Below are 227635 nucleotides of genomic sequence, written 5' to 3'. Positions count from 1 at the left end.
GCACGAGCAGGTGCGCGTGGTGGACGACATCTGGGCGCGGATGCCCAATCAGGAGGAGGCTGAGCGGCTCCAACTGGAGCTCGGCACGCCGGTCATGGTCTATGTGCGCGTGGGCTACGACCGTTACGAACTGCCGGTGCGCGTCGCGGTGTCGGTGCTGCCTGCCGACAAACATCTGATCAGATACGAGCTCGACCGCCGCTGACAGAGCTCGGTTGGGGGTGATCCCGCCGGCCGCGGTACCAGCGAGCCTGCCGTCTCGCTGGACGCGGGGAGCCGTAATGCTCCCCTTGTAGCGATTTATCCGTATATATCGGGCTATCGGATATATCGGGCCATAGGCCACCATTTGGGATTCGTATCCCATCCATCGATCACTTTGCGTATTCGTACGCGCGCGTATCGCAATGAAAGGTGAATCATGCGCACGAACACCCTCCTGCACCCGCTCACCCTCCGGCGGGCGGAGCCCGTCGACCTCCGGGGGGTTCTCGACCTCCTCGCCGACACGGCCGGCTGGCTGCACTCGCGGGGCGTCCGCCAGTGGCCCCGCGAAGGATTCGGCCCGGACCGTATCCTGCCGCTGATCGAGGAGCGCGTGCTGTTCCTGCTCGACGACGAGCTGCGCGCGCTCGACCCCGACGGGCCGGCGCCGCTCGTCGCCACCATCGCCCTCGACGGGCACGCCGATCCGGAGTTCTGGACCGAGGCCGACGACCCCGGCGCCGCCCTGTACGTGCACAAGCTCGCCGTGGCGCGGCCCTGGTCGGGGAGCGGCCTGGGAGACGCCCTGCTGGACTGGGCGGGCGCCACCGCGTACGGGTCGGGACTGCCGTGGCTGCGGCTGGACTGCGCCAAGCGCAACGAAGGGCTCCAGAGCTACTACCGGCGCCGCGGCTTCCGTCACGTGCGCACGGTGGACCTGCCGCATCGCGCGTCGGGCGCGCTGTTCCAGCGCAGGGCCGCCGACCCGGCGATCACGGCCTTCCGCGACCTCACGGCACCGGAACTGATCGTCGCCTGACTCCGGATCCGTTCCGCGTGGCCGGCGATGTTCACGTTCACAGCATGGCCGGTCCGGCCGGTGGCTGACAGGGAGTGCGGGCCGTCGCCCGCGCTCCCCGGGTGTCCGGCGTATGCCGGCCCGCCAGGAGGATTTCCCCACCTCGGCGGGCAAATCAGGGCAGAGCTGCCTATACCCTCTCCAGCATGACGGGATCCCTGCTGGAGGTCATCGCGCTCGGCGTGCGTGACGCCGTGGCGGCTGAACAAGGTGGCGCCGACCGCCTGGAGGTCGTCACCGGGATGGCGGAGGGCGGGCTCACTCCGGCGCCCGAGACGGTCGCGGCCATCGCAGCCGAGTGCCCGCTGCCGCAGATGGTGATGCTCCGCTGCGACGGCGGGTTCGCCGCGGACGGCGACGTGCTGGAAAGGCTGCGCGCCGACGCCCGCGAGCTGGCGCAGGCGGGCGCGGCCGGGTTCGTCTTCGGGTTCCTGGACGAGGCGGGAGCCGTGGACCTGGCGGCCACCGAGGCGCTCATCCACGCGGTGTCCCCGCTGCCCTGGACGTTCCACCGGGCGGTCGACCACGCGGCCGACACACAGGCCTCCTGGCGGGCCGTCCGCCTGCTGCCCAACCTCGCCACGGTGCTGACGGCGGGCTCGCCGCACGGCGTGGGGGACGGGCTGCCCGTGCTCAAGGGCCGCGCCGACGCCGGCGACGGCTCCATCATCATGGCCGGCGGCGGTCTCAGGCCCCGGCACGTGGCGGACCTGCTGGACTACGGCGTACGCGCCTTCCACGTCGGCTCGGCGGTCCGGCGGAGCTGGACGGACCCGGTGGACGCGCAGCTGGTCCGCCGCTGGCGCTCGCTCGTCGAACGCGACTAGCCGGTCAGGGCAGGGCCGCGTCGGCCCGGCGCAGGGCCGCCACCAGCGTCTTGACGGTCGCCGGCTCGTCCATCACGCCGCCCCCGGCCGCGCGCCGCTCCTCCCAGGCGCGCACCCGCTCCCGGTAGGCGTCGTAACGCGCCAGATGGAAGGCGTAGACGGTGGCGAACCGGCTCACCAGATGCGACGGATGCATGTCCCACCCCTGGTGGAACCCGTGCGCCAGGGAGTGACGCACCAGCGCCGCATGCCGCCGCCACAGCGCCCGCACGTCGGCGGACGAGCCGGAGGCGGGGGAGGCGGCCAGCGAACCGTCCGACAGCTCCACCCCGGTGCCCGCGAACGCCGTCTGCGTCACGTGCCGCGCGTGGTCGCAGGCCGGATGGTCGAGCCGCTGCTCGTGCGGCGGCAGCCCGAGCGCCGCGGTGTAGTCGAACACCCCGAAGTGCGCCGCCGACAGCCGCCCGCCCAGCTCGCCGGCCAGCTCGGCGCGCAGGAACCGCACGGTCTGCGGCGCCTCCACCTGGATCTCGAACCGCAGCGGGGAGAGCCCCAGCGCCCGCTCCAGCCGCTCCAGGAACGCGACGAACTGCCCGAGGTACGCCTCCATCAGCACCTTGGGGAAGGTCACCACGAAACCGTCCGGCAGCTCGCCGAGCCGCTCGACGATCCCGGTGACGAACCCGTCGAGCGTCCGCACGGACCGCTCCGGGTCCCCGTCGGCGAACGACTTCACCCGAGGCCCCCACCGGCGCGGCAGCGTGCCCGCCGCGCGCATCGCGGCCAGCGCCTCGACCGCCTGCTCGACGTGGCCGTCCTCCTCGTCCGGGCGCACGCCGTACCCGTCCTCGAAGTCCACCCGCAGGTCCTCGACCGGCTCGCCGGCGAGCTTGCGCAGCACCCGCTCGTGCACGGCGGCCGACAGCTCCGCCGGCACGTCGAACACCTCGGCCAGCTCGGCGGGCGTGGCCAGGTGCGCCTTAGCCAGTGCCAGCGCCTCGTCGCCCCACGCGGCCACGGTGCCGGCGCCGAACCGGTCGGCGGGCACGTACACGGTGTGCACGGGCTGCCAGCCGGGCTCGGCCGCGGGGTAGCGCTCCTGCTGCAGCCGGTAGACCTCGGGGAAGCCGGGCACGCCTGACGGGACGGTGGTACGCATGCGTTCCTCTCAGGGACGGCAGGCCCGCAGCATCGCCTCCAGGCCGGTCAGCTTGACCCGCTCGCCGCGGCCCAGCGACTTGGCCAGCTCGGCCTCGGCCGACTCGATCGCCAGCCATTCCTCGTACGTCACCGGGTGCACCCCGCGCTCGGACAGCAGCGCGTCGAGCGGCCTGAGGTCGCGCGGCGCCTGCCCGGACAGGTCGGACAGCAGCGTGCGGACGGTCTCGGCGGCGTCGGACTTGTTCGTGCCGATCACGCCGGTCGGGCCGCGCTTGAGCCAGCCGGCGACGTACTCGCGCTCGCGAACCCGCCCCGCCGCGTTCGGCACGGTCATCGTCTTCTCCGAGAACGGCACCCCGGGCAGCGGGACGCTCTGGTAGCCGACCGAGCGGAGCACCATGCCGACCGGCAGCGTCTCGTACTCGCCGGTGCCGACCACGCGGCCCTCCGGCGAGAGGATCGTGCGCTCCAGCTTGAGCCCCTCGACCCGCTCGGTGCCCAGGATCTCCACCGGACGCAGCCAGAACCGCACGTCCAGGCGGCGCGGCCGGCCGGCCGGGCTGCGCTCCGACCACGAGCGCAGCACCTCGATGTTGCCCCGGATCTGGCGGGGGAAGTCGGCGCCGAGCACGACGGCCTCATCGGGGCGCACGCACACGTCGGCGTTGGCGAGCTCGCCCAGCTCGCGCAGCTCCTTCAGGGTGAACTTGGCGTGCTCGGGCCCACGGCGGCCGATCATGTGGATGGCCTTGACCTGGCTGCTCTCCAGCCGCTCCAGCACCTCGTGGGGCACGTCGGTGGCGCTCAGCTCCTCGGAGGTCTTGGCCAGGATCCGCACCACGTCGACGGCCACGTTGCCGACGCCGATCACCGCCACCTCGGGGCTGTCGAGCGTGAACCGCGACGGGTCCACGTCGGGGTGGCCGCAGTACCAGTTCACGAAGTCGGTGGCGGCGACACTGCCCGGCAGGTCCTCGCCGGGGATGCCCAGCCGCCGGTCCACCATCGCGCCGGTGCAGTAGACGACCGCGTCGTAGCAGGCCAGCAGGTCCTCGACGGTCACGTGCTCGCCCAGCGTGACGCCGCCGAGGAAGCGCACCTCCGGCTGCTCCAGCACCTTGCGCAGGTAGTTGGCGATCGACTTGATCGACGTGTGGTCGGGCGCGACGCCGTACCTGACCAGCCCGTACGGGGTTGGCAGCCGTTCGAGGACGTCCACCTCCACGGCTCCGCCGGACTGCTTGATCAAGGCCTCCGCCGTGTAGATCCCAGCAGGACCGGATCCGATGACCGCCACGCGCAACGTCACGCTGCCTCCCTCGTTCCGGAGATTGTGTACCAGTGGGCACACGCCCCACCAGGTGCAACCTGCCGGTGTGATCGATTTATCCCCGATCGTCCGTACGGATGAACCCCCGCCCTTCGTGCATACCGCCCGAACGTGACGTCTGTCGATATCCGCCTATCTCGGCCTATGTCCGCAGCCGCCGGGCCCCGCACTTCTGACCCACCCGCCCCTTGCGGAAACGCGTCCACGCCGATCACAGTGTTGCCCGTGAGGCGAAAGCACGCGCTGCGACGGACGAAGGACGGCACGCCGCCCGCCGCGGCCGACCTGCCGGCCGGCGGCGCGGTGCATTACGAGGCGTTCGGCCGGGTCATGGCCGCGCTCGCGACCGAGGCCGACTTCATCGAATCCTGCCGCGACCTGACCTGGTGGCGCGGCGCCGACCCGAGCTGGCACGTCGAGTGGCGCGACGGCCCGTTCGCCGCCGAGGTGGCGGCCCTGCTCTCCGACCGTATGCCTGGCCTGGTCACGACGGGCACGAGCGGCGACTCCTGCGCCGTGCTCGACGTCATGGGCGTCCGCTTCGAGCTGCGCGCCATCGACCCGATGGGCCGGGCACGAGTGCGCGCCCGCCCCGGCCTCTGGCGCCTGGCCGAGGCGCTCGACACCACCCGCCGCACCAACACCCGCCATCCGTGGGAAGAACTCCTGGGCGGCTGACGTTACTTCCGGTTAACCGAAATTTGCCTTTCTTGTACGGTCACATAATGTGGAACTGGTCGTCCGCGGCGTCTGCCTGAGGAGGGATGACCTGAGTATTGAGATGAAGACAAGCACGATCGACCACGACTACTTTCTCGAATTCGACCGTCGTCAGCGACGCATCGAGATCCACTTGGTGGTGGCCTTCTTCGCCGGACTGGCCGTCGGCCTCGTCGGCATGCTCGGCGCCGGCCGGATCCCCGGCTGGGCTGGCCAGGTCTACGACCCGTACGCCTATCTGGCCCTGACGGTCGCCGTCGGCGCCACCGCCACCGGCTTCGGTTGGGCGCTGCTGACCACGTTCCTGGCAGCGGTGTCGACCGTGGTGGCCACCATGGGCGGCGGCGCCCTGCGCGGCGATCTCGACGTCACCCTTCTCGGTGGCACGCCGGCCGGGCTCCACTGGACGTTCGCCCTGCTCGTCGGGCTCGGGCTGCTCGCCTACGCGACCCGCAGGGACGACCGGTGGGGCGATCTCGCGGCCGGGGTGATCGGCGCCGCCGTGGTGACCGACGTCGTGGACCGGGCGACGCCCGGGTTCATCGCCGCCGAGCCGTACTTCTGGCCGCTGCCAGCCCTGCCCGTGGGGGCCCTTGCGGCCGCCGCCGTGCTCCTGCTGCGCCGCACGGGGCCGGCCAGGGCGCGCGCTCTCGCGCTGGCCGCCGTCATCGCCGGGCTGTTCGCCATGGGGCTGGCCGTCCTGCCCGGGGGATAAGCGCGCGCGTACGCCTCCTCGGAATCGATAGCCTGTAATCCTTCAAGCCGGTTTCGAGCAAGGAGTAGCCGTGTTGCTGCGCATGTCGTCGTTGTTTCTTCGCACCCTGCGGGACGACCCGGCAGACGCGGAAGTGCCGAGCCACAAGCTCCTCGTTCGCGCCGGATACGTCCGCCGGGTAGCGCCCGGAATCTACTCGTGGCTGCCCCTCGGCAAGATGGTGCTGGAGAACATCGCCCGCGTCGTCCGCGAGGAGATGAACCGGATGGGCGCCCAGGAGGTGCTCTTCCCCGCGCTGCTGCCCCGCGAATACTACGAGGCCACCGGCCGCTGGACCGAGTACGGCGACACGCTCTTCCGGCTGCACGACCGCAAGGGCGCCGACTACCTGCTCGGGCCCACCCACGAGGAGCTCTTCACCGACATGGTCAAGGGCGAATACTCCTCCTACAAGGACTACCCGGTCACGCTCTACCAGATCCAGACCAAATACCGCGACGAGGCCAGGCCCCGGGCGGGCATCCTGCGCGGCCGCGAGTTCCTCATGAAGGACTCCTACTCCTTCGACCTCGACGACGACGGCCTCAAGCACTCCTACGAGCAGCACCGCGAGACCTACATCCGCACCTTCGACCGGCTCGGCATCCGCTACAAGATCGTGTTCGCCACGTCGGGCGCGATGGGCGGGTCGGCCTCGGAGGAGTTCCTGGCGCCCACGCCCACCGGCGAGGACACGTTCGTGGCCTGCCACTCGTGCGGCTACGCGGCCAACGCCGAGGCCGTCACCACTCCCGCGCCGCCCGCCCGCGCCCTCGACGGGCTGCCCGCCCTGCGCGTCATGGACACCCCCGACACCCCGACCATCGAGTCGCTGGTCTCGCACGTCAACGAGCACCACGGTCTGTCGATCACCGCCGCCGAGACGCTCAAGAACGTCGTCGTCAAGGTGTCCACGCCCGGCTCCGACAAGGTCGAGACCCTGGTCATCGGCGTGCCCGGCGACCGCGAGGTCGACTTCAAGCGGCTGGAGGCCGCGCTCGCCCCCGGCGAGCCCGCCATCTTCGAGGCCGACGACTTCGCCAGGCATCCCGGCCTGGTCCGCGGCTACATCGGCCCGCAGGTGCTGCGCGAGCTCGGCATCCGCTACCTCGTCGACCCCCGGGTCGTCACCGGCACCGCCTGGGTGACCGGCGCCAACGAGCCGGGCAAGCACGCCGCCGACGTCGTCGCGGGCCGCGACTTCGAGCCCGACGGCACCGTCGAGGCGGCCGAGGTGCGCGCCGGCGACCCCTGCCCCCGCTGCGGCTCGGCGCTCTCCATCGACCGGGGCATCGAGATCGGCCACATCTTCCAGCTCGGCCGCAAGTACGCCGACGCCGCCGGGCTCGACGCGCTCGGCCCCGACGGCAAGCCGGTCCGCGTCACCATGGGCTCCTACGGCATCGGCGTCTCCCGCGCGGTGGCGGTCATCGCCGAGCAGGCCCACGACGAGCTCGGCCTGGTCTGGCCGCGCGAGGTCGCCCCCGCCGACGTGCACATCGTCGGCACCGGCAAGGACCGCCAGGTCGAGGCCGCCCTGGAGCTGGCCGCCGAGCTGGAGTCGCGCGGCCTGCGGGTGCTCGTCGACGACCGGCCCCAGGTGTCGCCCGGCGTCAAGTTCAAGGACGCCGAGCTGCTGGGCGTCCCGACGATCGTGGTGATCGGCCGCGGCCTGGCCCAGGGGGTGGCCGAGCTGCGCGACCGGGTGACCGGCGAGAAGCAGGAGATCCCGCTCGCGGAGGCCGCCGACCGGGTCGTCGCCGCCTGCTCATCCTGACAATTCCGGCGAAACACCGCCCCGGTTTGACGGGGCGGTGGGGGGCTGTAAGTCTCGACCCGGTGAAGCCACACGTCGAACTGAAAGACTTCTGGGAGCGACGCCTGCAGTCCGACTGGACCGAGAGCGGCGTCGGCTACAAGGCCCTCGGCAGGGCGTTCAACATCTGGATGTACCGAGTCCGCGCCGAGGGCTTCCGCCGCGAGGTCACCGCCCTGGGTCTCGACCTGCCCAAGTCCCGGGTCCTCGACATCGGGTCGGGCACCGGCTTCTACGTCCGCCAGTGGCGGGCGCTGGGCGCCGAGTCCATCACGGGCAGCGACCTCACCGAGGCGGCCGTCGACCGCCTGCGCGGCCGCTTCCCCCGCGACGCGTTCCTGCGGCTCGACATCGCCGACCCCGGCGACGCACTCGAAGACGCCTCCTACGACGTCGTGTCGGCGATGGACATGCTCTTCCACATCACCGACGACACGCGCTACCGCGCCGCCCTGACCAACATCGGCAGGGCGGTCAAGCCCGGCGGCGTCTTCGTGCTGTCGGAGAACTTCCTGCACCGGCCCGAGCAGCGCTCCGACTACCAGGTCAACCACACGCTGCCGTGGATCACCGCGGCCCTCGACGAGGCCGGGTTCGAGGTGCTGCGCCGCGTCCCCATGCTCGTCCTGATGAACGCCCAGGTGGACGCCAACCCCGTCTGGCGCAAGCTGTGGGGCGGCTTCCTGCGCGCGGTCACGCTGACCGAGATCACAGGCTGGCTGGCCGGCGCCCTGCTGCATCCGCTCGAACGCCGCCTGGTCCGGGTGCTCCGCGAGAGCCCGACCACCGAGCTCATGATCTGCCGCCGCCGCTGACCTCTTCGGGAGGGTCGCCGCCTCGCCCGGAAGCGAGGCGGCGACGCGTCAGCGCTCGCGGGCGGTCCTCATACCCGCCTCCTGAAGGCAAGCACGCCCATGGCCGCGAACCAGGCGTGCACCTCGACGATCCCCAGCCGCTGCACCAGCCCGGCCACACCCTGCTCGGCCCCGTCGGCCGTGGGCTGGAAGGTCAGGAAGAACAGCACGAGCAGCACCAGCGTCAGCGGGCTGCCCACGAGCAGCCACGTGCCGAACCGGCGCAGGCCGGGCATCCGGCGGAAGTACCTCCCCGCCACCAGGAAGCCGATCACCGGCGTGCCGATCGCCAGCAGGTAGCCGAGCGTGTGCGGCATCATCTCCTCAAGGGTGAAGATCCCGCAGAGGATCTGGCCCACGCCGCTCAGCCCGAGCAGCACCACGCAGGCCAGGCGGCCGGGCCCCGCGAACGTGCGGAAGACGCCGGCCACACCGGCGATCAGCATCAGCCCGGTGACGACGAACGCGGCGTTCATGAAGGGCCCGGTGACGCCCATGCCGAGCCCGCTGACGGGCTGGCTGATGGGCGAGTATCCGGTGAACCGGTGGCCGAAGAGCGTGTAGCCCGGGCTGACCAGGCCGAGCACGACCCAGGACAGCGCGAACAGCGCGGGCCCGGCGACCGCCCCCAGGGCCATCCATGGAGCGGTTAACGGGTAAGCGGGACGGAACATGACAGAACTCCTCCAGTGATCGACGTGCCCCACGGGGAGGAATCCCGGTTACCCTTGCGGTTGCCGACCTCGTGCACCGGGTTCCGTTCCCGCGGGATCTGCATACGAGGCCGACCCCGGTCGCGGTGTTCCCGCACCGCACCGGGGTCCTGCCCCTCGGGCCTGCCGTGGCGGCAGTCCGTTGAGCGGGGTCAGCCCGGCGGACCACCCCCGTCGGCGCTCCAGGCGGCGTGCGCCCGCGCCCACTGGGGGCCCCAGCCGGTCTCCGGGTCCGTGATCCGCCGGACGAACCGTTCGACGAACGCCGTCTCGGCCTCCAGGAGCGCGAGCCGATACTCCTCCTCGACGACGAACAGCTCCGGCATGCCGGAGCCCACCGTGTCCTCGATCAGGGCGGCGATCTCCGCGCGCTGCGCGGCGAGCCGTTCCAGCCGCCTGCGCAGCAGCTCCACGACCTGGTCCGGCGGCAGCGCGCCGATCAGCGACAGCGCGGCCACGAACCCCGGATACTCGTGCTTCGGCTGCTCCACCAGCTCGCTGAGCCAGTCACGCAGCTCCCGCCGCCCTTCGTCGGTGAGCCCGTACACGGTCCGCTCCGGCAACTGTCCCTGCCGGCTCGTGCCGACCTCGACGATGAGCCCGGCGCGGGCCAGCTGACCGACGACCATGTAGAGCGAGCCGTGGTTGTACTTGATGCTGCGGGCGTCCCCGTGCTCGCGCAGGGTCCGGCCGAGCTCGTACGGGTGCATGGGACGCCGGCTCAGATAGGACAGGACGGCCAGCGCCAGCAGGTTTCCCACTTTGCGCTTCCCCGCCATCACGCCTCCTGTAGTCAGGATCAACTATCCGGCGTCGGCTAGTCGATGTCAACTACTTCGCCGAGCCCTCCAAGGGAGCGGACCACGCTGCCGAAGGTCAGCCGCCGGGAGTCGGGGTGACGGACGGGGCGGGAGCGGCGGGCGCCGGCATGCCCGGGAAGGCCGTGGTGACGCCCCGGTGGAAGGAGTGGGCCCGGACCACCGCCTCCTGCACGGCCACCGCCGCGTAGCGCCGCAGCGCGGTGTCCCCGGCCGCCACCAGCTCCAGATAGGACGCGGTGAGCCCGGTCTCGACGTGGGCCGCGAGCCGGGAGGCCGCCGCAGCGCTCGACGGGACGGACGGCAGCGCGTAGGAGGCCTGGGCCTCGCTGGGCTGCCCGCCGCGGGCGGTGATGAGGCGGCGCAACTGGTCGCGGCGGTCGCGGTGCGCGTCGAAGGCGCGGGTGAGGCGGGTGCGCAGGGAGCCGGTGGTGCGGGCGCCCATCAGGCCGTACGCGAAGACCGCGGCGTGCTCGGCCGAGAGCGCCTTGCGGAGCTTCTCGACGTCTCCAGGATCGCCGTGGGCGCCGGCGGCAGGCGGCCGGGGCGGCTTGACGACGGAGGCGGCGTGCAGGGCCTCGCAGGCGCCGATGCTCGCCACCAGCTGGGCCAGGGCGGGCGCCACACCCGCGAGCTGGGCGGGCCGCCGCGCCGCCGCCTCGCGCTCCAGCGCCCGCAGCCGCGACAGCGTCATCTTGGGCGCGGCCGTGGCGGTGGGGGAGACCGACGCCGTGGCCGACGCTGTAGCCGACGGGCTGGCGGCCGGGCTGGGGGACTGCGCGGGAGGCCGGGCGGTCAGCCCGGGGAAGCGTCGCCGCAGCTCGGCCAGGTGGGCGAGGTGGCGGTCGCGATAGGCGGTGAGCTTGCCGCCGTCGGCGATCAGCGCCGCGTAGAGCGCGATCGTCCGCTCCTTGTCGGCGATGAGGACGCGGGCGAGCGCCTGCTCGGGGGTGTCGCGTACCGGCTGGGGGTCGGGCGGCGCGCTGCAGCCCGCGAGCAACGCCACGGCGGCCCCGCCCGCCAGCAGGGCTCGCCTGGAGAGGTGAGGCTGGCGCACGAGCAGGACCTTTCACTGTTGCGGACTGCAGAGAGCATCGTACGGGCTGGCACCCCCGCACGCGGTCAGGCGCGGCGTGTGCGGGGATCACGGCGAGCGGGGTGAGTGACGCTCTGCGCAGGCCGCCGAACAGATAGGGTGTCAACTGTCGTCGCTGGCCGAGCGGGCCGGCGGCGCTGAGCCAGTGGCGAGGTCCGCCCGGCTGTGACTCGACAATAGGGGAGGTCGATATGGGCAGCGCGTCACCCCGCGACCACCTGATGAAGCTCCTGGAGCCCGTGGTCGCCGCTGAGGGCCTCGACCTGGAGGACGTGACGGTCACCAAGGCCGGCAAGCGGCGGCTGCTCCGTGTGGTCGTCGACCGTGACGGCGGCGTGAGCCTCGACGACGTGGCCGACGTGAGCCAGGCCGTCTCGGCGGCCCTCGACGAGGACGACGCGATGGGCGCCGCTCCCTACACGCTCGAGGTGTCCTCGCCCGGGGTCGACCGTCCGCTGACCGAGCCGCGCCACTGGAGGCGCGCCGCCAAGCGGCTGGTCAAGGCGGAGATGCGAGACGGCGGCCTCATCGAGGGCAGGGTGTTGTCAGCCGACGACGCCGGAGTCGACCTCGAGGTCGACGGCGCCGCTCGCAGGCTCGACTATCAAGACCTGGCCCGCGGGCGGGTGCAGGTGGAGTTTCGCCGCATCGACGACGTCGACGGCGACGAGGGCTAGGGGGAGCCTCGTGGACATCGACATGAGCGTCCTGCGCAGCCTGGAGCGGGAGAAGGACATCTCCTTCGACCTGGTCGTCAAGGCCATCGAAGACGCGCTGCTGATCGCCTACTTCCGCACCGAGGGAGCCGGCGCCAAGGCGCGCGCCGAGCTCGACAAGGCGACCGGCCACGTCACGATCTGGGCGGCCGAGCTCGACGAGGACGGCGAGATCGCGCGCGAGTACGACGACACTCCGGGCAACTTCAGCCGGATCGCGGCCACCACCGCCAAGCAGGTCATCCTGCAGCAGCTGCGCGACGCCGAGGACGAGATCAACTTCGGCGAGTTCGCCAGCCGCGAGGGCGAGCTGGTCTCCGGCGTGATCCAGCAGGGCAAGGATCCGCGGGTGGTGCTGGTCGACCTCGGCAAGATCGAGGCCGTCCTGCCCGCCCACGAGCAGGTGCCGGGCGAGGAATACACCCACGGCGAGCGCATCCGCGCGTACGTGGTGCAGGTGAAGAAGGGCCACAAGGGCCCATCCGTCACGCTCTCGCGCACCCACCCGGGCCTGGTGAAGAAGCTGTTCGCGCTGGAGGTGCCGGAGATCGCCGACGGCACCGTCGAGATCGCCGCGGTGGCGCGCGAGGCCGGCCACCGCACCAAGATCGCCGTACGGTCGCGCAAGCCCGGCGTCAACGCCAAGGGCGCCTGCATCGGCCCGATGGGCTCGCGGGTGCGCAACGTGATGACCGAGCTGCACGGCGAGAAGATCGACATCATCGACTGGTCCGAGGACCCTGGTGAGTTCGTCGGGAATGCCCTGTCGCCCGCCCGTGTTTCCCATGTCGAGGTTCTCGATCTCGACGGACGGGTGGCCCGGGTCATCGTGCCCGACTACCAGCTCTCGCTGGCCATCGGCAAGGAAGGGCAGAATGCCCGGCTTGCCGCGCGGCTGACAGGCTGGCGGATCGACATCCGTCCCGACACCCAGGCAGAGGATGCCGCCGGTTCCGTAGATGCGTCGACACGGTAATCTGGAATATGGTTGCCACGCGGCCCCACAGCGCACCTGTGTGGGCTGCAGGGTTCGCACGGACAAGTCCGAGCTGCTCCGACTGGTGCTGGTCGAGGACCAGGTGGTCCCCGACCAGCGAGGACGGCTTCCTGGCAGGGGTGCATCGCTGCACCCGTCCATGAACTGTCTGGAGCTCGCCGAGCGTCGCCGGGCGTTCCCGCGCGCGTTTCGCGTGCCGGGGCCGCTCGACGTCTCGCGCGTGCGGGCACACCTGAAGGAGAACCACGAAATGTCATGTAGGACGCCGAGTTGATGGGGCGGAGTCAGATTGCTATGAGCGCCTGATGAGCACGCGGCGATGAAGACGTCAAGGTAGCGACGGTCCGGACGGCACAGCCAGCCTCCCGGGCCGAGTTAGGGAGTGCAGTGGCGAAGGTCCGGGTATACGAGCTCGCTAAGGAGTTCGGCGTAGAGAGCAAGGTCGTCATGGCCAAGCTCCAGGAGATGGGGGAGTTCGTCCGTTCGGCGTCCTCCACCATCGAAGCGCCGGTGGTCCGCAGGCTCACCGAAGCTCTGGGTGCGTCGAAGGGCGCGCCCTCGAGGGGCGGCGGTTCGCCGTCCCGCAAACCGCAGCCGCCGAAGGCTGCCCCCCGGCCGGCGGACAGCCAGGCCGGAAACGGCGCCCCTCAGGCGTCGGTCCCCTCATCACCTCCGCGTCCCGGGCCCAAGCCCGGTCCGCGTCCCGGCCCGGCAGGCGGCACGCCTCGCCCGCCGGTGCCGATGCCGCAGCAGCAGCAGCAGCCACCGCAGCCGCAGCAGCAGCCGCGACAGGAGCCCGAGGCCGCCCGCGGCGAGGCGCCCAGCGCCCCGCAGGCCCGGTTCGACACCGGCCAGCAGCGGCCGACGCCCGGCCCGCGTCCCGGTCCCGCGGCCCGTCCCGGCCCCAAGCCGGGTCCGGCCCCGCGTCCCGGCGCCGGCCGTGAGGGTGGCGGCGCCGCGCAGGCTCCGCGCCCCGGCGGCGCGCCGTCGGACCGCGGCCCGCGTCCCGGCCCCAAGCCGGGCCCGCGCGGCCCGCGTCCCGGCAACAACCCGTTCTCGTCCAACGCGAGCGGCATGGGCCAGGCGCGCCCGCGTCCCGGTGGCAACCGTGACGGTGCGGGCGCGGGCCCGCGCGACCGTCGCGACGGTCCGCCGCGTGACGGCGCCGCTCCGCGCCCGCCGCAGGGTCGCGGCGGCGACAGGCCCACGCCCGGTCCGCGTCCCGGCCCGCCCGGTGCGGCAGGTCCGCGTCCGGGTCCCGGCGCCGGTGGCCCGCGTCCCGGTCCTGGTGCGGGTGGCCCGCGTCCGGGTGGCCCGCGTCCCAACCCGATGATGATGCCGCAGGGCCGTCCGTCCGGCCCCGGTGGCGGCGGTGGCCGTCCCGGTGGTCCCGGCGGCGGCGGTGGCGGCCGTCCGGGTGGCGGTGGCCGTCCGGGTGGCGGTGGCGGTCGTCCCGGTGGCGGCGGCGGTTTCGCCGGTCGCCCGGGTGGCGGCGGTCAGCGCACGGGCACCGGCGGTCCCGGCGGCGGCGGCGGTTTCGCCGGCCGTCCCGGCGGTGGTGGCCGTGGTCGCGGTGGCGGCACGGCGGGCGCCTTCGGGCGTCCCGGTGGCCGTCCGGCCCGTGGCCGCAAGTCCAAGCGCCAGAGGCGCCAGGAGTTCGACAACATGTCGGCACCGGCGATCGGCGGCGTGCAGGTCGCTCGCGGCAACGGCGCGACGATCCGGCTGCCGCGCGGCGCCTCGCTGTCCGACTTCGCCGACCGCATCGGGGCCAACCCCGCCGCGCTGGTGCAGATCATGCTGCACCTCGGCGAGATGGTGACGGCCACGCAGTCGGTCAACGAGGAGACGCTGCAGCTGCTCGGCGCCGAGCTGGACTACAACATCCAGGTCGTCAGCCCCGAGGAGGAGGACCGCGAGCTTCTCGAGGCCTTCGACATCGAGTTCGGCGAGAACGAGGGCGACGAGGCCGACCTGGCCGCGCGGCCGCCGGTGGTGACCGTCATGGGTCACGTCGACCACGGTAAGACCAAGCTGCTCGACGCCATCCGCAAGACCAACACGGCGGCGCGCGAGGCGGGTGGCATCACCCAGCACATCGGCGCCTACCAGGTCACCACCGAGCACGAAGGCCAGGAGCGCAGGGTCACCTTCATCGACACCCCGGGTCACGAGGCGTTCACCGCCATGCGTGCCCGAGGCGCGAAGTCCACGGACATCGCGGTGCTGGTGGTCGCGGCCGACGACGGTGTCAAGCCGCAGACGATCGAGGCGCTCAACCACGCCCAGGCGGCCGACGTGCCGATCGTGGTCGCGGTCAACAAGGTCGACAAGGAGGGCGCCGACCCGAGCAAGGTCAGGGCCCAGCTCACCGAGTACGGCCTGGTGGCCGAGGAGTACGGCGGCTCGACGCTGTTCGTCGACATCTCCGCGCTCAAGGGCCAGGGCATCGAGAACCTCCTCGAGGCCATCCTGCTGACCGCGGACGCCGAGCTCGACCTGCGCGCCAACCCGACGATGGACGCTCAGGGCATCGCGATCGAGGCCTACCTCGACAAGGGGCGCGGCCCGGTGGCGACGGTCCTGGTCCAGCGCGGCACGCTCCGCGTCGGCGACTCGATCGTCTGTGGCGAGGCCTACGGCCGCGTCCGGGCGATGCTCGACGACACCGGCGAGCCGGTGGAGGAGGCCACCCCGTCGCGTCCCGTCCTGGTGATGGGTCTGACGGCGGTGCCGAGCGCGGGTGACAACTTCATCGTGGTCACCGACGACCGGATGGCCCGGCAGATCGCCCAGCAGCGCGCGGCGCGCAAGCGCAGCGCCGACATGGCGAAGTCGAGCCGCCGCCTCACCCTCGAGGAGCTGTTCAGCGACCTCGAGAAGGGCCGCGTGGACGAGCTCAAGCTCATCATCAAGGGTGACGTGTCCGGTTCGGTGGAGGCGCTGGAAGACGCGCTGCTCAAGATCGACGTCGGCGACGAGGTCAGGCTCCGTGTCCTGCACCGCGCCGTCGGTGCGATCACCGAGTACGACGTCAACCTCGCCGTCGCCGACGACAACGCGGTCATCATCGGCTTCAACGTGCGCCCCGAGCCTCGGGCGCGCGACCTGGCCGAGCGCGAGGGCGTCGACATCCGCTACTACTCGATCATCTACCAGGCGATCGAGGAGATCGAGGCGGCGCTCAAGGGCATGCTCAAGCCCGAGTTCGAAGAGGTCCAGATGGGCACGGCGGAGGTCCGCGAGGTCTTCAAGGTGCCGAAGATCGGCAACGTCGCCGGTTCGCTGGTCCGTTCGGGCGTGATCACCCGCAACAGCAAGGCCAGGCTGATCCGCGACGGCGTCGTCATCGCGGACAACCTGACCGTCTCGTCGCTGCGCCGGTTCAAGGATGACGCGACCGAGGTCCGTGAGGGCTTCGAGTGCGGCATCGGCGTCGGCTACAACGACATCAGGATCGACGACGTCATCGAGACGTTCGAGATGCGGGAGAAGCCGCGGGCCTGATCCGTGGCCGGGCGCCCGGCGGGCCATCCGCCGGGCGCCTTCCGCGCGTCCGGGCCGGTCTCCGCCGCACCGGCCCGGCGTGCGCTCGACACCAGTGCAAGCGGCGGTTGCCAACGATGTATGTGGGTGCCCTGACCCTGGACATCCTGCTCGGCGACGTGCACTCGCTGAAGCAGAAGCGATCCGTCGTGCGTCCCCTGGTCGCCGAGCTGCACCGGCGCTTTCCCGCCGTGGCCGTGGCCGAGGTCGGCCATCTCGACCTGCACAGGCGGGCCGAGGTCGGCGTCGCGGTGATCTCCGCCTCCGCGGGTAACTGCAAAGAGGTGATGGACGCCTGCGAGCGGCTGGTGGCCTTCCGCCCCGAGATCGAGCTCCTGTCCGCCAGGCAGCGGCTCTACAACGACGATGACTGAACGAAAGCACGACCGCTCGTCGTGCGTGAGGGGGAGCGAACATGGTGGATGCAGCACGAGCACGCAAGCTCGCCGACCGCATCCAGCAGATCGTCGCCGAGATGCTGGAGCGCCGGATCAAGGACCCGCGTCTGGGCTTCGTCACCGTGACGGACACGCGGATCACCGCCGACCTGCGCGAGGCGACGGTCTTCTACACGGTGTTCGGCTCCGACGCCGAGCGCGCCGACAGCGCGGCCGCCCTGGAGAGCGCCAAGGGCGTCATCAGGTCCGAGGTGGGCCGTCAGACCGGCGTGCGTTTCACTCCGACGCTGACGTTCAAGCACGACCCGCTGCCCGACAGCGCCCGCCAGCTCGACGATCTGATCTCGGCGGCGCGCGCGCGTGACGCCGAGGTGGCGAAGCGGGCGCAGAGCGCCTCCTACGCCGGCGAGTCCGACCCCTACCGCAAGCCGGAAGAGGACGAGCAGGACGGGCCTTCGGCGCTGTGACCCCCGACGTGCGCGACAGACCGGGCCGTCCGGCCAGGAGCGGTTCCGTCACGGTGTCCGAGGACGCCTGGGAACGGGCGGTCGGTCTCATCTCCGAGGCCGACGAGGTCGCGCTGGCCTGCCACATCTCGCCGGACGGCGACGCGCTCGGCTCGATGCTCGCCGTCGGGTTCGTGCTGCGCTCGATGGGCAAGCGGGTGGCCGCCTCCTTCGGTGACCACGACTTCACCGTGCCGCGCCTGCTCCGCTTCCTGCCGGGGCAGGACATGCTGGTGCCCCCCGACCGCTACCCGGCCGAGCCCGACCTCATGATCACCTTCGACTCGCCGTCGATCGCCCGGCTGGGGCTGCTGGAGGGCAGCGTCCGCCGGGCCCGCACGCTCATCGTGGTCGACCACCACCCGTCCAACGAGGGGTTCGGCACCGTCGACCTCATCGACGCCCGGGCGGCGGCCACCGCGATGCTCGCCGAGCAGCTCATCTACCGGCTCGGCGGCTCGCTCGACCGCGACATCGCCACCTGCCTGTACGCGGGGCTGGTCACCGACACCGGCTCGTTCCGCCACTCCTCGACCAGCCCGGCCGCACACCAGATGGCGGCCCGGCTGGTGGCCACCGGCCTGCACACCGACGAGATCGCCAGGGAGCTGTGGGACCGCGCCCCGTTCGGCTATCTCAAGGTGCTGGCCGCGGCGCTCGGCCGGGTGACGCTCGACGACGGCCTGGTGTGGACCTACGTGACGCGGGTCGACCGGGCCGCGTACGGGCTCCCGTACACCGAGCTCGAAGGCATCATCGACGTGGTGCGGCGCACCGACGAGGCCGACGTGGCGGCGGTGCTCAAGGAGGACGACCAGGGCGCCTGGCAGGTGTCGACCCGTTCCAAGGGCCGCATCGACGTGGCGCACGTGTGCGCCGCGCTGGGCGGCGGCGGCCACCACAACGCGGCCGGTTTCACCTCGTACGACAGCCCCGAGGCCACGATGGCGAAGTTCAGGGCCCTGCTGAGAGAGGCGTGATGGCCGAAAGCGGCTTGATCATCGTCGACAAACCCGCCGGTTGGACGTCCCACGACGTGGTGGCCAGGCTGCGCCGCCTGGCGGGCACCCGCCGGGTCGGGCACGCCGGCACGCTCGACCCGATGGCGACCGGCGTGCTCGTGGTCGGCGTGGAGAAGGCGACCAGGCTGCTCGGTCACCTGGCGCTGACCGAGAAGGTGTACGAGGCCACGATCCGGCTGGGTGTGGGCACGAACACCGACGACGCCGAGGGCGAGGTCACCGCGACCGCTTCGGCCGCGGACGTGGCCGAGGAGGCGATCCGGGCGGGCGTGGCCGCGCTCACCGGTGAGATCATGCAGGTCCCGCCCCAGGTCAGCGCCATCAAGGTCGACGGCAAGCGGGCCTACAAGCTGGCCCGCGCAGGCGAGGGGGTCGAGCTGGCCGCCCGGCCGGTGACCGTGCACGAGTTCGCGGTCACCGAGGTCCGCCGGCAGCCGGACTTGGTCGACGTCGACGCCACCGTGCGCTGCTCGTCCGGCACCTACATCAGGGCGCTGGCCCGCGACCTCGGCGGCGCGCTCGGCGTCGGCGGGCACCTGACGGCGCTGCGCCGCACCCGCGTCGGCCCGTACGGGCTCGACCAGGCCAGGACTCTCGACCAGCTCGCCGAGAAGTGCGAGATCCTGCCGATCGGCGAGGCGGTGGCGGCGGCGTTCCCGCGCAGGGACGTGAGCCTGGAGGAGGCCAGGGTGGTCATGCACGGCGGGCGGCTGCCCGCGGCCGGTCTGGGCAAGGGCCCGATCGGCATGTTCGGCCCCGACGGCGAGCTGCTGGCGTTGGTGGAGGAGCAGGGCCGGATGGCCAAGCCGCTGGCGGTCTTCGTCTCCGCCTAGACGGGCTTGCGCGCCACCATGATGTCGCGCACGATCGCCTGGTCGACCCAGTGTTCGAAGTCGGGGTAGGCGACCACGTCGAGGCCGGCACCGGTGAGGATGGCGGCCAGCTCGTCCCGGCCGCCCCCGTAGGTGTTCCAGGAGACGCCCAGAGCGCCGCCGGGCCTCAGCAGCTCGGCCCAGACCGGCGTGGCCTGCTCCAGCAGCTCCAGCGGGCTGCGCGACAGCCCGCCGCCGCCCTTGCTGCCGTGCTGCACCCCGTAGGGGGCGTCGGTGACGACGGCGTGGAACGAGCCGGGCTTGAAGAACTCCCGGGCGCGCAGGGTGTCGGCGTTGACCACGGTGACCTTCTGGGTGTCGCCCGCCTTGTAGGCCTCCTTGGTGGTGCCGAACACCACGTCCAGCCGCCGCCCGGCCAGCGCCCGCTGCCGGCGCACCGGCACGGTCTCGGCGGTGTGCTTGAGCCGCTTGTTCTTCAGCCAGGTGCGCAGGAAGCCGGAGTAGGCCTCGAAGTCCTTGCCGTCGTGGTCGAGCCCGTAGGCGTCGTAGCCGTACATGAGCGCCTGGTTGAGGGTGGTGCCGCGGCCGCACAGCGGGTCGAACACGGAGAGCGCGCCGCCGAGCGGGAAGTCGGAGGCCAGCACGGTGACGTTGAGCAGCAGCTTGGTGAAGTGCTCGTTGGTCTTGCCAGCGTACTTCTGGATCGTGATCAGGTCGCTGCTCAGCCGGTCGAGCGGGTCGAGCTCCACCGGACGCAGCAGCTCGCCCTCCACCCCGAACAGGGCGTAGACCGACGACAGGTTGGACAGCAGCGCCACGTCCGGGCCGGAGAGCGGCTCCGCCGTCTCGAACGTGACGTAGGGCAGCCCGCCGATGCGGGTCTCCTCGATGGCCCGCACGCCGGCCGCCAGCCCGCGCTCGGCGAAGACGTCCAGCTCGGCGCGGGTGAGGCGGGGCGCGCTGTCGGCGTAGACCCGGTTGAAGGCAGGCAGGATCAGCAGCGCGTATCGAGGCATGCAGCGGATCGTACCGCCCTCGGTTGCGAGGTACGGGCCCGCGCATGGCAGGCTTGGAGGGTTGATCCTGGGATGAGCGAATGGGGCCGGGTGTGCGTGAATCGGAGAGGTCAGTCGTCACCATCGGCGTGTTCGACGGCGTGCATCGCGGCCATCGGCAGGTGGTCCGGCGGGCCGTCGAGGTCGCCCGCGAGCGTGGCCTGCGCACGGTCGCGCTGACCTTCGAGCCGCCGCCCGAGGAGGTCGTGCGGCCCGGCTACCGGCCGCTGCGCCTGGTCAGCGCCAAGCGCAGGTCCGAGCTGCTGCGCGAACTGGGCGTGGACGAGGTGGTCGTGCTGCCTTTCACACTGGAGACGGCCGAGCTGAGCCCGGCAGAGTTCGCGCAGGGCGTGCTCGCCGACCGGCTGCGGGCGGGGGCGGTCGTGGTGGGGGCGGACTTCACGTTCGGCCACCAGGCCGCGGGTGACGTCGAGACGCTGCGCGCGCTGGGCGAGAAGTACGACTTCACGGCCGAGGGGGTGCCGCTGGTCCAGGGCGTCTCCTCGACGCTGATCCGCGAGCGGCTGGTGGCGGGCGACGTCGCCGGCGCCGCCGCCGACCTGGGCAGGCCGCACCGCGTCGAGGGCGTGGTGGTGCGCGGCTACCAGCGGGGGCGGCAACTCGGCTTCCCGACCGCCAACGTCGAGTCGCCGCCGCAGACCGCGATCCCCGCCGACGGGGTCTACGCGGGCTGGCTGGAGTGCGTGCCGGTGGCCAACCTGCCCGCGCTCTACGAGGATGAGCGCTGGCCGGCCGCGATCTCGGTCGGCACCAACCCGACGTTCGAGGGGGTGCCGCGCACGGTCGAGGCGTACGCGCTCGACCGCGACGACCTGGAGCTGTACGGGGTGCACGTGGCGGTCGACTTCGCCGCCAGGCTGCGGGGCAACACCCGGTTCGACTCGATCGAGGAGCTCGTCGACCAGATCCACGCCGACGTCGACCAGGCCCGCCGCCTCACGTCCTGACCCGCAGCCCCTCCAGCAGCCCCGACAGCGCGGCCAGCGTGTCGTCCAGGTCGCCGGGGCCGGCCTCCGACTGGGCCAGCCACAGCACCGCCTCGTTCATCGCCCCCGACAGCAGGCGGGTGAGCGGGGCGACCGGCCGGGCCGTGATCGTGCCCGACGCGGCGAGCGCCGTCAGCGCCTCGGCCAGATGGCGGGCGGAGGCGGCCTCGTCCATCGCCCGCCACTCGTTCCAGCCGAGCACGGCGGGGCCGTCGATGAGCATGATCCGCTGCACGTCCGGGTGGGCGGCGGCCCGCACGAACGCGGAGCACCCCGCCTTGAGCTGATCCCACGGGTCGGGTTCGGCGTCGGCCTCGGCCGCCACCCTGGCCCCCACCTCCTGCTGCACCTCCTCCAGCACGGCGCGGAACAGCGCCGCCTTGCCGTCGAAGTGGTGGTAGAGCGCGCCCTTGGTCACTCCCGCCTCGCGCACGATCTCGGCCAGTCCCACCGCGGCGTAGCCCCTGCCCGCGAAGAGCCGTCTGCCCACCGTCACCAGCGTGCGCCTGGTCTCCTCGCGTTGTTCGGCTCGGGTTCTCGTCATCGCGCGCCTCCAGTTGACATACCGACGGTATGCGAACTAGCGTACCTTGACATACCAGTGGTATGTGAAATGGAGGCATCATGGAGCTCACCAGCTTCTATCCGGTGATCTGCACCGACAAGGTGGCCGAATCGCGTGACTTCTACGTGGGGCTGTTCGGGTTCGAGGTCACCTTCGAGGCCGACTGGTACGTCAGCCTCAGGCGTGGCACGTACGAGCTGGCCCTGCTCGACCACGCGCACCCCACGCTGCCCGAGGCGTACCGCAACAGGGCGGCGGGGCTGCTGCTCAACTTCGAGGTCGGCGACGCGGACGCGGAGTGGGAGCGGCTCGTCACGGGCGCGGGGCTGAGGGCCGAGCTGCCGCTGCGCAGCGAGGACTTCGGCCAGCGGCACTTCATCGTGGCCGACCCCAACGGGGTGCTCATCGACGTCATCCAGCCGATCGAGCCCACTGGAGAGTACGCGGCCCAGTACGTCTAGAGAGCTTGAGCGCGGCATCCGCTCCGTGGTGGTAACCTTACATGTCGGCTCTGTGACGGCGGCGCCGCGCGCTGCCCTAAGGCCTTCCTGCGGCGACTGTAGGCACGCACGGTCGTTCGCACATTCGCATCCGCGCGTGCCCGTAGCTCAAAGGAGAGCCGTGTCTCTCGACACCGCTGCCAAGAAGTCCATCATCGCCGAGTACGCGACGACCGATGGTGACACCGGGTCGCCCGAGGTGCAGATCGCGCTGCTGAGCAAGCGCATCAGCGAGCTGACCGAGCACCTCAAGACCCACAAGCACGACCACCACAGCCGTCGGGGTCTGCTGCTCCTCGTGGGCCGCCGTCGCCGTCTGCTGAAGTACCTGCAGAAGGTCGACATCGCGCGTTACCGTGCGCTGATCGAGCGGCTCGGCCTGCGCCGATAGCATGGAAAGGGAGCGGCGGACTCGCCGCTCCCTTCTCATATGGGTCCGGCGAGTCCTGCGGCCGAGAGCCGCCCGCCTGACGTACAACTGAATATCCGAGACACTGAGAGCCCCCGCGTCCGCTCAGCACCACGCGACCCGCGACGCCTGCGGGCCGGTCCTCGGTAGTGGCTTCCGGTAACCAGACCGGGCGCTTCGATCGAAGACCGGCGCTGCACCTACTGACGGGAAGTCCGCCACAGCCTTTCACCGGACACGACGGTGGGGAGGCGCATTCCCGTCAAGCACGAGGGTGCCGGTGAAAAGGGCGCGGGAGACCGACTGACCAAGGAGGTCCCCCGTGGAGGGTGTCCACACCGCTGAAGCCGTCATCGACAACGGCTCGTTCGGCACACGCACGATCCGGTTCGAGACCGGACGCCTCGCGCGGCAGGCGGCCGGCAGTGCCGTCGCCTATCTCGACAACGACACGATGGTGCTGTCCGCGACCACCGCGTCCAAGCAGCCGAGGGAGAACCTCGACTTCTTCCCGCTCACCGTGGACGTCGAGGAGCGCATGTACGCCGCGGGCCGCATCCCCGGCTCGTTCTTCCGCCGTGAGGGCCGTCCGTCCGAGGACGCCATCCTCACCTGCCGGCTGATCGACCGGCCGCTGCGCCCGTCGTTCGTCAAGGGCCTGCGCAACGAGATCCAGGTGGTCGCCACCATCCTGGCGCTCAACCCCGAGCACCTCTACGACGTGGTGGCGATCAACGCCGCCTCGCTGTCGACCCAGCTCGCCGGCCTGCCGTTCTCCGGCCCGATCGGCGGCGTCCGCGTCGCCCTCATCGAGGGCCAGTGGGTGGCCTTCCCGACCCACCACGAGCTGGAGCGGGCCACGTTCGACATGGTCGTGGCCGGACGGGTGCTCGCCGACGGCGACGTCGCCATCATGATGGTGGAGGCCGAGTCCACCCGCGACACGCTCAAGCTGGTCGCCGAGGGCGCGGTCGCGCCCACCGAGGAGACCGTGGCCGAGGGCCTGGAGGCCGCCAAGCCGTTCATCAAGGTGCTGTGCGAGGCGCAGGGCCGGATCGCGCAGGTCGCCGCCAAGGAGACCGCCGAGTATCCGCTGTTCCTCGACTACCAGGACGACGTCCTGGCCGCCGTGGAGTCCGCGGTGAAGAACGAGCTCGCCGCCGCGCTCACCATCGCCGCCAAGCAGGAGCGCGAGAACGAGCTCGACAGGGTCAAGGCACTGGCCGCGGAGAAGCTGCTGCCCGAGTTCGAGGGTCGCGAGAAGGAGATCTCCGCCGCCTTCCGCTCGTTGATGAAGAAGCTCATGCGCGAGCGCGTCATCAAGGAGGGCACGCGCATCGACGGCCGCGGCACCAAGGACATCCGCGCCCTGTCGGCCGAGGTCCACGTGGTGCCCCGGGTGCACGGCTCGGCCCTGTTCGAGCGCGGCGAGACCCAGATCATGGGCATCACCACGCTTAACATGCTGCGCATGGAGCAGGTCATCGACACGCTCAACCCCGAGCGGACCAAGCGCTACATGCACAACTACAACTTCCCGCCCTACTCCACCGGTGAGACCGGCCGGGTGGGCTCGCCCAAGCGCCGCGAGATCGGCCACGGCGCGCTCGCCGAGCGGGCGCTGATCCCGGTCCTGCCGTCGCGCGAGGAGTTCCCCTACGCGATCCGCCAGGTCTCCGAGGCGCTCGGCTCCAACGGCTCGACCTCGATGGGCTCGGTCTGCGCCTCCACGATGGCGCTGCTCGACGCCGGTGTGCCGCTCAAGGAGATGGTCGCGGGCATCGCGATGGGCCTCATCGGCGAGGGCGACACCTACGTCACCCTGACCGACATCCTCGGCGCCGAGGACGCCATGGGCGACATGGACTTCAAGGTCGCCGGCACCAGGGACGTCATCACCGCCCTGCAGCTCGACACGAAGCTCGACGGCATCCCCGCCTCGGTCCTGGCCGGCGCGCTCAAGCAGGCCAAGGGCGCCAGGCTGGCGATCCTGGAGGTGATGCAGGAGGCCATCGACTCCCCGGCGGAGATGAACCCGACGGCACCGCGCATCATCACCATCAAGGTCCCGGTCGACAAGATCGGCGAGGTCATCGGCCCGAAGGGCAAGATGATCAACCAGATCCAGGACGACACCGGCGCCGAGATCACCATCGAGGACGACGGCACGATCTACATCGGCGCCACCGACGGCCCGTCGGCCGAGGCCGCGCGGTCGGCGATCAACGCGATCGCCAACCCGCACATGCCGGAGGTCGGCGAGCGCTACCTGGGCACGGTCGTGAAGATCGCCGCCTTCGGCGCGTTCGTCTCGCTCATGCCCGGCAAGGACGGCCTGCTGCACGTCTCCCAGATCCGCAAGCTGCACGGCGGCAAGCGCATCGAGAACGTCGAGGACGTCATGAGCGTCGGCGAGAAGGTCCAGGTGGAGATCGCCGAGATCGACCAGCGGGGCAAGCTGTCGCTGGTGCCCGTCGAGGTCATCGAGAAGGAGGCCGCCGAGAAGGAGGCCAGGGGCGACTCCGGCCAGCCCGAGGACTCGGCGTCCGACGGCGGCGACAAGGCCGACCGCCCGCGCCGCACCCGCACCCGGGTCCGCGCCCGCGGCGCCGGCTCCGAGGGCGACGACCGCAACTCGTGACGGTGACAATCAGCACCGGCGCCAAGGTGACGGGGCCGGCCAGGGAGGTCGCGTGACCACCACCACGCTGCACGCCGGCCGCGACGGGGCCGGGGTGGTCAAGCGCACCACCCTCCCCGGCGGGCTGCGCGTGGTGACCGAGACCATGCCGACCGTGCGCAGTGTCGCGGTCGGCATGTGGGTCGGCATCGGCTCGCGCGACGAGGCCCCCGAGCACATGGGGGCCACCCACTTCCTCGAACACCTGCTGTTCAAGGGCACGCCCACGAGGGACGCCATGGAGATCTCGGCGTCCATCGAGGGCATCGGCGGCGAGATCAACGCCTTCACCGCCAAGGAGTACACCTGCTACTACGCGCGGGTGCTCGACGAGGACCTGCCGATCGCGGTGGACGTCCTCGCCGACGTGGTGACCAGCTCGCTCGTGGACCCCGAGGACGTCGAGTCCGAGCGTGGCGTGATCCTGGAGGAGATCGCCATGCACGACGACGACCCGTCCGACGTGGTGCACGAGCAGTTCGCCGCGGCGCTCTACGGCGACTCGCCGATAGGCCGGCCGATCCTCGGCACGGTCGAGTCCATCAACACCCTCGGACGCGACCGGATCGCCGAGTACTACCGCCGCTACTATCAGCCGCCGCGCACCGTCGTCTCCGTGGCGGGGAACATCCGCCACGAGGAGGTCGTGGAGCTGGTGGCGCGGGCGTACGAGCGGGCGGGCGTCCTCGCGGGCCCCGCCGCCTCGGCCCCGCCGCGCACCAGCGGCCCCGGCGCGGAGTCCCGCTCCGGCGTGCGCCTGCTCGACCGGCCGACCGAACAGGCCAACCTGGTGCTCGGCACGACCGGCATCGCCCGCACCGACGACCGGCGGTTCGCGCTCGGCGTGCTCAACGCCGCGCTCGGCGGCGGCATGTCGTCGCGGCTCTTCCAGGAGATCAGGGAGAAGCGCGGCCTGGCCTACTCCGTCTACAGCTACACCTCCGCCTACGCCGACACGGGCCAGTTCGGCATCTACGTCGGCTGCCTGCCCTCCAAGATCGACGACGTGCTCAAGATCTGCCGGGACGAGGTGTCCAGGGTCGTGGCCGACGGCCTGACCGAGGAGGAGATCGTCCGGGGCAAGGGCCAGATGCGCGGCGGTCTCGTGCTCGGCCTGGAAGACACCGGCTCGCGCATGTCCCGCATCGGCAAGAACGAGCTGGTGTACGACGAGCTGCTGTCGGTCGACGAGGTGCTGGCCCGCATCGAGGCGGTGACCGCCAGGGAGCTCTCCGAGATCGCCGCGGACGTGCTCAACCGGCCGCTCACGCTCGCCGTGATCGGCCCGTACGGTGACAAGGACTTCTCTCACGCCATCACCTGACCCTCCGGGTATAGGGTTGACCCTGTGATCAAGGTAGGTGTGCTCGGCGCCCGCGGCCGCGTGGGCGTCGAGGTGTGCAAGGCGGTCGAGGCGGCGTCCGATCTGGAGCTGGTGGCCGCCGTCGACAAGGACGACCCGATCGAGGGCCTCGAAGGCGCCGAGGTGGTCGTCGACTTCACCCATCCCGGCGTGGTGATGGACAACCTGGAGTGGGCGATCGCGCACGGCATCCACCCCGTGGTCGGCACCACCGGGTTCGACGCCGAGCGGCTCGACACCGTGCGGGGCTGGCTGGCGAGCTCACCGGGCACCAACTGCCTGATCGCCCCCAACTTCGGCATCGCGGCCGTGCTCATGATGCACTTCGCCCAGCGGGCCGCCCGTCACTTCGAGTCCGTCGAGATCGTCGAGCTCCACCACCCCAACAAGGCCGACGCCCCTTCGGGCACCGCCCGGCGCACCGCCGAGCTGGTGGCCCAGGCCCGCGCCGAGGCCGGGGTGGGGCCGATGCCCGACGCCACCAGCTCCGAGCTCGACGGGGCGCGCGGCGCCGACGTCGACGGCGTCCGCGTCCACGCCGTCCGGCTGTCGGGGCTCATCGCCCACCAGGAAGTGCTGCTCGGCGGCGGCGGCGAGACCCTCACCATCCGTCACGACACGATGAACCGCGCCGCCTTCACCCCCGGCGTGCTGCTCGGGGTGCGGCGGGTCGGTGAGCTTCCCGGGCTGACCGTGGGCCTGGAGCGCCTGCTCGACCTCTGAGAAACGGGCCGTGCCCACCACCTCGGGCGAGGTCGGCGGGCACGGTCGAGGAGAGGGTCCCGGCGCCGCACAGCCGAGCCTACGATCATCAACCCTAATATCCGGAGGCGCCGGCCCCGGCACACGTGAGACCGTGTCGGCATGGTGCGATGGGCTGACGCCGGCGATCTTCCCGGCCTGGTCGCGGTGGAGGTCGCCGCCGACGGGCTGTTCGAGCAGGTGGGCATCACGTTCCCGCCCGGCACGACGATGATCGAGGAAGTGCGCGACCCGTCCTCGGTGCTGGTCGAGGGCGACCCGCCGGCCGGCTTCGCGCTTCTCGCCCGGGTCGACGGCAACCTCCACCTGGAGCAGCTCGCCGTCCACCCCGGCCGGATGCGGCAGGGCATCGGCGGGCGGCTGGTCGAGGCGATGCTGGATCACGCCCGCGCCTCCGGTGCGCCGGCGGTGACGCTGACGACGTTCAGGGACGTGCCGTGGAACGCGCCGTGGTACGAGCGCCACGGATTCAAGGTCTGGCCCGAGCCGTCGTGGGGGCCGGAGCTGCGCGAGCTGGTGCGGCGGGAGCGCGAGCTGGGCATCGAGGTCGCCCCGCGGGTGGTCATGGGGCTTTTCCTCAGCTGAGGGGCGCTGTCACGCCGCCGCCGGGTCAATCAGCGGGAGACGGGCGGCTGCCGGGGTTCCGGGTGGCGGGCGGGTCGCCGAAGTGGGGTGGAAGCGGAGGCTGGCCGGTGACCGCCTCCACGATGTCCGCGGCCACCTGGTGCACCTTCACGTTGCGCCGCTGGGAGCTGCGGCGCAGGATGTCGAAGGCGGCGGGGGCGGTGCACTGCCGCCGGGCCATGACGATGCCGAGCGCCTGGTCGATGATCGCCCGTGTGGTGAGGGCCTCGCGGAGCTGGGTGATGACCTCGTTCAGCCGGGCCGCCCGCAGCACGGCCTGGAACAGCACCTCGGCCTGCCCTGCCGTCACGGTGACGGCCGTCCGGGTCTCGGCGGGGAAGCCGCCGGCCCGCTCCGAGTAGAGGTTGATCGTGCCCTGGACGTGGCCGTCGAAGGCCAGCGGCTGCGCGTACACGCTTCGCACGCCGTGGGCGGCGAGCTCGGCCGCCGGGCCGGTCCAGCGCGGTTCGGACACCAGGTCGTCGGACCAGACGGCCTCGCCGCTCTTGATCGCGTCCAGGCACGGGCCCGCGCCGATGCTGAACTGCAGGGTGTCCAGGGCCACCGCGCCGGGCTCGGAGAACGCCACGGTGTAGGGGCCGCCGTCCCCGAGCAGGGCGACGCTGGTCAGTGTTTCGCCGGGTATGGCACGGGTCGTGACCGTGAGGATCTCGCGTAGCGGCTGCTCGAACTCTGCGGTCATGGTGAGGGTGCTCAGCGGGTCCAACGCCTTTTCCTCGGGTCTGCGAAGCCTCCGGACCAGTCATGAGGAACCTAGCCCCCGGCAGCCCGGCAGAGTGGTCAATCCCACAAATTGCAGTATTTACTCGTGCTTGTCATGGGCTGCCCCTGATGGAGAAAGCGTAACGTCCGAAGGTCAGAGAGAGACGGCCAGACCGATCGTCAGGAGCGCCCCGTACGCCATCTGCAGCTTGCCGGTCTGCTGCAGGGCTCCGATCAGCGCGGGGCCCACCGCGCCTGCGAGGACCGTACGGACCGGTGAGATCGCCAGCGGCGCCGCGAGCACCGCGAGCGCCGCCGCGGGCGCGAGCGGGACCATCGCCAGCGCGACCGCGAACGGCACGACCAGACAGGCCGCGTAGAGCGTACGGGTGCGCGGCGCGCCCAGCACGACCGCCAGCGTCCGCTTGCCCGACTCGCCGTCGGTGCCGACGTCGCGCAGGTTGTTGACCACCAGCATCGAGCACGACAGGAGCCCGACCGGGACCGACGCCGCCAGCGCCGCCCACGACAGCTGCTCGGTCTGTACGAACGCGGTGCCGACCACCGGCACCACGCCGAAGAACACGAACACGGCCGCCTCGCCCAGCGCGCGGTAGCCGTACGGGCGGCTGCCGCCGGTGTAGAACCAGGCGGCGGCGATCGCGGCGGCGCCCACCAGCAGCACCCACCACGCCCGCGTGACCACGACCAGGACCAGCCCGAGCACCGCCGCGGCGGCGAAGCAGCCCAGCGCCGCCGTCAGCACCTGGCGCGGGGTGGCGGCCCGCGAGCCCACCAGCCGCATCGGCCCGACCCGCTGGTCGTCGGTGCCGCGGATGCCGTCGCTGTAGTCGTTGGCGTAGTTGACGCCGATCTGCAGCAGCAGCGCCACGAGCAGTGCCAGCACCGCGCGCCACCAGCTGAAGCCGCCCTCGCCGATCGCCACGCCGGTGCCGGCCATGACCGGCACGATCGCGTTGGGCAGCGTGCGAGGACGGGCTCCCGCGAGCCATTGAGCAGGAGTTGCCATTCGGGAGAGACCTCTAGCTGATGTCGGTGGTGAGCCTGACCATGCGGATCGGGCGGCCCATGTCGAGCACCCGCTCGGCCATGTCTTCGCCCCAGCCCGCCGACTCCAGGAAACCGAGCACCGGGTAGTTGTCGGCGAACACCCAGGTGGCGATCTGCCGGTAGCCGTCCTCACGAAGATAGTCGACGGTGGCGTTGAGCAGGCGGCTGCCGTGGCCGCGCCGCACGAAGTCGGGGTCGACCAGCAGCGTCAGCATCTCGGCCACCTCGGTGGGGTCGAGGTCCGGGTCCTCGGCGGGGGAGTGGGAGGCCAGGCCCACCACCCGTTCGCCGCCGCGCGGTGTCATCGGCATGTTGGCGCCCCCCACACCCAGCGCGGGGAAGCCCTCCGTGTCGAGGATGGTCTCCACCGCCACCAGCACGCGGTGCCGGGACGTGGGCGGGGCGGCGATCGCCTCGTCCCACTGGCGCAGCCACATCTTCTCGGCCGCCGGGCCTGTCATCTGCTCGAGTGGACCCTCGGGCAGGAACTCCCGGTAGCCGTAGCGCCAGGCGCGCACCTGCACATTCGCCACCTGGAGCACATCCTCGCGCCGGGCCGCCCGGACGCCTACGTCTGCCATCTCGGCCCGCTCCTTCGCCTGCTGTTCATGCCACAAGGCACGAGTTACACCGTATCGGTGTTTGACCCTGGGCGAGGACGCGAACCCTGCTTCCTCGCCCGGTATGCCCGCGTTTTAGTGCGGTTACCGCAGACCCGCATGGAACACCATGATCGGGAACGGTTCCGGGAGGAGTCGATGAACGCCCACTGACACGTCTCCTCGGCGCACACCTTCAGCCGGTCCCAGGAACCGCCGATCACCCCCGCCGCGATCACGGCCAGCCCGGCCGTCACCCCGCCGCCGATCGGCGCCAGCTCCGGCCGCCGCCCCACGGTCACCCGTAACGGCAGCAGCGGCAGCTCCACCGGCTCAGGGCCGCGCCGCAGCGCCTCCCTGAGCCCTTCCCGCAGCGCCACCGCCAGCGCGAGATCGTCGTCGCCGGCCCGGTCGCCCGGACCGGCGAGCGCCCGCTCCCGCAGCCACAGGGCGAGCTCGGAGGGGGTGCCCAGGTCGTCGGCGTCGGCCTCGACGTCGTAGGTGTTCACGAAATCGCGCACCAACTCGGCCGACGCCACCATGGGAACACTCTACTCGCTTCGTGATCTTCTATGTCCAAGGCGGCATCCCGCCGATTCCGCCCGGACGTCAGGCGGGCGGCAGCGCGCCGGCGAGCCGCCGGACGCCCTCGGCCAGCTCCGCCACGTTGGCCGCCGCGATGTGCGTCACCCGGAGGTGCGGGCCGGGCGGCTCCGCGGGGAAGTACATCCGGCCCGCGCTCACCAGCACCCCGTCCCGCTTGGCCGCCTCCACCAGCGCCCGCTCGTCGGTCTGCGCGGGCAGCCGCAGCCACAGGTGCATCCCCCCGATCGGCAGCACGTACGGCTCCGCCCACGGCATCCAGGCGGCCAGCGCCGCGGCGAGCGCGTCGCGGCGGGTGGCGATCTCGGCGTGCACCGAGGCCAGGTGCCGCCGCCAGGCCGGTGACCCGACGAACTCCAGCGCCGCCTCCTGCAACGGCCGCGCGGGGAAGAACGACTCCACGAGCTGGCCGGCCCGCAGCCGGTGGGCCGCCGGGCCGCGCGCGACCATCGCCGCCAGCCGCATGCTCGGCGAGAGGATCTTGGTGAGCGAGTGGATGTGCACCACGGTCCCGTGCGTGTCCACGGAGACCAGGGACGGCGGCGCCTGCCGGGTCAGCCACCGGGCGTAGTCGTCCTCGATGACGAACGCGCCGGCCGCCCTGGCCACCTCCAGCACCTGGCGGCGGCGTTCGAGGGTGAGGGTGGCGCCGGTGGGGTTCTGCAGCGTCGGCTGGCACAGGAACACCCGCGCCCCCGTCACCGCGAACGCCTCCGCCAGCAGGTCGGGCCGCACGCCGTCACGGTCCACCGGCACCGCCGTGGCGCGCAGCCCGGCCGCCTTGGCCGCGGCCAGCGCACCCGGGTAGGTCGGGGTCTCCACCAGCACCTGGGTCCCCGGCGCGGCCAGGGCGCGGAAGGCGTGGCTGAGCGCCGCCTGCCCGCCGCTGACGATCAGAGCGTCCGCGGCCGTCACGTCACCGCCCGCCTGGGACGCGAACCACCGGCGCAGCTCGTCCACCCCGTTCAGCGGCGGCATCCCCCAGACGCCCGGCCTGCGCATCGCCCGGGTGGCCGCCGCCGCGAGCTGCTTGTCGGGCCGCAGCCCCGGGGGCAGATAGCCGCCGGTCAGCGGCACCACCCCCTCGGGGGCGCGGGCGAGCAGCGCCGTCATGGGGTCGTCGTCCACCACCCGGTCGCCGAGCGCCACCGTCTGCCACGAGAGGTCGGCGGCGTCCCGTACCGGCTCCCGCCGCGGTGCCACGAACGCCCCGCTGCCCGGCTTCGTGATCACCTTTCCCTCGGCGGCGAGCTGCCCTAGCGCCCGCGACACCGTCACGGGGCTCACCGCGTGCCGCCGCATGATCTCCCGGCTGGACGGCAGCCGATCGCCCGGCCGGAGCCGGGTGATCTCGTCCCGCAGCATCGCGGCGATCTGCGCGATACTGCTATCGTTCTCCATGAGAGGTAAGAATAGCGCTACTGTCCCTGACGGGATAGCGATCCCGGACCGCGCGGCCCCGGGCGGGGGCACCTGGCTCGCCTTCCTCGGCGTGCTCGCCTTCTCCGGCTCCTTCCCCGCCACCGTCTACGCCATGGAGGGCTTCGACCCCTGGCTCGTCGCGGTCGGCCGGGCCGCCATCGCCGGGGCCGTCGCGCTCGTGTGCCTCAAAGCCGCCCGGCTGCCCCTGCTGCCGCCGCGCCCGCACTGGCGCGCGTACGGGCTCATCTCCCTCGGCGTGGTCTTCGGCTTCCCCGTCTTCAGCGGCCTGGCCTTGGACCTCGGCGCGAGCACCGCGCACGCCGCCGTCGTCATCGGCCTGCTCCCCGCCGCGACCGCCGTCTGCGCCGTCCTGCGGGCCGGCGAACGGCCCCGGCCAGTGTTCTGGGCGGCCTGCGTGGCGGGGGCACTCGCCATCACCGCCTTCACCCTGACCCGGGGCTCGGCTGCGGCGGCCTGGCCGGACCTCCTCCTGGTCGGCGCCCTGCTGTCGGCCGCCGTCGGCTACACCGAAGGCGGGCGGCTCGCCAGACACACGCCCGGCTGGCAGGTCATCTCGTACGCGCTGGTCCTGTCACTCCCGATCACCGTTCCCGTCAGCGCCGTCCTGGCCGCCGTCACGCCGGTCGCGCCCACGCCCGCCGCCCTCGCGGGCTTCGCGTACGTGGGGCTGATCTCCATGTTCCTCGGCTTCTTCCCCTGGTACGCGGGCCTGGCCAGGGGCGGCATCGCCCGCGCCGGTCAGACGCAGCTGACCCAGCCGCTGCTGACGCTCGTGTGGGCGTGGTTCCTGATGGGCGAGAGGTACGGGGCGGCCACCGTGGCGGCGGCACTGGCGGTGCTCGTGTGCGTGGCCATCACCCAGCGCGCCCGTACTTGAAAGCCGTGACACCGCGCCGCAGGATGGGAGAGGAGGTGTCACACATGGCGGACCTCACGATCCCCGAAGGCGGCTTCTGGCCGGCGCCGGAGATCCCGCAACCCAACATCTACCCGATGGAATGGCGGGTCGAGACCGAGAAGCTCGCGGCGATATACGAGAAGTCCAAGCGCCTGGTCTGGAACCCGGCCGACCTTCCATGGGACGACCTCGACCCGGCCGACTTCACCCGTGAGCAGCGGCTCGGCATCATGTACTGGTTCGCCGTGCTCGCCAACTTCGACGCCTCGGGCCCGGCCGTGTTCGCCCGGGCCACCATCCAGGCGTTCGAGAAGCACGAGGAGGACCCGGTCAGGAAGTGCTTCTTCTCGATCACCCGTGACGAGATGAACCACGAGGAGTGCTGCCAGCGCACCATCGCCCGCCTCTGGCCCGGCGGCCCGCTCGACTGGGAACCGGCCGACGACCTGGAGAGAGCCGCCCACAACAACATCGGCTGGCTCTACCACAACGGCGGCCGCTACTGGACCGGCTACAGCTCGGCCGTCGGCCGCTACTCGCTCCCGGTGCTCTTCACCAGCTTCATGATGGGCGAGATGGCCGCCTCCACGCTGTTCCGCGGCATGGCGTCGGGCACGCGGCATCCCGTGTTCGACGAGATGTTCAAGCGCATCGGGCGCGACGAGTCGCGTCACCTCCAGATCTGCATGACGATCCTGGAGAACGAGTGGCCCGGGCTCGACGACCAGACCCGCGGCCTCATCACCCGCCAGCTGCGCGCCGGGTTCGTGTTCCTGTCGATGATCCTCTGGGAGCCGCCGGAGGGCTTCTGGGAGCTGCCGCCCTACTTCCTGGCCAACCACCGCGTGCTCATGGACCACGCCCGCGACGCCGGCCTGGGCCTGCTCACGTACGAGGAGCAGGCGGAGAACTGGCGGGTGGCCATGGCGAGGATCCGCGCCATCGTCGAACGCTGGGGCATCGCCTTCCCCGCGATCCCCGAGCTCGACCTGGAAGGTGTGGCGGTGGACATCATCGACCCGCAGGACATCATCCCGGTATTCTGACCGGTCCGTTGTGGCTTGTTCACGCGGCGGGGTTCATGCGGCTGGGTTCATGTGGGGCGGGGTCATGTGGGGACGGAAGAACGGCCTGCGCGTCGTCGAGCTCGGCCTGCCCGGCGAGATGCGCACCACGCTGACCGACCTGGTGCTGGCCGGCGCCAAACGCGCGACGGCCGGGCTGCTGGAGCTCGACTACGAGCGTGAGGGCGAGGAACTGGAGCACGTGGGGGAGCGGCTCGCGCTCGTCGGCGACTCCGGGGACCAGGTGGCCACCCTGGAGGTGACCGAGGTGCGGCTGATGCCGTTCGCCGAGGTGCCCTGGGAGTTCGCCCAGGCGGAGGGCGAGGGCTTCCGGGACATCGGCCACTGGCGCGAGGCGCATCGTGACTACTGGCGCGAGGAAGGCTACGAGGTGGACGACTCGACCACGGTGGTCTGCCTGTCATTCCGCGTGGTGGGCCAGCGCTCCTCGGGCGAGACGTAGGTCCCGCGGTAGGGCACCGTGAAGACCCACCCCTGCTCGCGGAGGTGAGCGGCAACCGCTCGGGCCGTCACTTTCGCCACGCCGTAATGCCTCATCAGCCACTTCTCGCTGGGGATCGAGCGGTTCGGCCGGAGCTCTCCGTTACAGATGCGTTCGGCGATGTCCGCCGCGATCTGCCGGGAGATGGGAACGGTCCTGCGCTGCCGAGGGACGTCGGGAGGGCCGACGAAGGTGCCTTCGCCCTGCACCGTGTAGGCCAGCCCGCGATCGCGCAGTTCCCTGGCCACCCGGCGTGCGGTGGTCCTGGCAATCGCGAAGCCGGTTTCCATGGCGGCCTCGCTGGGCACCGGATCGCCGTCGCGAAGCTCCCCGCTGCGGATGCGGGCCTCGATGATGTCAGCCACCTGCGCGTATAGGGGGACAGGGCCCTCACGATCGAGCACCCGTCAAGTCTAGGCGGACCCACGACCAGTCGAATCAGTGTTCGGGCCAGGAATCCCGAGGGGACACGTAGCTGCCCCGTTGCGGGACTGTGTAGATCCATCCTTGCTCGCGGAGGAGCGCCATGGCTCTGCGTACGGTTTCGCGGGCGCACTCGTACTGCTGGAGCAGCGTGGTCTCAGCTGGGATCGGGCGCCGGGGAGCGTACCGGCCGGCTTTGATCTGGTCGACGAGATCGCCGGCGATCTGGCGGTACAGCGGTGCCTTGCGCGGCTTGCGTGGTGCTTCGTCCGGGGCGCCGACGAATGTGCCCTCGCCCTGGACCGTGTAGATGAGGCCTTCCTCGCGGAGAATGTGGATGGCCCGCCGGGCGGTGGTACGGGCGACGCCGAACTCGTGCTGGATGTCGGCCTCGCTCGGCACCGGATGGCCGGAGGTCAGACCGGAGACCCGCTGCCGGAGGATCTCCGCGATCTGCAGGTAGAGATGGGTGTCTCCATCATAGTCGAGCACGTACAGAAAGATAGGCGAAGGCGGACGAGGCCTGACATAACGCTCCACCCAGTAAGGCCAAATAAAATGTCCCTCTCCCTGAAGAAGACAACTAGACGTATAGTGCCGACATGGTGGATCCTCAATCTCGCGAGGCGCGTGTCGACTGCGTGGGCAAGCACGTCTACCAGGTGGTGGGTGGCTACGGCTCGATCGACTGGCTTCCCGCGGTGCCGCGCACCGAGCGGGTGAAGGTGCGCGACTACACGTGCGACTGCCGGCCCATCGTCTATGAGCTGTGTCAGGCGGGAGGGCTGCGGTTCATCAGGCGGATCAGCAGGCCGAACGGGCGGCTGGTGGTGGAGGAGTCGCGGTGGTCCACCTCGGCGGTCATCGACACCCTCTGGGGAGAGCTGCTGCGCGGCGAAGCCCGCTGACCTCGAACTCCCGGCAGGTGTCATCCCAGCTCCTTGCACCTGCCGGGTCCAACTCAAGGGCTACGGCGAAGAACAGATCGATCTGCTCGTTGAGCGGTGAGGGGAACCCCGTCGGCGCGAGGCGTGTACGCCGAGCTCTCCTCGTTGAGCGCGCGGGCGCGCTGCTCCTTCATCGGGCGCGCTGCCTCCTGCTTGTGGCGGTTCTCGGCGCCGGGCTGCCACCCGGCGCCGAGAACCAGAGGAGGGGACCGGAGCCCCGCGCGACACCGGACAGAAACCGCGCGGGTTGAGCCCTGCCGGCCGGTCACCTGGTGATCGGCCGACAGATTGGCTCGCTGCCGGGTGACATGCCCGTCCGGCACTCTCGTCCACGATACGGATTGCCTTCGACCGCAGTGAGAATGCCCGGCAGCGGTGAACATGGCCCCGCGCCCTCCGGTGGACACGGAACCACGCACGGGTGAAGGCCGATGACGTCCAAACGGCCGTCCCGCGAGAATGAGGATGCCATGCCTTTCCCTGGCCCGGCTGGGCTTCCGCGCTTTCATAGGGATCATGCGGTTTAGGGTCGCGAGCGACTGGTCTCCGTTGTGCGCGGAATTTCCGTGGTAAATGTGTGGGGACGCAACCGAATGTCGCCTCATACGTGGACGCGCCGCCAAGCGGAGTCCGTGACGATGAGGTGATCGAGGAACCGCAGGCCCACCGTCTCGGCGGCTTCCGCGAGGCGGCGCGTCGCCACCACGTCGGCTTCGCTGGGATCCAGCGACCCGCTCGGGTGGTTGTGCGCCAACCCGAACAGCGCACCGCCGGACCTGAGCACCGCTGCGACGATCTCGCGGACCGGGACCGTCGTATGGTCGGTGCCGCCCTCGGTCATCACCGTCCGGCGCAGCACCGCGCCGCGGACGTCGCACACGACCACCACCAGCCGCTCGTGCGCGTGCCCCCGCAACAGGGGCGCGGCCACTGCCGCCAGATCCGCCGTGCAGGTGACCCTGGCCCGCTCCGGCTCCGCGTCCGCACGCCGGATCAGATGGAACGCCGCCGCCACGCGCGCCGCCTTGGCCGGCCCCACCCCCGGCACGGCGAGCAGCCGATGCGGCTCCGACCGGACCAGAGCGTCCAGGTCTCCGCAGTGCGCGATCACCCGCGCGGCCAGATCCATCGCGCTCGCCCCCCGGAACCCGGACCCGAGCAGCACCGCCAGCAACTCCCGATCGGCCAGCGCCGCCGCCCCGCTCTCCATCAGCCGCTCCCGTGGCCGTTCGCGCCTCGGCAGATCTTTGACCCGCATGCCCCACCTCCGGGAACGGTTGTATCAACGCCTACCGACAACCTTTGACCTGCGCTTACACGGCTCATCCCGATGCCCGAAAGGCCCCCATCGCGCCTGCAGAAGGCGAGATGGACGGGTTGTTCTGCCGCTTGGCAGGCCGGCGTCAGGCGGCCTGCCGACGACGGCCGAGGTCACGTCGTCGGGGAGGGTTCTTGGGCCGGCTCCTTCTCACGCGTCTCCGCGAGGACGCCGGTCACGGTTCGTCAGTCACGTCGTCGGGGACGGTCCTGGGGCCGGCTCCTTCTCACGCGTCTCTTCGAGGACGCCGGCCATGGGTCGTACGGCGAAGTCACCAGGTCCCGAGGGCGAAGGGACGATGACTGAGGAGGCCCCCCGGAGCTTGTGGCGACTCCGGGTCCGGCGTCAGACGGGCATGCTGTAGACCATGCGGAACCGGTCGCCCGGCAGGATGATGTCGCTGGTCTCCACCGGACGGTCGCCGGCCCAGTGGGTGCGTTCGACGTGGAGGACGTGCACGCCGACCGGCAGGTCGAGGGCCTCGCTCTCGCTGGGACGAGGCGCGCGGGTGTGGATGCTCTCCACGACTTCGGTGATCTTCACGCCGTGCGCGTACATCCTCGCGACCAGGCTGCGCCGCTCCTCCTCCGAGTGGGGCGCGAACTCCAGTGGCTCGTACGCCGTCGCCAGTTGCAACGGCCGGCCGTCGCCGCGGAAGACGTAGTGGGTGCGCGTCACGGTCGTCGATTCGTCGACCCGCAGCCGTCTGGCGAGGTCGGGGCCTGCTTCTGCGGGCTCGCTGTGCCAGTCCCAGGTCACCCGCCAGCCCTGCGACTGCAGGTCCGCCGCGAAAGGGGTGGGGCGATCGAGGAACCGCCACCGGTGCAGTGGAGTGAGCTCGGATCGTTCTCTCACATAGTGGCCGGAACCGATGCGGCCGATGATGAGCCCTTCGCTGGCCAGAACACGGAGAGCGTGGCGGGCGGCGGTCTCGCCGACCTGGTACTTGCGGGTCAGCTGGGCCCGTGACGGGATGAGCGCGCCGGGAGGAAGGGTGCCGTCATGGATCTGTCGCCGGATGTCTTCGACGACACGCAAGTAGACCGGATCTGAGGTGGCCACTAGTCCATCCCTGGAGGTTCGTGTGAGGCGTTGCCCCATGTTGCCGTATTCGGCAGGTAACCGACCGTCATCGATGACTGCTGGAGCCCCAACTTTGCGATAGCGGAAAATTATCGGAGAAACCCTGTAACGCCGGTGTAAGGGGTGCCGATTCTCCGGTAGAGGTCGTCGATGTGTGTACCCCCGAGCACATATCGGCGGCCTCTTCCTATGTGGCCCTCCGAGCCACCTCTTGTCCGGGTGAGTTTGCGCAGCCGGTGGGCCGTGCGAAGCCGCCCGCCCGGGCCCGGGGTGAATGGCGCTGGCGCGGACGATCTCTCGCTGGATGTCCTGGCCAACTGCCGATTGGGTCAACCAGCACGGTCCGATCGTTGACCTCGCCTGTGACCGCGACCGATCCCCGGCTCCCGGGTGGCTGGAGACGCCGCGCCGCGGGTAAGTAGGCGTTGACGGTGAGGCCGCAGAGGCTGGGTGTGCACGGGAATGCCGGAGGACGGGGTGACAAAAGGCGGCTCCAGGCAGGCAAAACGGGGTGGCGGCGTCCAATGGATTTCGGAATCCAGGTAGCGTTCGCACTATGGCATCGCCAACAGGAACCTCCGACGCGCCCTTCGGCCGCATGCTGACCGCCATGGTCACGCCGTTCACGTCTGATGGCGCGGTCGACTACCAGGCGGCGCGGCGGCTCGCCACCTATCTGGTGGACGAGCAGCACAACGACGGCCTGATCGTCAGCGGGACGACCGGCGAATCCCCCACCACCTCCGACGAGGAGAAGGCCCGCCTGCTCAGCACGGTCCTCGAGGCCGTCGGCGACCGGGCGACCGTGGTGGCCGGGGCCGGCACCAATGACACCCGCCACAGCGTCGAGCTCGCGCGGCAGGCCGCGCGCGAAGGCGCTCACGGCCTCCTCGTGGTGACCCCGTACTACAGCAAGCCTCCCCAGGAGGGTCTGTACCGGCACTTCACCGCCGTGGCCGATGCCACGGAACTTCCGGTCATGCTCTATGACATCCCGGGGCGCAGTGGGGTGCCGATCAAGACGACGACGCTGATCAGGCTGGCTCAGCACGACCGCATCGTCGCCGTCAAGGACGCCAAGGGCGACCTCTTCGGCGGCAGCCAGGTGATGATCGCCACCGATCTCGTCTTCTACTCCGGCGACGACCTGCTCAACCTGGCCTGGCTCTCGCTCGGCGCGGCGGGCTTCGTCAGCGTGATCGGGCACGTGGTGGGCGCCCAGCTCGCCCGCATGATCCAGCTCCATCGCAACGGCGATGTCGAGCAGGCGCGCGCGATCCACCGCCAGGTGGCGCCCGTGGTCGAAGGGATCATGATGAGCGCGGGCGGCGCGATCATGACGAAGGCCGCACTGGACATGGTCGGCATGCCGGTCGGGCCCGTGCGCCTGCCGCTCGTGCCCGCGACGGAAAAGCAAATCGCCGAGCTGCGTGCTTGCCTGGTGGCCGGCGGGGTGAAGTTGGCAGATATCTAGAAACGGGGAGGAATTGCGAGTTTTGAGAACGCGATTTGACCATGGGGGCCGGGCATGAGCCATCCGCATCCTGATCTCGGCCCTCCTCCGGCGCTGCCTGAAGGCGGCCTGCGCATCGTCGCGCTGGGCGGGCTGGGTGAGATCGGCAGAAACATGGCGGTCTTCGAGTACGACGGCCGGCTGCTGATCGTCGACTGCGGGGTGCTCTTCCCCGAGCCCGAACAGCCGGGTGTCGACCTGATCCTGCCCGACTTCGACTACATCAGGGACCGGCTCGACCAGATCGAGGCCATCGTCCTGACACACGCCCACGAGGATCACATCGGGGCGGTGCCCTACCTGCTGCGCGAGCGGCGGGACATTCCCCTCGTCGGCTCCAAGCTCACCTTGGCGCTGATCGAGGCGAAGCTCACCGAACACCGGATCCAGCCGGTGAAGAACCAGGTGGTGGAGGGTGAGCGGCGCACGCTGGGGCCGTTCGACTGCGAGTTCCTGGCGGTCAACCACTCCATCCCGGATGCTCTGGCGGTGGCGATCAGGACGCCCGCCGGCATCGTGCTCCACACCGGCGACTTCCGGATGGACCAGTTGCCGAGCGACGGCAGGCTCACCGACCTGGGCGGGTTCGCCCGGCTCGGCAGCGAGGGCGTCGACCTGCTGATGTCCGACTCGACGAACGCCGAAGTGCCGGGGTTCGTCACCAGTGAGCGGGAGATCGGCCCGGTCATCGACGAGGTCATCCGTACCTCCGAGCAGCGTGTGATCGTGGCGAGCTTCGCCTCGCACGTCCACCGCATCCAGCAGGTCATCGACGCCGCGGCCAAGCACGGCCGCAAGGTCGCGCTCGTCGGCCGCTCGATGGTGCGCAACATGGGGGTCGCCCGCGACCTGGGCTACCTCAATGTGCCGCCGGACCTCGTCGTCGACTCCCGCGACATCGAACAGTGGCCGCCGCAGGACGTGGTGCTGATCTGCACCGGCTCTCAGGGCGAGCCGATGGCGGCTCTGTCGAGGATGGCGAACCGCGACCATCCCATCCGCATCACCGAGGGCGACACGGTCCTGCTCGCGTCGTCGCTGGTGCCGGGTAACGAGACCGCGGTCAACAAGGTGATCAACGGGCTCTCCCGGTGGGGCGCCCGCGTCGTGCACAAGGGCAACGCCAAGGTGCACGTCTCCGGTCACGCGGCAGCCGGCGAGCTGCTCTACGTGCTGAACCTGACCCGGCCCTCCAACTTCATGCCGGTTCACGGAGAGTGGCGGCACCTGCGGGCGCACGCCAAGCTGGCCTCGCTCACCGGCGTGCCCGAGGACCACATCGTGATCGCCGAGGACGGCGTCGTCGTCGACCTCGTCGACGGCCGCGCCAAGATCGTCGGCGCGGTGCACGCCGGTTACGTGTACGTGGACGGCTCGTCGGTCGGCGAGATCACGGACGTGTCGCTGAAGGACCGCAGGATCCTGGGCGACGAGGGGTTCATCTCCGTCGTCGTCGTGGTCGACTCGAGCACCGGCAAGCTCACCGCCGGGCCTGAGATCCACGCGCGCGGCTCGGGCATCGACCCGGCGCAGTTCGAGGAGTTCATCCCGCAGATCGAGAGGGCTCTCCAGGACAAGGCCGCCGACGGGGTGGTCGACATGCAGGAGATCCGTCGTGTGGTGCGCCGCACGGTGGGGCGCTGGGTGAGCGACACCTACCGCCGCCGCCCGATGATCATCCCTGTGGTGGTCGAGGTCTGAGCAACGCACCGGTACGGCAGGCACACCCGCCTGCCGTACCGGCGGGACGAAGGGTGTGTTGATCTTCGTGCTGAGAAGGCGTTCCCAGCCCTGACTGAAGTACATAAGGATCTTCACGTCCTGTCTCGCCACGTTAGGTGAGCTCGAGGGATGGGCCTGTGGCCGGGCAAGCTCCCCTGCAGGGCTGCCGCCAGCGGGTTCAGCGCCGCGGGTGGTACGGGTTCGCAAGTGGACAATCATCAGGTCCGCTCCGGCCTCGGCGGACGCGCGTGAGGCTGCGGCCGAGTCCCCGTCATGGTGCACCTGGCAGGAAGTCCGGCTGTTGGACGGTTCCCGCCCTGAGCTCGCGCGGCGTCGATGGGTCCCCGTTACGCATCGACACGGTGTTGATGGGGTCCGTCCTGCGTCGGCATGGTGGTGATGGGTTTTGTCCGGGGTCCGCGCGGCGTCGATGGGTCCCATCCCGTGTCGGCACGGCGTTAATCGGTTCTGTCCGGCGTCCGCGCGGCGTTGATATTTCCCGTCCCGCGTCGGTGCGGAGCCGACGGAGCATGTCATGTGCGCGGCGGAACTGCTCGATGGTGCCAATGTTGAAGTCCAGGGCTGGGCATGGCGTGTGGTGATCCGCGGTGTGCGCTTCTCGCCGTTGCTTCCGATGCCGATAGGCGGATGGGGCCGTTGCGTCGGCGCGCTCGCTGCGGGCGCCGATGAGCCGGAATCGCTCGCCGTGCATTTTGGCGGGCTCCTGTCGCAGCAGTCTGATCATCACCTGGCAGGCCTCCTTCAGACGATCGCTACGCTGCCGGCGAGCGGACCGGGCTGAGGCCTGCCCACGGCTGGCATATGGCGATGCTGTGTTGTCAGGTGTCTCGCCGTTGCAGCAGCCACAGGCCCGCGACCACGGGCAACACTGCGTAACAGGCCAGGAGAACGGCTGCCATCGGCGGCGGCAGCGAGGTGCCGTAGAGGCCCGGGGTGGTCAGGTCACCACTGATCTGGCGGGCAAGGGCGCTGATCATCACCGAGCCGAGCCACTCGTTCCACGGTCCGGGGAGGTTGCCCACGATCATGGGGATGACGTAGACGAGCCCTACCAGCAGGGTGATCCCGCCTGCGGTGGAGCGCAGGATCGCTCCCAGGCCCAGCCCCAGTAGCGCGAACACCGGCACGGTCAGACTGAGGGCGACCAGCAGCGGCAGCTTGCCGGAGAACGGCGCCTGGTAGAGGCCGGAGAAGCGATCGCCGATGACCCAGCGGCACACGAGGTGCGTGCCGAAGACCACCACCGGCCCTGTCGCCAGCCCGATCACGCCGACGACCGTCGCCTTGGCCGTCAGCACCGGCCAGCGCCGGGGGACCACGGTCAAGCTGGTCCTGATGAGCCCGGTCGCGTACTCGGAGGTCATGGCCAGCACGCCGAGGATGCCGAGGCTGAGCTGGGGAACGATCAGCACGACCTCCTCCAGCTCCGCGATGCGGGCCCTGGCTTGCTGAGCCGGAGACGCGCTGTCGTACATGCCGACCGCCATCTGCGCTATGCCGAAACCGAGCAGGACCCCGCCGAGGGCCAGCAGGATGGCGAGCCGGCTCGAACGTACGGAGTGGAGCTTGAGCCACTCGGCCGGCAGGACGTGTCTCATGGTCTGCCCGCCCGGTGTTCGGCGCTGCTCGCGGTGAGCGCGAGATAGGCGTCCTCCAGGGAGGGATGGCGAGCGGTGAGCTCCTCGACCGTGGCCTCCGCGATCAGCTTGCCCCTGCTCATGATGACGATGCGGTCGGCGGTCAGCGCCATCTCGCTCATCAGATGGCTGGAGAGCAGGATCGTCCTGCCTTGGGTGGCCAGCGAGCGCATCAGGTCGCGGATCCAGCGGACGCCGTCGGGATCGAGCCCGTTGACCGGCTCGTCGAAGATCAGCACACCGGGGTCGCCGAGCAGTGCCGCGGCGATGCCGAGGCGCTGCTTCATGCCGAGCGAGAAGCCGCCCACATGCTTGCGGGCGACGCCGTCGAGGCCGACGCGCTCCAGCAGCTCGGTCACACGCCGAGGGCCGATGCCGTTGGTGCGGGCCAGGCAGAGGAGATGGTCGCGGGCGCTCCGGCCTCCGTGGACGGCGCCGGCGTCGAGCAGGGCGCCGACCTCGCGCATGGGTGTGAGGAAAGTGGTGTAACGCTTGCCGTTGACCAGCACCTCGCCCGAGGTGGGGGCATCGAGGCCGAGGATCAGCCGCATGGTCGTCGACTTGCCTGCGCCGTTGGGGCCGAGGAAGCCGGTGACGTGCCCTGGGCGCGCGGTGAACGACAGGTCGTCGACGGCGAGCGTCGAGCCGTAGCGTTTCGTGAGGTGCTTGAGTTCGATCACGCCGTAAAGGGTGCGGCACGGAGGGGTTTCGTCACATCGGACCACGGTCCGAACCTCAAAGTCAGACCCTGGTCTGACGTGCGGAATCGAGGTCTAGGGCTACCGTCGTTCGCGTGAACGAGTCGCACCGCCTCTTCGTCGGGCCGCTGGGGCGCTACCAGCTGATGGCGCTGGATCTGGTCGCCGCGCTGGCCTTCGTGTTGGTCGCCCTGACGGCGACGGTCAACGCCGCGGGGATCCCGCCGTGGGCCAGGCTGGCCATCCCGCTGGGTCTGGGGCTGCCGTTGGCCCTGAGGAGAGTGTGGCCGCTGCCGGTCTTCCTCTTCACGTTGGTGCTGGCCGTCACGGCGGTGGTGAGCGGGGCGTTCAGCTTCGCGTACGTGTCGCCGGCTTACGCGCTCTACCTGGTGGCGGTGGCGGAAGACCGCGGCAGTTGGCTGCCCACCTCGACGATCGGGGTGCTCGCCCTGCTGACCGGGGTCGGGCTGGTGATGGTGGGCGGCGTGCCTCCCCCTGAGGGGCCCGCATGGCTGCTGGGCGTCGACGAGGCGTTGTTCGGCATCGCCGCGCTCGGCGGCGCCTGGACGGTCGGCCGAGCCGTGCGCGAACGGCGGATGTACGCGACGCGCCATGCCGAGCGCCTGGCCGAGCAGGCTGTGGCCGAGGAGCGGTTGCGCATCGCCCGGGAGTTGCACGACGTGGTGACGCACAACGTGGGGCTGATCGCGGTCAAGGCGGGAGTGGCCAACCACGTCCTCGCCACGAAGCCGGAGGAGGCTCACGACGCGCTGCGGGTGATCGAGAGCGCCAGCAGGAACGCGCTGGTCGAGATGCGCCACCTGCTGGGGGTGCTGCGTTCTTCGGAGAGCCCGGCCCGCGGTCCTGCGCCGGGGCTCCGCGGGTTGGCTGGTCTGGCCGAGCAGGCCCGACAGGCTGGAGTGGACGTGGAGCTCGACGTCAGCATGGCGCGAGGTCAAGGTGGTCCGGAGATGCGGGAGAGTGCGACGGGCGGCATGTTCCGCGAGGCGCAGCAGACGAGGGCTGGCGAGACGTCGGGTCTGGCGGCGGGTCAGGCGGAGAGCGGGACAGGCCTCAGCACGCAGAGTGGATCAAGCTCCACGAGGAAAAGTGGATCAAGCTTCGGTACGCAGGATGATTCGAGCTTCGCTACGCAGGGTGTTTCGAGCTTCGGTACGCGGGATGGTTCGAGTTTCGCTACTCAGGATGGAGCAAGTTTCACGAAAGAGAGCGGATCAAGATTCACCACGCAGGGTGGATCACGTTTCACTACGGAGGGCGGATCACGCATCACTGCGCAGGGCCAATCGGGTCCTGCGGCGGCAAGTGGATCAGGTGCCAGAACGGAAAGTCGAGCGGGTCTCGCGGTGGAGGAAGGAGATGACGGAGCGTCGCCGCGGGACATGCCTTCTGGGGAGGAGGCGTCCGTGTACGGGAGGAGGTCCATGACGGGCAGGCAGTCCGCCGAGAAGGTGGGGGTTGCGGAGGGGGGAACACCAGCTCAGCCTGTGTGCGGAAGGCTGCCTGAAGGGGTGGAGCTTTCCGTGTACCGGATCGTTCAGGAGGCGCTCACCAACGTGGTCAAGCATGCCGCGCCTGCGCGGTGCCGGGTGTCGGTGGTCGACGATGGGCGGGCGGTGCGGATCGAGGTCACCGACGACGGGCCCGGTCATCGCACGATGACCGGCAGGGGGCCTGGTCACGGGCTGATCGGGATGCGGGAGCGGGTCATGATGTACGGCGGGACGTTCGAGGCGGGCGGAATGATCGGTCAAGGCTTCCGGGTCTCGGCCAGCCTCCCCTACGGGAGTGATTCATGATCCGGGTGCTGATCGCTGATGATCAGGCGCTGCTCCGGGGCAGCTTCAAGGTGCTGGTGGACTCCGAGCCCGATCTGGAGGTGGTGGGGGAGGCGTCGACGGGTGTGGAGGCCGTGGCCGTGACCGAGCGGGAGCGGCCCGACGTCGTGCTCATGGACGTGCGTATGCCCGAGATGGACGGCATCGAGGCGACAAGACTGATCGGGAAGGGCTCGCGGGTCCTCATCGTGACCATGTTCGACCTGGACGCGTACGTGTACGACGCGCTGCGGGCTGGGGCGAGCGGGTTCCTGCTCAAGGACACGCCACCGGCTGACCTGCTCGCCGCGATCAGGGTGGTGGCCAGAGGAGAGGCGCTGCTGGCTCCGACGGTCACGCGGCGGCTGATCGAGGAGTTCGCGCGGACGCCCGCGACGCCTCAGGTGCGTGGGCTGGAGGGGGTGACCGAGCGGGAACGGGAGGTGCTGACTCTGATCGCCCGCGGGCTGTCCAATGTGGAGATCACTCGGCACTTGCAGCTCAGTCTGGCGACGGTCAAAACCCATATCACTCGGTTACTGGCCAAACTCGATGCTCGTGACCGGGCGCAGCTGGTGATCGTGGCATACGAGAGCGGGCTGGTCTCGGTACCTCGGTGACGGCCGTGGCCTCCGTGTGACGGCCGTGGCCTTCGTATGACGGCCTTGGTGGGGCTTGCCGCCGCGATGTCGTCCGTTCCTGACGGTCGGCTATGGAGCTTGACGAGGGGGATGAGGTGGAGGCGTGTCGGGATGCGTTGGAAACTCAGCGGCCTGCCATCGGGTGTGGGCTCCGCCGAAAGGGCCGTGGTGATGGGCTACTGCTTGGAGGAGCCAATGGGCGGTGTCCTCGGCTTGGCGGATGATCTCGCTCGGGTAGCCGAGTGTCAGCTGGTGTTCGGCAAACTCGTCCTCGTCGTCGAGGAAGAGGCGGCCGTCGCGCATCCTGACGACATCCAGGTCCAGGTCGAGCATGGTGACCTGGCCGTCACGCCATTCGGGGACGGTGGTGACGTCGACGTACACCTCGATGCGGTGGGGCGGTGAGTTGAACGTGGCGGTCCACCAGGATGAGCGTGGGAAGAGCATCAGGGAGTCGTGGGGCCAGGTGACCTTCGGGCCTTCGCCTTTGCGGGCGACGGTTCCGCTGGGCACCGCGACCCAGGAGCCGTGTTCGTCCTCGCCGAGGAGCGTGCCGGGGTGATGCCAGTGCAACGCGCCGCCGTACTTCCTGTAGACGATCTCGATGTCACCCAACGCCCGTGCCTTTCCGCCGGATTCGGCGTTTTTGAGGGGGTTCGTGGTGGTGTCGGCTTTCGTACCAGGGGAGATGGGCAGGGTGCGGCGGCCGGTGTCGGGACGCCTGCTGATGCTTACGTGCTCATGATGCCAAAGCAGTCTGTGAGCGGACGAGACCCGGGATGGTCTTTCACGGGTCGGCAGGGGGATGCCGCGGCAGTGGGGCGTGGAGGTGCGACACCCAGCGGCGCCGTGCTCACGGGTGTCGCGTTCCGCTGGGTGTCGTGTCTCGGCTGGCGTCGGCTCCGTTGGGTGACGTGCTTCGGCTGGCGTCGGCTCCGTTGCGTGCCGTGACTCCACTTGGTGTCGCGCCTCCTCCAGGCGGGACCTCGCTCCGAGTGGGACCCTGCTCCGAATGGGGCCTTGCTTCGGGTGGGGCCGCGCTTCACATCCGATCGTGGTCCACATCCGATCGTGGTCCACATCCGACCCTGCTCCACGCGGACTCTGCTCCGGTGTGATGGGTGCGGGCGCTTCGCGTCGCGAGTCGTCGCTGCCGGGTGTGGTGGATGCTGGGCGGGTCGGGCTATAGGCGGGTCAGTTCGAGGGCTTGGGCCATGGCGGTCAGACGTTGTGGGCTTGCCAAGCCTGCGTGGTACAGGTGGAACTCCGACGCGCCTGCCTTGGCGTAGGCGGTGAGGAGTTCGGCCAGTGTCTCCGGGTGGGCGGGGTGCGGGGGGAGGGCCAGGACGTACGCGCCGACCCGTTGGCCGGGGGTGCGCAGTTCGGTGAGGCGGGAGAGGCGGGCGGCGTCCGTGGCAGGGTTGCCCCAGCAGTTGCCCACCAGGACGTCGGCGCCCGGGTCGCCGGTGGGGAGGGCGGCGAAGGGGCCCGTCGCCCAAGGGTCGGGGTTGGCGTGCAAGGTGATCGGGATGTCAGGGGCGATCTCGCGGGCGGCGGTGATCAGGCGGTGGCGGAGGGAGGCCGAGAGCTCCACGCGGACGGCCCGTACCTCGTCCGCGAGCGGGCCGAGGGCTGCGTCCACGAGGCTCTTCGGGGCGTCGTGGGGCGGCGGTTCGGTGGGGGTGCCGCCGGCGGTGCGGGCGTGGGTTCGGGTGTCGGTGGGCGTGTGGAGGGCGGTGCTGACGTGCGCTTGGGTGTCGAGGGCGGTGGGCGTGTGGAGGGCGGTGCTGACGTGCGCTTGGGTGTCGAGGGCGGTGGGCGTGTGGAGGGCGGTGCCGGCGTGCGCTTGGGTGTCGAGGGCGGCGGCGTGGGGTCGGGTGTCCGTGTCGAGGGAGGTGCGGACCTCGGTTGATGTGTCGGTGTCGATGGCGTTGCGGACTCGGGTCCTGGTGTCGGTGGGGTAGCGGGGGGCGCAGGAGGCGCAGAAGCAGAGGGACATCAGGTCCGGGTCGTAGCCGGCGCCCGAGGTCTTCTCGTGGACGCCCTGGTGGGCGAAGCCCATGGGGCCGCAGCCCTCCAGGATGAGGCCGTCGGGGCGGCCCGCCACCAGCACCTCGCGCACCAGCCGTTCGCAGTACTCGGCGACGTCGGGGGCCGACGGGCAGAGCGCGTACGGGTAAGGGTCTCCGAAGGCGTTGCGTACGACGAGGTGGGGGAAGGCAGTGCCGAGTTGGGCGTTGTGGGTGAGCACGGTCCAGGCGTGCACGCGCAGGCCGGCCGCGCGCAGGGCCGACTGGGCCAGGAGGTACGCGTCGGGGGTGGTCCAGGTGGGGGTGGCGGGGGTGAGCCGGCCCCAGGCTTCGGGACGTACGGGAAGGTAGAAGGCGGAGTGGGGGACGTCGAGGACGCGGTGCGCGGGGTGGAAGGGGGTGGCCGCGCGGGTGGAGTGGTAGGAGGCGGCGAGGGCGACGGTCGTCACGCCGAGTGCGGCGATGCGCTCGGCGGCGGCGGGGTCCCCGACGACGTCCCAGGGGTAGACGTAGGCGACGTTCACCACCGCGGCCTCCTCGCGGTGAAGTCGGGCTGGAAGCGCCGCATGTACGTGGTGTCGTCGCGGGCGGTGACGCCGCACTTCCGATACTGCTCGTGCATGACGGCCAGCGCGTCGCGGTCGAGTTCGACGCCCAGACCGGTGCCGGAGGGCACCGGGACGGCGCCGCCTTCGAAGCGCAGCGCGCCGGGCGCGACCACGTCCTGGCCGTCCTGCCAGGGGGTGTGCGTGTCGCAGGCGTGGGTGAGGTTGGGGGTGGCGGCGGCCAGGTGGGTCATGGCGGCGAGACTGATGCCGAGATGGGAGTTGGAGTGCATCGACAGTTCGAGCCCGAAGGTGCCGCAGAGCGTGGCGACCTGGGCCGAGCGCTGCAGGCCGCCCCAGTAATGGTGGTCGAGCAGGAGCACGCCGATGGCGCCGGCGGCGATGGCCTCGGGCAGGTGCTCCGGGGTGACGACGCACATGTTGGTGGCCAGCGGCATCGGCACCCTGGCCGCGACCTCCGCCATGCCGGGGATGTCCGGCGTGGGGTCCTCCAGATACTCCAGCGTGCCCTCCAACTCCCGGCCCACCCGGACGGAGGTGTCGACGCTCCAGGCGGCGTTCGGGTCCAGGCGCAACGGCACGCCGGGGAACGCCTCGTGCAGCGCCCTGATCGCCTCGATCTCCTCGTCGGGCGGGAAGACGCCGCCCTTGAGCTTGATCGAGGTGAAGCCGTGCTCCTTGATGAACAGCGCCGCCTGCTCGACGATCCCGGCCGGGTCGAGCGCCTCGCCGAACCTGTCCGGCTCCTGGCCGGGGTGACCCGCCCACTTGTAGAAGAGATAGGCGCTGTACGGGACGGCGTCGCGGACCCGGCCCCCGAGCAGGTCGACCACGGGGACCCCGGCGGCCTTGCCGCGGATGTCCAGGCAGGCCACCTCGAACGGGGAGAAGACCCGGTCGATGCTCTTCTCCTTGGTGGCCACGCCGGTCAGCCCGTGCAGGTCGCTGACGGCGTCGCCGACGGTGGCCGCGACGCGCGCGTACATCTGGTTGGTGTGGTGCACGTCCAGGCCGACCAGCGCCTGCGCGCACTCGCGTACCTTGGACAGGTGTCCCAGGTCGCCGTACGTCTCGCCGAGACCGGTCAGGCCCTCGTCGGTCACCAGCTCGACGATCGTGCGCAGCGCCCAGGGTTCGTGCACTCCGGCGGCGTTCAGGAGGGGCGGATCCTTGAAGGCGACGGGGGTGACGTGGATCTGCCTGATGATCATGTGATCGCCGTCCATGTATGTGAACAGGGGCCAGGTTTGTGGACAGAATGCGGCAACTGTAAGAATCGAGCTGAGAAGGTGTCAAGACTCCGAAGGGCCATTCGATGATCTACGGATACGACCCCAGGACCGGTGAGCCCGTGGGCGCCGGCGTGGCCGAGACCGACCGAGCCGGGGTCGACCTGGTGGTCTCCGCCGCCGTGGCAGCGGGCCAGGCGTGGCGGGCGACCCCGGCGGAAGACCGCGCGGTGGTGCTGGAGGCCGTCGCGGACGCGCTGGACGCGCACGCCGACGAGCTGTGGCGGCTCGCCGACGAGGAGACGGCGCTCGGCGAGGCACGGCTGCGCGGCGAGGTGGGCCGCACCACGGGCCAGTTCAGGTTCTTCGCCCGGGTGATCAGGGACGGCGGCTACCTCGACGCGATCATCGATCACGCCGAGCCGCCGCGGCCGGACGTGCGGCGCGTGAAGCGGCCGCTGCCCGGCGTGGTGGCGGTGTTCGCGGCCAGCAACTTCCCCTTCGCGTTCTCGGTGGCCGGCGGCGACACCGCCTCCGCGCTGGCCGCCGGCTGCCCGGTGGTGGTCAAGGCGCATCCCGGTCATCCCGGCACCTCGGAGCGGGTGGCCAAGCTGGTACGCGACGCGCTCCCGTACCCTGACCTGCTGGGTCTGGTGCACGGCCTCGACGCCGGCGCCGACCTGGTGCGGCACCCGGCGGTGGTCGCGGCGGGGTTCACCGGGTCCGTCGCGGGGGGCAAGGCGATCCAGCGGCTCATCGACGAGCGCGAGGTGCCGATCCCGTTCTTCGGCGAGCTGGGCAGTGTGAACCCCGTCGTGGTGCTGCCGTCGGCGTCCGCGCAGCAGGTCGCCACCGGCTTCGCCGCCTCGCTGACCCAGGGGGTGGGGCAGTTCTGCACCAACCCGGGGCTGATGTTCGTGCCCGAGGGCGACGAGCTGCGCAAGGCGCTGGCCGAGGCCGTCGAGGGCACCAGCGGCGGGCCGATGCTGGCCGAGCGGATCCGCGAGGGTTACCTGGGCGGTCTGGACCGGCTCGGGCAGCTGGAGCTGCTGGCCGAGGGCTCGCCGGGGGAGGGCGGGTGGTCGGTGACGCCCAAGGTGTTCACCACCGATCTCGACACCTTCGCCGAGAAGCTGCCCGGCATCGGTGAGGAGTGCTTCGGGCCCGCCTCGATCGTGGTCACCTACCGTGAGGTCGGCGACCTGCCGCCGGTGCTGGAACGGCTGGAGGGCTCGCTCACCGCCACCGTGCACGCCGCCGACGCCGGTGAGGCGGAGCCGCTGGTCGACGTGCTCGGCCGGAAGGCCGGGCGGCTGATCTGGAACGGCTGGCCCACCGGCGTGGCCGTCACCTGGGCCATGCATCACGGCGGCCCCTGGCCGGCCACGACAACGGCGACCACCTCGGTCGGCGCCACGGCCATCGACCGCTGGCTGGAGCCCACGGCCTACCAGGACTGGCCCGAGGCGCTGCTGCCTGACGAGCTGAAGGACGACAACCCCCTGGGAATCCCCCGCCGCGTGGACGGCGTACTCGGACGGTAGAACGGCGGCCCAGGTGGGCGCCGCGGTCGCCGGGAGGCGCGGTCCTCCCGGCGGCCCCGGGTGTGCGACGTGTCCGCCGGTCAGGAGCCGGCTACCCCCACCGCGGGAGGGCATGACCCTCCCGCGGTGGGGGACGGGTCAGGCGCCGATGATCTCCATGCCGGCGGCGATGATCTTCTCCAGTTCCGCCACGTGCTCCGGTGCGGGATCGACCAGGGGCGGCCGTACCCCGCCCACGTCCAGCCCGCGCAGCCGTACGCCGGCCTTGACCAGCGAGACCGCGTACCCCGGGACCTGGTCGCGCAGCTCCACCAAGGGCTTGTAGAAGCCCGTCAGCAGGCGGCGGGTCAGCTCCTCGTCGCCGGAGGTGATCGCCCGGTAGAAGGCCAGCGCGACCTCCGGGGCGAACGCGAAGGCGGCGCTGGAGTAGAGGTTCACCCCCAGCCCTCGGTAGGCGGGCACGGTCAGCTCGGCCGTCGGCAGCCCGTTGAAGAACGTGAAGTCCGGCCCCGCCGACTCGCGCACGGTCAGCATGATGCGCTGGAGCAGGTCGAGGTCGCCCAGCCCGTCCTTGAACCCGATCACCTCCGGCATCCGCGCCAGCTCGGCGACGGCGGCGGGGGAGAAGCGGGCGTTGTTGCGCTGGTAGATGATGACGGGCAGCCCGCCCGCCAGGGCGACGTCGCGCACGTAGTCGACCAGGCCTTCCGGCGGCGCGCTGACCAGGTACGGGGGCATGATGAGCAGCCCGTCGGCGCCCTCCGCTGCGGCCGTGCGGGCCAGCGTCCTGGCTTCGGGAAGTGTGCCGCCCGCGCCCGCGAAGACCGGCACCCGCCCGCCCGCGGCGGCCACGGACGCCCGCACCGTGGTGGTGTAGTCGCCGGGGCCGAGGGCGTTGAACTCACCCGTCCCGCACGCGGTGAACACCCCTCCCGCTCCCGCCGTGACTCCGGCGTCGACGTGCCGGCCGAGCGTCTCCCCGGCCACCTCGCCGTCGGGACCGAACGGGGTCACCGGGAAGAACAGAACGCCTTCTAGCCGCATCAGCGCCTCCTTTTACCGGATGCCCTCTCGCCGGAGAGTGGCAGCCAGCTTGTGGGTGTGTGTGATCACCGCTTCGATGACCCGCTCGATCTGGGCGGGCGGCAGGTCTGCCGGCATCGAGCAGCTGATCGCGTCGGTGGCCGGGATCCGGTAGTCGACCGTGACGGCCACGCAGGCCACGCCCGACGTGCCCTGCTCGCGTTCGTACGCCCAGCCCCGGGTGCGGACCTGGTCGAGCTCGCCGGTCAGCTTGCCCAGGTCGGTGATCGTGTGGTCGGTGATGCCGGGCAGCGGGTCGGGGAGCAGGGCCTTGACCTCGTCGTCGGTGAGCTGGGCGAGCAGCACCTGGCCGAGCGCGGTCACGTGGGCGGGCAGCCGCCTGCCCACCCGGGGGATGATGTGGTGGGCGTCGCGGGATTCGCGGGTGGCCAGATAGAGGACGTGCGCCTCGTCCCTGCGGGCGAAGTGGGCGGTCTGCCCGGTCTCCTCCCTGAGGTCCTCCAGCGTCGCCTGGGCGAACGGCAGCGCCGGGTCCTTGTCCAGATAGGCGGTCCCGGTCAGCAGCGCGTGCGGGCCGATGCCGAAGGCCGACCGGGCGGCGTCGGTCTCCACCCAGTTGAGCTCCACCAGCGTGCGCATCAGCGCGTGCAGGCTGCTGCGCGGGAACCCGGTGAGCTGTTGCACCTCCGACAGCGTCAGCGTGCCCGGGGCGGCGGCGAGGGCCTCCAGGATGCGTACGGTCCGCTCGGCGGACTTGACCAGCTGCGGCTCCATGATCGTCCCATCTCGACTGCGACTTATGGGTGTCAGGATATGGGATGTCGTCCAGATACATGGACACAGGTCACCCCTTCACCGCCCCACTCGTCAGACCGCGCATGAACTGCCGCTGGAAGGCGAGGAACGCGATGATCGACGGCAGCAGCGCCAGCAGCGTGGCCGCCAGCAGCACGCCGATGCCCACCTCCTCGTCGGAGCGGAGCGAGCGCAGCGCGATGGGCAGCGTCCACATGCTCGACTCGGGCGCCACGATGAGCGGCAGCAGGTACTGGTCCCAGATCATGGTGAAGCCGAAGACGCCGATCACGCCGAGCGCGGGCCGGCACAGCGGCAGGATGACGGTGAAGAACGTGCGCAGCTCGCCCGCCCCGTCGATGCGCGCGGCCTCCTCCAGCTCGACCGGCACCTCCTTCATGAACTCCGTCATGACCAGGATCGAGAAGCCCCAGGCGCCGACCGGCAGGATCATGCCCGCGTACGTGCCGATCAGGTTGAGGTTCAGCAGCGGCATGTCGGCCAGCACGAGGGAGAGCGGGATCGCGATGATCTCCTCGGGCATCATCATCGTGGCCAGCATGATCAGCATGACCACGCCCATGCCGCGGAACCTCTTGCGCGCCAGCGAGTAGGCGGCGAAGACGCTCACGATCATCTGCAGCAGCAGCCCGAACCCGACCACCACGAAGGAGTTGAACAGATAGAGATAGACGTTGCGGTCGGCGGCGTGCACGAAGTTGTCGAACGTGAACTCGTCCGGCCACCAGGTGAAGGAGGTCGGGTCGAGCGTCTTGTTGAAGGCGCTGATCAGCAGCCCGAGCAGCGGCCCGGTGAACACCACCACCATGCCCGAGTAGAGCAGGATCTTGCCCGCGGTGGCGAACGGCCCGCGCCGCGACTCCAGCCCCAGCGCGCTGTCGAACCTCATCATGCCGCCTGCCTCCTGCGCATGAGCTGGACCAGTACGGTGAGCACGAGCGTGGCCGCGAACAGCACGATCCCGCCCGCCGAGGCGATGCCCAGCTCGCCGGTCTGGAAGCCGAGCTTGTAGATGAGCGTCATCAGCACCTCGGACGAGCCGTTCGGCCCGCCGTTGGTGAGCACGTACACCTCGACGAACACGCGCAGGCCACGGATGGCGGCGAGCGTGAACAGGATCCAGAACACCGGCCGCAGCGCGGGCAGCGTGATGTGCCGCAGCCGCCTCCAGGTGGACGCGCCGTCCACCGCCGCGGCCTCGTACAGCGTGCGGTCGATGCCGACCAGCCCGGCCAGGAAGATCATCATGTCGTACGGGGTGCCGCGCCAGATGTTCATGACCATGATCGACAGCAGCGAGGAGTCCTCGTCGGCCAGGAACGGCTGCGGGGCGATCCCCACCCAGCCGAGGATCATGTTGAGCGTGCCGGTGTCGCCCGGGTGGTACATGATCCGCCACACCTCGGCGACGGCCGCCATGGTGACCACGACCGGCAGGAAGGCCGCGGTCCTGACGAACCACAGATACCTGGCCGGCCCCTCGATCAGGAGCGCGAGGCCCAGCCCGAACACGATCGAGCCGGCCGTGGTGCCCAGCGCCAGCACCAGGCTGTGCCAGATCGCCGAGCGGAAGGCGTCGTCGGTGAGAATGGTCGCGTAGTTGTCCAGCCCGACCCAGGTGCTGTCGATGTAGCGGATCTCCTGGAGGCTCATCGTCAGCCCGGTGAACATAGGGATGAACTTGAAGTACAGGAACAGCAGCAGGGCGGGCGCCAGGAAGGCCCAGGCGATCAGCGGCCCCCGCCAGCGCGCCCGGCGGGGCGGCTGGCCGGGGGCGGCGGCCCGCGGTGGCGGCGCCGTGGTCAGCGTCGGGGTCATGATGCCTTTTGACTCTGCAGTTCCTGGGTCAGCTTGGTGTTGAGCGCGTCCATCTCCGCCTTGACGTCCTTGGCGCAGTCGGCCCACACCGTGTTGATCGAGTCGGCGGAGGTCTGCCGGATCGGCGCCCAGTTCGGCACCGGGTGGGCGTAGACGGCGTCGGCGTAGGCGTCCTGGAACACCTGCCAGCGCGGGTCCTGGCGCTCGGCGGCCATGTCGACCTCGGAGCTGACCGGCAGGCGGACGATGGCGCCGTTGGCGTCCTTGTTCATGCCGATCCGCTGGCCTTCGGCGGAGATGGCGAACTCGGCGAACTTCTTCTGGCCCTCGGTGTTGCCCGATCCGGCCATCAGGTAGACGTTCTCGCCCTCGCCCAGCGTGCCGGGGCCGCCCGACGGGCCCTTGGGCACCGGGTAGACCTCGATCTTGTCGGTGCCGATGCTGTCCACGAACCGGGCGAGCACGTACGGGCCGGTCAGGTAGATGCCGCCCTGGCCCTTCTCGAACACCTCGTGGGTGACCGTGGTGTCGTTGCTGACCGCGCCCGGGTTGACGGTCTTGGTCTTGCAGAACTGGTCCTGGAGGAACTGCACCGCCTCGACGGCCTTGGGGTCGCTCATGGCGGAGGTGAACGTGCCGGAACCTGACGGGGAGACGAAGTCGCCGCCGTTGCCGTAGATGAACGAGGAGGCGTACCAGGACGCGTAGCCGCGCTTGGTGCTCGCCGGGATGACGAAGCCGGCGGTGTCGTTCTCGCCGTTGCCGTCGGGGTCCTTCTCGGTGAAGGCGGTGGCCAGCGCGGCGAGGTCCTCCCAGGTCTGGGGGATCTCCATGCCGACCTTCTCGCGCCAGTCCTTGCGGGCGATGATGGCGAAGGCCTGCGCGGAGAACGGGGCCGCCCATGTCTTGCCGTCGCTCGCGGTGGCGGCCTTCCAGGCGAGGTCGGAGACCTTGTCGCCGCCCGCCAGGGAAGCCCGGTCGACCTCGGTCAGCCAGCCCTGGGTCTGCATGTTGCCGATCTGGGCGGTGTCGTTGATGACGATGTCGGGCAGATCGCGCTGCGCCGCCTGCTGCTGCAGCTTGGTCTCGAAGTCGTCGAAGAGGGCGACCACCTTGGTCTGGATCCCGCTGGCCTTGGTGAACGCCTCGGCGAGGCGCTGCGCTGTCTTGGCCGACTCCGAATCGGGCGCCTGCCTGATCCAGATCTCCAGCGCGTCGTCCGTGCTTGAGCTTGTTCCCCCGGAGCCGCAGCCTGTCAGCGTAACGGCCAGGGTCGTGGCCAGCGCGACCCCGAGCAGACGACGTGACATAAGACCGCCTCCTGTTCACATATGTGACAAGTGTCGTGGATGTGGGCGAGTCTTGAAGAAAGTAACCAGTGACACACATCACGGTCAATATTCAAGAATGTGAATCTGGGCCAGTGTTGTGTACAACGGGGGAATGCGCATTCTCATGACCGGCGCCGCAGGGAAAGTCGGCACGCTGCTCCGTCCCCGTCTCGCCCGTGACGGCCGGACGCTGCGCCTGTCGGACCTGGCGCCGCTCGAAACCGGACCCGGCGAGGAGCTGGCCGTGGCCGACCTCACCGACGAGCTGGCCATGGCCGCCGCGATGCGGGACGTCGACGCGGTGCTCCACCTCGGCGGCCAGAGCCGCGAGCATCCGTGGGCCGACATCGTGCGGGCCAACATGGACGGCACCTACGTGCTCATGGAGGCCGCCCGCGCGGCGGGGGTCGGGCACGTGGTGCTGATGAGCAGCCACCACGCCGCCGGCTTCCACACCCGGCCGCCCTCCGGCGGGGAGCTGGCCGACTACGCCTTCCCGCGCCCCGACACGTACTACGGCGTGAGCAAGCTCGTGATGGAGGGGCTGGGCAGCCTCTACCACGACAGGTTCGGCATGCACGTGACCGCCATCAGGCTCGGCACCTGCAACGAGCGCTCCGCCGACACCCGCGGCCTGGCCACCTGGATCTCACCGGACGACCTGGCCCGGCTGGTGGAGGCCGCGCTGACGGCGACCGGCTTCCACGTCGTGTGGGGCGTCTCCGACAACGCCCGCAGGTGGTGGTCGCTGAAGGAGGCGGAGGCCATCGGGTACGAGTCGCGCGACAGCTCCGAGTCGTACGCCGCGGAGATCATCGCCGAGCAGGGCGAGCCGGACCTGAGCGACCCGTTGCACGACCGGGTCGGCGGGGTCTTCACCTTGAAGGAGCTCGGCGGCTCCTGGTGACCGTTTCTGCTCGATAGCCGCCCCGACCGATCAGGTCAGGGCGGCTGTCGGCATGCCCGGACTCTTTCGCCGCGAAGTGCAACCGGTTGTAGTGGAGGTGGGTCAGAGCGAAAATGTTAAGAACGCGTATCCACCCTCATCTCCCCTCTGAGCAGGCACTATTCAGTTGGCGATATATCGGTAACGGCTTTGTAACACCTGCAAAGGGTTGACGAAACTTTTCGCCTCCTTATAGGAATGCGCTATCCGATCCCGCCGTGCCGGGCAGGGCCTGGAAGAGGGATGTATGTCCGAATCAATCTCTGTCACCCCGGAGCGACCCCCCGCCGCCCCGCGGGAGGCCGCTCGACCCCCGGGGCGTCGCCGCCGGACGACCTATGCGAACGTCCACAGGCGCCGGGAGGCCCGCACCGCGTACGTCTTCCTCGCGCCGTGGTTCGTCGGCCTGTTCCTGATCACCGTGGGGCCGATCCTGGCCTCGCTGTACCTGTCGTTCACCGACTACAGCCTGCTGGAAGAGGCCCAGTGGGTGGGCTGGGACAACTACTCGAAGCTGTTCTTCGAGGACACCCGGTTCATCCAGTCGCTCAAGGTCACCACCATCTACGTGGTCGTGTCGGTGCCCATGCAGCTCGCCTTCGCGCTGGCGCTGGCGCTCGCGCTCGACCGGGGCCTGCGCGGGCTGTCGTTCTACCGCTCCATCTACTACCTGCCCTCGCTGCTGGGCGGGAGCGTGGCCATCGCCATCCTGTGGCGGAAGATCTTCGGCACCGACGGCCTGGTCAACGCCGTCCTCGCGATCTTCGACATCGAGGGGCCCGGCTGGGTGTCCGACCCGGACACCGCCCTCGGCACGCTGATCCTCCTGCACGTGTGGACGTTCGGCGCGCCCATGGTGATCTTCCTCGCCGGACTCCGGCAGATCCCGCAGAGCTACTACGAGGCGGCCGCGGTCGACGGGGCCACCAAGCTCCGCCAGTTCCGCTCGATCACGCTGCCGCTGCTCACGCCGATCATCTTCTTCAACCTCGTACTCGAAGTCATCAAGTCCTTCCAGTCGTTCACGCAGTCGTTCATCGTCAGCGGCGGCAGCGGAGGACCGGTCGACTCCACGCTCTTCTACACGCTCTACCTCTACCTGAAGGGCTTCAAGAGCTACGAGATGGGCTACGCGGCCGCCATGGCGTGGGTCCTCCTGCTCCTCATCGCCGGACTGACCGGCGTGAACTTCCTCGCGTCGAAGTATTGGGTCTTCTATGGCGACACGAAGTAACCGGGTGCCGTTCCTGTTCCGCCCGCTACCGCGGGGCAGCCGGCTGCTCAAGCACGCGTTGCTGATCGGCTTCGGCCTGATCATGCTCTATCCGCTGCTGTGGATGATCTCCAGCTCGCTGAAGCCGGAGGACCTCATCTTCCGCGAGCCCGGCCTGTGGCCCAGCGCGGTCACGCTGGACAACTACAGCGACGGCTGGACGGCGCTCAAGCACAGCTTCGGCTACTACCTGTGGAACTCGGCCGTCATCACGGGACTGTCCGTGGCGGCCAACCTGGTCGCCTGCTCCCTGGCCGCCTACGCCTTCGCCCGGCTGAACTTCCCCCTGAAGAAGGTGTGGTTCGCCATCATGCTGGGCTCGATCATGCTGCCCTACCACGTGACCGTCGTGCCGCAGTACATCGTGTTCGCCAACATGGACTGGATCAACACGATCTGGCCGCTGGTGGTGCCCAAGTTCCTGGCCACGGACGCGTTCTTCATCTTCCTGATGGTGCAGTTCATCCGGACGCTGCCACGGGAGCTGGACGAGGCCGCGGCCATCGACGGGGCGGGCTACTGGCGGATCTTCCTGCAGGTCATCCTGCCGCTGTGCATGCCGGCGCTGGCGACGACCGGCATCTTCACCTTCATCTGGACGTGGAACGACTTCTTCAGCCAGAACCTGTACCTCACCAACTCCGACAACCTCACGGTGGCCGTGGCGCTGCGGCAGTTCCTGGACTCCAGCGGAGAGTCGTCCTGGGGTCCGATGTTCGCGATGTCCATCGTGTCGCTCGGGCCGATCTTCGGGTTCTTCCTGGCGGGACAGAAGTACCTGATCCGCGGGATGGCGACCACTGGCCTGAAGTAGTTCCTCTTCACCCCCTGTAACCCCCAAGAGGAGGTAGAGCTGTGAAACTCGGCTCTCGTAAGACGATGTGGGTCGCCGCGCTGTCGGCGGCCATGCTGACCGCGGCCGCCTGCGGCAGCGGCGACGGCGGCGAAGGAGGAGGCGGCGGTGGCGACGGCGGCAAGGTGTCGATCACCTTCGCCTACTGGGGCAGCGACGCCCGGCAGAAGCTGACCGACCAGGCCATCCAGAAGTTCGAGGAGAAGAACCCGACGATCGACGTCGAGGGCGACTTCTCCAACTGGGACAGCTACTACGAGAAGCTCGCCACCAAGGTCGCCGCCAACGACGCGCCTGATGTGCTGAGCATCGAGATCCGCGGCCTCAGCGAGTACGCCGGCCGCGGCGCGCTGATGGACCTGGCCGGCAAGCTGCCCACCGCGGACCTCGACCAGCAGGTCCTGTCGAGCGGCCAGATCGACGGCAAGCAGTACGCCATCCCGACCGGCGTCAACGCCTTCTCCATGCTGGCCAACCCGGCCGCGCTGGAGAAGGCCAAGAAGGAACTGCCGGACGACACCACGTGGACCTGGGACCAGTGGGCCGCGCTGGCCCAGGAGATCTCGGCCACGGGCGCCGCCACCGGTGCCGAGTACAACTTCAACCCCGCCTGGCTGCAGATCTACGCGGCCCAGCGCGGCGAGAAGTTCTACGACGGCACCAAGATCGGCATGTCCGTCGACACGCTGAAATCCTGGTGGGCCATCCACCAGAAGCTCATCGAGACCAAGGGCTCGCCCGACGCCGCCAAGAGCGAGGAGATCGGCGACACCGGTCCCGAGCAGTCGCTGCTCGGCACCAACGAGGGCGCCATGGGCATGTGGTGGAGCAACCAGCTCAACGCCCTGACGAAGTCGTCCGGCCAGGACATGACGCTGCTGCGGATGCCGAAGCTGGAGGGCGCCACGACCAGCGGCATGTTCCTGCAGCCCGCCATGTTCTACGCCGCCTCGGCCAAGACGGAGAAGGCGGACGCCGCGGGCAAGTTCATCGACTTCCTGGTCAACGACCCCGACGCGGCCGGCATCCTGCTGAGCGACCGCGGCCTGCCCACCAACTCCAAGGTGCTCGCCGCCGTCAAGGACAAGCTGCCGCCCGCCGACCAGAAGACCCTGGCCTTCATCGACGAGGTCAAGAGCGAGCTGAGCCCGATCGAGGCGCCGCCGAAGGGCGCGCTGGAGATGGAGGACATCCTGGAGCGCGCCAGCGAGGAGGTCGTGTTCGGCAGGGCCACTCCGGACGCCGCCGCGGCGAAGTTCCTGGAGGAGGCGAACGCCGCCATCGCCGGCTGACCAGCCGGCGACCGGCCGGGGGCGCACCGCCCCCGGCCGCCCACCGCGACTCGGGGAGAGAGCACTTGAGCACCAGGTACGCCTTCGTCGGCCTCGGGCACCGCGCGCAGATGTACGTCGACGCGCTGCTGGGCGACTGGCAGGACACCGGGACCATCGTCGGCCTGTGCGACGTCAACACCACGCGCATGGCCTACTACGCCGAACGGATCGGCCGCCCGGTGCCGTGCTTCGCGCCCCGGGAGTACGGCAAGATGCTGGAGCTGGCCGACGCCGTCGTGGTGTGCACGGTCGACGCCACCCACGCCGAGTACGTCGTCGCCGCGCTCGACGCCGGCCTCGACGTCATCGTGGAGAAGCCGCTCACGGTCGACGCCGAGGGCTGCGCGGCCATCGCCGAGGCGGCCGAGCGCAACCCGGGCCGGCTGGTCGTCACCTTCAACTACCGCTACTCGCCGCGCAACTCGGCGGTGCGGAAGCTGATCGGCGAGGGCGCCATCGGCGACGTCACCTCGGTGCACTTCGAGTGGGCGCTCGACACCATCCACGGCGCCGACTACTTCCGCCGCTGGCACCGCGAGCGCGCCCACTCCGGCGGGCTGCTCGTGCACAAGTCCACCCACCACTTCGACCTGGTCAACTGGTGGCTCGGCTCGGCGGCCGAGCTGGTCTTCGCGCAGACCGACCTGCGCTTCTACGGCCAGGCCCGGCCGCGCGGGCCGCGCCCGGCACGCGGGCAGGGCGCCCCGGGTCTGGGCAGCGACCCGTACATCCTGGACATCTCCCAGGACGAGCGCCTCAAGCGGCTCTACCTGGACGCCGAGCACGAGGACGGCTACATCCGCGACCAGGACGTGTTCGCGCCCGGCGTGACGATCGACGACACCATGTCGGTGCTCGTCCGCTACGCCAACCGGGCGATCCTCACCTACTCGCTGACCGCGCACGCGCCGTTCGAGGGGTACCGGGTGGCGTTCAACGGCACCGAGGGGCGGATCGAGCTGGAGGTGTGCGAACGGTCCTGGACCCCGCCGCACGCCGCCGTCGACCCGAGCGCGGCGAGCAAGGAGCACGCGGCCGGCTCCTGGGAACGGCTCATCCTGCACCGGCACTGGCAGGAGCCCGAGGAGGTGCCGATCGAGCAGGGCGCCGGCGGCCACGGCGGCGGTGACCGGCTGCTGCTCGACGACGTCTTCCGCGGCCCCGGCGACGACCCGCTCGGCCGTCCGGCGGGCTACCGGGACGGCATCCGCAGCGTCCTGGTGGGCGTCGCGGCCAACCGTTCAGCCGCCACCGGCCGCCCCGTCCGCCTCACCGCCGACGGCACCCGCCTCGCCGGCGCCTGATCCGTACGAAGAGGAGATGCGTCTGACTCCTCACAGTGCTTTCTCGTACGAGTCATGAGAGGTGAGATGCGGCATCTAGGGGAGTTCGCCGGGCTTGTGGAGGTGGCGGGAAGGCAAGGGGAGCTGTTCCCGGACGCGCCCGCCGGGCCGGAGCTGCGGGCCGCCGCGCGCGAAGCCATCGGCACGCTCGACCTCACGGCGGGAGACGTACGGGTGGAGCGCACCTGGACTGCGGACGGGCTGGACGGCGAGGAGCTGTCCTGGGACGTCGGCTACGGCCCGCGCACCCGGGCCTACCTGCTCAGGCCGCACGGTCACCGGGGCGCGCTGCCCGGCGTGGTGGCCCTGCACTGCCACGCGGGCATGAAGTGGGCGGGCAAGGAGAAGATCGCCGACGGTCCCGAGCCGCCCACCCCCGAGGTGCGGCGGCTGCGCGGCGAGCTGTACGGCGGCCGGGCGTTCGCCTCCGAGCTGGCCAGGCGCGGCTTCGCGGTGCTGGCGCACGACGTGACCGGGTGGGGGAGCCGCCGGTTCCCGCTCACGGACATGCCTGACCGGGTGACGGCCCTGGCCCCGGACGCCGGGCTGTCGGAGGCCGACCGCTACGACGTGGCGGCGGGCCACCACGAGCACGTCCTGGAGAAGTACTGCAGACTGCTGGGCACCTCGTTCGCGGGCGTGGTGGCGGGCGAGGACCTGGCCGCGGCGGCGTACCTGCGGGGCAGGCCGGACATCGGGCCGGTCGGCTGCGCCGGCCTGTCGGGCGGCGGCCTGCGGGCCGCCCTGCTGGGCGCCTTCGACCCGGGCGTGCGCGCGGTCGTGGTCGCCGCGATGACCTCGTCCTACGCCGACCTGCTCGACGGGTACGTGGCCTCGCACACCTGGATGCTCTTCCCGCCCGGCCTGTCGCGGGTCTGCGACTGGCCCGCGCTGGTCGCGTCCGGAGCGCCGCGACCGCTGCTGGCGCTGTACGCGGGCGACGACCAGCTGTTCCCCGAGCGGGGGATGCGCCGCGCCCACGAGGCCATCGCCCGCCGCTACCCCGACGGCGGCTACGAGGGCCGGTTCTTCGACGCCCCGCACGCCTTCGACGTCCCGATGCAGGAGCACGCCTTCACCTGGCTGGCCGCCGAACTGCGCCCTGAACCCCGCTGAAAACACGACCCGTACGACCCCGACCCGTACGACCCGCACGGCACGGCGGCGCGGGCCCGGCGTGGCACCGCGCCGGGCCCGCGGGTCAGCGGCCCGTGGCCAGCTCGGCCGCCTCCTCGCGCGACAGGCGCCCGTCGACGACCACGACCGACACCTTCCTGTCGAGCCGGGCGTCGAACGACAGGGGGGTGTCCCAGGCCAGCGCGGTGCCGACGCCCGGATACTCGGCCACCCGCACGAACCACGGGTCGGCGTCCTGCGCGAACAGCAGCGTCCACGCCTCCGACGACAGCGCCAGCCACGGCGCCCGCGAGCCGTGCACCCGCTCCTCGCCCTCGGCCGCCGCCGTGAACACGCGCAACCCGGGCGAGCCCGCCGGCGCGCGCCAGAAGAACCCGCCGTAGCCGGCGCCCGCCCGCCCCTTCGTGGCCGAGCTGCGCACCGTCAGCGGCGCCCCGGTCAGGTTGTGCAGGGTGAAGCCGAACTCCAGGACCCACCCACGCGCCGCTGGACGGGCCCGTACGGTGCGTTCCTCGCGAACCAGGGCGTCTTCCCCCGGCCGCAGCCACGAGAGCGTCTCGGTGAAACCGGCGGCGTCGCGCTCGGTGAAGGCCAGGTGCCGCTGGACGCCGTGGTCGTCGAGCCAGGTCGGCCCCTGGTCGCGGACGTAGGTGCGCCCGCCCCAGAAGTTGCGCCCGCCCAGGTCCGTCACCGCGAGCCCGGCCCCGAGGTGGTGCGGGTGGTCGGCCGGACGGACCTCGGTCACCACGGTGCCGCCGAGCGTGCGCACCGGGTGCAGGTAGGGGCGGGGCGCCGCGGTCAGCGGCAGGTCGGGGCTGGTCACGTACTCGGCGACGGGAGAGCCGCCCACCACGAGCGGCGTCGCCCAGCTCAGGCCCAGCTCGGAGAAGAGCGCCAGCTCCGAGGCGCACCTATCGACGACGGACGCGATGCCCGGCAGCACCCGGCCCTCGCCGGACAGGTCCTGGTGGTCGTCGGCGATCGGCAGCGGGTCGGGCGCGACCCTGATCGCCTCCATCACCTCCATGAACCCGCCCGTGCGCTGGATCGGCACCAGCAGGGGGACGCCCGACCGTACGTGCTCGACGAGGTTGACCAGCAGGTCGGTGCGGTCGAAGCGCTGGACGGGCCCGTCGTCCACCTGGACCTCGTCCATCGTGTAGACGAACCGGATCCGCCCCTTCTCGCCGTGGACGAGCACGTACGGCTCGTCCCGCTCGGCCGCGCAGAGCGTGACCGCGGCCACCAGCGGGGTGCCGCCGGCGAGCGTGACGCGGACGGCGGAGGTGTCGTCGGACTCGATCCCGTTGGCGTGGAAGAGCTCGGTCTCCACCGAGGCCACCGCGCCGCGCTCGTCGGCCCCGGCCACCGCCAGCGCGGTGGCCAGCGCGTGCGCGAACGGGTTCGTCAGCGCGCCGTCCACCACGTCCACGCCGTCGAGCACCCGCCTGCCCGCCCACGGGCTGCGGGTGAAGTACGCGGCGGGGCGCGGCCACGAGCCGGCCACGCCGATGCCGGTGACGCGGCCGATCGCGCCGCCCGCGATGAGCTCGCGCACCGCGGGCACCGCCGCGGAACCGAGGCTCTGGAACCCGACCTGGCAGGCCAGCCCCGCCTTGGCGGCGGCCCGCTCCATCCGGTCGAAGTCCGCCAGCGTGGCCGCCGTCGGCTTCTCCACCAGGACGTGCGCGCCCGCCTCCAGCGCGGCCAGCGCCAGCTCGGCGTGCGTCGGGATGGGCGTGGCCAGGATCGCGATCCGGGCGCCGGTCCGCTCGATCAGGCCGGGCAGGTCGGCGGAGATATCGGGGGAGCCGAGACCCGCCAGGCTCTCCGGCGGGACCGGCCGCACGTCGCAGACCCCGGCCAGCTCGACCAGCCCGGTCAGCCGGCGCAGCCGGTCGAGATAGTGGGAGCCGAAGCCCTGGGCTCCGGCGAGCACGACACGCATGTCACCTCCAGCGGAGGCCGAGGCCCCGGTGCTCGCCGGCGCGCAGCTCCGCGCCGTCCACCCGGACAGGGTACGGCTCGGCGAGCAGCCCCAGCGCGGCGAACGAGGCGTCCTCGACGTCCTCGGCCATGGACGGCAGCGGCAGCGAGAGCGCCAGCTGCCCCGACAGGTCCGGCAGCAGGTGCGGGTAGACCGGCACGTCGAAGGCGCGGGCCAGCTCGGCGATGCGCAGGAACGGGGTGATGCCGCCGACCCTCACCACGTTCGGCTGCACGACGTCGCAGGCCCCGGCGGCCAGCAGGTCGCGGAAGCCGTAGACCGTGTAGACGTTCTCGCCGACCGCGATCGGCACGTGCGCCGACCGGCGCAGCTCCACGTGCGCCGCCACGTCGTCGGCCGGCAGCGGCTCCTCCAGCCAGTGCAGGCCGTACGGGGCGAGCGCGTCGGCCGCGCGCCGGGCGGTGTGCAGGTCCCAGCGCTGGTTGGCGTCCACCATCAGCAGCGTGTCCGGGCCGATCACCTCGCGGACGGCGGCCACCCGCGCCACGTCCTCGCGCACGTCCGGCCGGCCGACCTTGATCTTGACGGCGGGGTAGCCGGCGGCCTTCCACCGGCCCGCCTGCGCCACCAGTTCGTCCAGCGGGTAGTGCAGGTTCACCCCGCTCCCGTACACCGGGACGGACTCCCTGCGCCGGCCCAGCACGTCCACCAGGCCGCGCTCGCCGCAGCGCAGGTCCCACAGCGCCAGGTCGACCCCGGCCAGCGCGATCGTGGTGATCCCGCCCGGCCCGGCCTCGCGCAGGTGCCGCCAGAGCCGGTCCCACACCACCTCCGGGTGCGGGTCCAGGCCGATCAGCGCGTCGCGGATGTCGTGTTCCAGCAGCGCGCGCACCGCGTGCGCGCCGATCTGCGGCGTCCAGGAGAACCCGGTGCCCACCCGCCCGTCGGCGAGCGTCACCTCGACGACCAGGACGTGGTTGGCGGGCACGTCGGGCCCCCACGGACGGCGCAGCGCGACCGTGCGCGGGGTGACCGTGAGGTCGCGGATCACGGCGTGCCGATCAGCGAGCGTCCGTGCTTGATCAGCGACTCCAGCTCGGCCACGTCCTCGGGCGCGGCGTCGACCAGCGGCGGCCGGACCGGCCCCACGTCCAGGCCGCCCAGCCGCACCCCGGCCTTGACCAGCGCGACCGCGTACCCGGGCACCTTCGAGCGCAGCCGGACGAGCGGCTCGTAGAACTCGGTCAGCAGCCGGTGCTCGCCGTTCAGGTACGCGGTCGCGATGTCGGGCGCGAAGGCGAAGACCGCCGAGGAGTACAGCTCGACGCCGAGGCCCCGGTAGGCGCCCATGGTCAGCTCGGCCGTCGGCAGGCCGTTGAAGAACGTGAAGCCGTCGCCCACCTCCTTGCGTACGGCCAGCATCGAGCGCTGGATGAGGTCGATGTCGCCCAGGCCGTCCTTCAGCCCGACCACGCCGGGCACCCGGGCCAGCTCGACCACCTGCTCGGGGGTGAGCACCACCGAGCCGCGCTGGTAGATGATCACCGGCAGGATCGCCGCGATCTCCCGCACGTACGCGACGAACCCGTCCGAGGTGCCCTTGGCCAGGTAGGGCGGCATCAGCAGCAGGCCGTCCGCGCCCGCCTCGCGCGCCGCTCCGGCCTGCGCGAGCGCGGCGCCGAGCGGCCCGCCCGCGCCGGCGAACACCGGCGCCCGGCCGGCCGCCGTCTCGACGGCGACCCGGACGACGGCGGCGTGCTCGGCCTCCGACAGGGAGGAGAACTCGCCGGTGCCGCACGCCGCGAACACTCCGCCGGGCCCGTGGTCGAGCCCCCGTCCGATGTGCTCGGCCAGCACCTCCTCGGCGAGCTTGCCTGACAGGGTGAAGGGGGTGATGGGGAAGAAGAGGACTCCGCTGAGGTTCATCAGATCTCCAGTTCGGTGCGCCAGCTGCGCTTGGCGGTCCAGCCGAGCATGCGCTCGGCCTTGGCCGAGGTGAACGCGGGAAGAGTGTCGGTGAGCGCGGACGCGTGCTCGCTCGTGCCGGGCATCACGGCGGGGAGCAGCTCCGCGAGGGGGCGGCGGGCCAGCGCGTCGGCCGCGCCGGCGAAGAACACCTCGCCGCTGGGCAGGCCGGGCAGCCGCTCGATGAGGGTGGCGATCATGTCGGAGGCGTCCCTGGCGTCGATGTAGTTGAACAGCGAGACACCGGCGATCTCCGGCAGGTCCAGGCGTTCCAGAATCGTGTGGCCCGACTGGGTGGGCGCGCCCGCCCACTCCTCGGGCGCCACCACGAAGCACGGCCGCACCGCCGCGAACCGCGTCCGCGAGCTGCGCGCGAACGACGCCATCGTCTGCTCGGCGACCACTTTGGACAGGTTGTAGGCGTTCCACGGCGACGTCGGGTGGTCCTCGTCGATCGGCAGATAGCTCGGAGCCCAGCCGGAAGGCGACCCGTAACCGATCACCGTGGGACTGCTGGCCACCACTACCCGGCCCACGCCCGCGTTGCTCGCCGCCTCGCACACGTTGAACGCCAGCTGCGTGTTGGTGCGGAAGATCACGCCCTCGGTCCGGCTGAACGGGGTCGCGATGGCCGCCAGGTGGACCACGACGTCGGGCCGGAACCGCGCCATCACGTCGTACGCCTCGCCCAGGTCGGTGAGGTCGGCCGGGAGGGTGGCCGCCGCGTCGTCCGGGGTGCCGGCGGTGACGTCGACGCCGATCACTTCGTGACCTGCCTGCGCCAGCGAGGTGACCAGGCTTCGCCCCAGCCTTCCGGCGCTGCCCGTCACCAGTGTTCGTGTCATCGCTCGTTCACCCTTCCGCAGGGGTCATTACCGCAACCGGTTGCAAAAAGTATTGAGGTGCCGTCGGCAGAACGTCAAGCCGACTCGTCTCAGCCTGCGGTGTCGCCGCTGGCCTCATGCGCGGTAGCATGAGTTTTCGGCGCTCGGCCCTCGCGAAAGAGGCCCGTTGACAGCGATACAAGCGCTTGCATTAATGTACTTGGCATGCTCGGAGGCCCAGCGTGGCGGTGACCATTCGTGACGTGGCGGAGGCATCAGGCGTACACGTCTCCACGGTGTCGCGCGCCTTCTCCGCCCCCCATCTGGTCAACCCGGTCACACGCACCCGCGTGCTCGCCGTCGCCGAGGATCTCGGCTACCGGCCCAACCGGGCCGCCCGCGCGCTGACCACGGGGCGCACCCACAACATCGGCCTGATCGTGGCCGACATCGCCAACCCGTTCTTCCCGCCGCTCATCAAAGCGGCCCAGGCGCAGGCCAGGCTCCGCGACTACCACGTGTTCGTGGCCGACACCGACGAGGACCCGCAGGTCGAGGAGGAGCTGATCCAGACCCTCACCAAGCAGGTCGACGGCGTGCTGCTGTGCAGCCCCCGGCTGACCAACAAGACGATCGAGCGGCTGCGCGAAGAGGTGCCGTTCGTCGTGGTGAACCGCAGGGTCAAAGGCATGCCGACGGTGCTCATGGACGTCGGCCGCGGGGTCAGGCTCGCCGTCGAGCACCTCACCGGCCTCGGCCACCGCAGGCTCGCCCTGGTGACCGGGCCCAGCGGGTCGTGGACCAGCAAGGAGATGCAGGCGGCCGCCGCCGCCATGAGCGAGGCCGACGTCACCTTCCTCGGCCCCAACCCGCCCACCGAGCTCGGCGGCCTGGCCGCCGTCACCGACGTGATCGCCTCCGGCGCCACCGGGGTGCTCGCCTACAACGACCTGGTCGCCATAGGCTTGATCGAAGGGCTGGCCGAGCGGGGGGTCGACGTGCCCGGGGAGATCAGCGTGATCGGCGTCGACGACATCGTGCCCGGCCGCCTGAGCCGCCCCAAGCTGACCACCATCGCGATGCCCACCGCCGCCGCCGGCCGCATCGCCGTCGACCTGCTGCTCGGCTCGGTCGACTCCGAGGCCACCAGCGGCGTCACCGTGCTGGAGACGAGCCTGATCGTCCGCGAATCTACGGGAGAGGCCCACACATGAACTTCGGAACGCTGCCCTCGGGGGAGCGCGTCGAGCGCCACGAACTGACCTCGGGGCGCCTGCGCGCGGCGGTGCTCTCGTACGGGGCCATCCTGCAAACGCTTGAGGTCGACGGCGTCAACGTGGTGCTCGGCCTGCCGACCCTGGACGACTACCTGACCCGCAGCCGCTACTTCGGCGCCGTGGTCGGCCGCTACGGCAACCGCATCGCGGGCGGCCGCTTCACGCTCGACGGCGTCGAGTACCACCTGCCCGTCAACAACGGGCCCAACAGCCTCCACGGCGGCACCGAGGGCTTCGACAGCAAGGTCTGGACGATCCGCGACGTCACCGGCTCGGCCATCACGCTCGCGCTCGTCAGCCCCGACGGCGACCAGGGCTACCCCGGCACGCTCACCGCCTCCGTCACCTACACGCTCGACGGCGACGCGCTGCGCATCGACTACACCACCGAGACCGACGCGCCCACCGTGGTCAACCTGACCAACCACTCCTACTTCAACCTGGCCGGCGGCGGCGACGTGCTCGGCCACGTGGTCCGCATGGCGGCCGACCACTACCTGCCCGTCGACGGCGACAAGATCCCCACCGGCGAGGCGGCCCCGGTCAAGGGCACCGTGTTCGACTTCACCACCCCCCACGCGATCGGCGAGCGCTTCGACGGCGCCTACGACCACTGCTTCGTCCTGAACGGCGACATCACCGTGACCGAGCCGGGCAGCGGACGCACCATGGAGGTCACCACCACCGAGCCCGGCGTCCAGTTCTACGCGGGCGGCATGCTCGACGGCGACGCCACTCCATACGGCCCGCACGCCGGGTTCTGCCTGGAGACGCAGCACTTCCCCGACTCGCCCAACCAGCCGGCGTTCCCCTCGACCGTGCTGCGCCCCGGCGAGGTCCGCGCCTCCACCACCACCTACCGCTTCCCGGGTTGATCAGGGGAGAGCCGGCGTAGCCCGCAGCACCAGCAGCGCCACGTCGTCCCTCGACGGGGCGCCGGCGAAGGAGTGGACCGCCTGCCGCACCCGCTCGGCGACGGCGTGGGCGCTCAGCCCGGTGCAGCCCGACAACAGCCTGGACAGCCCGTCGTCGTCGTCGAGCAGCCGCTTGCCGTCGCGCCGCTCGGTCACCCCGTCGGTGACGCACAGCAGCACCTCCTCGGGCGCGAGCTCGAACGACTCCACGAAGAACCGCACGCCGTGCTCGACGCCGAGCAGCAACTGCGGCGAGGCCACCTGCTCCACCTCGCCGTCGGTGTGCAGCAGCAGCGGCGGCACGTGCCCGGCCGAGGCGATCGTGCACCGCGCCCCGCCCTGCGGCAGCGGCGTCAGCTCCCCGCACAGCAGGCTGAGAAACCGGCCCTCCTCGTCCTCCTCCAGCAGCGTCCGGTTGAGCCGGTCCAGGATGTCGGCCACGGTGTAGTTCTCCTTCGCGAGCAGCCGCACGGCGTGCCTGGCGAGCCCGGTGACGGCGGCCGCCTCCGGCCCGCTGCCGCAGACGTCGCCGAGGGCGAAGCACCAGTGGTCGGCCACGGTGAACAGGTCGTAGAAGTCGCCGCCGACGTGCGCGCCCTCCTCGGCCGGCTCGTACACGACCGCGGACTCCAGGCCGGGCATCGGCGCCATCCGCACCGGCAGCAGGTTGCGCTGCAGCGCCTTGGAGGTGGTGGCCTGGCGGGTGTAGAGCATCGCGGTGTGCAGGTTGAGCGCGATCAGGCGGCACAGGTCGGCCAGCAGCTCGGCCAGCTCCAGCGGCAGCGTCGGCTCGCTCCGGCCGATCACCAGCGCGCCGTGGGCCCTGCCCTGGGTCAGCAGCGGGAACGACAGCACGTTCCCGCGGCCGACCGGCCAGGTGACCTCGCTCAGCGGCGTGCGCGGGAGGGCGGGCAGCGACGTGCGCAGCTCGGCGTTGTGCCGCTCCTCCCGGTGCCACACGTGCGCCAGCCGCGTCATGCCCGCCAGGTCGGTCAGGTAGACCGCCGCCCAGGTGGCGATCTTGGGCACCACGAGCTGCGCGGCCAGCGCCGCGAGCAGCTCCTCGTCGTGCACGCCCGCGAGCAGCTCGCCCGCCTCGGCGAGGAACGACAGCCGACCCCGGTGCGCCCGGTCCTGCTCGGCCAGCCGCTCCCGCTGCACGGTGCCGGCCACCTGGTCGGCGATGTGCCGCAGGCTCGCGGCCAGGTCCTGGTCGAACCGCCCCGGCTCGGCGGCGGTCACCGCCAGGTGGCCGATCACCTCGCCCGCCACCACCAGCGGCGCGCACGCCAGCGACCTGGCCCGCAGCCGCTGGGCCAGCTCGACGTCGGCGGCGAGCAGGTCGTCCACCACCGCCGGCGCGCGCCGGTCGGGGGCGAACACGCCCGCCGCGACCACGCCCACCAGCCCCGCCGCCTCACCCGCCCCCGCCGCCACCCCGAACCTGTTGCCGGAGTCGGCGCGCAGCAGCACGTACGCGGCGTCGCCGGCGCTGGAAAGCTGGACGATCCGCGCGATCGTGTCGAGCAGCTCGGCGAGCGGGCGGTCGCGGTCGAGCAGGTCCTTGATGCGCCGGCCGGCCTCCCGCCTGGCGGGTGAGGGCGGCGAGGCCAGCACGAACCCGTGGTCGCCGCCCACCACCATCCAGATCGCCCTCCGGTGCTCCGGCCTGCCCCCGGTGCGCAGGTGGGAGACGTAGACGGGGACCAGCCGCCCGTCGCGGTGGCGCATCCGCGACTCCCCGCGCCAGCGGCCCAGCGCGAGCGCGTCGGACAGGGCCGGCGCGTCGGGGCCGTGACCGTCCCAGTCGACCAGGTCCTCCAGCGGCCGGCCCGCCGCCTGCCGCGCCGTCCAGCCGAGCAGGGCCTCGGCGTCGGCGTTCCACGAGATCACCCGCCCGCCCGCGTCGGCGACCAGCACCGCCACCCGCAGCGCGTCCACGGGCTCGCGCGGCGCCGGGATCGAGGGCGGGCACGGCTCCTGGGCGTCGGCGAGCTCCATCCGCACCCAGACCCGCTTCGCGCTCCTGGTGTACGTGACGCCCCAGGCGTCGGCGAGCATGCCCGCCAGCGCCAGGCCACGCCCGGAGGTGGCCATCTCCTCGGCGGGAGGCGGCACGTCCAGGACGGTCCGGCCGGGCTGCTGGTCGTCGACCTCGATCTCGAGTTTGGGCGGCACCGCCTCGGCGTCCAACCGGCAGGTCAGCTCGACGCCGGTGCCGGCGTGCACCACCGCGTTGGTGACGAGTTCGCTGGTCAGCAGCACGGCGTCCTCCGCCAGATGGCTCAGGCTCCACTCGCCGAGCACCTGGCGGACGAACCGTCGCGCCGCCGCCGGGGCATGGGGAGTGCCGTCGAAGGAGGTGCTCGACACCCGGGTCGTCTCCACTGTGCGTCCTAGAACATCACTCGATGTGGCAGTTCGGTCACTCTCAGGGTGGCAGACCGGGAGCCCGCGCTCCCTCCACTTGGGAAGAAGGCCGAGGTTGGTCACCAGCCGGCTGGCGCCGGGGAAGTCTTTCGACACGATCCGGCGGTGGCCCGGCGCGTCCCGGTGCTTTCTCGGGGGTATCCGACGTACCTTTGGCAACATGGCCACCCGTACGCCGAAAAGCGCATCGAAGGGTCCGGCGAAGCGGTCGCCCTCGTCTCGTTCGACCCCCGCGAAACGGGGCGCCGCGTCCACGGGGCGGCCCAGGGCGAAGGGGGCGGGGCCGGTCCGTAAACCCCCGATGACCCATCAGGACCCGATCAGCTGGGTCTTCACCATGATCGGCAAGCTGGTCGTCGGCCTGTGGATGCTGCTCGCCAACGGCATCGGCAGCACCGCCCGCGCCCTGGGCAAGAACGCCAGGGAGCTCGACCCGGTCCACCGCCGCGACGGCGTGGGGCTGGCGGTCCTCGCCGGCGCCATCGTGCTGGCGGCGATGACCTGGCGCGACACCAGGAGCGGCGTCTCCGAGGTCGTCCACACCGTCGTGCACGCCGTGTTCGGCTCGCTGGCGTGGGCGCTGCCGCTGCTGTTCGGCCTGCTGGCCTGGCGTTACCTGCGCCACCCCGACCAGAACGCCGACACCGGCCGGATGGTGATCGGGTGGAGCGCGCTGCTCGTCGGCGTCCTCGGGGTGATCCACGTCGCCAACGGCACCCCTTATCCCGCGGGCGACGCGAACAACACGATGGAGAAGGTGTCGCAGGCGGGCGGCATGATCGGGTTCATCGTGTCGGCGCCGCCGATGAGCATCCTGCCGCCGTGGATCACGATCCCGCTGCTGCTGATCCTGTCGGGGTTCGGCGTGCTGGTGATCACGGCCACGCCCGTCCACCGCATCCCGGAGCGGCTGGCCGAGCTGCGCCACATGCTCTTCGAGCGCCAGACGCCGGAGGGCAGGCCCGCGCCGCAGCCGAAGAAGCGCGGGCGGCCGAAGAAGCCCGCCGCCGAGGGCGAGGAGTCGGTCAAACCGTACGACACGCCCGTCCTGTCGGAGAAGGAGAAGCGCGAGGACCACTCGCCGGAGATCGTCCCGGGGCTCATGGACGAGGAGGAGCCGCCGCCGGCGCCGGTCAAGCAGCCGGAGCCGCCGCAGCCCACCCCGGCGCCGCGCAAGGTCGAGCAGCTCGTGCTCTCCCCGCAGGCGGGCCCGTACCAACTGCCTGACCTGCAGCATCTCAAGCAGGGCACCGCGCCCAAGCCGCAGACCAAGGCCAACACGGTCGTGGTGAACGCGCTGACCAGCGTGCTGGAGCAGTTCACCATCGACGCCCAGGTGATCGGGTTCACCCGAGGGCCGACCGTGACCCGCTACGAGATCGAGCTGGGGCCCGCGGTGAAGGTGGAGAAGGTCACCGCGCTGACCAAGAACATCGCCTATGCCGTTAAATCGGCCGATGTTCGGATCCTGTCCCCGATCCCCGGCAAGTCGGCGATCGGGGTGGAGATCCCGAACGCCGACAAGGACCTGGTCGCGCTCGGCGACGTGCTCCGCGCCCAGGTGGCGCAGGCCGACCACCACCCGATGATCGTCGGGCTGGGCAAGGACGTCGAGGGCCGCACGATCGTGGCCAACCTGGCCAAGATGCCCCACCTGCTCATCGCCGGCGCCACCGGCGCGGGCAAGTCCGTCTGCGTCAACGGGCTGATCACCTCGATCCTCATGCGCGCCACCCCCGACGAGGTGCGCATGGTGCTCGTCGACCCCAAGCGGGTCGAGCTGAGCGTGTACGAGGGCATCCCCCACCTGATCACCCCGATCATCACCAACCCGAAGAAGGCCGCCGAGGCCCTCGAATGGGTGGTGGGCGAGATGGACCGCCGCTACGACGACCTGGCGGCCAGCGGGTTCCGCCACATCGACGAGTTCAACAAGGCGGTGCGGGCCGGCAAGCTCGTGCCGCAGCCCGGCAGCGAACGCGTCTACCAGCCCTATCCGTACCTGCTGGTGATCGTGGACGAGCTGGCCGACCTGATGATGGTGGCGCCGCGCGACGTGGAGGACTCCATCGTCCGCATCACCCAGCTCGCCCGCGCGGCGGGCATCCACCTGGTCATCGCCACCCAGCGGCCGAGCGTGGACGTCGTCACCGGCCTGATCAAGGCCAACGTGCCGTCCCGGCTGGCGTTCGCGGTGTCCTCGCTGACCGACTCGCGGGTCATCCTCGACCAGCCGGGCGCCGACAAGCTGGTCGGCCAGGGTGACGCGTTGTTCCTGCCGATGGGGGCAAGCAAGCCGATCCGGATCCAGAACGCGTTCGTCTCCGAGAAGGAGATCGCCGAGATCGTCAACCACTGCAAGCAGCAGATGCAGGTGGAGTACCGCAGTGACGTGACCGTCGCGGCCGGCGCCAAGAAGGAGATCGACGAGGACATCGGCGACGACCTCGACCTGCTCATCCAGGCCGCCGAGCTGATCGTCACCACCCAGTTCGGTTCGACCTCGATGCTGCAGCGCAAGCTGCGCGTCGGCTTCGCGAAGGCCGGGCGGCTGATGGACCTGCTGGAGAGTCGCGAAGTGGTCGGTCCCAGCGAGGGTTCCAAGGCTCGCGAGGTGCTGGTGAAACCAGATGATCTGCCCGGATTGCTAGCCGACCTGCGTGGCGAATGACCCCAATGGCCACTTCCCTGCCACTTACTGCTTGAATAGGAGCAACTACGCTCCGTCGTGGGGAGGCGGTTGTCGTGCAGGAGCAGAGCATCGGAGCCATATTGGCGGCGGCTCGGCAGTCTTCGGGGTTGACTGTCGAGCAGCTGAGCAAGATCACGCGTATCCGAGAGGCGATCATCAACGCGCTCGAGCGTGACGAGTTCGCCGAGTCCGGAAGCGATTTCTACATCAGGGGGCACGTCAAGACCATCGCGGCTGCCGTGGGGCTCGATCCCGAGGCCGTGGTGCACCACTACGACCAGCTGCACGGCGGTGCGCCGCAGCCGGTGCGGGCGGCGGCGGTGTTCCAGGCCGACCGCATCATCAAGATGTCCGAGCGGCGGGGGCCCGGCTGGGCCCCGGCGCTGGCGGTCGCGCTGTCCGTGGTGGTCGTGTTCGGCGTGGTCAAGGTCCTGGGCGGCGCGTCCGACCAGGTCCGCACCGCCCGCGGGGAGCGGCCGGCGGCCACCGTGCCGCCGAACTCGCCGTTCACCGAGGGGCCGTCCGCCGTGGCCATGGCGGGCAAGAACACGGTCGAGGTCACGGTCGAGGCGAAGCGGCGGGCCCGCATGACGGTGCGCGACGCCAAGGGACGCCGGCTGTTCGACGGCAGCCTCAAGGCGGGCAGCAGCGCCACCTGGCGGGCGCAGAGCCGGATCGACTTCGAGGTGGGTGACGCCGGAGCCGTGTCGGTGCAGGTCAACGGCAAGAACCTGGGCGCTGTGGGGGAGCGGGGGGAGAAGGTGCGCCGGTCGTTCGGCCCGGGGAAACCACCAGCTCGGTAACCCCTGCATCGTGTGGTGGCCAACTGCCGATACCGTAGTGTCACCATGTCATCCCGCCGAACCGCATCGCTGATCACGCTGGGCTGCGCCCGCAACGAGGTCGACTCCGAGGAGCTGGCCGCGCGACTCGAGGCTGCCGGTTGGCAGCTCGACGACGACGACCCGGATGTCGTCGTGGTCAACACGTGCGGCTTCATCGAGTCGGCGAAGAAGGACTCGATCGACACCCTGCTGGCCGCCGCCGACTCGGGGGCCAAGGTGGTCGCCGCGGGCTGCATGGCCGAGCGCTACGGCAACGAGCTCGCCGACGCGCTGCCCGAGGCCAGCGCGGTCATCTCCTTCGACGACTACACCGACATCGGCGGGCGTCTCGACGACGTGCTCGCCGGGCGCGCGCTCACGCCGCACACGCCGCGTGACCGCCGCCTCCTGCTGCCCATCACGCCGGTCGACCGGGCCGCCGCCCCCCGCGGCGCCATCCCCGGGCACGGCGACCTGCCCGACGGGCTGGCGCCCGCGAGCGGCCCGCGGGTGCTGCGCAAGCGGCTCGACGAGAGCCCGGTGGCCTCGCTCAAGCTCGCCTCGGGCTGCGACCGGCGCTGCACGTTCTGCGCCATCCCTGCCTTCCGCGGCGCCTATGTGTCCCGCCACCCCGACGAGCTGGTGGCCGAGGCCGACTGGCTGTCCCACCGCGGCGTGCGCGAGCTCGTGCTGGTGAGCGAGAACTCCACGTCCTACGGCAAGGATCTGGGCGACCTGCGGGCGCTGGAGAAGCTGCTGCCGAGGCTGGCGGCCGTCGAGGGCGTCTCCCGGGTGCGGGCGAGCTACCTCCAGCCGGCCGAGCTGCGGCCGGGGCTGATCGACGTGATCGCCGGCACCGACGGCGTCGCCGCCTACTTCGACCTGTCCTTCCAGCACGCCAGCGGCGGGGTGCTGCGGCGGATGCGCCGCTTCGGCGATCCCGAGCGCTTCCTCGGCCTGCTGGAGAGCATCCGCGAGCGGGCGCCGGAGGCGGGAGTGCGCTCCAACTTCATCGTCGGCTTCCCCGGCGAGACCGAGGAGGAGTTCGGCGAGCTCGTCTCCTTCCTGGAGGCGGCCAGGCTCGACGTCATCGGCGTGTTCGGCTATTCCGACGAAGACGGCACCGAAGCCGCGGGCTTCGACGGCAAGCTGGCCCAGGAGGTCGTCGACGAGCGCGTGCGGGTGCTCACCGAGCTGGCCGAGGAGCTGACGGCGCAGCGCGCCGAGGACCGGATCGGCACCGAGGTCGACGTGCTCATCGACGAGGACCTCGGCGACGGCGGCTACGAGGGCAGGGCCGCCCACCAGGGTCCCGAGGTCGACGGATCGGTCACCGTTCAGGGCATCGGCCTGGTGCCGGGCGAGCTCGTCCGCGCCATGGTCGTCGACGCCGAGGGCGTCGACCTCATCGCTCGGATCAAGGCCGCCGGTCCATGACCAGAGACGAGCGCCGCGCGGTGAGTCCGTGGAACATCGCCAACGTCCTCACGGTCCTGCGGCTGGCGCTCGTCCCGTTCTTCGTCGTCTGCCTGTTCCTGCCGGGCATGGGCTGGCGGCTGGCCGCGCTGGCGGTCTTCGCGGTGGCGTCGTTCACCGATCATCTCGACGGTGAGCTGGCCAGGCGCTACGGCCTCATCACCGACTTCGGCAAGATCGCCGACCCGATCGCCGACAAGGCGCTGACCGGGGCCGCGCTGGTGTGCCTGTCGCTGCTGGGCGAGCTGCCGTGGTGGGTCACGATCGTGATCCTCGGCCGCGAGCTGGGCATCACGCTGCTCCGGCTGGTGCTGATCAGGCTGGCGGTCATCCCGGCGAGCTACGGCGGGAAGGTCAAGACCGTCCTGCAGATCGCCGCCATCGCGCTCTACCTGGTGCCGTGGGTGCCGGAGGCGCTGCGGGAGACGGTGATGGGGGCGGCGCTCGTGGTCACGGTGGCGACGGGGGTCGATTACGTCATCCGCGCGATCAGGCTGCGCGGGATGGCGAGGCGTGCGCGCGGGGAGTGAGGATCATGGCCGAGGTCACGCAGGTGCTGGAGTCGCTGGCGAGCCAGGAGGCCACTGTCGCCGTGGCCGAGTCGCTCACCGGCGGGCTCATCGGGGCGACGTTCACGCTGGTGCCGGGGTCGTCCCGGGTCTTCAAGGGCGGGGTGATCTCCTATGCCACCGACCTGAAGCAACGGCTGCTGGGCGTGCCGGGGGATCTGCTGCGCCGCGAGGGGGCGGTGCATCCGGAGGTCGCCGCGGCGATGGCGGCCGGCGTGGCGCGCTTGTGCGAGGCCACGTACGGGGTGGCGGTCACGGGAGTGGCCGGGCCGGAGCCGCAGGACGGCCAGCCGGTCGGCACGGTCTTCGCGGCGGTGAGCGGACCGGGCGGACAGGTGTGGGGCCGACGGTTGAGCCTTAAGGGGTCGCGTGAACGTATCAGGGTAGAGACGATGGACGAGGCTATTGATCTACTAGCAAGTGTGCTTAAGGACAACAAAGGGGAACATTCCGGATGATTACCGTGTTACGTCCCCAGCGAACATGCGAAGCACGGTCTGACGCGGTGTCGGTCGATGCGGGTACGGTGGAGCTGTGAGTGAGGTCCGTGAGCCAACTGCAAGCAGCGAGCGCCCGGCAGGCGGGCCTGATGAGTCACGAGCGGCGGGCCAGGGGCGGAGACGCCCGGCAATGACGGCGAGGAGTATGTACGAAGCGAAGAAGAAAGACGGGCGGCACGACTCGATCGCGCGGAGCGTGGTGAAGCCATCCACTCCGGGGAGGGAGCGACAGATGATTTTGCTGCGTCAGCTGCTCGGAGACGTGCTGAGGCGGTTGCGCGTGCGGCAGGGACGCACACTCCGAGAGGTGTCCACGCTGGCGCGCGTCTCACTCGGCTACCTGTCCGAGGTGGAGCGGGGCCAGAAAGAGGCGTCCTCCGAGCTGCTCGCGTCGATCTGCGGCGCGCTCGGGGTTCCGCTCTCGCAGGTCCTGCGTGAGGTCTCCGATCAGTTCGCGCTGGCGGAGCTTCAGGCCGCTCCCGTGCTGGCCGACGCGCCCGAGCACGAGCGCATCGCGGTTCCCGACTCGGTCCCAGGATCGATTTCCGACACCGTCTTCCCCGAAGTCAAGGACATGGTGGCTGCCTAGCCCGGCTGACAGCCGCCGCACCACATGATGAGCCGCTCCTGCGGTCCTGTCCCCATCTCGCCACGGCTGATGCGGGTCCCGCAGCGGCGACAGGGTCTTCCCGCCCTGCCGTAGACCCAGGTCTGATGCGCCGGGCGGCGGTCTCCCGTGGTCACCGTGCCCGCGTGATGCCTGTTGGCCGCCAGCAGCCTCTGAGCCAGCGTGACGAGCCCTTCCAGGTCCCCGACGTCCCCGACCCTCCGCCACGGCCATACGCCGCGCAGGAAAAGCGTCTCCGCGCGGTAGATCGTGCCGATCCCGGCCAGGTTGCGCTGGTCGAGCAGCGCCTCGCCGATGGTCGTGTCCGGGTCCCGGCTCAGCCGCCGCACGGCCTCGGCCGGATCCCAGTCGTCGCCCAGCAGGTCGGGGCCCAGATGCCCGACGACCTTGCCCTCGTCGGCCGTCCTCAGCAGGTCCACCATCCCCAGCCGTACGCCGACCGCCTGCCACTGCCGGTTGGCCAGGATCAGCCGCACCCGGTCGCCCCCCGGGACGCTCCGGCCGGCCGGGGCGACCTGCCAGCTGCCGTCCATCCGCAGGTGGGTGTGCACGGTGAGCCCGCCCTCGACCCGGGTGAGCAGGTGCTTGCCCCGTGACACGGTCTCCAGCACGGTCCGGCCGGTGAGGTCGGCGGTGGCGTGGCGCGGCACCCGGAACTCCGACCGGGTCAGCACCTGACCGTCGAGCGCCCCCCGCAGCCGCGCGGCGGTGCGGTAGACGGCATCACCTTCGGGCATGCGTCCCAGTCTAGGAAGCCGGGAGCGGAGGCCGTCGGCGTGACCGAAGGGGACTTCGCGACCACCCGCGCGGACGGCCCCGTCAACCTCGTGTACCTGCTGCGCAACACGATCACGAACCTGACCACGCAGGACGAGCAGGTCGCGTGCTTCCGCGATGCGGCCGCCCACCTCGAACCCGGCGGCCGCTTCGTCGTCGAGGTCTACGTCCCCGAGTTGCGACGGCTCCCGCCCGGCCAGACCGTGCACCCGTTCACCGTGACCCCGGAGCACCTGGGTTTCGAGGAGTACGACCTCGCGTCCCGGATCGCGGTCTCCCACCACTACTGGGTGGGTGGACGGGCGGCTCGAGACCTACTCCTCGCGCCATCGCCACGTCTGGCCGGGCGCGGCGTGACGGCCGCTCAGCGGGCGGCGGCCTCGACCCACTCGTCGACCAGGTCGGCGAGCTGGTGCAGGGCCTCGTCGACGCGCTCGCGTTCGCCGGTGGTGAGGACATCGAGCTGCAGGCCCGTGTAGGCGGAGTTGACCAGGGTCGAGATGCGCAGCGCGTCGCGTTCGGGGACGCCGCGATCGCGGAGCAGCGACGCCACGAACGCCGACCGGTCCGCCAGCAGTTCCGGCACCAGACCCGTGAGCCGGCCGCCCGCCGCCAGCCCTTCGATCTCGTGGATCAGCCGGGCGATCGGCAGGTTGTCCTCCCTCAGCTGGAACTCCCAGGTGCGGCGGACGATCGTGCCGACGCTGTCGGAGCCGTCCCAGCCGGGCAGCGCGCGCAGCCAGGCCCGGTGGCGCTCGTCCAGACGTCGCATGGTGGCCGACAGCAGCTCTTCCTTGTCCTCGAAGTGGTGGGTCAGCACGCGGGTGGACTTGCCCAGGTGCTCGGCCAGCGGCCGCATGGACAGCGTCGAGAGGCCGCGCTCCGCCAGGTAGTCGACGATGCGGTCGAGGAGTTCATCCCGGCGGGCGGGATCGGCGGTCCTGGCCATCGGATAATCCCTTTGACGTCATTGAGGTGACGACTGTTACCTTACCTCGGTAACAACTGTTGCCTTAATTTTGGGGTTCCCATGTCCACACGAGTGCCCGCCTGGCTGGCGGCACTGACGTTCACCATGTTCACCTTCGCCACCGACGACTACGTGATCGCCGGGGTGCTGCCCGCGCTCTCCCGCGACCTCGGGGTCAGCGAGGCGGTGGGCGGGCAACTGGTGACCGGCTTCTCGCTGGCGTTCGCGCTGACCGCGCCGGCGGCGTCCGTGGTGACCGCCTCATGGCCGCGGCGCGGGCTGATGACCGGGGCGCTGCTGCTGTTCGTCGCCGCCAACGGGGCGGCGGCGCTGGTCACGTCCTACCCCGTGCTGATGGGGCTGCGGGTGCTGGCGGCGGTGGCCGCGGCGGCCGTCGTGCCCGCCGCGTACGCCATCACCGCCTCCCAGTCCCCGGCCGGGATGCAGGGGCGCTACCTGGCGCTGGTCATGGGCGGGCTGACCGGGTCGCTGATGCTGGGCGTGCCCATCGGCACCTGGGTGGGCGGCGCGTTCGGCTGGCGGGCCACGTTCGTGCTCGCCGCGCTGCTCGGCCTGGTGTCGCTCGTGGCCGTGCGCCGGACGCTGCCGCACGTGGCGCCGGAACCGGCCGAGGGCTCGCTGCGGGATCGGCTGGCGCCGCTGGCCCGGCCCCAGGTGGTCGCCGGACTGCTGGGGATCGTGGCGATCGTGCTCGGCAGCATGATGGTGATGACGTACCTGGCCCCGTTCCTGCGGGAGCTGGCGGGGGCCGGGCCCGTCGAGGTCGGCTGGGTGTTCGTGCTGGCGGGGGCGGCCGGGTTCGCGGGCGGGCAGCTCGGCGGGCGCGCCGGCGACCGGTGGGGGGCCGACCGGGCGCTCATCGCGGGGATCTGCGGGTTCGGCGCCGTCATGGCCGCGTTCACGGTCGCGTGGGGGCTGCGGCCGCTCGCCCTGCTCGCGCTCCTGCCGCTGCTCGCGCTCTGGGCGGGGGTGTCGTGGTGGATCCCGCCGCCCGCCCAGGTCCGCCTGCTGGCCCTGGCCGGTCCCGCCGGGCCGCAGGCGCTGGCGCTCAACAGCAGCGCGGTGTACGTGGGCGTGTCCGGCGGGGGCGCGCTGGGCGGTGTCGTGCTGGAGTGGCACGGGCCGGGCCTGCTCCCGGCGGCCGCGGCCGTGGTGGAGGTCGTCGCCCTGGTGATCTTCTGGCAGGCGTCCCGGCTGGGCCGACCGGCGGTCACCAGCACGGTCAGCCGTACGGGGACCTGAGCGGGGCTTCCGTACGGGGCCTCCGACGGCGGCGCGGCGGGCCGGTCAGTCCCAGGCGGCGGGGTCGGCGGCGAGCTGGCTGACGCGGTCGGGCAGGCGGCCGGAGGCGACGTGCTCCAGCGTGACCTCTTCGAGGATGCCGCGCTCGGTCGCCCGCAGCGCGATCCACACCTGCTGCAGCGACTCGGCCGGCCCCCGGTAGCCGACGTGCTCGGGCCGCTCGCCCCGCACGTTGGCCAGCGGGCCGTCGACGGCCCTGATGACGTCGGCGAGCGAGATGTCGGCCGGCGGGCGGGCCAGCACATAGCCGCCCTCGGGACCGCGCTGGCCGCGGACCAGCCCGGCGCGGCGCATCTGCAGGAGGATGTTCTCCAAGTACTTGGGCGGCATGTCCTGCTCCTTGGCGAGCTCGCCCACGGTGGTCGGGCCGGCACCGGCCGCGGCGAGTTCGGCGGCGGCGCGGAGGGCGTAGTCGACGCGAGCAGAAAGGCGCATGTTATCGATTATCCCTGTTGGTCAACACTGGTTAGACGCAAGGTGGCCACCACAGGCAGATGATCAGAGAACGGCACCCGCGGCGCCTCGGCGGACACGGCGGTCAGCCCGTCGCTGATCAGCACGTGGTCGATCCGCTCCGTGGGGGCGTCGGCGGGCGAGGTGGGCGGGTCGCCGAGCGCGAGCAGCGGGTCCGACAGCCCGGCCCGCTCCAGCACCCGCATCTCGGGGTCACCGGGCCGGATGTTCAGGTCCCCGGCCAGGATCACCGGCCTCATCAGGCCGTTGCCCACCCGCGAGCGCGGGCCCGCCTCGGCGGCGTCCCTCCCGGCGGCCAGGGCCCTGACCATGGCGGCGACCTCGGGCGCCTGCCCGGCCGGGGCCTGCAGGTGGGTGTTCACGATGCCGAGCTCGTGGGGCCCGACGCCCAGCACGATGGCCTGGGCCTGGGCACCGGTCGGGTAGTCGTGCCCGCCCAGCCGATGGGAGTGGACGCCGCGTACGAAAAGGTTGGTGAGCAGGGCGTCGCCCCACACGTTGTCGGCGGCCGGGGCGAAGTAGTAGCGCATGCCCAGGCCGCGGGCGATCCTCGCCAGGTCGTCGTGGCCGCCGTTGAGCAGCCAGCCCCGGTCCACCTCGCTGAGCAGCACCACGTCCGGCTTCTGGGCGGCGGCCCAGGCGGCGATGTCGTCCAGCGACAGCCGTCCGTCCAGGCCGAACCCCATCCGGATGTTGTAGGCGACCAGCTTGATCGTGTCTCCGCCCAGGGGGCGGTTCGCGGGCGGCGGCCGCCAGTTGGTGGCCGCCACGAGCACCATGAGCGCCGCCGCCACCGCCACGGCCGGCCACACCCGCCGCCGCACCCGCGGACCCAGCGGCCGGGGCCGCCCCGGCCGCACGGCCACGACCGCCGCCACCACCGCGACCGTGACCGGCCAGACCTGGTTGGGTATGCCCAGGTCCAGGTCGTACGAGGCGTAGTAGCCGAAGGTCGCCACCAGGAACACCAGCCCGCCGCCGAGCACCGCGACCCCCTGCCGCCCGCCCGCCGGCCGTTGCGCCGAGGCGGCGAGCACCGGGCCCGTCCACAGCAGCACCATGGCGCCGCTCAGCCCCAGCCCCGTGGACCCGGACGACGGGAGCAGCAGCAACACCGTGAAGCACACCAGCAGCACGGCCGCGGCGGCGTCGAAGGCGGGGGAGTGCGACACCCGCGACGCCAGCACCGTCGCCGCCACCAGCGCCGCCACTTGAAGGAGCGCGTCCCAGCCGATCACGCTCGGCCCGACGGCCGCCTTCGCGTAGCCGGTGGCCGCCATCCCGGCGAGCAGCAGCACCGGCCCGACCAGGAACCAGGTCCCGGCAGGCGCGAGCCCGCCGTCGCCACCCGCCCGGGCTGAGGCGTCACCAGCCGGGTCGGCGCCCGCTGTACGGGCCAGCACCAGGAACGCGGCGCACAGCCCCAGCACCGCCGCCCACGCCAGGAGCCCGGGTCGCCACACCAGGTCCACCCCGTCGAGCAGCAGGTGGCCGAGCACCGAGCAGGCCACTCCGCCGATGATCCCCACGGGCGCCGCCGCCCGGGTCGTCGTCCGCGCGCATCCGTACAGGAAGACCAGGCCGGCGCTCACCCCGGCCGAGGCCACGTACAGCTGCGAGACGCCGGCCTGCAGGAGCACGCGGGCCAGCACCAGCGCGACCGCCCCGCCCAGCACGGCCCAGCGCGGCTTCAGCCGCAGCGCCAGGAACGGGAGCACGAACCAGGCGGCCGCGTAGAGGCCCATCAGCTCCGGAGCCGTCGACCCGGCCCGCCCGAACAGCGTGATCAACGACGGGAGGAACACCCGCAGCACGTCGAGGAAGAGGACGACACCGATCGCCAGGAGAGCGACCTGGTGGCGGAGGGAGAGCATGAGCAATCCTCGCGTTCACCTGCATCGATAAGCAAGGGTGGGAGCGCTAAACTTGCAACAACCTTTTCGATTGTGACGGTGGGATTCAGCGTGGAGCGACGGCCTGGTGTGCCCAGACTGCTCAGGGAGATCAACGACCGGGCCGCTCTGGAGCTGCTGCTGGCCTCCGGGCCGATGACCCGCGGCCAGATCGGCGAGCTGACCGGCCTGTCCAAGGTGACCGCCTCCCAGACGCTGGCCCGGCTGGAGGAGCGCGGGCTGGTCGAGGTGGTCGGCGCGCAGGCCGGCGGGCGCGGCCCCAACGCGGCGCTCTACTCTGTCATCCCCTCCAGCGCCTACGTCGCCGGGCTGGAGGTCGGTCCCGGGCTGATCTCCACGGCGGTCGCCGACATCCACGGCCGCACGATCTCCCAGGTCACCGTCGACCCCGACAGTCACCCCGACCCGGTCGCCGCCGTGCACGACGCGATCACCAAGGCCTGCCGGAGCGCCAAGGTCGGCCTGGGCAGGCTGCGCGGCGTCGTCATCGGCACTCCCGGCGTGGTCGACCCGCGCAGCGGCGATGTGCGTTTCTCCTTCGACCTGCCGGGCTGGCACGAAGGCATCCACGAGGCCCTGGCGGGCGACCTCAAGCGCGAGGTGACGATCGAGAACGACGTCAACCTCGCCGCCATCGCCGAGCGGGCCGACGGCGCCGCGCGGGGCATCGACGACTTCGTGCTCCTGTGGTCCAGCCGCGGCCTGGGCATGGCGGTGATGCTCGGCGGCCGGCTCCACCGCGGCCGCTCGGGCAGCGCGGGCGAGATCGGCTACCTGCCCGTGCCGGGCGTGCCGCTGCCCGAGGACATCCGCACCGCGCCGGGACGGCTGCCGTCGCTGGCGGGCGGCCTGCAGTCGCTGGTCAGCGCGGAGGCGGTGGCGGAGCTGGCACAGGGGTACGGGTTCGCGGCCGACAGCGCCGGCCAGTGCGTCCAGGTGGCGGTGGCGGCCGGGGCCGAGGGCGAGCCGCTGCTCGACGAGATAGCCCGCAGGCTCGCCCTGGGCGTGGCGGCCGTCTGCGTGATCCTCGATCCCGGCCTGGTGGTGCTGGCGGGGGAGGTCGGTCACGCCGGGGGAGAGGCGCTCACCTCGCGGGTGGAGGAGGCGGTGGCCCGCGTCTGCCCGGTCCGCCCGCAGGTGGTCACCACCGCCGTCACCGACCCGAACCCGGTGCTGCGCGGCGCCGTGCTCGCCGCGCTCGACCAGGCCCGCCAGGAGCTCCTCACGTCCTGACCGGCGGCCGGTGGCTCAGGCCCCGGCGAGCAGTTCCGCCGCGGCCTGCGCGTTCGCCCTGGCCGCACCGTACGTGGCGAGGTAGGCGGCCGTGTCCGGGCGCCAGACCGGCAGCCCCATCTCGACCACCGTCGCGTCCGGCCGGGCGGCCACCAGCGCGGAGACCAGCGCACGGCTGTCCGGGTGGCGGTGCGCGTCCCTGACCACCACCACCAGCGACCGGTCCGCGGCCTTGGCCAGCAGCGCCGGCACGTCAGCCGAGCCGGGGGCGAGCCGCAGGACCTCCGCCTCCGGCAGCCAGCGCCCGAGCCCCCACGGCACGTCGCCCACGGCGATGGTCGGCGGCGTGTCCACCTCAACCACCAGCGGTTGCGACAGCGGCGCCGGCTCGCCGGCCAGCCGCACGGCGCGGCGGGCGGCGCGCAGCCCGACCCCGTTCCGCTCGGGCAGGGTGCGCCCCGGCGCGCCGAACCAGGCACGCAGCGCCTCCACCCGGGCCGCCGCCGCCTCCAGCCTGGCCGGCGGCAGTGTTCCCTCGTCCACCGCGGCCACGATCGCGTCGATCACCTCGCGCACCTCGTCGTGGCCGGGTATCGGCCCGAGGCAGAGCAGGTCGGCGCCGGCGGCCAGCGAACGCACCGCGCCGCCGGCCAGTCCGACGCTCTTGGTGATCGCGTGCATGTCGAGCGCGTCGGAGATCACCACGCCGTCGTAGCCGAGTTCGCCCCGCAGCAGGCCGGTGAGCGCGGCGGGTGACAGCGTCGCGGGCGTGCCGCCGGTCAGCGCGGGCACGGCCACGTGCGCCGTCATGATCGACTTGGTGCCCGCTTCGATGGCCGCGCGGAACGGCGCCAGCTCCCGCTCGCGCAGCACCTCAGGGGTGACGTCCACGACCGGGATGGCCAGGTGCGAGTCGACGCGGGTGGCGCCGTGGCCGGGGAAGTGCTTGACGCAGGCCGCGACCCCCGCCTCCTGCAGCCCTTCGACGGCGGCCACCGTGTGCCGGGCGACCAGTCCGGGCTCGTCGCCGAACGCCCGGGTGCCGATGACCGGGTTGTCCGCCTCGGAGTTCACGTCGGCGTCCGGCGCCATGTCCAGGTTGATCCCGCACGCGGCCAGTTCCGCGCCGATCGCCCGGTAGACCTGCCGGGTCAGCTCGGCGTCGTCCACCGCGCCGAGCGCCGCGTTCCCCGGGTACGGGCTGCCCTCGTGGTAGGCCAGCCTGGTGACGTCGCCGCCCTCCTCGTCCAGGGAGACGACCGGCTCGCCGCCCGCTTCCCGCAGCGCCGCGGTGAGCGCGGCGGGCGGCTCGTGGCCGTCGACGTTGAAGCCGAAGAGCGTGACGCCGCCCAGCCCTCGCTCCAGCTCGCGCAGCACCCAGCCCGGCGGCGTGGTGCCCTGGAAGGCGACGAGCAACGTACCGGCCGCGAGGCGGCGCAGCCCCCGATCACTACGACTCATGGCTCCTCATCAGATGGAAAACGGGCAGCCTCGGATACGGGGAGGCGCCCGTGGTGTCGATCAGCCCTTGACGGCGCCGGCCATGAGGCCGGTCACCATGCGGCGCTGCACGATCATGAAGAAGATGACGACCGGGATGGTCATCATCGTGGAGCTGGCCATGATGGCGCCCCAGTCCGTGCCCTTGTGGCCGAAGAAGTACTGCAGGGCCACGGGCATGGTGTAGCCGGTGGACTCGCTCATCAGCACCAGCGCGAAGATGAGCTCGTTCCACGCGGTGATGAAGGAGAAGATGCTGGTCGCCACCAGGCCAGGCGCGACCAGCGGGAAGAGCACCCGCCAGAACGTGACGAACCTGGACGCCCCGTCGATCCAGGCCGCCTCCTCCAGCGACTTCGGCACCGCGGCCACGAACGTGCGCAGCATCCAGATGCCGAAGGGCAGTGTCAGCCCCACGTTGACCAGGATCAGGCCGGCGAGGTGGTCGTACAGGCCGAGGGTCTTGACCTGCAGGAACAGCGGGATGAGCAGCGCCTCGGCCGGGATCATCTGCGCGATCAGCAGCAGGAACAGGAAGCCGGTGCGGCCCTTGAACCGGAACCGGGCCACCGCCGTCGCCGCCAGCAGCGAGAAGACCGCCCCGATGAGCACGGTGCCGAGCGCCACGACCGCGCTGTTGCCCATGTAGACCCAGATCGAGTTGCCCGCCACGCCCTCGGTCAGCACCCGGTGCAGGTGTTCGAAGGTGAAATGGGTGGGGAACGGGATGAACTCGGTGGTGAAGATCTGGTCGTTGGCCTTGAAGGCGGTCGACACCATCCAGTAGACGGGGAAGACCGCGAACAGGAACACCAGGAGGGCCGTGGCGTTCAGTGCCACCTTGCCCAGGCGCTTCCTGGCCAGCGGGCTCATCACAACTCCTCCTGCTTGACCAGTTGCCGGATGTACACGGCGGTGACGACCAGCAGGAGGACCGTCAGCACCAGCGCGATCGCCGAGCCCGTGCCCATCTTCTGCGGCGCCTTGAACGCCTCGGTGTAGGAGTACATGGACAGGTTGAACGCCTCACGGTTCGTCGGCCCGCTCATGAGCACGTACAACTGGCTGAAGACCTTGAAGTCCCAGATGATCGACAGTACGGTCAGCACCGCGAACACCGGCTTGAGCAGCGGGAACGTGATCTGCCAGAACGTGCGCCAGCCGGTCGCCCCGTCCACCCGCGCGGCCTCGTACAGGTCGGAGGGGATGCCCTTGAGCCCGGCCAGCACCGACACCGCGATGAACGGGAAGGACGCCCACACCACCGTGATGATCAGCACCATGTAGACGGACCAGGCGTCGTTGAGCCACGGCTCGCCGGTCCAGTCGGCGCGGCCGAAGACCAGCGTGGACAGCCAGTCGGGCAGCAGGTTCAGCGCCCAGTTGATCATTCCGGCCTCGGCGTCGAACAGCCACCGCCAGATGATGCCCTGCGCCACCGGCGGCACCGCCCACGCGCACATGATGCCGATCACCAGGAACGTGGACATCTTCTTGCCGAGCTTGCTCAGCAGCACCCCCACGGCGGTGCCCAGCACCAGCGTCATGGTGACCGCGATGACCGCGAACACGACCGTGTTGCGCAGCGAGTCCCAGAAGATCTGGCTCTCGAAGATGCGGGTGAAGTTGTCGGTGCCGACCCACTCGGCCGGCCGCCGCCCGCTGATCTGCGGCAGGCCCACCTTCTGGAAGGCGATGATCGCCACCTGGACCATCGGGTAGAGCAGCAGCGCCGCGATGACCAGCAGGCCGGGGATCAGCAGGACGTACGGGATGGACCAGACGGGCAGGCCCCTGCCCCTGCCCCTGCGGGACGGGCCCCGGCCCGGGGCGGAAGCGTGCCTGCCGCCCCGGGCGAGTGTCGGCGTGTTCGTCATGGCCTGTCAGGACTGGTTGAGGATGTCTTCGAGCTCGGTGTTGGCCGCCGCCAGCGCCTCGTCGGCGGTGGCCTTGCCCTCGATCACCTGGCGCGCGGCGTTCTGCAGCACGGCCTTGGTCTCGTTGGCCTCGGTCCAGTTCGGGTCCGCGGGGAAGGCCTTGGCCTTGGCGAACGCGGCCGCGAACGGCGCCTGCGCCGGGTCCTCGGCCAGCTTGGCGAGCGCCTCCGGGTAGACCGGCAGCAGGCCGCCCTCGGTGGCGTACCGGACGCCCCAGTCCTTGTTGGTCGCCATCTTCACGAACTCCTTGGCCGCCTCGGGCTCCTTGGCGGTGCCCCACACGGCGATGTCGTTGCCGCCCAGGAATGCCTGGGCCTCACCGCCGTCCTTGCTCGGCAGGGGGAAGAACGCGAGCTTGTCGCCCTTGAGCTTGCCCTTGCTCTCCTCCTCGATCGTGGCGAGGTCCCACGACGCGGTCAGGTACATGCCGACCTTGCCGTTGGAGAAGCGGGTGCGGATGTCCGAGCTGTTCTGGGTGAGCCGCGACTTGCTGGACAGGCCGTCCGTCACCAGGGACGTGTACTGCTCGAAACCGGCCTTGAAGGCGGGGTCGGTCAGCTTGCCGACCCACTTGTCGCCCTCCTTGACCGCGTACTCGCCGCCCGAGGTCCAGGCCAGCGAGCCCAGCAGGTGGTTGGCGTCGGAGCCGCCGTTGAAGGCGAAGCCGTCGACGTCCGAGCCCTTCTCCGCCTGGACCTTCTTGGCCGCGGCCACGAGCTCGTCCCAGGACTTCGGGACCTCGATCTTGAGCTCCTCGAACCAGTCCTTGCGGTAGAGCACCGCGCGGGTGCCGCCGCCCCACGGCACGGCGTACGTCTCGCCGTCGATGGTCTCCATGCCCATCAGGTTCTTCGGGATCCCGGCCTGGTCGCCGGAGCCGACGATGTCGGTGACCGGGGCGAGCGCCTCCTGGCTCACCCAGAGCGGGACCTGGTCGTTGCCGATCTCGGTGACGTCGGGGCCGGCGCCTCCGGCCGCGGCGGCGGTGAACTTGTCGTTCACCTGGGGCCACGGGATCCACTCGACCTTCACGCTGGCGCCGGTCTCCTGCTGGAAGGCGGCCACCAGCTCATCGGTGTACTTCTGCGCGTCGGGGTTGCTGTCACCGAGGCGCCAGAGCGTGAGCTCCTTGCCCGCGAACGCGGGGCCGCTAGCTTCGGCGGTGCTCGCCGCGCTGGGCTCCGCGGGCGCCTCACCGCCGCCACAGGCGGCCACGCCCAGGGCCAGGGCGGCCGTGGTGACCGTAGTGGCTGTGATCTTCGCGATCCTCACAGGGTTCTCCCTTCCCGGGTGCTGGCCTACGGTCCGCACCAGGCTGATCGTCAATGCCGAACGACAGGTGTTAAACTAACAAGAAACTTTCTTAAAAAAAACCGTCTGTTAGCCGATCGTGACGAGAGGGGCATGAAGATGAGCCGGAACCCCGGGACGCCTCGGCTGCTGCGCAGGCTGAACGACCGCTCCGCGCTCGAACTCCTCCTCGCCGAGGGCCCCCTCACCAGGGCCGAACTCGGAGAACGTACCGGATTGTCCAAGGTCACCGCAGGTCAGCTGCTCGCCAGGCTGGAAGACAGGGGCCTGGTGGAGGTGTCAGGGGAACGCGCCGGCGGCAGGGGACCCAACGCCGCACTTTACGGCGTACGACCCTCCAGCGCCTACGTCGCCGGGCTGGAGGTGCTGCCCGAGAGCGTCACCGTCGGCGTGGCCGACATCACAGGCCGGACCGTGGTCGAGGTCACGGTCAACCCCTTCGACGGCGACCCGGTCCGTACGGTCCAGGCCGCGGTCGAGCGCGCCTGCGCCGTCGCCGACGTCAGCCTGTCGCGGCTGCGCGCCTTCGTCATCGGCACCAGAGGCATGGTCGACCCGCGCACCGGCGACGTCCGCTTCTCACTCGACCTGCCCACCTGGCACGTCGGCGTGCTGGCCGGCCTGCGCCGCAACCTCGGCGCCTCCGTCACCATCGAGAACGACGTCAACCTGGTCGCCCTCGCCGAGCACCGCTACGGTGCCGCTGCCGGCGTCGACGACTTCGTGGTCATGTGGGCCGGCGTCGGCCAGGGCCTCGGCGTCATGCTCGGCGGCCGGCTGCACCGCGGCATCACCGGCGGCGCGGGCGAGATCGGCTGGCTGCCCGTGCCCGGCGAACCGCTGCCCTCCGACGTCAAGCACCCCAACTCCGGGTCCTTCCAGCGCCTCGTCGGCACCGCCGCACTCCAGAACCTGGCCGGCACGTACCAGGTGCCCGGCGCGGGCGTCCCCGACCAGGTGCGCAACGGCGGCGACGACTACCTCGACGAGCTCGCCGACCGGCTCGCCGTCGGCGCGGCCGCCGTCTCCGTCGTCCTCGACCCCGGCCTGATCGTGCTCAGCGGCGACATCGGCCGCGCGGGCGGCGCCCGGCTGGCCGCCAAGGTCCAGGACGCCGTCGCCCGCATCTGCCCCGCGCCGCCCCGCGTCGCCGCCGGCGGGGTCCCCGGCAACCCGGTGCTCCGCGGCGCCCTCGTGGCCGCTCTCGAACAGGCCCGCGAACAGGTGTTCTCCGACACCGTCTGACACGTGTGTGAGAATCACTGCACATGTGGCAGCCACCGAGTGACATCGTGCTCATCTCCGATCCCCGCGTGGCGGCGATCCCGGTGCAGGACAACGGCGAGCCCCTGGCCGACGCGCGCGACCGGCTCCGGGTCGACACCCGGCTCGCCGACGCCGCCGGCGCCTACGCCCACCTGCGGGCCGGGCTGCTGGCCAGGCTCGAACGGGCCGAGCGGCTCCTGCCCGGCGGATACCACCTGATGATCGTCGAGGGCTACCGGCCCGTCGCCACCCAGCGCCGCTACTTCGAGGAATACCGCGACGAGCTGCGCGCCGCCTTCCCCGCCATGTCCGAGCAGGAGGCGCACGTCGCCGCCAGCCGCTACGTCTCCCCGGTCGAGGTCGCCCCGCACACCGCCGGCGCCGCCGTCGACCTCACCCTCTGCGACCCCGACGGCGCCGAGTACGACATGGGCACCCAGGTCAACGACAACCCCGAGGAGAGCGACGGCGCCTGCTACACCGCCGCCCCGCACATCTCCGCCGACGCCCGCGCCCACCGCAAGCTCCTGGCTGCGGCCCTGGAGCCCGCCGGGCTGGTCAACTACCCCACCGAGTGGTGGCACTGGTCCCACGGCGACCGCTACTGGGCCCTGACCACCGGCGCCCCCGCCGCTTGCTACGGGCCAGTAAGCATGTAGCGATTCCGGAAGGCGGCAGGCGGGCACAAATCGTGCGGAGGCTCCCCCGACTCCTGCGAGGTGTGGGCATGGTTCCGCTGATCGGGATCGAAGAGGAGTACCTCGTCGTCGATCCGTACACCCGCCACGTCACCCCACGTGCGGCCGACGTCCTCGCCGCCGCCACGGACGTGCTCGACGTGGCCCACGAGATCACCAGGTTCCAGGTGGAGGCCCGCAGCGCGCCCTCCGCCGACCTGGCCGAGCTCGGCGCCCAGTTGCGGGCCGCGCGCAAGGAGGTCGCCGGGGCCGCCCGCTCGTGCGGGCTCGCCGTCGTCGCCAGCGGCATCCCGGTGCTAGGCAACGTCATGACGCCGCCGCTCAGCGACGACGCCCGCTACGAGCAGGGGCGCAGCCTCTACAGGGCGCTGCAGGACGAGATCAGCATCTGCGCCCTGCACGTGCACGTCGACGTGCCGGACGAGGAGCACGCCGTCTACGTCGGCAACCACCTGCGGCCCTGGCTGCCCACGCTGATCGCGCTGGCCGCCAACTCGCCGTTCTTCGTCGGCCGAGACACCGGCTACGCCTCCTGGCGGGTGATCAGCTGGGGCCGGTGGCCCGTCTCCGGCGCGCCCCCGTACTTCCCCACCTTCGGCGACTACGAGCTGGCCGTGCGCGCGCTCGCCGAGTCGGGCGCCCTCATGGACCCGAAGACCGTCTTCTGGGACGCCCGGCCCTCACCCCGGCTGCCCACGGTCGAGGTGCGGGTGGCTGACGTGCCGCTCGACGTGAACGACAGCCTCACCATCATCGGGCTGGTGCGCGGCCTGGTCGTCAGGGCACTGGCCGACGTGGCCCGCGGCGACCGCGGCCTGCCGATCCCGTCGGAGGTGGTGCGCGCCGCCTACTGGCGTGCCGCCCGCGACGGGCTCACCGGCGACAGCCTCGACGTCCGCCACGGCACGCTCGTGCCCGCCCCGCTGATGGCCCGCCGCCTCCTGGCCCACGTGAGCGACGCCCTGTCGGAGGCCGGCGACCTGCCCTACGTCGAGGACGGGCTGGAACGCCTGCTCGACAAGGGCTCCGGCGCCGAACGGCAGCGCCGCGTGCACGCCCGCGAGCAGGACCTCACCGAGGTGGTCGACGACCTCATCGAGGCCACCGTCGCCTGACGCCCTACGCACGCAGCCGGAGACCGCGCGGGGTGGGGTGGAAACCGGCTTCTTCCAGGGCGGCTCCCAGCGGCGAGTCGACGATCGGCTCGCCGTCGGCCCGCTCCACCGTCAGCTTGCCCAGCACGCCGTCGCGTACGGCCAGCGCCAGCGCGTCGACGGCGGGCCGCAGCCGGTCGTCGTCGGCGAACGACAGCAGCGTCTTGCCGCCCCGCTCGACGTAGAGCACCAGCCGCCCGTCGACCAGCACCACCAGCGCCCCGGCTTTCCTGCCCGGCTTGTGGGCCACCTCGCCGGGATGCGCCGGCCAGGGCAGCGCCGCCCCGTAGGGGTTGGCCGGATCGGCCGCGGCCAGCACCACGGCCCGGCGCTCCTCCCCGGGCGGGCCGTCGGGGGAGGAGGGCGCCATCGCGCGCATCCGATCGACCGCCCCCGGCAGCGCGAACTGGGCCCCGCCGAGCCCTTCGACGAAGTAGCCGCGCCGGCACCGCCCACTCTCCTCGTAGGCGCGCAGCACCTGGTAGACCGGCGAGAACCCGCCCGGCAGCCGCTCGGCGGTGACCGCCCCGCGCGTCACCACGCCGTGCCGCTCCAGCAGCACCTCCGCCTGCGCCTGAGCCCGCAGGGTCGCTTCGGTGGCCGGCTCCGGCAGCAGCCACCAGCGCCCCGCCACCGTGGGCGGCCCGCTGCGGCTCGGCAGCACCGCCCGCCGCCTGCGGGTCGCCGGCCGGTGGGCGGGCCGCCCCGAGCCGAGCGCGGCCCGCATCGGCGCCAGCGTGTCGCCCGACACCCGCCCCGCCCACACCAGGTCCCACAGCGCCGTCGCCACCGCCTGGTCGTCGAGCAGCCCCAGCCGGTCGGCGAGCTGACGGAAGAACAGCGCGCCGCCCCCGCTCAGCTCCTCGAGGATGCGCTCATGCACCGGCGTCACCGTGATCTCGCCCGCCTCAGGGAGCAGCAGCGGCGCGGTGTCGGCGAAGTAGAGGGCCACCCAGCCGTCGCCGCCCGGCAGCGACCCCTGCCCGGCCCACACCACCTCGCCGGCCGCGGTCAGCTCGTCGAGCAGCCCCGGGTGGTAGCCCGGCACCCGCGACGGCAGCACCAGCGTCTCCAGCGCCGAGGCCGGCACCGCCGCGCCCTGCAGCAGCTCGACGGCGCGGACGAGGGAGTCCATGGCCCGCGCGCCGCCTTCCCGCCCGCCGCGCGGGCCGCCGGTGATGCCGTGCCAGGCCGGGGTGAACACCGCGAGCGTCTCCGGCGGGACAGGCTCCACCTCTTTGCGCAGCCGGGCCAGCGACCTGCGGCGCAGCATCCGCAGCACGCCCGCGTCGCACCACTCCTCGCCCCGCCCGCCCGGCCGGAACTCGCCGTTGACCACCCGCCCGGACACGGCCAGCCTGCGCAGCGCGTCGGCCACCACGGCCACGCCGAGCCCGAACCGGCCGGCCGCGGTCGAGGCGTGGAACGGGCCCCGGGTGCGGGCGTGGCGGGCCAGCAGGTCGGCCAGGGGGTCGGCCACCGGCTCCAGGAACGCGTGCGGCACCCCCACCGGCAGCGGCGTCCCCAGCGCGTCGCGCATCCTGGCGGCGTCCTCGACCGCCGCCCACTGCTCCTCGCCCGCGACGCGCACCCTGATCGCCCGCCGCGCCCGCTCCAGCTCCTCCAGCCAGGCCGGGTCGCCGCCGCGCACGCTCACGTCGGGCGCCAGCAGCGGCCCGTGAGAGCGCAGCAGGTCGGCCAGGGCCTCCACGTCACGCAGCGGCCGATCGAGCCTGGCGAGCTCACGCTCGGTGTCGGAGATCACGTCAGGGTCGAGCAGCTCGCGCAGGTCGGCCTGGCCCAGCAGCTCGGCCAGCAGCGACGTGTCCAGTGCCAGCGCCTGCGCGCGCCGCTCGGCCAGCGGCGCGTCTCCCTCGTACATGAACGCGCCCACGTAGTGGAACAGCAGCGAGGCCGCGAACGGCGACGCCTGCCCCGTCTCCACCTCGACCACCCGCACCCGCCGGGCCGCGATGTCGCGCATCAGCTCGACCAGCCCCGGCACGTCGAAGACGTCCTGCAGGCACTCGCGCATCGTCTCCAGCACGATCGGGAACGACGCGTATCGTGAGGCGACCCCGAGCAGGTGGGCGGCCCGCTGGCGCTGCTGCCACAGCGGGCTGCGCCTTCCCGGCACGCGGCGCGGCAGCAGCAGCGCGCGCCCCGCGCACTCGCGGAACCGGGACGCGAACAGCGCCGACCCGCCCAGCTCCTCCGTCACGATCTGCTCGATCTCCTCGGCGTCGAACGCCGCCACGTCGGACGGTGGCTCTGCCAGGGTGTCGGGGATGCGCAGCACCACGCCGTCGTCGGAGTGGACCGCCTGCACGTCGACGCCGTAGCGCTCGCGCAGCCGCCGGTTGATGGCCAGCGCCCACGGGGCGTGCACCCGCGCGCCGTAGGGAGAGTGGATCACCACCCGCCAGTCGCCCAGCTCGTCGTGGAACCGCTCCACCACCAGCGTCTTGTCGTCGGGCACGTAACCCGTGGCCGCGCGCTGCTCGCGCAGGTAGGACAGCAGGTTTCCGGCGGCGTAGGAGTCGAGCCCGGCCTCGCGCAGCCGCTCCGGCGAGTCGTCCTTGGCCTGCTCGCGCAGGAACGCGCCGATGGCCCGGCCCAGCTCGGCCGGGCGGCCGGGAGTGTCGCCGTGCCAGAACGGCAGCTTGCCCGGCTGGCCGGGAGCGGGCGAGACCAGCACCCGGTCGGCGGTGATGTCCTCGATCCGCCACGACGACGCGCCCAGCACGAACACGTCGCCCACCCGTGACTCGTAGACCATCTCCTCGTCGAGCTCGCCCACCCGCGAGGCCCGCTCGCCGACCAGGAACACGCCGAACAGGCCCCGGTCGGGGATCGTGCCGCCGTTGGTGACGGCCAGCCGCTGCGCGCCGGGCCGGCCCCGCAGCGTGCCCGTCACCCGGTCCCACACGACGCGCGGGCGCAGCTCGGCGAACTCCTCGCTCGGGTAGCGGCCCGCGAGCATGTCGAGCGTCGCCTCCAGCGCGCTCCTGGGCAGGGTCGCGTACGGGGCCGCGCGCCTGACCACGGTCTCCAGCTCCTCGACGGTCCACTCGTCGAGCGCCGTCATCGCCACGATCTGCTGGGCCAGCACGTCGAGCGGGTTGCGCGGATAGCGGAGCTCCTCGATCAGGCCGCTCTTCATGCGCTCGGCCACCACGGCCGTCTGCACCAGGTCGCCGCGGTACTTGGGGAAGATCACGCCCTTGGACACCGCGCCCACCTGGTGACCGGCCCGGCCGATGCGCTGCAGCCCGCTCGCCACGCTCGGCGGCGCCTCCACGCACGCCACCAGGTCGACCGCGCCCATGTCGATGCCCAGCTCCAGGCTGGAGGTGGCGACCACGGCGGGCAGCCGCCCCGACTTGAGCGCCTCCTCGATCTGCGCCCGCTCCTGCTTGGACACCGAGCCGTGATGGGCGCGCACGACCTCAGGGCCGACGCCCTTGCTCGCCCCGGCCTGCGCCATCATCTCGGCCGGCGGGCGGTCCCACGCCGACAGGTCGACCTCGCCCCCGCGGCGGGCGAGCGCCAGCTCGTTGAGACGGGTGCAGAGCCGCTCGGCCAGCCGCCGCGAGTTGGCGAACACGATCGTCGAGTCATGGGCCGCGATCAGGTCGAACAGCCGGTCCTCGACATGCGGCCAGATCGACCGGGTGGCCGGGTCGGGCGCGAACTCCTCCGCCTCGGCGGGGGACGGGCCCGCCTCCACCTCGGTCATGTCCTCGACCGGGACGACCACCTGGACCTCGATGCGCTTGTCGGCCGGCGGCTGCACCACCGTCGCCGCGCGCGGACCGCCGAGGAACGCCGCGACCTCGCTCACCGGCCGCACCGTCGCCGACAGGCCGATCCGCTGGGCGGGCCGCTCAAGCAGCGCGTCGAGCCGCTCCAGCGTCAGCGCCAGGTGGGCGCCCCGCTTGGTCGCGGCCACCGCGTGCACCTCGTCGACGATCACCGTCTCCACGCCGCGCAGCGCCTCCCGCGCCTGGCTGGTCAGCAGCAGGAACAGCGACTCCGGCGTGGTGATGAGGATGTCGGACGGCTTGGCGGCGAACCTCCTGCGGTCCTCGGCGGGCGTGTCGCCCGAGCGGATCGCCACCGAGATCTCCGGCACCGGCAGCCCCAGCCGCCGCGCCGTCTGCTTCAGCCCCGCCAGCGGAGCGCGCAGGTTTCGCTCGACGTCGACGGCCAGCGCCTTCAGCGGCGACACGTACACCACCCGCGTGCCCTTCGCGGGCGGCTCGGCCGCCAGCCGGTCGAGCGACCACAGGAAGGCCGCCAGCGTCTTGCCGGACCCGGTCGGCGCCACGACCAGCGTGTTGTCACCGCCGGCGATCGACTCCCACGCGCCATCCTGGGCGGCGGTGGGGGCGGCGAAGGCCCCGGAGAACCAGCTGCTGGTCACCTGGCTGAAGCGGTCGAGCGAGCTCACCAGCACATACTGCCTCGCGCCACCGACAGAAAACGCATTGCGGCCGGGCCGCGTGATTGAGCGGGCGCGCGGGCGGACATACACCGACCGTGACCATCGACCACGCGGCCGTCGAGGCCCGCCGCGAGGAGATCAGGCGGCGCTACCTCTTAGCGCGCCGGCCCTCGTCCAGCGCGCGCGGCCTGCACCACATCGCCCTGTTGTCGTCGGACGTGGAACGCACCGTCAAGTTCTACCAGGAGCTGCTGGAGTTCCCGCTGACGGAGATCTTCGAGAACCGCGACTACAAGGGCTCGAGCCACTTCTTCTTCGACCTCGGCAACGGCAACCTGCTGGCCTTCTTCGACCTCCCCGGCCTCGACCTCGGCCCTTACCAGGAGGTGCTCGGCGGCCTCCACCACATCGCGATCTCCGTCGACCCCGCCACCTGGGAGCGGCTGCGCGGGAAGCTGGAGATGGCCGGCGTGCCGCACCAGATCGAGAGCGGCGCCTCCATCTACTTCAAGGACCCCGACGGCGCCCGGCTGGAGCTGCTCGCCGACCATCTCGGTGAGATGTACGGCGCGCGCGTGCTGTGACGCCGTGACCTAGCGCCGCGACGCGCGGCGCGTGCGCGGACGGCCCGCCCGCGGCTCCTGCCGGATCCCGGCATGCCGCTCGGACCTCTCCGCCTTCTCCTTCCGTACGGCCTCGCGCCGCAATGACAGTAAGTGGCGGCGCTTCGCCCTGTTGGCCTTGGCCTTGACTGACTTGGGGGGTGAGGGTTTCGCGGTCTTCGCCATCAGAGTCGCGCGGAGGGGGACCGCCTGCCTCAGCCGGCGGGGGGATCCGCGCTTCCTCCCTTCCGGGTCTCCGGCACATGCCGATGCCGTGGTTCGAAGGCGGGTGATACGCAGGTCGTTCACGTTCCCGTTGCGTCCTACCCACTCCCGGGGCCGATCCATACTTGAGTGATGCGCCTGACTGAGTTCTGGAGAAGGATGCGCCTGCACTTCGGCGACACCTACGCCGAGTCGTGGGCGCGTGACTACGTGATCGCGCCGCTCGGCGGGCGCACCGTGGTGCAGGCGCTGGCCGACGGCGAGAGCGCCAAGACCGTCTGGCGGGCCGTCTGCCAGGTCGAGGACGTCTCCCCCCGGCTACGCTGAGCCCAGCGTCTCCCTCAGAGCGCGCGCCGTGCGATCGAGGTCGTCGGCGCCGCCCGTGCCGCCGGGCGCCCAGAGAAACAGCCAGCCCCGCTCCGACGGCGTGGCGAAGACCAGGGTCTGCCTGCTCGTGTGCGGATGCCACACCCACAACAGCGGCTCCTCCTCGCCCACCATCCGGCTCACCAGCCCGTGGCGAGGGAGCACCTCGGCGAGGCCCTGCAGATGAGCGCGCCGTTCGCTGGTGTACGAGCTCGCCACGTGGTCACCTCCTGCCCTCTTCCCAGGAGTCTCCCCAGGCTGCGGGAACGCATCCGGGCGCGGGCGGACTTCCTCGCGGACGTGCGTGTGATCGAACAGCCGTTCGGCTACGATGGGCTCGCCGGGCCACGTCTTCCACGACCGCTTCCGGGAAAATGTCGGTGGCAGACCGTAGCTTTCACTCGACTGATTCCGACCACGACCCTCAAGAGGGAGCTCCCATGGCTATCAACGACCGCGAGAAGGCCCTCGAGACCGCCCTCGCCCAGATCGAGCGGCAGTTCGGCAAGGGTTCCGTCATGCGCCTCGGCGATGACGCCCGAGCCCCCATCGAGGTGATCCCGACCGGGTCGATCTCCCTCGACGTCGCGCTCGGCATCGGCGGCCTGCCGCGCGGCAGGATCGTCGAGATCTACGGTCCGGAGTCCTCCGGCAAGACCACCATCGCGCTGCACGCGGTGGCCAACGCGCAGCGGGCCGGCGGCATCGCGGCGTTCATCGACGCCGAGCACGCCCTCGACCCCGAATACGCCAAGAAGCTCGGCGTCGACACCGACGCCCTGCTGGTCTCCCAGCCCGACACCGGCGAGCAGGCGCTGGAGATCGCCGACATGCTGATCAGGTCCGGCGCCGTCGACATCATCGTCATCGACTCGGTGGCCGCCCTGGTGCCCAAGGCCGAGATCGAGGGCGAGATGGGCGACAGCCACGTCGGCCTCCAGGCCCGCCTGATGTCCCAGGCCCTGCGCAAGGTCGCGGGCGCGCTCAGCAGCACCGGCACCACCGCCATCTTCATCAACCAGCTCCGCGAGAAGATCGGCGTGATGTTCGGCAGCCCCGAGACCACGACCGGTGGCAAGGCGCTCAAGTTCTACGCTTCGGTCCGCCTCGACATCCGCCGCATCGAGACCCTCAAGGACGGCACCGAAGCGGTCGGCAACCGGACCCGCGTCAAGGTGGTCAAGAACAAGATGGCCCCGCCCTTCCGGGTGGCCGACTTCGACATCCTCTACGGGGTGGGCGTCTCCCGCGAGGGCGGCCTCATCGACATGGGCGTCGAGCACGGCTTCGTCCGCAAGTCCGGCGCCTGGTACACCTACGAGGGCGACCAGCTCGGCCAGGGCAAGGAGAACGCGCGCAACTTCCTGCGCAACCACCCCGACATGGCCAACGAGATCGAGAAGAAGATCAAGGACAAGCTGGGCGTGGGCCCGCGCCTCGACGAGCCCGCCGAGGCCCCCGCGCCTCCCGCGCCCGCCAAGGCGCCCGCCGCGTCCGGCCGCGGCTCCAAGTCCACGCCGAAGCCTGGTGACGTCTGATCGGTCGGCGCATGAGTGACACGGATCCGGCGCCCCACGACCGGGGCGCCCCGGCCTCATCCCGCCGCAAACCACGGCGCTCCTCATCCGAGGGCGCACCACCCGGCGGGCGCCACCCTTTCTTCGGCGGCCGCGCCCCGGGGGAGCAGCCGCCGGCTGAAGACGCCTGGTGGACACGGCCGGCGGGCGAACCCCAGCAAAGCCACCCCTTCTGGGGCGATCCGACCCCTGCTGAGGGTGAATCCGGGAAGCGGGCTGGCGAAGGGGCGGATCGGGCGGCGGGTGGCTTCTCCGTGCGGGAGCGGGCCGCCGAGGAGGCTTCCCCGGAGGCGCCACGGGACGATCCGGCCGCTGCGGGGCAGTCTGAGGGCAACTCCTCCGTACGGCGACAGGTTGGTGACGATCCGTCCCTGGAAGGGCGACGGGACGATCGGGACGCTTCGGGGCGGCCTGGGGGAAACTTCTTCGTGCGGGGGCAGGTTGGTGAAGAGCTGTCCGTGGAGAGGCACGGAGTGGGGCGGTCTGAAGCTGTCCGCGAGCAGGCGCCCATGGGGCTGTCCCTAGAGGAGTCGCGGCGGGATCCGGATACGGCGGGGCGACCTGCGGATGGATCCTTCACGTCGGAGGGGGTTGACGAGGGGCCGTCCTCGGAGGCACGGCGGGAGTATCCGATGTCCGAGGGGGGCTCTCTGGAGGCTCAGCCGGGGGGAGGGCGGGCGGTCTCCCGGGAGGATCTTTCCGTGCCTGGCTTCACATCGGGAGCCGTCAGCGGATCTTCCGCAGCGGAGCCGGGTGACGGACTTACTAGTGGGGCTCGGGCCGATGGTGATTCGGGCGCAGAGTCTGACGGTCCTTCCAGTGAGGCTCGGGACGATGGTGTTGCCCGCGGGGAGTCTGACGGTCCTTTCAGCGAGGCTCGGGGCGATGGTGCTTCCCGTGATGAACGGTCCGACGGCTCTTCCGATGTGGTGCGGGTCGATGGTCCTTACAACCCGGTAAGGGCCGATGATGCTTTCGATCGGGTGCGCGCTGATGGTGCTTCGTCTGGGGAACGGGCCGGTGGCGGTGCTGCTGCTGAAAGACGAGGCGGCGGTGGGCGCTCGGGCGGGGAGCGGGCCGGTTCGGTTTTCCGGCGAGGCGATGGGTTGACTGATCAGGGGGTTTCGAGGAAGAGGTCTTCTCCGGCGACGAGTGGTGGGAGCGGTGGTTGGCCTTCGCCTGAAGAGTGGCGCGAGCAGCGCCGTCGTCAGCGGGAATCCGTTGTGAACTCCGATGACATGCTTCCTCCCTCCGCAGGCTCCGACGCTGAAGCCGCAGACCCTCGGCCTGCGTTCCACGGTGAGGAGGGCGGCCCGGACGACGCGGATTCGCGTGGAACGCCGCAGGTCATGTCCGGGAGGAGCGTCGCGTCCGTCGTGAGTGCCTGGCGGCCTGGGCAGACCGCAGAGGAGGGGAGGCCTGACGGAGGTGGGGAGTCCTCTCTTTCTCCCGACGCTGCCCTCGATGAGCAGGACGGTGGCGCGGCGGCTTCCCACACCGCGTCCGATGGGATGCCAGGCCGTGGCACGGCGTCAGCTGAGCCGCTGGGCAGTGGTGCGATTCCGTCGGGGGATGCATCGGGTGAGGCGTTGAGCGGTGGTGCGGGCCCGCTGGAGGATGCCTCCGGTGAGGTGCCGGATGGTGGTGCGGCGTCGGTAGGGGATGGTGAGGTGCCGGGCGGCGCGGTGCCGGCGGATGGGGGAACCGGGGCTCCGGGCGGGGCATCGGACGGAGGGACCTGGGCTTCTGCGGGGGTGTCGGACGCAGGGACCGGGACTTCGGCCGGGGTGTCGGACGCAGAGACCGGAACTCCTGCGGGGGCGTCGGCTGCGGGCACGGAGTTCTGGGCGACGCCGGGGGTGGAGCCGGGTTCTGGGGAGAAGGCGAAGAAGGGGCGTAAGGGGAGGCGGTCCGGGCGGAAGGCCGGGCGTGGGTGGTCGGCTGATGGGCCGGATGCCGGTTCGGGTGCGGCAGCGGCGCCCCCCGCCGATCCTGAGGCGGTGGCGCGGGCGATCTGCCTGCGGCTGCTCACCATGGCGCCCAGGACGCGGGCGCAACTGGCCGAGGCGATGCGGAAGCGGGAGGTGCCCGACGAGGTGGCGGAGTCGGTGCTCGACCGGTTCACCGAGCTGGGGCTCATCAACGACGAGGCGTTCGCCGAGGCCTGGGTCGACTCCCGGCATCACGGCCGGGGCCTGGCCAAGCGGGCTCTGGCCAACGAGTTGCGGCATCGCGGGGTCGACCAGGAGACGGTGAAGGACGCCGTCGAGCGGCTCGATCCGGATCAGGAGGAGGAGACCGCCCGCCGCCTCGTGGAGCGGAAGCTGCCCTCCACCCGCTCCCTGGACTCCAAGGTCCGCACTCGCCGCCTGGCCGGCATGCTCGCGAGAAAGGGCTACCCGCCGGGGCTGTCGTTCCGGGTGATCCGGGAGGCTCTGGAGCAGGAAGGCGTCGAGGTCGAGGACGAGTACCCGTAGTCCTGCCGATGGTGTGTCGAGGTCGCGTACTCGTGGCCTCGCGGCAGGTGACCTCGGCGAAGACGGTCTTCGGCGCTGGTACAGGTCCGAGGACGGGCTCCGGTACAGATCCCTGGGCGGATGCCGGAGCGCGGCGGGGTTTCCTGCGTGGGCCCGTGCCGAGCGTCCGACGTCGTGGTTTAACGAATTCACCTGTGTGGCCGTCTGAAGAGGGAGGCTACGAAGAAGGTGGAGATTCGTCGCCGACCGGTCCACGACCCCTGGTCCGGTTCACGGACGGGCAGACTCTGTACGACGTGCGGACGGGCAGGTCGGCGCACCTGGAGTGCGCGCCCGGCGAGGAGGGAGGCGTCAGTGTCGACCGGCTCAGGTCCGCCCAAGGCCTGCGCATCGCTCACCGGTTGCCCGGCGAATATCAGATCGTCAACCTGGACGGGATCGACTGACGAGGGAAGACGGGGGTGGCGGGTAAGACACGCTTGGTAAGTCGTTTGCTTGCTCGTGACCTGTTCGACGCATAACCTCGACGGCAGTGAGGAGTTACTCCGCGCAGTGCGGATTGCCATACCGGTGAACGACATACGAGCGAGTTTGGTTGATCGAGGCGGACGAGGTGCCGGCTGTTGCGGTCGGCACGTGGTCGGCCTGTGCTTGATAGCTGTCCCGGGGCTTTCCGTGCCGCGCCCGTGACCCTCCCGTGCGAGGGCCGCGTTTGTGGGTGTTGACGACGCGAGGAGGGCGGGGCGTACATGGGGCCGCTTGTCGTGGTGCTGTCGGTGGCGGTGCTCGTACTGACCTGCGGGATGATGGCAGCCCTCTTCATCGTCGTCAGGCGCACCTCGGGAGGCGTCCCGAGGGGCGCCAAGCCCTCTCCGGAGCAGTTGGAGGCCGTGCACGACGAGCTGGAGCAGGCTCGTACCGAGGCGGGCCAGATCCGCGACAGGGCCGAGTCCGACGCCGAGGAGATCCTGCGCAGGTCCGAGGCGGCGGCGGAGAGCGCGGCGCAGATGCGGCGGGAGGTCGAGGAGGAGAGCCGGATCCTGAAGTCGGAGCTCAAGGAGCTCCGCACCGACCTGGAGCGCAGGGAGCAGCGGCTGGCCGAGCGGGAGCAGCGGCTCGACGAGGAGGCCAGGCGGCAGGCCGAGCGCGACCGCAAGCTCGCCGAGACGGAGATCGAGCTGGCCGACCGGCGGGCCGAGCTGCTGAAGGTGGAGGAGGAACGGCGGGTCATCCTGGAACGGGTGGCCGGGCTGACCGGCGAGCAGGCCAGGGCCGAGCTGGTGCGCGACATCGAACACCAGGCCAAGCGCGAGGCGGCGCTGATCGTACGGGAGATCGAGGGCGAGGCGCGCCGCGAGGGCGAGAAGCGCGCCACCAAGATCGTGACGCTGGCGGTGCAGCGGATGGCGACCGAGCAGACCGCGGAGTCGGTCGTCAGTGTGCTGCACCTGCCGGGCGACGAGATGAAGGGCCGCATCATCGGCCGTGAGGGCCGCAACATCCGGGCGTTCGAGTCGACCACCGGCGTCAACCTGATCATCGACGACACTCCTGAAGCGGTGCTTCTGTCGTGTTTCGATCCGGTTCGCAGGGAGACGGCGCGGCTCACGCTGGAGAAGCTGGTGCTCGACGGGCGGATCCACCCGCAGCGCATCGAGGAGGCGCACGACCGCAGCCGCGCCGAGGTGCAGGAGCTGTGCGCCCGCGCCGGCGAGGACGCGCTGGTCGAGCTGGGCCTCACCGACATGCACCCGGAGCTGGTGCTGCTGCTCGGCCAGCTCCGCTACCGCACCTCCTACGGACAGAACGTGCTCAAGCACCTCATCGAGTCCGCCCACATCGCCGGCATCATGGCCGCCGAGCTCAAGCTCGACCAGACGCTGATGAAGCGCTGCGCGCTGCTGCACGACATCGGCAAGGCGCTCACCCACGAGGTGGAGGGCAGCCACGCGCTGATCGGCGCGGAGATCGCGCGCCGCTACGGCGAGCAGGAGGACGTGGTGCACGCCATCGAGGCGCACCACAACGAGGTGGAGGTGCGCACCGTCGAGGCGGTGCTCACCCAGGCGGCCGACGCCATCAGCGGCAGCCGCCCCGGCGCCCGCCGCGAGTCGCTGGAGGCGTACGTGAAGCGGCTGGAGCGGCTGGAGGAGATCGCGCAGTCCTACGACGGCGTGGAGAAGGTCTTCGCCATGCAGGCCGGGCGGGAGATCCGGGTGATGGTCAAGCCGGACGCGATCGACGACATCCAGGCGCAGGTGATCGCCCGCGACGTGGCCAAGCAGGTGGAGGAGGAGCTCACCTATCCGGGGCAGATCCGGATCACGGTGGTGCGGGAGTCGCGGGCGACCGAGTTCGCGCGCTGACCTTTCACCGGAAGATCTGCTGGTAGAAGGCGAGCTCGGCGGCGAGCGCGGTGGAGCGGGTCTCGGTGCGGCGGAAGCCGTGCGCCTCGCCGTCGAAGGCGAGGTAGGTGCAGGGGATGCCGCGTTCCGACAGCGTTTCCGCGAAGGCGGCCGACTGCTCCGGCGGCACCACCGGGTCGTCGAGCCCCTGGAGCAGCAGCATCGGGCAGGAGACGCCGCCGGCCAGGGCGAGCGGTTCGCGTTCGGCGTACAGCTGGGGGTCCTCGGGGCCGACGAGCCACTCCACATAGCGGGATTCGAAGTCGTGGGTGTGCGCGTTGAGCGGGCCCAGGGCGCTCACCCCGTAGTACGAGACGCCGCCGGCGAACGCGCCGGACCGGCAGCAGGCCGCCATCACGGTCCAGCCGCCCGCGCTGCCGCCCCTGACGGCGATCCGGCCGGGGTCGGCGTGCCCTTCGGCGGCCAGCCAGCGGGCGGCGGCCACGGTGTCGGCGACGTCCGCCAGCCCCCACTGCCCTTTCAGCGACTCGCGGTAGGCGCGGCCGTAACCGGTGGAGCCGCCGTAGTTGACGTCGAGCACGCCGATGCCGCGCGAGGTCAGGAACGCCTTGCCGAGGTCGAGCGCGGTGGTGGCGTGCGCGGTCGGCCCGCCGTGCACGAAGATCACGTACGGGTGAGGTCCGTCGGCGGCGTGGTTCGGATGCGCGGGCGGATACAGGAACGCGTGCACCTCCCGGCCGTCCTCGCCCGGCAGCGTCACCGCCCGAGGCTCCGGCAGGTAGGCCGGGTCGGGTAGCCCGCCGGGGTCAGCCGCCAGCACCTCGATCCCGCCGGGGGTTCCGATGGCCGTGGTCACCCGGGTCACGGACATCGGGGTCGCCGGGCCGTACCCGATGCCGAGGACGGAGGCGCCGTCGGCGGCCAGCGTCGGCGCCCACCCCGGGAACGGGGTGTCCAGGTCGGTGAGGACGCCCGTGAGCGGGTCGAGCACGCCGAGCCGCAGGTCGCCGCGCCCGTGCAGGACGGCGAGCCGGCCGTCGGCGAGGACCGCGTACGGGAGGCCGCCCAAATACCACAGCGGCCAGGCGAACTCCTCCTCGCGCGGGCAGAGCGGCTCCGGCTCGCCGCCGCCGATGTCGGCCGCGTACAGGTTCCACCAGCCGGAGCGGTCGGAGATCAGGTAGAGACGGCCCTCGTCGCGCCACTGGGGCGCCAGGACGGACTCCGAGGGGCCGCCGGCCACGGTCCACGTCTCGCCGTCGGACAGGCGGGTGACGCGCAGCTCGGTGCCGTGCCACGGCATCCGGGGGTGGTTCCAGCACACGTACGCGAGCAGCCGGCCGTCGGGGGAGAGCGTGGGGAAGGCGTAGAAGTCGTGGCCCGTGACCTGCTCGGCGGCCTCGCCCCCGGCCAGCGGGACGGACACGATCGACCGTGAGACCTTGCCGCCGTCGAGGTGGCGTTCGCGGACGCACCACACCTGGTCGTCGCGGACCATCAGGTCGGCGTAGCGGTCGCCCTCGGCAGTGAGCGGCCTGATCTCGCCCGACCGGTCGAGGGTGTGGAGCCGCTGGTCGGTCAGCTCGGTGAAGACGACGTCGCCGCCGGGCGTGACGGCGTAGGGGCGGCCGCCGTACTCGTGCACGCGGGTGCGGGCGTTCCACGGCGGCGGCAGTAGCTCGGTCCGGGCGCCGTCGGCGGTGAGGCGCACGATCGTGGTGCGCCCGCCCTCGCCGGGGCGGTCCTCCGTCCACCAGGCGGCGCCGCCGGACACGACGGGCCAGGCCGGACGAGCCGCCGCCCGGGCGACGTCGGAGGTGGAGATGGGTGAGGGCCACAGAGCGGCGGGCATACCCGCATCCTGCCGGAAATCCCCGCCGCTCGTGGGTCAGTCGGTGCTGTCGAGCCCGCCGCCGGAGCGCAGGCCGATCGCCTCCGCGCCGGGGGGCGCCACCGGGGGCGCCGCCGTCTTGCGGCTGCGCCTGCTGCGGCGTTCCAGCCAGTGGGCCAGGTAGCTGAGCGCCATGTTGAGCCCGACGTAGATGATGCCGATGACGATGGCCGCCGGGATCAGCGAGCCGAAGAACACCGCCGGCAGGATCTTGAAGCCGGTGTTGAGCAGGTCGACGTAGGCGATGATGTAGCCGAGCGCGGTGTCCTTGAGCAGCACCACGAGCTGGCTGACGATCGCCGGCATCATGGCCGTGACCGCCTGCGGCAGCAGCACCAGCCGCATCACCTGGTTCTTGCGCATGCCGACCGCGTACGCGGCCTCCGCCTGGCCCTTCGGCACCGAGAGCACGCCGGCCCGGACGACCTCGGCCAGCACCGACCCGTTGTAGAGGGTCAGGCCGAGCACCACGGCCATGAACGCGTAGTCGCCGCCGCCCATCACGGTCGGCGCCAAGTAGAAGATGAAGAAGATCAGCAGCAGCAGTGGGATGGCCCGGAAGACCTCGACCACCAACCCGGCCGGGATCCGGATCCAGGCGTGGTCGGACAGCCGCGCCAGACCGAAGATCGCGCCGAACGCGAGCGCGAGCACCGCGGCCAGCGCGGCGGCCCGCAGCGTTCCGGCCAGGCCGGGCAGGATCCACGTCTGCCAGGTGTAGGGGTCGAGGAACGGCTCCCAGATCTTCCCCTCGAACTGGCCCTTGGCGTCGAAGCCCAGATAGACCCAGTAGGCGATGCCGCCCACGATCAGCACGCTGATCGCGGTGAGCAGGTGGTTGCGCACCCGCCCGCGCGGGCCCGGGGTGTCGAACAGGACGGAAAGGTTCATCGGGCCACCGCCAGACGTCGGGACAACCAACCGGTGAAGTAGCCGATGGGCATGGTCAGGGCCATGAACGCGATGACGATCCCGATGAAGATGGGGATCGACGCGCCGGTGGTGTCGAAGACCTCCTTCATGGTGGCGGCCGCGTCGGCGAGGTAGCCGCCGGCCGTCGCGACCGTGGTGTTCTTGATCATGGCGATCATCACGCTGCCCAGCGGGGCGATGACGGCCCGGAACGCCTGCGGCAGGATGATCAGCCGCAGGGACTGGAAGAACGACAACCCGATCGACCGCGCCGCCTCGGCCTGGCCCAGGGGCACCGTGTTGATGCCGGCCCGCAGCGCCTCGCACACGAACGACGCGGTGTAGAACGACAGGCCCATCGCGACGATCCAGAACGAGTTGACGCTCGGCTCCTGGGAGAACACCAGGCCGAGCTGGTCGCTCAGACCCAGCGCGGAGAACGCCAGCACCAGCGTCAGCGGCGTGTTGCGCACCACGTTGACGTAGACGGTGGCGGCTGCACGCAGCACCGGCGTCGGCGAGACCCGCATCCCCACGAGGATCGTGCCCAGGATGACGGAGGCGACCGCGGCCACGAGGGAGAGCTTGACGTTCTCCAGGAAGCCTTCCGCGAGGACGGGCGCGTACTTGATTAGTTCGTCCATCGTGCTCCACCGCATAGGAGGGCGGCGGCCGGGATCCCGGCCGCCGCCTACGACATGATCAGGCGCAACCCTCGGCCGGCGGTGCCTCGGTCGAGAGCGGCAGGCCCTCGATGCCGCCGAACCACTTGTCCAGCATGGTCTTCATCTGGCCGTTGTCCCACAGCGTCTTGATCGCGGTGTTGACGGCCTCGCAGGTCGCGGTGTCGCCCTTCTTCAGGCCGACGCCGTACTTCTCGTCGGTGAAGCCCTGGCCCAGCACCTTGAAGTTGCCGCCCGCCTGCTTGGCGAAGCCCGCCAGGATCAGGTCGTCGGTGGTGACGGCGTCGAGGTTGCTGCCGTTGAGCTTCTGCACGCACTCCGAGTAGTTCGCCGCGTCGACGGTGGTGGCGTCGATGTCGAGCTCGCCGTCCGGCGGCGGGTCGGTGATGCGCTTGTAGGAGTTGGAGCCCGCGGCCTTGCAGATGCGCTTGCCCTTGAGGTCCTGCGGGGTGTTGATCGACGTGTCGTCCTTGCGCACCATGATGTCCTGGTGCGAGATCACGTACGGGCCGCCGAAGGTGACCTTGCCCTTGCGCTCCTCGGTGATCGAGTAGGTGGCGAAGATGATGTCGACGGTGCCGTTCTGCAGGAACGGCTCGCGGTTGGACGAGGCCGACTCCTTCCACTCGACCTTGACGTCGGTGCCGCCGTTGAGCTCCTTGAGCACGGCCTTGGCCACGTCGACGTCAAAGCCCTCCGGCTCGGGCCCGGTCTTCAGACCCAGGCTCGGCTGGTCCCACTTGGTGCCGACGACCACGGTGCCGCCACCCTTGATCTTGTCGATCACGGTGGCGTAGGAGCCGCCGCCGTCGCCGCCGCCTCCAGCGTCATCGCCGCCGCAAGCGGTCAGCGCGCCCGCCATGGCGAACGCGGCGAGCACCGCTCCCATTCGACGCATGTGCATGTGTACCTGCCTCGTTAGTCAGTGCGTGAGGATCTTCGAAAGGAAGTCACGCGCCCGGTCGGTCTGCGCGTTGGTGAAGAACTCGTCAGGGGTGTTCTCCTCGACGACCTGCCCGTCGGCCATGAACACGACCCGGTTGGCGGCCCTGCGGGCGAAGCCCATCTCGTGGGTGACGACCATCATCGTCATCCCGTCACGCGCCAGCCCGATCATGACGTCGAGCACCTCCTGCACCATCTCGGGGTCCAGCGCGGAGGTCGGCTCGTCGAACAGGATCATCTTCGGGTCCATGGCCAGCGCCCTGGCGATGGCGACGCGCTGCTGCTGGCCGCCGGAGAGCTGGGCGGGATACTTGTCCGCCTGGGCCGCGATGCCGACCCGCTCCAGCAGCTCCATGGCGCGCTTGTCGGCGGCGTCCTTGGCCTGGCGGCGGACCTTGACCGGGCCCAGCGTCACGTTCTCCCGGATGGTCTTGTGGGCGAACAGGTTGAACGACTGGAACACCATCCCGACGTCGGAGCGCAATCTGGCCAGCGCCTTGCCCTCCGCCGGCAGCACCTGGCCGTCGAAGACGATCCTGCCGTCGTCGATCGTCTCCAGCCGGTTGATCGTCCGGCAGAGCGTCGACTTGCCGCCGCCGGACGGGCCGATGACGACCAGGACCTCGCCACGTGAGACGGTCAAGTTGATGTCCTTCAGGACGTGCAGCGCCCCGAAGTGCTTGTTGACGTGCTCCATCTGCACGAGTGGAGTGGCGTCCCCGTTCTCCGTCATGGACCCAAACGGTAGAGGCACGAAGGACGCTGGTCACTAACCAGGCGGTACCGATCCGATCACATCAGGCAGTCAAGCTGGTCTTTTGAAAGCGTACGGCTGGCGCAGGGCTCATAACGACTACCCTTGTTCATGCCATGACTGTGACCCAGGAGAGCCCCCGCACGTACGAGGTCCGCACGTACGGGTGCCAGATGAACGTGCACGACTCCGAGCGGCTGTCCGGCCTGCTGGAAGGCGCCGGCTACGTCGCCGTGACCGAAGGCGAGACCGCCGACGTCGTGGTCTTCAACACCTGCGCCGTCCGCGAGAACGCCGACAACCGCCTCTACGGCAACCTCGGCCATCTGCGGCCCGCCAAGGTCCGCAACCCGCGCATGCAGATCGCCGTCGGCGGCTGCCTCGCGCAGAAGGACCAGGGCGAGATCGTCCGCAAGGCGCCCTGGGTCGACGTGGTGTTCGGCACCCACAACATCGGCTCCCTGCCCGTGCTGCTGGAGCGCGCCCGCATCGAGGGCGAGGCGCAGGTCGAGCTGAAGGAGTCGCTGGAGGTCTTCCCCTCCACGCTCCCCACCAGGCGCGAGTCCGCCTACGCCGCCTGGGTGGCCATCTCGGTCGGCTGCAACAACACCTGCACCTTCTGCATCGTGCCGTCGCTGCGCGGCAAGGAGAAGGACCGCCGGCCCGGCGACGTCCTCGCCGAGGTGCGCACCCTCGTCGACCAGGGCGTCCTCGAAGTCACCCTGCTCGGCCAGAACGTCAACACCTACGGGGTCGAGTTCGGCGACCGGCTCGCCTTCGGCAAGCTGCTGCGCGCCTGCGGCGACGTCGAGGGCCTTGAGCGGGTCCGGTTCACCTCGCCGCATCCGGCCGCGTTCACCGACGACGTCATCGCCGCCATGGCCGAGACGCCCAACGTCATGCACCAGCTCCACATGCCGCTCCAGTCGGGCTCCGACCGGGTGCTCAAGGCCATGCGCCGCTCCTACCGCGCCGAGCGCTACCTCGGCATCATCGAGCGGGTCCGCGCCGCCATGCCCGACGCGGCCATCTCCACCGACATCATCGTCGGCTTCCCCGGCGAGACCGAGGACGACTTCCAGGCGACCCTCGACGTCGTACGGGAGAGCCGCTTCGCCAACGCCTTCACCTTCCAGTACTCGATCAGGCCGGGCACCCCCGCCGCCACCATGGACGACCAGATCCCCAAGGAGGTCGTCCAGGAGCGCTATGAGCGGCTGGTCGCCCTCCAGGAGGAGATCTCCTGGGCGGAGAACAAGAAGCAGGTCGGCCGCACGCTGGAGATCCTGGTCGCCGAGGGCGAAGGCCGCAAGGACGAGGCCACCCGCCGCCTTTCCGGCCGCGCGGCCGACAACCGCCTGGTCCACTTCGCCGTGGGCGAGGAGACGCCGCGTCCGGGTGACATGGTCACGGTCGAGGTCACGTACGCGGCCCCGCACCACCTGGTCGCCGACGGGGCGGTCCGCGAACTGCGCCGCACGCGTGCGGGTGACGCCTGGCAGGCGCGTGTGTCTCCCCAGCCGTCCGGAGTGCTCCTCGGTATGCCTACCATCGGCCGGCCGGCGACTTCTCCTTCTTCTTCGGGCTGTTCCGCTCGCTGATCGTCGGGTGGGCTTGGCTCGGGTGGGTCGCGCCGTAAAAGATCAAGATCTTAAGGGCTTTTGGGAAACCCCTCGGGCTGGGCGCCGATAGCAAGCCTTCGGCCTGCTCTGCCCGCCGTAGTTCCTGAGTTGTGGGTCCCGCCGTGGTGATCAATTTCCTAGGCTCTTGAGGGCCTCGTAGCAGGCTGCGCGGCGGAAGTCGTGGAAGGTTGCGCAGGGGTCGGGGGCGGGGAGTCCTGGTGGGGTCTGGGCCTTGGGCTGGGGCTCGGGGGTGGGTGAGGGGGCGGTGGTGAGTGTGACCGCCTCGCCGGTGCTGGTGTTGTCGTTCGGTGTGTGGGTGCTGGAACGTTCCCGGGGTTCGGGGCGGTGGGTGCGGGGTTTGGCACGGGGGCCTTGGCGATCTCGGGTGGGGGGCTGGCGTTCTGGGACGTCTGCCGGACGCCTGGTGGCGTCTCCTGGGTGGGACGAGGGTGTTGCCCTTGGTGGGGGGATCGGGTGGAGCCAGGGGGTTTCGGTGGTGATGCTCGTCGCCGGTGCGGGGGGTTCCGGGCTGGCTGAATGGGGCGGTGGAATGGACGTCCACGTGGGTGGGGGCGTGCGGCGGGATTGATCGAAAAGCGGGCTTTCCTGATCGATTTCGGGGGCCGATTTGCGAGGGTGCATTCGCGGGCCGGTGAACGCGAGGAGAATTCCCGCCGTGGCGATGGCCAGGACGGCGGTGACCGCGGCGACGGGGGCGAGGCGGTGGCGTCGACCTGGGCGAATAGGACCTTGGGGGGACAAGTCGTGATTCCTTTGTGATTGTTGCGCGAGCATTCGGCTGTTGCGGCTAGTGTGGTCCATCGCCCGCGGAAGCCGGAGAGCTTTCCCGATACGACCGCAGGGAGCTGTAACACCATGCAAGATCCGACCGAGCCGGATCGTCTTGAGATCCTCAACGGGCCAGGCGAGGGCCGCCGGGCCGCCAGGAACAGGCCGAGCAAGAAGAAAAAGATCACCGTCATCGCCGCGTCCGTACTCGTGGCGGCGATGGCCGTGGGCGGCGTCGGCTACGCGCTGACCGCCGGGTCCGGAGAGACGGGCACGCCCACCCAGCAGAGCCGGCAGGCGGGGCCCGAGCAGGGCGCCGGCGAGACCGGCAGCGAGGGCGAGCCGCTGCAGGACGAGGCGGCCGCCGACGAGGCCACCATGGGCGACGCCGACACCGGCCTGCCCGAGGAGGAGGCCGCCGAGATGGGCGACGCCTCCGTTGGCGACACATCGGGCGACACGTCGGGCGACACCCGCGACACCCGCGCCGGCTCGTCGGACAAGAGCACCGCGAGCAAGGGCGACGGCGCCAAGCAGGAAACCGCCGCGAAGCAGGGCGACAGCGGCAAGAAGCCCACGACCGCGGCCAAGCCGCCGCCCTCCGACGAGGGCGACAACCCGGCGGACGGCCCAGCCGGCACCGTCGGCGGCCAGTGCGCCAAGAGCGGCTGCTGACACCACGAGCACGGTGGCGCGGGACGCGGCCGTTCACCCTCCGGACGCACCCCGCACCTTCTGAGAAACATGAAGTGGCTCGCCGGTTCTCGCGGGCATTGGACCTACAGCCACCGGCCCCGCCTTCCTATGGTTCCGGCCATGACCATTGAGAAGGCGGCGGCACTTCGTGCCCTGCACGTGCCGGGAAAGCCGTTGATCCTGCCGAACGCCTGGGACGCCGCGTCCGCGACGGCCGTCCGGAAGGCCGGCTTCCCGGCGGTGGCGACCGGGAGCGCCGCGGTGGCGCGCGTGCTGGGGTACGAGGACGGCGAGGCGACGCCGGTGGCCGAGATGCTGGCCGCCGTGTCCCGCATCGTCCGGGTGGTGGACGTGCCGGTGACGGCCGACATGGAGCGCGGATACGGGCTGGACCCGGCCGAGCTGGCCGGGCGGCTGCTGGAGACCGGCGCCGCGGGCTGCAACCTGGAGGATTCCGACCCCCGTACCGGAGAACTGGTCGATCCGGACGAGCAGGCCGCTTTCCTGGCGGCGGTGCGCGCCGCGGCGGGACCGGCGCTCGTCGTCAACGCCAGGATCGACACCTACATCGTCCGCGACGGCGGCGGGCGCGCCGAAGCGGTCGCGCGGGCCCGGCGTTACCTGGAGGCGGGCGCCGACTGCGTCTACCCGATCGGGCTGTCGGCCGAGGACGAGATCGGGGCGCTGGTGGGCGAGGTGGACGGCCCGGTCAACATCCTGTTCAAGCCGGGCGCGCCGAGCCTGGCCAGGCTGGCGGAGCTGGGCGTGGCCCGGGTCAGCTACGGCCACGGCCTGCACCGGGCGGCTCACGCGTACGCCGTGGGCATGATCGGCGCCGTGAGCGAGGGCCGCAGCCCCTACGAGTGACCACAGGACGAGAGCGTGTCAGCGGCGGCGCCGCGGCACCGGGACCCGCATCAGGTCGCGCGCCAGGAAGACCTCCCCGTCGAAGGAGCGCCGCACCTCTTCCAGGAAAACGGGCTCGTCCGCGAACGTGTAGCGCTCGGAGAAGTGCGTGAGCACCAGCCGCCGCACCCCCGCTTGGGCGGCCACCAGCCCCGCCTCGAACGCGGTCAGGTGCCCGTACTCCTTGGCCAGCGCCTGCTCGCCCGACAGGAACGTGGCCTCGATGACGAGCAGGTCGACCCCGTCGGCCAGCTCGAACACCGCGTCGCACAGCCGGGTGTCCATGACGAACGCCGCGGCCTGGCCCGGCTTCGGCACGCTGCACCGGGCCAGCGTCACGCCGCGCACGGAGCCGGTGCGCTGCAGCTCGCCCACCTCGGGCCCGCGGATGCCGTGGGCGGCCAGCCGCTCGGGCAGCATGCGCACGCCGGGCGGCTCCTGGACGCGGTATCCGTACGACTCGACCGGGTGAGACAGGCGGCGGGCGGTCAGCGGGCCGGTGGAGGCCAGCTCGCCGGAGACCGGGTGCTCCTCGATGACGGCGGTGTCGGCGAACACGGCGGCGTGCCGCAGCCTGCGCCAGTAGTCAGCGCCGGAGGCGGGGAAGACGGCCCGCACCGGGTGGCGCACCCTGTCGCGCGCGATGCGCTGGATCACGCCCGGCACGCCCAGGCAGTGGTCGCCGTGGAAGTGCGTCAGGCAGATCCAGTGGACGTCACTGGCGCTCACCCCGGCGTGCAGCATCTGCCGCTGGGTCCCCTCGCCGGGATCGAACAGATAACCCTGTCCGTCCCAGCGCAACAGGTAGCCGTTGTGGTTACGGTGTCGGGTGGGGACCGCGCTGGAGGTGCCGAGGATGACGAGTTCACGAGACGACATGACGACCACCGTCGCGTTCGCGGAGGTGCCGACGCCGGTCGGGCCCTTCGTGCTGGCCGTCACCGAGGACGGGCTGGTGGCGTCGGGGTGGGGCGTCCGTGACAGGATGCGCGACCGCCTCGGCCTGCCTGAGGTCCATGACCCGGATCGTACGGGTTCCGTGGTCGAGGAGCTGAGTGGTTATTTCACCGGTGCTTCGCGGCGGTTCGAGACGCCGATCGACTGGCGGCTGACGTCGGGCGTGCGGCGCGAGGTGCTGCAGGCCCTGTACGAGGTCCCGTACGGCACCGCGGTGACCTACGGCGAGCTGGCGGCGCGCAGCGGCACCGGCGTGCCCGCGCGCGGGATCGGCTCGATCATGGGGTCCAACCCGCTGCCGATCGTGGTGCCGTGCCACCGGGTGGTCGCGGGCAACGGGCTGGGCGGGTTCAGCGGCGGGGTCGGCGTCGAGACCAAGCGCTGGCTGCTCACCCACGAGGGCTACCTGCAGCCCACGCTGCTCGACCTGTGACGTGGTGCCGGGCGCGACCGCTGACCTGGGCAGGCCACACTGGTAGGCGTGCGTCACCCAGTCATCGCCGTCGTGGGGCCCACCGCGGCCGGTAAGTCAGACCTCGCCGTCGACATCGCGCTGCGGCTGGGCGGGGAGTGCGTCAACGCCGACTCCATGCAGCTCTACCGCGGCATGGACATCGGCACCGCCAAGCTCACCGAGGCCGAGCGGCGCGGTGTGCCCCACCACCTGCTCGACGTCTGGGACGTGACGGTCACGGCCAGCGTGGCCGAGTACCAGAAGCTGGTCAGGCCGCTGATCGAGGCCATCGCCGTGCCGGTGCTGGTGGGCGGCAGCGGGCTCTACGTGCGCGCGGCCATCGACGACCTGGAGTTCCCCGGCACCGACCCGGAGATCAGGGCCCGGCTGGAGGCCGAGCTGGCCGAGCGCGGCGCCGGGCCGCTGTACGCGCGGCTGTGCGAGCTCGACCCGGCCGCCGCCGCCGCGATCCTGCCGAGCAACGGCCGGCGCATCGTGCGGGCGCTGGAGGTGATCGAGCACTCCGGCCGGCCGTTCTCCGCCACCATGCCGTCCTACGAGGCCATCTACCCCAGCGTGCAGATCGGGCTGGAGGTGCCCAGGCCGGTGCTCGACGAGCGGATCGAGACCAGGGTCGGGCGGATGTGGGCGGCGGGGCTGGTCGGCGAGGTGCGCGAGCTGCTCGGGCGGGGCCTGGCGGAGGGCCGCACGGCCGGCCGGGCGCTCGGCTACGCCCAGGTGATCCGCTACCTGGAAGGGGAGTGGAGCGAGGAGGAGGCGTTCGCCGAGACGGTGCGGGCGACGCGGCGGTTCGCGAGGCGGCAGGAGTCGTGGTTCCGGCGCGATCCGCGGGTGCGCTGGCTCCCGTACGACGATCCCGGCCTGCTCGACCGGTCCCTGGCGCTGATAGCCGGACAGTAGTCCGGATAAAATCGGGTAATGCGCTTTCTCAAGGGGCACGGCACCGAGAACGACTTCGTCATCCTTCCCGATCCCGATGGGGAGCTCGACCTGCCCGCCACACTCGTGGCCCGCATCTGCGACAGGCGGGCCGGCGTCGGGGCCGACGGCGTGCTCCGCGTGGTGCGCACCAAGCAGGTTCCCGAGGTGGCGGGGCAGCAGGCCGAGTGGTTCATGGACTATCGCAACGCCGACGGCGGCATGGCCGAGATGTGCGGCAACGGCAGCCGGGTCTTCGCCCGCTACCTGGTCGACGCGGGGCTGGAGGGTCCGGGCGAGTTCGCCATCGCGACCCGGGGCGGCACCCGCCTGGTCCGGGTGGAGCCCGACGGTGAGATCACCGTCGAGATGGGCAAGCCCGCCGTGCTGGGCTCCAGCGTCACCACGGTGGGCGGCCACGAGTACGAGGGCGTCCACGTCGACGTGGGCAACCCGCACCTCGCCTGCTCGATCGGCGACCCGGTCGTCCAGCTCGACCTCACCCACCAGCCCACCTTCGACCCCGCGGTGTTCCCGGCCGGCGTCAACATCGAGCTGTTCAACGCGGTCGGCCCCAGCCGCGCGGTGATGCGGGTCTTCGAGCGGGGCTCCGGCGAGACCCGTTCCTGCGGCACCGGCGCGGTCGCCACCGCGGTCGCGGCCGCCGCGCTGTCCGGCGAGACCACCGGCACGTGGACGATCGAGGTGACGGGCGGCACGCTCACCGTGGTGCTCGACGAGGAGACCAGCTATCTGCGGGGCCCGGCGGTCATCGTGGCCTCCGGCGAGCTGATGCTTGCAGAATGATGTTCTCCTAGGGGATGCTGGGTCTGTTTCCCGAACCGAGAGGGGTGGAGATGGCAGACCCGCGCACCACAGCCGTCCAGGTCAAGGCGCCCATCGGGCAGTACGGCGGCGGCTTCATGATCTCCCGCGAGGCCAAGGCCGTCTGCGACGAGCACGGCCTGGGGCCTCGCGAGTTCTACTTCCGCGGCCGCTGCGGGGTGCTCGGCGAGTGCGAGGCCGACGTGGTCACCTCGGTGGCCGTCTTCTTCCCGCCCGAGCACGTCAGGCAGAGCTGGGAGGGCGGCCGCAAGATGCCCGTGGACCAGGCCGTCGAGCTGGCCGCCGGGGCCTGCCAGGACTGGGGGCGGCGCAAGCTCGGCGGCTACGACGGCTGCGCCAGGATCGCCGAGCTGCTGGAGAAGGTCGTCAAGGCGGCCTCACCGGTCGGGGCGCCGCTGTTCGCCGGGTGGCGGGCCGTGCCGCTCGCCGGCGATCCGCCCGCGCGGGCCGTCCAGCTCATGCACGTGGTCCGCGAGCTGCGGGGCGGGCTGCACGCCAACGCGGTGCTCGCCGCCGGGCTGAGCCCTCTGGAGGCCACGCTGGCCGCCGACCACGACGCGACGCCGTTCGGCCACCGGAGCGGTGAGATGATCGCCCAGTTCTTCCAGTGGCCGGAGCCCTATCCGACCCCCGGACCTGACGTCGTCGCACGCCGGGCCGCCGCCGAGGACGCCACCGACGACCTGATGGCACCGGTATTTTCCGTGCTAAACGACGACGAATCGGACGAGCTCATCGCGCTTCTGCGTTTGGGGGACGCTCGTTGACCTGGCAGACTGACTGCCCATGGACGTGGACATCTGGGCGTGGGTCGGCGAAACCCAGCAGCAGCTTTCCGAGGCGGGCAACGTGGGCCTCGCCATGGCTCTGGGAGACCTGCCCGCGCAGGCCTACGAAGGGCGATATCCGCAGCTCGACGTGATGGCCCCGGCCATCGCTCAGCAGGCGGAGGCCCTGGGGCAGCCCTGGCTGGAGTTCTACTCCCGCTACTGGCACCTCGTCGGCCGCATCGGCGACCGCGTCCAGGGCGCGGTCGCGATCGAGGACGCCGAGCAGCTGCTCGCGTTCGCCCAGCGCGAAGACGTCCGCGACTGCCCGGCCACTCCGGCGGCCGTCGAGGCGCTCGCCGTGGCGTGGGCCAACACCGACGGCCCCGGCTACGCCGACCGGCGGCTGGAGCTGCTGGCCCCGGCCATCGAGGGCGCCGACCCCGCCGGGCCCGCCTTCTCCGGCCTGGTGACCCAGTACGCCGCCGCGCTCGTCGACGCCGGCCGCGCCGGGGAGGCCGTCACCTACATCGAGTCCGCCGTCGAGCGGCTGCGTGCCGCCGGCCGCGAGGCGAGCTGGGAGCTCGGCGCCGAGAGCGCCCGCGCGCTCCTCGCCGCGGGCCGCGCCGAGGACGCGCTCACCGCGCTGCAGGCCGCCGCCGGCTTCCAGGCCGACGACCCGGTCGCCAAGGACCACCGCGACGGCGTGCGCCGCGCGCTCGTCCTGGCGCAGCTCGACCGCCTCGCCGAGGCCGTCGACGCGCTGCCCGACCTCGACGTGGTGGGCGAGCACCCGCGAGTGTTCGTCGAGTGGGCCCAGGCGGTCTACAAGCTCTCCGGCTCCGCCCAGATCACCAACACCTGGCAGCTCGGCCGCGTGCTGCGCCAGTGGATCGACTACTTCGGCATGATGGGCGGCTACCGCCCCCGCGTCGAGCTCGCCCTCGTGGCGGGCGACCTGGCCGTCGCCCGGCAGGGCGTCTGGCAGGCCAGGGCGCTGGCCGACCTGGCCGAGTCCGCCGCCGCCGAGCTGCGCGCCGACGCCGGCGTGGCCGAGCGCGTCGCCGCGCTGCGCGCCGCCGCCGACGCCACCGCCGAGCCCGAGGCGCCCGGCCCGCTGGAGGAGCGCGTCGCCTACTTCGACGCCGCCGACGGTTACAACGCCGACCCCGAGCGCTGGATCGGCTGGCTCGCCCCGCTGTCCGGCGAGGACCTCGAGGCCACCCGCCGCCACACCACCACCCTCGGCTTCCTCGGCTACCCCGCGTCCGGCGCCGACATCTACTGGAAGATGCTCGTCGACTCCGGCGACATCGCCACCGCCGAGCCCGACGACATCGGCTACCTCACCACGCTCCTCATCGAGGCCCGCCAGGACGAGCGCCTTGAGCAGCTGGCCGGCATGCTGCCGCACGCCGCCAAGCACCTCGCGCTGGCCCGCCTCCACACCGCCCGCGAGCGCTGGCCCGAGGCCCTCGACAACGCCGAGCACGCCGTCGCCGCAGGCGCCGGGGTCGACGCCCGCCGCATCGTCGCCACCGCCGCCCAGCAGCTCGACGACAACGTCAAGGGCGCCAAGGCGCTGCTGGAGGTGCTCGACGAGCTCGCCGACGAGGACGTCTGGCGCATGATCGTCATGGCCACGGCCGCCGAGGACTGGGCGGCCGTCCGCAAGGGCGCCGCGAGGATCGGCATGCCGATCAAGTCCACCGAAGGGCCGATCGAGGAGGAGATGGGCCTGATCCGGGTCATCCTCCCCGCGCCCGACGGCGGCCGCCGCCAGGTGCTGTCCATCCGCACCGGCCCCGCCACCGCCCGGCTGGCGCTGCCGCAGCCGCGCGGCATGGACTACAACGCCGGCGACCTCGTGGTGTTCGACCCGCAGCTGCTGGAGCCGCTCCCCGAAGACCCCGAGGAGCAGCAGAACTTCGTGCCGCCGTTCGCGGCGGTGAGCATCCTGCGGCCGGGCGGCTACACGAGCTACTTCTTCGACGGCGCCGCGCCGAGCGAGAGCGACTGGGCCGAGTTCACCGAGGTCATGGCCGAGCGCGGCTGGCCCATGTGGGTCTACAGCGACGAGAACTACCAGGTCAACCACCCGACGAGCGGCGAGCAGCTCCCCGGCGTGTTCGGCTGGGTGGCGGTGCCGCCCGGCGTCTCACCGGTCGAGGTCGACGCCCTGCTCGACGACGCCACGGAGCGCTGGTCCCACCCGCTGGCCTGGCTCGACCTGGCCCGCGAGGTCGACGTCGAGGTCGAGCGGCACGAGCGCATCGTCAAGGAGTACGGACTCTAGTCATGCTGCGGCGTTTCGGGCTCGACGGCAAGGTCGCCATCGTCACCGGCGCGTCCTCGGGGCTCGGCGTGGCCTTCGCCAGAGGGTTCGCCGAGGCCGGGGCCGACGTCGTGATCGGCGCTCGCCGCGCCGACCGGCTGGGCGAGACGCGGCGGCTGGTCGAGGAGACCGGCCGCCGGTGCCTGGCCGTGGCCACCGACGTGGCCAGGGCCGAAGACTGCGGCGCGCTGGCCGAGGCCGCGATGGCCGAGTTCGGCGCGGTCGACGTGCTGATCAACAACGCCGGGGTCGGCACCGCCGTGCCCGCGCTGCGCGAGACGCCGGAGGAGTTCCGGCAGGTGATCGACGTCAACCTGCTCGGCACCTACTGGATGGCGCAGGCGTGCGCGCGGGTGATGCGGCCCGGCTCGTCGGTGGTCAACATCGGCAGCGTGCTCGGCGGCACCACCGCCGGGCTCCCGCAGGCCGCCTACAGTGCGTCCAAGGCGGGCGTGGAGGGCCTCACCAGAGACCTCGCGCAGCAGTGGACCGGGCGGCGCGGCATCCGGGTCAACTGCCTGGTGCCGGGGTTCTTCGCCTCCGAGATGACCGATCAGTACCCGCCCGGCTATCTGGAGCGGGTCCTGGAGCAGCGGGTGCCGATGGGCCGGGCGGGCGACCCGGCCGAGCTCGTGGCGGCGGCGGTGTTCCTGGCGAGCGACGCGGCCTCCTACATCACCGGCGTCGCGCTGCCGGTCGACGGCGGCGTGCTCATCACCTGACGCGCCCGTCAGCGCGCGTAGAGGCCGCGCAGCGCCGTCTCGACCACGGCGTCGGCGTAGGCGTGGGTGAGCGGGCCGGAGCGGTGCAGCCAGCGGCTCAGCAGCGGGCTCCAGATCAGGTCGACCGCCACGTCCAGGTCGAGATCCGCGGGCAGCTGCCCGGCCTCCTGGGCGGCGCGCAGGCGGGCCTTCTTCAGCTCGTTCATCGGCCCCTCCAGGCGCTCGGCGTAGAGGGCGGCCAGCGCGGGGTCGTTCGTGATCTCGATGGAGAGCGCGCGCAGCGGCCGGTCGTAGGCCGGGTCGGCGAACTCGTCGACGGTGGCGCGCAGCACCAGCTTGAGGTCGGCCTCCAGGTCGCCGGTGTCGGGCAGCGCCATGCCCTCAGCGCCCTCCCGCCCCTCGGTCAGGCTCAGCACGGCGTCGAAGAGCACCGCGCCCTTGGACGGCCACCAGCGGTAGATCGTCTGCTTGCCGACGCCCGCGCGGGCGGCGATGCCCTCGATGCTGAGCTTGGCGTAGCCGACCTCGCCGGCCAGCGCGAAGGCGGCGTCGAGGATGGCGCGGCGGGAGGCCTCGCTGCGGCGGCCCGTGTCAGGTGTGGTTCTGCGCTGCACGGGCCGATCCTAGCAGGAGACGAGACGGTCCGTCTCTGCTGAGAGACGCTCTTGTCCTGCCGATCGCTGGGCTTTATGTTCGTTGCGTAGTCCGGTACGTGTTGCGTATTAAGGAACAACCGGAGGGTGCATGACGAGCCGGCCTCGATTGGTGATCATAGGAGCCGGCATCGTGGGCTGTGCCCTGGCCGACGAGCTGACCGCACGCGGATGGACCGACGTCACGGTCGTCGACCGGGGGCCGCTCCCCGCCACCGGCGGCTCCAGCTCCCACGCGCCGGGCCTGGTCTTCCAGACGAACCCGTCCAAGACCATGACCGAGTTCGCCTCGTACACCGTGCGCAAGTACACCGAGCTGGGCTGTTTCGAGCAGGTCGGCGGCCTGGAGGTGGCGACCACCGAGGAACGCTGGCAGGACCTGCACCGCAAGCACGGCTGGGCCGAGTCCTGGGGCGTGGAGAGCCGCCTGGTCGACCCCGCCGCCTGCGCCGAGCTGTGGCCGCTGCTCGACCCGGGCAAGGTGCTCGGCGGCTTCCACGTGCCGTCCGACGGGCTGGCCGTCGCCGTCCGCTGCTGCGAGACGCAGGCGCGGCGGGCGTCGGAGCGCGGCGCGCGGTTCCTGGGCGGGCACACGGTGGTGGGCGTCGAGCAGCACGGCGGCCGGGTCACCGGTGTGGCGGTCGAGTCCGACGACGAGCACGGGGTCGTCGAGCACCGGGTCATCGAGGCGGACGTGGTGGTGTGCGCGGCCGGGTTCTGGGGGCCGTCGATCGGCGAGCTGGCCGGGCTGACCGTGCCGCTGCAGCCGCTGGCCCACCAGTACGCCAGATCGGGCCCGCTGGCGGGCAGCCCGGGCATCGGGCCGATCCTCCGCCACCAGGACCGCGACCTGTACTTCCGGCACCACGGCGACCGCGTCGGCGTCGGCTCGTACGCCCACCGCCCGATGCCCGTCGCCCAGCACGAGATCGGCCCCAAGGGCACCACGATGCCGTCGGTGCAGGCGTTCACCGAAGAGGACTTCGACCCCGCCTGGCGGGACGCGTGCGAGCTGCTGCCGACGCTGGCCGGGACCACGTACGAGGACGGCATCAACGGCGTCTTCTCGTTCACCCCCGACGGCTTCCCGCTGATCGGCGAGGCGCCGCACCTGGAGGGGTTCTGGCTGGCCGAGGCCGTCTGGGTGACGCACTCGGCCGGGGTCGCCAGGGCGGTGGCCGAGCTGCTGGTGGACGGCGTGTCCGCGACCGACCTGCACGAGTGCGAGCTGAGCCGGTTCGAGCCGGTCCAGCTCTCCCCGGCCTTCGTCGCCGAGCGCGGCGCGCGGAACTTCATCGAGGTGTACGACGTCATCCACCCGCTGCAGCCGATGGAGTCGCCGCGGCCGATGCGCACCAGCCCGTTCCACGTCCGGCAGCGCGAGCTGGGCGGCTTCTTCCTGGAGGGCGCGGGCTGGGAGCGGCCGCACTGGTTCGAGGCCAACCGGCCGCTGCTGGACGACCTCCCCGGCGACGAGGCGTTCCTCGGCCGCCGGGACGCGTGGGCGGGCCGCTACTGGTCGCCGATCGCCGCGGCCGAGTCGCACGTCACCCGCGAGAGCGTCGCGCTCTACGACATGACCCCGCTCAAGCGGATCGAGGTCGGCGGCCCGAAGGCGGCGGCGTTCCTGCAGCGGCTGACCACCAACGACGTGGACAAGAAGCCCGGCTCGGTCACGTACACGCTCCTGCTGGACACCGGCGGCGGCATCCGCTCCGACCTCACCGTGGCCAGGATCGAGGAGGACCGGTTCCAGATCGGCGCCAACGGCAACCTGGACCTCGACTGGATCACCCGACACGCGCCCGGCGGCGTGTACGTGCGCGACATCACGCCCGGCACCTGCTGCCTCGGCGTGTGGGGGCCGCGCGCCAGGGAGCTGGTGCAGCCGCTCACCGACCTGGACATGTCCCACGAGGGCTTCCGTTACTTCACCTGCAAGACCGGTTACGTCGGCCACGTGCCGGTGACCGCGATGCGCGTCTCGTACGTGGGCGAGCTGGGCTGGGAGCTCTACACCACCGCCGACCTCGGGCTCAAGCTGTGGGACACGCTGTGGGCGACCGGCCTGCCGGTCGCCGGCGGCCGGGCCGCGTTCAACAGCCTCCGCCTGGAGAAGGGCTACCGGCTGTGGGGGGTCGACATGACACCCGAGCACGACCCGTACGAGGCGGGGCTGGGGTTCGCGGTCAAGACCGGCAAGGACTTCGTCGGCCGCGACGCGCTGTCCACGGACGTCACCCGCAAGCTGGTGCCGCTGCTGACCGCCGAGGTCGTCATGGGCAAGGAGCCGGTCAGGCACCAGGGCCGCACCGTCGGGTACGTCACCAGCGCCGCGCACGGCCACACGATACGGGCGCCGATCGCCTACGCCTGGCTGCCCGCCGAGCTGGCCGAGCCCGGCACCCGGGTGGACGTCACGTACTTCGGCCGGCGCGTGCCCGCCGAGGTCGCCGCCGAGCCGTTGTTCGACCCGAAGATGGAGAAGATCCGACGGTGACCCATCCCGACTTCCTCTGGCGCGACCCCGATCCGAAACCCGCCTACGACGTCGTCATCGTCGGCGGCGGCGGCCACGGCCTGGCCACCGCCTACTACCTGGCGCGCAACCACGGCATCACGAACGTGGCCGTCCTGGAGAAGGGCTGGCTCGCGGGCGGCAACATGGCGCGCAACACCACGATCATCCGCTCCAACTACCTGTGGGACGAGAGCGCCGCCATCTACGAGCACTCGCTGAAGCTGTGGGAGGGGCTGAGCGACGAGCTCGACTACGACCTGCAGTTCAGCCAGCGCGGCGTGCTCAACCTCGCGCACAACCTCGGCGACGTGCGCGAGGCCAGGCGGCGGGTGAACGCCAACCGGCTCAACGGCGTGGACGCCGAATGGCTCGACGCCGACGAGGTCGGGAAGTTCTGCCCGATCGTCAACGTGTCGAGCCGGGCCCGCTACCCCGTCCTGGGCGGCACGCTCCAGCGGCGCGGCGGCATCGCCAAGCACGACCACGTGGCCTGGGCGCTGGCCCGCCGGGCCGACGCGTACGGCATCGACCTCATCCAGGGCTGCGAGGTGACCGGCTTCGCGATCGAGCGCGGCCGGGTGCTGGCCGTCGAGACCACGCGCGGCCGGATCGCCGCCGGGAAGGTCGCGCTCGCCGCCGCCGGGCACACCTCCGTGCTCGCGGCCAGGGCCGGGATCCGGCTGCCGCTGCAGTCGCACCCGCTGCAGGCGCTGGTGTCGGAGCTGCTGGAGCCGGTGCTCGACTGCGTGGTCATGTCGAACGCCGTGCACGTGTACGTCAGCCAGGCGCACAAGGGGGAGCTGGTGATGGGCGCGGGCATCGACGCGTACAACTCCTACGGCCAGCGCGGCGCCTTCCACGTCGTCGAGGCGCAGATGGCGGCGGCGCTGGAGCTGTTCCCGATCTTCGCCAGGGCCCGGGTGCTGCGCACCTGGGCGGGCATCGTGGACGTGTCGCCGGACGCCTCCCCGATCATCGGCCGCACCCCGGTCGACGGCCTGTACGTCAACGCGGGCTGGGGGACCGGCGGCTTCAAGGCCACGCCGGGCTCCGGCTGGGTCTACGCGCACACGATCGCCGAGGGCGAACCCCATCCGCTGGCCGCGCCGTTCGCGCTCGACCGGTTCACCAGCGGGGCGCTCATCGACGAGCACGGCGCGGCGGCGGTGGCGCACTGATGATGCTCATCGACTGCCCGTTCTGCGGGCCCCGCGACGAGAACGAGTTCCACTACGGCGGTCAGGCCGGGATCGCCTACCCGGAGGCGCCCGGCGAGCTGTCCGACGCCGAGTGGGCCGAGTACGTGTTCATGCGCGACAACCCCAGGGGCTGGTTCCGCGAGCGCTGGTTCCACGGGCTCGGCTGCCGCACCTGGTTCACCGTCGAACGGCACACCGTCACCCACGAGATCCGGAAGGCGCCATGAGCCGTCTGCCGTCCGGCGGTCTGATCGACCGCTCCGTCACGCTTCCCTTTCGCTTCGACGGACGGCGGCTGCACGGCCACCCCGGCGACACGCTCGCCTCCGCGCTGCTGGCCTCGGGCGTGCGCGTGGCCGGGCACAGCGTGAACCTGGGCCGGCCGCGCGGGATCTTCACCTCCGGGCCGGAGGAGCCGAACGCGCTCGTACGGGTCGGCGCCGACCCGATGCTGGCCGCCACCACGGTCGAGCTGCACGCGGGCCTGGAGGCGTGGAGCCTGCGCGGCAAGGGCCGGCTCGACCCCGGCGCTGTGGACGATCGCCGCCACGACAAGGGCTACCTGCACTGCGAGGTGCTCGTCGTGGGCGGCGGCCCCGCCGGGCTGGCCGCCGCGCTCGCCGCCGGGGAGTCCGGCCTGCGGGTCATCCTGGTCGACGACCAGCCGAGGCTCGGCGGCGACCTGCTGGGCAGCCGCGTCCTGCTCGACGGCGCGCCCGCGCTCGGCTGGGTGGCCGCCGCCGAGTCGCGCCTGGCCGCGCTGCCCGAGGTGCGGGTCCTCACCAGGACCACCGCGACCGGCTTCTACGACCACGGCTACGTGGTCGCCGTCGAGCGCCGCCCGCGCGGCGAGCGGCTGTGGCACTTCCGCGCGGGCCGCGTCGTGCTGGCCACCGGCGCGCACGAGCGGTCCCTGCCGTTCCCCGGCAACGACCTGCCCGGCGTCATGCTCGCCGCCGCCGCGCGCACGTACGCCAACCGATACGGGGTACGTCCCGGCGCCCGCGCGGTCGTGTACGCGTGCGCGGACTCCGGGTACGAGGCCGCCCGCGACCTGGCGGCGGCCGGGGTGGAGATCGCCGCCGTCGTGGACCCCCGCCCGGAAGGTCTCTCCGGCGCCCTGGCAGGGCGCGTCACCGGCACCGTTGCCGGGGACGACGGGACGCTCGCGGCCGTCCTGATCGGCGACCGGCGCGTGGAGGCCGACCTGCTGGCCGTGGCGGGCGGCTGGAACCCGGCCGTGCACCTGTTCAGCCAGTCGCAGGGCAGGCTGCGGTTCGACGAGACCCTGCGCGCGTTCGTCCCCGGCGAGCCCGCGCAGGCCATGAGCCCCGCGGGCGCCTGCCGCGGGCTGTACGGCACAGCGCAGGCCATCGAGGACGGCTACCGGGCGGGCGCCGAGGCTCACGGCCCTGTCGCCGGGTTGCGGGTGCCGGTGTCGGATGAGCCGGCGCTCCGGCCGCCCGCCGCGTACTGGGGTGAGCTGGATCCCGACCCCACGGCGTTCGTGGACCTCCAGCGGGACGTCACCGTCGCCGACGTGGCCAGGGCCACCGGGGCCGGGATGCGCTCGGTCGAGCACGTCAAACGGTTCACCACCGCGAGCACCGGCGCCGACCAGGGCAAGGCCTCCGGCGCCCTGGTCGTCGGCGTGCTGTCCGAGCTGCTCGGCGCCGCCCCCGGCCAGGTCGGCGTCACCACGTTCCGTCCCCCGTACACGCCCGTGTCGTTCGCCACCCTGGCCGGCCGCGACCGGGGACCGCTGTCCGACCCCGCCAGGACCACCGCCATGCACGGCGCGCACGTCGCCAGGGGAGCGGTGTTCGAGGACGTCGGCCAGTGGAAGCGGCCCTGGTACTTCCCGCTCGGCGGCGAGACCATGCGCGAGGCCGTGCGGCGCGAGTGCGAGGCCGCCCGCACCGCCGTGGCCGCGATGGACGCCTCCACCCTGGGCAAGATCGACATCCGGGGCGCGGACGCGGGCGCGTTCCTGGACCGGATCTACACCAACATGTACTCCACGCTCGCCGTCGGCGCCTGCCGCTACGGGCTGATGTGCACCGCCGACGGCATGGTGTTCGACGACGGCACCACCACGCGGCTGGGCGAGCACCACTACCTGATGACCACCACCACCGGCAACGCCGCCGCCGTGCTCGACTGGCTGGAGGAGTGGCACCAGACCGCGTGGCCGTCCCTGGACGTGCGGTTCACCTCGGTGACGGACCACTGGGCCACCGTAGCCGTGGCCGGCCCTCTGGCCGGGACGGTCATCGCCGCCGTCGCCCCCGAGGCGGTCGGCCTGGCGTTCATGCGCTACACCGACGCCGCCGTGCTCGGCGTGCCCGGCCGGGTCTTCAGGATCAGCTTCTCGGGTGAGCTCGCGTACGAGGTGAACGTGCCCTGGCACCACGGGCGGGCGCTCTGGGAGGCGGTGCTGGACCTCGGCGCCGTTCCGTACGGGACCGAGACCATGCACGTGCTGCGGGCCGAGAAGGGGTTCCCGATCGTCGGCCAGGACACCGACGGCACCGTCACCCCGCAGGACCTCGGCATGTCGTGGATCGTGTCCGGGCGCAAGCCGGACTTCGTCGGCAAGCGCTCCCACGCGCGGCCGGACACCTCCCGGACGGACCGCAAGCGCCTGGTGGGCCTGCTGACGGAGGATCCGTCGGCGTTCGTGGAGGAGGGCGCCCAGCTCGTCGCCGACGGGGTCATGCTCGGACACGTCACCTCCAGCTACCCGAGCGTCCCGCTCGGCCGCGCCATCAGCCTCGCGCTCGCCAGGAACGTCTCGCCCGGCGACCGGCTGACGGCCATCTCGGGCGACACGGCAACCCCCGTGCGAGTGGTCTCCCCGATCTTCTACGACCCCGACAACCTCCGCCGCGACGGCAACCCCACCCCCCAGAACCCCCCGCCCCAAGCAATCCCACCGGCCGAGATCCCCCCCGCCTCCTCTCAGGGGGTGGTGTCGTCCGAGGTCACTCCCGGCTCGTCTGGAGGGGTGGTGTCGTCGGAGGTCACTCCCGGCTCGTCTGGAGGGGTGGTGTCGTCGGAGGTCACCCCCGCCTCACCTCAAGGGAGGGTGTCGTCCGAGGTCACCCCCACCACACCTCAAGGGACGGTGTCGTCGGAGGTCGCCCCCTCCTTGCGTGGAGGGGTGGTGTCGTCGGGGGTCACGTCCGGTTCGCCTGGAGGGGCGGTGTCGTCCGAGGTCACCCCCACCAGACCTGAAGGGACGGTGTCGTCCGGGGGCGGGGGTTTTCCGGTCCTGCGGATGTGGGCGGAGAGTCCGGCTGCGGGGTTCGGGGAGCGGTTCGCGGGGGTGGGTGGTGGGCGGGTGCGCGTGCGGGAGGTGCCGTTCGTGCCGATGTGGGAGGTGCGGGGGGAGGATCCGGGGAGGGGCATGCGGTTGGGGCCGCAGTGGTGGTTGGTGGTCGGGGAGGGTGAGCCGGGGCTGGGGTGGGTGGACGTCTCGGGTCAGCGGACGGTCATCGAGCTCAGCGGCCCGGGGGCGCTGGATGTCCTGATCACCGGTTGCCCGATCGACCTGCACCCGGGGGTGTTCACCGGCCACGCGCAGACGGTCCTCGGCAAGGCGCCGGTGATCCTCCAGAGGTACGGCGACTCGTACCGGATTTTCGTTCGCTCCTCGTACGCGAACTATCTCGGAGAGTGGCTGATTGATGCCTTGGAGGGGTAAAGCGCGGGCAAAGAGGAAATTGATATACCTAGACGATCGGTAGCCGAGTCTGGGAGTCGCAGTGCGTGTTCGGGCGGTCTTGGCGGGTTTGGCCGCCGTAGTGATGCTCACCGGGTGCGGGGAGCTGGAAGCACAACTGGGACAGCAGGCGGAGGACGGCGGCAAAGCCTCGTCCGACGTCGACGTCAAGGACGCGCGCGGCAAGCTGGAGAAGCTGGCCGTCAAGGGGCGGGCACCGAAGACCGGGTTCGACCGCGACGAGTTCGGCCCCGCCTGGGCGGACGTCGACCGCAACGGCTGCGACACCCGCAACGACATTCTCAAGCGCGACCTGACCGACGAGACGTTCAAGGAGGGCACCCACGACTGCATCGTCCTCACCGGCGTCCTGAAGGACCCGTACGGCGGCGAGACGATCAACTTCAAGCGCGGCCAGGACACCAGCAGCAAGGTCCAGATCGACCACCTGATCCCGCTCTCCGACGCCTGGCAGAAGGGCGCCCAGCAGTGGTCGGACACCAAGCGCAAGGAGTTCGCCAACGACCCGCTCAACCTGCTCGCCGTCGACGGCCCGCTCAACAGCCAGAAGAGCGACTCCGACGCGGCGACATGGCTGCCGCCGCGCCGGTCCTACCGCTGCGCGTACATCGCCCGTCAGATCGACGTCAAGGCCAAGTACGAGCTCTGGGTGACGAAGGCCGAGAAGGACGCCATGGACGGCATCCTCGACTCGTGCTGAGCATCAGTCGTCGTCGCTGTCGTCATCGTCGTCGGCCCGCTCGGTCTCCTGCTTGAGCAGCTTGCCCGACGCGGCGTCGATGTCGAGCTCGTGCTCGACGTCACCCTTGATCGTCTTGACCTCCCAGACGTCCGTCTTCTTGCCTCGGCCGTCGAAGTCGACCTCCGACACCCACGAGCCCGGCACCTCCTTCAGGGCGAGCTCGATGGCCTGCTGGGCGGTCACCTGAGGGGCGGTCTGGGCGACGCTCTGGGATGCGGGGCCTTCGAGGGAGTCCTGGGAGGCGGCGAAGGCGGCGGAGCCGCCGGCCACGAGGGCCATGGCGGCGGCGCTGGCGACGATGATTTTCGTAGTGGTCTGCATGCCTTCAAGAAAACCCCGGTCGCCGGTAATGCCGCGCTAAGGCCGCCCTAACGTCACTTCAACCCGCGCGCCGCCGGACGGCACGGGCGACACGGCCAGGCCGCCGCCGCTGGACTCGGCGGTGCGGCGGGCGATGTCCAGGCCGAGGCCGGTCGAGCCGCCGCCGCTGTTGCCCCGGGCGAGCAGGGCGGGGTCGAATCCGGGGCCCGTGTCGCTGACCACGAGCTCGGCCCCCTTCGGATGCGGCGCGAGCCGTACCGAGAAGGACGCCCCTTCGGGGGTGTGCGCGAACACGTTGCCCAGCAGCGCGTCCACGCACGCCGCCAGCGACTCGGCGCCGGCCGCGACGGGCAGCTCGCCGCCGGGCAGGGCGACGTCCACCTCGCGCCCCTGGTCCTCGGCGAGCACCGACCAGAAGCGCACCCGCTCCCGCACCACGGCGGTGGCGTCGCAGGACTCGCGCCCGGCCGAGCGGCGGCGGGCGTCGGTGATGACCGCGCTGACGGCGCGCTCCAGCGCGTCCACGCGGGCGCCCACGCGCGCCGCCTCCTCGGGGTCGCGCAGCGACTCCACGTCCAGCCTGAGGCCCGTCAGAGGCGTACGCAGGCGGTGCGACAGGTCGGCCACCGACTCGCGCTCGGCCGCCAGCAGGTCGCCGATGCGGCCGGCCAGGTGGTTCAGCGCCAGCGCGACCGCCCGCACCTCCGTCGGCCCTCCCGGCTCCGCCCGCGCGTCCAGGTCGCCGCCGGCCAGCCGGTGCGACACCCGAGCCAGCCCGTCGATCGGCCCGGTCATGGCCCTGGCCAGCCGGTCGGCCAGCGCGATGCCCAGCACGACCAGCGCCAGCCCCAGCACGAGCAGGGCCGTCCACGCCTCGCGGACGCCGCGCATCAGCTCGGCGTCGCTCACGAACGACCTGATGACCACGGTGCCCTCCGGCGACTGCACCGCGACCAGCACCTCCCTGCCGTCGTCGCACTCGGCGGTGACGCTGCGGCCGGTCGCCGCCAGCTCCACCGCGTCGGTGCGCCGGGCCTCCTCGCCGATCACGCGCCCGCCGGGCAGGAACACCGTCACGGGCCACTCCACGCGCTCGACCGCCAGCGGCAGGTCCGCCGTGCCGACCGAGACGGCCACCGACTCGGCGGCGGCGGTGGCGCGGCTCATCGCGCCGTTCTCCGCCACCGAACGGATCAGCAGCGCCATCGGCACCAGCAGCGCGATCAGCACCAGCGACGTGGTGGCCGCCACCAGCAGCGCCAGCCAGCGCCTCACGACGGCTCGACCAGCTTCACCCCGACACCGCGCACCGTGTGCAGGTAACGGGGCTCGGAGGCGGTCTCGCCGAGTTTCCTGCGCAGCCACGACAGGTGCACGTCCACGGTCTTGTCGGCGCCGCCGTACGGGAGCTGCCACACCTCGGTCAGCAGCTCCCGCTTGGTGACGACCTCGCCCGCGCGCGCCGCCAGGTAGTGCAGCACGTCGAACTCGCGCGGCGTCAGGTCCAGCGCCGTGCCGTCCAGCTCGGCCAGCCGGGCGCGCGGGTCCACGCGCAGCGCGCCGACCTGGAGCGGCGTCGGCGCCGGGTCGCCGGCCCGCCGCAGCACCGCTCTGATCCGGGCGTCGAGCTGCGTCGCGCTGTACGGCTTGACCACGTAGTCGTCCGCGCCCGCGTCCAGCACAGGCACCATCTCGGCGTCGCCGTCGCGGGCGGTCGCCACGATGACCGGCACCTTGCTGACCGCCCGCAGCATCCGCAGCAGCTCGGCGCCGTCGAGGTCGGGCAGCCCCAGATCGAGCACGATCAGGTCGGGCCGGTCCTGTACGGCCAGCCGCAGGCCGTCGAGCGCGGTGGGGGAGGAGGCGACGGCGTGGCCGAGATCCCGCAGCCCGCGGCTCAGCGCCGTGCGGATCGTCACGTCGTCCTCAATCAGCAGGATGTCAGCCATATGGTGAAACGGTAGACGGTAAACAGAGGTACGAGCCGCCGTCTTAGGGCTGTCTTAACCCGCGCTTAGCCGTACGAGGGGAAAGGTGACGAGGGTGAAGCGACTCGTCCTGGCCTGGGCCGCCGCCGCGGTCGCCGCGACCGGCGCGGCCGTGGCGGTGCTCGGCCTGCTCGGCGGCGCGCTGACCGGCACGTCCGGCCAGGTGATGACGCAGGAGGAGGCCCGTGCCGCCCTGACCAGGGTGACCGCCACCATCCAGCGCCCGTCCCAGAGCCCCGCGCGGACCCCCACCCAGGCGCCCCTGGAGAACGAGGTGATCCGCACCGCGGGCGGCACCGTCATCGCCTCCTGCGCGGGCGGCAAGGTGACGCTGCGCTCGTGGAGCCCCGCCCAGGGCTACTCGGTCGACGGCGTCGAGCCCGGCCCCGACACCGAGGCCAAGGTGGAGTTCGAGCCGGACGACGACGCCGAGGAGGTCGAGGTCAAGGTGGGCTGCGCGGGCGGCCGACCGGTCAAGCTTCCAGACTGAGCGCCTGCGAGGTCAGCTCGGCCTGCTTCCTGATCTGGCCCATGATGATGGGGTTGACCCCCTTGGCCTGGAAGGTCGCGACCATCTTGTCGAGCACCGCCCTGGCCTTGGGCAGGTCGCCCTGCCGCGCCTCCGCCCTGGCCCAGCGGCGCATCACCATGTTGAGCGTGATGTTGTCGATCGTGCCCGCCCCGGCGACCCTGGCGAGCTGCTCGATGCCCTGCTTCGGGTCGGGCGGCCGGATCCGCAGCCGCTTGCCGGCGGTGATGGTCTTGAACTCACGCTCGGCGTTGAGCCCTTTCACCATCCGGGCGTAGACGGACAGCGGGTGCTGCCCGAACCGGTCGATCATCTCCTCCAGCGCCTCGTTGCCCGGGCGCAGCGCCGGCGAGTCGGAGCCGAGCAGCGAGAACAGCTTGCCCTGGTCCTCGCCCAGCATCAGCTCGGCCACCCGGTGGTCGTCGTCGGTGGCCGGGTAGCGCACCCGTACCAGGCAGGGCGGGGAGACCACGTGCGAGCCGTCGGCGGCGATGTACTGGGCGCGCACCCGGTACTCGCCGGGCTGCTGGAAGTAGTGGCCGTCGCGGCCGTGGCCGATGTAGGCGCTGCGGTACATGGCCGGGTTGCCGGCGTCGAGCCTGATCTCGGGCGAGCGGTCGACGCAGTGGCGCATCATCGGCCGGTAGAGCACGGTCCTGCCGCTCGGCTGGGTGATCGTGACCTGGGTGAACTCGGTGTCGGGGTGGAGGTGGCCGTGGGTGACGCGCGGCTCGCCCGTACAGGAGAGCTTGAGCTCGACCACCACCGGCTCGCCGAACCCGAACGGGTCCTTGGCCCGCAGCTCCAGCGCCAGCCCCGAGTGGTCCTCGATCGGCTGCTCGAACGGGGCCACCTCGGCGGCCCCGGCGCCGAACGCGTTGGCGCCCATGGCGACGTCGCGGAAGAAGCCGTGGCGCACGTGCACCAGCTCCGCGTCGGTGAACTGGAACGGGAACGCCGCCCAGTAGCCCTCCTCGCCGCCCGGCCGGTAGTTCTGCACGTAGTTCATCCAGGAAAGGTCGCCGAAGCCGCCGTGCGGGCCGAGCGGCTGGGGCGGCGTGGCGAGGTTCTTCTGCCAGGAGTGCAGCAGGTTGAAGGCGTGCCCGAGCTCGTGCACGTATGTCCGTAACTGGGCCCGCTGCGCCTCCGGCGAGTCGCCCTTGATCGCGTCGTGGAACACGGCGGCGCCCTGCCGCTGGTGGGCGTCGTCGTAGTCGAACATGATGCCCCGGTAGCCGCCCACGTGCCGGCTGGCCACCAGCAGCCACACCCGCCAGGCCGGAGCGTCGCCGAACTGACCGAACTGCTGGGTCATCGCGTGGTGCAGTTCGGCGTCGTCCCACGCCAGGTCGGCGCCGGAGCCGTCGACCGGGATCACGCCCGGCTCGGTCACGGTCATCCCGACGCCCGCCTCCGCCCAGGCCTCCACCACGTTCAGCTCGCGCGCAGGCGACCCGTCGGGCCCCCGCAGCCTGCCGGTGTGGTACGAGACGAACGGCACGGCTCCGGCCACCGAATCCTGCTCCAGCACGACCTCACGGAAGTGGCGCGAGGTGAACCGGACGGGGTAGTCGCGCCCGGCGACGCGCGCGGTGCCGCCGTCGCCGATGATCGTGACGCGCACGTCACGGTCCGGTGTGGCGAAGGTGAACTCCCCCCGCCCCTCGGCCCGCGTCTCGTCACCCTCCGCCGTGACGACGGGGGCGTGCACCACGAAGGACCCGTCGTAGGTGACGGTCGCGCCCGAGGCGGCGAACAGGTCGCCGCTCACCCGGCCCGTCGGCCGGGGCCCGTCGACGTCGACGCGGAGCACCAGCGTCGAGTCACCGTCCTGCCCCTGGTAAAGCCCGCTGATCATGATCGCCCCCTGGAGTCGGTGGGGTTACAACGCGGACACTTCTCCCGACGGGCGGGCGTGTCAACGGGATCCGCGAACTCGCAGCGAGCCCAGCAGCTCCTCGGAGGCCCGGGTGATCGTCTCGACCGCGCGGTCGAACGCCTCGGCGTTGTGCGGGGCCGGGGCGCGGAAGCCGGAGATCTTCCTGACGTACTGCAGCGCCGCCGCCCGCACGTCGTCCTCGGTGACGTCCTCGGTGTACGGGGGGCGCAGGGTCTTGATGCTTCGGCACATGCTTCAACCGTAATAGCCGAGCCGCCGGCTTATCTCGCGCGCGCCCTCGGCCACGGACTCGCCCACCTCAGGAAGCCGTTGCGGGGTCAGCCGGAAGGACGGCCCGGACGCGCTCACGGCGGCCACGACCGCGCCGTCGATGTTCCTGACCGGCGCCGCGACCGCGTTGAGCCCCGGCTCCAGCTCCTCCACCGCGGCCGCCCAGCCGCGCCGGACGATCTCCTCCAGCCCGAGCTGCCGCCGGTCGGTGATGGTCAGCGGGGTGAACCGGCGCAGCTCGTCGGGCACGGCCAGCGCGCCGAACGCCAGCAGCACCTTGCCGCTGGAGGTGGCGTGCGGGGGAGTGCGGGCGCCGGCCCAGCTCTGCCCGCTGATCGCGGACGGGCCGCGCACCTGGCTGATGTTGACCACGTCGCCGTCGCGGGCCACCGCGATGTTGACGGTCTCGCCGACCTCCTCGGCCAGCCGCATGCAGACCGGCCTGCTCTCCCTGGCCAGGTCGAGCTGGGCGGTGGCGGCCCCGGCGAGCCGGACCACGCCGACGCCGAGCCGGTAGCGGCCCCGGTCGCCGGTCTGCTCCACCAGCCCGCCCTGCTCCAGGGCGCCGAGCAGCCGGGACGCGGTGGATTTGTGCACCTCCAGCTCCGAGGCGAGGTCCGTCACGCGGGTGGCGCCCTCGCGGGCCAGGATCTCCAGGATGGCGATGGCGCGGTCGACGGATTGCACGGAGCTGTTGCTCATAGCGCAACAGCTTAGTCCGTCCGAGCGCCGAGAGTCGTCGTCACCCTGACGAAAACAGGGCTTCCATGGCGCTATCCGGCGGCCGGGCTCAGCTCCGCGCCGAACGCGTCGGCGATCTTCAGCATGCCGCGGGCCAGTTCGTCGCGGTCCAGGGCGTCGATCCGCTCGGCCGGGCCCGACACCGACATGGCCGCCACCACCCGGTCGCCGTCGCGCACCGGCACGGCCAGGCAGTGCACGCCCAGCTCCTCCTCACCCAGGTCGAGCGCATAGCCGCGGTCGCGCACCACGTCGAACTCGGCGAGCATGGGGCCGGTGGCGGTGATCGTGTTGGGCGTCCGCCGCGGCATGCCGGTGCGCTCCAGCAGCGTGACCGCGTCGTGGGCGGCCCGCCACGCCAGCAGCACCTTGCCCACCGCCGTGCTGTGCGGCAGCACCCTCCTGCCGACCTCGGCGAACATCCGCAGCCTGCGCGGCGACGGCACCTGCGCCACGTAGACGATGAAGTCGCCTTCGAGCACCGCCAGGTTGGCCGTCTCGCCCGACAGCTCCACCATCCGCGTCAGGTGCGGCTGCGCCCACACGCCGACCATGCCCTCGGCCACGCCGCCGAGCCGCACCAGCCCGCCGCCCAGCGCGTAGCGGCGGTCGGACTCCTGGCGCACGTAGCCGCGCGACAGCAGGGTCTGCAGCAGCCGGTGGATGGTCCCGTACGGCAGCCCGGTGCGGGCGGCGATCTCCGACAGGCTCGCCTCACCGCCCTGCTCGGCCAGCGCCTCCAGCACGTCGAGCGCCCGCTCGACCGACTGCACGCTCACAGGGAGACCCCGCGCAGCGACGCGTCCAGCACCTCGGCGGTGTGCGCCACCTTGATCTCCGCTCCCTGGCGGCGCATCGCGGCGGCGATCTGCATGGTGCAGCCGGGGTTGGCCGACACCAGCAGCCCGGCCCCGGTGGAGCCGACGGCCTTGGCCTTGAGGTCGCCGAGGTCGCGGGCCGCCTCGGGCTGGAAGATGTTGTAGGTGCCGGCCGAGCCGCAGCAGATCGCCGAGTCGGGCACCTCGCGCAGGTCCAGCCCGGGGATGCCGCGCAGCAGCTCGCGCGGCTGCGACCGGACGCCCTGGGCGTGCGCCAGGTGACACGCGTCGTGGTAGGCCACGGTCAGCGGCAGCGGGCGGCGCTCGGCCGCCGGGCCCAGCTCGACCAGGAACTCCGACAGGTCCATCACCCGGAAGCCCGGCTCCTCGCCGAGCAGCTCCCCGTACTCCTTCATGGACGAGCCGCACCCGGCGGCGTTGACCACCACGACCTCGACGCCCGCCCTGCGGAAGGCGCGGACCGTGCGGCGGGCCAGCCGCCTGGCCTGGTCCTCGCGCCCGGCGTGCACGCTCAGCGCGCCGCAGCAGCCCTGCCCCGCGGGGATCAGCACGTCGCAGCCCTCCAGCGCGAGCACCCGCGCGGTGGCCGCGTTGACCTGCGGGAAGAACTCGCCCTGCACGCACCCGGTCAGCATGCCGACCACGGCCCGCCGCGGACCTCTGGCCCGCACCAGCCGGGGCAGCCGCTGCCGCCGACGCACCTCGGGGGCCAGCGCCGCCATCGCGCCCAGGCTCGGATGCGCCCGTTCCAGGAACGGCGCCAGCCGCCGGACCAGCCCCGTGCCGGGCCGCGTCAGCCGCAGCCTGCGCGGATACGGGAACAGCCCGAACACCAGGCCGCGCACCGCCCGCTCCTGGGGGTCGCGCTCGTGCGCCCGCTCCACCTCGGCCCTGGTCTGCTCGATCAGCCGGTCGTAGCGGACCCCGGAAGGGCAGGCGGTCACGCACGCCATGCAGCCCAGGCAGGCGTCGAAGTGGCCGGCCATCTCCGGCGTCACCGGAGTGCCCTCCACGTGCTGCTTCATCAGGTGGATGCGGCCGCGCGGGGAGTCCATCTCCTCGCCCCACAGCACGTACGTGGGGCACGTCGGCAGGCAGAACCCGCAGTGCACGCAGTCGCCGATCAGGTCGGGGTCCATCAGATGCCTCCCACGAACCGGCCGGGAGACATCCTTCGCCCCGGGTCGAACCGTTCCTTCACCCGCCGCATCAGCGGCAGCGCGCCGACGCGCCCCCACCGCTGGACGCTCTCGTACGGGGTCGCGTGCACGACGAGCCGGGCCCCGCAGGGCTCCAGCCGGTCGCGCAGCGCGTCCACCGCGCCGGAGACCTTCTCCTCGTCCTCCTCGCCCCACAGCTCCAGCCAGATCCGGCCGGTCACCGCGGACCCGCGCAGCGAGAAGCCGCTGTAGTGCACCGCGTCGAGCACCTCGGTCAGCGCGGCCGGCGGGAAGCGCACCTCGGCCAGCAGGTCGTCGTCGGCGATCAGCCCCCACTGCGGCGGCGGCTCGTCGCGCACCCCGGTCACCGGCTCGCCCATCCGCTCCGCCAGCGCCCGGGCCCGCTCCTCCGCCGCCGCGCCCTCGACGAGCACGGTCATCCAGATCGGCCCCTGCCCGTGCGGCCAGTCGAGCTCGACGGCGCTCGGCTCCTCCTGGGCGGAGGCCAGCATCGCGGCCAGCTCGCTCACCTGGCACGGCCCGCGCTCGGACACCTGGGGAGGTTCGATCACCGCCACGATCCAGCGACGGTCGGCGGGCAGTGGGTGGAGCCGGAAGGTGGCCTCGGCGATCACGCCGAGCGTGCCGAACGAGCCGGTGAACAGTTTGCCCAGGTCATAACCGGCGACGTTCTTGACGACCTTGCCGCCCGACCGTGCGACGGTGCCGTCGGGCAGCACGACGGTGATGCCGATAAGCAGGTCGCGGGCCGTGCCATAGCGGAAGGCGCGCGGCCCCGCGACCGCGGCGGCGAGCGTACCACCGATCGTGGTGCCTTCGGTGAACGGAACGTCGAGAGCGAGCTCCTGGCCGCTGCCGGCGAGCGCCGCCGCGAGCGCGTCCATGGTCACTCCGGCCTGGGCGCGCACCACCAGATCGCCGGCCGCGTGCTCGACGATCTCGTTCATGCAGCACAGGTCGAGCAGCACGTCCAGCCGCTCCGGCGGCGGGCCCCAGTGCAGCTTGGTGCCGCCGCCGACGGGCACGACCGCGAGGTCGCGGTCCGCGCAGGCGCGCATCAGGGCCGACACCTCCTCGACCGTCTCGGGCAGCGCCACCCAGCGCGGCGTCACCCCGCACACGGCGTCTTCCGGCCCGGCCTCCCTGACCGTCACCCCGGTCAGATCCTCTGAGAGCATCAGAACTGCTCCGCCTTCCCGGACTCCACCAGCGGGTGCACGCCCTTGCGCACCCCGGGCACCTCGCCGCACAGCCGCGGCGTGGGGAACACCTTGCCGGGGTTCGACAGGCCCCGGGGGTCGAACGCGCACCGTACGAGCTGCATGGTGTCGAGGTCGTCGTCGGTGAACATGCGCGGCATGTATCTCGCCTTGTCGACGCCCACCCCGTGCTCGCCGGTGATGGAGCCGCCGTGTTCGATGCACAGGTCCAGGATCGCGCCCGACACCGTCTCCGCGCGCTCGCCGGCGCCCGGCTCAGTGTCGTCGAACAGCACCAGCGGGTGCAGGTTGCCGTCGCCGGCGTGGAACACGTTCGCCACCCTGATGCGGTGCTCGGCCGACAGCCGGTCGATCTCGGCCAGCACGCGCGGCAGCGCGGTGCGCGGCACCACGCCGTCCTGCACGATGTAGGCCGGGCTGATCCGGCCGACGGCGGCGAACGCCGACTTGCGGCCCTTCCAGATCGCCGCCCGCTCCTCCTGGCCCGCCGCCACCCGCAGCTCGAACGCGCCCGCGCAGATCTCCTTGAGCCGCGCGAACTGGAGCTCGACCTCGGCCGACGGGCCGTCCAGCTCGACGATCAGCACGGCGCCCGCGCCACGCGGGTAGTCGCAGGCCACCGCCGCCTCGGCGGCCTCGATGGCCAGCGCGTCCATCATCTCGATCGCCGCGGGCACGATGCCGGCCCCGATGATGGCCGACACCGCCCTGCCGCCCTGCTCGATGTTCTCGAAGGCGGCCAGCACGGTGGTGACCGACTCGGGCGCGCGGCTCAGCCGTACCGTGATCTTCGTGGCGATGCCGAGGGTGCCCTCCGAGCCGATGAACGCGCCCAGCAGGTCGTAGCCGGGGTCCATCCGGTCCAGCGTCACCAGGTCACCGTCGGGGGTGACGATCTCGCAGGCCTCGACGTGGTTGACGGTGAAGCCGTACTTGAGGCAGTGGGCGCCGCCGGAGTTCTCCGCCACGTTGCCGCCGATCGAGCAGATCTGCTGGCTGGACGGGTCGGGCGCGTAGTAGTAGCCCTGGTCGCGCACCGCCTCGGTGATCGCCAGGTTGGTGACCCCCGGCTCGACGACCGCCCGGCGGTTCGGCAGGTCGACCTCCAGGATGCGGCGCATCCTGGAGGTGACGACGAGCACCCCGTCCTCGCGGGGCAGCGCGCCGCCCGACAGGCCCGTGCCCGAGCCGCGGGCCACGAAGGGCACCGCGAACTCGTTGCACAGCCTGACCACGGACGCCACCTGCTCGGCGGTGTCGGGGAGCACGACCACGCCCGGCGTGGCCCGGTGATAGGTGAGACCGTCACACTCGTAGGTACGCAGCCGGACGGGGTCTGTTATCACCGCGTCGGCGGGCAGCACCTCGCGCAGCGCCGCCGTCAGCGTGTCCAGCATGGCGCCTCCAGCGAACTCGGCCTCCCTATAGTGCAAATATATGGCGGCATCTACGGCATTCGGGCGTATGCCGGAAGCGTCAGGAAATCGGCGAAGTCGTCGTCCAGGGCGACCTCCTTGAACAGCTCCGTCGCCTGCCCGAACAGCTTCTCGTCGTAGCCCGGCTCGGCCGCGATCTTCTCCAGCTCCTCGCCGATGATCCGCTCGACCAGCTCCTTGGTGACCTGGGCCCCGGTGTCGGCGAGGGTGATGTCGTTGTGGATCCACTGCCAGATCTGGGAGCGGGAGATCTCGGCCGTGGCCGCGTCCTCCATCAGGTTGTGGATCGCCACCGCGCCCAGCCCGCCCATCCACGCGGCCAGGTAGCGCAGCGCCACGTCCACGTTGTTGCGCAGCCCCGCCTCGGTGATGTCGCCCGGCGTCTCGGAGACGGCCAGCAGGTCGGCGGCCGTGACGGTGACGTCCTCACGCAGCCGGTCGAGCTGGTTGGGGCGGTCGCCGAGCACGCCGTCGAAGACCTCGCGGCAGATCGGCACCAGGTCGGGGTGCGCCACCCAGGAGCCGTCGAAGCCGTCGCCCGACTCGCGCGTCTTGTCGGCGCGGACCTTCTCCAGCGCGACCGCGTTGACCTCCGGGTCACGCCGCGACGGGATGAACGCCGCCATGCCGCCGATCGCGTGCGCGCCCCGCTTGTGGCAGGTGCGCACCAGCAGCTCGGTGTACGCGCGCATGAACGGGGCGGTCATCGTCACCGCGTTGCGCTCGGGCAGCAGGAACTCGCGGCCCCGGGTGCGGAAGCTCTTGATCACGCTGAACAGGTAGTCCCAGCGGCCCGCGTTGAGCCCCGCCGAGTGGTCGCGCAGCTCGTAGAGGATCTCCTCCATCTCGAACGCGGCCGGGTAGGTCTCGATGAGCACGGTCGCCCTGATCGTGCCGTGCGGGACGCCCAGCAGCTCCTGGGCGCGGGTGAACACGTCGTTCCACAGCCGCGCCTCCAGGTGGGACTCCATCTTCGGCAGGTAGAAGTAAGGGCCGCTGCCCTTGTCGAGCTGCCGCTTCGCGCAGTGGAAGAAGTAGAGGCCGAAGTCGAACAGCGACGCCGACACCGGGTCGCCGTCGACCAGCGCGTGCTTCTCGTCCAGGTGCCAGCCGCGCGGCCGCACCACGATCGTGGCCAGCTCCTCGTCGGGACGGAGCGCGTAGGCCTTGCCGCCGGACTCGAAGTCGATCGTACGGTCGAGCGCCTCGCGCAGGTTGAGCTGGCCGAGCACGCAGTTCTCCCAGAGCGGGGAGTTGGCGTCCTCGAAGTCGGCCAGCCACACCTTGGCACCCGAGTTGAGGGCGTTGATGGTCATCTTGCGGTCGACCGGCCCGGTGATCTCGACCCGCCGGTCCTCCAGGCCGGGCGCGGGCGGCGCGACCCGCCAGTCGCCCTCCCTGATCTCCTTGGTCTCCGGCAGGAAGTCGAGCGTGCCGCCCGCCGCCAGCTCCCGCTGCCTGGCCTGGCGGGCCTCCAGCAGCTCCAGCCGCCTGCCGCCGAACTCCCGCTGCAGTGTCGTCAGGAACGAGAGCGCCTCGGGCGTGAGGACCTCGTCGAACCGGTCGAGCATCGGGCCGGTGATCTCCATGGTGCGATCTCTTTCCGCTTCGTGGAAAACTGCTTCTGGATTATGGAAGGGAAGCTACGCCATCCGGGTTCCGAGGGTCAAAGCCGGGGGTGCCTTCGGGGGCATCCCCGATGCGTGGGGGTGCCACGCGCGGAAGGATCGGGGGCATGAAGAGACTTGTGATCGCGGGTGGCCTCCTGGCCTCGGCCGCGTTGCTGACCGGCGGTCTGACGGGATGCGGCCTGACGGGCATCGCCGGGCCCACCGAGCAGGACTCCGTGTCGTACGAGGTCGCGGAGAAGGTCACGAAGCTGGAGGTGCACAACGGCTCCGGCGACACCGAGATCACCGAGACCGACCGCCGCACGGTGAAGGTCGACGAGACCATCCAGTGGCGCGGCGAGAAGCCGACGACCGAGCACACGGTCAACGGCGACACGCTTGTGATCAAGTACGACTGCCCGAGGCTGGTCGCCGGCAACTGCGGCGTCAACTACAAGATCGAGGTGCCGAAGGGCCTCCAGGTCACCACCGAGGCCGGCTCCGGCGACATCACGCTCAGGGCGCTGTCGGGGCCGCTCACCGTGAGCTCCGGCTCCGGCACGGTCGACGCCTCCGGCCTGACGGGCAAGACGGTCGTCGCCGAGCTGGGCTCGGGCGACATCGAGCTCGAGTACGCGGCCGCGCCGGACAGCGCCGAGGTGGAGACGGGCTCGGGCAGCGTCATCCTGCGCGTCCCCGACGAGGGCTACGACGTGAGCACCGACGTCGGCAGCGGCGACGCCACGGTCTCGGTCCGCGACGAGCAGAACGCGCCTCGCAAGATCAAGGTCAGCGCCGGATCGGGCGACGTCAGCGTGTTGCCGCAATAATCAGGTGTTGGCGGTGAGGATGTCGTGCCACGATCGGGGAAGACACCAAGGTGTCCAGACGTTTCCTATTAGAGATGACACGAATGCACGAAAACCCCGCGATCGAAGAGTACGAGACCGGCGAGATGGACCTCGAGGAGCGCCAGGCGCTACGGCGCGTCGCAGGCCTCTCCACTGAACTTCAAGACATTTCCGAGGTCGAGTACCGGCAGCTGCGACTCGAGCGGGTCGTCCTGGTCGGGGTCTGGACCTCGGGCACGGTCGAGGACGCGGAGAACTCGCTCCAGGAGCTGAAGCTCCTGGCCGAGACCGCGGGTTCCCAGGTCCTCGAAGGCCTGATCCAGCGCCGCAAGTTCGCCGACCCCTCCACCTACATCGGCTCCGGCAAGGCGCTGGAGCTGCGTGACGTGGTCGAGTCGACCGGCGCCGACACGGTGATCTGCGACGGCGAGCTGAGCCCTGGCCAGCTCCGCCAGCTCGAAGACATCGTCAAGGTGAAGGTGATCGACCGTACGGCGCTGATCCTCGACATCTTCGCCCAGCACGCGAAGAGCCGGGAGGGCAAGGCCCAGGTCGAGCTCGCCCAGCTCCAGTACCTCCTGCCGCGCCTGCGCGGCTGGGGCGGCAACCTGTCCCGTCAGGTCGGCGGCCGGGCGGCCGGCGGCATCGGCATCGGCGGACGCGGCCCCGGTGAGACCAAGATCGAGCTGGACCGCCGCCGCATCCGCGAGCGGATGTCCAAGCTGCGCCGCCAGATCAAGGGCATGTCCACCTCCCGCGACACCATGCGCCAGCGCCGCCAGCAGCGCGAGGTGCCCGCGGTCGCCATCGCCGGCTACACCAACGCGGGCAAGTCCTCGCTGCTCAACCGGATCACCGGGGCGGGCGTGCTGGTGGAGGACGCGCTGTTCGCCACCCTCGACCCGACCGTGCGCCGCTCGCGCACGCCCGAGGGCAGGCTGTTCACGATCGCCGACACCGTCGGGTTCGTCCGCCACCTGCCGACCCAGCTCGTCGAGGCGTTCCGGTCGACGCTTGAGGAGGTCGGCGACGCCGACCTGATCCTCCACGTGGTCGACGGCTCGCACCCCGACCCCGAGGGTCAGCTCGCCGCCGTGCGCGAGGTCTTCGGGACCATCGAGGGCGCGTCCGACCTGCCGGAGATCGTGGTGATCAACAAGGCCGACGCGGCCGACCAGGAGGTGCTCGACCGCCTGACGCGACGCGAGCGCGACAGCGTCGTGGTGTCCGCCCGCACCGGCGCCGGCATCCCCGAACTGCTGGCCCTCATCGAGCGCAGCCTGCCGCGGCTCGACCACGAGGTCGCGCTGCTCGTCCCGTACGACCGGGGCGACCTGATCTCGCGGGCCCACAAGGAGGGCGAGGTGCTCTCGGTGGACCACGTCGAGGAGGGCACCATCCTGCACGCCCGCGTGCTGCCGAGCCTCTACCAGGAGCTGATGCGCGTAGGCAAGCCGGTCGAACGAGTCTCTTAACGGCACGCGAGGGCAGCTCTGGTCACAAAGTGGCCAGGGCTGCCCAAACGCGGCAGTGGTCCCGCAACGCTGGGATTGCTAGGATTAGCCGAGCCTTTCGGCTTAATGACACGGGTTAAGGGATGACGGCTGCTGCGCACGATGGAGCACGCGGGGGCCTGTGGTTGAGGGTGTGGCGTCTGGGATGAGTGGGCTTTCTTCCGGATAACCCTGTACAGCAAGCCCGCTTGTGAAATAACGTAACTGAACTGAAATCGCCGGATCATGAGTCCGGCGATACGGTCACCGCTACAGCATTGCGGATGAGAGCAGGAGACCCCCATGTCGTCCGGACCCGGAGCGGACTCAGTGGGCGCGGCGGAGGCCGTGCGCTGCGTGCTGCTCCCGCGTGGGGCGGTGATGCGGTGACCGTTCGGTTGCTGACCAACATCGGCCGCCTGTGGACCGGCAACGAGGTCCTCAGCAACGCCGCCATCCTCGTGCACAACGACCGCATCGCGTGGGTCGGCCGGGCGCCTGACCTGCCGCAGAGCGTCCCCGGCGTCGTCGACGACATCGTCGACGTCGACCACGTCGAAAACCTGAGCGGCGCGCTCGTCACCCCAGGCCTCATCGACGCCCACACCCACCCCGTCTACGCCGGCAACCGCTACGCCGAGCTGGCCATCCGCACCGGCGGCTCGACCTCCGCGTCGATCACCGCCGCGGGCGGCGGCGTGGGCTCGACCGTCACCGTGACGCGCGGCACCGACCCGTGGACGCTCTGCAACGGCGTGCGCGAGCGGCTGCGCGGCTGGCTGCTCAACGGCACCACCACCGTCGAGGCCAAGACCGGCTACCACCTCACCCGCGACGGCGAGCTGGCCGACGTGCGGCTCCTGCGCGAGCTGGAGAAGGAGCCGATGATGCCGCGGGTGCACGTCACCTTCCTCGCGGCGCACGTCGTGCCTCCCGAATACTTCGGCCGCCAGCGCGAATACGTCGAGGCCGTGGGCGCCTGGTGCGCCGACGCGGCCGCGGCCGGCGCCGACAGCGTCGACGTCTACTGCGACGAGGGCCACTTCACCACCGAGGAGTCCCGCTGGGTGCTCGCCTCGGGCCGCAACGTCGGCCTGCTGCCGCGCATCCACGCCGGCCTCTTCAGCCGCCGCGGCGCCGTGCAGCTCGCCGCCGAGCTCGGCTGCGCCTCCGCCGACGGCCTGCACCACATGTCCGAAGAGGACATCGCGATCATGTCCCGCTACGGGGTGCCCGCCGTCGTCTGCCCCGCCACCGCCCTCCAGCGCGGCCACCTGCCGCCGGTCCGCCAGATGATCAAGCACGGCGTGCAGATCGCGCTCGGCAGCGACCACAACCCCGGCTACTGCGGCATCACCTCGATGTCGCTGGTCATCGCGATGGCGGTGTCGGCGTTCGGGATGAGCGTCAACGACGCGCTGCGCGCGGCGACGCTGGGCGGCGCGACCGTCCTCGGCGCTCCCGACCGAGGGGTGCTGCAGCCGGGACGCCTCGCCGACATCGTCCAGTGGGACGCCGACCACGAGGGCGCCTTCGCCTGGTCCTTCGGCCTCAAGCCGCGCCGCGTCTGGCGGGGTGGGACGCCGGTTCAGTAGTTAAAGTCGGGGTATGCCGCCCGCTGTCGCCGTAGTCACGGATTCCACCGCTTACTTGCCTGAGGTGCCGGGCGTCGCTGTTGTCCCCGTACAGGTGATTTCCGGTGATCAGTCCTGGGATGAGCCCGAGTTCGCCGGAAATTTCGCCACAGCAACCACTTCGCGGCCCGCGCCGGAGCGCTTCGCGTCCTGCTACGCCGCGCTCGCCGCGCGAGGCGCGGCGAGCGCCGTGTCCATCCACCTGTCGGGAGACCTGTCCGGCACGGTGGAGGCGGCCAGGACGGCGGCACGCGAGGCGCCGCTGCCGGTTACGGTCGTGGACAGCCGCTCGATCGGGATGGGTGTCGGCTTCCCCGTCCTGGCGGCGGCCCGCGCCGCCGAGGCGGGGGAGTCCCTGGACTCGGTGGCGGCTGCGGCCAGCCGGTGCGCCGCCCGCACGCGGACCTTCTTCTACGTCGACACGCTGGACCACATGCGCCGTGGCGGCCGGATCGGCGCGGCGGCCTCGCTGCTGGGCTCGGCCCTCATGATCAAGCCATTGCTGCACCTGACGGACGGGCGCATCGCCCTGCTGGAGAAGGTCCGCACCTCGGCCCGCGCCCTCACGCGCCTGGAGGACCTGGCGGTGGAGGAGGCGGGCGACGAGCCGGTCGAGATCGCCGTCCAGCACCTGGCCGCCCCGGACCGCGCCGAGTCCCTCGCCGCCAACCTGGCGAAGCGGGTGCGCGGGCCGGTGGGGATCCGGGTGGTGGAGGTGGGCGCGGTGATCGGGGTCCACGTGGGGCCGGGCATGCTGGGCATCACGATCTCTCCGACGTCGTAGCCGGGGGTGGTCGCGGCGGTGGCTGGGGAGGGCCTGTCGCGACGGGGAGGTTCGCGCGGGACCGGGGGGTCCAAGGCTTTTCGGGAACACGGGGGGTTGGCACTGTGCCTAGCTTGACGTCTCGAGCGCGCCTTTTTAGGAGCCTGGGGCGCTGGTACCGCGCCCAGCCTGTCGTCTTGGGTGCGGCTTTTCGTGACCCCGGGGCTCCGGTGCCGTCCCTAGCTTGATGTCCCGGACGCGGCCTTTCGGGAACCCCTCGGTCGGCTGCCGTACCGGGTGTCTTCGTTCGCTGGGCTCGCCGTAGGGCCTGTGAACAAGGCGTCGTTGTCCACAGAACCTCGTTCGGGACGTGTCGGGCACCGGGCTGCCCCGTACCTTTCCGGCCGTGCGCGCCCAAGATTCGACGTCCGAGCGGACCATCGCCGAGTCCCGGCTCCGTTCTCTCACCGGTTCCGAGGGTGCCCCGTTCTCCGCCGGGGTGCCCGAGTCCTTCCAGGCCTTCCGGGCCGCCGCTCCCGCCCTGGACCCCGGGCGGCCCGGCGTGCGTGTCCTGCTGGCCCTCGGCGCCGCGGCGGTCCTGGTGGCGGGTTTCCTCCTCTGGCGCGCCCAGCCCGTCCCCGAGCCCTTGCCTGACCCGGCTCCGCTTGCCAGCGCGACGCCCGCCACCACCCCGACGACCAAGGTGACCGTCCACGTCGCCGGAAAAGTCCGTGAGCCGGGCGTCTACCCCCTGCCTACCGGCTCCCGCGTGCAGGACGCGATCACCGCCGCCGGAGGCATCCGCCGAGGCGCCCCTCTGGGCACTCTCAACCTGGCCAGACGCCTCGTCGACGGTGAGCAGATCATGGTCGGCGCCCCAGCGGCTGAGCCGGGCTCCGCCGCCGCACCCGAAGCCGCCGTCATCGACCTCAACGCCGCCACCCTGGACCAGCTCGAACAACTCCCCGGCGTGGGCGAGGTCCTGGCCTCCCGCATCGTCGACTTCCGCACCAGCCACGGCGGCTTCACCAGCGTCGACCAACTTCGCGAGGTCAGCGGCATCGGTACCCGGCGGTTCGAGGAGATCAAGCCGAAGGTCCGCATCTGATGCCGATCCCGATCCGTCCCTCAGCCACCACCCAGACCCCCAACGATCGTGTCGACGCCGCACCCGGCAGCGGCAGAGCGGAGGGCGGCGAAAGCAGCAGGCCCGCATTCGGCGGCGCGAAATCCAGCGTCGGAACGTTCTGCGGCGGGACGTTCGACGGCGGGAAGTCCAGCACTCCGACTCCCAACGAGAACGATCGTGTTGACGCCCCGCCTGGCAGCGGCAGGGCGGAAGGTGGCGAAAGCAGCAGGCCCGGATCCGGCGGAGGGAAGTCCACCGTCGGGAGCTTCGGCGGCGGAAGGTTCGGCGGCGCAAAGTCCAGCGTCGGGGGGTTCGACGGCGGAAGGTTCGGTGGCGCGAGGGGCGGCGGCGAGAAGTCCAGCGTCGGGAGGTTCGGTGGCGGGGTGTTCGGTGGCGTGAAGTTCGATCGCAGGAAGCCCGCCGTCGGAAAGTTCGGTGGCCGGACGTTCGGCCGCAGGAAGTCCACTCTGGGGGAGTTCGATGGTGGAAGATCCGGCGTCAGAAGGATCGGTGCTGGGAGGCTCGGCGTCGGGAGGTCCGGTGGCGGAAGAACCGGCCTCGGGAAGCCTGGTGCGGCGAGGTTCGGGGTCAGGAAGTTTGGTGGGGCGAGGTTCAGGGTCGGGAAGATCGGTGGGGCGAGGTTCGGCGGCAGCGAAGGTGGCGGGGCGGCGGGTCACGAGCGGGCGTCGAGCCGTGGTGAGGGTGGCGGGGGCCACTTCTGGCCGCTCGTGATCCCGGCGGCCGCCGCGTGGGCCACCGCTCTCGTTCTCCTCGGCTGCCCCGTCCAGGTCGCCGTCCTCACGTGCCTTCTCGCGGCGGCCGGCTCGCCGGTGGCCTGGCGGTTCGCGCGGAGCACGGCCCGCCGCAACACCATGGTCGCGGTGCTGATCAGCGTCGCAGCCACCAGCGGTTCGATCGCGCTCCGCCTGCACGCCGTCACCACCGGCCCCGTCGCCGAGCTGGCCGCCGAGGGCGCGTCCATCACCGCCGAGATCACCCTCACCGACGATCCCAAGGTCAGGCGCCCCAAGCCTGGCCTGTTCCAGCGGGACAGCATCGTCGTCGAGGCCAACCTGGAGATCCTCCGCACCGGCACCCGCCGCATCTCCGTCCACAGCCCGATCGTGGTCTTCGCCAACGGCGCGGAATGGCGACCGCTCCTCCCGAGCCAGCGTCTCCACGTCAGGGGCCGCCTCGCCGAGCCCACCTCGCCCGGCCTCGTCGCCGCCATCCTCCTGGTACGAGACCCGCCCGAGATCCTCACGCCCCCTTCGCCCGTCCACACGGTGGCAGGAGAGTTCCGCGGCGGCCTGCGCGAGGCGGCCGGCGTCCTCCCGCCTGACCAGCGTGGCCTCCTCCCGGCCCTGGTGGTCGGCGACGTCTCGCGGCTGGACCCCCAGGTCGACGAGGACCTCAGGGAAGCGGGCCTGAGCCACCTCAACGCTGTCAGCGGCGCCAACCTGGCGATCGTCGCGAGTGCCGCCCTCGCCCTCTGCCGGCTGGCCGGGTTGCCCCTCGCCCCCAGAGCCGCCTTCGCCGCCCTGGCCATGATCGCCTTCGCCATCGTGGCCCGGCCGTCCCCCAGCGTCCTGCGCGCCCTCCTGATGGGTCTGGTGGCCGCCCTGGCCCTGGGCACCGGCCGGGCCAAGGACGGCGTCGCCGCACTGTCCGCCGCCGTCCTGCTGCTCATCCTGTTCGTCCCCGACCTGGCCCGCTCCTACGGCTTCGCCCTCTCGGTGACGGCCACAGCCGGCATCCTCCTCCTGGCCCCTCGCTGGCGCACCCGCCTCACCGGCGACCTCACCGCACATCCCCCTCCCACCGCCCCAGGCTCAGCGGTCCACGCGCCTGTGGCCCGTCCCGTCTCCGGCTCGGGCAGGAAAGCGTGCCCAGCCCCGGAGCCGGAAGACTCCATGCGTCTGGCGCATCCCGGTTCAGGGCTGGGCCGGGACGCGAGGTCGTGGGACTTCCTGGCTGCGGCGAGTTCGGGTTCTGGGGAGGGCGGGGGTGGAAGTGCCCGCGTGAGGCTGGAGGGCTTCGCGTCTGGGGCGCGTCCCGGTTGTGGGGTGGGTCGGGAAGCGGAGGCGAAGGGCTCCGCGCTTGGGGGGCGTCCCGGTTCTGGAGTGGGCGGAGAGGCGGGGGCGGGGGAGTTCTCTGCTGCGGCGAGTCGGGGTCCTGGGTTGAGGGGGTTCGAGCCTGGGGCGGGTTCTGGTTTTGGGGTGGGTGGGGCAACGGGGGCGGTGGGGCGGCGCCGGGTGCGGTGGCCTCGGTGGGCGGCGGAGGCGGTGGTGGTGACCGCTGCGGCGCAGGCTGCCGTCACCCCGGTGCTGGTGCTCATGTCGGGTCAGATCAGCCTGGTGGCGGTGCCGGCCAACCTGCTGGCGGGGCCGGCTGTGGCGCCCGCGACCTTGCTGGGGTTCGTGGCGGCGCTGATCGCGCCGGTCTGGCCGGAGGCGGCGCAGGCGCTGGTGGTTCCGGCCGGGTACGCGGTCGGCTGGATCATCGTGGTCTCCCGGTGGGCGGTCGGCATCCCGCTGGCCAGCGTGCCCTGGCCGCAGGGGATCGCGGGGCTCGGGTTGCTGGCGGTCGCCGCCGCCGTGGCGGTGGTGCTGCTGAGACGGCGGGCGGGGCGGGCCGTCATGCTGGCCGTCGCGGCCGGGGTGCTGATCGCGGTGCTCGTGATCAGGCCGATCGCTGCGCCCTGGCCGCCCAGAGGATGGCTGATGGTGATGTGCGATGTCGGCCAGGGCGACGGGCTGGTCATCGCGGCCGGTCCCGGCCAAGGTGTGGTCGTCGATGCCGGCCCCGACCCGGCCGTCATGGACCGGTGCCTGCGCAGGCTCGGCGTTCGGGACGTGCCCCTGGTGATCCTCACGCACCCGCACGGTGACCACGTCAACGGCCTGGCGGGCGTGCAGCGTGATCGGCGGGTGGGAGCGGTCATCACCAGCCCGCACCGCGTGTCCGCGCCGCAGAGCGCCCGTCTCAGCGCCGGCCTGGCGCGCCGACGTATCCCCGAGCACACCGCGCAGCCGGGCACCCGGTGGCGGCTCGGCCCGTCCGAGTTGACAGTCCTCGCGCCCGAGTCAGCGGCGGCGGACGGGCCGGGGGAGGGCAGTGCCGCCAACAACGCGAGCATCGTCCTGCACGTCCGCTGGCGCGCGGGGTCGGCGTTGCTGAGCGGCGACATCGAGTCGGAGGCCCAGCACCGGCTCCTGCGTGACTCCCTGCCGAGGGCCGACATCTTCAAGGTCCCGCATCACGGATCGCCTCGGCAGGTCCCGGCCTTCTTCGCGGCGGTTCAGGCCCGTGCGGCACTGGTCAGCGTGGGAGCCGGCAACGGCTACGGCCACCCGGCCCCGTCCACCCTCAGCCTGCTGAACCGTATGGGCGCCCGCGTCTACCGTACGGACAAGTCGGGCGATGTCGCGATCGTCGACCAGGAAGGAGCCCTCGCGGTGGTGTCGCGCGGACGCTGACCGCCCCAGAGCGGAACCGACCATCGGTCGCTCCCACGGGTATGGCCGGACTGAACCGACCACCGACCGCCCCCACGGGTGTGGCCGGGGTGGGTTGGTGTCTCTGCGTTTTGGGATGGGGGGAGGGCGTGGGATGCTGCTCGACATGGCGGGAAGCGATCCGGCACCTGTGACCTTGGTCGTCGGGGATGAGGAGTTGCTGGCGGAGCGGGCCGTAAGCCAGGTGGTCGTGGCGGCGCGGGCCATGGATGCCGGGGCCGAGGTGCACGATCTCGTCGGGTCGAAGGTGACGGCGGGGGAGCTGACGCAGTTGACGTCGCCTTCGCTGTTCGGAGACCGGACCGTCGTGGTCATCAGGTCCGCGCACGACCTGGGCAAGGACGTGATCGCGGAGGTCGTCGCCTACGCCAAGCGGCCGTCCGACGACGTGGTGCTCGTGCTGGCGCATCCCGGCGGGGTCAAGGGCAAGGCGCTGGTCGACGGGGTGAAGAAGGCCGGGGCCGAGGTGGTCACCGTCACCAAGGTGACCAAGGCGGGGGAGCGGCTGGAGTTCGTCAAGGGGGAGTTCAGACGGGCCGGGCGGGGCATCTCGGGGGAGGCCGCCCAGGCGCTGCTGGAGGCGGTGGGCAACGACCTGCGGGAGCTGGCCGCCGCGTGCAACCAGCTGATGTTCGACACGGAAGACAAGACGATCACTCCGGCGGCGGTGGCGCGCTACCACAGGGGGCGCGCCGAGGTGACCGGGTTCAACGTCGCGGACTCGGCCGTCGAGGGGCGGCTCGGCGAGGCCCTGGAGCAGTTGCGGTGGGCTTTGAGCACGGGTGTCGCGCCCGTGCTGCTGGTGAGCGCGCTGGCGGGCGGGCTGCGGTCCATCGCCAAGGTCGCCGGGGCGCCGCGCAACCTGCGGGGCGGGCAGCTGGCGAGCCACCTGGGCATGCCGCCGTGGAAGATCGAACGGGTCAGGAAACAGGTCAAGGGGTGGGGGCCGGAAGGGCTCTCGCGCGCCATGCAGGCCGTGGCCGACGCCGACGAGCAGGTCAAGGGTGCGGGCGCCGACCCCGCCTACGCCTTGGAGCACACCGTCCAGGTCATCGTGGCCAGCCGCACCGGCCGTTAGGGAACCTCCGGGCGGTCCTCGGCCTGGTCACGTCCGGTCGCGCGGCGTTCCCGCAGGTCCTCGGCCTGGTCACGTCCCGCCGTGCTACGTTCCCGCAGGTCCGCCGCGAGCCCTTCCTTGCGTACCCGTACGTCGACGTAGAGCAGGACGAGGACGGCCACCAGCCAGGCGTAGTAGGCGGCGGTGGCCACAGTCGTCGGCACGTACGTCACCACGTCCACCCACCCGGGTGTCGCCGGGACCTGGCCGAGAAGCAGCGCCAGTGCGAGCACGGCGGTGAGCCAGATCGGCAGGAGGAAGGTCACCACGATCGCCACCGTGGCGAGGAGTTCGAGCAGGAGCATCCCCAGGACCCGCGGCAGGTTGTTGCCCACCAGGAGGGCGGAGCGACGCAGCGCGCCACCGAGGCGGAGCGGCTCCAGCGCGGCCGTGACCGGCGCGAACAGCAGAGCCAGCGCCATCATCAGCCAGACCAGCAGCGGCAGCGTGGTGATCTGCCAGGTGTACGGCAGCAAGGACAGGACCTCGGAAACCACCGCCGGGTCCGCGGGAGCGTCCCCGTCGGCCAGAGGGCGAAGCCCGTACCAGAAAAAGGCTCCAAGCGCCGCGATCAGCCCGAGGACCACCAGCTGCGGCACCACGGTCAGCAGCGCGGTCACCCCGAGCACCGGCCGTATCCTGCGGGCCAGCAGGCGGAGCGCCGTGCGGATGGTCACCGGTTCCCCGGTGAGCGCCTGAACCACGAGGACCGCCTGCAGAGCCCCGGTCAGTGCGAAGACCGCCAGGACGACGGCCTGGCCGAGCAGGAGCGACAGCACCGACAACTGGACGAGTTGTTCCCGCGTGGCGCCGGAGGTCGTCAGCGGGGTGACCAGCGCGCTCCACGCCCACAGGACCAGGTCGCCCGCGAGGGTGAGGACGAGCGCGGACCCGACGAACGGGAGCGGATGGCGGCGCAGCAGCAGGACGGCGGTCGCCCAGATCTCCAGGATGTTCCGGGGCGCGAGCGGCGGTGGCGGGTGGACGGCGGCCGTCACGACGGCTCCCCGGTGGCGTCCTCGCGGCTCAGCCGCTTGTCCTGGTCGGCGAACTGCACCACGGCGAGCATCGACGCGGTCGCGAGGACGCAGGTGAGCATGGCCCACTTGACGGCGATGAGCACGGTCCACTCGGCCGGCCCGAGACCGCCGGCCGGGTCGTCGCCCGTGGCGCGCAACAGCACGGCCGCGCCGAGGATCCCGCCGAAGCCTTCGAGAAGCGCCCGCAGCACGCAGCGGGCGGAGAGAATCTTGAAGAACTGGCCGCGGGTCAGCCGCCGGGACAGTTTGACGGCCTGCCGGCCGCCCAGCCCTTTCACCGTGACGCCGGGCGCGGCGAAGGCGAACCGGATCTCCACGGCGGCGACCACGAAGAGGGCGGCCAGGAAGAACAGCGGCCCGGCGCCCGGGAAGCCGGACACCGGTATGTCCCGCTCGGCGGCGACCGGGAAGAGCGCGTACATCGCCAGTCCCAGGGAAGTCAGCAGGAAGGTCAGCCCGCACAGCCGGGCCAGGCCGCGCCACGTGCCCGGCGGGGAGTTCGCGCCGATGACCGTGGGCGCCAGCAGACCGCTGAGCACGACGATCGCGGCGCTGTTCACCGCGAGGATCGCGATCGCGCTCAGCGCGTCGGCGAACCGTGTCCACAGGAACGTGTACTCGTGCCAGATCGCCGGCCGCTCGATGACGCGCGCCAGCAGCGACTGTGCGAGGAGAGCCGGGACGGCCACCACCGCGGCGCGCCACAGAACGGCACGCGGATGGCGGCGCACCTCTGAGAACGCCTCGACGACCTGTTCCTCGGCGGGCTTCCACGGGGGCGGCGGGGGCGGCTCCTCATGTGGGGGGACGGGCAGGGCCGACAGCGGTCGTCCGGTGGGATCGCGGTCGTCAACCACGCTCCCATTGAACTCCGCACACGGCGACCCGGCCAGGGTCCCACCGGCGACCCACGCGGGCCCGCCGCCGGGTCAGGATTCCTGGAGCGCGGCCTCCCGCAGCGTGCCGTCGCTGATCTCCAGCACCCGGTCGGCCAGCGTGATCAGGTTCGGGTCGTGCGTGGCGACCAGGGCGGTGACGCCCTCGCTGCGGACCAGGGCGCGCAGCAGTTCCATGATCTGCCGTCCCGTCTGCGAGTCGAGCTGTCCGGTCGGCTCGTCGGCCACCAGCAGGCGCGGCCGGTTGGCCAGCGACCGGGCGATGGCCACCCGCTGCCGCTGACCGCCCGACAGCTCGTACGGGCGCTGGTTGGCGTGCTTGTCCAGCCCGACGAGGGCGAGGAGGGTGCGGACCCGCTTCTCCCGCTCCTCGACCGGGGTGCGGGCCAGCCGCATCGGCACGCCCACGTTCTCGGCCGCCGACAGCACGGGGATCAGCCCGAACGACTGGAACACGAACCCGATCACGTCCCGGCGCAGCGCCAGCAGCGCGTCCTCGGGCAGCGCCGTGACCTCCTGCCCGGCCACCACCACCCGCCCGGCGTCGGGCCGGTCCAGCCCGCCCACCTGGTTGAGCAGCGTCGTCTTGCCGGACCCCGACCGCCCCCGGACGGCGATCAGCTCGCCCGGGTAGGCCTCGAACGACACCTCCCGCAGCGCCACGACCTCCTCCGGCCCCGTCCGGTAGACCTTGCGCAGCCCTTCGACCACGACCAACGGCTCACCGCTCATCGGCGGGCTCCTCCCGTACCGGCCACACCCCGATGTGGTCGCTCTCCAGTTCCAGGCGGACACGGCGTTCCATGTCGAGCGCGTTCGTGAAGTCGCGGGGCAGCTGGAGCCGTCCCACCCGGTCGAGCACCGCGTACTCCTCGGCGACGATCTGCCCCTCGGCGCCCTCGCGGCGCAGCGTCTCGCTGCTGGTGCGCCCGTCGCGGATGCCGATCGTGCGGTCGACCTGCTCGGACACGAGCGGGTCGTGGGTGACGACGACCACGGTGACGCCCAGTTCGCGGTTGGCCCTGCGCAGCGCGCCGAACACCTCCTCGGACGTCTCGCTGTCGAGCTCGCCGGTCGGCTCGTCGGCGAGGATGAGCTGCGGCGCGTTGGCGAGCGCGACGGCGATGGCGACCCGCTGCTGCTCGCCGCCTGACATCTCCGGCGGCTTGCGGCCGGCGCAGTGGCTCACGCCCATCAGGTCGAGCAGCTCGGCCGCCCGTTCGCCGCGCCGCCGGCCCGCGAGCACCATGGGCAGCTCGACGTTCTCCCGCCCCGTCAGGTAGGGCAGCAGGTTGCGCGCGGTCTGCTGCCAGATGAACCCGACGACCTCGCGCCGGTAGCGCAGCCGGTCCTTGGCGGTCATCGCCAGCAGGTCCATCCCGGCGACCCGTGCCACCCCGGCGGTCGGCACGTCCAGCCCGGACAGCACGTTGAGCAGCGTCGACTTGCCGGACCCGGACGCGCCCACGATGGCGAGCAGTTCGCCCTTCTCCACGACCAGGTCGAGGCCCTGGAGCGCGACCACCTCGACGCCCTCGGTCTTGTAGATGCGTACGAGGTTGTCGCAGACGATGTGCGCGTCACCTCCGAAAGCGGCCTTCTCCCGGCCGGCCTCCGCCTCCAGCTCGGACAATGTCGGGTTCAAGACAGGTCTCCCACTCTCAGGACGGCGCTCACGTCGCGGCGTCGGCTGATGGCGGCGTGCGCGTACGCGCCGAGCACGGCGACGACGGCGAGCCCGGCGGCCAGCGCGGCCGGGGTGGTCAGGTCGAGATCGTAGCCGCCGACGGCCAGCCCGCCGGCGTAGGCGGACAGGTCGATGCCGGGACCGAGCGCGGCCGGCAGACCCAGCCCGAGGCCGAGCCCGACCAGCGCGGTGACCAGGACCATCGGCAGGATCTCCAGCACGGTGAGCCGCCGCGCCTGGCGGTCGGACAGTCCCAGGGTGCGCAGCAGCGACAGCGCCCTGGCCCGGTCGGCGGCGCCGATCACCAGCGTGATGAGGACCGCGACCAGCGCGTACCCGGCGAGCGCCACCGTCACCACGAGCAGCGTGGCGCTGACGGTGCCGGTCATCGGGTCGGCCTGGATGGCGGCCAGCGTCGCCGCCTGCGTCTCCACCCGGGCGTCCGGCACGGCCCGCGCCAGCGCGGCCCGGTCGGCGGCGCCGGAGACGAGCAGCGCGTTGACCACCGGCCGCGGGTTCACGTCGAACGGCAGGACGATGAACTTGCCCTCGGTGAAGAAGCCCGGCACCGCGGTGACCACGTCCCTGGTGGTGATCGTCAGCCGCGACTGCCAGCCGATCTCGAACGTGCCGCGCCCGCGCAGCTCGTGCGACACCAGCGCGGGGATGCCGGAATCGGCCGCGGGCGGCGCGGGCAGGCTGACCGGAGCGCCCGCCACCAGCTCCCGCCACCCGGCCAGGTCGACGGCGATCACCTCGGCCCGCTCCGCCGTGTGGCCGACCTGCACGTCGGCGAGCTGTACCGGCACGACCCGGGCCACGCCGGGCACCTGACGCACCCGCTCGACCTCCCCGGCGGTGAGCTCCCGATCGGAGGTGATCTTGACCGGCGCCCCGACGGCCTGCCACGAGGCCAGCCGCTGCGTGCTCGCCACGCTGCCGGAGATCACCGAGGCGAACACCGACACGCCCAGCGCGGGCAGCAGGATCAGCACCGGCAGCACGCCGGACGAGCCCGTCCTGGCCGCCCGCGTCAGCCCCAGGAAGGCCACCGCGGTCCGGCCCCCGGCGGCGGCCCTGACCAGCAGGCGCAGCGGGTACGGGTAGCAGCGCATGGTGATCAGCGCCGCGGCCAGCGTGAGCGCGAGCGGCACCACCAGCAGGAACGGGTCCAGCCCTCCGGCGGCCGTGCCCCGGGTGCGCAGCAGGTAGGCGCCCGCCAGAGCGAGCCCGACGACCAGCAGTTCCAGCGTGATCCGCCGGGCGGACGGCCGGGCCGCCACCACGTCCTCACGCCGCTCGTGCAGCGGCGCCCGGTGGGCGACGGCGATCCGCGCGGCGGCGAACGCCACCGCCGCCACCGCCACCGCGACGGGCCCGGCGTGCACGACCGGCGGCACCGGCCCGGGGAAGAGGTACGAGAGCGCGTACCCGGCGGCGGCGGCCGGCCCGACCACGGCGGCGACCAGCACGGCGCCGGTCCCCGCCACCTGCCGCAGCGAACCGCCGCGCGCCCGCGTCAGCGACAGCGCCCGGTCCATCCGGTCGACGAGGAGCCGCACGGCCAGCAGGATCACGCCGAGCGCCACTACGAGCAACCCGCCGAGCACCAGGAACATCACGGTCTGCGCGGTCGCCAGCGCGGCGCGGAACCCGTCCAGCAGCCCGGGCAGCCCCGTGGAGACGACGGTGCCGGACACCAGGCCGGGCCGCACCTTCAGCACCCGCTCGAACTCCGTGACGGCCGCGTCCAGCTCGTCCACCTGACGCGCCCCGGTCCTGGCGGCGTCCACCGGCAGGACCCAGCGGTAGGACAGATTCCGGTCCGCGCCGCTCAGCCGGGCCAGCCCGGCGTCGGCGATCAGCGCGGTGGTGTAGTGCTCGTAGTCGAGCGAGCCCGGCGGTTGCAGCCGCGTGACGTGCAGGATCTCACCGTTGTGCGACCAGTAGTCGTCACCCGCGTCACGGGCGCGGAAGACGCCGACGACCTTCACGGCCGCGAAGTCGCTCTCGCCGAGGATCTTCAGGTCGCCGACCTTCAGCCCCATCATGTCGCGGGCCTCCGCCGACACCCCCACCTCGTACAGCGGCACCGTCTGCCCCTGCCACCGCGTCGTGCCGACGCTCCCGGGAGCCCGGCCCTCGGCCCACTCCACCCGCCGCTCGCCGTCGGACAGCCAGCCGAGATTGAGGTACGTACGACCGCCGGAACCGTTCACCGGCGTGTCGTACGTCTTGGCGCTGGCGTGTCCTGTGCCGTCGAGCAGGTCGCTCAGCGGCTCCGGCACCAGGTCCCGGTACTGCTCCCCGTACGAGGCGAACTGCGCCGGCTCGCGCAGGTCGCTCTCCGGACCCGACGAGCGCAGCTCCACGGCCACGTCCCGCTGGTAGGCGGGCGCGGCGGCCAGCGACTGGCGCAGCGCGCCGTCGAAGGCGGCCTGCATGGTACGCGGCAGCCCCGCCACGAGCACGCACGCGCTCAGCACGAGCAGCGCGAGCACGGCCACCGCGCCCCGGTGCGTCCGGGCGAGCCGCAGCACCCTCACTGGTCCTCCCCGATGCGCAGCACCCGGCCGAGGCCCTGGCGGCGCAGGTTGCGCGCCAGGACGGCCACGATCGCGAACAGCACGGCCGCCACCCCGGCCAGCAGGGCCGCGGTCGCTCCCCACGGGATGTCGAGCAGCACCTCGGGCGTGACCGCCGACGCCTGCCCGGTCAGCACGATGTGCGGCACCACCAGGCCGCCCACCACGACGGCCAGCGCCGTGCCGGCCACCAGCGAGAGCACGATGACGAACGCCTGCTCGACCGCCAGCAGCCCGAACACCTGCCGGGAGCTGACGCCGAGCGCGCGCAGGATCGTGAACTCGGCCATCCGCTCGCGGGCGGCCACGGTCGCGTTCACCAGGAAGCCGAGCGCGGCGAACACCAGCGCGGACAGGAAGCCCAGGATGAGCGCCCCCTGCAGCCCGCTGGCCAGCGGGTCGTCGCGCAGCCCGGCGGCCAGCTCGCGCTGGTCGGTCACGGTGACGTCCCACTCGGGGTGGCCGCGCAACTCCCGCGCGGCCGGCGCGGTGTCGCCGCCCTCGACGGCCAGCCACCACTCGGTGGCGGGCCTGGGCTGCTGCCCGGTGGCCAGGCCGTGCGCTTGCAGGGTCCCCCAGTCGGCGAGCAGGGCCGGCTGGTCGGGCTCCGTGGTGGGCATCCGCTCGACGACCCCGGCCACGGTGACGTCGACGACCTCGCGGTCCAGGTTGATCCGGCCGGTCTGTCCCGCCGCCAGCTTGTTCGCGGCGGCGAGGTCGGCGGTGAGCACGACCGGCAGCGGGAGCCGCTCCCGTACCGGGGCGAACCCGGCCGCGACCGGCCGCTCGCCCGTCACCTCCAGCCGCACCTCGGGCGCGCCGACCGGCCGCCCGTCGGCGCTCAAGCCGGACAGCGTGACGACCGTCGTGCCCTCCGCCGGGGCGCCGGCGGTGAAACCGCGCACCGCCAGCGGGTAGGCGATCTCACCACTACGCCCGGCCAGCCCCTTGAGATCAGCGCTCAGCCGGCCGTTCCCGGCGGCGGTCAGCGGCAGGTCGCGCCACACGCCGAGAGAGTCGGAGACGCGGACACGCAGTGGCAGGATGCGGTCCATCCGCGCCTCGACGGCGAGAGCAGAGGGCCGGCCGGGCAGTTCGAGTCCCCCGTCCGCGGGCCGGTTCGCGGCCAGCGCGCGGCTCATGCCGGCGACGGGCCGCGCCGACAGGTCGGGGCGGAGCCGGAAGAGCGCCTCCAGCTCGGCGGCGTCCAGGGCGAGCAGGACGGCCCCTTCGCCGCCCACCTCCACCTGGCCGCGGAAGGCGGGCGAGGCGGCGGTCACGCCAGGCAGCGCCGCGAACGCGCTGCCCCGCCCGGACGACCCCAGCTCGGGCGAGTCCGGCGGGCCGGACAGCCGCAGGTCCGCGCCGGCCTGGTGGCGCGCCTGGTCGAGCTGGGAGCCCCGCCAGGTGGCGGCGGTGGCCATGGACACGATGCCGATCGCGATCGCCATCGTGAGCAGCAGCGCGGGACCCGCGTAGCGGAGCGGACGCCGGCTCACCTGCCAGGCGCCGAGCGCGGGCGCCAGCCCCGGCCGCCGGGCGGTGATCCGCTCGGCCAGCCGGGACACGCGCGGCACCAGCCGCAGGCCGAGCATGCCGCCGGTGAGCAGCGCCAGCGCGGGCCCGGAGACGATGAGCGGATCGATGCCCAGCCCTCCGCCGGAGGTGCCGGTGACGGGCGAGCCGTAGTGCCGGAGCTGCCAGATCGCCAGCGCCGCCACCGCGAGCAGCGCCAGGTCCGCGCCCGCCCGCTCGATCAGGCCGCGTCCCGCGCCGCGCCCGCGCGCGGTCTGCTCCTCGACGTAGGTGCGGCGCGCGCCCGCCAGGGCGGGCAGCGTGAGCAGCACGGCGGCGGCCAGGGCCACGCCGGACGAGACCAGGAACGTGCCCGCGTCCGCCGCCGGCGCCAGGCGCACCCCGCTGGCCGCGATCCACGGCAGCGCGTTGACCGCGGCCAGCAGCGGCGGCCCCAGCAGCGGCGCCGCCACCGCGCACGGCACCGCCACCAGCAGCGCCTCGCCGCCCGCCAGCGCCACCAGTCGCAGCGTGCCGGCGCCTCGCGAGCGCAGCAGCGCCACCTCCATCCGCCGGTGGTCGGCCAGCAGCCGGGCGGTCAGCATCAGCGCGTACGCGGCGAGCAGCAGCAACTGCAGCACCGGGATCAGCATCGTGGAGCGGGCCACCAGCGAGGCGGTGTCGAGCTGGGTCAGCATGCCGGGAAGGCGGGTGACGGCCGTGCAACTCGGGCAGCCGTCCGCCTTGAGCGACTCGGCCAGGCCGCTCACGCCCGCGGCCAGCGGACGCAGGCGTTCCGGGGTGATCGCGCTCAGGTCGGGGACGGCGGTCCAGGTCGTGCCGACGTTGGTGGCGAAGCGGGCCAGGAACGTCTCGCGCGGCACCATCAACGGCCCGTACGTGGTGAACTCGCCGTGCTCGACGCCGCGGCTGAGCAACTGCTCGCCGGCCCAGCGGTCTCCGTACGGGTCGGCGAGCTGGAAGACGCCGGTGACCCGGACCGTCACCGGCCTGCCGTCGAGCCGGCCGCGCACGGTGATCTCCTGCCCGCTCTCCAACCCGGAGGCCGACGCCGCGGACAGCGGGATCGCCGCCTCGACGGCGCCGTCCTCCGCGGGCTCCGGCCACGTGCCGGACACCAGCCGGGCATACCCGTCGAGACCGTCGTAGCTGCCGAACCGCAGCAGCTCCGGCACCTCGCGGCGCTCCTGGCCCGGCATCGTGTACGAGTCGGAGTGGAAGCTCGTCGAGAACGCGGCGGGCGTGCCGCCGAGCGACTCGGTCACCCGGCCGCGCACCGCCGCGTCGAGCCGCGGGAACGTCTCGCCCGTCACCGGGGCGCTCACCGTCACCGCCACCTGGCGCAGCGGCGCGGTCTCCATCGTCCGGCGCACGCCCGCCTCGGCGATGGAGGAGGCGTACATGGTCAGCGCGACGAGCGTGGTGGTGGCCAGCAGGATGGACCCGAAGGCGGCCAACAGCAGGAGCGGCTCGCTGAACGCGCGCTTGACGACCAACGGCCCCCGCATCCGACCCCCCAACATCCGCTCCTCAGGAGGATTGGGGAGGGCGTCACCGAGGGCAAGAGCGCGATGTCAACGGTGACGGAGAAGATACGGCCCGGCGACGCGTATGTGATATTGAAACTGTGACATTGCTCTTGAGACTGTGCCCGAGCAGCAGAAAACGCCGCACCCCGTGAGGGAGTGCGGCGCTCCTATGGCCGGACCGGCGCCTACTTGGCCGCGGCGAGCGCGGCGGCCTGCTTGGCGATCGCCGACTTGCGGTTGGCGGCCTGGTTCTTGTGGATGACGCCCTTGCTGGCGGCCTTGTCGAGCTGACGGGCGGCCACCTGCTGCAGCGCCGCGGCCTGCTCGACGTCGCCCTGCTCGGCGGCCTCGCGGAACTTGCGGACCGCGGTCTTGAGAGAGGACTTGACAGCCTTGTTGCGCAGGCGAGCCTTCTCGTTCTGCTTGTTGCGCTTGATCTGGGACTTGATGTTCGCCACGAAGAAGCCTCGGTGAAGTCTAAAGGTGGTGGATGAAGCGCGCGGGCTCGAGAGAGGGCGCGCCACACGCAGTTGCTCAGGCTACCAATAACTCAGGTGGCCGCTCAAATCAACGCCCGGTTTCAGGATAACCAGTTTTCCTCGTACTCCCGCCAGTCCTCCTCGGTCGCCGCGAAGTCCACGTACAGGGCCAGCCCGTACCGCTCGCGCGGGCCGTGCTCCGACAGCGCCAGCTTGGCGCCCTGGCCGGCCACGGCGACGCTCTCCGCCGCGTCGCTCCACGGGACGCCGTGGTCGTGGTAGGCGGGGGCGCCGACGAACAGGGACTTCGACTCGGGCACCAGGTCCAGGGCCAGCTCCGCCTGCCGCACCACGTGTCCGCCGTACAGCGACTCCAGCGGCAGGCCGGAGTCGTACGTCATGACCGCGACCTGGTCGACCCGGGACACGACCTCCTGGAAGTATCCGGGCGACCAGTACTTGTCGTGGCCCATGACGGCCCTCGTGCCGATCCGCATGAGCGGGTACGGCTCGATCTGCGGGGTCGAGGTGGACACCAGGGACGCGTGCCGCCTGGTCTCGTCCAGCAGGACGAGGAAGTCGGTGTCGCCGTCGCCGAGCGGCTCGAAGTTGTAGTGGACGCCGTCGTACCCGGCCTTCATGACGGCCGCGACGCCGTCGAGCACGTTCCGGCGGGCGGCGGGATCGTCCAGGTCCAGGCCGTTCTTGACCTTCTGTCCGAGCCACGCGGAGACGCGCACGCCCGGCATATGCCGTTTCGCCCACTGGACGAACTGTGAGGCGTTCGGATACTTGGCCGGGTCGAGCCTCCCGTCCAGCTCGAAGGGACCGGAGTGCACGTACAGATCCTTGACGCCGGTGGTGCGCAGGCGCTCGGCGAGGACGCGCACGTCCTGCTCGTCGCGGCGGCCGTCGACCCACATGTGGCCCAGCCAGAGGGCGTCGTTGCCGGTGCTCATCGCCCACCCGGCCGGAGCCCCGGTAAACTGGAGCCGGAACGCGGCGGCTAAGACGCCGATCAGCGCGACCATGACGACCGAGGCGAGCGCGATCAGGCGCAGGCCGCGGCGGATGACGGTTCGGGACATCACCCGGGCATGTCACCATGAAAGACGCTTGACCTCAAACCTGTCGGAACGGACTTCGGTGCGCACTCAGCCTGGCCAGACAGACCCCGCGTTGATCCGCAACTTCTGCATCATCGCGCATATCGACCATGGCAAGTCCACGCTTGCCGACCGGATGCTGCAGATCACGGGGGTGGTCGACGACCGCTCCATGCGCGCTCAATACCTCGACAGGATGGACATCGAGCGAGAGCGCGGCATCACGATCAAGTCCCAGGCCGTCCGGCTGCCGTATGACGGCCACGTCCTCAACATGATCGACACACCGGGTCACGTCGACTTCACCTACGAGGTGTCCCGGTCGCTGCAGGCGTGCGAGGGCGCGATCCTGCTGGTCGACGCCGCCCAGGGCATCGAGGCGCAGACCCTGGCCAACCTCTACCTGGCCATGAACGCCGACCTGCACATCATCCCGGTGCTCAACAAGATCGACCTGCCAGCGGCGCAGCCGGAGAAGTTCGCCGAGGAGCTGGCGGGCCTGATCGGCTGCGACCCGTCCGACGTGCTGCGCGTGTCGGGCAAGACCGGCGAGGGCGTGCGCGAGCTGCTCGACCACGTGGTGCGGGAGGTGCCGGCCCCGGTCGGCCGGGCCGACGCGGCCGCCCGGGCGCTCATCTTCGACTCGGTCTACGACACCTACCGCGGCGTCGTCACGTACGTGCGGGTGGTCGACGGCCACCTGGGCAAGCGCGAGCGCATCCTCATGATGTCGACCGCCGCCACCCACGAGACGCTGGAGATCGGCGTCATCTCGCCCGAGCCGCGCCCGGCCGAGCTGGGGCTGGGCGTCGGCGAGGTGGGCTACCTGATCACCGGGGTCAAGGACGTGCGGCAGTCGCGCGTCGGCGACACCGTCACCTCCGCGGTCAAGTCCGCCGGAGAGATGCTCGCCGGTTACGAGCACCCCAAGCCCATGGTGTTCTCCGGCCTCTACCCGATCGACGGCGACGAGTACCCAGAGCTGCGCGAGGCGCTCGACAAGCTGCAGCTCAACGACGCGGCGCTGGTCTACGAGCCGGAGACGTCGGCGGCGCTCGGGTTCGGCTTCCGCGTCGGGTTCCTCGGGCTGCTCCACATGGAGATCGTGCGCGAGCGGCTGGAGCGCGAGTTCGGGCTGTCGCTGATCTCGACCGCGCCCAACGTCATCTACCGCGTGATCATGGAAGACGGCAGCGAGCTGACCGTCACCAACCCGTCGGAGTTCCCCACCGGCGGCAAGATCGCGCAGGTCTTCGAGCCGGTGACCAAGTCGACGATCCTGGCCCCGTCCGAGTTCATCGGCGCGATCATGGAGATCTGCCAGGGGCGGCGCGGCAACCTCCTCGGCATGGACTACCTCTCGGAAGACCGCGTCGAGATCCGCTACACGCTGCCGCTCGGCGAGATCATCTTCGACTTCTTCGACCAGCTCAAGTCGCGCACCCGCGGCTACGCCTCGCTCGACTACGAGCCGGCCGGGGAGCAGGAGGCCGACCTGGTCAAGGTCGACATCCTGCTGCAGGGCGAGCCGGTCGACGCCTTCAGCGCCATCGTGCACCGCGAGAAGGCCTACGCGTACGGCACCGAGATGGCCAAGAAGCTGCGCGAGCTGATCCCCAGGCAGCAGTTCGAGGTGCCGATCCAGGCCGCGATCGGGGCCCGGGTCATCGCTCGCGAGAACATCCGCGCCATCCGCAAGGACGTCCTGGCCAAGTGCTACGGCGGCGACATTTCCCGTAAGCGCAAGCTGCTGGAGAAGCAGAAGGAAGGCAAGAAGCGGATGAAGATGGTCGGCCGGGTCGAGGTGCCGCAGGAGGCGTTCGTGGCCGCGCTGTCGACCGACTCCGGCTCCGAAAAGCCCAAGAAGTAAGGGCTCTTCCGCTTCTGCCGGTACGCGTACGCGCGGCCGACAGCGGGTCGGCGCTTATCGAGCCTTCTGCCGGTACGCGTACGCGCGGCCGACAGCGGGTCGGCGCTTATCGAGCTTTCTGCCGGTACGCGTACGCGGCGAGCGCGCCCAGGCCGGTGACGGCCTGGGCGGCCAGGTGGCCTGACGGGTCCGCGGGCTGCGCGACCAGTGCAGCGAGCGTCGGGAGGCAGCCCAGCAGGGCCAGGTCCGGGCCGGTGGCCGCCCAGAACACCGGGCCCGTCGGGATGGCGCCCGCCGGGGTGTCGATCAGCGGCAGCGAGTGGTCCACGGGCGGCCTGCGGGCCATCCGGAGCGCGCCCGCCGCCAGGGCGGGCGCGGCCAGCGGTCCGAACGCCCACCACGGGCCCGCGACGGCCCCGGCCGCCGCCAGCCAGCCGAGCGCGGCGGCCATCCAGGCGGCGGCGAGCAGCGCCGGCAGCAGCGCGCGGGCCAGCAGGGCCGCGCGCGTGCCGACGGCGGCCAGCCGGGCGAGCGCCGGATTGTCGGCGTCCCGCCGCGCCCCGGCCACCGCGCTCGCCGCCACGGCCAGCGCCCCGCCGATGAGCAACGCGGCCGGCGCCAGCCCACCCACCAGCGCACCGACCCCCTCCATCGGCCCCCCACCACCGGCGGTTGGCCCGCCTGCGATGCCCGTGAGGTTCTCTGCGGTTGGCCCGCCTCCGATCCCCGTGAGGATCTCCGCAGCTGCCCCGCCTGCGATCCCCGCGAGGTTTTCTGCGCTCTGCCCGCCTCCGGCGCTTGCGAGACTTCCTGCGTCCGGCATCCCCGTGAGGCTTTCTGTGGCTGATCCGCGGCCAAGGTTGGTGGGGGCGGCGCCGGTGGCTTGGGTGAGGAGGGCTGGGAGGGTAGTGGTGGCCGCCATCAGGGCCAGGCGGCCGGGGCGGCGCGCCACCCGGCGCCAGTCCTGCCAGGCCAGCGCGAGCGGGGCCGGCAGCGACGGCCAGCGCCGGGAACGCAGCCGCCTGCCCCGCCAGTGATCGTCCTCGGCCGCCCAGGTGAGCGCGCCGGGATCCAGCTGCGTCGCCGCCGTGGTCAGGTGGCGTGCCCTCGTCGCCGCGCCCATCAACGTGCCCGCCGGTATCCGGTCGAGCGCCGTCCACGCATGACGTACCAGAAGGGCGGCCGCCGCCAGCGCGCCCGCCGCGGCGGCTCCGAGGGCCTGCGCCGGCGCGGCGGCGACGGCGGCGAGCGGTTCGCGCGCCGGTCCGATGGCCGCGGCCACCGCCACCGCCAGCACCGCCACCAGCGCGACCGTCGACCACGTCTGCCACGCCTGCGATCCCTGGCCGAGCACGGCCAGGGCCATCCCGCCGGCGCTCGCCGACATCCCCAGCACCACCGCCGCGAGCAGCCGCCAGACGAGCTGGTCGGGAGCCCCCAGCGCGGTGAGCAACGCCAGCCCGAGCAGCGCCCCGGCCGCGAGCGTGATCACCGCGAGGATCCGGACGGGCCGCCCGAGCAGCCCTCGGCGGCCGACGCCCGACAGCAGCAGCCACGAGGCGTCGGCGGCCGGCAGCACCACCGGGCCCGCCGCCCGTCCCAGGGCCAGGAATCCGGCCAGCGCAAGCATCACCAGCGCCACCCCCGGCCCCATCCGGGCCGCGTCCACCTGCCCGGCGAGCCCCGTCACGGCCGTGGTCACCGGGTTGCCGAAGACGGCCACGGCGATGGCCAGCATGAAGACGGAGACGTACCGGTCGAGCAGGCTGACCGGCCGGCGCTGCCGTGACCGGACGAACGCGCGTGCGAGGCGGGCGTCGGTGGCGTCGTTCATGGTTCCTTCTCGATGATCGGACGGCGGTCAGGACGTGAGCTGGTTGCCCGGGAAGACCTGGCGGGCGCCGGTGGCGAGGGCGGCGTCGTGGGTGGCCGCCACGACGGTGCCGCCGGCGGCGGCGTAGCCGGCGAGAAGGGCGCCGAGCCGCTCACGGAAGGCGGCGTCGAGGCCGCGCTCGGGCTCGTCGAGCAGGAGGAGCTCGCTGGGTCTGATCAGGGCGGCGGCCAGGGCGAGGCGCTGGCGCTGGCCGGTGGACAGGTTGAGCGGAGGCGCGTCGGCCCGCGCGGACAGCCCGAACAGCTCCAGCGTCTCCTCGACCTCCAGCCGGGGTTCGCCGTGGACGGCCCGCATCAGCTCCAGGTGCTCGCGCGTGGTCAACCCCGGGTACCACGCCGGTTCGTCGGCCGCCCACGCCACCCGGCGCCAGAAGACGGGCCCGTCGACTGGAGGCGCGCCGAACACCTCGACCGATCCGGCGGACACCGGCACCAGCCCGGCCAGGCAGCGCAGCAGGGTCGACTTCCCCGACCCGTTGGGGCCGACGACGGCCACCACCTCGCCGCGCGCGACCGCCAGGCTCAGGTCTCGCAGCACGGGAACGCCTTCGAGCTCGACCGTGACGCCGCGAACCTTGATGATCTTGTCGTCCACATCCCGAGCCTAGCCATCGTCGCGCGGATCCGGGGCCTCCGGTCAGAGACCCAGCAGCTCGGGTGAGGCCGCCGGCGGGCCTTCGGATCGTCGACCAGCCGTCGCGCGCGCAGGTCGAGCAGCCGCCGGGCGCGCAGGTCGAGCAGCCGCCGCGCGCGCAGGTCGAGCAGCCCGCCGACGCCCGTCAGCTCGGCGGCCAGCTCTCCGGCGGGGCGCGGGAACTCCTGCCGCACCCGGAAGGTCCTGCCCTCACTCCACTCGAACGCGCACGTCACGTCCACTTCGTCGCCCGCGCGGAGGTAGCGGATGGTGTTCTCCAGCGTGACGGGGCCGACGCCGCCCCTGCGCAGGTCGTCCGCCCCGATCCCGGCCGCGCGCAGCAGCTCCCAGCGGGCGTGGTCGCCGTACTGCGTTGTCGAGGTGGCCCTGCGCGTCGATCTCGTAGCCACGTACGGAGAAGCTCGTCGCCGTTTCAGCCAGCGGTGCGACTTGCCGGTGAGGTAGCGCAGGCCGTCGTCGCCGATCTCGACCCAGTCGCCGCGTGTCCAGCCCTCGGTGATCTGGAAGGCGAACCCGTGGCGCTGGAAAAGCTCTGAGGCCTCCTGGGTGAGCCCGCGGCAACCCCCACTCCTGGATCACCCGGGCCGTCCACTCGTCCCCGCTCGCCGGTTCGTGCTCGCCGAGCGCCGCCGCGACCTCTTCCTGGCCGCGTGCGACCAGGCGCAGCCCAGCCTGCAGCCGCTGTGTGTCCATGCTCTCCATCGATTGCTAGCGATTGCCTGGCGAATCGGGCGACGCTTTCGAAGTCGACGGGTTCTCTCACTCGTGGGGGAACAGGTAGCGCCACGACAGCGCGAGATGCCCGCCGGTCGGCAGGCGGTAGACGTGCCATGATCCGTCGCCCGGTATCAGCCGGGTGATGGCAGTCGCCTTGTGGCCCTTGTAGTCCTTCCGGGCCGAGGTCGTATCGGGTGGCAGGGGTACGCCCTCCGGCAGGGGTTCCGCGGTCGTCCCGGGGGAGGCGAGCCGCTCGGCGGACAGACGTACGCGATCGGTGGAGTAGGCCCGGCCCCGCGCGGTGACGCGGCCCGCGAGATGGGAGAGACAGTCGCGGGCGGTGACGAGCGCGGCGTCGTAGCGGGTCGCGGCGTGCTCCAGGTACGGCACGTGCACCTCCCGCATCCCGTCGCCGCCGTCCACGCCGAGGATCGTCGTGGGCGCGTCATGGAACGTCGGCGAGCCGGGCCGGGGCGAGGCGGTGGCGGGTTGCCCGGCCAGCTCCTGATCCAGGGCCTTGACCAGGGCTTCCACCTCGGCGGGCGGCAGGTGGAGCTCGTGGGCCGCGCCGGCGATGGCCCGGCCGTCGGCGTAGACCACCAGCGTCGGAGGGCGGACGGCGCCGAGGCCAGGTGCGGCCAGCCCGCCCACCCGCAGCCACTGCGCGACAGGACGGCCGGGAGCGGCCGGTTCAGCGGCGGGTCGGTCGGCCGTGGCCGTGGCAGTGGTGGCCTGGCTGCTCACAGTGGCCAGGCTCGTCGTGGTGGTCGTTGTGGCTGGGCTGGTTGCGGTGGCCGCGCTGGTCGCGCTGGTCGCGGTGGTCGGTGTGGCGGGGCTGGTCACAGTGGCCAGGCTGGTCGCGGTGGTCGGCGTGGCCGATGTGGCCCCTGGAGGCGGGGTCGTCGGCGTGGTCCTGCCCGCTTGGTGAACCCCCGTGCCGCCGCACGCGGCGAGCACCAGTGCCGAGGCCGCGGCCCAGCTTCTTCTCATGCCCCTGAGACGATCACCTTCGGCGCGCGGTTCAGAAGTGACCCGCTTCTCGGGCATCCGCTGGGAGGCCGTGGTTTTGTCGGTGGGCCCCGTTAGCTTGGGCATCCGAACACCTGTGCGACTGGAGGGTGAGATGATGGCTGCTGAGCGCATGGAGCGTGCCGCTGTGCTGGGGGTCGCCGTGGCGGAGGAGGCGCGGCGGTTGCTGCGGGCCCACATGAGGCCGGCGGTGCTGGGCGATGACGGCAAGGTCGTGGTCGACGTGCCCTATCCCGACGCCGCCGTGGTGACGGCGCTGCTCGACGTGGCGGCCGAGTGCTTCGGGGAGCGGGGCGCGTCCGTGGAGGAGGCGCGCCAGGCCGCTCTGGAGACCTTGTTAGACCTCGCCGACGACCGGGCCTGACGTGGCGGAGATGGTCACCTGTCTGGCCTGGTACTTCATCGCTCAAGGCAAGGAGGCTCCGATACCGTCCCCCGTATGCGTGTTATATCGGTAAATATCGGGCAAGCTGTCGACGCTGACTGGGCCGGAAAGCTGAAGCGCACGGCCATCGACAAGCGGCCGGTGACCCACCGCGTGGCGGTCCTGGCCAACGGCCTGGCCGGTGACGAGCGCGCCGACAAACCCAGCCACGGATCCCCCGGCCAGGCCGTCTACGCCTACGCCAGGGAAGACTACGACTGGTGGGAGCGGGAGCTGGGCCGCGAGCTGCGTGACGGCAGGTTCGGCGAGAACCTCACGACCTCGGGGCTGGACGTCAACGGCGCGCTGATCGGGGAGCGCTGGCGGATCGGCAGCACGCTCCTGGAGGTGGCGGCCCCGCGGGTTCCGTGCGTGGTCTTCCGCAACTGGCTGGACGAGCCCCGCTGGGTCAAGCGCTTCACCGAGGCCGCCCGGCCCGGCGCGTACCTCAGGGTGCTGGAGCTGGGCGAGCTGGGCGTGGGCGACGAGGTGGAGGTGGTCCACCGGCCGGCGGCGAGCGTGACCGTGGCCGAGTCCTTCCTGGCCTACCACGGCGACGAGAAGCTCCTGCGCCGCATCCTGGAGGTCCCCGGATATGACGAGCGATGGGACCGGGTGGCCGAGCGCGTCCTGGGCGTGCCCTCGTAGCTTCGGGGGACCTCCCGCGTGGGCGCGAGCGCGCCCACGCGGGGGATCAACGCGGGGAGGTCACCTCAGGACCTTGTGCAGCGCCGTGGTGAGCGAGGCGCGGGAGTCGTCCTGGTCGATGGACCACAGCATGGCGCCGCCCAGCCCCTTGAGCCGGATGTACGCGGCCTTCTGCAGCATCACCGCCGGGTCGTCGTACGACCAGAACTCGTTGCCGTCGTACATCCAGAGCGTGCCCGTGAGCAGGTCGCGGTGGCGCTTGCCCGGCTTGGTGACGAGGTCCTTGTAGTCCTCGACGCCGGCGGCCCACTTGCCGGGGGCGGGGCCGGTGGCCGCCTTGTAGAGGCCCTTACCGCCGCCGGTGACGCCGGTCCAGCCCTGCCCGTACGCGGGGACGCCGATCACGAGCTTGCGGGCGGGGGCGCCGCGCCGCAGGTAGTCGCGGACGGTCTGGTCGACGCTGTAGCGGACCTCGTTCGGGTCGCGCCCGTCGGTGAACAGGTTGCCCTGGTGGCCCGTCCGGAGCTCCCAGTTGCCGCGCAGGTCGTAGCCCTGGACGGTGGCGAAGTCGAGCAGGTCGAACACCCGCCGCACCTCGAAGCCGGCGTCGATCTTCGCGGCGGCGGCGGGGAGGAAGGCGCTCAGCTCGGCGTCCCGGGAGTACGCGTCGAGCTGGGCGCGCAGTTCCTCCAGGAACAGGGTGAAGTTCCGCCTGTCCTCCGGCCTGATGACGTTGCCCTCGGCGCCGGACGAGCCCGGCCACTCCCAGTCGAGGTCGATGCCGTCGAACACGCCCGCGCCCGCGCCGGGCTCCAGGCCGGGCAGGTTGCCGCGCAGCCACAGGTCGATGCAGGAGGCGGCCAGCCTGGCGCGCGACTCGGGAGTGAGTACGGCGTCGGAGAAGTGCTTCGAGCCGGTCCAGCCGCCCAGCGAGATGAGCGCCTTCAGCCGGGGGTGCTTGGCCTTGAGCTTGCGGAGCTGGTTGAGGTTGCCGTTCAGGGCCTGGCCGGGCGCGTCGGCGACGCCGTCCACGCTCTGCTCGGCCGGCACCGGCCGCTGCCAGTCGGCCCACGGGTCGGGGGAGTAGCAGTCGCCCGCGGCGTCGACGAAGCCGAAGGCGTAGTTGACGTGGGTGAGCTTGGCTGCGGCGCCGCTGGTGTCGACGTCCTTGACGTGGTAGTCGCGCCCGTAGACGCCCCACTGGACGAAGTACGCGACCCGCTTGAAACGGTCGCCCCCGGCCTCGGCGGGCAGCGCGGTCACGGTCAGGGACAGTAAGACGGAGAGGGCGATGAGGATGCTCTTCTTCACGGGGTGCGCCTCCTGACTTATAGGAAACTTTCCTATAAGTTGCCCCGGATCGTAGATCTCCTGGATCGGGCAGTCAATGGGACCGGGCAGACTGGAGACGTGCCTTCCACGCTGCCTGACGGAGATCCCGCCCCCGCCTCCGGCGAGCTGCCCGAGAGCGCGCTGCGCGGCCTCGGCGAGCGGCCGTTCGGCTTCTACGTGCACGTCCCGTTCTGCGTGACGCGCTGCGGCTACTGCGACTTCAACACCTACACCGCCGCCGAGCTCGGCCCCGGCGCCTCACACGGCGACTACGCCGACACCGCGATAGCGGAGGTACGGCTCGCGCGGCGGGTGCTCGGCGAGGCCCGGCTGCCGGTCGAGACGGTGTTCTTCGGCGGCGGCACCCCGACCCTGCTTCCCGCCCGCGACCTGGGCAGGATCCTCGCGGCCATCGACGCCGAGTTCGGCCTCGCGCCAGGCGCCGAGGTGACGACCGAGGCCAACCCCGAGTCCGTCGACCCGCGCTACCTCGAAGAGCTGCGCGAGCGCGGCTTCACCCGGGTCAGCTTCGGCATGCAGAGCGCCCGCGAGCACGTCCTGCGGGTGCTCGACCGGCAACACACCCCGGGCAGGGCCGGCCAGGCCGTGCTGGAGGCCAGGAAGGCCGGGTTCGAGCACGTCAACCTCGACCTGATCTACAGCACTCCCGGCGAGACCGACGACGACTGGCGCGCCTCCCTGGCCGCCGCCGTCGAGGCCGGGCCCGACCACGTCTCGGCCTACTCCCTCATCGTCGAGGACGGCACCCGTCTCGCCGCCCGGATCCGGCGCGGCGAGCTGCCGATGCCCGACGACGACGTGGCCGCCGACCGCTACCTCATCGCCGACCAGATGCTCGGCGAGGCCGGGCTCCGCTGGTACGAGGTGTCCAACTGGGCCACCGGCGACGCCGCCCGCTGCCGCCACAACCTGCTCTACTGGACCGGCGGCGACTGGTGGGCCGTCGGTCCCGGCGCCCACAGCCACGTCGGCGGCACCCGGTGGTGGAACGTCAAGCATCCGGCCCCGTACGCCCAGCGCCTGGCCGCCGGCCACTCGCCCGCGCACGCGCGCGAGGAGCTCACCGCCGAGGACCGCGAGACCGAGCGGCTCATGCTGGAGCTGCGGCTCGACTCCGGCTACCCGCTGGCCGACGTGGCGCCCGGCGCGCGCCCCAAGGTCGCCGCGGCGCTGGCCGGCGGGCTGCTGGAGCCGGAGGCGTTCAAGGCCGGGCGCATGGTGCTCACCCTGCGCGGCCGGCTGCTGGCGGACGCGCTGGTCCGCGACCTGCTCACGTGATGAGGCGGATGTTGATCGGGTAGCGGTAGTTCTGGCCCCGCTGCGCCGCGATGGCGGCCTGGATCTGGAAGATCAGCGCGATGATCCAGACGATCGGCAGCAGCAGGAGGCCGATCAGGATGATCGAGAAGAGGGCGGCGACGATGAAGCCGATGAACATGGTGATCTGGAAGTTCAGCGCCTCCGCCGACTGGTCCCTGACGTACGGGGACTCGTCCTTCTTCATCAGGTAGACGATCAGCGGGCCGACCCAGGAGACCAGCAGGCCCAGCAGGTGGGAGACCATGGCCATGGTGGTGTCGTCGGTGCCCGGGCGCGGGCCGTACCTGCCGGGGACGTGCGGGGGCTGCCGGTGGGGGGCGGCGTAACCGTACGGAGGCTGCTGGTGACCGTACGGCGGCTGTGGCTGCTGCCCGTAGCCGTAACCAGGTTGCTGTCCGTACCCGGGCTGCTGTCCGTACCCGTACCCGTACCCGTACCCGTACCCGTAGCCGGGCTCGGAGCCGGGCTGCTGGCCGTAGCTGTACCCGGGCTCGGAACCGGGTTGCGGGCCGTAGCCCTGCGGAGGGCTGTCGGTGGGGATGCGGCGGGTCGCGTCCTCGTCGGACGGCGGTGGGTGCGGATCCTGGCTCACGATGCCTCCGTAACGAAGTCGATCAGTTCCTCGACCCGGCCGAGCAGTTCCGGCTCCAGGTCGGCGTAGGTCGAGACGGCGCCCAGAATGCGCCGCCACGCGTCGGCCGGCTCCATCCGCCAGCCCAGGGCGGCGATCACGCCCTCCTTCCACGGAACCCCGCGCGGCACCTCGGGCCAGGCCCGGATGCCCAGCGCGGACGGCTTGACCGCCTGCCAGATGTCGACGTACGGGTGGCCCACCACGAGGACGTGAGGCGAGGTCACCTGGGCCGCGATGCGGCTCTCCTTGGAGCCCGGCACCAGGTGGTCGACCAGCACTCCCAGCCGGCGCCCCGGCTCGGGGCCGAACTCGCCGACGATCGCGGGCAGGTCGTCGACGCCTTCCAGGTACTCCACGACCACGCCCTCGACCCGCAGGTCGTGACCCCAGATCTTCTCCACCAGCGCCGCGTCGTGCACGCCTTCGACGTAGATGCGGCTCTCCCTCGCGACCCTGGCCCGCAGCCCCTCGACCGCGATCGAGCCTGAGGCGCTGCGCCTGTGACCCCGCGGGGCGGCGGCGGCCTGCGGCCGCACCAGCGTCACGACCCGCCCTTCCAGCAGGAAAGCGGCGGGCGCCAGCGGGAACAGCCGCCGCTTGCCGAAGCGGTCCTCCAGCGTCACCGCCTCCTTGTCGCAGGCCACCACCGCGCCGCAGAAGCCGCTGTCGGCGTCCTCCACGACCAGGTCCGGTTCGGCGGCCACTTGGGGGATCTTCCCTTTGCCGGGACGCCGCCAGTTTCCCGCTAGAACATCGCCGTCGTACACACGGGGACCGTAGCAAATCACCCGGCCGTCGCGAGGCGCTTGCGATGGCCGCTCCGCCGCATCAGGACGACCACCGTCACGATGATCGCGCCGAGCACGCCCACGCCGGGGATGAGCAGCAGCGCCGCCAGTCCTCCCACGATGCCGCCGGCCGCCGAGAGCGCGTCCCTGCCCACGCCGAACAGCACGTCACCCTGTTCCTGGATGACGCAGGTGAGCTGGTACTCGCCCGCGGCGGGCGCGTTGACCAGCAGGATCTGCTCCCACGTCCGGCTGCCGGCCGTGACCGTCTGCGAGCCCGGCGCGTTGACGAGCCGCGCCTGGCCGGGCCCGCCGGAGATCTCGCAGCGGTAGTTCACCCGGGCGTCGGTGGAGACGTAGACGGACGGTCGGTCGTCGGGGTCGAGCGAGACCGTGACCGTCTCGCCGGCGGCGAACGTCGTGGACGGGGCGATGTCCTCGACGGTGTTCACGATGCCGGTGACGAACAGGACCACGCCCGCCACGACGCACGCGACGGCCACGCCCCACGCGACCGCGATCCACCGCAGCCGCGGGCGGAGCTCCTTCGGGTCCACCTGGCGTCCGTAGGGTGCTCCCGGCGGCCCGTACTGCGGCCCGCCGAACTGCGGCTGCTGCCCGTACCCGTAGCCGGGCTGCTGCTGACCGTACGGACTCCCGCCGTACGGCCCGGGACCCGCTTGGGGCGGGGGCCCGTAGGGGCCGGGGGGTTGAGATCCGTACGGGTTCGGGCCGGAATGTGGGGGTGGCGGCGCGTACGGGGAAGGTTCACCCTGGGGATAAGGCTGACCAAAAGGAGGATCCTGCCCTGAAGGCGGATCAACAGGCCGCTGGGGTGGATTGTCGTTCATGTCGGCAATTGTGATGCTTGTCGTTCACGCGTGCCAGCAGCGGGGACAACGGTGTTATCGCACCCTGTGAGCGAGACCCGTACACTTGGCACTCGGGAACACAGAGTGCTAGGTCTGGCGTTTCCCTGAAAGCGGCGGTAGGAGGTGCGCACGTGCTCGACGATCGGAAGCTCGCGGTGCTACGCGCCATTGTCGAAGACTACGTTTCGACCAACGAACCGGTGGGCTCCAAGGCGCTCGCCGAGCGTCACAATCTGAAGGTGTCGCCGGCGACCGTGAGAAACGACATGGCGGCGCTGGAGGAGCAGGGTTACATCGCCCAGCCCCACACCAGCGCCGGGCGCGTGCCGACGGACAAGGGCTATCGCCTGTTCGTCGACAGGCTCTCCCAGGTCAAGCCCCTGTCGGGGGCCGAGCGCCGGGCCATCGAGACGTTCCTGGCGGGAGCGGTCGACCTCGACGACGTGGTGATGCGCACGGTGCGGCTGCTCGCGCAGCTCACCCGTCAGGTCGCCGTCGTGCAGTACCCGACGCTCAACCGCTCGACCGTGCGCCACGTCGAGCTGGTGCCGCTCCACGACCGCCGCGTCATGCTGGTGCTGATCACCAACATGGGCCGCGTCGAGCAGCGCATGGTCGAGCTGCCCGAGGTGGTGGAGGAGCACCGCATCGCCCACATGCGCGGGGTGCTCAACGACTGCCTCGACGGCTGCGGCCTGAGCAGCGTGCCCGAGCTGGTCTCGGACCTGCCCGAGCGGCTGCCGGTCGACGAGCGGCCGGCGATGGCCACGATCCTGTCCGTCCTGCTGGAGACGCTCGTCGAACGGCACGACGAGAAGATCGTGTTCGCCGGGGCGGCCAACCTCGCCGGCGCCGACCTCAGCGTCGGCCTGCGCGAGGTGCTCGAAGCGCTGGAAGAGCAGGTGGTGCTCATGCGCCTGCTCGGCGAGACTTCCTCAGACACACCTTCCGCCCTCACCGTGCGCATCGGATCGGAGAACGCCTACACCGGACTGCGGGGCACGTCCATCGTCGCGACGGGATACGGTCAAGGCGACAACCAACTGGCCCGGCTCGGCGTTCTGGGCCCCACCAGGATGGACTACCCCGTGACGATGGGCGCCGTGCGCGCGGTGGCACGCTACGTCAGCCAGATTCTGGCTGCATCTTAAGAGGTCGATAAGTGGCAAACAGCGACTATTACGCCGCCCTCGGGGTGCGCCGTGACGCCAGTCAGGACGAGATCAAGAAGGCCTACCGCCGGCTGGCCCGCGAGCTGCACCCCGACGTGAACCCTGACCCCGCCACGCAGGAGCGGTTCAAGGAGATCACGCAGGCCTACGAGGTGCTCTCCGATCCGAACAAGCGCCAGATGTACGACCTGGGCGGCGACCCGTTCGGCGGCGCCGGGGCGGGTGCGCCGGGCGGCGGCTTCGGCGCCGGCTTCCCGTTCAGCGACATCATGGACGCGTTCTTCGGCACCGCCACGGGCGGCGCCCGCGGCCCGCGCTCGCGCGCCCGCCGCGGCCGCAACGCGACGATCCGGGTCGAGCTCGACCTGCGCGAGACCGCGTTCGGCACCACCCGGGAGCTCCAGGTCGACACGGCCGTGCTGTGCGAGGTGTGCCAGGGCGTCGGCGCGGCGCCCGGCACCCACCCCGACACCTGCGACATGTGCAACGGCCGCGGCGAGATCTCCCAGGTCACCCGGTCCTTCCTCGGGCAGGTCATGACCACGCGGCCGTGCCCGCAGTGCGGCGGCTTCGGCAGCATCATCCGCCACCCGTGCCAGGAGTGCTCGGGCGACGGCCGGGTCCGCACCCGCCGCACGATCAAGGTCCGCATCCCCGCGGGCGTCGAGGACGGCACCCACATCCAGCTCGCCGGCGAGGGCGAGATCGGCCCCGGCGGCGGCCCGCCCGGCGACCTCTTCCTGGAGATCGTCGAGCGCTCCCACGAGATCTTCGAGCGGCGCGGCGACGACCTCCACTGCACCGTCCAGATCCCGATGACGGCCGCCGCGCTCGGCACCGTGCTCACCGTCGAGACCCTCGACGGCGCCGAGGAGATCGACGTCCGCCCCGGCACGCAGTCGGGTCAGGTCATCACCATGTATGGTCGCGGCGTGCAGCGCCTCAACGAGACCGGCCGCGGCGACCTGCTCATCCACGTGAACGTGGAGACCCCGTCCCGCCTCGACCCCCCGCAGGAGGAGCTGCTGCGCGAGCTGGCCAAGCTGCGCGGCGAGGAGCGGCCGCCGGGCAAGTTCGCGCCCGGCCAGCAGGGTTTCTTCTCCCGCCTCCGCGACGCCTTCAACGGCCGCTGACGACGGGCGCGGCGGCCGGTCAGCGGACCCCGTTGACCGCCTCCGCGGGCTGCGCCGCCAGGAGTTCCTCCGGGAGGGTCACCTGTGCCGTGACGCCGCGGCCGGGCGACGGATGCAGCGACACCCGCACGCCCAGCCGCTCGGCCAGCCTGCCCACCACGTGGTGGCCCAGGCAGCGGGTCGGCGCCACCAGGAAGCTCTGCTCGCCCCGCAGCCGGGCGTTGGCCGCGGCCAGTTCCCCGGCCGTCATGCCCATGCCGTAGTCGGAGATCGTGACGCGGCACTCACCCTCGGCGGCGCGTGACACCACGTCCACCTCCGACTCGGGCGGCGAGTAGCCCAGCGCGTTCTCCATCAGCTCGGCCAGCATGTGCGCCACCTCCGCCACCACCGGACCCCGCACGTGCGCCCGGCCCACCACCCGCAGCGCCACCCGGTGGTGCTCCTCGACCTCGGCCAGCACCGACCGGAGCACCTCGTCCACCGGCACCGGTTCCGACGAGCGCCGCTGCCCCCGCGTGCCGGTCAGGACCAGCAGGCTCTCGGCGTTCCTGCGCAGACGGCTGGTCACGCGGTCCAGCTCGCACAGCCTGGCCAGCACGGCGGGATCCGACTCGTCGCGCTGCAGCACGCTGATGAACGTCAGCTGCCGGTGCACCAGATCCCGGTGCCGCGTCCCCAGCTCGCCCAGCGACGCGGCCGCGTCCCGCCGGATCGCCGCCCGCCCGGCCGCGATCCGCACCGCCGCCTCATGTATGTCACCCAGCGCCCCTGCCAGCCGCGCGAACTCCCCAGCGGTTCCCCCGTTCCGGATCGCCCCGCCGACCTTGTCCGAGCCCTCCCCACCGGAGGAGGCGCCCCCGAAGCCCGAAACGGTCCCCTGCGCGGGCTCCTCACCGAGGCGGAACGTGCTCTCGTACGGAGGCTCGCCTCCCTGGAGGTGCTTGTCGCGGGATGTGCTTTCGTACGGTGGCGCGACCTCCAGAGGGTGCTTGTCCCGGGTTGTGTTCTCGTGCGTGGGCTCGACCCTGAGGGGGTGCTTGCTGGGAAGTGAGTGGGCTCTGTCGCTGAGTGGGTGTTTGACGCGGAATGGGAGGCCTGGGACTTCGCGTGAGTGGTCCGGGTGCGCGTCCGAGGTCGGGCGGCTCGCCGGCTGGCCTGGAGTCCCGGCTCTGCGGGTTTCTCTCCCGTACGAGGCATTTCCGAGGCTTGGAAGGCGTGCCGACGGCAGAGGGAAAGAGGCGTCGTAGGCGCGCCACAGGTGGGCGGGGCGAGTCCCTGGGGCGTGGAGGCCGGACGGGGGCGGGCCGGGGACGGCGAGGCGGGGCGTCTCCGCTGCCTCCAGGGTGGCGATGTGGCGTGCCAGGGCGGTGGCCTCGCCGGTGAGCCTGCGGAGGGGGCGCGTGATCGAACGTGCCATGAGCGCCCCCAGCGCCCCCATGACCAGCAGGAACGCGGCACCCAGACCGGCCAGCCAGGTCAGGTGCCGGGTGTGGCGTTCGCGGGCCGCCGTCGCCAGGACATGTGCTTCGCGTCCGGCCGCGTGCTGCACGGCGCGCAGGGCGTCGGCGTAGGCGCCGCTGGCCGAGAGCCAGGTACGCGTGCGGACCGTCAGAGGCGTGCCGGGGGAGGCGGCGAGGGCCCGGCGTTCCAGCCGTGCCGTCCTGGCCGCCGGAGCGCCCCGCTGTGTCCGCTCCAGCGCGGCCACGCCTTGAGGACCGGCGGTTCGGCGGTACCGGTCCAGGGCGTCCGTCATGGAGGCGCGGGCCTCCAGGAAGGTGATGTACTCGACCTGGGTGAACGCGCCCGTCGCGAAGGCCGCCGTGACCACCGCCCGCTGCCGTGCGGCCGCCTCCTTGGCCCGGCTGATGGCCTCCAGCGCCTGCAACCGTCTCAGCAGCGACGGGTCTGTCCGGCCTGACTCCGCGCCGAACGACCCGTCGGCCAACTCCGTGATCACATCGGTGAACGCCTCGAAGACGTCCTGCCGCACCTTCGGTCCCCTGTCCACCGGCGCCCTCCGACCAACGGACGCACCGATCTCGGCACCGACGCCTTCGGTCTCGCCGGTCAAACCCTGGGTGGAAGTCACGTCGGCGACCCCCGCCCCTTCGGTACCGGCCACGGCGTCCTGAGTAGGGGTCACGGCGGGGTCTGAGGCACCTTCGGCGGTCCTGTCGAGGGTGGGGTTCGCGGCGCCATCAGCGGTCATGTCCCACGTGGGCGGCGCGACGCCATCGGTGGTTGTGGTCAGGGTGGCGGCTCCTGGGCTCACGAGCGCGCCATACGGGCCCACCAGCGGTCCGGTCGGTGTGGGAGTCGCCTGCCGGGTGCGGGAAAGGGGGCCGCCGGGAGTGGCGGGGGCGTCGGGGGACAGGGCGAGGGCAGGGGTGCCGGTGCGGGGGCGGTCGAGGGTGGGGAGGCGGGCGAGCGCGTCGCGTACTGATCCGTACGCGGTGGGAGGGGCGGTGGCGAGCAGGCGGGGGAGGGCCGAACGGGCGTGGTCGGTGGCGTGGCGGGCGGGGGCGAGTTCGGGCCTGACGCGCGGCTCGCCGGCGAGCAGCGCCGTGAGGAGGGCACGTTCGCGCTGGAGCGCGTGGACGAGATCCTGGACGGCGAGTACCAGTGTCGCGTGCCGGGCCGTGGCGTCGGCGTCGGCGCGGGCGTGCAGGCGGGCCGCCGACTCCGCGGCCATCCCGGTGATCAGCAGGAGTGTGGGCACGGCCAGCACGAGCACGAGACGCGTCCTGACGCGCAACGGCCGCGACACGTGGTCTCGGACACCGCCCGGTTCTGGCGCGCGTCGGCGAGCGGGAGAGACGGCCATCGACCCCCTCGTAGAGTGATCTCAGGAAGGCTGCACGGGACACGATATTGCGCAGGGTGTTCGTGTGGCTGCGTAACGTGGAGAATCCGAGGTGGCTGGTGACGGTTCCGGTGTTCCTGACGGGCGAGCTCGACGGCCCCGAGCTGGTGCTCGGCGGCCCCGAAGGGCGTCACGCGGCCACCGTCAGGCGGTTGCGCCCCGGGGAGCGGGTGGATCTCACCGACGGGGCGGGGTCGGTGGCCGAGTGCGTGGTGCTGGAGGTGCTCAAGGACTCGCTGCGGGTGGAGGTCCGGGGCAGGTACGAGGTCGCGCCGCCCAGGCCGAGACTGGTCGTCGTGCAGGGGCTGCCGAAGGGTGACAGGGGCGAGCTGGCGGTCGAGATGATGACCGAGGCCGGTGTTGACGTGATCGTTCCCTGGCAGGCGTCGCGGAGCATCACCCAGTGGAAGGGCGACAAGGTGGCCAAGGCGCTGCAGCGCTGGCGGTCGACGGCCCGTGAGGCGGGCAAGCAGGCCCGGCGCTTCCATCTGCCCGAGGTGACCGAGCCGGTCTCGACGGCCGGGGCGGTGAAGCTGCTGGCCGGGGCGGCGCTGGGGCTGGTGCTGCACGAGGAGGCCGCGGCGCCGCTGTCGCGGGTGGCGCTCCCGGACGACGGTGACATCGTCGTCGTGGTCGGGCCCGAGGGCGGGGTGTCGGAGCCTGAACTGGCGGAGTTCCTGGCGGCGGGGGCCACGCCGGTGCTGCTGGGGCCGACGGTGCTGCGCACCTCGACCGCGGGGGTGGCCGCCGCGGCGGTCCTGCTCACCCGTACGGGACGCTGGTGACACCCGGGAGGGCCGGTGACGCGGGTGGGTGGGGGAGTGCGCGGCGGTCAGGGAAGGGAGTCACGACGTGTTCGCGCTGATCAGAGGGCTGGGCATGTCCGAGATGGTCGGCACCGGGTCCAGCGTCGAGCACTCCTCGTCCGGGCACGGCGTCGGCGTGGGCGACGCTTCCGGCTCGGACGGCGAAGGCGTCGGCGGATCGTCGGCCTCAGGGCAGTCGGCCGGCTGCTCCGCCTGGTCGGCCGTCGACGGGCAGGGGGTCGGCGTGGGGGTGGGCGTCGGCTTGGCGGTCGAGCGGGCCGTCTCCGACGGGCGGGGCTCCTGCTTCTGCGACGGCTCGGACGACGTCGGCGGCGGCACGACCAGAGGCTCGCTCTCCCGTACGGTCGACTTGGGCGAGGCGGGCCGGCTGGTCGAGGACTTCGCCGGCGGGGTGGCGCTGGAAGTGGTGCGCACCTCGAGATAGGGCGCCTCGACGACGCGCTGGCGCAGGTCGGGCACCACCATCACGATCGTGCCCGCCACCAGCACCGCGCTCGCTGCCGCCGCCCCGGCCCGCCACCAGAAGAGGTTGCGCGCGCCGCGCCGCTCGATCTTCGTACGGATGACGTCGAGCCCGTCCGGCGAGGGCACGACCGCGTCCGCCTCCGCACGGAGGGCACGGCGCAGGACCTCGCCGTACTCGTCGGGGGGCTGGGTCATGACATCTTCTCCAGGACGGAACGCAGGGCGGCCATGCCACGTGCCGTGTGGCTCTTCACCGCCCCCTTGCTGATGCCCATGGCGTGGGCGATCTCGGCTTCGGACAGATCACCGTAGTAACGAAGGACCAGTGCCTCCCTCTGGCGAGACGGTAGCGCCCGCAACGCCTCGATGACCGCGGACCGTTCGAACTCGCCGATGGCGCCGTGCTCCGCGCTCGGCGCGTCGGGCAGGCCCTTGGGGGCGTACTTCTCCACGACCGCCCGATGGCGCAGCACGGACCGGGACCGGTTGACGACGGACTGCCGTAGGTAGGCGAGCGCCTTGTCGGGGTCACGCAACCTGCGCCAGGCGCCGTGGATGGCGACGAACGCATCCTGCACGACTTCCTCCGCGGTTGCCATGTCGCGCACCAGCAACACGGCGAGACGAACTAATGACCGAAAATGCGCACTGTAAAGCGCGGTCACGGCCATGTCGGCGTCCCACCCGACCGGCACCGCCCCCATGGATCTGTCGACCAGGAGGGTTTCGGTGGTCACATCAGTGGGACGCGCGGCCTTCCCTGACGGTTTACGTTCTTCCGGTTCCTTTGGGGGCATGACCCAGTTGTGTCCTCGCCAGGTGGTCTCGCCCGAGGCTGAATCGTTCGCTGCGATGGTGCACTGACACCCTAACCGCGGGGATCTTCGGGTGCCACGACGGATCCGGTCACCGATTCGCAACGCTGATCAGCGTACATGCCGAGCAGCAGGTCAGGGTCGTCGAGGCTTACGGACAGGAGAGCCACCCCTATCGGTAAGGTGATCGGATGACAGACTGCCTGTTCTGCAAGATCGTGGCCAAGGAGATCCCGGCCGAGATCGTCTACGAGAACGACGGGGCGCTCGCGTTCCGCGACATCAACCCGCAGGCCCCCACCCACGTCCTCGTCATCCCCAAGGAGCACCACGCCGACGCCGCCGCGCTGGCCCGCGCCGACCAGGGGCTGGCCGACGAGGTGCTCAAGGCCGCGCACGCGGTCGCCGTCCAGGAAGGCGTGGCCGACGAGGGCTACCGGGTCGTGTTCAACACCGGACCCGGCGCCGGGCAGACCGTCTTCCACGTGCACGCGCACGTTCTGGGCGGCCGCAACCTGACATGGCCGCCCGGCTGATATTGCCGCGAGGAAACGTTCCGCCCCCGGATACGATGGGTGAAGAAGATAAGCCCTCGAGACCGGGAGGCATCAGGCCACGCTGGCCTGCCCATGTCCGAACTACACGAATCCCGACGCACGGCACCTCCAACGCGCACACAAGCCAAGGTGCTGATTCCGGACGAGTACCCCATGGTCAGCCTCCTGGGCTCCCGCGACGAGCTGCTACGCGTCATCGAGGGCGCCTTCAAGGCCGACATCCACGTCCGCGGCAATGAGATCACCGTCACCGGCAGCCCCGACGAGAGCGGCACTGTCGTCCGGCTCTTCGAGGAGCTGGTCGAAGTGCTGCGCAGCGGCGGCGACCTCACACCCGACGCCGTCGAGCGGAGCATCGCCATGCTCCGGATGACCTCCGAGCGCCCGGCCGAAGTGCTGTCGCTCGACATCCTGTCCTCGCGCGGGCGCACCATCCGCCCCAAGACGGCCAACCAGAAGCGCTACGTCGATGCCATCGACAAGCACACGGTCGTGTTCGGCATCGGCCCCGCCGGCACCGGCAAGACCTACCTGGCGATGGCCAAGGCGGTCCGGGCGCTCCAGGAGAAGCGGGTCAACCGCATCATCCTCACCCGCCCGGCGGTCGAGGCCGGCGAACGGCTCGGCTTCCTGCCCGGCACGCTGTACGAGAAGATCGACCCCTACCTCCGGCCGCTGTACGACGCACTGCACGACATGGTCGACCCCGACTCGATCCCCAAGCTGATGGCGGCGGGCACGATCGAGGTGGCGCCCCTCGCATATATGCGCGGTAGGACCCTTAACGACGCATTTATCATCCTTGATGAAGCGCAGAACTCGTCGGCCGAGCAGATGAAGATGTTCCTGACGAGGCTCGGGTTCAACAGCAAGATCGTGGTGACCGGTGACGTGACGCAGGTCGACCTGCCGGCGGGCACGGTGAGCGGTCTGCGGGTGGTGCAGGAGATCCTCGACGGCATCGACGACATCCACTTCTCGCAGCTGACGAGCGCCGACGTGGTGCGTCACAAGCTGGTGAGCGAGATCGTCGACGCCTACGGCCGCTATGACGCCCTGCGCACTCCCGAACCGATTCAGCAGCGGGGTAAGCGACGATGAGCATCGAGATCAACAACGAGTCCGGGGTGGGCGTCGACGAGGAGTCGCTCGTCGCGCTGTCCACCCACGTGCTGTCCGAGATGGGCATCAACCCGCTGGCCGAGCTGTCGCTCGTGGTCGTCGACGAGAACGTGATGGCCGAGCTGCACGAGAAGTGGATGGGCGAGCCCGGCCCGACGGACGTGCTCGCCTTCCCGATGGACGAGCTGCGGCCCGGCGGCGGCGCCAGGGGCGAGTCCGAGGGGCCGGCCGATCCGGCGCTGCTGGGTGACGTGGTGCTGTGCCCCCAGGTGGCGGCGCGGCAGGCGGAGGAGGCCGGGCACAGCGCTCAGGACGAGATCGAGTTGCTCTGCACCCATGGCATCCTGCATCTGCTCGGTTACGATCATGCGGAGCCTGAGGAGCACAAGGAGATGTTCGGTCTTCAGGCGCGGTTGCTCGAAGGGTGGCGGGAGGTGCGCAGCTCGCGGTGAACGCCTGGTTGCCGTTGGCCATCGTCCTCGTTGTGGTCGGTGGCCTGATCGCCAGCACGGAGACGGCGCTGACGCGGATCTCGCGGGTCCGCGCCGAGGAGGCCGTGCGCGACGGCAGGCGTGGCGCCCAGCGGCTGCACGCCATCGTCACGGACGCGCCGCGCTATCTGAACCTGCTGCTCCTGCTACGGCTGAGCTGTGAGCTGGTCGCGACGGTGATCGCGACGTTGCTGTTCATCGATCTGTTGGACGATCAGGGCTGGGCCTACTTCTCCGCGGCCGCGGTGATGATCCTGGTGAGTTACGTGATCGTGGGCGTGATGCCGCGCACGCTGGGCCGTCAGCACGCCGAGCCCATCGCGCTCGCGGGGGCGCCGATCGTGTACGGGCTGACGAAGATCTTCGGCCCGCTGCCGAAGCTGCTCATCCTGCTGGGCAACGCGCTGACCCCGGGCAAGGGGTTCCGCGACGGTCCGTTCACCTCGGAGGCCGAGCTGCGTGACCTGGTCGACCTGGCCGAGGAGCGCCGGGTGATCGAGCCCGACGAGCGGGAGATGATCCATTCGGTCTTCGAGCTGGGCGACACGCTGGTGCGCGAGGTGATGGTGCCGCGCACCGACATGGTCTACATCGAGCGGGGCAAGACGCTCAGGCAGGCGCTGTCGCTGGCGTTGCGGAGCGGTTTCTCGCGGGTCCCGGTGGTGGGCGAGAACGAGGACGACGTGATCGGCATCGCCTATCTCAAGGACATCACCCGCCGGGTGCACGAGTCGGGCGGTGACGGCGAGAAGGAGACGGTCGAGTCGATCATGCGGCCGGCGACGTACGTGCCGGAGAGCAAGCCGATCGACCAGTTGCTGCGTGAGATGCAGGCGAGGCAGACGCATCTGGCCATCGTGATCGACGAGTACGGCGGCACCGCGGGTCTGGTCACGATCGAGGACGTGCTGGAGGAGATCGTCGGGGAGATCACCGACGAGTACGACCAGGAGGCGCCGCGGGTGGAGCCGATGCCCGACGGCGGGGTGCGGGTGACGGCGCGGATGCCGGTCGACGAGCTGGGTGAGCTGTTCGACGCCGAGATCGAGGTCGACGACGTGGAGACGGTCGGTGGCCTGCTCGCGCACGCGCTGGGGCGGGTGCCGATCGCGGGGTCGAGGGCTGAGGTGGCGGGGCTTGAGCTGACCGCGGAGAGCCTGGCCGGCCGGCGCAACCGGATCAGCACGGTGGTGGTGCGGCGGGTCCGGGCCGATCAGGACGACGCGGTGCCGGCCGCGGCCGAGCAGGAGTGACCTCTGCCCGGTTCGCGGCAAGCGGTCGTCAAGCGAGTTGCAAGCGGGGTCCGCGAGTCTGTTTCCCGGCACCCTGTGCGGTGGGTGCCGGAGGGGGAAGCGCCCCGCCGCAGGGGGGTTCATGCGGCAGGGCGCTCCTGGGGGGACGACAACGTTCTGGCCAGCTAGCCGGTCGGACGTTGTTCGGCGTAAAGGGTGCTCTCGTCCGGATAACCGGGCGAGGGCACCCTTTTAGCGTTTGATCGTTTATTGGTAACTCCGGTGGATTGCCGTTTTCGCTGCTCGGGGAGGCTGGGCACCGGGGGGAATCATGAAACGCGGAACCCGGATCATCGTCTGTGGGCTCCTGGCCGGCGCTCTTGCGGCCTGCGGAGGCACAGAGGGGCTCGACGTGCGCGCGCTTGCCCACATGAAGGAGATCCTCAGCAAGGAGCCACGGCTGCCCGACGGTTTCTCACCGCGCTCGGAGCAGGCGTGGCGGGCGCCGTTCACGCCGGCCGACCGCAACTGCCGGGCCGTGCTCGACGCGGCCGGTGGCCGGGCGCCGGAGCGGGGGCTGACCGCGCAGGCCGCGGCCAGCTACCAGGGCGACGAGCTGGGCGAGCAGGTCGGGGTGGGGCTGGCCAGGTACGCCGGTGCGGCCGACGAGCACATGGCCGCGCTGGCGGGGTCGCTGAGGGCGTGCCGGGAGGTACGTGCCAAAGGCGGCACCCACCTGACTGCCACGCTGGTGCCGGTGGCGGACGTGGGGGACGAGGCGGTGTCGGGCGAGCTGCGCGGCCGGCTGAACGGCTACCCGTACGCGCTGGACGTGGTGCTGGCCCGTTCGGGCGACATGCTGGTCTCGCTGGTGCACACGAGCATGGCCGAGGTGGAGCCGCAGCGCACCCGCCAGCTCCTCGACGCCGTGATGCGGATGGCCAGCCCCTAACCTTGTCCTCGTGACACTCGATCCTGAAGACAGCAAGATCATTACTTTGGCGCGGGCGTCGCGGGCCCGCAACGGCTCCGCCGAGGGCGCGGCCGTGCGCGACGAGACCGGCCGCACGTACGCGGCCACCGACGTGACGCTGGCGGCGCTGCGGCTGTCCGCCGTGCAGGTGGCGGTGGCGACGGCGGTCTCGAGCGGCGCCCGCTCGCTGGAGGCGGTGGCGCTGGTCACCGGCGGCGACGGGCCGTCCGACGACGACCGGGCCGTGGCGGCGGAGCTGGGCGTGACGGCCATCCTGGTGGCCGGCCCCGACGGCGCGCTGCGGGGCTGAGCATGCCGATGTCGCCCTACCTCGCGGAGGTGCGCGCCAAGCTGGGGCCCGACCTGCTGATGATGCCGTCGGTCTGCGGCTGCGTGTTCGACGACGAGGGCCGGCTGCTGCTGGCCCTCCATGGCGACGGAGGGCTGTGGGCGGCGCCCGGCGGCGCCGTGGACCCCGACGAACGCCCGCAGGAGGCCGTGCGTCGCGAGCTGCGCGAGGAGCTCGGGATCGACGTGCGGGTGCGCGGCCTGATCGGCGTCTACGGCGGGCCGGAGTTCCGGGTGCGCTACCCGAACGGCCACGAGTGCGCGTTCATGATCGCGGTGTACGGGTGCGCGCTCGTGTCGGGCACGCCCACCCCCGACGACGACGAGATCAGGGAAGCCAGGTGGGTCCGGGAGGAGGAACTCGGCGGGCTGCCGACGCCGCCGTGGATGCCGCTGGTGATGCCCGAGGTGTTCGCCTGGTGGCGCGCGCAGGCCTCCTGATGGGCGAGAATCACTATGTGACCTCGCCAGACAGCCATCGCGCCGGATTCGCCTGCTTCGTGGGGAGGCCGAACGTCGGCAAGTCCACGCTCATGAACGCCCTGGTCGGCACGAAGGTGGCGATCACCTCGTCGAAGCCGCAGACGACCAGGCGGGTGATCAGGGGCATCGTACACCGCCCCGACGCGCAGCTCGTCATCGTCGACACGCCGGGGCTCCACCGCCCGCGCACCCTCCTCGGCGAGCGGCTCGACAGCCTGGTCCTGTCGACGCTGACCGAGGTCGACGTGATCGGGTTCTGCGTGCCGGCCAACGAGCCGATCGGCAAGGGCGACCGGTTCATCGCGGGCAAGCTCGCGGCGGTCAAGAAGACGCCGGTGATCGCCGTGGTCACCAAGTGCGACCTGGCGAGCAAGGAGCAGATCGCCAAGCAGCTGGTGGCGGTGTCGGAGATAGAGGAGTTCGCCGACGTGGTGCCGGTGTCGGCGCAGTCGGGCGAGCAGCTCGACGTGCTGGCCGACGTGCTGGTGTGCCACCTGCCCGAGTCGCCGCCGCTGTACGAGGACGGCCGGCTGACCGACGAGCCGGAGCAGGTGCTGGTCGGCGAGCTGATCCGGGAGGCGGCGCTGGAGGGCGTGCGCGACGAGCTGCCCCACTCGATCGCGGTCGTCGTCGACGAGATGCTGCCCAGGGCCGACCGCGACGACCTGCTCGACATCTACGCCCACATGTTCGTCGAGCGGCCGTCGCAGAAGGCCATCGTCATCGGCCGCAAGGGCGAGCGGCTGCGTGAGGTCGGCACCAACGCCCGCAAGCAGATCGAGGCGCTGCTCGGCACCCGCGTCTACCTCGATCTGCGCATCAGCGTGGCCAAGGACTGGCAGCGCGACCCCAAGCAGCTGCGCAGGCTCGGCTTCTACGACTGAGCCAGGCGGCGGCCGAGCAGCCGGCCGAAGGTGATCGCTGGGGTGACGAGCATGCCGGAGCAGAAGCTCTGCCCGCAGGTGGCGGCGGCGCCGATGACCTCGCCGATGGCGTAGAGGCCGGTGATGGGCTCGCCGTCGGCCCGGCGCACCCTGAAGCCGTCGTCGATGTCCAGGCCGGCGAACGTCACCAGCGAGATGGCGTGGTTGCGGATCGCGTAGAAGGGCGCCTCGGCCAGCGGCAGCGGCAGGTGGACGCGGCCGAAGTCGGGGTCGGACCCGGCGGCCACCGCCTCGTTGTAGCGGGCCGCGGTGGCGACCAGCCCTTCGGCGTCGATGCCGGTCTGTCCGGCCAGCTCCTCCAGCGTGGCGGCGCGGTGCACGCCCTCGCGCACGCCGGCCTGGGCGCGCAGCTCCTCGGGCGTCCAGCCGACCACGAGCGGGCGGCCCGACCGGGTCGACTCCAGCATCGCGTCGTCGAACACGGTCCAGAACGTCATGTCCGGGATGCGGGTGAGCGCGCGTTCCTTGGTGTCGATGGACGGCTCGTCCTCGGCCACCCAGCGTCGCCCGGTCTTGTCCACGTAGATCTCGACGGGCGGGCGCTCGGCGGCGACGAGCAGCTGCCGGTCGGACCAGTTGGCCTTGCCCGGGGTGGTGGGGTGGGGCAGGCCGCCGAAGCTCGGCAGGAACGAGCCGGTGCCCTGGATGCCGGCGTCGAGCTCCCTGGTCAGCAGGATGCCGTCTCCGGTGGAGGTCGGATGGGCGGCCGACACCAGGGGCGCGCCCTCCAGCTCCAGGAACAGCTCGGGCTCCGCGGCGAACCCGCCGGTGGCCAGCACGACGTGGCGGGCGCTCACCCGTACGTCCTGGCCGTCGCGCAGGACGGTGACGCCGGTGACGCGGCCGTCGCCGCCCGTCAGCAGCTCGATCACGGGGGCGTTCTTCCACAGCTCCAGGCGGCCGGTGGCGGTGGCGTCGGCGAGCACCCGCTCGTACACCTCCAGGATCGACACCGCCTCGTCCACGCCGTAGTAGGTGCGCGCGGTCGTGTACGGCTCGTGCCCGTAGATGACGCGCGGCGTCTCCGGCGCGAAGCGGAAGCCGAGACCGTCGAGCCAGTCGACGGTCTCGGCGGCGTTCTCCACCACGGTGCGGACGAGGTCCTCGCGGACGGTGCCGCCGCTGATGCGGCGGATGTCGGCCAGGTGCGCCTCGACGGAGTCGGCGATGCCGCGCTCGGCCTGCCGCCGCGTCCCCGCGGCCGCCATGTGGCCGCCGGAGATGTGCAGCGTGCCGCCGACGCGGTGGTCCTTCTCCACCAGGAGCACCCGGGCGCCGCCGTGCGCGGCCTCCGCCGCGCACGGGATGCCCGCGGTGCCCGCGCCCACCACCACGAGGTCGTAGTCCAGTTCCACCAGTGATTCTCCTGAGATTCGGGTACGGTCAGGCGCCGGCCGGCACGTACCAGCGTTCGGGCTCGGCGCCGGGGATGCGGCGCTCCTCGATGACGGTGAGGCGGCTCAGCGCGCCGTCCTCGAAGTGCTGCCACAGGCGGGTGCGATAGTCGCCGGTGGGCATCGACATCTCGACGATGCGCTCCTGCGGGCGGTCGTTCCAGCCGAAGGTGAACACGATGGCCTGGTCGCCGGCGCGGGCGGTGGCGCCCCACATCTCGGTGTCGACGAACTCGACCGAGTCGCCGTCGACGATCGCGCGGTAGTGCCGCACCGCCGGTTCGGCGCCCTCACGCAGGTAGACGACCTTCTCGGTCCAGTCGGTGCCTTCCATCCGGCCTTCCTGACGGCTGGGGTAGCGCTCCAGCACGGTGCCGTCGGGGGCGAGCACGGTGTAGGTGCCCTCCCACACTCCGGACATGTCGCGCAGGATGTCGGCGATGGTCATCGTTCCTCCGTCTGGGTGGGGGTGCCGTCGTAGTACCAGGGGCGGATGCCGGCGCTGCCCCGCATGAGCAGGGCGCGGCGGCGGAGGAAGCGCCGCACGGACGGCGGCCCCATGCGGGACGCGCCGAGCCCGGACGACTTGAAGGAGTTCTTCTCCGCTTCGGGGAACATGCCGGTCAGGCAGACGTCGTTGACGCTGACCGCCCCGGCCTCCAGCCGGTGCGCGACCGGGGCGGCCTGCTCGGCGGTGGCGGCGAAGACGGCCGCGCTCAGCCCGAACTCGGTGTCGTTGGCGAGCGTGACGGCCTCGTCCTCGCCGTCGAAGGGCATGATCGGGATGATCGGGCCGAACGTCTCCTCGCGCATCACCCGCATGGAGTGGTCGACGCCGGTCAGCACGGTGGGCCGCAGATAGGCGCCGCCGCCGAGATACTGGATCGTGCCGCCGGTCCGGATCACGGCGCCCTTGGCGACGGCCTCCTCCAGTTGCTCGCGGATGACGTCCACCTGGGCGTCGCTGATGATCGGCCCGATCTGGCCGTCGCCGATGTCCGGGTACGCGAGCTCGACCTGTTCGGCCTTGGCCACCAGCGCCTCGGTGAACTCCTCGACCACCGCGCGGTCCACGTACACCCGCTCGATGGACATGCAGGAGTGGCCGGAGTTGATCGTCGAGCCCCACAGGATGGCGGAGGAGGCGGCGTCCAGGTCGGCCGAGGCGGTGACGATCGCCGGGTCCTTGCCGCCCAGCTCAAGGAAGGCGGGGATGAAGTGCTCGGCGGCCGCGCGGCCCACCGCGCGGCCGGTGCGCACGCTGCCGGTGAAGCACACCGCGTCGGCCACCGCGACCATGGTGGCGCCGGTGGCGCCGTCGCCCTCCACCACGGTGAGTACGCCCGCCAGCTCCTCGACCTCGGCCACGCACGCGCGCAGCACGGGGATGAAGCGCGGCGTCACCTCGCTCGGCTTCAGCAGCACCGCCGACCCGGCCAGCAGGGCGGGCACCGCGTCGATGAGGGCGAGCTGGAACGGGAAGTTCCACGGCGAGATCACCGCCACGACCGGGTACGGCACCAGGTCGCCGGTTACATGCACGTCGGGGTCGGCGGTGGGGGCCGGATCCTCCGGGGCGAAGGCGGCTTCGGCGTACCGGCAGGTGCGCTCGATGCTGGTCAGCACCGAGTCGACCTCCAACTGCGAGACCCAGCGGCGTCCCGTGTCGGTCTCCAGCCGGGCGACCAGCTCGTCGCGGTGCCGGGTGACCGCGTCGCCGAACGCGCGCAGCGCCTCGGCGCGCCGCTCGACCGGCTGGGCGGCCCACGCGCTCTGGCGGGCGCGCAGCGCGCCCGCGGCGGCGATGATCTCGTCGTCGCCCGCGGCGACGATGGTGTGGTCCGGGGTGCCGGTGCGGGGGTTCCGGACGTGGATCTCCCTGGGCATGTCGCCTCCTCAGATGAGGCCGTCGCCGGCCAGCCGTTCGATGACGGCACGCTGGGTGGTCACGAAGTGCTCTCGCCCGGTCTCGCCGGGCCGTACCGTGTCGGGCGGGTAGAAAGAGGTGCGGGCGTAGCTGGCCGCGTAGAGCTCGAACCGCTGGCGGGGGAGCAGGTTCATCATCTCCGGGGTCCTGCGGGCCCGGCGCAGCGCGGCCAGGTCGATCTCCGCGTTGGCGGCCATCGTCTCGCCCTGACCGGCCTTGGCCAGCACGAGGCCGCGGTGGTCGACGATCTGGCTGCCGCCGTCGCCGGAGGCCGCGGGCATGCCGGTGCCGTACAGGCCGCCGGTGTTGGCGGAGACCACGTACGCGCCGTTCTCCACGGCGCGGGCCAGCTTGGCCACGTTCTTCGGCGAGAGGAGCGCGCTGCACACCTCCGACGAGCTGTGCAGGAACACCTCCGCGCCGCGCATGGCCAGGCAGCGGGCCACCTCGGGGAAGAGGATCTCCTCGGAGGCGATCGCGGCGAGCGTGCCGATCTCGGTCCTGGCGACGGGGAAGAGCGCGTCCTCGCCGTAGACGGCCAGGTAGCGGTCCAGGATGTCGTGCGGGGTCACGGCGTACATCGAGTTGAGCCGCCGGTAGCGGAGCACGGTCTCGCCCGCCGGGTCGAAGACGACCGACGCCTGGAAGTAGACGCCCGGGAAGTGCTCGTCCGTCTCGTATCCGTTGACGCACAGGAAGACGCCCGCGTCCCTGGCGATGTCCGCGAGCCGGGCGTACTCCGGGCCGCCCGGCGCCAGGGCGGCGCGGTCGCACCACTCCTGGAACGGCTCCCCGATGGGGTGGCCGGTCAGCAGGTACTCCGGCAGGACGACCAGCCGCACGCCGGGGCCGACGAACCGCTTGGTCGCGGTGACCTGCTCGTGCACGCGGTCGACGGCGGCCCGTATCTGGTCGCGGGCGGCGGCCGCGCTCTCGGCGCGGTTGACGGCATGACAGGCGGTCTGCAGGGCGACAGCACGGTACGCGGTCGCGGGCGGATCCTGGGACACCCGATGCTCCTGTTCCACTCCATGAAACGGCGTTTCTGGTTTCTACAGGTTGGACTATAGGAAGCGCGCCGCGCAAGAGGAGGGAACCGTCCAACCTGCGACATCATTGACAGTCAGCGACATCCCGCCTTAGTTTGAAACACCGTTTCGAGGGACGGAACAGTCTCGATCTGCGGAGGTGCGGCTTGTCGCTGGGAGCGATCGTCGAGGCGGTCATCGCCTGCAGGGATGTCGGAGCGTCGGCCGCCTTCCATGCCAGAGCCTTCGGGCTCGACGTGCTGGCGGACGACGGGCGGGAGGCGCTGCTCGGCGTCGAGGGCGTGGACACCGGCCGGATCCGCCTCGTGCCCGGCGCGGACGCGCCCGACCCCCAGCTCTGGGACGTCGGCCCCCGCCTGCTCGGCATGTACTCACGTGACCTGGCGCGCACCACCCGGCTGATCGACGAGGCGGGCGGCAGGTCCAGGGAGATCGTGACCTACCCGTACGGAGCCGCGTCCCTGACCGAGGCCGTGGCCCTGGGCGCGGACGGCGTGTGGTGGACGCTGCCGCAGGCGGGCGCCGGTCACCGGCCCAGCCCCGCGCTGGAGCGCGACCCCGGCCGCCTGCACGGCGAGCTGCACACCGCCGTCATCGTGCCGCGGGACCACGACGCCGCGCTGGCCTTCTTCACCGCGGGCGGCGGGCTCAAGGTGCTGTTCGACGGGGAGATGAGCGGCCCGCCGTTCGACCGGATGACGGGCATGCCGGCGGACGCGAGCCTGCGGCTGTCGTTCCTGGTCTCCGCCGACCAGGCTCCGGCCCGGCTGGAGATCATGTCCTTCACCGGCGTCGACGCGGCCGACCTGTCGGACCGGCCGCTCGGCCTGCGGCGGGTGGTGTTCGCCGCGGACGACCCGGCGGCCATGGCCGCGGAGCTGGAGCGTCACGGCGGCGAGCGGCTGGGCGAGCTGCTCCTGCGCGGTCCCGCTGGGCTGGAGATCCAGCTGACCGGAGGCGCGTGATGAGCGCGGGGAACGGTGGCGCGAACGGCGCGGGGAACGGTGGCGCGAACGGCGCGGGGAACGGTGGCGCGAACGGCGCGGGGAACGCGGAGGATCTGGGGCGTTACGACGTCATCGTGATCGGTGCGGGCGGGGCCGGGATGTGCACGGCGATCGAGGCCGCCGCCGCGGGCGCGAGCGTGCTGGTGCTGGAGAAACAGAGCCGGATCGGCGGGATGCTGCACATCGCCAACGGCGAGTTCAGCGGGGCCGGGACCCGCCGCCAGCGCGAGCGCGGCATCGACGACAGTCCCGAGCGCCACTTCGAGGACGTACTGCGCCTCTCCCACGGCAAGGTGGACGAGAAGCTGGCCTGGAAGTCGGTCAAGGCGCAGGGCGAGACCGTCGACTGGCTCGACGGCCAGGGCTTCGACTTCCATCCCGACACCCCTGGCCTGGTGCACGGGCACGAGGTGTACTCGGTGCCGCGCACGTACTGGGGCGTCAAGAGCGGCCTGTCGGTGGTGAAGCCGCTGAAGCGGCGGCTGGAGGAACAGATCGAGGCCGGCCGCGTACGGCTGCTGCTGAACACCCGCCTCACCGGCGCGATCGTCGACGCCGCCGGCCGCGTCACCAGCATCACCGCGACCACCGCAGGCGGCGCGACCACCGCGACCAGCGCGACCGCCGCAACTGGGGCGGCCACCGCAACTGGCGCGACCACTGCGCCCGGCGCGACCACTGCGCCCGGCGCGACCACCGCGCCCGGCGCGCCTGCCGCGACCACCGCGCCCGGCGCGCCTGCCGCGACCGCTGTAGGCGGTGACGTCGTCGCGCATGGGGGCGCGGTCGTGCTGGCCACTGGCGGCTATGACGCCAACCCCGGCCTGCGCAATCGCTTCCTGCCGGTCGGCTGTGAGAGCGCGCTGATCGGCTGTCTGCCGCATGCCACCGGTGACGGCCTGGAGCTGGCGATGGGGCTCGGCGCGCAGGTGAGCCGCGACGGTTACTTCATCCCCGTGATGGGGCTGATCCCGGACCCGGGTCAGGAGGGCTTCGCGGTCGACTACCGTGAGGCGTTCATCGAGGTCGCGCCCGCGTACCGGACCCCGTACGAGATCTGGGTGAACGACCGGGGCGAGCGGTTCGTCGCGGAGGACGGCACCAGCCCGGAGCACCGCGAGCGGGCGCTGCTGGAGCAGCCGCGGATCGCCATGCACGTCGTGTGGGACCGGGCGATCGCCGAGACGGCCGAGCCGCTGATCCGCAACGGCGCCGGCGACTGGACCCGCGAGCGGATGCTGGCCGAACTGGAGCGCGGCCGGTGGATCGCCGTCGCCGACACCCTTGAGGAGCTGGCCGCGAAGCTCGGCGTCGCTCCCGGCGGCCTGGCGGCCACCGTGGAGAGGTACAACGCCGCGGTGCGGGCCGGCCGCGACGACGACTTCGGCCGCACCACGCTGCCGGCGCCGATCGAGCGGGCGCCGTTCTACGGGATCACCACGGTCGGGGCCTCCATTCTCAGCCGCGACGGGCTGCGCGTGAACGAGGACCTGGAGGTGCTGACCGAATCCGGCGCACCCCTCCCCGGGCTCTACGCGGTCGGGGAGATCCTCGGCAACAACGTGTTCGCCGGGGACAACTACGTCGGCGGCATGAGCGTGACACCGGCGATGACGCTCGGCCGCGAGCTGGGCGCCAGGCTGGGGGCGGGCCGATGAGCGCGCCGATCGGGAGCATCACGGCGGCGGTGCTCGGCGTCGCCGACTTCGGGCCGCACCTGGACTTCTACTGCGGCGAGCTGGGGTACGCGGTGGCGGCCGAGGGCGTGGTCGAGGCCGCCACCGCGGACCGGCTGTGGGGAGAGGGCGCCGGCGACGTGGAGGTGCGCTCGCTGGCCGCGGCGGGCGCCGCCACCGGCCGCATCCACCTGCTCAAGGTGAACGACCCGGTGGCGTCCGCCGTCCACCCGCACACGCTGGACCTGGGCGTGGCCGGCATCAACCTCTACACCCGCGACATCGCGGCCTCGTACGAGCGGCTGCGGGCGGCGGGCCATCCGTGGATCAGCCCACCGCAGGCGTACGACGTGCCCGTGGGGGAGCGGACCGTCCAGGTCGTGGAGGGTTACTGCCTCGGGCCCGGCGGAGTCCCCGTGGTGTTCGTCGAGCCGGCCGGTCCGCGTCCCACGGCCGCGTGGCTGGCGGACCCGGAACGGCGGCACACGGAGCTGACCTCCGTGGTCTGCCACGTGCCCGACTTCGAGGCCGAGCTGCGTTTCTGGGCCGCGCTCGGCATGTCCGCCGGGTACGACGTGACGTTCGCCGCGCCGGGCCTGGACACGATGGCCGACCTGCCGCCGGGCACCCGGCTCAGGCTGGCTTTCCTGGCGGGCCCGGACGGCGGCACGACCCGTATCGAGATGATTCGGGCCGACCGGCCCAGAGTGGATCGGCGTTCCGCTCAGCGGCCCGCACACGGGCTCGGGCACACCGCCTGGTCCGCGCGTACGGACGATCTGGACGAGGCCGTGGCCCGCGCCGCCGGCGCCGGAGGGCGGGTCCGATGTCGGCCGTTCGCCGCGGCCACACCGCTGCACGGCACATCGCGGCTGGCCATGGTGGAGACGCCGAACGGCGTCCACGTGGAGCTGTGGCAACCGCGACATGTTTCGGATCGTTAAACATCAGACGTATCCGTTGACATCGGGACAGCCGCATTTCTAGGCTCCGTGTAACGCTGTTCCGCACATTGGAATTACTGGCTCGGGGGCATGAGAACAAGGAGGTGGCACATGCGTGGGACCGGACTTCGCTGGATCTCTGCGGCTGCCGTCAGCGCGCTGGTGCTCACCGGCTGTGCGAGCAAGGAAGAGCGCGCCCAGTCCGCCGGCGAAACGGGAAACGCCGGCTGGAGCGCGGGCGCCGACACCATAAAGATCGGGCTCATCGCCCCGATGACCGGCGCGTACGCGATCCTGGGCATCCTCCAGGAGAACTCCATCAGGGTGGAGATGGACCGCGTCAACGAGGCCGGCGGCGTCGGGGGAGCCAAGCTGGAGCTCGTCGTCCGCGACACCGCGCTCGACCCGGCCAAGGCGGTGCAGGCCAGCAACGAGCTGGTCGGCGACAGCCAGGTGCACTTCGTGGTCGGGCCCTCGCTGTCGGCCTTCTACAACGCGTCCAAGAACATCTTCGAGACCAACCGCAAGCTCAACTGCCAGCCGGGCGTCGGCACCGGCGACTTCGGTTCGCTGAAGTACGGCTTCCGCTCGCAGGACCCCAACAACCTGAGCGTCGAGAAGCTGGTGGAGTACCTCAAGGCCAAGGGCGTCAGCTCGGTCGGGCTGGTCTACGAGGCCGACGACACCGGCAAGGCCATGGACGGGTACCTCAAGGAGTACGGCCCCAAGTACGGCGTCGAGTACAAGGGCTACCAGGAGACCCGCAACGACGACCAGTCCCACCGGCCCTACGTCGACGCGCTCAAGGACGCCGGCGCGATCATCGTCTCCAGCAACGCCAGCGGCGCCAAGACGATGGCCGCCGCTGCCGAGTCGGGCTACAAGGGCGTGATGGCCGGCACCTCAGGGTTGCAGAACGTCTCCTTCCTCGACGCCGCCCAGGACATGGCCGTCGGCTCGGTCTTCGCCGCGGGCAACGTAGAGTTCAACATCCGCGACCGCGCCACCTGGAAGCCCGGCTACCGCGCCCACGTGGAAGCCGTCGAGAAGAAGTACGGAGTGGTCGAGGGGCCGAAGTCGGGGGCCAAGATGCCCAAGGGCACGGCCATCGCCGGAGACTGCATCGTCGCCTTCGCCGCGGCGGCCGAGAGCGCCAAGTCGCTCGACGCGGACAAGCTCGCCACCGCCATGGAGCAGCTGAACATCCCCGACACCGAGACCGCCTCCGGCAACACGATCAAGCCGGCGGACCACGAGTTCTACCACATGGAAGACATTCACGTTTACCAGTGGGACAAGGACGCCGACGGCTGGTTCGTCACCGACGTCACACCTCAGTCCTGAGTCACCTGAAAGCCCCTGAGAGGAAGACCCCCGTGATGACGGTCACCACTGGTCGCAAGCTGCTGGCGCTGGCGAGCGCCACCCTGCTGCTCACCGCCTGCGCGAGCAAGGAAGAACGAGCCGGAGTCGAGCAGGCGGCCTCCGGCAGCGGCTGGAGCGCCGGCATGCCGGTCGTGAAGGTCGGGCTCATCGGCCCGGTGACGGGCGCGTTCGCCGTCGCGGGCATCTCCATGGAGAACTCGGTCAGGGTCGAGATCGACCGGCTCAACGCCGAGGGCGGCGTCGGCGGCGCCAAGTTCGAACTGGTCGTCCGCGACACCGCGCTCGACCCGGCCAAGGGGGTGCAGGCGGCCAACGAGTTCGCCGGTGACGACAGCGTGGGGCTGGTGATCGGCCCGGCCTTGTCGGCGTTCTACAACGCCGCCAAGCCCGTCCTGGAGAACGCCAAGAAGATCAACTGCCAGCCGATGGTCGCCACCGGCGACTTCACCTCGGTCAAGTACGGCTACCGGGCCCAGGACCCCGTCTCCCTGGACGTACAGAAGATCGTCGAGCACCTGAAGGCTGAGGGCATCACGTCCGTCGGCATCGTGTACGAGGGGGACGACGCGGGCAAGGGCACCGCAGCCGAGATCCAGAAGCAGGCCGAGGCCGCCGGGCTCACCTTCGCGGGCTTCCAGGAGACCCGCAACGACGACCAGTCGCACCGCGCGTACGTCGAGAACCTCAAGGACGCCGGCGCGATCTGGATCTCCAACTCGGCCGGCGGCGCCAAGACCATGGCCGCCGCCAGCGAGACCGGCTACAAGGGGCTCATCGTCGGCGGCTCCGGCGCCCGCAACATCTCCTTCGTCGAGGCGGCCGGTGACGCCGCGGACGGCGCGATCTTCAGCGCCACCTACTACCCGTACCCGGGCAAGGAAGGCCGCGACACCTGGAAGCCCGGTTACCGCGCGCACATCGAGGAGATCGAGAAGCGGTTCGGCAAGAACACCGGCCCGAAGACCGGCGCCGAGTCGCCCAAGGCGGCCGAGATCGCCGCGGACTGCGTGCTCGCCTACGCCAAGGCCGCCGAGCAGGCCCAGTCGATCGACCCGGACAAGGTCGCGGCCACGCTCGACTCGATTGAGATCTCCGACCAGGAGACGCCTTCCGGCAACTCCATCAGCCCGGACAAGCACGAGTTCTTCGGCATCGACGACATCCACGTCTACCAGTGGAAGAAGGACGCCGACGGCTGGCACACGGTCGAAATCGGCAAGTGACCGGATGGAGCGCCGTTTCGTCACGGTGAACGGCCGGCAGGTCCATTACGCCCGCGCCGGGCGCGGCCTGCCGGTCGTCCTTCTCCACGCCTCTCCCGGCGACTGGCGGCCGCTGCGCGAGCTGGCCGCCGAGCTGGCCCGCTCGTTCACGGTGTACGCGCTCGACACGCCGGGGCACGGCGGCTCCGACCCGCTCCCGGCGCCGGACCCGGACATGGCCGGCTACGGCGCGGCCCTCGGCGAGACGCTGACCGCGCTCGGGCTGGATCGGGTCCATCTGTACGGGACGCACACGGGGGCCAAGATCGCCCTGTCCCTCGCGGCCGCGCGGCCGGAGCTGGTGGCCTCGCTCGTCCTCGACGGGGTCGGGGTGTCCACTCCCGAGGAGCGGGCCGACCAGCTCGCCCACTACCTGCCGCCGGTGGAGCCGCGGAGCGACGGCGGCCATCTGGTGGCGGCGTGGCACCAGGTGCGCAACATGTTCCTGTACTGGCCCTGGTACGACGAGCGCGCCGCCTCCCGGCTGACCGCCGCCCCGCCGCCGGCCTCGTACCTGCACGAGGTGACCACGGGGCTGCTGGAGGCGGGGGCGAACTACCCGCTGGCCTACCGCGCGGCCTTCACCTGCGACCCGGTCCCGCTGCTCGCCCGGCTGACCGTCCCCACCCTGGTCCTGGCATCCCCCGCCGACCCCCTCCACGCCCACCTGGCACGCCTTCCCGCGCACCGGCTCCAGCTGGAAACCTCCGCCTCCGGCACCCCGGCACTGGCGTCCCGCATCCACACCCACGCGACATCCCACACACCATCCGGCGCTGCGTCGTCGTCCTGTACGGCCCCATCCGGCGCGGGATCATCACGCGCAGCCTCGTCTGGTGCGGTCCCGCCCAGTACGGCCGGGCGCGTAGAAGGCGTGAGCCGTCGGTACGTACCGACCCGGCTTGGGCAGTTGCTCGTCAGGGCGGCCGGACCGGCCGACGGGTCAGGGCGGCCGTTGGTGATCCTGCCCCCGGCCCCCGCCTCCGGTCGAGCCGTCACGGACCTGCTCACCGAGGTAGGCCGCCACCGCCCGGCCTTCGCCCTCGACCTACCGGGAACCGGCGACTCGGACCTGGCCGCCTGGCCCGGACCAGGCCCGCGCGACGGCCTGCCGGGGACCGGCGGGTCCTATCTGGCCGCCGAAGCCGGATCCGGGCTGCGTGACGAGATCGTTCTGGCTGTCGGGGACGCTCTCGACGCGCTCGGGGTCGACGGCGTTGACATCTATGGGATCGGAGCCGGTGCGGTGGTGGCCGTCGCTGTCGCTCGGCTGGGTCCCGGGCGGGTGCGGGCGCTGGCGCTGGCCGGCCTGCCTGACCCGGCCGTGCTGACCGAAAGTGAGGCTTGCGCGCGTACCCCTGACCTGGTGCCCGACGAGCACGGCACGCACCTGCTCAGGGCCTGGCACCTGGTGCGGGACGGCGGGCTGGGCACGGGCCTGCCCGAACTGCCCGGCGGCCGGCCGGACCTGGCCGAGCTGCACCGCAGGACGCTCGACCTCGCAAGGTCGTGGCGGACCTACGCCGCCGCCTTCAGGGCCGTCGCCGCGTGGCCAGGCGAGCCGCCGGTGCCGGTGGTCGCCGCCGACCCGGTCTGGGATCCGTTCACGGCCGGGGCCGTGCGCGCGGCGCCCGGCCACGACGGGACGGGCGGCGTCGCCTCCCTGCTGAAAGCCCTGGACGACGCGGCCGGGTGAGCCGGCGCGTCCGCGAGAAGGAGAAGTGCACCGTTGAGCAGCCGCTACCGGCACGGAGTGATCCATTACATGGGTGACGGGGTGGGGGTGCGCGGCCGCGAGGAGTGGACGCTCACCGCCGCCGAGGACGGCACCCGCACGCTGCGCGCCCACTGCCGCATGTTCGACACGGACATCGAGCGGGACGTCGTGCACACCGCGTCCGCCGGGTTCCGGCCGCTGCGGTCCTTCGTCAGCCACCGGGTGGGCGGCGCGTTCCTGGGCGAGGGATGGTTCGTCTTCGGCGAGGACACCCTGGAGTCGGAGCTGCTGCTCAGGGACGAGGGCAGGGTGTCGCAGCGGGTCCCGCTGGCCGGGCCGCCGCCGTTCTTCGTGCCGCACGCGGTGTGCTGCGACGCCTGGATCGTCCCCGCGTACGACCTCGCCGCCGGCGGCCCGCAGCCGCTGACGGGCGGGTTCCGCTCCTCGCCCCGCCCCAACGGGGCGACCGGGCCGTACGCGGACGAACTGGGCGACCTCACCGCCACCCTGGTCGGCGAGGAGACGATCACCGTGCCCGCCGGCACCTTCCCCACCCGGCACTTCCTGCTGACCAGCGACGGCGGGGCCGAGGAACACCTGTGGACGAGCACGGACGGGGACTGGCTGCTGATCCGCCTCCGCTCCGACCGCCTGTCCTCCTCCTACGAGCTGGTGGAGCTGCGCGACGGCGGGTGATCAGGAGGCCGGGAGCTGTCCCAGGTCGAGCCGGGTGACCACGGCCGCGCCGCGCAGGCGGAGCAGGTCGCGCACCAGGTCGCCCACCACGGACGCCTCCAGCCGGTCAGGATCGGCCCGGCTCGACAGCTCGCTCTTGACCATGGCCGCCACCACCAGGTCGGTCACCTTCACGTGGCGGCCCGCCAGCTCCTGCCGGAGGGTGTCGGACAGGCCGAGCAGGCCGAACTTGGAGGCCGAGTACGCCGCCCCCGTCGGGTAGCCGCGCAGGCCCGCGCCGGAGTTGACGTTGACGATGTGGCCGCGCTCGCCCGCCACCGGCTCCTGGCCGGTCATCTGCCGGGCGGCGGCGCGGGCGCACAGGAAGGCGCCGGTCAGGTTCGCGTCGACGGTCTCCCGCCACGCCTCGTCGTCCAGGTCCACGATCTCGGCCTTGCGGAAGACGCCCGCGTTGTTGACCAGCACGTCGAGCCGCCCGTACGAGGCGACCACCCCGGCGACCGCGGCGTCCACCCGCTCGGTCACGGTCACGTCGAGCGGCACGCCGACGGCCTCGCCGCCCGCGGACCGGATCTCCCCGGCCGTCTCGGCCACCCGACCGGCCCGCCGCCCGGCGCAGACCACGGCGTAGCCGTCGGCGCCCAGGGCCAGGGCCACGGCCCGGCCGAGCCCGCTTCCCGCGCCGGTGACCAGCGCGACCCGTCTCACCCGCACTGGTAGAACTCCAGGACCTCGCCGTCCGGCCCGAAGAAGGACTGGACGAGCGCGGAACCGTACGGCGGCAGGTCCACCTCGACGGGCGGGCAGACGGGCTCCGCGCCGAGGCCCGTGACCAGCGCGGACGTGGCCGCCAGGTCGTCCGTCTCCAGGGAGGCCGACAGGATGCCCAGGTTGGGCGGCACGGCCGCGTCGCGCTGCTGCCTGCCGGGGAACCCGACGTACTGGGCGATCTCCACCCGGCCGTTGACCGTGCCGCCCGGCATGAACAGGTTGATGTTGTGCAGCCCGGTGCCCGGCGGCAGGCGGAAGAACGACTCCATGTTCTCGATCAGCTTGTCGTACAGCACCTCGTAGCCGAGCGCGGTGTAGAACGCGGCGGCGCGGCGGGCGTCGCTCACGTGGATCGCGACGGTCTGCAGCTCGCTCGGCCGGCCGTCGTACCCGGCGAGCGGGCTGGTCGGCCCCGGCTCCAGCTGGAACACGTCGAGCACGACGCCGTCCGGATCGTAGGAGAGCGAGTCCCAGGCGGACAGGTCCTCCATCACGGTCCAGCGGGTCGGCTGCGACTTCTGCCGGCCGCCCGCCGCCACCAGCCGTGCCACGGCGGCGTGGAGGTCGTCGACCCTGATGTTGAGCGCGTAGTGGCCGTAGTCCTGCGGGCGGGCGTACTCCCCCCAGTACGGGCGGCCGGGGGCGGCGAACTGGACCAGGCGCAGCAGCCCGGTCGTCGCCCCCTCCGGCCCCATGACCACGGCCCTGCCGGTGAGCCCGGCCGGCATCTGCCAGGCGGCCTCGGCGGCGGGGCCGCGCACCTCCGCCTCGGCGTGCGGGACGTACCCGAAGGTGTCCGCGTAGAAGGCGCGGGAGCGATCCAGGTCGGACACGGCGACGGTCGTCACCCGCAGTTCGCTGATCACGGGGTGTTCCCTTCCTCCCGGTGCGCCACGAGGTGCACCCGCTCTCCTTCGGACCCGTACGCCACGAACGACCGGCGCCCGGCCAGCGGCCCGGTCCCCGGCACGGCCGGGTCGGTGGCGCGGTGCCCGCCCGCCAGCACGGCGGCGTGCGCCGCGTCCAGGTCGGCGCAGGCGTAGCTGACCAGGCCGGTGCCGCCGGGCAGCCCTGCCGGGTCGAGGTTCGCGGCCGGGTGGCCCTGCAGCTCGATCGCGCCCCGGCCGGTGCCCTCGCGGCCGCTCTTGAGCAGGCTCATGCTGACCGGGGTGCCGCCGGGGATGCCCCAGGCGCGGTGCAGCGGGCCTTCGGTGAAGTCGGCGGCCATCAGCGCGGGCATGCCGAGGCTCCCGCCGTACAGCCGCCGCGCCGTGTCGTGGTCGTCGGTGCGCAGGTGCACCTCGAAGACCGGGCCGGTGCCCCGGCGGGCGCTGGGGAAGCTGCGGCCCTGCGGCTCGGTGAGGCCGGTGGTCAGGATCAGGTGGGTGCCCCAGGGCATCCGCCACACGCCGGAGCGGTGCACGTTGCTGCCCAGCTCCGACAGGTCGGTGGTGAACGGCTCGGCCACGGGCCGGACGCCGGGCCAGCCGGCCAGCCGCCCGGCGGCCGCGTCGACGTCCTCGACGACCAGCTCCACCGAGTCCCAGCCGCGCGGCAGCGCCCGCGTGACCGGCCGCGCCTCGCCCTCGACCAGGCAGACCATCCCGTACGGGAAGCCGGGCGGTCCCAGCAGCGCCCACGGCCGCCCGGCCCATCCGCCGAGCCCGGCCTCCGCGGCGAGTGTGCCGCTCGCGCGGGATTCGAGACCGAGGACGCTCCGCAGGCGCTCCTCCGTGGCGTCGAGGCCGGGAACCTCGATCCAGACGCAGGCCAGCTCCTCCACCAGCGGGACGTCGCTCATCGCAGCGGGTTCTCGCCCTCCGGCCACCAGTCGCCGGCGCCGTAGGGGTCGGCCAGCGGCTGCGAGCCGTGCTCGTGCACGATGCGCCAGGTGTCGTCCTCGCGGCGCACCAGCCAGGTCATCCGCATCCGGAGCCTGCCCTGCTTGCCGTCGCCCTCGATGTCGTAGTCGATGACGCCCGCGACCTGGGCCAGCGTGTCGGCCTCCCAGCAGAACGGGCCCTCCACCCAGCGGAAGCCGTGGATCCGGATGGGCGCCTTGAAGTAGGCCTCCCAGCCGGCCTTGATCCGGTCGCCGCCGTGCGTGGTCCAGCGGGGACCCTCGACGAAGACGTACGCGTCGTCGGCGGGGGAGAAGGTGTCGAGGACGCCCTCCAGTCGCCGCTCGATGACGGAGGTGAGCATGGCCTCCGCCGTGCCGACCGGTGTTCTCATGGATCCGCCTCCCCGATCATTCCGCTACTCGGAACGGTGTTTCGAAGACCCTAATTGTCTGATGTATCCCGGTCAAGGTGCACCACGGCCTTGCCGGTGTTCAGGCCCGACATGAGCCGGATGAAGGCGGCGGGCGTGGACTCCAGGCCGTGGTGCTCGTCCTCCAGGAAGCGGAGCCGCCCCTCGGTGAGCAGCTTCCCCACCCGGTCGGCGAACCGCGGGCGCAGGTCGAAGTGGTCGTACACGACCAGCCCGTGCACGGACGCCCGCGCCCGCATGACCGCCCCGGCGGGCAGGACCGTCTCGCCCGCCTCGTTCGCGTGGTCGGGCAGGCCGGCGAGCGCCACCCGGGCGTGCGGGGCGAGCCGGTCCGCCACCCCGCGCAGCACCTCGCCGCCCGCCATGTGCAGGTAGCCGTCGACGCCGTCGGGGCAGGCCTCCGCGAGCGCGTCGGCCCAGCCGGGGTCATGCCGGTCGACGGCCGCCGCGTAGCCGAAGAAGTCCGTGGCCAGCTCGCACTTGGCCGGCCCGCCGACGATCGCCACCGTGCGCGCGCCCGCGAGGCGGGCGAGCTGCCCGGCCACGCCGCCGACGGCTCCGGTGGCCGAGGAGACGACGACGGTGTCGCCGACCGCCGGCCGGATCAGCCGGGTGATCGCGGCGTACGCGGTGAGTCCGGGCGTGCCGAGCGCCCCGAGCACGGCCGTACGGGGGACGCCGGGCGGCACGGCGACCGGACGGAGCGACTCCGCGGGCACCGTGGCGTACTCCTGCCAGCCGGTCTCGGCCACCACCCACTCGCCGGTGCCCACCACCCGCGCGACGGCCCTGCCGGGCACCAGGTCACCCGGGTGGATCGGCGGGTGGCCCAGGTTGCGGCCGGTCATGGCGCCGCGGACCCACGGGTCGAGCGACAGGTGGACGGCCCGGACCAGCACCTCGCCGGGGCCGGGCGAGGTCACCGGCACGGTCTCCAGCCGGAAGTCCTCCTCGGCGGGCACTCCTTCCGGCCGGCGGGCCAGGACGATCCTGCGCACGCTCTCCGGGGGTGGGCTGGTGCTGGTCATGGGGGCTCCCTTCACGTGGAGCATCAGGGTTTCATGTTGAAACACCGTTTCGCTAGAGGGAATCCGGAGTCGTGGTGATCCCGCATGGCGGGTTACGCTGTGGCCGTGCCGACCGACCGCGCCGCTGCTCCGGCGTACCAGGACCTGGCGAGCCGGCTGAGGGAGCAGATTCTCGCCGGCCAGTTGAAGCCCGGCGACCGGCTCCCGGTGGAGCCGGAGCTGTGCGCCATGTACGGCGTGAGCCGCAGCACGGTGCGCGAGGCGCTGCGCGTCCTCTCCAGCGAGGGCCTGCTGGTCACCCGCAGGGGGGTGGCCGGGGGCAGTTTCGTGGTCCATCCCGACCCCGAGCACATCAAGCACTACCTGCGCTCCAGCTTCGCGCTGTTCACCGACGCCGGCTCGGTGGCCAACCTGCTGGAGGTCCGGTGCCTGCTGGAGGTGCCCGCCGCCGGGCTGGCCGCCGAGCGCAGGTCCCCCGAGCAGCTGGAGGCCCTGCGGCGGTCCCTGGTCAAGCCGCGCCGCGACCGGGGGCGCGGGTTCGCCGCCAACCGGGGCTTCCACGAGGTGCTGCTCGCCGCGGCGGGCAACCCGCTGCTGACCGCCGTGACCGCGCCCGTGTTCGGCGTGCTGGAGAGCAGGTTCGCCCGCGACGAGGCGGCGTCCGACTTCTTCGAGCGGGTCGACCGCGACCACCGGGAGATCTTCGGGGCCGTCGAGTCCGGCGACCGCGAGGCCGCCGAGAGGGCTCAGCGCGAGCATCTGGAGCATCTGCGCGAGACCTACACGCGCATCGACAGGGAGCGCCGCCAGAACGGCGACTAGACGAAACGTCGTTGCGTAGAGCGGAACACCGCCTTGACCCTCGAATGGTCTGACGTTTAGGCTCTGGCTGTCAGCGTGAGGCCAGAGCGAGGAAACGTCATGAGTGTCAAACCGGGCTGGCAGGGCCGGTACTTCGAGGACTTCGAAGTCGGGGACGTGTATCAGCATCCACTCGGCAGGACCGTCTCCGAGGCGGACAACACCTGGTTCACGCTCCTCACGATGAACACCAACCAGATGCACTTCAACGCGGAGTACGCGGCGAAGTCGGAGTTCGGCAAGCCCCTCGTGGTCTCCACCTTCACGGTGGCCATCGCCGTCGGGCAGAGCGTCACCGACCTCACCCAGAACGCCTTCGCCAACCTGGGCTGGACCGACATCCGGATGACCCACCCGGTGTTCGCGGGCGACACGCTGTGGAGCGAGTCGATCGTGCTGGAGAAGCGCGAGTCGGGCAGCCGCTCGCACGCCGGCATCGTCACCGTGAAGACCAGGACGCTCAACCAGGACGGCAAGGAGGTCTGCTCGTTCAAGCGGACCTTCTACGTCTACCGGCGCGGCGCCGAGCAGATCGAGGGCCTGTTCCCGACAGCGGAACAGCCGCTCGCCCTGGAGGACTGAGTGCGCATCACCTACGGCCCGTGGGGCGAGACCCTGGAGGAGCAGGCCGCCGCCGCCCGCGCCGCCGAGGAGGCGGGCGCGGAGGTCGTGTGGGTGCCCGAGCTGCACCGCAGCGCGACCGTGTCGGCCGCGGCGCTCGCCCAGGCCACCGGCACTGCCCGGGTCGGCACCGCGATCGCGCTGGCGTTCACCCGCAGCCCGATGGTGACCGCGCTGGAGGCGCTCGACCTGGACGAGCTGTCCGGCGGCCGGTTCGTGCTCGGGCTCGGCTCCGGGGTCAAGCGGCTCAACGAGGACTGGCACAACGCCCGCTGGGGCAAGCCGGTCGGCCACCTGCGCGAGACCGTCCGCTACCTGCGCCACTTCTGGGAGCACTGCGGCACCGGCGAGCCGATGGTGCTCGAAGGCGAGCACGAGCCGATGCGGATCGTCGGCTACCAGCGCCCCTTCCCGGTCGTCCGCACCCGGATCCCGATCTACCTGGCGGCCGTCGGCCCGGCGATGACCAGGCTCGCCGCCGAGATCGGCGACGGCTGGATCTCCCACGAGCTGTGCTCGCCCTCCTACCTGGCCGAGCGCATCCTGCCGGAGATTGAGGCCGGGCTCGCCAAGGCCCACGTCGATGAGCGCGGCAAGGGGCGCGGCGACCTCGACCTCGTCGTCTCCGCCGCCTGCTCGGTCGACGACGACCCGAAGCTGGCCCGCCGCCGCGCCGCCGGCCTGGTCGGCTTCTACGCGAGCGTGCGCAGCTACGCGGACTTCTTCGCCTTCCACGACCTGGCCGCCGAGCAGGAGGCCGTGATCGAGGCCTTCCGCGGCGGGCGCGGCGCCGACCATCTCGGGGACGTGGTGACCGACCGCATGGTGGACGCTCTCACCCTCGCCGGCACCCACGACGAGGTACGGGAGCGGATCGCCGCCTACGAGGGCCTCGCCGGCTCCGTCAAGCTGACCCCGCCCACGCACGGCCTGCCGGCCGCCGAGACCAGGGCGGCGCAGCGATCCATCATCCGCCTCATCGCCGACATCACGGGAGGACGAGCGTGAGACCGCTGGAAGACGTCCGGATCATCGCCGTCGAGCAGTACGGCGCGGGCCCGTTCGGCAGCGTGCACCTGGCCGACCTGGGCGCCGAGGTGATCAAGATCGAGGACCCGAGGGCCGGCGGCGACGTCGGCCGCTACGTGCCCCCGTACGCCGAGGGCGAGGACTCGCTGTTCTTCGAGACCTTCAACCGCAACAAGCGCAGCCTCTCCCTGGACCTGTCCAGCCCGGAGGGCCGCGCGGTCTTCGAGGACCTCGTCAAGGTCAGCGACGCCGTCTACAGCAACCTGCGCGGCGACGTGCCGGCCAAGATCGGCATCACCTACGACGACCTCAAGCACCTCAACCCGGCCATCGTGTGCTGCTCGCTGACCGGCTTCGGCATGACCGGGCCGCGCAGCAAGGAGCCGGGCTACGACTACGTGCTCCAGGGCCTGGCCGGGTGGATGGACCTCACCGGCGACCCGGAGGGGCCGCCGACCAAGTCCGGCCTTTCGATGGTCGACTACTCCGGCGGGTTCGTGGCGGCCATCTCGCTGCTGGCCGGCCTGCACGCGGCCCGCAGGGACGGGGTCGGCATGGACTGCGACGTCAGCCTGTACGACACCGCCATAGGGCTGCTGACCTACCCGGCGGTCTGGCACCTCAACGCCGGGTTCGTCCCCGAGCGCACCCGTCACTCGGCGCACCCGTCGCTGGTGCCGTTCCAGGCGTTCGAGGCGGCCGACGGGTGGCTGGTGGTCGGCTGCGCCAAGGAGAAGTTCTGGCAGCGGCTCGCCGTGGTGATCGGGCACCCCGAGTGGGCCGGCGACCCGCGCTTCGCCACCTTCGCCGACCGGCGGCGCAACAAGGACGTGCTGCTGCCCCTGCTGGAGGAGATCTTCCGGCGGCGCACGGTCGACGAGTGGCTGAAGCCGCTCTACGCCGCCTCCATCCCGTGCGGCCCGATCAACGACGTGCCCGCGGCCATGAAGGAGGAGCACACCCTCGCCCGCGACCTCCTGGTGGAGACCGAGCACCCGCACTGGGGCACCGTCCGCCAGGTCGCCTCCCCGGTCCGGGTCGGCGCCGACCGTCCCGCCTACCGCCGTGCGCCCCGCCGCAACGAGGACTTCGGCCACGTCGTCCGCGACCTCCTCGGCTACGACGACACCCGGATCGACACCCTCACCAGCGCCGGCGCCTTCGGCCCGCTTCCCGACGGCGACACCACGCCGGCTTCCGGCGGCGCTGTCCCGGCTTCCGGTGGGGACGCCGCGCAGACTTCCGATGGCGAGGCCCCGGCCTCCGGCGGGAACGCCGCGCCGGCTTCCGGCGGCGCTGTCCCGGCTTCCGGTGGGGACGCCGCGCAGACTTCCGGCGGCGAGGCCCCGGCCTCCGGCGGGAACACCGCGTCGGCTTCCGGCGGCGGGGCGGCTGCCTCCGGTGGGGGGGCTTCGGAGGGTGTGGGGGCGGTGGGGTCGTGACCGTCGCGCGTACTCTCGTGGCCTGGGCGCTCGGGCCCGGGCCGGCGGGCGCGCCCGAGGAGGTGCGGGAGGCCGCGTGCAGGCATCTGCTCGACGGGTTCGGCACCGCCGTCGCGGGCGGCCGGGCCGGGGCGGCGGCGCCCGCGATCGCCGTCGCCCGCGGGCTCGGGGGGCCGCCCGAGTCGGGGATTCCCGGGACCGGGGGGCGCGGGTCGGCGGTGGCGGCGGCGCTGGCCACCGGGACGCTCGTGCACGCGCTCGACTTCGACGACACGCACGCGGGCGGGCTGGTGCACGCGACCGCCGCGGTGCTGCCCGCCGCGCTCGCCGTCGGTGAGCAGACCGGCGCGAGCGGCGCCGAGACGCTCGCCGCCGCCATCGCCGGGTACGAGACCGTGTGCCGGCTCGGCGCCGCCGCGCCGCACGCCTTCCACGCCCGCGGCCTGCACGCCACCATGGCGTGCGGCGTGCTGGCCGCCGCCGTCGTGGCGGCCCGGCTGATGCGCCTCGACCCCGCCACCGCCGTGGACGCGCTGGGCATCGCCGGCAGTCAGGCGGGGGGCCTGCTGGAGTTCCTGTCGACCGGCGCGTCCACCAAGCAGCTGCACCCCGGCCTGGCCTCGGCGTCCGGCATCCTGGCCGCCCGGCTCGCGGCGGCCGGCGCCAGCGGTCCCGACACCGTGATCGAGGGCCCGCACGGCCTCTACGCGGCCCTGGCCGCCCGCCCCGCGGACATCGCCCGCATCACCGGCGGCCTGGGCGAGACGTGGGAGACCACCCGCATCACCGTCAAGCCGTACCCGGCCTGCCAGCTCATGCACGCCACCCTGGACGCCGCCGCCGACGCCCTCCGCGCAGCAGCTCTGGGCGACAAGACCGCCCAGCCGCGTACGACCTCGCACGACGGGGAGACCCGCCCGCCGCGCCCCGGTGAGGAGGCTCGCGCGGGCCGGCCTGGCGACGAGGCCCGTGGGGACCGGCCCGGCGTGGAGGCTCGCGCGGCCCGGCCTGGCGACGAGGCCCGTGGGGACCGGCCCGGCGGGGAAACCCGCGCGGCTCGGCTCGGTGAGGAGGTGGTCGAGGTGATCGCGTATGTGCATCCCGACAGTGCCTCCATCGTGTGCGAGCCCGCCGACCGCAAGGTCGCGCCGCGCACCCCGTACGACGCGAAGTTCTCGCTGCCCTGGAGTGTGGCCGCGCTGCTGCTGGACGGCGAGGTGACGCTCGGCACGTACGAGCCCGGCAGGCTGCGACGACACGACGTCGCCGCGCTCGCGGCCCGGGTCCGCACCGAGGTCACCCCGTTCCCCGGCGTCGCCGCCGACGCGCCCGGCCACGTGCGGTTGCGGCTGGCCGGCGGGCGGGAGGTCGAGGGCAGGGTGCCGAGCAGCGCCGGCGGCCCGGGCAACCCGCTGAGCGAGGCCGCGCTGCTCGCCAAGTTCACCGCCAACGCGGGCGGGCCGTCACCGGAGGCGGACGAGCTGGCCCGCCGGATCCACGCGCTGGCCGCCGAGCCCGACCTGACCGCCATCGCCGCGCTGGCCGACCGGCTCGCGGCCCCGGAGGAGAACGCATGACACTCAACGCCATCCGTCCCGACCACTTCCCCTGGTTCCGCTACGAGGGGTACTCCTTCTCGCTCGGCCTCACGCACGGCGCCGACGCCTGGCTGTCCGGCCACTCGGCCAGCGAGCACGACCCGGAGAGCGGCCGCATGGTGGTCAGGGGCGGCATGACCGACCAGGCCAGGACCGCGTACGCGAAGATCGAGAGGATCCTGGAGGCCGCGGGACTCACCTTCCAGGACGTCACCAAGATCACCGAGAACGTCACCGTCCACGGCCTCGGCCACTACCCGGAGGCCGAGGCCGTCCGGCAGGAGGTCTTCGGCGAGCACCGGCCCGCCGTCAGCACGGTGATCGTGGAGCGGCTGCTGCGCCCGGCGGCGTTCATCGAGATCGAGGTGCACGCGAGCCCCGGCGGGCCCAAGGCCGTCTCCGAGTGCGGGGTGGCCGAGACGGCCGACGGCGCCGTGTTCCTGCCGACCCTGCTGCCCGTCGACGAGCACGGCGCGGTGGTGCACGAGGGCGACCTGGTCGGCCAGTACGCCTACTGCCTGGACAAGGCCGACCGGCTGCTGCGCGGCGCCGGGCTGTCGCTCGACGCCGCCGTGACCACGTACGACTACAGCACCCCCGCCACCCGCGACGTCTACCGGCGCACCCACCGGGCGCGCAAGGAGCGGCTCGGCGGCGCGGGCGTCTACCCGGGCGCGGGCGGCATCCTGATGAGCGAGCTGCACCGGCCTGGCGTGCTCGTCGCGCTGGAGGTCACCGCCTCCCGCCACCCGCTGGAGGCCGTCAACCCCGGCTGGTCCCGCTACGACACGCTCACCTACACGCCCGGCGTCAAGGCCGGCGGCATGCTGTGGATGAGCGGCTTCGCCTCGCTCGACATGGAGACGCAGGAGGTCCTGCACCCCGGCGACGTGGTCGCCCAGGCCGAGGTCACCTACGACGCGATCGGGCAGGTGCTGGCCGCCGCCGGGGCCGGGCCCGAGCACCTGATCTCCACGATCGAGTTCGTCTGCCCGGACGGGCTGGCCGGCTATCGGGGCGTGGCGGGGGTGCGCAAGGAGCGGCTGCGCGAGCCGTGGCCGGCCTCCACCGGCGCGCTCTGCGCCGGCCTGCTGCGGCCGGAGTTCCTGCTGGAGGTCTTCCCCACGGCGGTGCTGCCATGAGCCTGCTGAGCGACGAGCTCCGCGCCATGATCGGCACGGAGGTCACCTACACCGCGCCGGAGGAGCTGGGCCGGGCCGCCATCCGCTACTTCGCCAAGGCAGTCGGCGACGACAACCCGCTCTACACCGACGACGCCTACGCCCGCGAGCACGGCCTCCCGGGCGTGGTCGCGCCGCCGACGCTGATCTGCGAGACCAACCAGTACGCCGACGTGCCGCCCGACGCCGACGGGTACGCGGGCCACGACTGGCACATCGACATCCCGGGCAGCAGGAAGGTGCGCGGCGGCAACACGTACACCTTCCACCGGCACGTCCGCCCGGACGACGTGATCACCGCCACCTGGCGGCTGGAGGGCGCGACCGAGCGCCGCACGTCCGGAGGGCAGGACATGCTCGTCGTCTCCTCCGTCGCCACCTACACCAACCAGGACGGCGACCTGCTCTGCACCAACGAGGAGACCATCATCTACGTCGCGCGGAAGGAGGACCGGTGACAGCACCGCGGGTCACACCCGGCGCGGAGGTGCCGCCGCTGGAGCGGACCATCGACCTGCGCGCCATGGTCGCCTACGCCGGCGCCACCTGGGACTGGCACCGGCTCCACTACGACCCCGACTACCTGGCGCCGCGCGGGCTGCCGGCGCCGGTCGTGGACGGGCAGGTGTTCGGCGCGCTCCTGGCCGAGCAGGTGCAGGACTGGCTCGGGCCGCGCGCGTTCGTGCGCCGCCTGCACTTCCGGTTCAAGAACCTCGTCTTCGCCGGCGAGACCGTCCGCTGCGTCGGCCGGGTGACCGCCGTCGAGGGCGGCGTCGTCCAGGTCGAGCAGCGGGTGCTCATCATCGACGGCGACCTGCCGGAGCGGGTGGCGGTCGAGCCGGCCGGAGCGGAGATCGTGCTCGGCGGGGAGGCCTCATGACCGCCGTCGCCATCGCCGGCGCCGCCGAGAGCGACCTCGGCGTCACCGGCAGGTCGATACTCGGGCTGCAGGCCCAGGCGGTGACCAGGGCCCTGGCCGACGCCGGGCTCACCCTCGCCGACGTGGACGGCGTGGCCACCACCGGGGTGTCCCGGTTTTCGGCCACCCAGCTCGCCGACTATCTCGGGCTGCGCCCGTCCTGGACCGACTCCACCTTCGCGGGCGGGTCGGCGTTCGAGATGTACGTCGCCCGCGCGGTCCAGGCCATCGAGGCCGGCCAGTGCTCCACCGTCGTCGTCTCGTTCGCGTCCAACCAGCGCTCGGCGCGGTCCAGGTCGCTCGGCGGCGTGGTGGAGACGCACACGCCCGAGGCGCAGTTCGAGACGCCCTACGGGCCGCTGTACCCGATCTCGTACTACGCCATGGCCGCCCAGCAGTACCTGCACCGCTACGGCGGCACCCGCGAGCAGCTCGCCGAGGTCGCGGTCGCGGCCCGCGAGTGGGCGCTGCTCAACCCGGCCGCCTACCGGCACGAGGCCGGGCCGCTCAGCGCCGCCGAGGTGCTCGCCGCGCCCATGGTGTCCACGCCGCTCACCTCGGCCGACTGCTGCCTGGTGACCGACGGCGGCGGCGCGATCGTGCTCACCTCGCTGGAGCGGGCCCGCGACCTGCGCAGGCCGCCGGTCCGCGTGCTCGGCTACGGCGAGCGCACCACGAACACGTCGATGACCGCCGTCGGCGACCTGACCGTGACCGGCGCCGTCGAGGCGGGCCGCGACGCGTTCGCCCGCGCCGGGCTCACCCCGGCCGACGTGGACGTGGCCGAGGTGTACGACTCGTTCACCATCACGGTCGTGCTCACCCTGGAGGCGCTCGGGTTCTGCGGCCGGGGCGAGGCGCTCGACTGGATCGCCGGCGGGCGCATCCGCCCGGGCGGCGACTTCCCGCTCGACACCTCGGGCGGCGGCCTGTCGTACTGCCACCCGGGCCAGTACGGGGTGCTGCTGCTCGTCGAGGCCGTGCGCCAGCTGCGCGGCGAGTGCGGCGAGCGGCAGGTGCCGGGCGCGGAGGTCGCGCTCGCCCACGGCACCGGCGGCATCCTGTCCACGCACGCGACCGTCCTGCTGGGGGTGGACCGGTGAACGCGCCAGAACCCGACGAGGTCACCCTGCCCTGGTGGGAGGCCACCCGGGAGAGGCGGCTGCTCGTGCAGCGCTGCTCCTGCGGGCACGCCCAGCACCCGCCCAGGGCGCTCTGCACCGCGTGCGGCGCCACCGAGGGCCTGGGCTGGCTCGACGCCTCCGGCGAGGCCGCGGTCGACGCCTGCACCGTGGTCCAGCGGGCGATGCCCGGCTTCACGCCCCCGTACGTCGTCGCCAGGGTGCGGCTCGCCGAAGGCGTGCTGCTGCTGTCCAACGTGGTCACCGACGAGCCCGGCGCGGTCGGGATCGGCGACCCGCTCCGGCTGGACTGGCGCCCGCTGCCCGACGGTCGCGCCCTGCCGGTGTTCGTCCCCCTTGAAAGGCACGAAAGGTAATCATGGACTTCGAGCTGAACGAGGAGCAGCGGGACTTCCGCGCCCTGCTGCGCGCGTTCGTCGACAAGGAGATCGTGCCCGTCGCGCGCGACTGGGAGCACTCCGGCCGGTACCCGACGGAGATCGTCGACGGGTTCAAGGAGCTGGGCCTGTTCGGCATCACCGTTCCCGAGGAGTACGGCGGCCTCGACCTGGACCCGGTGTCGTTCGCGCTGGTCTTCGAGGAGATCTCGCGCGGCTGGATGGGCGTGGCCGGCATCCTCGGCAGCCACTCCCTGGCCTGCCGCATGATCGCCATGCACGGCACCGACGACCAGAAGCGGCGCTACCTGCCCGGGCTGGCCACCGGCGAGCGCCGCACCGGCATCGGCCTGACCGAGCCGGACGCCGGCACCGACCTGCAGGGCATCCGCACCACCGCGCGGCGCGAGGGCGACCACTACGTGGTCAGCGGCACCAAGACGTGGATCACCAACGCCCGCTACGCCGACCCGCTGCCGGTGCTCGTCAAGACCGACCCGGCGACCACGCCCGCGCACAAGGGCATGAGCGTCCTGCTCGTCGAGGCGGACACCCCCGGCTACCAGGTCACCAAGGACATCCCGAAGCTCGGCTACAAGGGCACCGAGTCGTGCGAGATCGTGCTCGACGACGTGCGCGTCCCGGCCTCGAACCTGCTCGGCGGCATCGAGGGGCGGGGCATGCAGCAGGCGCTGTCCGCCCTGGAGTGGGGCCGGGTCAACATCGCCGCGCGCTCCGTCGGCATCGCCCAGCGCGCCTACGACGAGGCCCTGGCCTACTCCCGCCAGCGCAGGGCGTTCGGGCAGCCGATCGGCGACTTCCAGGCCGTGCAGATCCAGCTCGCCTCCCTGGCCACCACGCTGCAGGCGGCGAGGCTCATGGCGTACTGGGCCGCCGACCAGGTCAGGAAGGGCCGCGCGGACGCGCAGACCGGCATGGCGAAGATCTTCTGCTCGGAGGTCGCGCTGGAGTCCGCGATCAGCTCGCTCAAGGTCCACGGCGGGTACGGCTACTCCACCGAGTACGAGGTCGAGCGGCTCTACCGTGACTCGGTGCTGATGAGCATCGGCGAGGGCACCAACGACGTGCTGCGCACGGTGGTGGCCAGGTCGCTGTCGCGCGGCGACGTCAAGGTCGGGTGAGCGGCATGGCCCGATCCCACCTGTACGTGCCGGGCGACGCGCCGGACAAGCTGGGCAAGGCGCTCGGCAGGGGCGCGGACGCGCTCATCGTCGACCTGGAGGACGCCGTCCCGCCCGCGGGCAAGGACGCGGCCAGGGAGGCGGTGGCCGGCTGGCTGCGGGAGACCGATCCCGGGCCGGTGGAGCTGTGGGTCCGGGTGAACCCCGGCCCGCTGCGCGAGGCGGACGTCCGCGCCGTGGCCACCGCGCCGTCGCTGGCCGGGCTGGTCGTGGCCAAGGTCGAGAGCGCCGCCGAGCTGGCCGAGCTCGACGCCCTGCTCACCGCGCTCGGCGCGGACGGGGTGCCGGTGGTGCCGCTGCTGGAGTCCGCCTCGGCGATCTTCCAGGCGCTGGAGATCGCGCGCGGGCCCCGGGTGGCCCGTCTGCAGGTGGGCGAGGCCGACCTGCGCGCCGACACCGGCGTCACCACCGGGCCGGACGAGCGGGAGCTGCTCTGGGCCCGTTCCCAGGTCGTGTTCGCGTCGGCCGCCGCGGGGATCTCCCCGCCGGTCGGGCCGGTGTCCACCGACTTCCGCGACCTCGATGCCCTGCGGGCGTCCACGGAGGCGATCGCCCGGCTCGGGTACGCGGGCCGCGCCTGCATCCACCCGGCCCAGATCGCGGTCGTCAACGAGGTGTTCACCCCGTCGGCCGAGCGGGTCGCCTGGGCCAGGGACCTGGTGGAGCGGTTCGAGGCGAGCGGGTCGGGGGTGCTGCTCGACTCGGCCGGGCGGATGGTCGACGAGGCCGTGGTCCGCCAGGCCCGCCGCGTCCTCGGCATGGCCCGATGACCGCGGCCGTTCCGTGCGGGCTGCGGGATCGGCTCGCCGCTGTCACCGGGGTCTGGGAGGGCAGCTATACGCACCTGTCCCCGGCGGGGGAGGTGCGGGACACGTACGCGTCGCGCCAGGAGACCCGTCTGGAGGGGGACCGCTGGTACGAGCGGATCGTCTACCAGAGGCCCGGCCACGACCCCGAGGTGCTGGACTTCCGCGCCCGCTTCGAGGGCGGCGAGCTGCGCTTCGACGACCCGTCGTTCGAGGGGCGGGCGGTGCTGGTGGAGGGGCGCTTCCTGGTGTTCCCGTACCGGTGGACCGCCGACCCGGGGACCGAGGTGGTCGAGCTGATCACCTTCGCGGACGACGACTACAAGGCGCGGCTCTGGCAGCGCTTCCGTGACGGCCGGCTCGAAGGCGTCACGGTGATCGAGGAACGCCGGGTGCCCGGCGCGACGGCGGAGGTGTGGCACTGATGACGCGTGTGGTCGACCTCGACGGTCCCGGCCTCGACTGGCGGGAGGTCGTCATGCCCGCGAGCTCGGGACCCGTCCGGCTGGTGCGGTTGCACGCGGCCGGCGAGGCGTCGGTGTCGCTGGTCCGCTTCCCCGCCGGCTGGAGCAGGCCGGACACCGGGCACTACCCGTGCGCGGAGGAGTTCGTGGTGCTGGACGGCCTGATCTCGGTCAGCGGCACAGACTTCCCCGCCGGGACCTACGCCTACCTCCCGCCGTCCACGCCCCGTACGGCGAGCGTCGCGGGCCCCGGCGGCTGCCTGGCCGTCGCCTGGTTCTCCGGCCCGCCCGCCTGGAAGGACGGCCTGCCGGACGGGCCCGCGCCGCGGGTGGTCCACGGGCCCGTCGCCGAGGCGCTGCGGGTGGAGGACGACGTCATCCGGGCCCGCGGCTCCGCGTCCGGTGTCCCGGAGCCGCGGGGCCTCGTGTCGGGCGGCGATGTGGAGGTGCTCTCCCTCACGGCCCGCACCTGGGCGTACGGCTCCGGCGTCCCGGACCTCCCCGGCCCCCTCCTCACCCGCTTCTGGCCCACCGCCTGATCCCCGGGAGGCGTGGCACCCGCGCAGGGTGGCGTGGGCGCCACCCTGCGCGGGTGCTCACGGGGTCGTTATCAGCGCGGGTTCCAGGAGGCCCGTGACGTCTGCGCGGGTGGCCAGGCCGCGGACCTCCTTGGCGAGGGCCGTGACCGCCTCGGGGGACAGGACGCGTGCGGCGTTGAGGGCGTACTTCCGCTCCAGCTCGTCGATGCTGAGCGGGTGCTCGGGGCCGCCGCGTGAGCTGTGGACGCGGTGCTCCAGCCGCCGCCCGTCGCGGGTGCGCACCCGCAGCACGGCCGAGAACGCCCGCGGGAACTCCTCCGAGCACTGCTCGTCGGCCACCACCCGGACCCGCGCGGCCAGCGCCAGCCGGCGCTCGTCGCGGAACGCTGTCTCGGTGAAGTCGTCCAGGTGCAGGCCCAGCCCGCCGCCGCCGGCCAGCGCGCTGGCCACCGTGTAGGGGCCGGAGAACTTCGCGTGGTACGGGGTGCGCGGGCGGATCTTCTCCTCGTACGGCTCCCCGATCGTGCGCAGCGGGGCAGCGGCCACGCCGAGCTCGATCTCGTCCACGTCCTCGGGACGCAGCCCCTCGGCGCGCAGCGCGAGGGCGGCGTCGATGCCCGGGTGGGTGAAGTGGTTGGACGGGTACGGCTTGTAGACCGTGCGCAGCAGCTCCCAATCCTCCCCGAGCCCGGCGGTGATCGCTTCGGCGTCGTAGCGCCCGTCGAGGAACGCCTGGAAGAAGCCGAAACGCCCCTCGAAGACCGTCGGCGGCCCGGTCACCCCTTCGGCCGCCATGGCGGCGGCCACCACGCCGGAGTGCGCCGCCCAGCCGCAGTGGACGCGCTTGACGGTGCCGCCGGTGCGGTTGGCCTCGATGACCCCGGCGCCCATGCTGGCGGCGATGCCCATGGCGTCCGCGATGCCTGCCGCGTCCAGCCCCATGAGCAGGGCCGAGGCGGCGGCCGCGCCGACGGTGCCGCAGATGGAGGTGGCGTGCCAGCCCTTCTCGAAGAAGAGCGAGTTGCGCAGCTCGGGCAGGTAGGAGGCCATGCCGAGCCGGTTGGTGATCTCGTCGCCGACCGCGATGGCCTGGCACAGGGCCGCGCCGCTCGCCCGTACCGACTCCGCGACCGCCAGCGCGGCGGGCACGACCGAGGCGGACGGGTGGAGCACCGACGGCAGGTGGGTGTCGTCGAAGTCGAGCGCGTGCGCGAGCGTGCCGTTGACCAGGGCGGCCGAGGGGGCGGGCAGCGCGAGCGCGTGGCCGAGCACGGAGCACTCGCCGGCGCCGCCCCACCGCCCGGCCAGCCGCCGCACCGCCTCGTGCGGCTCCTGCGGGCCGGTCAGCTCCTGGGCGGCCAGGCAGTTGCCGAACGTGTCGAGCACCCGGCCCGTGACGTCGGCCATGACGGGCTCGGGCAGCCCGTCACGGGCGGCCGCGGCGAACTCGGCGAGAGCGGAGACGATCGTCATGACGCCAGCACCGCGAGCGGCCGGACCGGTGCGCCGGTGGCGCCGACGACCGGCAGCGGGTTGAGCACGAGCAGGAACTCGGGCACGCCCAGCTCCCGCAGCTCGGTGAGCCGCATCGTCTCCACGATGTTCACCCCAGACTCGACCAGGAGGATCCGGTGCACGGGCAGCACGGAGTGGCCGCGGCCCGCCTGGATCTGCTCGAAGGCGACGGTCTCGCCGCCGGCCACCCGCACGCCCTGCTCGGCCAGCCAGCGGGCCGCGTCCGGACCGGGGCCGGGCACGCCGCCCTCCTCGCCGATGAACCGGCCGGGCCGGTCCCACTCCCGAGACCAGCCGGTGCCGATGAGCACCGCGTCGCCGGGCCGGATCCGCACGCCGGCCCGGTCCCGCGCGGCCTCCAGATCGGCGCGGGTCACCTCGTAGCCGGGCGGGAGCACGTCGGCGCCGTGCAGGGCGGCCACGTCGAGCAGCACCCCGCGTCCCACGTACGGGGGGAAGGCGTCGATGCCCAGCCGGGACAGGCCCTGGTGCGACTGGACCCCGGCGGCCTCGACGCCGCCGTACAGGTAGCCGTCCTGTGAGACGTGGCCGAGCGCGTCGACGTGGGTGCCCACGTGGCCGCCGGTCAGGATCACCTCGTTGGCGGCCGAGCCGCCGTCCTCGCGCACCATGTCGCCGTGCCGGCGCTCGATGACCATCCGGAACCGCGGATGGCTCGGTGACTGCGGCATGCCCGTCCGCATGGGCTGCGCGAGGTCGACGATCCTGGCACCGTCGAGGCGCTCCCAGAGCGTCGGCAGCGTGCTCGTCTCGGTCATCACACGATCCCCTTGTCTCGCAGGGCGGCCAGATCCTCGGCGCTCACGCCGAGCCCGCCCCACACGTCGTCGTTGTCGGCGCCCCTGGCGCGGCCGCTCCAGCGGATGGAGCCGGGCGTCGCCGAGAGGCGGAAGAGCACGTTCTGCATCCGCAGCGGCCCGAGGTCCTCGTCGTCGACCGTGGTGATCGTGTCGAGGGCCTGGTACTGCGGGTCCGCGAACACGTCGCGGATGTCGTAGATGGGGGCGACCGCCGCCTGGGCCGCCTCGAACTCGCGTACCACCTCGTCCAGGTCGCGTTCGGCGATCCAGCCGCCGACGTACGCGTCGAGCAGGTCGGCGTGCTCCGCGCGCTCGGCCCCGGAGGCGAACCACGGCTCGTCGATCACCTCGGGGTGCCCGACCAGGCGCATGACCCGCTCGGCGATGGAGTTCGCCGAGGTGGAGATCGCCACCCAGCGGCCGTCCCTGGTCTGGTAGGTGTTGCGCGGCGCGTTGTTGACCGAGCGGTTGCCGGTGCGCGGCTGGACCCGGCCGAGCTGGTCCCACACCATGGGCTGCGGGCCGAGCAGGGTGACCAGCGGCTCGATGATGGCCAGGTCGACGACCTGGCCGCGGCCGGTGCCGCCGGGGCTGTCGCGGTGGTGCAGCGCCATCGTGACGGCGCTCACGCAGGTCAGCGCCGCCACGCCGTCGGCCAGGCCGAACGGCGGCAGCGTCGGCGGCCCGTCCGGCTCGCCGGTGACCGCCGCGAAGCCGCTCATCGACTCGGCGAGGGTGCCGAACCCGGGCCTCCTGGAGTACGGGCCGTGCTGCCCGAAGCCGGTCACCCGGGCGATCACCAGCCGGGGGTTGAGCTCCAGCAGCGTGTCAGGGGACAGGCCCCAGCGCTCCAGGGTGCCGGGACGGAAGTTCTCGATCAGCACGTCGGCCCGGGCGAGCAGCCGTTTGAGCAGGTCGGCGCCCTCGGGCCGCCCCAGGTTGGCGGTCACGGTCCGCTTGTTGCGGCCGAGCATCTTCCACCACAGGCCGATCCCGTCCTTGCTCGCGCCGTGGGTGCGGGAGGGGTCGCCGCGGTCGGGGTGCTCGACCTTGACGACGTCGGCGCCGTAGTCGCCCAGGATCGTCGCCGCCAGGGGGCCCGCGAACAGGGTGGCCGCGTCGACCACCACCAGGCCTGCCAGGGGACCCGGCGGCGCGGTGCGCTGGTCGTCGGTCGCTGATCGGTCCCTCGGGACGATCTGCTCTGCCTCCACGGAATCGGCCTCCTCAGATGGCTGGATGTGCGTCAGGCCAGTCGGTGCCCGCGTCGCCGCACGGTGCGGCGGGAACCCGGGGCCGCGAATCGCCGCAGGACAGCGTCCGGCACCGGGTCTTCCCAATATATTGAAACAGCGTTACTGTGTGCGGAACAACCCCGCCTGAGTGCCAACCTGGAGCTCTTCGCAATGATCTACCTCGTCTACCGGATGAAACTGCGTTCCCGGGCGCGGCAGGACATGAAGGGTTTCTGGCAGTGGCTGGAAGACCGGGAAAGCTGGTTCTACCGGGATCTGCCGATGGTCAGCGAGGTCCGCTGGTACTACAGCGCCGTCGGCGACGTCTACACGCTGGAGAACTGGGCGGCCTTCGAGGACGAGGCGGCCTGGGGCGAGTACCGCAAGGCGCTGTCCACCCTCAAGGCGGACGACGGCTGGGAGAACCAGCGGGTCAGCCAGGACGAGTGGTGGGAGTTCCTGGACACGCGAATTGTCACCGATCTTCCTGCGCGCGTCGGTTTTCACCGCCAAGGTAGATAGCCGATTCTGATCGTTTCCTTGGAGGACAGATGCCGACCAAGAACGCCGGCACCGCGACCAGCGGCAAGGCGCCCGCGAGGGAGAACTCCGGCCAGGCCATCGCCACCGTCGAGCGGGCCGCGGACGTGCTCATGCACTTCGCCGAGACCCCCTCGAACACGCTGGGCGTGACCGAGATCGCCGAGGCGCTGGGCATGTCCAAGGCCGCCGTGCACCGGATCCTCGCCTCGCTGCGCGTGCGCGGGCTGATCGAACTGGACCAGTCGACCCGGCGCTACTCGCTCGGCGTCGGCGCGATGCGGCTCGGCCTGGCCTATCTCGACCGGATCGACGTGCGGCGGATCGCCGCGCCGGAGCTGGTGACGCTCTCCCAGCGCACCGACGAGACGGCCACCCTGTCGATCCGCACCGGTAACTACCGGATATACGTGGACCAGGTGACCCCGGCCCGCGAGGTCATCATGAGCGTGAACCTCGGCGTGGCCCACCCGCTGCACGCGGGCGCCTCGTCCAAGGCCTTCCTCGCCTTCCTCACCGAGGAGGAGATGGAGAACTACCTGTCGCTCGGCGCGCTGGAGCCGCTGACCGGCAACACCATCGTCGACAAGGCCAGGCTCCGCAGGGAGCTGGCCTCGATCCGCGAGGGCGGCTACGCCCAGTCCTTCTCCGAGCGCATGTCCGGCGCGGCCTCCGTGGCGGCGCCGATCCTCGACCACCACGGCAGGCCGGTGGCGGTCGTCAGCGTCTGCGGGCCGGTGGAGCGCTTCCGCGCCGAGGTCGGGGAATGCGTCGCGAGGCTTCTCGAATCAACCGCACGACTGTCCGCCCAGATGGGCTGGAACGCATCCGAAAGGGGGTGACGGCCGGTACCCCCGGGCCCGGCCATCTCCATGTCTCGATACGACCTTCTCGTCAAGGGTGGCACCGTCGTCCTGCCGTTCCACGGCGAAATCCGCGCAGACCTGGCGGTATCCAACGGCAAGGTCGCCGCCCTGGCCGACGACATCCCGGCCGCCGAAGCCGATGAGGTGGTCGACGCCCGTGGCAAGGTGGTGCTCCCCGGCGCCGTCGACGCCCACTTCCACCTCGGCATCTACCGGGACCTGGCGCTCGACGCCTTCGAGGAGACCCGCTCCTCGCTGGTCGGCGGCGCCACCACGGTGCTGTCGTACTTCCGCACCGGCTCTCACTACCTCGACCGTACGGGACCGTACAAGGAGATCTTCCCCGAGGTGCTGAACGCGGTGGCGGGCCGCACCTGGACCGACTACGCCTTCCACCTGGCGCCGATGACGGTGGACCAGATCGCCGAGATCCCCATGCTGGTGGAGGAGCACGGGGTCACGTCGTTCAAGTACTACATGTTCTACAAGGGGTTCGACCTGGCGGCCAACAGCCGCGACGCGCGCTCCTTCACCATGGGCGACGAGTACGACCTGGGCCACCTCTACCTGCTGATGGAGCAGATCACCGCGGTCCAGAAGGCCAACCCCGACAAGCGGCTGTCGGTGTCGCTGCACTGCGAGCAGTCGGAGCTCATGCGGGTCTTCATCGACCGCGTACGGGCCGACGGAGACCCGCAGACGCTGCGCGCCTACCACGAGGGCCGCCCGCCGCTGACCGAGCGGGTCGCCATCGGCGAGGCCACCACGCTGGCCTCGCACACCGGCACCAACCTCAACCTGCTCCACCTGTCGAGCGCGGAGGCCGTGGACGCGGTCGCGCTGGCCCGCCGCTCGTTCGGCGGCGACCTGCGCGCCGAGACGACGCTGCACCACCTGTGCCTGGACCACGACACCCTGGACGCGACCGGCAGCCTGGGCGGCAAGGTCAACCCACCGATCCGCACCAAGGCCGACAACGAGGCGCTGTGGCGGCACGCGGCCGAGGGCACCATCGACTGGGTGGCCTCCGACCACGCCTGCTGCATGGAGGCCGAGAAGGGCGACCAGCTCTGGCCGGCCCGTCCCGGTTTCGGCGGCACCGCCCTGCTCTACCCGGTGCTGTTCTCCGAGGGGCACCGCAAGCGCGGCCTGTCGCTGTCCAGGATCGCCGAGCTGGCCTCGGCCAACCCGGCCCGCGCCTACAACCTCTGGGGCCGCAAGGGCAGCCTCATGGTCGGCTTCGACGCCGACCTGACCGTGGTCGACCCCGAGCTGGCGCAGCCGGTCACCAACGAGGTGTGCCTGTCGGGCCAGGACCACACCCCGTTCGAGGGGGTCGAGCTCACCGGCTGGCCCGTCGTGACCGCTGTCGGCGGGCAGGTACGCTTCCGCGACGGCGAGACCGTCGGCGAGCCCACCGGCCGCTACGCACGTCACTGACCTGCGTGAACTAGGGGTCGCTCAAACGTCAGACCTATTGACAGGATTCTTGGGCGACCCCTAGTTTTTTCCATTGAAACGCTGTTTCGTTTTGTGGAACGACTCTGGCACTACCCGTAACACCCCCGAGGAGCGGTGCTGATGAGCCCCGAGGCCATCATCGATGGGCTGTTCGCCGGTTCCATCTACGCCCTGGTCGCACTCGCCCTGGCGATCGTCTTCCAGCCGACCCGGATCATGAACTTCGCTCAGGGCGAGGCGCTGATCCTCGGCGCCGCCGTGGCCTACCAGATCGTCGCGCTGGAGAAGCTGGGCTGGGCCGCGGCGATCGGCCTGACCATCGTGCTGGCCTGCGTCATGGGCGTGCTCATGGAACGCATGATCACCCTGCCCATCAAGCTGTCCGGATCGCGCAACGCCTGGATCATCGCGACGCTGGCCGCGGCGCTGATCTTCCAGTCGGTGTTCAACCTGGGCTATTTCGACGTCGACGCCCTGAGACCCAGCCCGATCATCCCCGGCGGGTTCGAGGTCGCCGGGATGACCATCCAGTGGCAGGAACTGCTGACCATCGTGGCCGCGCTGGCCGTCATGGCGCTCTACGACCAGTTCCTGCGCCGCTCCGCCTACGGCAGGGCGATCCGGGCCACCGCCCACAGCTCCGACACCTCGGTGCTGATGGGCATCCCCGTGCAGCGCATCGTGGTGCTCTCCTTCGTCATCGCGGCCGTGATCAGCGCCGTCGCCGGCCTGCTCGCCGCTCCCGTGATCTTCGTGGCCCCGGCGGCCGGCCTGGTGTTCACCATCAAGGGCTTCACCGCCGCGGTCATCGGCGGCGTCGGCTCGCCCCGCGGCGCGCTGATCGGCGGCATGATCGTCGGCCTGCTCGACACGATCGTGCGCAGCCTGGTCGGCGGCTCCATCGGCAACTTCGCCGTCTTCGCCGCCCTCGCCGTGATCCTCGTCATCTTCCCGTCCGGACTCTTCGGCAAG

General features: G+C 71.8%; 212 protein-coding genes (2 of these 212 running past the window's edge). 122 read left to right on the top strand and 90 right to left on the bottom strand.

Annotated features, from left to right (window positions below):
• From FR742_RS27530 to FR742_RS27520, 3 genes are all read left to right on the top strand, one after another.
• Nucleotides 1-205: the 3' portion of a GntR family transcriptional regulator gene (locus FR742_RS27530; protein WP_261808886.1), read on the top strand. 344 nt of this gene lie to the left of the window's left edge; only the last 205 of its 549 coding nucleotides appear in the window; the start codon falls outside the window, past its left edge; it ends in the stop codon at nt 203-205.
• 216 nt (nt 206-421) lie between these two features.
• Entirely contained in the window at nt 422-1024 is a 603-nt protein-coding gene (locus FR742_RS27525; protein ID WP_148033627.1) for a GNAT family N-acetyltransferase, read from the top strand.
• A 185-nt stretch (nt 1025-1209) separates the two neighbouring features.
• Nucleotides 1210-1890: a copper homeostasis protein CutC gene (locus tag FR742_RS27520; protein ID WP_148033626.1), complete on the top strand. Its 681-nt coding sequence runs from the start codon at nt 1210-1212 to the stop codon at nt 1888-1890.
• 4 nt (nt 1891-1894) lie between these two features.
• On the opposite strand, the gene FR742_RS27515 is transcribed toward FR742_RS27520, so the two are convergent.
• Both FR742_RS27515 and FR742_RS27510 read right to left on the bottom strand, forming a co-directional pair.
• On the bottom strand, nt 1895-3049 hold the full coding sequence (locus FR742_RS27515; protein WP_148033625.1) for a DUF6986 family protein: 1155 nt from the start codon (nt 3047-3049) through the stop codon (nt 1895-1897).
• 9 nt (nt 3050-3058) lie between these two features.
• A complete protein-coding gene (locus FR742_RS27510; RefSeq protein WP_261808769.1) occupies nt 3059-4360 on the bottom strand; it encodes an FAD-dependent oxidoreductase in 1302 nt (433 codons plus the stop codon).
• A gap of 246 nt (nt 4361-4606) precedes the next feature.
• Between FR742_RS27510 and FR742_RS27505 the strand changes: the two genes are divergently transcribed.
• From FR742_RS27505 to FR742_RS27490, 4 genes are all read left to right on the top strand, one after another.
• The gene (locus FR742_RS27505) at nt 4607-5059 is read left to right on the top strand and encodes a hypothetical protein (protein WP_261808768.1); all 453 of its coding nucleotides are present in this window, start codon (nt 4607-4609) and stop codon (nt 5057-5059) included.
• Nucleotides 5060-5162: 103 nt separating this feature from the next.
• Entirely contained in the window at nt 5163-5816 is a 654-nt protein-coding gene (locus FR742_RS27500) for a hypothetical protein (RefSeq protein WP_148033623.1), read from the top strand.
• Nucleotides 5817-5886: 70 nt separating this feature from the next.
• Complete coding sequence (locus FR742_RS27495) at nt 5887-7632, top strand: proline--tRNA ligase (RefSeq protein WP_148033622.1); 1746 nt, start codon at nt 5887-5889, stop codon at nt 7630-7632.
• Nucleotides 7633-7694: 62 nt separating this feature from the next.
• Complete coding sequence (locus FR742_RS27490; RefSeq protein WP_148033621.1) at nt 7695-8486, top strand: class I SAM-dependent methyltransferase; 792 nt, start codon at nt 7695-7697, stop codon at nt 8484-8486.
• A gap of 68 nt (nt 8487-8554) precedes the next feature.
• On the opposite strand, the gene FR742_RS27485 is transcribed toward FR742_RS27490, so the two are convergent.
• From FR742_RS27485 to FR742_RS46025, 3 genes are all read right to left on the bottom strand, one after another.
• Nucleotides 8555-9199 carry a DUF998 domain-containing protein gene (locus FR742_RS27485; RefSeq protein WP_148033620.1) on the bottom strand — a complete coding sequence of 215 codons (645 nt, stop codon included), beginning with the start codon at nt 9197-9199 and terminating at the stop codon, nt 8555-8557.
• A 191-nt stretch (nt 9200-9390) separates the two neighbouring features.
• Complete coding sequence (locus FR742_RS27480) at nt 9391-10017, bottom strand: PadR family transcriptional regulator (protein ID WP_148033619.1); 627 nt, start codon at nt 10015-10017, stop codon at nt 9391-9393.
• Nucleotides 10018-10114: 97 nt separating this feature from the next.
• Complete coding sequence (locus FR742_RS46025; protein ID WP_261808767.1) at nt 10115-11113, bottom strand: ferritin-like domain-containing protein; 999 nt, start codon at nt 11111-11113, stop codon at nt 10115-10117.
• 230 nt (nt 11114-11343) lie between these two features.
• Here FR742_RS46025 and rimP point away from each other — a divergent pair, with 230 nt between their 5' ends.
• The 8 genes from rimP to truB all read left to right on the top strand — a co-directional run bounded on the left by rimP (nt 11344) and on the right by truB (nt 19170).
• Nucleotides 11344-11829 (top strand): ribosome maturation factor RimP, encoded by a 486-nt coding sequence (gene rimP / locus FR742_RS27470; RefSeq protein WP_148033618.1) that lies wholly within the window; start codon nt 11344-11346, stop codon nt 11827-11829.
• 22 nt (nt 11830-11851) lie between these two features.
• On the top strand, nt 11852-12844 hold the full coding sequence (gene nusA / locus FR742_RS27465) for a transcription termination factor NusA (RefSeq protein WP_148034851.1): 993 nt from the start codon (nt 11852-11854) through the stop codon (nt 12842-12844).
• Nucleotides 12828-13139, top strand: coding sequence for a YlxR family protein (locus tag FR742_RS27460; protein ID WP_148033617.1), 312 nt, complete (start codon nt 12828-12830; stop codon nt 13137-13139). Before nusA ends, FR742_RS27460 begins: the two co-directional genes overlap by 17 nt.
• Before the next feature lie 113 nt (nt 13140-13252).
• Nucleotides 13253-16372 (top strand): translation initiation factor IF-2, encoded by a 3120-nt coding sequence (gene infB, locus FR742_RS27455; RefSeq protein WP_148033616.1) that lies wholly within the window; start codon nt 13253-13255, stop codon nt 16370-16372.
• Between the two features lie 116 nt (nt 16373-16488).
• Complete coding sequence (locus tag FR742_RS27450; protein ID WP_148033615.1) at nt 16489-16785, top strand: DUF503 domain-containing protein; 297 nt, start codon at nt 16489-16491, stop codon at nt 16783-16785.
• A 41-nt stretch (nt 16786-16826) separates the two neighbouring features.
• The gene (gene rbfA / locus FR742_RS27445) at nt 16827-17276 is read left to right on the top strand and encodes a 30S ribosome-binding factor RbfA (RefSeq protein WP_148033614.1); all 450 of its coding nucleotides are present in this window, start codon (nt 16827-16829) and stop codon (nt 17274-17276) included.
• Nucleotides 17277-17284: 8 nt separating this feature from the next.
• Complete coding sequence (locus tag FR742_RS27440; protein WP_261808766.1) at nt 17285-18295, top strand: bifunctional oligoribonuclease/PAP phosphatase NrnA; 1011 nt, start codon at nt 17285-17287, stop codon at nt 18293-18295.
• A complete protein-coding gene (truB, locus tag FR742_RS27435; protein WP_148033612.1) occupies nt 18295-19170 on the top strand; it encodes a tRNA pseudouridine(55) synthase TruB in 876 nt (291 codons plus the stop codon). Before FR742_RS27440 ends, truB begins: the two co-directional genes overlap by 1 nt.
• Here the strand turns inward: truB and FR742_RS27430 are convergent.
• Complete coding sequence (locus tag FR742_RS27430; RefSeq protein ID WP_148033611.1) at nt 19167-20186, bottom strand: TRM11 family methyltransferase; 1020 nt, start codon at nt 20184-20186, stop codon at nt 19167-19169. The two genes, truB and FR742_RS27430, sit on opposite strands and share 4 nt — an antisense overlap.
• A gap of 80 nt (nt 20187-20266) precedes the next feature.
• Here FR742_RS27430 and FR742_RS27425 point away from each other — a divergent pair, with 80 nt between their 5' ends.
• Nucleotides 20267-21193, top strand: coding sequence for a bifunctional riboflavin kinase/FAD synthetase (locus tag FR742_RS27425; RefSeq protein ID WP_148033610.1), 927 nt, complete (start codon nt 20267-20269; stop codon nt 21191-21193).
• Here FR742_RS27425 and FR742_RS27420 read toward each other — a convergent pair.
• The gene (locus FR742_RS27420) at nt 21183-21776 is read right to left on the bottom strand and encodes a TetR/AcrR family transcriptional regulator (RefSeq protein ID WP_148033609.1); all 594 of its coding nucleotides are present in this window, start codon (nt 21774-21776) and stop codon (nt 21183-21185) included. The two genes, FR742_RS27425 and FR742_RS27420, sit on opposite strands and share 11 nt — an antisense overlap.
• A gap of 80 nt (nt 21777-21856) precedes the next feature.
• Between FR742_RS27420 and FR742_RS27415 the strand changes: the two genes are divergently transcribed.
• The 6 genes from FR742_RS27415 (at nt 21857) to FR742_RS27390 (ending at nt 28096) form a co-directional block, all read left to right on the top strand.
• Nucleotides 21857-22258: a VOC family protein gene (locus FR742_RS27415; RefSeq protein ID WP_148033608.1), complete on the top strand. Its 402-nt coding sequence runs from the start codon at nt 21857-21859 to the stop codon at nt 22256-22258.
• Between the two features lie 160 nt (nt 22259-22418).
• On the top strand, nt 22419-22688 hold the full coding sequence (gene rpsO / locus FR742_RS27410) for a 30S ribosomal protein S15 (protein WP_148033607.1): 270 nt from the start codon (nt 22419-22421) through the stop codon (nt 22686-22688).
• 340 nt (nt 22689-23028) lie between these two features.
• On the top strand, nt 23029-25347 hold the full coding sequence (locus FR742_RS27405; protein ID WP_148033606.1) for a polyribonucleotide nucleotidyltransferase: 2319 nt from the start codon (nt 23029-23031) through the stop codon (nt 25345-25347).
• Between the two features lie 52 nt (nt 25348-25399).
• Entirely contained in the window at nt 25400-26710 is a 1311-nt protein-coding gene (locus tag FR742_RS27400) for a pitrilysin family protein (protein WP_148033605.1), read from the top strand.
• Between the two features lie 24 nt (nt 26711-26734).
• On the top strand, nt 26735-27472 hold the full coding sequence (gene dapB / locus FR742_RS27395) for a 4-hydroxy-tetrahydrodipicolinate reductase (protein WP_148033604.1): 738 nt from the start codon (nt 26735-26737) through the stop codon (nt 27470-27472).
• 141 nt (nt 27473-27613) lie between these two features.
• The gene (locus FR742_RS27390; RefSeq protein ID WP_148033603.1) at nt 27614-28096 is read left to right on the top strand and encodes a GNAT family N-acetyltransferase; all 483 of its coding nucleotides are present in this window, start codon (nt 27614-27616) and stop codon (nt 28094-28096) included.
• A gap of 25 nt (nt 28097-28121) precedes the next feature.
• On the opposite strand, the gene FR742_RS27385 is transcribed toward FR742_RS27390, so the two are convergent.
• From FR742_RS27385 to FR742_RS27365, 5 genes are all read right to left on the bottom strand, one after another.
• Entirely contained in the window at nt 28122-28838 is a 717-nt protein-coding gene (locus FR742_RS27385; RefSeq protein WP_148033602.1) for a GAF and ANTAR domain-containing protein, read from the bottom strand.
• 174 nt (nt 28839-29012) lie between these two features.
• Nucleotides 29013-29888 (bottom strand): 1,4-dihydroxy-2-naphthoate polyprenyltransferase, encoded by an 876-nt coding sequence (locus tag FR742_RS27380; RefSeq protein WP_148033601.1) that lies wholly within the window; start codon nt 29886-29888, stop codon nt 29013-29015.
• A gap of 13 nt (nt 29889-29901) precedes the next feature.
• Nucleotides 29902-30510, bottom strand: coding sequence for a GNAT family N-acetyltransferase (locus FR742_RS27375; RefSeq protein ID WP_148033600.1), 609 nt, complete (start codon nt 30508-30510; stop codon nt 29902-29904).
• 44 nt (nt 30511-30554) lie between these two features.
• The gene (locus FR742_RS27370) at nt 30555-31070 is read right to left on the bottom strand and encodes a CGNR zinc finger domain-containing protein (RefSeq protein WP_148033599.1); all 516 of its coding nucleotides are present in this window, start codon (nt 31068-31070) and stop codon (nt 30555-30557) included.
• Between the two features lie 67 nt (nt 31071-31137).
• A complete protein-coding gene (locus FR742_RS27365) occupies nt 31138-32532 on the bottom strand; it encodes a PLP-dependent aminotransferase family protein (RefSeq protein WP_148033598.1) in 1395 nt (464 codons plus the stop codon).
• Between FR742_RS27365 and FR742_RS27360 the strand changes: the two genes are divergently transcribed.
• The 3 genes from FR742_RS27360 to FR742_RS27350 all read left to right on the top strand — a co-directional run bounded on the left by FR742_RS27360 (nt 32531) and on the right by FR742_RS27350 (nt 34999).
• Nucleotides 32531-33451, top strand: coding sequence for a DMT family transporter (locus FR742_RS27360; protein ID WP_148033597.1), 921 nt, complete (start codon nt 32531-32533; stop codon nt 33449-33451). The genes FR742_RS27365 and FR742_RS27360 overlap by 2 nt on opposite strands.
• A 44-nt stretch (nt 33452-33495) precedes the next feature.
• Complete coding sequence (locus tag FR742_RS27355; RefSeq protein ID WP_148033596.1) at nt 33496-34518, top strand: hypothetical protein; 1023 nt, start codon at nt 33496-33498, stop codon at nt 34516-34518.
• A 64-nt stretch (nt 34519-34582) separates the two neighbouring features.
• Complete coding sequence (locus FR742_RS27350; protein WP_148033595.1) at nt 34583-34999, top strand: ASCH domain-containing protein; 417 nt, start codon at nt 34583-34585, stop codon at nt 34997-34999.
• Here FR742_RS27350 and FR742_RS27345 read toward each other — a convergent pair.
• Nucleotides 34921-35442, bottom strand: coding sequence for a GntR family transcriptional regulator (locus tag FR742_RS27345; RefSeq protein ID WP_148033594.1), 522 nt, complete (start codon nt 35440-35442; stop codon nt 34921-34923). The genes FR742_RS27350 and FR742_RS27345 overlap by 79 nt on opposite strands.
• 34 nt (nt 35443-35476) lie before the next feature.
• A complete protein-coding gene (locus tag FR742_RS27340) occupies nt 35477-35953 on the bottom strand; it encodes a GntR family transcriptional regulator (protein WP_148033593.1) in 477 nt (158 codons plus the stop codon).
• Between the two features lie 110 nt (nt 35954-36063).
• Here FR742_RS27340 and FR742_RS27335 point away from each other — a divergent pair, with 110 nt between their 5' ends.
• Nucleotides 36064-36369, top strand: a complete 306-nt coding sequence (locus FR742_RS27335) for a hypothetical protein (protein WP_148033592.1) — start codon at nt 36064-36066, stop codon at nt 36367-36369.
• A 640-nt stretch (nt 36370-37009) separates the two neighbouring features.
• Here the strand turns inward: FR742_RS27335 and FR742_RS27330 are convergent.
• Nucleotides 37010-37666 carry a RadC family protein gene (locus FR742_RS27330; protein ID WP_148033591.1) on the bottom strand — a complete coding sequence of 219 codons (657 nt, stop codon included), beginning with the start codon at nt 37664-37666 and terminating at the stop codon, nt 37010-37012.
• 405 nt (nt 37667-38071) lie between these two features.
• A complete protein-coding gene (locus FR742_RS27325) occupies nt 38072-38788 on the bottom strand; it encodes a GntR family transcriptional regulator (RefSeq protein WP_148033590.1) in 717 nt (238 codons plus the stop codon).
• Between the two features lie 577 nt (nt 38789-39365).
• Here FR742_RS27325 and dapA point away from each other — a divergent pair.
• The 3 genes from dapA (at nt 39366) to FR742_RS27310 (ending at nt 42846) form a co-directional block, all read left to right on the top strand.
• Entirely contained in the window at nt 39366-40283 is a 918-nt protein-coding gene (gene dapA / locus FR742_RS27320) for a 4-hydroxy-tetrahydrodipicolinate synthase (RefSeq protein ID WP_148033589.1), read from the top strand.
• 54 nt (nt 40284-40337) lie between these two features.
• Nucleotides 40338-42023, top strand: coding sequence for a ribonuclease J (locus FR742_RS27315; protein ID WP_148033588.1), 1686 nt, complete (start codon nt 40338-40340; stop codon nt 42021-42023).
• 556 nt (nt 42024-42579) lie between these two features.
• Entirely contained in the window at nt 42580-42846 is a 267-nt protein-coding gene (locus FR742_RS27310; RefSeq protein ID WP_148033587.1) for a hypothetical protein, read from the top strand.
• Nucleotides 42847-42883: 37 nt separating this feature from the next.
• Here FR742_RS27310 and FR742_RS27305 read toward each other — a convergent pair whose 3' ends face one another.
• Both FR742_RS27305 and FR742_RS27300 read right to left on the bottom strand, forming a co-directional pair.
• A complete protein-coding gene (locus FR742_RS27305) occupies nt 42884-43663 on the bottom strand; it encodes an ABC transporter permease subunit (protein WP_148033586.1) in 780 nt (259 codons plus the stop codon).
• Nucleotides 43660-44382: an ABC transporter ATP-binding protein gene (locus FR742_RS27300; RefSeq protein WP_148033585.1), complete on the bottom strand. Its 723-nt coding sequence runs from the start codon at nt 44380-44382 to the stop codon at nt 43660-43662. The genes FR742_RS27305 and FR742_RS27300 overlap by 4 nt, the downstream gene beginning before the upstream one ends.
• A 164-nt stretch (nt 44383-44546) precedes the next feature.
• Here FR742_RS27300 and FR742_RS46020 point away from each other — a divergent pair, with 164 nt between their 5' ends.
• Together FR742_RS46020 and FR742_RS27290 are read left to right on the top strand one after the other, a co-directional pair.
• A complete protein-coding gene (locus tag FR742_RS46020) occupies nt 44547-46220 on the top strand; it encodes a sensor histidine kinase (RefSeq protein ID WP_148033584.1) in 1674 nt (557 codons plus the stop codon).
• Entirely contained in the window at nt 46217-46858 is a 642-nt protein-coding gene (locus FR742_RS27290) for a response regulator transcription factor (protein ID WP_148033583.1), read from the top strand. Before FR742_RS46020 ends, FR742_RS27290 begins: the two co-directional genes overlap by 4 nt.
• A gap of 90 nt (nt 46859-46948) precedes the next feature.
• Here the strand turns inward: FR742_RS27290 and FR742_RS46015 are convergent, their stop codons facing one another.
• The 3 genes from FR742_RS46015 to FR742_RS27275 all read right to left on the bottom strand — a co-directional run bounded on the left by FR742_RS46015 (nt 46949) and on the right by FR742_RS27275 (nt 50686).
• Entirely contained in the window at nt 46949-47494 is a 546-nt protein-coding gene (locus FR742_RS46015; RefSeq protein WP_261808765.1) for a YgaC family protein, read from the bottom strand.
• Nucleotides 47495-48062: 568 nt separating this feature from the next.
• Nucleotides 48063-49436 carry a hypothetical protein gene (locus tag FR742_RS44760; RefSeq protein ID WP_187281330.1) on the bottom strand — a complete coding sequence of 458 codons (1374 nt, stop codon included), beginning with the start codon at nt 49434-49436 and terminating at the stop codon, nt 48063-48065.
• Nucleotides 49430-50686: a glucarate dehydratase family protein gene (locus FR742_RS27275; protein WP_148033581.1), complete on the bottom strand. Its 1257-nt coding sequence runs from the start codon at nt 50684-50686 to the stop codon at nt 49430-49432. Before FR742_RS27275 ends, FR742_RS44760 begins: the two co-directional genes overlap by 7 nt.
• A 104-nt stretch (nt 50687-50790) precedes the next feature.
• Between FR742_RS27275 and FR742_RS27270 the strand changes: the two genes are divergently transcribed.
• Nucleotides 50791-52248: an aldehyde dehydrogenase (NADP(+)) gene (locus FR742_RS27270; protein WP_148033580.1), complete on the top strand. Its 1458-nt coding sequence runs from the start codon at nt 50791-50793 to the stop codon at nt 52246-52248.
• 138 nt (nt 52249-52386) lie between these two features.
• Here the strand turns inward: FR742_RS27270 and FR742_RS27265 are convergent, their stop codons facing one another.
• The 5 genes from FR742_RS27265 to FR742_RS27245 all read right to left on the bottom strand — a co-directional run bounded on the left by FR742_RS27265 (nt 52387) and on the right by FR742_RS27245 (nt 57236).
• Entirely contained in the window at nt 52387-53292 is a 906-nt protein-coding gene (locus tag FR742_RS27265) for a 5-dehydro-4-deoxyglucarate dehydratase (protein ID WP_148033579.1), read from the bottom strand.
• Between the two features lie 12 nt (nt 53293-53304).
• Nucleotides 53305-54066, bottom strand: coding sequence for an IclR family transcriptional regulator (locus FR742_RS27260; RefSeq protein ID WP_148033578.1), 762 nt, complete (start codon nt 54064-54066; stop codon nt 53305-53307).
• 70 nt (nt 54067-54136) lie between these two features.
• Complete coding sequence (locus tag FR742_RS27255; RefSeq protein ID WP_261808764.1) at nt 54137-55000, bottom strand: carbohydrate ABC transporter permease; 864 nt, start codon at nt 54998-55000, stop codon at nt 54137-54139.
• Nucleotides 54997-55926 carry a carbohydrate ABC transporter permease gene (locus FR742_RS27250; RefSeq protein ID WP_148033577.1) on the bottom strand — a complete coding sequence of 310 codons (930 nt, stop codon included), beginning with the start codon at nt 55924-55926 and terminating at the stop codon, nt 54997-54999. The genes FR742_RS27255 and FR742_RS27250 overlap by 4 nt, the downstream gene beginning before the upstream one ends.
• Nucleotides 55923-57236: a sugar ABC transporter substrate-binding protein gene (locus FR742_RS27245; RefSeq protein ID WP_148033576.1), complete on the bottom strand. Its 1314-nt coding sequence runs from the start codon at nt 57234-57236 to the stop codon at nt 55923-55925. Before FR742_RS27245 ends, FR742_RS27250 begins: the two co-directional genes overlap by 4 nt.
• 133 nt (nt 57237-57369) lie before the next feature.
• Here FR742_RS27245 and FR742_RS27240 point away from each other — a divergent pair, with 133 nt between their 5' ends.
• The 6 genes from FR742_RS27240 to FR742_RS27215 all read left to right on the top strand — a co-directional run bounded on the left by FR742_RS27240 (nt 57370) and on the right by FR742_RS27215 (nt 64122).
• Nucleotides 57370-58164, top strand: a complete 795-nt coding sequence (locus FR742_RS27240; RefSeq protein ID WP_246639590.1) for an NAD(P)-dependent oxidoreductase — start codon at nt 57370-57372, stop codon at nt 58162-58164.
• 286 nt (nt 58165-58450) lie between these two features.
• Nucleotides 58451-59437 (top strand): carbohydrate ABC transporter permease, encoded by a 987-nt coding sequence (locus tag FR742_RS27235; protein WP_148033575.1) that lies wholly within the window; start codon nt 58451-58453, stop codon nt 59435-59437.
• Nucleotides 59421-60290 carry a carbohydrate ABC transporter permease gene (locus FR742_RS27230; protein ID WP_148033574.1) on the top strand — a complete coding sequence of 290 codons (870 nt, stop codon included), beginning with the start codon at nt 59421-59423 and terminating at the stop codon, nt 60288-60290. The genes FR742_RS27235 and FR742_RS27230 overlap by 17 nt, the downstream gene beginning before the upstream one ends.
• A 41-nt stretch (nt 60291-60331) precedes the next feature.
• On the top strand, nt 60332-61621 hold the full coding sequence (locus FR742_RS27225; RefSeq protein ID WP_222709066.1) for an ABC transporter substrate-binding protein: 1290 nt from the start codon (nt 60332-60334) through the stop codon (nt 61619-61621).
• 65 nt (nt 61622-61686) lie between these two features.
• Nucleotides 61687-62967 carry a Gfo/Idh/MocA family protein gene (locus FR742_RS27220; protein ID WP_148033573.1) on the top strand — a complete coding sequence of 427 codons (1281 nt, stop codon included), beginning with the start codon at nt 61687-61689 and terminating at the stop codon, nt 62965-62967.
• Between the two features lie 54 nt (nt 62968-63021).
• A complete protein-coding gene (locus FR742_RS27215; protein ID WP_148033572.1) occupies nt 63022-64122 on the top strand; it encodes a dienelactone hydrolase family protein in 1101 nt (366 codons plus the stop codon).
• Between the two features lie 85 nt (nt 64123-64207).
• Here the strand turns inward: FR742_RS27215 and FR742_RS27210 are convergent, their stop codons facing one another.
• The 4 genes from FR742_RS27210 to FR742_RS27195 are packed head-to-tail and all read right to left on the bottom strand — an operon-like array spanning nt 64208 to nt 68901.
• Nucleotides 64208-66091 (bottom strand): DUF6807 family protein, encoded by a 1884-nt coding sequence (locus FR742_RS27210; protein ID WP_148033571.1) that lies wholly within the window; start codon nt 66089-66091, stop codon nt 64208-64210.
• 1 nt (nt 66092) lies between these two features.
• Nucleotides 66093-67139, bottom strand: coding sequence for a mandelate racemase/muconate lactonizing enzyme family protein (locus tag FR742_RS27205; protein ID WP_372452413.1), 1047 nt, complete (start codon nt 67137-67139; stop codon nt 66093-66095).
• On the bottom strand, nt 67139-68017 hold the full coding sequence (locus tag FR742_RS27200) for a 5-dehydro-4-deoxyglucarate dehydratase (RefSeq protein WP_148033569.1): 879 nt from the start codon (nt 68015-68017) through the stop codon (nt 67139-67141). Before FR742_RS27200 ends, FR742_RS27205 begins: the two co-directional genes overlap by 1 nt.
• The gene (locus tag FR742_RS27195; protein WP_148033568.1) at nt 68017-68901 is read right to left on the bottom strand and encodes an NAD(P)-dependent oxidoreductase; all 885 of its coding nucleotides are present in this window, start codon (nt 68899-68901) and stop codon (nt 68017-68019) included. Before FR742_RS27195 ends, FR742_RS27200 begins: the two co-directional genes overlap by 1 nt.
• 221 nt (nt 68902-69122) lie before the next feature.
• On the opposite strand from FR742_RS27195, the gene FR742_RS27190 reads away from it, so the two are divergent.
• Both FR742_RS27190 and FR742_RS27185 read left to right on the top strand, forming a co-directional pair.
• Nucleotides 69123-70094, top strand: coding sequence for a LacI family DNA-binding transcriptional regulator (locus FR742_RS27190; protein ID WP_148033567.1), 972 nt, complete (start codon nt 69123-69125; stop codon nt 70092-70094).
• Nucleotides 70091-71032 carry an aldose epimerase family protein gene (locus tag FR742_RS27185; protein ID WP_148033566.1) on the top strand — a complete coding sequence of 314 codons (942 nt, stop codon included), beginning with the start codon at nt 70091-70093 and terminating at the stop codon, nt 71030-71032. Before FR742_RS27190 ends, FR742_RS27185 begins: the two co-directional genes overlap by 4 nt.
• Here FR742_RS27185 and FR742_RS27180 read toward each other — a convergent pair whose 3' ends face one another.
• Complete coding sequence (locus FR742_RS27180) at nt 71033-73459, bottom strand: SpoIIE family protein phosphatase (protein ID WP_187281329.1); 2427 nt, start codon at nt 73457-73459, stop codon at nt 71033-71035.
• 202 nt (nt 73460-73661) lie between these two features.
• Here FR742_RS27180 and FR742_RS27175 point away from each other — a divergent pair, with 202 nt between their 5' ends.
• From FR742_RS27175 to FR742_RS27150, 6 genes are all read left to right on the top strand, one after another.
• Nucleotides 73662-76172 carry a DNA translocase FtsK gene (locus FR742_RS27175; protein WP_148033564.1) on the top strand — a complete coding sequence of 837 codons (2511 nt, stop codon included), beginning with the start codon at nt 73662-73664 and terminating at the stop codon, nt 76170-76172.
• 74 nt (nt 76173-76246) lie between these two features.
• Nucleotides 76247-76996: a helix-turn-helix domain-containing protein gene (locus FR742_RS27170; protein ID WP_261808763.1), complete on the top strand. Its 750-nt coding sequence runs from the start codon at nt 76247-76249 to the stop codon at nt 76994-76996.
• A 45-nt stretch (nt 76997-77041) separates the two neighbouring features.
• Nucleotides 77042-78454 (top strand): 30S ribosomal protein S12 methylthiotransferase RimO, encoded by a 1413-nt coding sequence (gene rimO / locus FR742_RS27165; protein ID WP_148033562.1) that lies wholly within the window; start codon nt 77042-77044, stop codon nt 78452-78454.
• The gene (pgsA, locus tag FR742_RS27160; RefSeq protein WP_148033561.1) at nt 78451-79023 is read left to right on the top strand and encodes a CDP-diacylglycerol--glycerol-3-phosphate 3-phosphatidyltransferase; all 573 of its coding nucleotides are present in this window, start codon (nt 78451-78453) and stop codon (nt 79021-79023) included. The genes rimO and pgsA overlap by 4 nt, the downstream gene beginning before the upstream one ends.
• 5 nt (nt 79024-79028) lie before the next feature.
• Nucleotides 79029-79520, top strand: a complete 492-nt coding sequence (locus tag FR742_RS27155) for a CinA family protein (RefSeq protein ID WP_148033560.1) — start codon at nt 79029-79031, stop codon at nt 79518-79520.
• A 274-nt stretch (nt 79521-79794) separates the two neighbouring features.
• Nucleotides 79795-80151 (top strand): helix-turn-helix domain-containing protein, encoded by a 357-nt coding sequence (locus FR742_RS27150; protein WP_148034847.1) that lies wholly within the window; start codon nt 79795-79797, stop codon nt 80149-80151.
• Here the strand turns inward: FR742_RS27150 and FR742_RS27145 are convergent.
• The gene (locus FR742_RS27145) at nt 80148-80927 is read right to left on the bottom strand and encodes a DNA-formamidopyrimidine glycosylase family protein (RefSeq protein WP_148033559.1); all 780 of its coding nucleotides are present in this window, start codon (nt 80925-80927) and stop codon (nt 80148-80150) included. The two genes, FR742_RS27150 and FR742_RS27145, sit on opposite strands and share 4 nt — an antisense overlap.
• 39 nt (nt 80928-80966) lie before the next feature.
• Between FR742_RS27145 and FR742_RS27140 the strand changes: the two genes are divergently transcribed.
• Entirely contained in the window at nt 80967-81446 is a 480-nt protein-coding gene (locus FR742_RS27140; RefSeq protein ID WP_148033558.1) for a hypothetical protein, read from the top strand.
• On the opposite strand, the gene FR742_RS27135 is transcribed toward FR742_RS27140, so the two are convergent.
• On the bottom strand, nt 81332-81916 hold the full coding sequence (locus tag FR742_RS27135; RefSeq protein ID WP_148033557.1) for a TetR/AcrR family transcriptional regulator: 585 nt from the start codon (nt 81914-81916) through the stop codon (nt 81332-81334). The genes FR742_RS27140 and FR742_RS27135 overlap by 115 nt on opposite strands.
• Nucleotides 81917-81997: 81 nt before the next feature.
• Here FR742_RS27135 and FR742_RS27130 point away from each other — a divergent pair, with 81 nt between their 5' ends.
• Nucleotides 81998-83200 (top strand): MFS transporter, encoded by a 1203-nt coding sequence (locus FR742_RS27130; RefSeq protein ID WP_148033556.1) that lies wholly within the window; start codon nt 81998-82000, stop codon nt 83198-83200.
• 45 nt (nt 83201-83245) lie between these two features.
• Here FR742_RS27130 and FR742_RS27125 read toward each other — a convergent pair whose 3' ends face one another.
• Entirely contained in the window at nt 83246-83695 is a 450-nt protein-coding gene (locus tag FR742_RS27125) for an Rrf2 family transcriptional regulator (protein ID WP_148033555.1), read from the bottom strand.
• Nucleotides 83696-83703: 8 nt separating this feature from the next.
• Nucleotides 83704-85608, bottom strand: a complete 1905-nt coding sequence (locus tag FR742_RS27120; protein ID WP_148033554.1) for an endonuclease/exonuclease/phosphatase family protein — start codon at nt 85606-85608, stop codon at nt 83704-83706.
• A 90-nt stretch (nt 85609-85698) separates the two neighbouring features.
• On the opposite strand from FR742_RS27120, the gene FR742_RS27115 reads away from it, so the two are divergent.
• A complete protein-coding gene (locus tag FR742_RS27115; protein ID WP_148034846.1) occupies nt 85699-86880 on the top strand; it encodes an ROK family transcriptional regulator in 1182 nt (393 codons plus the stop codon).
• A gap of 15 nt (nt 86881-86895) precedes the next feature.
• On the opposite strand, the gene FR742_RS27110 is transcribed toward FR742_RS27115, so the two are convergent.
• The 4 genes from FR742_RS27110 to FR742_RS27095 are packed head-to-tail and all read right to left on the bottom strand — an operon-like array spanning nt 86896 to nt 91589.
• On the bottom strand, nt 86896-88341 hold the full coding sequence (locus tag FR742_RS27110; RefSeq protein WP_148033553.1) for a glycoside hydrolase family 3 protein: 1446 nt from the start codon (nt 88339-88341) through the stop codon (nt 86896-86898).
• 60 nt (nt 88342-88401) lie between these two features.
• Nucleotides 88402-89253, bottom strand: a complete 852-nt coding sequence (locus FR742_RS27105; protein WP_148033552.1) for a carbohydrate ABC transporter permease — start codon at nt 89251-89253, stop codon at nt 88402-88404.
• Nucleotides 89253-90257, bottom strand: a complete 1005-nt coding sequence (locus FR742_RS27100; protein WP_148033551.1) for a carbohydrate ABC transporter permease — start codon at nt 90255-90257, stop codon at nt 89253-89255. Before FR742_RS27100 ends, FR742_RS27105 begins: the two co-directional genes overlap by 1 nt.
• A 6-nt stretch (nt 90258-90263) precedes the next feature.
• Nucleotides 90264-91589 (bottom strand): extracellular solute-binding protein, encoded by a 1326-nt coding sequence (locus FR742_RS27095; protein ID WP_148033550.1) that lies wholly within the window; start codon nt 91587-91589, stop codon nt 90264-90266.
• Between the two features lie 138 nt (nt 91590-91727).
• Between FR742_RS27095 and FR742_RS27090 the strand changes: the two genes are divergently transcribed.
• The 3 genes from FR742_RS27090 (at nt 91728) to FR742_RS27080 (ending at nt 94707) form a co-directional block, all read left to right on the top strand.
• Entirely contained in the window at nt 91728-92873 is a 1146-nt protein-coding gene (locus FR742_RS27090) for an ROK family transcriptional regulator (protein WP_148034845.1), read from the top strand.
• A 23-nt stretch (nt 92874-92896) separates the two neighbouring features.
• Nucleotides 92897-93553, top strand: a complete 657-nt coding sequence (locus FR742_RS27085; protein WP_148033549.1) for a M15 family metallopeptidase — start codon at nt 92897-92899, stop codon at nt 93551-93553.
• A gap of 68 nt (nt 93554-93621) precedes the next feature.
• A complete protein-coding gene (locus FR742_RS27080) occupies nt 93622-94707 on the top strand; it encodes a glutamate--cysteine ligase (RefSeq protein WP_148033548.1) in 1086 nt (361 codons plus the stop codon).
• 4 nt (nt 94708-94711) lie between these two features.
• On the opposite strand, the gene FR742_RS27075 is transcribed toward FR742_RS27080, so the two are convergent.
• Entirely contained in the window at nt 94712-99199 is a 4488-nt protein-coding gene (locus tag FR742_RS27075) for an ATP-dependent helicase (RefSeq protein WP_187281328.1), read from the bottom strand.
• Nucleotides 99200-99288: 89 nt separating this feature from the next.
• On the opposite strand from FR742_RS27075, the gene FR742_RS27070 reads away from it, so the two are divergent.
• Both FR742_RS27070 and FR742_RS27065 read left to right on the top strand, forming a co-directional pair.
• A complete protein-coding gene (locus FR742_RS27070; RefSeq protein ID WP_148033547.1) occupies nt 99289-99777 on the top strand; it encodes a VOC family protein in 489 nt (162 codons plus the stop codon).
• 375 nt (nt 99778-100152) lie between these two features.
• A complete protein-coding gene (locus FR742_RS27065) occupies nt 100153-100347 on the top strand; it encodes a DUF3046 domain-containing protein (protein WP_148033546.1) in 195 nt (64 codons plus the stop codon).
• On the opposite strand, the gene FR742_RS27060 is transcribed toward FR742_RS27065, so the two are convergent.
• Nucleotides 100339-100605 (bottom strand): hypothetical protein, encoded by a 267-nt coding sequence (locus FR742_RS27060; RefSeq protein WP_148033545.1) that lies wholly within the window; start codon nt 100603-100605, stop codon nt 100339-100341. The genes FR742_RS27065 and FR742_RS27060 overlap by 9 nt on opposite strands.
• A gap of 221 nt (nt 100606-100826) precedes the next feature.
• On the opposite strand from FR742_RS27060, the gene recA reads away from it, so the two are divergent.
• From recA to rny, 5 genes are all read left to right on the top strand, one after another.
• The gene (recA, locus tag FR742_RS27055; RefSeq protein WP_148033544.1) at nt 100827-101924 is read left to right on the top strand and encodes a recombinase RecA; all 1098 of its coding nucleotides are present in this window, start codon (nt 100827-100829) and stop codon (nt 101922-101924) included.
• Nucleotides 101925-102929: 1005 nt separating this feature from the next.
• The gene (locus FR742_RS44755) at nt 102930-103073 is read left to right on the top strand and encodes a hypothetical protein (RefSeq protein ID WP_187281327.1); all 144 of its coding nucleotides are present in this window, start codon (nt 102930-102932) and stop codon (nt 103071-103073) included.
• Nucleotides 103074-103201: 128 nt separating this feature from the next.
• Entirely contained in the window at nt 103202-104440 is a 1239-nt protein-coding gene (recX, locus tag FR742_RS27050) for a recombination regulator RecX (RefSeq protein ID WP_315970634.1), read from the top strand.
• 296 nt (nt 104441-104736) lie between these two features.
• Nucleotides 104737-104886 (top strand): hypothetical protein, encoded by a 150-nt coding sequence (locus tag FR742_RS44750; RefSeq protein WP_187281326.1) that lies wholly within the window; start codon nt 104737-104739, stop codon nt 104884-104886.
• 303 nt (nt 104887-105189) lie between these two features.
• Entirely contained in the window at nt 105190-106806 is a 1617-nt protein-coding gene (gene rny / locus FR742_RS27045) for a ribonuclease Y (RefSeq protein WP_148033542.1), read from the top strand.
• A gap of 4 nt (nt 106807-106810) precedes the next feature.
• Here the strand turns inward: rny and FR742_RS27040 are convergent, their stop codons facing one another.
• Genes FR742_RS27040 through FR742_RS27020 form a run of 5 tightly spaced genes read right to left on the bottom strand, consistent with a single transcriptional unit; the run spans nt 106811 to nt 111934 of the window.
• Nucleotides 106811-108658, bottom strand: coding sequence for a prolyl oligopeptidase family serine peptidase (locus FR742_RS27040; RefSeq protein WP_148033541.1), 1848 nt, complete (start codon nt 108656-108658; stop codon nt 106811-106813).
• Between the two features lie 36 nt (nt 108659-108694).
• Nucleotides 108695-109588: an amino acid ABC transporter permease gene (locus FR742_RS27035; RefSeq protein ID WP_148033540.1), complete on the bottom strand. Its 894-nt coding sequence runs from the start codon at nt 109586-109588 to the stop codon at nt 108695-108697.
• The gene (locus FR742_RS27030) at nt 109585-110253 is read right to left on the bottom strand and encodes an amino acid ABC transporter permease (protein ID WP_148033539.1); all 669 of its coding nucleotides are present in this window, start codon (nt 110251-110253) and stop codon (nt 109585-109587) included. The genes FR742_RS27035 and FR742_RS27030 overlap by 4 nt, the downstream gene beginning before the upstream one ends.
• 58 nt (nt 110254-110311) lie before the next feature.
• Nucleotides 110312-111196 (bottom strand): glutamate ABC transporter substrate-binding protein, encoded by an 885-nt coding sequence (locus FR742_RS27025; protein ID WP_148033538.1) that lies wholly within the window; start codon nt 111194-111196, stop codon nt 110312-110314.
• Between the two features lie 18 nt (nt 111197-111214).
• Nucleotides 111215-111934, bottom strand: coding sequence for an amino acid ABC transporter ATP-binding protein (locus FR742_RS27020; RefSeq protein ID WP_378525167.1), 720 nt, complete (start codon nt 111932-111934; stop codon nt 111215-111217).
• Nucleotides 111935-112107: 173 nt separating this feature from the next.
• Here FR742_RS27020 and miaB point away from each other — a divergent pair, with 173 nt between their 5' ends.
• The 3 genes from miaB (at nt 112108) to FR742_RS27005 (ending at nt 115965) form a co-directional block, all read left to right on the top strand.
• Nucleotides 112108-113592, top strand: a complete 1485-nt coding sequence (gene miaB / locus FR742_RS27015) for a tRNA (N6-isopentenyl adenosine(37)-C2)-methylthiotransferase MiaB (protein WP_148033536.1) — start codon at nt 112108-112110, stop codon at nt 113590-113592.
• Nucleotides 113593-114489: 897 nt separating this feature from the next.
• Nucleotides 114490-115077, top strand: a complete 588-nt coding sequence (locus tag FR742_RS27010; protein ID WP_148033535.1) for a hypothetical protein — start codon at nt 114490-114492, stop codon at nt 115075-115077.
• A 141-nt stretch (nt 115078-115218) separates the two neighbouring features.
• Nucleotides 115219-115965 (top strand): isocitrate lyase/phosphoenolpyruvate mutase family protein, encoded by a 747-nt coding sequence (locus FR742_RS27005; protein ID WP_222709065.1) that lies wholly within the window; start codon nt 115219-115221, stop codon nt 115963-115965.
• Between the two features lie 18 nt (nt 115966-115983).
• Here FR742_RS27005 and FR742_RS27000 read toward each other — a convergent pair whose 3' ends face one another.
• Nucleotides 115984-116883: a ribonuclease Z gene (locus tag FR742_RS27000; protein WP_148033533.1), complete on the bottom strand. Its 900-nt coding sequence runs from the start codon at nt 116881-116883 to the stop codon at nt 115984-115986.
• Between FR742_RS27000 and FR742_RS26995 the strand changes: the two genes are divergently transcribed.
• From FR742_RS26995 to FR742_RS26970, 6 genes are read left to right on the top strand one after another with little or no spacing between them, the layout of a single operon-like run.
• Nucleotides 116861-117394, top strand: coding sequence for a methylated-DNA--[protein]-cysteine S-methyltransferase (locus tag FR742_RS26995; protein ID WP_246639586.1), 534 nt, complete (start codon nt 116861-116863; stop codon nt 117392-117394). The two genes, FR742_RS27000 and FR742_RS26995, sit on opposite strands and share 23 nt — an antisense overlap.
• Before the next feature lie 48 nt (nt 117395-117442).
• Complete coding sequence (miaA, locus tag FR742_RS26990) at nt 117443-118336, top strand: tRNA (adenosine(37)-N6)-dimethylallyltransferase MiaA (RefSeq protein WP_148033532.1); 894 nt, start codon at nt 117443-117445, stop codon at nt 118334-118336.
• An 18-nt stretch (nt 118337-118354) separates the two neighbouring features.
• Entirely contained in the window at nt 118355-119161 is an 807-nt protein-coding gene (dapF, locus tag FR742_RS26985) for a diaminopimelate epimerase (protein WP_148033531.1), read from the top strand.
• 50 nt (nt 119162-119211) lie between these two features.
• Complete coding sequence (locus FR742_RS26980; protein WP_261808762.1) at nt 119212-119967, top strand: SCO6745 family protein; 756 nt, start codon at nt 119212-119214, stop codon at nt 119965-119967.
• Nucleotides 119968-119986: 19 nt separating this feature from the next.
• Nucleotides 119987-122263 (top strand): tetratricopeptide repeat protein, encoded by a 2277-nt coding sequence (locus tag FR742_RS26975; protein WP_148033530.1) that lies wholly within the window; start codon nt 119987-119989, stop codon nt 122261-122263.
• A 2-nt stretch (nt 122264-122265) separates the two neighbouring features.
• Nucleotides 122266-123024, top strand: coding sequence for an SDR family NAD(P)-dependent oxidoreductase (locus FR742_RS26970; protein ID WP_148033529.1), 759 nt, complete (start codon nt 122266-122268; stop codon nt 123022-123024).
• A gap of 8 nt (nt 123025-123032) precedes the next feature.
• Here FR742_RS26970 and FR742_RS26965 read toward each other — a convergent pair whose 3' ends face one another.
• A complete protein-coding gene (locus FR742_RS26965; protein WP_148033528.1) occupies nt 123033-123638 on the bottom strand; it encodes a TetR/AcrR family transcriptional regulator in 606 nt (201 codons plus the stop codon).
• A 130-nt stretch (nt 123639-123768) separates the two neighbouring features.
• Here FR742_RS26965 and FR742_RS26960 point away from each other — a divergent pair, with 130 nt between their 5' ends.
• From FR742_RS26960 to FR742_RS26935, 5 genes are all read left to right on the top strand, one after another.
• Nucleotides 123769-126177, top strand: a complete 2409-nt coding sequence (locus tag FR742_RS26960) for an FAD-dependent oxidoreductase (RefSeq protein WP_148033527.1) — start codon at nt 123769-123771, stop codon at nt 126175-126177.
• Nucleotides 126174-127376: a sarcosine oxidase subunit beta family protein gene (locus FR742_RS26955; protein WP_148033526.1), complete on the top strand. Its 1203-nt coding sequence runs from the start codon at nt 126174-126176 to the stop codon at nt 127374-127376. The genes FR742_RS26960 and FR742_RS26955 overlap by 4 nt, the downstream gene beginning before the upstream one ends.
• Entirely contained in the window at nt 127376-127624 is a 249-nt protein-coding gene (locus FR742_RS26950) for a sarcosine oxidase subunit delta (RefSeq protein WP_148033525.1), read from the top strand. Before FR742_RS26955 ends, FR742_RS26950 begins: the two co-directional genes overlap by 1 nt.
• Nucleotides 127621-131103, top strand: a complete 3483-nt coding sequence (locus FR742_RS26945) for a 2Fe-2S iron-sulfur cluster-binding protein (protein ID WP_261808761.1) — start codon at nt 127621-127623, stop codon at nt 131101-131103. Before FR742_RS26950 ends, FR742_RS26945 begins: the two co-directional genes overlap by 4 nt.
• 88 nt (nt 131104-131191) lie before the next feature.
• A complete protein-coding gene (locus FR742_RS26935; RefSeq protein ID WP_261808760.1) occupies nt 131192-131842 on the top strand; it encodes an HNH endonuclease family protein in 651 nt (216 codons plus the stop codon).
• A gap of 3 nt (nt 131843-131845) precedes the next feature.
• Here the strand turns inward: FR742_RS26935 and FR742_RS26930 are convergent, their stop codons facing one another.
• From FR742_RS26930 to FR742_RS26920, 3 genes are read right to left on the bottom strand one after another with little or no spacing between them, the layout of a single operon-like run.
• Nucleotides 131846-132205 carry a PepSY domain-containing protein gene (locus FR742_RS26930; RefSeq protein ID WP_148033524.1) on the bottom strand — a complete coding sequence of 120 codons (360 nt, stop codon included), beginning with the start codon at nt 132203-132205 and terminating at the stop codon, nt 131846-131848.
• A gap of 36 nt (nt 132206-132241) precedes the next feature.
• Nucleotides 132242-133480 (bottom strand): HAMP domain-containing sensor histidine kinase, encoded by a 1239-nt coding sequence (locus FR742_RS26925; protein WP_148033523.1) that lies wholly within the window; start codon nt 133478-133480, stop codon nt 132242-132244.
• Complete coding sequence (locus FR742_RS26920) at nt 133477-134154, bottom strand: response regulator transcription factor (RefSeq protein WP_148033522.1); 678 nt, start codon at nt 134152-134154, stop codon at nt 133477-133479. The genes FR742_RS26925 and FR742_RS26920 overlap by 4 nt, the downstream gene beginning before the upstream one ends.
• 94 nt (nt 134155-134248) lie before the next feature.
• Between FR742_RS26920 and FR742_RS26915 the strand changes: the two genes are divergently transcribed.
• Nucleotides 134249-134683 carry a hypothetical protein gene (locus FR742_RS26915; RefSeq protein WP_148033521.1) on the top strand — a complete coding sequence of 145 codons (435 nt, stop codon included), beginning with the start codon at nt 134249-134251 and terminating at the stop codon, nt 134681-134683.
• Here FR742_RS26915 and FR742_RS26910 read toward each other — a convergent pair.
• The 8 genes from FR742_RS26910 to aceB form a co-directional block, all read right to left on the bottom strand.
• The gene (locus FR742_RS26910) at nt 134667-136580 is read right to left on the bottom strand and encodes a hypothetical protein (protein ID WP_148033520.1); all 1914 of its coding nucleotides are present in this window, start codon (nt 136578-136580) and stop codon (nt 134667-134669) included. The two genes, FR742_RS26915 and FR742_RS26910, sit on opposite strands and share 17 nt — an antisense overlap.
• Before the next feature lie 60 nt (nt 136581-136640).
• The gene (locus FR742_RS26905) at nt 136641-136853 is read right to left on the bottom strand and encodes a DUF2277 domain-containing protein (protein WP_148033519.1); all 213 of its coding nucleotides are present in this window, start codon (nt 136851-136853) and stop codon (nt 136641-136643) included.
• 3 nt (nt 136854-136856) lie between these two features.
• Entirely contained in the window at nt 136857-137594 is a 738-nt protein-coding gene (locus FR742_RS26900; protein ID WP_187281325.1) for an IclR family transcriptional regulator, read from the bottom strand.
• 71 nt (nt 137595-137665) lie between these two features.
• A complete protein-coding gene (locus FR742_RS26895; RefSeq protein WP_148034838.1) occupies nt 137666-138406 on the bottom strand; it encodes an IclR family transcriptional regulator in 741 nt (246 codons plus the stop codon).
• 2 nt (nt 138407-138408) lie between these two features.
• Entirely contained in the window at nt 138409-139611 is a 1203-nt protein-coding gene (locus tag FR742_RS26890; RefSeq protein ID WP_148033518.1) for a (Fe-S)-binding protein, read from the bottom strand.
• Nucleotides 139611-140831 (bottom strand): FAD-binding oxidoreductase, encoded by a 1221-nt coding sequence (locus FR742_RS26885; protein WP_148033517.1) that lies wholly within the window; start codon nt 140829-140831, stop codon nt 139611-139613. The genes FR742_RS26890 and FR742_RS26885 overlap by 1 nt, the downstream gene beginning before the upstream one ends.
• The gene (locus FR742_RS26880; protein WP_148033516.1) at nt 140831-142270 is read right to left on the bottom strand and encodes an FAD-linked oxidase C-terminal domain-containing protein; all 1440 of its coding nucleotides are present in this window, start codon (nt 142268-142270) and stop codon (nt 140831-140833) included. The genes FR742_RS26885 and FR742_RS26880 overlap by 1 nt, the downstream gene beginning before the upstream one ends.
• Before the next feature lie 50 nt (nt 142271-142320).
• Nucleotides 142321-143898 (bottom strand): malate synthase A, encoded by a 1578-nt coding sequence (aceB, locus tag FR742_RS26875; protein WP_148033515.1) that lies wholly within the window; start codon nt 143896-143898, stop codon nt 142321-142323.
• Between the two features lie 146 nt (nt 143899-144044).
• On the opposite strand from aceB, the gene FR742_RS26870 reads away from it, so the two are divergent.
• The 7 genes from FR742_RS26870 to holA all read left to right on the top strand — a co-directional run bounded on the left by FR742_RS26870 (nt 144045) and on the right by holA (nt 154385).
• Nucleotides 144045-144749, top strand: coding sequence for a DUF4097 family beta strand repeat-containing protein (locus FR742_RS26870; protein ID WP_148033514.1), 705 nt, complete (start codon nt 144045-144047; stop codon nt 144747-144749).
• Between the two features lie 83 nt (nt 144750-144832).
• A complete protein-coding gene (gene hflX, locus FR742_RS26865) occupies nt 144833-146245 on the top strand; it encodes a GTPase HflX (protein WP_148033513.1) in 1413 nt (470 codons plus the stop codon).
• Between the two features lie 404 nt (nt 146246-146649).
• Nucleotides 146650-147858: an imidazolonepropionase gene (gene hutI, locus FR742_RS26860; RefSeq protein WP_148033512.1), complete on the top strand. Its 1209-nt coding sequence runs from the start codon at nt 146650-146652 to the stop codon at nt 147856-147858.
• A 13-nt stretch (nt 147859-147871) separates the two neighbouring features.
• Complete coding sequence (locus FR742_RS26855; RefSeq protein WP_148033511.1) at nt 147872-148681, top strand: DegV family protein; 810 nt, start codon at nt 147872-147874, stop codon at nt 148679-148681.
• A gap of 385 nt (nt 148682-149066) precedes the next feature.
• Complete coding sequence (locus FR742_RS26850) at nt 149067-149768, top strand: ComEA family DNA-binding protein (RefSeq protein ID WP_261808759.1); 702 nt, start codon at nt 149067-149069, stop codon at nt 149766-149768.
• Nucleotides 149769-150517: 749 nt separating this feature from the next.
• Nucleotides 150518-153268, top strand: coding sequence for a ComEC/Rec2 family competence protein (locus tag FR742_RS46010; protein WP_261808758.1), 2751 nt, complete (start codon nt 150518-150520; stop codon nt 153266-153268).
• Nucleotides 153269-153401: 133 nt separating this feature from the next.
• Complete coding sequence (gene holA, locus FR742_RS26835) at nt 153402-154385, top strand: DNA polymerase III subunit delta (protein WP_187281323.1); 984 nt, start codon at nt 153402-153404, stop codon at nt 154383-154385.
• Here holA and FR742_RS26830 read toward each other — a convergent pair.
• The 8 genes from FR742_RS26830 to FR742_RS26795 form a co-directional block, all read right to left on the bottom strand.
• Nucleotides 154382-155422 carry a hypothetical protein gene (locus FR742_RS26830; protein ID WP_148033509.1) on the bottom strand — a complete coding sequence of 347 codons (1041 nt, stop codon included), beginning with the start codon at nt 155420-155422 and terminating at the stop codon, nt 154382-154384. The genes holA and FR742_RS26830 overlap by 4 nt on opposite strands.
• Nucleotides 155419-156321, bottom strand: a complete 903-nt coding sequence (locus FR742_RS26825; RefSeq protein ID WP_148033508.1) for a hypothetical protein — start codon at nt 156319-156321, stop codon at nt 155419-155421. The genes FR742_RS26830 and FR742_RS26825 overlap by 4 nt, the downstream gene beginning before the upstream one ends.
• Nucleotides 156322-156393: 72 nt before the next feature.
• Nucleotides 156394-157092, bottom strand: a complete 699-nt coding sequence (locus FR742_RS26820) for an ABC transporter ATP-binding protein (RefSeq protein WP_148033507.1) — start codon at nt 157090-157092, stop codon at nt 156394-156396.
• Nucleotides 157082-158005 carry an ABC transporter ATP-binding protein gene (locus FR742_RS26815; RefSeq protein ID WP_148033506.1) on the bottom strand — a complete coding sequence of 308 codons (924 nt, stop codon included), beginning with the start codon at nt 158003-158005 and terminating at the stop codon, nt 157082-157084. Before FR742_RS26815 ends, FR742_RS26820 begins: the two co-directional genes overlap by 11 nt.
• Entirely contained in the window at nt 158002-160593 is a 2592-nt protein-coding gene (locus FR742_RS26810; RefSeq protein WP_148033505.1) for an FtsX-like permease family protein, read from the bottom strand. Before FR742_RS26810 ends, FR742_RS26815 begins: the two co-directional genes overlap by 4 nt.
• The gene (locus FR742_RS26805; RefSeq protein WP_187281322.1) at nt 160590-163676 is read right to left on the bottom strand and encodes an FtsX-like permease family protein; all 3087 of its coding nucleotides are present in this window, start codon (nt 163674-163676) and stop codon (nt 160590-160592) included. The genes FR742_RS26810 and FR742_RS26805 overlap by 4 nt, the downstream gene beginning before the upstream one ends.
• Nucleotides 163677-163882: 206 nt before the next feature.
• Nucleotides 163883-164155, bottom strand: a complete 273-nt coding sequence (gene rpsT, locus FR742_RS26800) for a 30S ribosomal protein S20 (RefSeq protein WP_148033503.1) — start codon at nt 164153-164155, stop codon at nt 163883-163885.
• 122 nt (nt 164156-164277) lie between these two features.
• Entirely contained in the window at nt 164278-165264 is a 987-nt protein-coding gene (locus FR742_RS26795) for a hypothetical protein (RefSeq protein WP_148033502.1), read from the bottom strand.
• A gap of 58 nt (nt 165265-165322) precedes the next feature.
• Between FR742_RS26795 and lepA the strand changes: the two genes are divergently transcribed.
• The gene (gene lepA / locus FR742_RS26790) at nt 165323-167152 is read left to right on the top strand and encodes a translation elongation factor 4 (RefSeq protein ID WP_148033501.1); all 1830 of its coding nucleotides are present in this window, start codon (nt 165323-165325) and stop codon (nt 167150-167152) included.
• A 106-nt stretch (nt 167153-167258) separates the two neighbouring features.
• Here the strand turns inward: lepA and FR742_RS26785 are convergent, their stop codons facing one another.
• From FR742_RS26785 to FR742_RS26770, 4 genes are all read right to left on the bottom strand, one after another.
• Nucleotides 167259-168986: a DUF6297 family protein gene (locus tag FR742_RS26785; RefSeq protein ID WP_148033500.1), complete on the bottom strand. Its 1728-nt coding sequence runs from the start codon at nt 168984-168986 to the stop codon at nt 167259-167261.
• A 27-nt stretch (nt 168987-169013) separates the two neighbouring features.
• Nucleotides 169014-169640 carry a heme ABC exporter ATP-binding protein CcmA gene (ccmA, locus tag FR742_RS26780; RefSeq protein WP_148033499.1) on the bottom strand — a complete coding sequence of 209 codons (627 nt, stop codon included), beginning with the start codon at nt 169638-169640 and terminating at the stop codon, nt 169014-169016.
• Nucleotides 169568-170089 carry an acyl-CoA thioesterase gene (locus FR742_RS46005; protein ID WP_261808757.1) on the bottom strand — a complete coding sequence of 174 codons (522 nt, stop codon included), beginning with the start codon at nt 170087-170089 and terminating at the stop codon, nt 169568-169570. The genes ccmA and FR742_RS46005 overlap by 73 nt, the downstream gene beginning before the upstream one ends.
• A gap of 370 nt (nt 170090-170459) precedes the next feature.
• Nucleotides 170460-171161, bottom strand: a complete 702-nt coding sequence (locus tag FR742_RS26770) for a hypothetical protein (protein WP_148033498.1) — start codon at nt 171159-171161, stop codon at nt 170460-170462.
• Nucleotides 171162-171189: 28 nt separating this feature from the next.
• On the opposite strand from FR742_RS26770, the gene FR742_RS44745 reads away from it, so the two are divergent.
• The 3 genes from FR742_RS44745 to FR742_RS26760 all read left to right on the top strand — a co-directional run bounded on the left by FR742_RS44745 (nt 171190) and on the right by FR742_RS26760 (nt 172518).
• Nucleotides 171190-171345, top strand: a complete 156-nt coding sequence (locus FR742_RS44745) for a hypothetical protein (protein ID WP_187281319.1) — start codon at nt 171190-171192, stop codon at nt 171343-171345.
• 195 nt (nt 171346-171540) lie between these two features.
• Entirely contained in the window at nt 171541-171810 is a 270-nt protein-coding gene (locus tag FR742_RS26765; RefSeq protein WP_148033497.1) for a hypothetical protein, read from the top strand.
• A gap of 75 nt (nt 171811-171885) precedes the next feature.
• Nucleotides 171886-172518 carry an MOSC domain-containing protein gene (locus FR742_RS26760; RefSeq protein WP_148033496.1) on the top strand — a complete coding sequence of 211 codons (633 nt, stop codon included), beginning with the start codon at nt 171886-171888 and terminating at the stop codon, nt 172516-172518.
• A gap of 60 nt (nt 172519-172578) precedes the next feature.
• On the opposite strand, the gene FR742_RS26755 is transcribed toward FR742_RS26760, so the two are convergent.
• The gene (locus FR742_RS26755; protein ID WP_148033495.1) at nt 172579-173829 is read right to left on the bottom strand and encodes a glycoside hydrolase family 18 protein; all 1251 of its coding nucleotides are present in this window, start codon (nt 173827-173829) and stop codon (nt 172579-172581) included.
• A 99-nt stretch (nt 173830-173928) separates the two neighbouring features.
• Here FR742_RS26755 and hemW point away from each other — a divergent pair, with 99 nt between their 5' ends.
• Nucleotides 173929-175149, top strand: a complete 1221-nt coding sequence (hemW, locus tag FR742_RS26750) for a radical SAM family heme chaperone HemW (RefSeq protein WP_148033494.1) — start codon at nt 173929-173931, stop codon at nt 175147-175149.
• Here hemW and FR742_RS26745 read toward each other — a convergent pair.
• The 3 genes from FR742_RS26745 to FR742_RS26735 are packed head-to-tail and all read right to left on the bottom strand — an operon-like array spanning nt 175142 to nt 177170.
• Nucleotides 175142-175783: a DUF4870 domain-containing protein gene (locus FR742_RS26745; protein WP_148033493.1), complete on the bottom strand. Its 642-nt coding sequence runs from the start codon at nt 175781-175783 to the stop codon at nt 175142-175144. The two genes, hemW and FR742_RS26745, sit on opposite strands and share 8 nt — an antisense overlap.
• Complete coding sequence (locus tag FR742_RS26740) at nt 175780-176592, bottom strand: DUF3097 domain-containing protein (RefSeq protein WP_148033492.1); 813 nt, start codon at nt 176590-176592, stop codon at nt 175780-175782. The genes FR742_RS26745 and FR742_RS26740 overlap by 4 nt, the downstream gene beginning before the upstream one ends.
• A 17-nt stretch (nt 176593-176609) precedes the next feature.
• Complete coding sequence (locus tag FR742_RS26735) at nt 176610-177170, bottom strand: hypothetical protein (RefSeq protein WP_261808756.1); 561 nt, start codon at nt 177168-177170, stop codon at nt 176610-176612.
• A gap of 446 nt (nt 177171-177616) precedes the next feature.
• On the opposite strand from FR742_RS26735, the gene hrcA reads away from it, so the two are divergent.
• Nucleotides 177617-178636 carry a heat-inducible transcriptional repressor HrcA gene (gene hrcA, locus FR742_RS26730; RefSeq protein WP_148033491.1) on the top strand — a complete coding sequence of 340 codons (1020 nt, stop codon included), beginning with the start codon at nt 177617-177619 and terminating at the stop codon, nt 178634-178636.
• 11 nt (nt 178637-178647) lie between these two features.
• Nucleotides 178648-179790 carry a molecular chaperone DnaJ gene (gene dnaJ / locus FR742_RS26725; RefSeq protein WP_148033490.1) on the top strand — a complete coding sequence of 381 codons (1143 nt, stop codon included), beginning with the start codon at nt 178648-178650 and terminating at the stop codon, nt 179788-179790.
• Nucleotides 179791-179809: 19 nt separating this feature from the next.
• Here dnaJ and FR742_RS26720 read toward each other — a convergent pair whose 3' ends face one another.
• Nucleotides 179810-182527 (bottom strand): nitrate- and nitrite sensing domain-containing protein, encoded by a 2718-nt coding sequence (locus FR742_RS26720; RefSeq protein ID WP_187281318.1) that lies wholly within the window; start codon nt 182525-182527, stop codon nt 179810-179812.
• A gap of 188 nt (nt 182528-182715) precedes the next feature.
• Between FR742_RS26720 and FR742_RS26715 the strand changes: the two genes are divergently transcribed.
• Entirely contained in the window at nt 182716-183441 is a 726-nt protein-coding gene (locus tag FR742_RS26715) for a 16S rRNA (uracil(1498)-N(3))-methyltransferase (protein ID WP_148033488.1), read from the top strand.
• A gap of 60 nt (nt 183442-183501) precedes the next feature.
• Here the strand turns inward: FR742_RS26715 and FR742_RS26710 are convergent, their stop codons facing one another.
• Nucleotides 183502-184143, bottom strand: coding sequence for a hypothetical protein (locus tag FR742_RS26710; protein ID WP_148033487.1), 642 nt, complete (start codon nt 184141-184143; stop codon nt 183502-183504).
• The gene (locus FR742_RS26705; protein ID WP_148034834.1) at nt 184140-184652 is read right to left on the bottom strand and encodes a SigE family RNA polymerase sigma factor; all 513 of its coding nucleotides are present in this window, start codon (nt 184650-184652) and stop codon (nt 184140-184142) included. The genes FR742_RS26710 and FR742_RS26705 overlap by 4 nt, the downstream gene beginning before the upstream one ends.
• A 302-nt stretch (nt 184653-184954) precedes the next feature.
• Here FR742_RS26705 and FR742_RS26700 point away from each other — a divergent pair, with 302 nt between their 5' ends.
• The 8 genes from FR742_RS26700 (at nt 184955) to era (ending at nt 190853) form a co-directional block, all read left to right on the top strand.
• The gene (locus FR742_RS26700; protein WP_148033486.1) at nt 184955-185299 is read left to right on the top strand and encodes a histidine triad nucleotide-binding protein; all 345 of its coding nucleotides are present in this window, start codon (nt 184955-184957) and stop codon (nt 185297-185299) included.
• Nucleotides 185300-185392: 93 nt separating this feature from the next.
• A complete protein-coding gene (locus FR742_RS26695; protein WP_148034833.1) occupies nt 185393-186421 on the top strand; it encodes a PhoH family protein in 1029 nt (342 codons plus the stop codon).
• On the top strand, nt 186418-186894 hold the full coding sequence (ybeY, locus tag FR742_RS26690; RefSeq protein ID WP_148033485.1) for an rRNA maturation RNase YbeY: 477 nt from the start codon (nt 186418-186420) through the stop codon (nt 186892-186894). The genes FR742_RS26695 and ybeY overlap by 4 nt, the downstream gene beginning before the upstream one ends.
• The gene (locus tag FR742_RS26685) at nt 186867-188186 is read left to right on the top strand and encodes a hemolysin family protein (RefSeq protein ID WP_187281317.1); all 1320 of its coding nucleotides are present in this window, start codon (nt 186867-186869) and stop codon (nt 188184-188186) included. Before ybeY ends, FR742_RS26685 begins: the two co-directional genes overlap by 28 nt.
• A gap of 391 nt (nt 188187-188577) precedes the next feature.
• A complete protein-coding gene (locus FR742_RS26680; RefSeq protein WP_148033483.1) occupies nt 188578-189117 on the top strand; it encodes a hypothetical protein in 540 nt (179 codons plus the stop codon).
• Between the two features lie 10 nt (nt 189118-189127).
• Nucleotides 189128-189448 carry a cytidine deaminase gene (locus FR742_RS26675; protein ID WP_148033482.1) on the top strand — a complete coding sequence of 107 codons (321 nt, stop codon included), beginning with the start codon at nt 189128-189130 and terminating at the stop codon, nt 189446-189448.
• An 8-nt stretch (nt 189449-189456) separates the two neighbouring features.
• Complete coding sequence (locus FR742_RS26670; RefSeq protein WP_315970632.1) at nt 189457-189927, top strand: NUDIX domain-containing protein; 471 nt, start codon at nt 189457-189459, stop codon at nt 189925-189927.
• A gap of 17 nt (nt 189928-189944) precedes the next feature.
• Nucleotides 189945-190853: a GTPase Era gene (era, locus tag FR742_RS26665; protein ID WP_261808755.1), complete on the top strand. Its 909-nt coding sequence runs from the start codon at nt 189945-189947 to the stop codon at nt 190851-190853.
• Here the strand turns inward: era and FR742_RS26660 are convergent.
• From FR742_RS26660 to FR742_RS26645, 4 genes are read right to left on the bottom strand one after another with little or no spacing between them, the layout of a single operon-like run.
• On the bottom strand, nt 190844-192268 hold the full coding sequence (locus tag FR742_RS26660) for an FAD-dependent oxidoreductase (protein WP_222709064.1): 1425 nt from the start codon (nt 192266-192268) through the stop codon (nt 190844-190846). The two genes, era and FR742_RS26660, sit on opposite strands and share 10 nt — an antisense overlap.
• Nucleotides 192269-192296: 28 nt before the next feature.
• On the bottom strand, nt 192297-192755 hold the full coding sequence (locus FR742_RS26655; RefSeq protein ID WP_148033479.1) for a DUF3598 family protein: 459 nt from the start codon (nt 192753-192755) through the stop codon (nt 192297-192299).
• Complete coding sequence (locus tag FR742_RS26650; protein ID WP_148033478.1) at nt 192752-194194, bottom strand: aldehyde dehydrogenase family protein; 1443 nt, start codon at nt 194192-194194, stop codon at nt 192752-192754. Before FR742_RS26650 ends, FR742_RS26655 begins: the two co-directional genes overlap by 4 nt.
• Nucleotides 194195-194203: 9 nt before the next feature.
• Nucleotides 194204-195244, bottom strand: a complete 1041-nt coding sequence (locus FR742_RS26645; RefSeq protein WP_148033477.1) for a nitrilase-related carbon-nitrogen hydrolase — start codon at nt 195242-195244, stop codon at nt 194204-194206.
• Between the two features lie 185 nt (nt 195245-195429).
• On the opposite strand from FR742_RS26645, the gene FR742_RS26640 reads away from it, so the two are divergent.
• The 7 genes from FR742_RS26640 (at nt 195430) to FR742_RS26610 (ending at nt 203971) form a co-directional block, all read left to right on the top strand.
• Nucleotides 195430-196248, top strand: a complete 819-nt coding sequence (locus FR742_RS26640; protein WP_148033476.1) for a hypothetical protein — start codon at nt 195430-195432, stop codon at nt 196246-196248.
• Entirely contained in the window at nt 196248-197948 is a 1701-nt protein-coding gene (locus tag FR742_RS26635) for an FAD-binding protein (RefSeq protein ID WP_148033475.1), read from the top strand. The genes FR742_RS26640 and FR742_RS26635 overlap by 1 nt, the downstream gene beginning before the upstream one ends.
• A complete protein-coding gene (locus FR742_RS26630) occupies nt 197945-198910 on the top strand; it encodes a VOC family protein (protein WP_148033474.1) in 966 nt (321 codons plus the stop codon). The genes FR742_RS26635 and FR742_RS26630 overlap by 4 nt, the downstream gene beginning before the upstream one ends.
• Nucleotides 198911-199021: 111 nt before the next feature.
• A complete protein-coding gene (locus FR742_RS26625) occupies nt 199022-200254 on the top strand; it encodes an ABC transporter substrate-binding protein (protein ID WP_187281316.1) in 1233 nt (410 codons plus the stop codon).
• A 35-nt stretch (nt 200255-200289) separates the two neighbouring features.
• Nucleotides 200290-201519 carry an ABC transporter substrate-binding protein gene (locus FR742_RS26620; RefSeq protein ID WP_148033472.1) on the top strand — a complete coding sequence of 410 codons (1230 nt, stop codon included), beginning with the start codon at nt 200290-200292 and terminating at the stop codon, nt 201517-201519.
• Between the two features lie 4 nt (nt 201520-201523).
• Complete coding sequence (locus FR742_RS26615; RefSeq protein WP_148033471.1) at nt 201524-203254, top strand: alpha/beta hydrolase; 1731 nt, start codon at nt 201524-201526, stop codon at nt 203252-203254.
• A gap of 33 nt (nt 203255-203287) precedes the next feature.
• Entirely contained in the window at nt 203288-203971 is a 684-nt protein-coding gene (locus tag FR742_RS26610) for a hypothetical protein (protein WP_148033470.1), read from the top strand.
• Here the strand turns inward: FR742_RS26610 and FR742_RS44740 are convergent, their stop codons facing one another.
• From FR742_RS44740 to FR742_RS26590, 5 genes are read right to left on the bottom strand one after another with little or no spacing between them, the layout of a single operon-like run.
• Nucleotides 203972-204685, bottom strand: a complete 714-nt coding sequence (locus FR742_RS44740) for an SDR family oxidoreductase (RefSeq protein ID WP_187281315.1) — start codon at nt 204683-204685, stop codon at nt 203972-203974.
• Nucleotides 204676-205608 carry a VOC family protein gene (locus FR742_RS44735; RefSeq protein WP_187281314.1) on the bottom strand — a complete coding sequence of 311 codons (933 nt, stop codon included), beginning with the start codon at nt 205606-205608 and terminating at the stop codon, nt 204676-204678. Before FR742_RS44735 ends, FR742_RS44740 begins: the two co-directional genes overlap by 10 nt.
• Nucleotides 205605-206543 (bottom strand): hypothetical protein, encoded by a 939-nt coding sequence (locus FR742_RS26600; protein ID WP_148033468.1) that lies wholly within the window; start codon nt 206541-206543, stop codon nt 205605-205607. Before FR742_RS26600 ends, FR742_RS44735 begins: the two co-directional genes overlap by 4 nt.
• Entirely contained in the window at nt 206540-206977 is a 438-nt protein-coding gene (locus tag FR742_RS26595) for a nuclear transport factor 2 family protein (RefSeq protein WP_148033467.1), read from the bottom strand. Before FR742_RS26595 ends, FR742_RS26600 begins: the two co-directional genes overlap by 4 nt.
• A 50-nt stretch (nt 206978-207027) precedes the next feature.
• The gene (locus tag FR742_RS26590; RefSeq protein WP_187281313.1) at nt 207028-208044 is read right to left on the bottom strand and encodes an NADP-dependent oxidoreductase; all 1017 of its coding nucleotides are present in this window, start codon (nt 208042-208044) and stop codon (nt 207028-207030) included.
• A gap of 84 nt (nt 208045-208128) precedes the next feature.
• Here FR742_RS26590 and FR742_RS26585 point away from each other — a divergent pair, with 84 nt between their 5' ends.
• The 14 genes from FR742_RS26585 (at nt 208129) to FR742_RS26520 (ending at nt 220225) form a co-directional block, all read left to right on the top strand.
• Entirely contained in the window at nt 208129-208866 is a 738-nt protein-coding gene (locus FR742_RS26585; RefSeq protein ID WP_148033465.1) for a FadR/GntR family transcriptional regulator, read from the top strand.
• A gap of 99 nt (nt 208867-208965) precedes the next feature.
• A complete protein-coding gene (locus FR742_RS26580) occupies nt 208966-209487 on the top strand; it encodes a MaoC family dehydratase (RefSeq protein WP_148033464.1) in 522 nt (173 codons plus the stop codon).
• Nucleotides 209488-210534: an LLM class flavin-dependent oxidoreductase gene (locus tag FR742_RS26575; protein WP_148033463.1), complete on the top strand. Its 1047-nt coding sequence runs from the start codon at nt 209488-209490 to the stop codon at nt 210532-210534. It abuts the gene before it with no gap.
• Nucleotides 210531-211997: a CoA transferase gene (locus tag FR742_RS26570; protein WP_222709063.1), complete on the top strand. Its 1467-nt coding sequence runs from the start codon at nt 210531-210533 to the stop codon at nt 211995-211997. Before FR742_RS26575 ends, FR742_RS26570 begins: the two co-directional genes overlap by 4 nt.
• Nucleotides 211994-213574, top strand: coding sequence for an MmgE/PrpD family protein (locus FR742_RS26565; RefSeq protein ID WP_261808754.1), 1581 nt, complete (start codon nt 211994-211996; stop codon nt 213572-213574). Before FR742_RS26570 ends, FR742_RS26565 begins: the two co-directional genes overlap by 4 nt.
• Nucleotides 213571-214737, top strand: coding sequence for a RidA family protein (locus tag FR742_RS26560; protein ID WP_148033462.1), 1167 nt, complete (start codon nt 213571-213573; stop codon nt 214735-214737). The genes FR742_RS26565 and FR742_RS26560 overlap by 4 nt, the downstream gene beginning before the upstream one ends.
• Nucleotides 214734-215234: a MaoC family dehydratase N-terminal domain-containing protein gene (locus FR742_RS26555; protein WP_148033461.1), complete on the top strand. Its 501-nt coding sequence runs from the start codon at nt 214734-214736 to the stop codon at nt 215232-215234. The genes FR742_RS26560 and FR742_RS26555 overlap by 4 nt, the downstream gene beginning before the upstream one ends.
• The gene (locus tag FR742_RS26550; RefSeq protein ID WP_148033460.1) at nt 215231-215656 is read left to right on the top strand and encodes a MaoC/PaaZ C-terminal domain-containing protein; all 426 of its coding nucleotides are present in this window, start codon (nt 215231-215233) and stop codon (nt 215654-215656) included. Before FR742_RS26555 ends, FR742_RS26550 begins: the two co-directional genes overlap by 4 nt.
• Nucleotides 215653-216798: an acetyl-CoA acetyltransferase gene (locus tag FR742_RS26545; RefSeq protein ID WP_148033459.1), complete on the top strand. Its 1146-nt coding sequence runs from the start codon at nt 215653-215655 to the stop codon at nt 216796-216798. Before FR742_RS26550 ends, FR742_RS26545 begins: the two co-directional genes overlap by 4 nt.
• On the top strand, nt 216795-217193 hold the full coding sequence (locus FR742_RS26540) for a Zn-ribbon domain-containing OB-fold protein (RefSeq protein ID WP_148033458.1): 399 nt from the start codon (nt 216795-216797) through the stop codon (nt 217191-217193). The genes FR742_RS26545 and FR742_RS26540 overlap by 4 nt, the downstream gene beginning before the upstream one ends.
• A gap of 2 nt (nt 217194-217195) precedes the next feature.
• On the top strand, nt 217196-218356 hold the full coding sequence (locus FR742_RS26535) for an acyl-CoA dehydrogenase family protein (RefSeq protein ID WP_148033457.1): 1161 nt from the start codon (nt 217196-217198) through the stop codon (nt 218354-218356).
• A gap of 5 nt (nt 218357-218361) precedes the next feature.
• Nucleotides 218362-219186, top strand: coding sequence for a CoA ester lyase (locus tag FR742_RS26530; RefSeq protein WP_187281312.1), 825 nt, complete (start codon nt 218362-218364; stop codon nt 219184-219186).
• Nucleotides 219183-219647 carry a DUF3598 family protein gene (locus tag FR742_RS26525; protein WP_148033455.1) on the top strand — a complete coding sequence of 155 codons (465 nt, stop codon included), beginning with the start codon at nt 219183-219185 and terminating at the stop codon, nt 219645-219647. The genes FR742_RS26530 and FR742_RS26525 overlap by 4 nt, the downstream gene beginning before the upstream one ends.
• Nucleotides 219647-220225, top strand: a complete 579-nt coding sequence (locus FR742_RS26520; RefSeq protein WP_148033454.1) for a cupin domain-containing protein — start codon at nt 219647-219649, stop codon at nt 220223-220225. Before FR742_RS26525 ends, FR742_RS26520 begins: the two co-directional genes overlap by 1 nt.
• 57 nt (nt 220226-220282) lie before the next feature.
• Here the strand turns inward: FR742_RS26520 and FR742_RS26515 are convergent, their stop codons facing one another.
• Genes FR742_RS26515 through FR742_RS26505 form a run of 3 tightly spaced genes read right to left on the bottom strand, consistent with a single transcriptional unit; the run spans nt 220283 to nt 223694 of the window.
• Nucleotides 220283-221698, bottom strand: a complete 1416-nt coding sequence (locus FR742_RS26515; RefSeq protein WP_148033453.1) for an MmgE/PrpD family protein — start codon at nt 221696-221698, stop codon at nt 220283-220285.
• The gene (locus FR742_RS26510; RefSeq protein WP_148033452.1) at nt 221695-222519 is read right to left on the bottom strand and encodes a cyclase family protein; all 825 of its coding nucleotides are present in this window, start codon (nt 222517-222519) and stop codon (nt 221695-221697) included. The genes FR742_RS26515 and FR742_RS26510 overlap by 4 nt, the downstream gene beginning before the upstream one ends.
• On the bottom strand, nt 222519-223694 hold the full coding sequence (locus FR742_RS26505) for a CaiB/BaiF CoA-transferase family protein (protein WP_222709186.1): 1176 nt from the start codon (nt 223692-223694) through the stop codon (nt 222519-222521). Before FR742_RS26505 ends, FR742_RS26510 begins: the two co-directional genes overlap by 1 nt.
• A 273-nt stretch (nt 223695-223967) precedes the next feature.
• Between FR742_RS26505 and FR742_RS26500 the strand changes: the two genes are divergently transcribed.
• The 4 genes from FR742_RS26500 to FR742_RS26485 form a co-directional block, all read left to right on the top strand.
• Nucleotides 223968-224318: a hypothetical protein gene (locus FR742_RS26500; RefSeq protein WP_148033451.1), complete on the top strand. Its 351-nt coding sequence runs from the start codon at nt 223968-223970 to the stop codon at nt 224316-224318.
• A gap of 29 nt (nt 224319-224347) precedes the next feature.
• A complete protein-coding gene (locus tag FR742_RS26495) occupies nt 224348-225178 on the top strand; it encodes an IclR family transcriptional regulator (protein ID WP_148033450.1) in 831 nt (276 codons plus the stop codon).
• A 30-nt stretch (nt 225179-225208) separates the two neighbouring features.
• Entirely contained in the window at nt 225209-226642 is a 1434-nt protein-coding gene (locus FR742_RS26490; RefSeq protein WP_148033449.1) for a dihydroorotase family protein, read from the top strand.
• A 141-nt stretch (nt 226643-226783) separates the two neighbouring features.
• A protein-coding gene (locus tag FR742_RS26485; RefSeq protein ID WP_148033448.1) for a branched-chain amino acid ABC transporter permease crosses the window boundary here: on the top strand, nt 226784-227635 show its 5' portion. Its footprint extends 18 nt past the window's final position; the window shows 852 of its 870 coding nt (coding positions 1-852); its start codon is at nt 226784-226786; its stop codon lies beyond the right edge, outside the window.

It is taken from the genome of Nonomuraea sp. C10, assembly GCF_008017515.1.
Taxonomy (GTDB): domain Bacteria; phylum Actinomycetota; class Actinomycetes; order Streptosporangiales; family Streptosporangiaceae; genus Nonomuraea; species Nonomuraea ferruginea.
Note: the sequence above shows the minus strand (reverse complement) of the source record. Positions and strands in the feature narration are given on the sequence as shown.

What these genes read in the sequence shown, in the direction of transcription:
- FR742_RS26760 (WP_148033496.1), top strand. Translation starts at nt 171,886, where the DNA reads ATGCGTGTTATATCGGTAAATATCGGGCAAGCTGTCGACGCTGACTGG.
- FR742_RS27370 (WP_148033599.1), bottom strand. Translation starts at nt 31,070, where the DNA reads ATGGTGGCGTCGGCCGAGTTGGTGCGCGATTTCGTGAACACCTACGAC.
- recX (WP_315970634.1), top strand. Translation starts at nt 103,202, where the DNA reads ATGCTTCCTCCCTCCGCAGGCTCCGACGCTGAAGCCGCAGACCCTCGG.
- FR742_RS27230 (WP_148033574.1), top strand. Translation starts at nt 59,421, where the DNA reads ATGGCGACACGAAGTAACCGGGTGCCGTTCCTGTTCCGCCCGCTACCG.
- FR742_RS27420 (WP_148033609.1), bottom strand. Translation starts at nt 21,776, where the DNA reads ATGACGAGAACCCGAGCCGAACAACGCGAGGAGACCAGGCGCACGCTG.
- FR742_RS27080 (WP_148033548.1), top strand. Translation starts at nt 93,622, where the DNA reads ATGGTTCCGCTGATCGGGATCGAAGAGGAGTACCTCGTCGTCGATCCG.
- FR742_RS26695 (WP_148034833.1), top strand. Translation starts at nt 185,393, where the DNA reads ATGTCCGAACTACACGAATCCCGACGCACGGCACCTCCAACGCGCACA.
- FR742_RS26855 (WP_148033511.1), top strand. Translation starts at nt 147,872, where the DNA reads ATGCCGCCCGCTGTCGCCGTAGTCACGGATTCCACCGCTTACTTGCCT.
- FR742_RS26885 (WP_148033517.1), bottom strand. Translation starts at nt 140,831, where the DNA reads ATGCTCTCAGAGGATCTGACCGGGGTGACGGTCAGGGAGGCCGGGCCG.
- FR742_RS26945 (WP_261808761.1), top strand. Translation starts at nt 127,621, where the DNA reads ATGAGCCGTCTGCCGTCCGGCGGTCTGATCGACCGCTCCGTCACGCTT.
- FR742_RS27360 (WP_148033597.1), top strand. Translation starts at nt 32,531, where the DNA reads ATGAGAGGTAAGAATAGCGCTACTGTCCCTGACGGGATAGCGATCCCG.
- FR742_RS27030 (WP_148033539.1), bottom strand. Translation starts at nt 110,253, where the DNA reads ATGGACGAACTAATCAAGTACGCGCCCGTCCTCGCGGAAGGCTTCCTG.
- FR742_RS27200 (WP_148033569.1), bottom strand. Translation starts at nt 68,017, where the DNA reads ATGAACCTCAGCGGAGTCCTCTTCTTCCCCATCACCCCCTTCACCCTG.
- FR742_RS27310 (WP_148033587.1), top strand. Translation starts at nt 42,580, where the DNA reads ATGTGCGCGGCGGAACTGCTCGATGGTGCCAATGTTGAAGTCCAGGGC.
- FR742_RS26930 (WP_148033524.1), bottom strand. Translation starts at nt 132,205, where the DNA reads ATGCAGACCACTACGAAAATCATCGTCGCCAGCGCCGCCGCCATGGCC.
- FR742_RS27090 (WP_148034845.1), top strand. Translation starts at nt 91,728, where the DNA reads ATGAGCCGGAACCCCGGGACGCCTCGGCTGCTGCGCAGGCTGAACGAC.
- FR742_RS27355 (WP_148033596.1), top strand. Translation starts at nt 33,496, where the DNA reads ATGGCGGACCTCACGATCCCCGAAGGCGGCTTCTGGCCGGCGCCGGAG.
- FR742_RS27000 (WP_148033533.1), bottom strand. Translation starts at nt 116,883, where the DNA reads ATGTCGTCTCGTGAACTCGTCATCCTCGGCACCTCCAGCGCGGTCCCC.
- FR742_RS27155 (WP_148033560.1), top strand. Translation starts at nt 79,029, where the DNA reads ATGGCCGAGGTCACGCAGGTGCTGGAGTCGCTGGCGAGCCAGGAGGCC.
- FR742_RS27350 (WP_148033595.1), top strand. Translation starts at nt 34,583, where the DNA reads ATGTGGGGACGGAAGAACGGCCTGCGCGTCGTCGAGCTCGGCCTGCCC.
- FR742_RS27125 (WP_148033555.1), bottom strand. Translation starts at nt 83,695, where the DNA reads ATGCGCCTTTCTGCTCGCGTCGACTACGCCCTCCGCGCCGCCGCCGAA.
- FR742_RS26880 (WP_148033516.1), bottom strand. Translation starts at nt 142,270, where the DNA reads ATGCTGGACACGCTGACGGCGGCGCTGCGCGAGGTGCTGCCCGCCGAC.
- rny (WP_148033542.1), top strand. Translation starts at nt 105,190, where the DNA reads ATGGGGCCGCTTGTCGTGGTGCTGTCGGTGGCGGTGCTCGTACTGACC.
- FR742_RS27150 (WP_148034847.1), top strand. Translation starts at nt 79,795, where the DNA reads ATGATTTTGCTGCGTCAGCTGCTCGGAGACGTGCTGAGGCGGTTGCGC.
- FR742_RS27185 (WP_148033566.1), top strand. Translation starts at nt 70,091, where the DNA reads ATGAACTTCGGAACGCTGCCCTCGGGGGAGCGCGTCGAGCGCCACGAA.
- FR742_RS27385 (WP_148033602.1), bottom strand. Translation starts at nt 28,838, where the DNA reads ATGACCGCAGAGTTCGAGCAGCCGCTACGCGAGATCCTCACGGTCACG.
- FR742_RS26920 (WP_148033522.1), bottom strand. Translation starts at nt 134,154, where the DNA reads ATGGCTGACATCCTGCTGATTGAGGACGACGTGACGATCCGCACGGCG.
- FR742_RS27315 (WP_148033588.1), top strand. Translation starts at nt 40,338, where the DNA reads ATGAGCCATCCGCATCCTGATCTCGGCCCTCCTCCGGCGCTGCCTGAA.
- FR742_RS26870 (WP_148033514.1), top strand. Translation starts at nt 144,045, where the DNA reads ATGAAGAGACTTGTGATCGCGGGTGGCCTCCTGGCCTCGGCCGCGTTG.
- FR742_RS26700 (WP_148033486.1), top strand. Translation starts at nt 184,955, where the DNA reads ATGACAGACTGCCTGTTCTGCAAGATCGTGGCCAAGGAGATCCCGGCC.
- FR742_RS26975 (WP_148033530.1), top strand. Translation starts at nt 119,987, where the DNA reads ATGGACGTGGACATCTGGGCGTGGGTCGGCGAAACCCAGCAGCAGCTT.
- FR742_RS27135 (WP_148033557.1), bottom strand. Translation starts at nt 81,916, where the DNA reads ATGGCCAGGACCGCCGATCCCGCCCGCCGGGATGAACTCCTCGACCGC.
- FR742_RS27025 (WP_148033538.1), bottom strand. Translation starts at nt 111,196, where the DNA reads ATGCACATGCGTCGAATGGGAGCGGTGCTCGCCGCGTTCGCCATGGCG.
- FR742_RS26670 (WP_315970632.1), top strand. Translation starts at nt 189,457, where the DNA reads ATGTCGCCCTACCTCGCGGAGGTGCGCGCCAAGCTGGGGCCCGACCTG.
- FR742_RS27460 (WP_148033617.1), top strand. Translation starts at nt 12,828, where the DNA reads ATGCGTCGACACGGTAATCTGGAATATGGTTGCCACGCGGCCCCACAG.
- FR742_RS27305 (WP_148033586.1), bottom strand. Translation starts at nt 43,663, where the DNA reads ATGAGACACGTCCTGCCGGCCGAGTGGCTCAAGCTCCACTCCGTACGT.
- FR742_RS26525 (WP_148033455.1), top strand. Translation starts at nt 219,183, where the DNA reads ATGACCGCGGCCGTTCCGTGCGGGCTGCGGGATCGGCTCGCCGCTGTC.
- FR742_RS27425 (WP_148033610.1), top strand. Translation starts at nt 20,267, where the DNA reads ATGGGGCCGGGTGTGCGTGAATCGGAGAGGTCAGTCGTCACCATCGGC.
- FR742_RS27430 (WP_148033611.1), bottom strand. Translation starts at nt 20,186, where the DNA reads ATGCCTCGATACGCGCTGCTGATCCTGCCTGCCTTCAACCGGGTCTAC.
- FR742_RS27215 (WP_148033572.1), top strand. Translation starts at nt 63,022, where the DNA reads ATGAGAGGTGAGATGCGGCATCTAGGGGAGTTCGCCGGGCTTGTGGAG.
- FR742_RS27375 (WP_148033600.1), bottom strand. Translation starts at nt 30,510, where the DNA reads ATGGCAGACGTAGGCGTCCGGGCGGCCCGGCGCGAGGATGTGCTCCAG.
- FR742_RS27365 (WP_148033598.1), bottom strand. Translation starts at nt 32,532, where the DNA reads ATGGAGAACGATAGCAGTATCGCGCAGATCGCCGCGATGCTGCGGGAC.
- FR742_RS26625 (WP_187281316.1), top strand. Translation starts at nt 199,022, where the DNA reads ATGCGTGGGACCGGACTTCGCTGGATCTCTGCGGCTGCCGTCAGCGCG.
- FR742_RS27275 (WP_148033581.1), bottom strand. Translation starts at nt 50,686, where the DNA reads ATGATCATCAGGCAGATCCACGTCACCCCCGTCGCCTTCAAGGATCCG.
- FR742_RS27210 (WP_148033571.1), bottom strand. Translation starts at nt 66,091, where the DNA reads ATGCGTGTCGTGCTCGCCGGAGCCCAGGGCTTCGGCTCCCACTATCTC.
- FR742_RS44755 (WP_187281327.1), top strand. Translation starts at nt 102,930, where the DNA reads ATGATGCTTTCGATCGGGTGCGCGCTGATGGTGCTTCGTCTGGGGAAC.
- FR742_RS27145 (WP_148033559.1), bottom strand. Translation starts at nt 80,927, where the DNA reads ATGCCCGAAGGTGATGCCGTCTACCGCACCGCCGCGCGGCTGCGGGGG.
- FR742_RS27380 (WP_148033601.1), bottom strand. Translation starts at nt 29,888, where the DNA reads ATGGCAACTCCTGCTCAATGGCTCGCGGGAGCCCGTCCTCGCACGCTG.
- FR742_RS26590 (WP_187281313.1), bottom strand. Translation starts at nt 208,044, where the DNA reads ATGACCAGCACCAGCCCACCCCCGGAGAGCGTGCGCAGGATCGTCCTG.
- FR742_RS26495 (WP_148033450.1), top strand. Translation starts at nt 224,348, where the DNA reads ATGCCGACCAAGAACGCCGGCACCGCGACCAGCGGCAAGGCGCCCGCG.
- FR742_RS26910 (WP_148033520.1), bottom strand. Translation starts at nt 136,580, where the DNA reads ATGATCAGCGGGCTTTACCAGGGGCAGGACGGTGACTCGACGCTGGTG.
- dapF (WP_148033531.1), top strand. Translation starts at nt 118,355, where the DNA reads ATGCGCTTTCTCAAGGGGCACGGCACCGAGAACGACTTCGTCATCCTT.
- FR742_RS27175 (WP_148033564.1), top strand. Translation starts at nt 73,662, where the DNA reads ATGGCCACCCGTACGCCGAAAAGCGCATCGAAGGGTCCGGCGAAGCGG.
- FR742_RS26795 (WP_148033502.1), bottom strand. Translation starts at nt 165,264, where the DNA reads ATGTCCCGAACCGTCATCCGCCGCGGCCTGCGCCTGATCGCGCTCGCC.
- FR742_RS27130 (WP_148033556.1), top strand. Translation starts at nt 81,998, where the DNA reads ATGTCCACACGAGTGCCCGCCTGGCTGGCGGCACTGACGTTCACCATG.
- FR742_RS27520 (WP_148033626.1), top strand. Translation starts at nt 1,210, where the DNA reads ATGACGGGATCCCTGCTGGAGGTCATCGCGCTCGGCGTGCGTGACGCC.
- FR742_RS26705 (WP_148034834.1), bottom strand. Translation starts at nt 184,652, where the DNA reads ATGGGGGCGGTGCCGGTCGGGTGGGACGCCGACATGGCCGTGACCGCG.
- FR742_RS26805 (WP_187281322.1), bottom strand. Translation starts at nt 163,676, where the DNA reads ATGCGGGGGCCGTTGGTCGTCAAGCGCGCGTTCAGCGAGCCGCTCCTG.
- FR742_RS26650 (WP_148033478.1), bottom strand. Translation starts at nt 194,194, where the DNA reads ATGCCCAGGGAGATCCACGTCCGGAACCCCCGCACCGGCACCCCGGAC.
- dapA (WP_148033589.1), top strand. Translation starts at nt 39,366, where the DNA reads ATGGCATCGCCAACAGGAACCTCCGACGCGCCCTTCGGCCGCATGCTG.
- FR742_RS27485 (WP_148033620.1), bottom strand. Translation starts at nt 9,199, where the DNA reads ATGTTCCGTCCCGCTTACCCGTTAACCGCTCCATGGATGGCCCTGGGG.
- FR742_RS26530 (WP_187281312.1), top strand. Translation starts at nt 218,362, where the DNA reads ATGGCCCGATCCCACCTGTACGTGCCGGGCGACGCGCCGGACAAGCTG.
- FR742_RS26600 (WP_148033468.1), bottom strand. Translation starts at nt 206,543, where the DNA reads ATGAGCGACGTCCCGCTGGTGGAGGAGCTGGCCTGCGTCTGGATCGAG.
- FR742_RS27250 (WP_148033577.1), bottom strand. Translation starts at nt 55,926, where the DNA reads ATGACCCCGACGCTGACCACGGCGCCGCCACCGCGGGCCGCCGCCCCC.
- FR742_RS27255 (WP_261808764.1), bottom strand. Translation starts at nt 55,000, where the DNA reads ATGATGAGGTTCGACAGCGCGCTGGGGCTGGAGTCGCGGCGCGGGCCG.
- FR742_RS26560 (WP_148033462.1), top strand. Translation starts at nt 213,571, where the DNA reads ATGACACTCAACGCCATCCGTCCCGACCACTTCCCCTGGTTCCGCTAC.
- FR742_RS27005 (WP_222709065.1), top strand. Translation starts at nt 115,219, where the DNA reads ATGACCATTGAGAAGGCGGCGGCACTTCGTGCCCTGCACGTGCCGGGA.
- FR742_RS27265 (WP_148033579.1), bottom strand. Translation starts at nt 53,292, where the DNA reads ATGCGGCTAGAAGGCGTTCTGTTCTTCCCGGTGACCCCGTTCGGTCCC.
- FR742_RS27010 (WP_148033535.1), top strand. Translation starts at nt 114,490, where the DNA reads ATGCAAGATCCGACCGAGCCGGATCGTCTTGAGATCCTCAACGGGCCA.
- FR742_RS27245 (WP_148033576.1), bottom strand. Translation starts at nt 57,236, where the DNA reads ATGTCACGTCGTCTGCTCGGGGTCGCGCTGGCCACGACCCTGGCCGTT.
- FR742_RS26615 (WP_148033471.1), top strand. Translation starts at nt 201,524, where the DNA reads ATGGAGCGCCGTTTCGTCACGGTGAACGGCCGGCAGGTCCATTACGCC.
- FR742_RS26900 (WP_187281325.1), bottom strand. Translation starts at nt 137,594, where the DNA reads ATGAGCAACAGCTCCGTGCAATCCGTCGACCGCGCCATCGCCATCCTG.
- FR742_RS26555 (WP_148033461.1), top strand. Translation starts at nt 214,734, where the DNA reads ATGAGCCTGCTGAGCGACGAGCTCCGCGCCATGATCGGCACGGAGGTC.
- FR742_RS26905 (WP_148033519.1), bottom strand. Translation starts at nt 136,853, where the DNA reads ATGTGCCGAAGCATCAAGACCCTGCGCCCCCCGTACACCGAGGACGTC.
- FR742_RS26515 (WP_148033453.1), bottom strand. Translation starts at nt 221,698, where the DNA reads ATGACGATCGTCTCCGCTCTCGCCGAGTTCGCCGCGGCCGCCCGTGAC.
- pgsA (WP_148033561.1), top strand. Translation starts at nt 78,451, where the DNA reads ATGACCAGAGACGAGCGCCGCGCGGTGAGTCCGTGGAACATCGCCAAC.
- FR742_RS26995 (WP_246639586.1), top strand. Translation starts at nt 116,861, where the DNA reads ATGACGAGTTCACGAGACGACATGACGACCACCGTCGCGTTCGCGGAG.
- FR742_RS26500 (WP_148033451.1), top strand. Translation starts at nt 223,968, where the DNA reads ATGATCTACCTCGTCTACCGGATGAAACTGCGTTCCCGGGCGCGGCAG.
- recA (WP_148033544.1), top strand. Translation starts at nt 100,827, where the DNA reads ATGGCTATCAACGACCGCGAGAAGGCCCTCGAGACCGCCCTCGCCCAG.
- FR742_RS26630 (WP_148033474.1), top strand. Translation starts at nt 197,945, where the DNA reads ATGAGCGCGCCGATCGGGAGCATCACGGCGGCGGTGCTCGGCGTCGCC.
- FR742_RS26710 (WP_148033487.1), bottom strand. Translation starts at nt 184,143, where the DNA reads ATGACCCAGCCCCCCGACGAGTACGGCGAGGTCCTGCGCCGTGCCCTC.
- FR742_RS27270 (WP_148033580.1), top strand. Translation starts at nt 50,791, where the DNA reads ATGATCTACGGATACGACCCCAGGACCGGTGAGCCCGTGGGCGCCGGC.
- FR742_RS26510 (WP_148033452.1), bottom strand. Translation starts at nt 222,519, where the DNA reads ATGACCGAGACGAGCACGCTGCCGACGCTCTGGGAGCGCCTCGACGGT.
- holA (WP_187281323.1), top strand. Translation starts at nt 153,402, where the DNA reads ATGCTGCTCGACATGGCGGGAAGCGATCCGGCACCTGTGACCTTGGTC.
- FR742_RS27040 (WP_148033541.1), bottom strand. Translation starts at nt 108,658, where the DNA reads ATGCCCGCCGCTCTGTGGCCCTCACCCATCTCCACCTCCGACGTCGCC.
- FR742_RS27515 (WP_148033625.1), bottom strand. Translation starts at nt 3,049, where the DNA reads ATGCGTACCACCGTCCCGTCAGGCGTGCCCGGCTTCCCCGAGGTCTAC.
- rbfA (WP_148033614.1), top strand. Translation starts at nt 16,827, where the DNA reads ATGGTGGATGCAGCACGAGCACGCAAGCTCGCCGACCGCATCCAGCAG.
- FR742_RS27085 (WP_148033549.1), top strand. Translation starts at nt 92,897, where the DNA reads ATGTGGCAGCCACCGAGTGACATCGTGCTCATCTCCGATCCCCGCGTG.
- FR742_RS26890 (WP_148033518.1), bottom strand. Translation starts at nt 139,611, where the DNA reads ATGGACCCCGACCTGATCGGCGACTGCGTGCACTGCGGGTTCTGCCTG.
- FR742_RS27330 (WP_148033591.1), bottom strand. Translation starts at nt 37,666, where the DNA reads ATGCGGGTCAAAGATCTGCCGAGGCGCGAACGGCCACGGGAGCGGCTG.
- FR742_RS26765 (WP_148033497.1), top strand. Translation starts at nt 171,541, where the DNA reads ATGATGGCTGCTGAGCGCATGGAGCGTGCCGCTGTGCTGGGGGTCGCC.
- FR742_RS27020 (WP_378525167.1), bottom strand. Translation starts at nt 111,934, where the DNA reads ATGGAGCACGTCAACAAGCACTTCGGGGCGCTGCACGTCCTGAAGGAC.
- FR742_RS27480 (WP_148033619.1), bottom strand. Translation starts at nt 10,017, where the DNA reads ATGGCGGGGAAGCGCAAAGTGGGAAACCTGCTGGCGCTGGCCGTCCTG.
- FR742_RS46020 (WP_148033584.1), top strand. Translation starts at nt 44,547, where the DNA reads ATGGCGCTGGATCTGGTCGCCGCGCTGGCCTTCGTGTTGGTCGCCCTG.
- FR742_RS26585 (WP_148033465.1), top strand. Translation starts at nt 208,129, where the DNA reads ATGGCGGGTTACGCTGTGGCCGTGCCGACCGACCGCGCCGCTGCTCCG.
- FR742_RS26535 (WP_148033457.1), top strand. Translation starts at nt 217,196, where the DNA reads ATGGACTTCGAGCTGAACGAGGAGCAGCGGGACTTCCGCGCCCTGCTG.
- FR742_RS26950 (WP_148033525.1), top strand. Translation starts at nt 127,376, where the DNA reads ATGATGCTCATCGACTGCCCGTTCTGCGGGCCCCGCGACGAGAACGAG.
- FR742_RS26520 (WP_148033454.1), top strand. Translation starts at nt 219,647, where the DNA reads ATGACGCGTGTGGTCGACCTCGACGGTCCCGGCCTCGACTGGCGGGAG.
- FR742_RS27450 (WP_148033615.1), top strand. Translation starts at nt 16,489, where the DNA reads ATGTATGTGGGTGCCCTGACCCTGGACATCCTGCTCGGCGACGTGCAC.
- rimO (WP_148033562.1), top strand. Translation starts at nt 77,042, where the DNA reads ATGTCATCCCGCCGAACCGCATCGCTGATCACGCTGGGCTGCGCCCGC.
- FR742_RS27105 (WP_148033552.1), bottom strand. Translation starts at nt 89,253, where the DNA reads ATGAGCCCGCTGGCCAGGAAGCGCCTGGGCAAGGTGGCACTGAACGCC.
- FR742_RS27390 (WP_148033603.1), top strand. Translation starts at nt 27,614, where the DNA reads ATGGTGCGATGGGCTGACGCCGGCGATCTTCCCGGCCTGGTCGCGGTG.
- FR742_RS26635 (WP_148033475.1), top strand. Translation starts at nt 196,248, where the DNA reads ATGAGCGCGGGGAACGGTGGCGCGAACGGCGCGGGGAACGGTGGCGCG.
- FR742_RS26620 (WP_148033472.1), top strand. Translation starts at nt 200,290, where the DNA reads ATGACGGTCACCACTGGTCGCAAGCTGCTGGCGCTGGCGAGCGCCACC.
- FR742_RS26545 (WP_148033459.1), top strand. Translation starts at nt 215,653, where the DNA reads ATGACCGCCGTCGCCATCGCCGGCGCCGCCGAGAGCGACCTCGGCGTC.
- FR742_RS27110 (WP_148033553.1), bottom strand. Translation starts at nt 88,341, where the DNA reads ATGAGTCGTAGTGATCGGGGGCTGCGCCGCCTCGCGGCCGGTACGTTG.
- FR742_RS27335 (WP_148033592.1), top strand. Translation starts at nt 36,064, where the DNA reads ATGGTGGATCCTCAATCTCGCGAGGCGCGTGTCGACTGCGTGGGCAAG.
- FR742_RS27100 (WP_148033551.1), bottom strand. Translation starts at nt 90,257, where the DNA reads ATGACGAACACGCCGACACTCGCCCGGGGCGGCAGGCACGCTTCCGCC.
- FR742_RS27525 (WP_148033627.1), top strand. Translation starts at nt 422, where the DNA reads ATGCGCACGAACACCCTCCTGCACCCGCTCACCCTCCGGCGGGCGGAG.
- FR742_RS27500 (WP_148033623.1), top strand. Translation starts at nt 5,163, where the DNA reads ATGAAGACAAGCACGATCGACCACGACTACTTTCTCGAATTCGACCGT.
- FR742_RS26580 (WP_148033464.1), top strand. Translation starts at nt 208,966, where the DNA reads ATGAGTGTCAAACCGGGCTGGCAGGGCCGGTACTTCGAGGACTTCGAA.
- FR742_RS26655 (WP_148033479.1), bottom strand. Translation starts at nt 192,755, where the DNA reads ATGACCATCGCCGACATCCTGCGCGACATGTCCGGAGTGTGGGAGGGC.
- FR742_RS26785 (WP_148033500.1), bottom strand. Translation starts at nt 168,986, where the DNA reads ATGAACGACGCCACCGACGCCCGCCTCGCACGCGCGTTCGTCCGGTCA.
- FR742_RS27240 (WP_246639590.1), top strand. Translation starts at nt 57,370, where the DNA reads ATGCGCATTCTCATGACCGGCGCCGCAGGGAAAGTCGGCACGCTGCTC.
- FR742_RS26595 (WP_148033467.1), bottom strand. Translation starts at nt 206,977, where the DNA reads ATGAGAACACCGGTCGGCACGGCGGAGGCCATGCTCACCTCCGTCATC.
- aceB (WP_148033515.1), bottom strand. Translation starts at nt 143,898, where the DNA reads ATGGAGATCACCGGCCCGATGCTCGACCGGTTCGACGAGGTCCTCACG.
- rimP (WP_148033618.1), top strand. Translation starts at nt 11,344, where the DNA reads ATGGGCAGCGCGTCACCCCGCGACCACCTGATGAAGCTCCTGGAGCCC.
- FR742_RS26490 (WP_148033449.1), top strand. Translation starts at nt 225,209, where the DNA reads ATGTCTCGATACGACCTTCTCGTCAAGGGTGGCACCGTCGTCCTGCCG.
- FR742_RS27120 (WP_148033554.1), bottom strand. Translation starts at nt 85,608, where the DNA reads ATGCTCTCCCTCCGCCACCAGGTCGCTCTCCTGGCGATCGGTGTCGTC.
- miaB (WP_148033536.1), top strand. Translation starts at nt 112,108, where the DNA reads ATGACTGTGACCCAGGAGAGCCCCCGCACGTACGAGGTCCGCACGTAC.
- hflX (WP_148033513.1), top strand. Translation starts at nt 144,833, where the DNA reads ATGCACGAAAACCCCGCGATCGAAGAGTACGAGACCGGCGAGATGGAC.
- truB (WP_148033612.1), top strand. Translation starts at nt 18,295, where the DNA reads ATGGCCGAAAGCGGCTTGATCATCGTCGACAAACCCGCCGGTTGGACG.
- FR742_RS27195 (WP_148033568.1), bottom strand. Translation starts at nt 68,901, where the DNA reads ATGACACGAACACTGGTGACGGGCAGCGCCGGAAGGCTGGGGCGAAGC.
- FR742_RS26960 (WP_148033527.1), top strand. Translation starts at nt 123,769, where the DNA reads ATGACGAGCCGGCCTCGATTGGTGATCATAGGAGCCGGCATCGTGGGC.
- FR742_RS27290 (WP_148033583.1), top strand. Translation starts at nt 46,217, where the DNA reads ATGATCCGGGTGCTGATCGCTGATGATCAGGCGCTGCTCCGGGGCAGC.
- FR742_RS26980 (WP_261808762.1), top strand. Translation starts at nt 119,212, where the DNA reads ATGGCAGACCCGCGCACCACAGCCGTCCAGGTCAAGGCGCCCATCGGG.
- nusA (WP_148034851.1), top strand. Translation starts at nt 11,852, where the DNA reads ATGAGCGTCCTGCGCAGCCTGGAGCGGGAGAAGGACATCTCCTTCGAC.
- FR742_RS27035 (WP_148033540.1), bottom strand. Translation starts at nt 109,588, where the DNA reads ATGAACCTTTCCGTCCTGTTCGACACCCCGGGCCCGCGCGGGCGGGTG.
- FR742_RS27260 (WP_148033578.1), bottom strand. Translation starts at nt 54,066, where the DNA reads ATGGAGCCGCAGCTGGTCAAGTCCGCCGAGCGGACCGTACGCATCCTG.
- FR742_RS26820 (WP_148033507.1), bottom strand. Translation starts at nt 157,092, where the DNA reads ATGAGCGGTGAGCCGTTGGTCGTGGTCGAAGGGCTGCGCAAGGTCTAC.
- FR742_RS27415 (WP_148033608.1), top strand. Translation starts at nt 21,857, where the DNA reads ATGGAGCTCACCAGCTTCTATCCGGTGATCTGCACCGACAAGGTGGCC.
- FR742_RS27235 (WP_148033575.1), top strand. Translation starts at nt 58,451, where the DNA reads ATGTCCGAATCAATCTCTGTCACCCCGGAGCGACCCCCCGCCGCCCCG.
- ybeY (WP_148033485.1), top strand. Translation starts at nt 186,418, where the DNA reads ATGAGCATCGAGATCAACAACGAGTCCGGGGTGGGCGTCGACGAGGAG.
- FR742_RS26970 (WP_148033529.1), top strand. Translation starts at nt 122,266, where the DNA reads ATGCTGCGGCGTTTCGGGCTCGACGGCAAGGTCGCCATCGTCACCGGC.
- FR742_RS27065 (WP_148033546.1), top strand. Translation starts at nt 100,153, where the DNA reads ATGCGCCTGACTGAGTTCTGGAGAAGGATGCGCCTGCACTTCGGCGAC.